196 protein-coding genes, 3 tRNA genes and 2 pseudogenes (1 of these 201 running past the window's edge) are annotated in these 227,498 nt (G+C 70.6%); 96 read left to right on the top strand and 105 right to left on the bottom strand.

The window, feature by feature from the left end; all coding sequences use genetic code 11:
* Positions 1-1,290: the 3' portion of a type VI secretion system-associated FHA domain protein TagH gene (gene tagH / locus ACO2Q3_RS20785; RefSeq protein WP_423310055.1), read on the top strand. The gene continues 267 nt to the left of window position 1, outside the view; only the last 1,290 of its 1,557 coding nucleotides appear in the window; its start codon lies beyond the left edge, outside the window; its stop codon occupies positions 1,288-1,290.
* A gap of 42 nt (positions 1,291-1,332) precedes the next feature.
* Here tagH and ACO2Q3_RS20780 read toward each other — a convergent pair whose 3' ends face one another.
* Genes ACO2Q3_RS20780 through tssK form a run of 6 tightly spaced genes read right to left on the bottom strand, consistent with a single transcriptional unit; the run spans position 1,333 to position 10,839 of the window.
* Positions 1,333-3,327, bottom strand: a complete 1,995-nt coding sequence (locus tag ACO2Q3_RS20780) for a protein kinase domain-containing protein (protein WP_423310053.1) — start codon at positions 3,325-3,327, stop codon at positions 1,333-1,335.
* Between the two features lie 2 nt (positions 3,328-3,329).
* The gene (locus ACO2Q3_RS20775; RefSeq protein ID WP_423310051.1) at positions 3,330-4,085 is read right to left on the bottom strand and encodes a PP2C family protein-serine/threonine phosphatase; all 756 of its coding nucleotides are present in this window, start codon (positions 4,083-4,085) and stop codon (positions 3,330-3,332) included.
* Positions 4,082-4,636, bottom strand: coding sequence for a type VI secretion system-associated protein TagF (gene tagF / locus ACO2Q3_RS20770; RefSeq protein ID WP_423310049.1), 555 nt, complete (start codon positions 4,634-4,636; stop codon positions 4,082-4,084). The genes ACO2Q3_RS20775 and tagF overlap by 4 nt, the downstream gene beginning before the upstream one ends.
* On the bottom strand, positions 4,633-8,061 hold the full coding sequence (gene tssM, locus ACO2Q3_RS20765; protein ID WP_423310047.1) for a type VI secretion system membrane subunit TssM: 3,429 nt from the start codon (positions 8,059-8,061) through the stop codon (positions 4,633-4,635). Before tssM ends, tagF begins: the two co-directional genes overlap by 4 nt.
* Before the next feature lie 10 nt (positions 8,062-8,071).
* A complete protein-coding gene (gene icmH / locus ACO2Q3_RS20760) occupies positions 8,072-9,466 on the bottom strand; it encodes a type IVB secretion system protein IcmH/DotU (RefSeq protein ID WP_423310045.1) in 1,395 nt (464 codons plus the stop codon).
* Positions 9,463-10,839: a type VI secretion system baseplate subunit TssK gene (gene tssK / locus ACO2Q3_RS20755; protein ID WP_423310043.1), complete on the bottom strand. Its 1,377-nt coding sequence runs from the start codon at positions 10,837-10,839 to the stop codon at positions 9,463-9,465. Before tssK ends, icmH begins: the two co-directional genes overlap by 4 nt.
* Before the next feature lie 69 nt (positions 10,840-10,908).
* On the opposite strand from tssK, the gene ACO2Q3_RS20750 reads away from it, so the two are divergent.
* Positions 10,909-12,504 carry a M23 family metallopeptidase gene (locus ACO2Q3_RS20750; RefSeq protein WP_423310041.1) on the top strand — a complete coding sequence of 532 codons (1,596 nt, stop codon included), beginning with the start codon at positions 10,909-10,911 and terminating at the stop codon, positions 12,502-12,504.
* Positions 12,505-12,509: 5 nt separating this feature from the next.
* Here the strand turns inward: ACO2Q3_RS20750 and ACO2Q3_RS20745 are convergent, their stop codons facing one another.
* Positions 12,510-13,421 (bottom strand): lysostaphin resistance A-like protein, encoded by a 912-nt coding sequence (locus ACO2Q3_RS20745; protein WP_423310039.1) that lies wholly within the window; start codon positions 13,419-13,421, stop codon positions 12,510-12,512.
* Positions 13,422-13,482: 61 nt separating this feature from the next.
* Complete coding sequence (locus ACO2Q3_RS20740) at positions 13,483-14,118, bottom strand: OmpA family protein (protein ID WP_423310037.1); 636 nt, start codon at positions 14,116-14,118, stop codon at positions 13,483-13,485.
* Positions 14,119-14,307: 189 nt separating this feature from the next.
* Between ACO2Q3_RS20740 and ACO2Q3_RS20735 the strand changes: the two genes are divergently transcribed.
* From ACO2Q3_RS20735 to ACO2Q3_RS20715, 5 genes are all read left to right on the top strand, one after another.
* The gene (locus ACO2Q3_RS20735) at positions 14,308-15,798 is read left to right on the top strand and encodes a caspase family protein (protein WP_423310036.1); all 1,491 of its coding nucleotides are present in this window, start codon (positions 14,308-14,310) and stop codon (positions 15,796-15,798) included.
* Between the two features lie 272 nt (positions 15,799-16,070).
* On the top strand, positions 16,071-17,867 hold the full coding sequence (locus ACO2Q3_RS20730; protein ID WP_423310035.1) for a ShlB/FhaC/HecB family hemolysin secretion/activation protein: 1,797 nt from the start codon (positions 16,071-16,073) through the stop codon (positions 17,865-17,867).
* An 8-nt stretch (positions 17,868-17,875) separates the two neighbouring features.
* Positions 17,876-24,670 carry a filamentous hemagglutinin N-terminal domain-containing protein gene (locus ACO2Q3_RS20725; protein ID WP_423310034.1) on the top strand — a complete coding sequence of 2,265 codons (6,795 nt, stop codon included), beginning with the start codon at positions 17,876-17,878 and terminating at the stop codon, positions 24,668-24,670.
* On the top strand, positions 24,667-27,381 hold the full coding sequence (locus tag ACO2Q3_RS20720) for a CHAT domain-containing protein (RefSeq protein ID WP_423310033.1): 2,715 nt from the start codon (positions 24,667-24,669) through the stop codon (positions 27,379-27,381). Before ACO2Q3_RS20725 ends, ACO2Q3_RS20720 begins: the two co-directional genes overlap by 4 nt.
* Before the next feature lie 31 nt (positions 27,382-27,412).
* A complete protein-coding gene (locus tag ACO2Q3_RS20715; RefSeq protein WP_423310032.1) occupies positions 27,413-28,192 on the top strand; it encodes an OmpA family protein in 780 nt (259 codons plus the stop codon).
* Between the two features lie 9 nt (positions 28,193-28,201).
* On the opposite strand, the gene ACO2Q3_RS20710 is transcribed toward ACO2Q3_RS20715, so the two are convergent.
* The 4 genes from ACO2Q3_RS20710 to ACO2Q3_RS20695 all read right to left on the bottom strand — a co-directional run bounded on the left by ACO2Q3_RS20710 (position 28,202) and on the right by ACO2Q3_RS20695 (position 32,701).
* Positions 28,202-28,951 (bottom strand): lipase family protein, encoded by a 750-nt coding sequence (locus ACO2Q3_RS20710; RefSeq protein ID WP_423310031.1) that lies wholly within the window; start codon positions 28,949-28,951, stop codon positions 28,202-28,204.
* A 482-nt stretch (positions 28,952-29,433) separates the two neighbouring features.
* On the bottom strand, positions 29,434-30,870 hold the full coding sequence (locus tag ACO2Q3_RS20705) for a serine/threonine-protein kinase (RefSeq protein WP_423310030.1): 1,437 nt from the start codon (positions 30,868-30,870) through the stop codon (positions 29,434-29,436).
* 28 nt (positions 30,871-30,898) lie between these two features.
* Complete coding sequence (locus ACO2Q3_RS20700; RefSeq protein WP_423310029.1) at positions 30,899-31,771, bottom strand: c-type heme family protein; 873 nt, start codon at positions 31,769-31,771, stop codon at positions 30,899-30,901.
* A gap of 84 nt (positions 31,772-31,855) precedes the next feature.
* Positions 31,856-32,701 carry a hypothetical protein gene (locus ACO2Q3_RS20695; RefSeq protein ID WP_423310028.1) on the bottom strand — a complete coding sequence of 282 codons (846 nt, stop codon included), beginning with the start codon at positions 32,699-32,701 and terminating at the stop codon, positions 31,856-31,858.
* Positions 32,702-33,269: 568 nt separating this feature from the next.
* Between ACO2Q3_RS20695 and ACO2Q3_RS20690 the strand changes: the two genes are divergently transcribed.
* Positions 33,270-33,854 carry a cytochrome b gene (locus tag ACO2Q3_RS20690; protein ID WP_423310027.1) on the top strand — a complete coding sequence of 195 codons (585 nt, stop codon included), beginning with the start codon at positions 33,270-33,272 and terminating at the stop codon, positions 33,852-33,854.
* 103 nt (positions 33,855-33,957) lie between these two features.
* Positions 33,958-35,211, top strand: a complete 1,254-nt coding sequence (locus tag ACO2Q3_RS20685; protein ID WP_423310396.1) for an MgtC/SapB family protein — start codon at positions 33,958-33,960, stop codon at positions 35,209-35,211.
* 66 nt (positions 35,212-35,277) lie between these two features.
* On the opposite strand, the gene ACO2Q3_RS20680 is transcribed toward ACO2Q3_RS20685, so the two are convergent.
* Positions 35,278-36,093: a universal stress protein gene (locus ACO2Q3_RS20680; protein WP_423310026.1), complete on the bottom strand. Its 816-nt coding sequence runs from the start codon at positions 36,091-36,093 to the stop codon at positions 35,278-35,280.
* Between the two features lie 176 nt (positions 36,094-36,269).
* On the opposite strand from ACO2Q3_RS20680, the gene ACO2Q3_RS20675 reads away from it, so the two are divergent.
* Entirely contained in the window at positions 36,270-38,819 is a 2,550-nt protein-coding gene (locus ACO2Q3_RS20675; RefSeq protein WP_423310025.1) for a cation-translocating P-type ATPase, read from the top strand.
* Here ACO2Q3_RS20675 and ACO2Q3_RS20670 read toward each other — a convergent pair.
* The 4 genes from ACO2Q3_RS20670 to ACO2Q3_RS20655 form a co-directional block, all read right to left on the bottom strand.
* Positions 38,758-39,900: an AI-2E family transporter gene (locus ACO2Q3_RS20670; RefSeq protein ID WP_423310024.1), complete on the bottom strand. Its 1,143-nt coding sequence runs from the start codon at positions 39,898-39,900 to the stop codon at positions 38,758-38,760. The two genes, ACO2Q3_RS20675 and ACO2Q3_RS20670, sit on opposite strands and share 62 nt — an antisense overlap.
* Complete coding sequence (locus ACO2Q3_RS20665) at positions 39,890-40,654, bottom strand: hypothetical protein (RefSeq protein ID WP_423310023.1); 765 nt, start codon at positions 40,652-40,654, stop codon at positions 39,890-39,892. The genes ACO2Q3_RS20670 and ACO2Q3_RS20665 overlap by 11 nt, the downstream gene beginning before the upstream one ends.
* 260 nt (positions 40,655-40,914) lie before the next feature.
* Positions 40,915-41,760: a hypothetical protein gene (locus ACO2Q3_RS20660; protein ID WP_423310022.1), complete on the bottom strand. Its 846-nt coding sequence runs from the start codon at positions 41,758-41,760 to the stop codon at positions 40,915-40,917.
* A 134-nt stretch (positions 41,761-41,894) separates the two neighbouring features.
* Positions 41,895-42,335: a hypothetical protein gene (locus ACO2Q3_RS20655; RefSeq protein ID WP_423310021.1), complete on the bottom strand. Its 441-nt coding sequence runs from the start codon at positions 42,333-42,335 to the stop codon at positions 41,895-41,897.
* A 245-nt stretch (positions 42,336-42,580) separates the two neighbouring features.
* On the opposite strand from ACO2Q3_RS20655, the gene ACO2Q3_RS20650 reads away from it, so the two are divergent.
* Positions 42,581-43,102: an AAA family ATPase gene (locus ACO2Q3_RS20650; protein ID WP_423310020.1), complete on the top strand. Its 522-nt coding sequence runs from the start codon at positions 42,581-42,583 to the stop codon at positions 43,100-43,102.
* 283 nt (positions 43,103-43,385) lie between these two features.
* On the opposite strand, the gene ACO2Q3_RS20645 is transcribed toward ACO2Q3_RS20650, so the two are convergent.
* The 4 genes from ACO2Q3_RS20645 to ACO2Q3_RS20630 form a co-directional block, all read right to left on the bottom strand.
* Positions 43,386-45,176, bottom strand: coding sequence for a methyl-accepting chemotaxis protein (locus ACO2Q3_RS20645; protein WP_423310019.1), 1,791 nt, complete (start codon positions 45,174-45,176; stop codon positions 43,386-43,388).
* Between the two features lie 185 nt (positions 45,177-45,361).
* Complete coding sequence (locus tag ACO2Q3_RS20640; protein WP_423310018.1) at positions 45,362-45,676, bottom strand: pentapeptide repeat-containing protein; 315 nt, start codon at positions 45,674-45,676, stop codon at positions 45,362-45,364.
* 221 nt (positions 45,677-45,897) lie between these two features.
* Positions 45,898-46,572: a hypothetical protein gene (locus ACO2Q3_RS20635; RefSeq protein WP_423310017.1), complete on the bottom strand. Its 675-nt coding sequence runs from the start codon at positions 46,570-46,572 to the stop codon at positions 45,898-45,900.
* 76 nt (positions 46,573-46,648) lie between these two features.
* On the bottom strand, positions 46,649-47,998 hold the full coding sequence (locus ACO2Q3_RS20630; RefSeq protein WP_423310016.1) for a S8 family serine peptidase: 1,350 nt from the start codon (positions 47,996-47,998) through the stop codon (positions 46,649-46,651).
* Positions 47,999-48,078: 80 nt separating this feature from the next.
* Here ACO2Q3_RS20630 and ACO2Q3_RS20625 point away from each other — a divergent pair, with 80 nt between their 5' ends.
* A complete protein-coding gene (locus ACO2Q3_RS20625; RefSeq protein WP_423310015.1) occupies positions 48,079-48,579 on the top strand; it encodes an RNA polymerase sigma factor in 501 nt (166 codons plus the stop codon).
* Between the two features lie 4 nt (positions 48,580-48,583).
* Positions 48,584-49,333, top strand: a complete 750-nt coding sequence (locus ACO2Q3_RS20620; RefSeq protein WP_423310014.1) for a hypothetical protein — start codon at positions 48,584-48,586, stop codon at positions 49,331-49,333.
* 117 nt (positions 49,334-49,450) lie between these two features.
* Here ACO2Q3_RS20620 and ACO2Q3_RS20615 read toward each other — a convergent pair.
* Positions 49,451-49,525, bottom strand: a tRNA-Thr gene (locus ACO2Q3_RS20615).
* 98 nt (positions 49,526-49,623) lie between these two features.
* On the opposite strand from ACO2Q3_RS20615, the gene ACO2Q3_RS20610 reads away from it, so the two are divergent.
* Entirely contained in the window at positions 49,624-49,785 is a 162-nt protein-coding gene (locus ACO2Q3_RS20610) for a hypothetical protein (protein WP_423310013.1), read from the top strand.
* Positions 49,786-49,923: 138 nt separating this feature from the next.
* Positions 49,924-51,480, top strand: a complete 1,557-nt coding sequence (locus tag ACO2Q3_RS20605; RefSeq protein WP_423310012.1) for a phospholipase D-like domain-containing protein — start codon at positions 49,924-49,926, stop codon at positions 51,478-51,480.
* Here ACO2Q3_RS20605 and ACO2Q3_RS20600 read toward each other — a convergent pair.
* Complete coding sequence (locus ACO2Q3_RS20600; RefSeq protein ID WP_423310011.1) at positions 51,438-52,193, bottom strand: endonuclease/exonuclease/phosphatase family protein; 756 nt, start codon at positions 52,191-52,193, stop codon at positions 51,438-51,440. The genes ACO2Q3_RS20605 and ACO2Q3_RS20600 overlap by 43 nt on opposite strands.
* Positions 52,194-52,343: 150 nt before the next feature.
* Here ACO2Q3_RS20600 and ACO2Q3_RS20595 point away from each other — a divergent pair, with 150 nt between their 5' ends.
* Positions 52,344-54,005, top strand: coding sequence for a sensor histidine kinase (locus ACO2Q3_RS20595; protein ID WP_423310010.1), 1,662 nt, complete (start codon positions 52,344-52,346; stop codon positions 54,003-54,005).
* 33 nt (positions 54,006-54,038) lie between these two features.
* Here ACO2Q3_RS20595 and ACO2Q3_RS20590 read toward each other — a convergent pair whose 3' ends face one another.
* From ACO2Q3_RS20590 to ACO2Q3_RS20575, 4 genes are all read right to left on the bottom strand, one after another.
* On the bottom strand, positions 54,039-54,494 hold the full coding sequence (locus ACO2Q3_RS20590; protein WP_423310009.1) for a copper-binding protein: 456 nt from the start codon (positions 54,492-54,494) through the stop codon (positions 54,039-54,041).
* Positions 54,495-54,624: 130 nt separating this feature from the next.
* Positions 54,625-54,804, bottom strand: a complete 180-nt coding sequence (locus tag ACO2Q3_RS20585; RefSeq protein WP_423310008.1) for a hypothetical protein — start codon at positions 54,802-54,804, stop codon at positions 54,625-54,627.
* A 148-nt stretch (positions 54,805-54,952) separates the two neighbouring features.
* Complete coding sequence (locus ACO2Q3_RS20580) at positions 54,953-57,106, bottom strand: malate synthase G (RefSeq protein ID WP_423310007.1); 2,154 nt, start codon at positions 57,104-57,106, stop codon at positions 54,953-54,955.
* 135 nt (positions 57,107-57,241) lie between these two features.
* Positions 57,242-58,834 carry an isocitrate lyase gene (locus ACO2Q3_RS20575; protein ID WP_423310006.1) on the bottom strand — a complete coding sequence of 531 codons (1,593 nt, stop codon included), beginning with the start codon at positions 58,832-58,834 and terminating at the stop codon, positions 57,242-57,244.
* Between the two features lie 165 nt (positions 58,835-58,999).
* Here ACO2Q3_RS20575 and ACO2Q3_RS20570 point away from each other — a divergent pair, with 165 nt between their 5' ends.
* Positions 59,000-60,418: a helix-turn-helix domain-containing protein gene (locus tag ACO2Q3_RS20570; RefSeq protein ID WP_423310005.1), complete on the top strand. Its 1,419-nt coding sequence runs from the start codon at positions 59,000-59,002 to the stop codon at positions 60,416-60,418.
* 42 nt (positions 60,419-60,460) lie between these two features.
* On the opposite strand, the gene ACO2Q3_RS20565 is transcribed toward ACO2Q3_RS20570, so the two are convergent.
* Positions 60,461-60,853, bottom strand: coding sequence for a hypothetical protein (locus ACO2Q3_RS20565; RefSeq protein WP_423310004.1), 393 nt, complete (start codon positions 60,851-60,853; stop codon positions 60,461-60,463).
* Between the two features lie 182 nt (positions 60,854-61,035).
* Here ACO2Q3_RS20565 and ACO2Q3_RS20560 point away from each other — a divergent pair, with 182 nt between their 5' ends.
* The 10 genes from ACO2Q3_RS20560 to ACO2Q3_RS20515 all read left to right on the top strand — a co-directional run bounded on the left by ACO2Q3_RS20560 (position 61,036) and on the right by ACO2Q3_RS20515 (position 70,805).
* A complete protein-coding gene (locus ACO2Q3_RS20560) occupies positions 61,036-61,257 on the top strand; it encodes a hypothetical protein (protein ID WP_423310003.1) in 222 nt (73 codons plus the stop codon).
* 173 nt (positions 61,258-61,430) lie between these two features.
* Entirely contained in the window at positions 61,431-61,907 is a 477-nt protein-coding gene (locus tag ACO2Q3_RS20555; protein ID WP_423310002.1) for a DUF2141 domain-containing protein, read from the top strand.
* Between the two features lie 174 nt (positions 61,908-62,081).
* Positions 62,082-63,122: a hopanoid-associated sugar epimerase gene (gene hpnA, locus ACO2Q3_RS20550; RefSeq protein WP_423310001.1), complete on the top strand. Its 1,041-nt coding sequence runs from the start codon at positions 62,082-62,084 to the stop codon at positions 63,120-63,122.
* Positions 63,119-64,288 (top strand): glycosyltransferase, encoded by a 1,170-nt coding sequence (locus ACO2Q3_RS20545; RefSeq protein WP_423310000.1) that lies wholly within the window; start codon positions 63,119-63,121, stop codon positions 64,286-64,288. The genes hpnA and ACO2Q3_RS20545 overlap by 4 nt, the downstream gene beginning before the upstream one ends.
* A 16-nt stretch (positions 64,289-64,304) precedes the next feature.
* Positions 64,305-65,198: a squalene synthase HpnC gene (hpnC, locus tag ACO2Q3_RS20540; protein WP_423309999.1), complete on the top strand. Its 894-nt coding sequence runs from the start codon at positions 64,305-64,307 to the stop codon at positions 65,196-65,198.
* Positions 65,199-65,201: 3 nt separating this feature from the next.
* Complete coding sequence (gene hpnD / locus ACO2Q3_RS20535) at positions 65,202-66,056, top strand: presqualene diphosphate synthase HpnD (protein ID WP_423309998.1); 855 nt, start codon at positions 65,202-65,204, stop codon at positions 66,054-66,056.
* 23 nt (positions 66,057-66,079) lie between these two features.
* On the top strand, positions 66,080-67,321 hold the full coding sequence (gene hpnE, locus ACO2Q3_RS20530) for a hydroxysqualene dehydroxylase HpnE (RefSeq protein WP_423309997.1): 1,242 nt from the start codon (positions 66,080-66,082) through the stop codon (positions 67,319-67,321).
* A gap of 85 nt (positions 67,322-67,406) precedes the next feature.
* Positions 67,407-67,958, top strand: a complete 552-nt coding sequence (locus ACO2Q3_RS20525) for a hypothetical protein (RefSeq protein ID WP_423309996.1) — start codon at positions 67,407-67,409, stop codon at positions 67,956-67,958.
* A 171-nt stretch (positions 67,959-68,129) separates the two neighbouring features.
* On the top strand, positions 68,130-70,127 hold the full coding sequence (gene shc, locus ACO2Q3_RS20520) for a squalene--hopene cyclase (RefSeq protein ID WP_423309995.1): 1,998 nt from the start codon (positions 68,130-68,132) through the stop codon (positions 70,125-70,127).
* 18 nt (positions 70,128-70,145) lie between these two features.
* Positions 70,146-70,805 carry a hypothetical protein gene (locus tag ACO2Q3_RS20515; protein ID WP_423309994.1) on the top strand — a complete coding sequence of 220 codons (660 nt, stop codon included), beginning with the start codon at positions 70,146-70,148 and terminating at the stop codon, positions 70,803-70,805.
* A 37-nt stretch (positions 70,806-70,842) separates the two neighbouring features.
* Here ACO2Q3_RS20515 and ACO2Q3_RS20510 read toward each other — a convergent pair whose 3' ends face one another.
* A complete protein-coding gene (locus ACO2Q3_RS20510; protein WP_423309993.1) occupies positions 70,843-72,657 on the bottom strand; it encodes a chloride channel protein in 1,815 nt (604 codons plus the stop codon).
* Between the two features lie 79 nt (positions 72,658-72,736).
* Between ACO2Q3_RS20510 and ACO2Q3_RS20505 the strand changes: the two genes are divergently transcribed.
* Positions 72,737-73,201 (top strand): MarR family winged helix-turn-helix transcriptional regulator, encoded by a 465-nt coding sequence (locus ACO2Q3_RS20505; RefSeq protein WP_423309992.1) that lies wholly within the window; start codon positions 72,737-72,739, stop codon positions 73,199-73,201.
* Between the two features lie 38 nt (positions 73,202-73,239).
* Here the strand turns inward: ACO2Q3_RS20505 and ACO2Q3_RS20500 are convergent, their stop codons facing one another.
* Entirely contained in the window at positions 73,240-74,106 is an 867-nt protein-coding gene (locus ACO2Q3_RS20500; protein ID WP_423309991.1) for an alpha/beta fold hydrolase, read from the bottom strand.
* Between the two features lie 188 nt (positions 74,107-74,294).
* Here ACO2Q3_RS20500 and ACO2Q3_RS20495 point away from each other — a divergent pair, with 188 nt between their 5' ends.
* Together ACO2Q3_RS20495 and ACO2Q3_RS20490 are read left to right on the top strand one after the other, a co-directional pair.
* Entirely contained in the window at positions 74,295-75,059 is a 765-nt protein-coding gene (locus ACO2Q3_RS20495) for a hypothetical protein (RefSeq protein WP_423309990.1), read from the top strand.
* A gap of 246 nt (positions 75,060-75,305) precedes the next feature.
* Positions 75,306-75,503 carry a hypothetical protein gene (locus ACO2Q3_RS20490; protein ID WP_423309989.1) on the top strand — a complete coding sequence of 66 codons (198 nt, stop codon included), beginning with the start codon at positions 75,306-75,308 and terminating at the stop codon, positions 75,501-75,503.
* Positions 75,504-75,519: 16 nt separating this feature from the next.
* Here ACO2Q3_RS20490 and ACO2Q3_RS20485 read toward each other — a convergent pair whose 3' ends face one another.
* Positions 75,520-76,539 carry an aldo/keto reductase gene (locus ACO2Q3_RS20485; RefSeq protein WP_423309988.1) on the bottom strand — a complete coding sequence of 340 codons (1,020 nt, stop codon included), beginning with the start codon at positions 76,537-76,539 and terminating at the stop codon, positions 75,520-75,522.
* A gap of 196 nt (positions 76,540-76,735) precedes the next feature.
* On the opposite strand from ACO2Q3_RS20485, the gene ACO2Q3_RS20480 reads away from it, so the two are divergent.
* A complete protein-coding gene (locus ACO2Q3_RS20480) occupies positions 76,736-77,692 on the top strand; it encodes an NAD-dependent epimerase/dehydratase family protein (protein WP_423309987.1) in 957 nt (318 codons plus the stop codon).
* Here the strand turns inward: ACO2Q3_RS20480 and ACO2Q3_RS20475 are convergent.
* Both ACO2Q3_RS20475 and ACO2Q3_RS20470 read right to left on the bottom strand, forming a co-directional pair.
* On the bottom strand, positions 77,673-78,491 hold the full coding sequence (locus ACO2Q3_RS20475; RefSeq protein ID WP_423309986.1) for an SPFH domain-containing protein: 819 nt from the start codon (positions 78,489-78,491) through the stop codon (positions 77,673-77,675). The genes ACO2Q3_RS20480 and ACO2Q3_RS20475 overlap by 20 nt on opposite strands.
* Positions 78,488-78,754, bottom strand: a complete 267-nt coding sequence (locus tag ACO2Q3_RS20470) for a hypothetical protein (protein WP_423309985.1) — start codon at positions 78,752-78,754, stop codon at positions 78,488-78,490. Before ACO2Q3_RS20470 ends, ACO2Q3_RS20475 begins: the two co-directional genes overlap by 4 nt.
* A 216-nt stretch (positions 78,755-78,970) precedes the next feature.
* On the opposite strand from ACO2Q3_RS20470, the gene ACO2Q3_RS20465 reads away from it, so the two are divergent.
* On the top strand, positions 78,971-79,468 hold the full coding sequence (locus ACO2Q3_RS20465; RefSeq protein WP_423309984.1) for a hypothetical protein: 498 nt from the start codon (positions 78,971-78,973) through the stop codon (positions 79,466-79,468).
* 216 nt (positions 79,469-79,684) lie between these two features.
* Here ACO2Q3_RS20465 and hpnH read toward each other — a convergent pair whose 3' ends face one another.
* Both hpnH and ispH read right to left on the bottom strand, forming a co-directional pair.
* Complete coding sequence (gene hpnH, locus ACO2Q3_RS20460; RefSeq protein ID WP_423309983.1) at positions 79,685-80,830, bottom strand: adenosyl-hopene transferase HpnH; 1,146 nt, start codon at positions 80,828-80,830, stop codon at positions 79,685-79,687.
* 111 nt (positions 80,831-80,941) lie between these two features.
* Complete coding sequence (gene ispH, locus ACO2Q3_RS20455; protein WP_423309981.1) at positions 80,942-81,880, bottom strand: 4-hydroxy-3-methylbut-2-enyl diphosphate reductase; 939 nt, start codon at positions 81,878-81,880, stop codon at positions 80,942-80,944.
* Between the two features lie 461 nt (positions 81,881-82,341).
* Here ispH and hpnI point away from each other — a divergent pair, with 461 nt between their 5' ends.
* The 7 genes from hpnI to ACO2Q3_RS20420 are packed head-to-tail and all read left to right on the top strand — an operon-like array spanning position 82,342 to position 91,416.
* Entirely contained in the window at positions 82,342-83,484 is a 1,143-nt protein-coding gene (gene hpnI / locus ACO2Q3_RS20450) for a bacteriohopanetetrol glucosamine biosynthesis glycosyltransferase HpnI (protein ID WP_423309980.1), read from the top strand.
* An 11-nt stretch (positions 83,485-83,495) separates the two neighbouring features.
* Positions 83,496-84,923 carry a hopanoid biosynthesis associated radical SAM protein HpnJ gene (hpnJ, locus tag ACO2Q3_RS20445; RefSeq protein ID WP_423309979.1) on the top strand — a complete coding sequence of 476 codons (1,428 nt, stop codon included), beginning with the start codon at positions 83,496-83,498 and terminating at the stop codon, positions 84,921-84,923.
* A 44-nt stretch (positions 84,924-84,967) separates the two neighbouring features.
* The gene (locus ACO2Q3_RS20440; RefSeq protein WP_423309978.1) at positions 84,968-85,885 is read left to right on the top strand and encodes a hypothetical protein; all 918 of its coding nucleotides are present in this window, start codon (positions 84,968-84,970) and stop codon (positions 85,883-85,885) included.
* A 14-nt stretch (positions 85,886-85,899) separates the two neighbouring features.
* Entirely contained in the window at positions 85,900-86,763 is an 864-nt protein-coding gene (hpnK, locus tag ACO2Q3_RS20435; RefSeq protein ID WP_423309977.1) for a hopanoid biosynthesis-associated protein HpnK, read from the top strand.
* Complete coding sequence (locus tag ACO2Q3_RS20430; protein ID WP_423309976.1) at positions 86,760-87,740, top strand: lysylphosphatidylglycerol synthase domain-containing protein; 981 nt, start codon at positions 86,760-86,762, stop codon at positions 87,738-87,740. Before hpnK ends, ACO2Q3_RS20430 begins: the two co-directional genes overlap by 4 nt.
* Entirely contained in the window at positions 87,737-88,792 is a 1,056-nt protein-coding gene (locus ACO2Q3_RS20425) for an MlaA family lipoprotein (protein ID WP_423309975.1), read from the top strand. Before ACO2Q3_RS20430 ends, ACO2Q3_RS20425 begins: the two co-directional genes overlap by 4 nt.
* Entirely contained in the window at positions 88,789-91,416 is a 2,628-nt protein-coding gene (locus ACO2Q3_RS20420) for an MMPL family transporter (protein ID WP_423310394.1), read from the top strand. Before ACO2Q3_RS20425 ends, ACO2Q3_RS20420 begins: the two co-directional genes overlap by 4 nt.
* 170 nt (positions 91,417-91,586) lie before the next feature.
* Here ACO2Q3_RS20420 and ACO2Q3_RS20415 read toward each other — a convergent pair whose 3' ends face one another.
* Positions 91,587-92,198, bottom strand: coding sequence for an ABC transporter substrate-binding protein (locus ACO2Q3_RS20415; RefSeq protein ID WP_423309974.1), 612 nt, complete (start codon positions 92,196-92,198; stop codon positions 91,587-91,589).
* Between the two features lie 172 nt (positions 92,199-92,370).
* Positions 92,371-92,922 carry a MarR family winged helix-turn-helix transcriptional regulator gene (locus tag ACO2Q3_RS20410; protein ID WP_423309973.1) on the bottom strand — a complete coding sequence of 184 codons (552 nt, stop codon included), beginning with the start codon at positions 92,920-92,922 and terminating at the stop codon, positions 92,371-92,373.
* Positions 92,923-93,105: 183 nt separating this feature from the next.
* Between ACO2Q3_RS20410 and ACO2Q3_RS20405 the strand changes: the two genes are divergently transcribed.
* On the top strand, positions 93,106-94,512 hold the full coding sequence (locus ACO2Q3_RS20405; RefSeq protein ID WP_423309972.1) for an AMP-binding protein: 1,407 nt from the start codon (positions 93,106-93,108) through the stop codon (positions 94,510-94,512).
* A gap of 168 nt (positions 94,513-94,680) precedes the next feature.
* On the opposite strand, the gene ACO2Q3_RS20400 is transcribed toward ACO2Q3_RS20405, so the two are convergent.
* Together ACO2Q3_RS20400 and ACO2Q3_RS20395 are read right to left on the bottom strand one after the other, a co-directional pair.
* The gene (locus ACO2Q3_RS20400; RefSeq protein ID WP_423309971.1) at positions 94,681-96,276 is read right to left on the bottom strand and encodes an ATP-binding protein; all 1,596 of its coding nucleotides are present in this window, start codon (positions 96,274-96,276) and stop codon (positions 94,681-94,683) included.
* Between the two features lie 31 nt (positions 96,277-96,307).
* On the bottom strand, positions 96,308-97,039 hold the full coding sequence (locus tag ACO2Q3_RS20395; RefSeq protein ID WP_423309969.1) for a response regulator: 732 nt from the start codon (positions 97,037-97,039) through the stop codon (positions 96,308-96,310).
* Between the two features lie 210 nt (positions 97,040-97,249).
* Here ACO2Q3_RS20395 and ACO2Q3_RS20390 point away from each other — a divergent pair, with 210 nt between their 5' ends.
* Positions 97,250-99,391 (top strand): ATP-binding protein, encoded by a 2,142-nt coding sequence (locus tag ACO2Q3_RS20390; protein ID WP_423309967.1) that lies wholly within the window; start codon positions 97,250-97,252, stop codon positions 99,389-99,391.
* Between the two features lie 122 nt (positions 99,392-99,513).
* On the top strand, positions 99,514-99,906 hold the full coding sequence (locus ACO2Q3_RS20385; protein WP_423309965.1) for a hypothetical protein: 393 nt from the start codon (positions 99,514-99,516) through the stop codon (positions 99,904-99,906).
* Between the two features lie 64 nt (positions 99,907-99,970).
* Here ACO2Q3_RS20385 and ACO2Q3_RS20380 read toward each other — a convergent pair whose 3' ends face one another.
* The 3 genes from ACO2Q3_RS20380 to ACO2Q3_RS20370 are packed head-to-tail and all read right to left on the bottom strand — an operon-like array spanning position 99,971 to position 102,105.
* Positions 99,971-100,639 (bottom strand): VOC family protein, encoded by a 669-nt coding sequence (locus ACO2Q3_RS20380; RefSeq protein ID WP_423309963.1) that lies wholly within the window; start codon positions 100,637-100,639, stop codon positions 99,971-99,973.
* 24 nt (positions 100,640-100,663) lie between these two features.
* Entirely contained in the window at positions 100,664-101,539 is an 876-nt protein-coding gene (gene bla, locus ACO2Q3_RS20375; protein WP_423309961.1) for a class A beta-lactamase, read from the bottom strand.
* A 2-nt stretch (positions 101,540-101,541) separates the two neighbouring features.
* Positions 101,542-102,105, bottom strand: a complete 564-nt coding sequence (locus tag ACO2Q3_RS20370; protein WP_423310392.1) for an NUDIX domain-containing protein — start codon at positions 102,103-102,105, stop codon at positions 101,542-101,544.
* A 117-nt stretch (positions 102,106-102,222) separates the two neighbouring features.
* Here ACO2Q3_RS20370 and ACO2Q3_RS20365 point away from each other — a divergent pair, with 117 nt between their 5' ends.
* A complete protein-coding gene (locus ACO2Q3_RS20365) occupies positions 102,223-102,969 on the top strand; it encodes a helix-turn-helix transcriptional regulator (protein WP_423309959.1) in 747 nt (248 codons plus the stop codon).
* Between the two features lie 148 nt (positions 102,970-103,117).
* Here ACO2Q3_RS20365 and ACO2Q3_RS20360 read toward each other — a convergent pair whose 3' ends face one another.
* The 5 genes from ACO2Q3_RS20360 to ACO2Q3_RS20340 are packed head-to-tail and all read right to left on the bottom strand — an operon-like array spanning position 103,118 to position 109,613.
* A complete protein-coding gene (locus ACO2Q3_RS20360; protein WP_423309957.1) occupies positions 103,118-106,075 on the bottom strand; it encodes a tetratricopeptide repeat protein in 2,958 nt (985 codons plus the stop codon).
* A 10-nt stretch (positions 106,076-106,085) separates the two neighbouring features.
* Positions 106,086-107,159 (bottom strand): MotE family protein, encoded by a 1,074-nt coding sequence (locus ACO2Q3_RS20355; RefSeq protein ID WP_423309955.1) that lies wholly within the window; start codon positions 107,157-107,159, stop codon positions 106,086-106,088.
* On the bottom strand, positions 107,156-107,887 hold the full coding sequence (locus tag ACO2Q3_RS20350) for a DUF6468 domain-containing protein (RefSeq protein WP_423309953.1): 732 nt from the start codon (positions 107,885-107,887) through the stop codon (positions 107,156-107,158). Before ACO2Q3_RS20350 ends, ACO2Q3_RS20355 begins: the two co-directional genes overlap by 4 nt.
* Position 107,888: 1 nt before the next feature.
* Positions 107,889-108,968, bottom strand: a complete 1,080-nt coding sequence (gene fliM, locus ACO2Q3_RS20345; RefSeq protein ID WP_423309951.1) for a flagellar motor switch protein FliM — start codon at positions 108,966-108,968, stop codon at positions 107,889-107,891.
* Positions 108,969-108,998: 30 nt separating this feature from the next.
* A complete protein-coding gene (locus ACO2Q3_RS20340; RefSeq protein ID WP_423309949.1) occupies positions 108,999-109,613 on the bottom strand; it encodes a flagellar basal body-associated FliL family protein in 615 nt (204 codons plus the stop codon).
* 421 nt (positions 109,614-110,034) lie between these two features.
* Between ACO2Q3_RS20340 and flgF the strand changes: the two genes are divergently transcribed.
* From flgF to ACO2Q3_RS20310, 6 genes are all read left to right on the top strand, one after another.
* Entirely contained in the window at positions 110,035-110,769 is a 735-nt protein-coding gene (flgF, locus tag ACO2Q3_RS20335; RefSeq protein WP_423309947.1) for a flagellar basal-body rod protein FlgF, read from the top strand.
* 12 nt (positions 110,770-110,781) lie between these two features.
* Positions 110,782-111,570 (top strand): flagellar basal-body rod protein FlgG, encoded by a 789-nt coding sequence (gene flgG / locus ACO2Q3_RS20330; protein WP_423309945.1) that lies wholly within the window; start codon positions 110,782-110,784, stop codon positions 111,568-111,570.
* Positions 111,571-111,625: 55 nt separating this feature from the next.
* Positions 111,626-112,333, top strand: a complete 708-nt coding sequence (flgA, locus tag ACO2Q3_RS20325; RefSeq protein WP_423310390.1) for a flagellar basal body P-ring formation chaperone FlgA — start codon at positions 111,626-111,628, stop codon at positions 112,331-112,333.
* A gap of 8 nt (positions 112,334-112,341) precedes the next feature.
* Positions 112,342-113,082, top strand: a complete 741-nt coding sequence (flgH, locus tag ACO2Q3_RS20320; RefSeq protein ID WP_423309941.1) for a flagellar basal body L-ring protein FlgH — start codon at positions 112,342-112,344, stop codon at positions 113,080-113,082.
* A gap of 62 nt (positions 113,083-113,144) precedes the next feature.
* Positions 113,145-113,633, top strand: coding sequence for a hypothetical protein (locus ACO2Q3_RS20315; protein ID WP_423309939.1), 489 nt, complete (start codon positions 113,145-113,147; stop codon positions 113,631-113,633).
* On the top strand, positions 113,630-114,133 hold the full coding sequence (locus ACO2Q3_RS20310) for a hypothetical protein (RefSeq protein ID WP_423309937.1): 504 nt from the start codon (positions 113,630-113,632) through the stop codon (positions 114,131-114,133). Before ACO2Q3_RS20315 ends, ACO2Q3_RS20310 begins: the two co-directional genes overlap by 4 nt.
* Positions 114,134-114,505: 372 nt before the next feature.
* On the opposite strand, the gene dxs is transcribed toward ACO2Q3_RS20310, so the two are convergent.
* From dxs to ACO2Q3_RS20285, 5 genes are all read right to left on the bottom strand, one after another.
* On the bottom strand, positions 114,506-116,422 hold the full coding sequence (gene dxs / locus ACO2Q3_RS20305; RefSeq protein ID WP_423309935.1) for a 1-deoxy-D-xylulose-5-phosphate synthase: 1,917 nt from the start codon (positions 116,420-116,422) through the stop codon (positions 114,506-114,508).
* Between the two features lie 53 nt (positions 116,423-116,475).
* Positions 116,476-117,363, bottom strand: a complete 888-nt coding sequence (locus ACO2Q3_RS20300) for a polyprenyl synthetase family protein (protein ID WP_423310388.1) — start codon at positions 117,361-117,363, stop codon at positions 116,476-116,478.
* Between the two features lie 2 nt (positions 117,364-117,365).
* Entirely contained in the window at positions 117,366-117,608 is a 243-nt protein-coding gene (locus ACO2Q3_RS20295; RefSeq protein ID WP_423309933.1) for an exodeoxyribonuclease VII small subunit, read from the bottom strand.
* Positions 117,609-117,726: 118 nt separating this feature from the next.
* Positions 117,727-118,350, bottom strand: coding sequence for a histidine phosphatase family protein (locus tag ACO2Q3_RS20290; RefSeq protein WP_423309931.1), 624 nt, complete (start codon positions 118,348-118,350; stop codon positions 117,727-117,729).
* Positions 118,351-118,393: 43 nt separating this feature from the next.
* The gene (locus ACO2Q3_RS20285) at positions 118,394-119,314 is read right to left on the bottom strand and encodes a histone deacetylase family protein (RefSeq protein ID WP_423309929.1); all 921 of its coding nucleotides are present in this window, start codon (positions 119,312-119,314) and stop codon (positions 118,394-118,396) included.
* A 57-nt stretch (positions 119,315-119,371) separates the two neighbouring features.
* Between ACO2Q3_RS20285 and ACO2Q3_RS20280 the strand changes: the two genes are divergently transcribed.
* From ACO2Q3_RS20280 to ACO2Q3_RS20250, 7 genes are all read left to right on the top strand, one after another.
* Positions 119,372-119,908 carry a GNAT family N-acetyltransferase gene (locus ACO2Q3_RS20280; RefSeq protein ID WP_423309927.1) on the top strand — a complete coding sequence of 179 codons (537 nt, stop codon included), beginning with the start codon at positions 119,372-119,374 and terminating at the stop codon, positions 119,906-119,908.
* A 267-nt stretch (positions 119,909-120,175) separates the two neighbouring features.
* Positions 120,176-121,360, top strand: a complete 1,185-nt coding sequence (locus ACO2Q3_RS20275; RefSeq protein ID WP_423309925.1) for a vWA domain-containing protein — start codon at positions 120,176-120,178, stop codon at positions 121,358-121,360.
* 104 nt (positions 121,361-121,464) lie between these two features.
* The gene (locus ACO2Q3_RS20270; RefSeq protein ID WP_423309923.1) at positions 121,465-121,701 is read left to right on the top strand and encodes a type II toxin-antitoxin system Phd/YefM family antitoxin; all 237 of its coding nucleotides are present in this window, start codon (positions 121,465-121,467) and stop codon (positions 121,699-121,701) included.
* Positions 121,698-122,123: a type II toxin-antitoxin system VapC family toxin gene (locus ACO2Q3_RS20265; protein ID WP_423309921.1), complete on the top strand. Its 426-nt coding sequence runs from the start codon at positions 121,698-121,700 to the stop codon at positions 122,121-122,123. The genes ACO2Q3_RS20270 and ACO2Q3_RS20265 overlap by 4 nt, the downstream gene beginning before the upstream one ends.
* 91 nt (positions 122,124-122,214) lie before the next feature.
* Positions 122,215-122,883, top strand: a complete 669-nt coding sequence (locus tag ACO2Q3_RS20260; RefSeq protein ID WP_423309919.1) for a TetR/AcrR family transcriptional regulator — start codon at positions 122,215-122,217, stop codon at positions 122,881-122,883.
* Between the two features lie 148 nt (positions 122,884-123,031).
* A complete protein-coding gene (locus ACO2Q3_RS20255) occupies positions 123,032-124,180 on the top strand; it encodes an MFS transporter (RefSeq protein ID WP_423309917.1) in 1,149 nt (382 codons plus the stop codon).
* Positions 124,181-124,238: 58 nt separating this feature from the next.
* Positions 124,239-125,435 (top strand): MFS transporter, encoded by a 1,197-nt coding sequence (locus ACO2Q3_RS20250; protein ID WP_423309915.1) that lies wholly within the window; start codon positions 124,239-124,241, stop codon positions 125,433-125,435.
* Here the strand turns inward: ACO2Q3_RS20250 and ACO2Q3_RS20245 are convergent.
* Positions 125,404-126,315 carry an alpha/beta fold hydrolase gene (locus tag ACO2Q3_RS20245; RefSeq protein ID WP_423309913.1) on the bottom strand — a complete coding sequence of 304 codons (912 nt, stop codon included), beginning with the start codon at positions 126,313-126,315 and terminating at the stop codon, positions 125,404-125,406. The genes ACO2Q3_RS20250 and ACO2Q3_RS20245 overlap by 32 nt on opposite strands.
* 102 nt (positions 126,316-126,417) lie before the next feature.
* Here ACO2Q3_RS20245 and ACO2Q3_RS20240 point away from each other — a divergent pair, with 102 nt between their 5' ends.
* Positions 126,418-126,738 (top strand): cupin domain-containing protein, encoded by a 321-nt coding sequence (locus ACO2Q3_RS20240; protein WP_423309911.1) that lies wholly within the window; start codon positions 126,418-126,420, stop codon positions 126,736-126,738.
* Here the strand turns inward: ACO2Q3_RS20240 and ACO2Q3_RS20235 are convergent.
* The gene (locus ACO2Q3_RS20235; RefSeq protein ID WP_423309909.1) at positions 126,735-127,118 is read right to left on the bottom strand and encodes a helix-turn-helix domain-containing protein; all 384 of its coding nucleotides are present in this window, start codon (positions 127,116-127,118) and stop codon (positions 126,735-126,737) included. The two genes, ACO2Q3_RS20240 and ACO2Q3_RS20235, sit on opposite strands and share 4 nt — an antisense overlap.
* 52 nt (positions 127,119-127,170) lie before the next feature.
* On the opposite strand from ACO2Q3_RS20235, the gene ACO2Q3_RS20230 reads away from it, so the two are divergent.
* Complete coding sequence (locus ACO2Q3_RS20230) at positions 127,171-127,614, top strand: SRPBCC domain-containing protein (protein WP_423309907.1); 444 nt, start codon at positions 127,171-127,173, stop codon at positions 127,612-127,614.
* Between the two features lie 88 nt (positions 127,615-127,702).
* On the opposite strand, the gene ACO2Q3_RS20225 is transcribed toward ACO2Q3_RS20230, so the two are convergent.
* Complete coding sequence (locus ACO2Q3_RS20225) at positions 127,703-129,004, bottom strand: UdgX family uracil-DNA binding protein (protein ID WP_423309905.1); 1,302 nt, start codon at positions 129,002-129,004, stop codon at positions 127,703-127,705.
* Positions 129,005-129,138: 134 nt separating this feature from the next.
* Here ACO2Q3_RS20225 and ACO2Q3_RS20220 point away from each other — a divergent pair, with 134 nt between their 5' ends.
* Positions 129,139-130,011, top strand: a complete 873-nt coding sequence (locus tag ACO2Q3_RS20220) for a transglutaminase family protein (protein WP_423309903.1) — start codon at positions 129,139-129,141, stop codon at positions 130,009-130,011.
* Between the two features lie 38 nt (positions 130,012-130,049).
* Positions 130,050-130,202 carry a hypothetical protein gene (locus ACO2Q3_RS20215; RefSeq protein ID WP_423309901.1) on the top strand — a complete coding sequence of 51 codons (153 nt, stop codon included), beginning with the start codon at positions 130,050-130,052 and terminating at the stop codon, positions 130,200-130,202.
* Positions 130,203-130,340: 138 nt separating this feature from the next.
* On the opposite strand, the gene ACO2Q3_RS20210 is transcribed toward ACO2Q3_RS20215, so the two are convergent.
* The 10 genes from ACO2Q3_RS20210 to ACO2Q3_RS20165 form a co-directional block, all read right to left on the bottom strand.
* Positions 130,341-131,399 carry a Glu/Leu/Phe/Val dehydrogenase dimerization domain-containing protein gene (locus ACO2Q3_RS20210; protein WP_423309899.1) on the bottom strand — a complete coding sequence of 353 codons (1,059 nt, stop codon included), beginning with the start codon at positions 131,397-131,399 and terminating at the stop codon, positions 130,341-130,343.
* A 39-nt stretch (positions 131,400-131,438) separates the two neighbouring features.
* Positions 131,439-132,500, bottom strand: coding sequence for an alpha/beta fold hydrolase (locus tag ACO2Q3_RS20205; RefSeq protein WP_423309897.1), 1,062 nt, complete (start codon positions 132,498-132,500; stop codon positions 131,439-131,441).
* A gap of 2 nt (positions 132,501-132,502) precedes the next feature.
* Entirely contained in the window at positions 132,503-133,108 is a 606-nt protein-coding gene (locus ACO2Q3_RS20200) for a uracil-DNA glycosylase family protein (protein ID WP_423309895.1), read from the bottom strand.
* Positions 133,101-133,412, bottom strand: coding sequence for a DUF3253 domain-containing protein (locus tag ACO2Q3_RS20195; protein WP_423309893.1), 312 nt, complete (start codon positions 133,410-133,412; stop codon positions 133,101-133,103). Before ACO2Q3_RS20195 ends, ACO2Q3_RS20200 begins: the two co-directional genes overlap by 8 nt.
* 32 nt (positions 133,413-133,444) lie before the next feature.
* Positions 133,445-135,145, bottom strand: a complete 1,701-nt coding sequence (locus ACO2Q3_RS20190) for a hypothetical protein (protein ID WP_423309891.1) — start codon at positions 135,143-135,145, stop codon at positions 133,445-133,447.
* A gap of 194 nt (positions 135,146-135,339) precedes the next feature.
* Entirely contained in the window at positions 135,340-137,430 is a 2,091-nt protein-coding gene (locus ACO2Q3_RS20185; protein ID WP_423309889.1) for an ATP-dependent helicase, read from the bottom strand.
* A gap of 103 nt (positions 137,431-137,533) precedes the next feature.
* A complete protein-coding gene (locus tag ACO2Q3_RS20180) occupies positions 137,534-138,757 on the bottom strand; it encodes an acyl-CoA dehydrogenase family protein (protein WP_423309887.1) in 1,224 nt (407 codons plus the stop codon).
* A gap of 4 nt (positions 138,758-138,761) precedes the next feature.
* A complete protein-coding gene (locus ACO2Q3_RS20175) occupies positions 138,762-139,055 on the bottom strand; it encodes a putative quinol monooxygenase (RefSeq protein WP_423309885.1) in 294 nt (97 codons plus the stop codon).
* 272 nt (positions 139,056-139,327) lie between these two features.
* The gene (locus ACO2Q3_RS20170) at positions 139,328-139,597 is read right to left on the bottom strand and encodes a hypothetical protein (protein ID WP_423309883.1); all 270 of its coding nucleotides are present in this window, start codon (positions 139,595-139,597) and stop codon (positions 139,328-139,330) included.
* 186 nt (positions 139,598-139,783) lie between these two features.
* The gene (locus ACO2Q3_RS20165; protein ID WP_423309881.1) at positions 139,784-140,479 is read right to left on the bottom strand and encodes a TerB family tellurite resistance protein; all 696 of its coding nucleotides are present in this window, start codon (positions 140,477-140,479) and stop codon (positions 139,784-139,786) included.
* A gap of 34 nt (positions 140,480-140,513) precedes the next feature.
* Between ACO2Q3_RS20165 and ACO2Q3_RS20160 the strand changes: the two genes are divergently transcribed.
* Both ACO2Q3_RS20160 and ACO2Q3_RS20155 read left to right on the top strand, forming a co-directional pair.
* Positions 140,514-144,125 carry a hydantoinase B/oxoprolinase family protein gene (locus ACO2Q3_RS20160; RefSeq protein WP_423309879.1) on the top strand — a complete coding sequence of 1,204 codons (3,612 nt, stop codon included), beginning with the start codon at positions 140,514-140,516 and terminating at the stop codon, positions 144,123-144,125.
* Positions 144,125-145,258, top strand: a complete 1,134-nt coding sequence (locus tag ACO2Q3_RS20155; protein WP_423309877.1) for a hypothetical protein — start codon at positions 144,125-144,127, stop codon at positions 145,256-145,258. Before ACO2Q3_RS20160 ends, ACO2Q3_RS20155 begins: the two co-directional genes overlap by 1 nt.
* Before the next feature lie 195 nt (positions 145,259-145,453).
* Here the strand turns inward: ACO2Q3_RS20155 and ACO2Q3_RS20150 are convergent, their stop codons facing one another.
* Entirely contained in the window at positions 145,454-147,256 is a 1,803-nt protein-coding gene (locus ACO2Q3_RS20150; RefSeq protein WP_423309875.1) for an aspartyl protease family protein, read from the bottom strand.
* 148 nt (positions 147,257-147,404) lie between these two features.
* Here ACO2Q3_RS20150 and ACO2Q3_RS20145 point away from each other — a divergent pair, with 148 nt between their 5' ends.
* Complete coding sequence (locus tag ACO2Q3_RS20145; protein WP_423309873.1) at positions 147,405-147,716, top strand: hypothetical protein; 312 nt, start codon at positions 147,405-147,407, stop codon at positions 147,714-147,716.
* 8 nt (positions 147,717-147,724) lie between these two features.
* On the opposite strand, the gene ACO2Q3_RS20140 is transcribed toward ACO2Q3_RS20145, so the two are convergent.
* The 7 genes and pseudogenes from ACO2Q3_RS20140 to ACO2Q3_RS20110 all read right to left on the bottom strand — a co-directional run bounded on the left by ACO2Q3_RS20140 (position 147,725) and on the right by ACO2Q3_RS20110 (position 156,128).
* The gene (locus ACO2Q3_RS20140; protein ID WP_423309871.1) at positions 147,725-148,585 is read right to left on the bottom strand and encodes an alpha/beta hydrolase; all 861 of its coding nucleotides are present in this window, start codon (positions 148,583-148,585) and stop codon (positions 147,725-147,727) included.
* Between the two features lie 120 nt (positions 148,586-148,705).
* A pseudogene (gene metH / locus ACO2Q3_RS20135) lies at positions 148,706-151,372 on the bottom strand (methionine synthase); the annotation flags it as partial.
* A gap of 172 nt (positions 151,373-151,544) precedes the next feature.
* On the bottom strand, positions 151,545-152,042 hold the full coding sequence (locus ACO2Q3_RS20130) for a RidA family protein (protein ID WP_423309869.1): 498 nt from the start codon (positions 152,040-152,042) through the stop codon (positions 151,545-151,547).
* 305 nt (positions 152,043-152,347) lie between these two features.
* A complete protein-coding gene (locus ACO2Q3_RS20125; protein ID WP_423309867.1) occupies positions 152,348-153,418 on the bottom strand; it encodes a homocysteine S-methyltransferase family protein in 1,071 nt (356 codons plus the stop codon).
* Positions 153,415-154,350 (bottom strand): methylenetetrahydrofolate reductase [NAD(P)H], encoded by a 936-nt coding sequence (gene metF / locus ACO2Q3_RS20120; RefSeq protein ID WP_423309866.1) that lies wholly within the window; start codon positions 154,348-154,350, stop codon positions 153,415-153,417. The genes ACO2Q3_RS20125 and metF overlap by 4 nt, the downstream gene beginning before the upstream one ends.
* The gene (locus tag ACO2Q3_RS20115) at positions 154,347-155,318 is read right to left on the bottom strand and encodes an ArsR/SmtB family transcription factor (protein ID WP_423309864.1); all 972 of its coding nucleotides are present in this window, start codon (positions 155,316-155,318) and stop codon (positions 154,347-154,349) included. Before ACO2Q3_RS20115 ends, metF begins: the two co-directional genes overlap by 4 nt.
* Before the next feature lie 198 nt (positions 155,319-155,516).
* Positions 155,517-156,128: a murein L,D-transpeptidase catalytic domain family protein gene (locus ACO2Q3_RS20110; protein ID WP_423309862.1), complete on the bottom strand. Its 612-nt coding sequence runs from the start codon at positions 156,126-156,128 to the stop codon at positions 155,517-155,519.
* A 139-nt stretch (positions 156,129-156,267) separates the two neighbouring features.
* On the opposite strand from ACO2Q3_RS20110, the gene ACO2Q3_RS20105 reads away from it, so the two are divergent.
* Positions 156,268-157,542: a L,D-transpeptidase family protein gene (locus ACO2Q3_RS20105; RefSeq protein ID WP_423309860.1), complete on the top strand. Its 1,275-nt coding sequence runs from the start codon at positions 156,268-156,270 to the stop codon at positions 157,540-157,542.
* Between the two features lie 38 nt (positions 157,543-157,580).
* On the opposite strand, the gene ACO2Q3_RS20100 is transcribed toward ACO2Q3_RS20105, so the two are convergent.
* Entirely contained in the window at positions 157,581-158,513 is a 933-nt protein-coding gene (locus tag ACO2Q3_RS20100; protein ID WP_423309858.1) for a 2-hydroxyacid dehydrogenase, read from the bottom strand.
* Between the two features lie 142 nt (positions 158,514-158,655).
* Between ACO2Q3_RS20100 and ACO2Q3_RS20095 the strand changes: the two genes are divergently transcribed.
* Both ACO2Q3_RS20095 and ACO2Q3_RS20090 read left to right on the top strand, forming a co-directional pair.
* The gene (locus tag ACO2Q3_RS20095) at positions 158,656-159,348 is read left to right on the top strand and encodes a hypothetical protein (protein ID WP_423309856.1); all 693 of its coding nucleotides are present in this window, start codon (positions 158,656-158,658) and stop codon (positions 159,346-159,348) included.
* An 88-nt stretch (positions 159,349-159,436) separates the two neighbouring features.
* Entirely contained in the window at positions 159,437-159,931 is a 495-nt protein-coding gene (locus tag ACO2Q3_RS20090; RefSeq protein WP_423309854.1) for a hypothetical protein, read from the top strand.
* 216 nt (positions 159,932-160,147) lie between these two features.
* Here the strand turns inward: ACO2Q3_RS20090 and ettA are convergent, their stop codons facing one another.
* The gene (gene ettA / locus ACO2Q3_RS20085) at positions 160,148-161,815 is read right to left on the bottom strand and encodes an energy-dependent translational throttle protein EttA (RefSeq protein WP_423309852.1); all 1,668 of its coding nucleotides are present in this window, start codon (positions 161,813-161,815) and stop codon (positions 160,148-160,150) included.
* A 236-nt stretch (positions 161,816-162,051) separates the two neighbouring features.
* Between ettA and ACO2Q3_RS20080 the strand changes: the two genes are divergently transcribed.
* Positions 162,052-163,377 carry an amidase gene (locus tag ACO2Q3_RS20080; RefSeq protein ID WP_423309850.1) on the top strand — a complete coding sequence of 442 codons (1,326 nt, stop codon included), beginning with the start codon at positions 162,052-162,054 and terminating at the stop codon, positions 163,375-163,377.
* Positions 163,378-163,541: 164 nt separating this feature from the next.
* On the opposite strand, the gene ACO2Q3_RS20075 is transcribed toward ACO2Q3_RS20080, so the two are convergent.
* Positions 163,542-163,895, bottom strand: a complete 354-nt coding sequence (locus tag ACO2Q3_RS20075) for a CC_3452 family protein (protein ID WP_423309848.1) — start codon at positions 163,893-163,895, stop codon at positions 163,542-163,544.
* A gap of 94 nt (positions 163,896-163,989) precedes the next feature.
* Here ACO2Q3_RS20075 and ACO2Q3_RS20070 point away from each other — a divergent pair, with 94 nt between their 5' ends.
* The 7 genes from ACO2Q3_RS20070 to ACO2Q3_RS20040 all read left to right on the top strand — a co-directional run bounded on the left by ACO2Q3_RS20070 (position 163,990) and on the right by ACO2Q3_RS20040 (position 169,157).
* Entirely contained in the window at positions 163,990-164,607 is a 618-nt protein-coding gene (locus tag ACO2Q3_RS20070; protein ID WP_423309847.1) for a TetR/AcrR family transcriptional regulator, read from the top strand.
* A gap of 24 nt (positions 164,608-164,631) precedes the next feature.
* Positions 164,632-166,224, top strand: coding sequence for an amidase (locus ACO2Q3_RS20065; protein ID WP_423309845.1), 1,593 nt, complete (start codon positions 164,632-164,634; stop codon positions 166,222-166,224).
* Positions 166,225-166,291: 67 nt separating this feature from the next.
* Positions 166,292-167,017, top strand: coding sequence for a 7-cyano-7-deazaguanine synthase QueC (queC, locus tag ACO2Q3_RS20060; RefSeq protein ID WP_423309843.1), 726 nt, complete (start codon positions 166,292-166,294; stop codon positions 167,015-167,017).
* Positions 167,014-167,646: a 7-carboxy-7-deazaguanine synthase gene (gene queE / locus ACO2Q3_RS20055; protein ID WP_423309841.1), complete on the top strand. Its 633-nt coding sequence runs from the start codon at positions 167,014-167,016 to the stop codon at positions 167,644-167,646. The genes queC and queE overlap by 4 nt, the downstream gene beginning before the upstream one ends.
* A 34-nt stretch (positions 167,647-167,680) precedes the next feature.
* A complete protein-coding gene (locus ACO2Q3_RS20050; RefSeq protein ID WP_423309839.1) occupies positions 167,681-168,052 on the top strand; it encodes a 6-pyruvoyl trahydropterin synthase family protein in 372 nt (123 codons plus the stop codon).
* Positions 168,053-168,237: 185 nt separating this feature from the next.
* Positions 168,238-168,609 carry an energy transducer TonB gene (locus tag ACO2Q3_RS20045; protein ID WP_423309837.1) on the top strand — a complete coding sequence of 124 codons (372 nt, stop codon included), beginning with the start codon at positions 168,238-168,240 and terminating at the stop codon, positions 168,607-168,609.
* Positions 168,610-168,764: 155 nt separating this feature from the next.
* Positions 168,765-169,157, top strand: coding sequence for a Rap1a/Tai family immunity protein (locus ACO2Q3_RS20040; RefSeq protein ID WP_423309835.1), 393 nt, complete (start codon positions 168,765-168,767; stop codon positions 169,155-169,157).
* Between the two features lie 31 nt (positions 169,158-169,188).
* Here ACO2Q3_RS20040 and ACO2Q3_RS20035 read toward each other — a convergent pair whose 3' ends face one another.
* The 4 genes from ACO2Q3_RS20035 to ACO2Q3_RS20020 form a co-directional block, all read right to left on the bottom strand.
* Positions 169,189-169,695 (bottom strand): hypothetical protein, encoded by a 507-nt coding sequence (locus ACO2Q3_RS20035; RefSeq protein ID WP_423309833.1) that lies wholly within the window; start codon positions 169,693-169,695, stop codon positions 169,189-169,191.
* 150 nt (positions 169,696-169,845) lie between these two features.
* Entirely contained in the window at positions 169,846-170,187 is a 342-nt protein-coding gene (locus tag ACO2Q3_RS20030) for an EthD family reductase (RefSeq protein ID WP_423309831.1), read from the bottom strand.
* Entirely contained in the window at positions 170,184-170,672 is a 489-nt protein-coding gene (locus ACO2Q3_RS20025; RefSeq protein WP_423309829.1) for a VOC family protein, read from the bottom strand. Before ACO2Q3_RS20025 ends, ACO2Q3_RS20030 begins: the two co-directional genes overlap by 4 nt.
* 5 nt (positions 170,673-170,677) lie before the next feature.
* Entirely contained in the window at positions 170,678-171,463 is a 786-nt protein-coding gene (locus ACO2Q3_RS20020) for an SDR family oxidoreductase (RefSeq protein WP_423309827.1), read from the bottom strand.
* 394 nt (positions 171,464-171,857) lie between these two features.
* On the opposite strand from ACO2Q3_RS20020, the gene ACO2Q3_RS20015 reads away from it, so the two are divergent.
* Both ACO2Q3_RS20015 and ACO2Q3_RS20010 read left to right on the top strand, forming a co-directional pair.
* Positions 171,858-172,193, top strand: coding sequence for a cupin domain-containing protein (locus tag ACO2Q3_RS20015; protein WP_423309825.1), 336 nt, complete (start codon positions 171,858-171,860; stop codon positions 172,191-172,193).
* A gap of 4 nt (positions 172,194-172,197) precedes the next feature.
* The gene (locus ACO2Q3_RS20010) at positions 172,198-173,739 is read left to right on the top strand and encodes an MFS transporter (RefSeq protein WP_423309823.1); all 1,542 of its coding nucleotides are present in this window, start codon (positions 172,198-172,200) and stop codon (positions 173,737-173,739) included.
* Positions 173,740-173,757: 18 nt separating this feature from the next.
* Here ACO2Q3_RS20010 and ACO2Q3_RS20005 read toward each other — a convergent pair whose 3' ends face one another.
* The 5 genes from ACO2Q3_RS20005 to ACO2Q3_RS19985 all read right to left on the bottom strand — a co-directional run bounded on the left by ACO2Q3_RS20005 (position 173,758) and on the right by ACO2Q3_RS19985 (position 176,868).
* Positions 173,758-174,261 (bottom strand): response regulator, encoded by a 504-nt coding sequence (locus ACO2Q3_RS20005; protein WP_423309821.1) that lies wholly within the window; start codon positions 174,259-174,261, stop codon positions 173,758-173,760.
* Between the two features lie 157 nt (positions 174,262-174,418).
* Positions 174,419-175,543 carry a chorismate synthase gene (aroC, locus tag ACO2Q3_RS20000; protein WP_423309819.1) on the bottom strand — a complete coding sequence of 375 codons (1,125 nt, stop codon included), beginning with the start codon at positions 175,541-175,543 and terminating at the stop codon, positions 174,419-174,421.
* Between the two features lie 59 nt (positions 175,544-175,602).
* Positions 175,603-175,839, bottom strand: coding sequence for a hypothetical protein (locus ACO2Q3_RS19995; RefSeq protein WP_423309817.1), 237 nt, complete (start codon positions 175,837-175,839; stop codon positions 175,603-175,605).
* 2 nt (positions 175,840-175,841) lie between these two features.
* Entirely contained in the window at positions 175,842-176,117 is a 276-nt protein-coding gene (locus ACO2Q3_RS19990) for a hypothetical protein (RefSeq protein ID WP_423309815.1), read from the bottom strand.
* Positions 176,118-176,187: 70 nt separating this feature from the next.
* Positions 176,188-176,868, bottom strand: coding sequence for a DnaJ C-terminal domain-containing protein (locus ACO2Q3_RS19985; protein WP_423309813.1), 681 nt, complete (start codon positions 176,866-176,868; stop codon positions 176,188-176,190).
* 76 nt (positions 176,869-176,944) lie between these two features.
* On the opposite strand from ACO2Q3_RS19985, the gene pdxH reads away from it, so the two are divergent.
* From pdxH to ACO2Q3_RS19970, 3 genes are all read left to right on the top strand, one after another.
* Positions 176,945-177,619: a pyridoxamine 5'-phosphate oxidase gene (pdxH, locus tag ACO2Q3_RS19980; protein ID WP_423309811.1), complete on the top strand. Its 675-nt coding sequence runs from the start codon at positions 176,945-176,947 to the stop codon at positions 177,617-177,619.
* 10 nt (positions 177,620-177,629) lie between these two features.
* On the top strand, positions 177,630-179,117 hold the full coding sequence (locus ACO2Q3_RS19975) for an AAA family ATPase (protein WP_423309809.1): 1,488 nt from the start codon (positions 177,630-177,632) through the stop codon (positions 179,115-179,117).
* 70 nt (positions 179,118-179,187) lie between these two features.
* The gene (locus ACO2Q3_RS19970; RefSeq protein WP_423309807.1) at positions 179,188-180,828 is read left to right on the top strand and encodes a long-chain-fatty-acid--CoA ligase; all 1,641 of its coding nucleotides are present in this window, start codon (positions 179,188-179,190) and stop codon (positions 180,826-180,828) included.
* Positions 180,829-180,834: 6 nt separating this feature from the next.
* Here ACO2Q3_RS19970 and eutC read toward each other — a convergent pair whose 3' ends face one another.
* Genes eutC through ACO2Q3_RS19955 form a run of 3 tightly spaced genes read right to left on the bottom strand, consistent with a single transcriptional unit; the run spans position 180,835 to position 183,860 of the window.
* The gene (eutC, locus tag ACO2Q3_RS19965) at positions 180,835-181,596 is read right to left on the bottom strand and encodes an ethanolamine ammonia-lyase subunit EutC (RefSeq protein ID WP_423309805.1); all 762 of its coding nucleotides are present in this window, start codon (positions 181,594-181,596) and stop codon (positions 180,835-180,837) included.
* A complete protein-coding gene (locus ACO2Q3_RS19960; RefSeq protein WP_423309803.1) occupies positions 181,586-182,950 on the bottom strand; it encodes an ethanolamine ammonia-lyase subunit EutB in 1,365 nt (454 codons plus the stop codon). Before ACO2Q3_RS19960 ends, eutC begins: the two co-directional genes overlap by 11 nt.
* 19 nt (positions 182,951-182,969) lie before the next feature.
* Complete coding sequence (locus tag ACO2Q3_RS19955) at positions 182,970-183,860, bottom strand: MBL fold metallo-hydrolase (RefSeq protein WP_423309801.1); 891 nt, start codon at positions 183,858-183,860, stop codon at positions 182,970-182,972.
* A 158-nt stretch (positions 183,861-184,018) separates the two neighbouring features.
* Between ACO2Q3_RS19955 and ACO2Q3_RS19950 the strand changes: the two genes are divergently transcribed.
* Entirely contained in the window at positions 184,019-184,333 is a 315-nt protein-coding gene (locus ACO2Q3_RS19950; RefSeq protein WP_423309799.1) for a hypothetical protein, read from the top strand.
* Positions 184,334-184,351: 18 nt separating this feature from the next.
* Here ACO2Q3_RS19950 and ACO2Q3_RS19945 read toward each other — a convergent pair whose 3' ends face one another.
* Entirely contained in the window at positions 184,352-184,762 is a 411-nt protein-coding gene (locus ACO2Q3_RS19945; RefSeq protein WP_423309797.1) for a TIGR01244 family sulfur transferase, read from the bottom strand.
* A gap of 119 nt (positions 184,763-184,881) precedes the next feature.
* Between ACO2Q3_RS19945 and oppB the strand changes: the two genes are divergently transcribed.
* The 5 genes from oppB (at position 184,882) to ACO2Q3_RS19920 (ending at position 192,788) form a co-directional block, all read left to right on the top strand.
* Positions 184,882-185,805, top strand: coding sequence for an oligopeptide ABC transporter permease OppB (oppB, locus tag ACO2Q3_RS19940; protein WP_423309795.1), 924 nt, complete (start codon positions 184,882-184,884; stop codon positions 185,803-185,805).
* A complete protein-coding gene (locus ACO2Q3_RS19935) occupies positions 185,802-186,719 on the top strand; it encodes an ABC transporter permease (protein ID WP_423309793.1) in 918 nt (305 codons plus the stop codon). The genes oppB and ACO2Q3_RS19935 overlap by 4 nt, the downstream gene beginning before the upstream one ends.
* A gap of 31 nt (positions 186,720-186,750) precedes the next feature.
* On the top strand, positions 186,751-188,406 hold the full coding sequence (locus ACO2Q3_RS19930; protein WP_423309791.1) for a peptide ABC transporter substrate-binding protein: 1,656 nt from the start codon (positions 186,751-186,753) through the stop codon (positions 188,404-188,406).
* A 192-nt stretch (positions 188,407-188,598) separates the two neighbouring features.
* A complete protein-coding gene (locus tag ACO2Q3_RS19925; protein WP_423309789.1) occupies positions 188,599-191,589 on the top strand; it encodes a TonB-dependent receptor plug domain-containing protein in 2,991 nt (996 codons plus the stop codon).
* A 167-nt stretch (positions 191,590-191,756) separates the two neighbouring features.
* On the top strand, positions 191,757-192,788 hold the full coding sequence (locus ACO2Q3_RS19920) for a retroviral-like aspartic protease family protein (protein WP_423309787.1): 1,032 nt from the start codon (positions 191,757-191,759) through the stop codon (positions 192,786-192,788).
* 8 nt (positions 192,789-192,796) lie between these two features.
* On the opposite strand, the gene ACO2Q3_RS19915 is transcribed toward ACO2Q3_RS19920, so the two are convergent.
* On the bottom strand, positions 192,797-194,806 hold the full coding sequence (locus ACO2Q3_RS19915) for an alpha/beta hydrolase family protein (RefSeq protein WP_423309785.1): 2,010 nt from the start codon (positions 194,804-194,806) through the stop codon (positions 192,797-192,799).
* A 261-nt stretch (positions 194,807-195,067) separates the two neighbouring features.
* Between ACO2Q3_RS19915 and ACO2Q3_RS19910 the strand changes: the two genes are divergently transcribed.
* Positions 195,068-198,007 (top strand): TonB-dependent receptor domain-containing protein, encoded by a 2,940-nt coding sequence (locus ACO2Q3_RS19910; protein ID WP_423309783.1) that lies wholly within the window; start codon positions 195,068-195,070, stop codon positions 198,005-198,007.
* Between the two features lie 129 nt (positions 198,008-198,136).
* Here the strand turns inward: ACO2Q3_RS19910 and sppA are convergent, their stop codons facing one another.
* From sppA to ACO2Q3_RS19895, 3 genes are all read right to left on the bottom strand, one after another.
* Positions 198,137-199,918, bottom strand: coding sequence for a signal peptide peptidase SppA (sppA, locus tag ACO2Q3_RS19905; protein ID WP_423309781.1), 1,782 nt, complete (start codon positions 199,916-199,918; stop codon positions 198,137-198,139).
* Between the two features lie 71 nt (positions 199,919-199,989).
* Complete coding sequence (locus ACO2Q3_RS19900; protein ID WP_423309779.1) at positions 199,990-201,126, bottom strand: serine hydrolase domain-containing protein; 1,137 nt, start codon at positions 201,124-201,126, stop codon at positions 199,990-199,992.
* 121 nt (positions 201,127-201,247) lie between these two features.
* Positions 201,248-201,324: transfer RNA gene (locus ACO2Q3_RS19895), tRNA-Pro, on the bottom strand.
* Positions 201,325-201,536: 212 nt separating this feature from the next.
* Between ACO2Q3_RS19895 and ACO2Q3_RS19890 the strand changes: the two genes are divergently transcribed.
* A tRNA-Gln gene (locus ACO2Q3_RS19890) sits at positions 201,537-201,610 on the top strand.
* Between the two features lie 73 nt (positions 201,611-201,683).
* Positions 201,684-203,408 carry a DUF6538 domain-containing protein gene (locus tag ACO2Q3_RS19885; RefSeq protein WP_423309777.1) on the top strand — a complete coding sequence of 575 codons (1,725 nt, stop codon included), beginning with the start codon at positions 201,684-201,686 and terminating at the stop codon, positions 203,406-203,408.
* A gap of 75 nt (positions 203,409-203,483) precedes the next feature.
* On the opposite strand, the gene ACO2Q3_RS19880 is transcribed toward ACO2Q3_RS19885, so the two are convergent.
* Positions 203,484-205,520, bottom strand: coding sequence for a hypothetical protein (locus tag ACO2Q3_RS19880; protein ID WP_423309775.1), 2,037 nt, complete (start codon positions 205,518-205,520; stop codon positions 203,484-203,486).
* A 102-nt stretch (positions 205,521-205,622) separates the two neighbouring features.
* Between ACO2Q3_RS19880 and ACO2Q3_RS19875 the strand changes: the two genes are divergently transcribed.
* From ACO2Q3_RS19875 to ACO2Q3_RS19860, 4 genes are all read left to right on the top strand, one after another.
* Complete coding sequence (locus tag ACO2Q3_RS19875) at positions 205,623-207,005, top strand: hypothetical protein (protein WP_423309773.1); 1,383 nt, start codon at positions 205,623-205,625, stop codon at positions 207,003-207,005.
* 428 nt (positions 207,006-207,433) lie between these two features.
* Complete coding sequence (locus ACO2Q3_RS19870; RefSeq protein WP_423309771.1) at positions 207,434-207,688, top strand: hypothetical protein; 255 nt, start codon at positions 207,434-207,436, stop codon at positions 207,686-207,688.
* 69 nt (positions 207,689-207,757) lie between these two features.
* Complete coding sequence (locus tag ACO2Q3_RS19865; protein ID WP_423309769.1) at positions 207,758-208,843, top strand: PGN_0703 family putative restriction endonuclease; 1,086 nt, start codon at positions 207,758-207,760, stop codon at positions 208,841-208,843.
* A 115-nt stretch (positions 208,844-208,958) separates the two neighbouring features.
* Positions 208,959-209,990 (top strand): ArdC family protein, encoded by a 1,032-nt coding sequence (locus ACO2Q3_RS19860; protein WP_423309767.1) that lies wholly within the window; start codon positions 208,959-208,961, stop codon positions 209,988-209,990.
* 98 nt (positions 209,991-210,088) lie between these two features.
* Here the strand turns inward: ACO2Q3_RS19860 and ACO2Q3_RS19855 are convergent, their stop codons facing one another.
* On the bottom strand, positions 210,089-210,316 hold the full coding sequence (locus ACO2Q3_RS19855; protein WP_423309765.1) for a helix-turn-helix domain-containing protein: 228 nt from the start codon (positions 210,314-210,316) through the stop codon (positions 210,089-210,091).
* Between the two features lie 80 nt (positions 210,317-210,396).
* Between ACO2Q3_RS19855 and ACO2Q3_RS19850 the strand changes: the two genes are divergently transcribed.
* A complete protein-coding gene (locus tag ACO2Q3_RS19850) occupies positions 210,397-211,443 on the top strand; it encodes a hypothetical protein (protein WP_423309763.1) in 1,047 nt (348 codons plus the stop codon).
* Between the two features lie 382 nt (positions 211,444-211,825).
* Here the strand turns inward: ACO2Q3_RS19850 and ACO2Q3_RS19845 are convergent, their stop codons facing one another.
* From ACO2Q3_RS19845 to ACO2Q3_RS19835, 3 genes are read right to left on the bottom strand one after another with little or no spacing between them, the layout of a single operon-like run.
* Complete coding sequence (locus ACO2Q3_RS19845) at positions 211,826-212,260, bottom strand: DUF6527 family protein (RefSeq protein WP_423309761.1); 435 nt, start codon at positions 212,258-212,260, stop codon at positions 211,826-211,828.
* On the bottom strand, positions 212,257-213,441 hold the full coding sequence (locus ACO2Q3_RS19840) for a ThiF family adenylyltransferase (RefSeq protein ID WP_423309759.1): 1,185 nt from the start codon (positions 213,439-213,441) through the stop codon (positions 212,257-212,259). Before ACO2Q3_RS19840 ends, ACO2Q3_RS19845 begins: the two co-directional genes overlap by 4 nt.
* Positions 213,416-213,871 (bottom strand): multiubiquitin domain-containing protein, encoded by a 456-nt coding sequence (locus ACO2Q3_RS19835; protein WP_423309757.1) that lies wholly within the window; start codon positions 213,869-213,871, stop codon positions 213,416-213,418. The genes ACO2Q3_RS19840 and ACO2Q3_RS19835 overlap by 26 nt, the downstream gene beginning before the upstream one ends.
* 180 nt (positions 213,872-214,051) lie before the next feature.
* Between ACO2Q3_RS19835 and ACO2Q3_RS19830 the strand changes: the two genes are divergently transcribed.
* Genes ACO2Q3_RS19830 through ACO2Q3_RS19820 form a run of 3 tightly spaced genes read left to right on the top strand, consistent with a single transcriptional unit; the run spans position 214,052 to position 215,933 of the window.
* On the top strand, positions 214,052-214,435 hold the full coding sequence (locus tag ACO2Q3_RS19830) for a helix-turn-helix domain-containing protein (RefSeq protein ID WP_423309755.1): 384 nt from the start codon (positions 214,052-214,054) through the stop codon (positions 214,433-214,435).
* Positions 214,428-215,291, top strand: coding sequence for an ImmA/IrrE family metallo-endopeptidase (locus ACO2Q3_RS19825; protein ID WP_423309753.1), 864 nt, complete (start codon positions 214,428-214,430; stop codon positions 215,289-215,291). Before ACO2Q3_RS19830 ends, ACO2Q3_RS19825 begins: the two co-directional genes overlap by 8 nt.
* 3 nt (positions 215,292-215,294) lie before the next feature.
* Positions 215,295-215,933 carry a hypothetical protein gene (locus tag ACO2Q3_RS19820; protein ID WP_423309751.1) on the top strand — a complete coding sequence of 213 codons (639 nt, stop codon included), beginning with the start codon at positions 215,295-215,297 and terminating at the stop codon, positions 215,931-215,933.
* Between the two features lie 407 nt (positions 215,934-216,340).
* Here the strand turns inward: ACO2Q3_RS19820 and ACO2Q3_RS19815 are convergent, their stop codons facing one another.
* From ACO2Q3_RS19815 to ACO2Q3_RS19785, 7 genes and pseudogenes are all read right to left on the bottom strand, one after another.
* Complete coding sequence (locus ACO2Q3_RS19815) at positions 216,341-217,360, bottom strand: IS110 family transposase (RefSeq protein WP_423309750.1); 1,020 nt, start codon at positions 217,358-217,360, stop codon at positions 216,341-216,343.
* Positions 217,361-217,530: 170 nt separating this feature from the next.
* Positions 217,531-218,127: a hypothetical protein gene (locus ACO2Q3_RS19810; RefSeq protein ID WP_423309748.1), complete on the bottom strand. Its 597-nt coding sequence runs from the start codon at positions 218,125-218,127 to the stop codon at positions 217,531-217,533.
* 13 nt (positions 218,128-218,140) lie between these two features.
* On the bottom strand, positions 218,141-220,672 hold the full coding sequence (locus tag ACO2Q3_RS19805) for a DEAD/DEAH box helicase (protein WP_423309746.1): 2,532 nt from the start codon (positions 220,670-220,672) through the stop codon (positions 218,141-218,143).
* The gene (locus ACO2Q3_RS19800) at positions 220,672-222,597 is read right to left on the bottom strand and encodes a site-specific DNA-methyltransferase (RefSeq protein ID WP_423309745.1); all 1,926 of its coding nucleotides are present in this window, start codon (positions 222,595-222,597) and stop codon (positions 220,672-220,674) included. Before ACO2Q3_RS19800 ends, ACO2Q3_RS19805 begins: the two co-directional genes overlap by 1 nt.
* Before the next feature lie 115 nt (positions 222,598-222,712).
* Positions 222,713-225,364: an AAA family ATPase gene (locus tag ACO2Q3_RS19795; protein ID WP_423309743.1), complete on the bottom strand. Its 2,652-nt coding sequence runs from the start codon at positions 225,362-225,364 to the stop codon at positions 222,713-222,715.
* A gap of 272 nt (positions 225,365-225,636) precedes the next feature.
* Positions 225,637-227,010 (bottom strand): annotated as a pseudogene (locus ACO2Q3_RS19790) (transposase).
* 298 nt (positions 227,011-227,308) lie between these two features.
* Positions 227,309-227,498: transposase (locus ACO2Q3_RS19785; protein ID WP_423309742.1), on the bottom strand; the 190-nt coding region annotated here is incomplete at its 5' end.

Raw genomic sequence — 227,498 nt, 5'->3', positions numbered from 1 at the left:
GACGTGATCTCCGTCGGCCACTACGAGATCTCCTGCCAGTTCGACGGCGCCGAGCGTCCCGCCGGCGCCGAGGCCCCGGCGGCCGTTGCGGGCGCGGCGACGCCCGCCGGCGCCTGGAGCGGCTGGGACCGGCCGCAGCCCGTGGCCGATGCCGGCTGGGCCGCCCGCCCCGCCGGCGGCGGTTCCGCCGCCGCGCCCGGGGCTTCGGTCTGGAGCGCGCCGCCGCCGGACCCGGGACCGCGCGCCTCGCCCTGGTCGAGCCCGGTCGCCAGCCCCGCGCCGGGCGCCAGCGGCGCGACCGGCAACATCTGGGAGCAGCTGGCCGCCAGCAACGTGGTCGACTGGGCGCGCGGCGGCTTCGGCGCCGACCGGCGCACGGTCCCGACGCTGGAGGTCAATCCCGGCGCGGCCCCGGGCGCCGGCGCGGCCCGCGACCCGTTCGGCCTCGACGCCGGCCCTGCGACGCCCGCCCCGCTGCCGTCGCCGCCCGTCACCCCGGTGTTTCCCGCCCAGAAGCTGGCGCCGTCGCCCGGCTGGGGCTCGCCCGCCGCCGCCGATCCCGCGGCGTTGCCGCAGGTTGCGCCGCCCGCGCCGATCACCCCGCCGCCGGCCACGCCCGCGCAGGCGTTCCCCCCGGCCCCACCGCCAGCCGCCGCCCCACCGCCCCGGGCCGCCCCGCCGCCGCCGCCGATGGCCGCGTCGTCAGACCTGTGGAACGCCTTCGCCGCGGCGTGCGGCCTGCAGCCGGGCGATGTCACCACCCCGCCCGAGGCGGCGATGCAGCAGGCCGGCGACATGCTGCGCCAGATGATCGCCGGCCTCGTGGTGCTGCTCGAGGCGCGCGCCCGGGCCAAGGCGCAGCTGGGCGCCCAGGGCACGGCGCTGGAATTCGACGGCAACAACCCGCTGAAGTTCGCCCGCTCGCCCGAACGCGCCATCGCCCAGATGCTCAACCCGCCGGAACGCGGCTTCATGCCCGCCGGCCGGGCCGTCGAGGACGCCTTCAAGGACCTGCAGGCGCACCAGATGGCGACGCTGGCGGCGATGCAGGGGGCCCTGGCCGCCACGCTCGATCGCTTCTCGCCGGAAGCGATCCGCGCGCGGGCGGAATCGCACGGCATCCTCGCCAAGGTGCTGCCGACGGCCCGCGAGGCCGAGCTCTGGAAGGCCTACGAGCGCGAGTTCGAGGGCGTGTCGCGCGGCTCGGACGAAGCCTTCATGGACGTGTTCGCCAAGGAGTTCCGCGCCGCCTACGAGCGCGCCGCCGCCGAGCTGAAGACCCGGCGCTGAGGCCGGCCCATCGGTCCAGGCATGGGTCCAGGCGCCGGGACCTCAGGACGGCTTGACCACCTGATACCAGACCATCTCGGCCTGCCAGCCGCCGGCGCGGGCGGCCTGGACCAGCCGCTGGCGCCAGGCGGCGTCGCGCTTTTCCGGGGCCACGGTGAGCAGCTGGGTGTCGATGGCCGAACGGCCGGTCACCAGCATCAGGCCCGACCAGCCGGCGTCGGTGAAGATCGTCAGGGTGTAGCTGTCGCCCGGACCCGCCTCTACGTTGGCCTTGGCGTCCTTGGAGCTGAGATAGGCGCGGTTGGGCGCGAACGCCTCGGCCTTGCCGGTCTCGTCCACGCCGACCAGGGCCAGGGCCAGGGACGGATCGCCGATGCGGATGTGCACCACCGCCTTGGAGGCGTAGCCGGCGTCCGTCTGGGTCATGGTGTAGCGGGTCTGCGCCGTGGTCATGCGCGCCTGGGCGGCGTCGACGTCGGTGCGGATGGCCGAGAAGCCGTCGATCGCCGAGCAGAACGGCTGGCTGATCTGGCCGACGTCGCCGAAGTCGAGGTCGGACACCCGTGCGCCCGCCCCGCGCAGCAACTGGCTCACCGCGCCCTGGGCGTCGACGGTCGAGCCGGCCACGCCCGAGAGCTTGATGCTGGCGCCGCCCGGCCCGTCGGTCAGGCTGGCCACGCGCAGCCACGAGCAAGGGATCGTCGGCAGCCCCTGCAGCAGCAGCTGATGGGTCGACGGCGCCGCGGCGGCGGCAGGCGCGGCGGCCCCGCCCGCAACGGCGACCTGCGCCGGGTGGGGTCCGGAGGGGCGAAGCAGGGTGACCGCCAGGATCGCCGCCGTCCCCACGGCCAGCACGCCCCCGCCGATCAGGCCGAGCGTCAGCGGCGACAGCCGCGCGGGCTTCGCCGGCGGCGGCTTCGGTCGCGGCGCCGGGCCGGGGCGCGCGCCCTCCAGCATCGCCAGGACCTCGTCCATCGAGCGCAGGCGCCGCGCCGGATCGGCCTCCAGCATCGCACGCAGCACCGGCTGCAGGTCGGCGGGCGCGCGGGTGACGTCCACGCCGGCCCGGCGACGGTCGACGGCGTCCACCAGGGTCGCGCCCATGTCCACGTTGCGGCCGTGGATCAGCGAGAGCATCACCAGGGCCAGGCTGTAGATGTCGGTCCAGGGTCCGACGTCGCGGCCGAAATCCCCCAGCTGCTCGGGGGCCACATAGCCCAGCTTGCCGGCGAAGCCGTCGCCGATGATGGTCCGCTGGTTGGTGTCCAGGTCCTTGGCGATGCCGAAGTCGATCACCTTGGCGCTGGTCAGCCGGCCCGCCGGCAGCAGCACATTGTCCGGCGACATGTCGCGGTGCACGGCGCCCAGCTCGTGCGCCGCCCGCAGACCTTCGGATAGCCGGCGCAGCAGGCCGCGCAGCTCCTCGGACGACAGGTTCGCCCGGCCCAGCAGTTCGGACAGCGACGGCCCGTCGATGAACTCGGTGACGATGTAGAAGATGCCCAGCGACGGCTCCTGGGTGGCCACCCGGTACTGCACCACCGCCGCATGCGACAGCTGGCGCAGCGCGCGCGCTTCCTTGAAGAACATCGCCTGCACGTTGGGATCGGCCGCCAGGCTGGGCAGGATGACCTTGATCGCGACCCGGTCCTCGGCGTCGCTGATGTTGACCGCCTCGTACACCTCGCCCATGCCGCCGCGGCCGATCAGCCGGGTGATGGCGTAGATGCCGTTCAGCACCATGCCGATCTCGACCTGCGTCGCCTGGCGCGGCGCGGCGGGCGGCGGCGTCGGGGTGGTGGTCCGCCGGGACACCGGGGCATAGACCGTCCGCGCGGCGTCCTCGGCCTCCGGCTCGGCGCGGTCCGCCGGGCCGGGCGCCGGCGCCTCGACCTCGGGGACCTCGGAGGCGACCGGGGGTTCCGGCGCCGAGGAGCCTGGGGCCTGGGGCCCCGAAGCCTTGGATTGGGGCGGCCGGGCGGCCGGGGCGTAGACCGTCCTGTCGGGATCCGGCGGGTCGTCGGAGGCGGCCGCCATGATCAGGCAGGCTCCGACTTGAACATCAGCAGGGTGGTTTCCTCGCAGCAGACGGTCACCACGGTGACATTGTCCGGCGCCCCGCGCGACAGGCTCAGCGCCACCAGGTCACGGGCGGCCGAGACTGGGTTGACCGCCAGCGCCTGGGCGATCTCGTCATCGCTCACCACGCCATAGAGACCGTCGCTGCACAGCAGGAACACGTCGTCGATCTGCACCTCGTCGGCCACCGCATCCAGCTCCAGGGTGGGCTCGACGCCGACGGCGCGCGAGATCACGTGGCGCATCGGGTGGTGCGCCGCCTCCTCCTCGCTCAGCAGCCCGCGGGAGACCATGTCCTGCACCTGGGTGTGGTCCTCGGTCATGCGGAACAGCTGGCCGCCGCGCAGCAGGTAGACACGGCTGTCGCCGGCCCAGAACACCGCGAACCGGCGGCCGAGGATCATCAGCGCCGCGGCGGTCGAACCCATGTTGTGGCCGCTCTCGCGCACGGCGGCGTTGATCGTGGCGTTGGCCTGGTGGATGGCCTCGGCCACCTTGGCGGCCGCGGCGTCGAAGTCGCTCTCCGGCGACAGGCGCGACAGGGCCTCCACCACAGCGCCCGACGCCCACTGGCCGTTCTCGAGACCGCCCATGCCGTCGGCCACCGCCCACAGCCCGTGCTCCGGCAGGGCGACGAAGCTGTCCTCGTTCACCTGGCGCACGGCGCCGACGTCGCTTTGGGCTTCATGCGTCAGCCGGAGCGCTGGAACGTTCATGCGGGCGTCCCGAAGTGCGAAGGCTTGAGCATACGCAGCAGGGCGTCCGGCGCAAACATATCCGCCAGCCGCGGACCGCCGTCCTGCGGCTCGCCGACCCAGGCCTGCGCCGGCGGGGGATCGGCCGGGTCATCGTTCAGGTCCGCCAGCCGGGCGCCGGCCGCCGCGTGCAGGGTGTCGACGGTCCAGTCCTGCGCCAGGGCGTCGTAGATCAGCCCCTCCATCGCCGCCGCCACGCCGACCGCCGGCAGGGGGGCGGGCGCGGCCGCGCCGACGACGATCAGGAACCGTCGCCCGACGCGGTCGATCGACGGCGCCAGGGCGCCCGCCTGCCAGCCGGGCCGATCGTCCGCGGGCGGCAGGGCGAAGCGCCAGGGCGGCGCCGCCTCGTGCGCGGCCTCGAAGCCGTCGCCAAGCTGTTCGCGGGCCACGTCCAGCCGCGGCCCGGCCCAGGCGTCCCAGGCCTCGCGCGCGGGCGCCGACAGGCCGCGGCCCACGAAGTCGCCGTGGGTCGGCAGCTTGCCGAAGACGAAGGCCGCAGCGCTGTTCAAAGCGCCGCCGGACAGCGGAACGACCACAGGCCGCCGCGGCTGAAGGGGTTCGTCGTGCTGGGCAGGATGAAGCGCACCGTCGCGAAGGTCGCCCCCTCGCCGAAGGTCGCCTTCACCGCCGTCGGCCCGTCGTTCTCCTTGCGCGCGCTGTCCAGCAGGCGGAACAGCGCCCAGGGGCCCTGCGCCTCGAAGCGCTTGATCTCGGTGGTCCCGGCCAGCAGGGCGACGTGCGCATCGGGCGCGCCGCCGGAGATCGACCACATGGCCGGCTTGGGCCCCATGCTGCCGTTCTCGAAGCGGTAGCTGGCGCCGTTGACCGACACCTCCACCGCGGTCACCGCGCCGCCGAAGCCCACCGCCTGCACCTTCAGCGGCAGGCCGCCGGTGAGCAGGTCGCGCAGCTGCGAGGCCTTCTCGAACTGCTGGGCGCTGAGCGGGTCCAGGGTCTGGGCCACCGGGTCCTGCGCGCTCCAGCGCCAGACCGGGCCCGCCGTGTCCAGCAGGTGGCCGAGCTGCCCGCGCGAGAAGTTGTCGAACTGGCCGCCCATGCCGAATACCCGCAGCATGTCGGTGACGCTGGCCTCGTTCGGCGCCGCGCCGAAGAACGGGTAGCGCTGGTCTGTCACGCCCCGGCAGCTGGGCAGCAGGTCGGTGGTGTAGGATTGGGCGACCGCGCCCTTGGCCGACGACACCGCCGCCGTCTGCCCGCCCTTGGCCGCGGAGGCGACGAAGGTCTGCAGCAGCGGCGGCGCCCCGGCCGCGGCCGTGTTCAGCCCGGCGGTGGCGGTGGCCAGCTGGCCCTGGGCCGAGGCGGCGGCGACGCCGCCGCCGGCGAAGGTGGCCGCGGCGTTGGCCGTGCCCGCCGACTTGATCGCGCCGATGAAGTCGCTGAGCGGGCCCGAGCGGCCGTCGCCGACATAGTCGCGCACCGGCTTGAAATAGGTCTCGATCTGCTGGCCGGCGTCGATGGTCTGCGGCCCCTCCACCGCCCGGTCCACCGCCGCGAACTTGTTGGCCAGCCCCTGGGCGACGCCGCCGCCCTTGGAGAAGGTGGTGTTCTTGCCCAGGTCCAGCAGCACCAGCGTCAGCGGCGACGGGGTGCGCGTGAACGCCGCCCACGCCGTCTGGTCCTGGAAGTAGTCGGCGGGCTGCAGCCCCTTCATCACGCCTTCCCAGGCGGCGATGTACTCGTGGGCGTACGCTGCGGCGACCCCGGGCCGCACGCCGCGGATCTGGCTGCGGATCGCGGTGGTGTCGGCGTCGGAGCCCAGCACCCAGAGGTCCTTCTCCAGGTCCTGCTGCGCGGTCTGCAGGCCAGGCAGGAAGGCCTTCTGGTAGCCGTCCTTGGTGAAGAAATATGGCACCGACAGCCGCATCACCCCGTCCGGGTTGCTGAACGCCCGCGCGTCGGCGGCCGAGATCACCTGGCCGATCTGCCACGGCGCGCCCTGCCCCTGGGCCTTGGCCCGCAGGATCGCGTAGGCGCGGTCCGACAGCGACATCGACTGCACGATCTGGCGGCTGGCGTCGATCAGCGCCCCGTCCAGCGGCGCCTTGCGCTCGGGCCACACTCCGGTCAGGTCGCCGTCCTTCAGCAGGGCCTGCAGGTGGTCGCTCATCTGCTTGCGGGTGTCGTCGCGATCGGCGCCGGCCAGGCTCACGGCGGCCCAGTCGTTCTCCACCCAGGCCCGGGCGGAGGTCTTGTCGAGCGGGCCGAGGCCGCCGAACATCAGATAGGTCTTCAGGGCGTCGTAGACTGACAGGGCGTCGGCCTTGTTCTCCTGCAGGAAGCGCTCCTGGCGATACAGCAGGCGCGGCAGCATGATGCGGCGCAGCGCCTGCAGATAGGCCTGCCGGGCCTCGTCGGCGTGGCCCCACTGGTAAAGCCCCCAGCGCGACATCAGCGGCGGGCCGTGGCGCGCCTGGTCGGCATAGCCGCCGGGCAGCTCGCGCATCGCCCGCAGGATCGACAGGCTCTGCTCCAGGTCGGGATCGGTGTCGCGCACCTCGACCATGTCGACGCCGGCCTGGCGGATCTGGTTCTGCACGTCCTGGGCGCTGGCCAGCAGCCGGTCCTGGTACTGCCGGTTCTGCACGAAGCTGACGCCCCACAGCAGCAGCACGATCAGCACGGTCGCGGCGATGGCGCCCAGGCCGATCGCCAGCATGGCGGTGCGCCGCGCCTTGGCCTTGGGATCCTGCTCCACCAGGCCCGCCTCGGCGAACACCACCTCGCCCAGCAGCCGGTTGAGGAAGAAGGCCCGCCCGCGGCTCTCGGCGGCGGACGGGGCGTGGTCGAACACCTGGGCCACGCCGCTCAGCAGGCGATCGAGCGGCGCCCCCTCCTGCACGCCGCTGGTCAGGTAGAAGCCGCGCAACTCCGTGCGCCCGGCGTCGTCGGCCAGGAAGGCGCCCTCCAGGAACCGCAGCACCCTGGCGCGCAGCGCGGCGACCTGCGGCGGGAAGCCCAGGATCAGCCCGCGGCGGCGCACGTCGAGATCGTCCTGTAGCCGCTTGGCGCTGCGGTCGGCCACGGCCTGGACGAAGCCGTCGAATTCGCTGCTGAGGCTGTCGATCGACGCCTTCTGGCCCCACGGCAGGGTCGCGCCGACCACGGCGCGCCGGCCCTCGACGTCCAGGTCGTCGTAGAATTCCATGAAGCCGGCCAGCAGGTCGGCCTTGGTGAACATCACATAGACCGGGACCTGCAGCTCCAGCACCTGGTGGATCTCGGCCAGGCGCCGGCGCACGGCCACGGCGTGGGCGTCCAGGGCGGCGCGGTCGGCCTTCATCAGCTCGTCGACACCCAGAGCCACCAGCACGCCGTTGACCGGCTGCAGCGGGCGCTGCTTGCGCAGGGTCTCCAGGAAGCCGCGCCAGGCCCGGGCGTCGGCCGCGGCGTCGGAATCCTGACTGGTGTAGCGGCCGGCGGTGTCGACCAGCACCGCCTCATCGGCGAACCAGAAGTCCAGGTTGCGGGTGCCGCCCACGCCCTTGAACGAGCTGTCGGAGAACGGGAACCGCAGGCCGGAGTTCAGCAGCGCCGTGGTCTTGCCGGCCCCGGGGGGGCCGATGATCATGTACCAGGGCCGGCTGTACAGGTAGTCGCGCCGCCCGCCGGTCGACTTGCGCAGCTCGGCCAGGGCCGAGCGCATCCGGCCGGTGATGGCGCGGGTCTCGTCGTCCTGCTGCGGCTCGGGCTTGGCCAGTTCCTCGGCGATGGCGTCGGACGCCTGGCGCCGCCGCAGGATGCGGGCGATGCAGAAGCCGGACCACACCAGGCCCACCAGCATCACCAGCAGCAGCCGCACCAGCCACGGCCGCAGCGGATGGATGAAGATCGGCAGCACGAACGCCAGGACCAGGGCGACCAGGACGGCCGCGGTGATGCTCAGCGTCCACCAGCTCAGTAGAAAGCGCTTCACGGCCGGTTCCTCAGGTCCTGGGGATGACGATCTCGACGCGGCGGTTCAGCGCCTTGCCCTGCGGCGTGTCGTTGCTGGCGATGGGACGACTGTCGCCGAAGCCCTCGGCGCTCACCCGGCTGGCGTCGCTGAGCTTGGCCTTGATCATGCCCGCCACCGCCTGCGCCCGGGCCAGGGACAGGGCGTTGTTGTCGGGGAAGGTCAGGCTGCTGACCCGGTCGGAGTCGGTATAGCCCTCGACCCGCACGGTTCCACGCTGGGTTTCGACGGCGGCGCCGATGCGGTCGATCAGCGGGCGGCGTGCGGAGTCGAGCTGGTCGGAGCCGGAGGCGAACAGCTGGCCGACGGTCGTCCGTACGCGGATCGAGCTGCCGTCCTGGTCCACCACCACCAGGTGCTGGGCGATCTCGGGCGCCAGGAAACCCTGGATGGTCTGCAGCTGGCCCGAGGTGGCGGGCGGGGGCGGCGGGGCCAGGCGCGACAGACGCAGCGGCTGGTCCGGATTGATCGCCTTCAGCGCCGTCATCGCGGGATGCCCGGTCTGCAGCAGGATCAGCCGCAGGACGATGTAGATCACCGCCAGCAGGCCGAAGGCGGCGGCCCCCGCGAGGGCCAGGATCGACCAGAAGCCGACCCGCCGCATGGGCGTCGGCTGGCCGCGCCAGTGGGGCGACAGCTCGGTGGCCGAGAGGCGGCGCACGTGCTCCATCGAGGCGTACAGCTGGCCCGTGACCTCCTGCAGGCGGCGCTTGCCGTCCGGCATCACCCGGAAGCGCCCCTCGAAGCCGGCCGCCAGGCAGGCGTGGAACAGCTCGATCAGGTCGGCGTACTGCGCCGGCCGGGCCAGCATGTTGTCGACGATCTGCCAGAAGCGGTCGCCGCCGATGTTCTCCTTGAAGAACTGCACCACCAGGCTGCGGCGCGCCCACTCGGCGGCGTCCTGGGCCTGGCCGGGCAGGTTCTGGGCGATGTCGTCGACGGTGGCGCACACCGCGTAGAGCGCTCTCTGGCGCTGCTCGTCTGGGTACGCGGCCGCCACCACGGCGCGGTCGAACGCCGAGACCGCCGCCGTCATCCGCGCGTGCAGGTCCGGCAGGGCGATGCGGGCGCGGCCCGACCGGACGCTGGCCATGAACGACAGGATCGGCGCGGCCTCGGCCATGATCCGGTTGCGGACCTTGGGCTCGCCGGGCGGCCGGGGGATGTCGTCGTCGACCAGCGGGGGCGAGGCCGCGCTGGCTGTCGGCGGAGGCGGCGTGTCAGGGGCGGGCGCCTGGCCGAAGGGCGCTGCCGGGGGGGCGCCGAACGGCGCGGGCTCGGGCGCTTCGGGCCGGGGCCGGCCCTGCAGCGGCGAGGGCCTGAACACCGTCCGGTTGGCATTGTTCTCGTCGCCGTCGCCGTTCATCGCGCCAGCCTCTTGACGCACCACAGTTCAAGATTGAGCTCCGGCCAGTCGCCGGCGACCTGCAGCGCCAGGGCGCGGGCGTCGCTGAAGTCGCGCCAGTCCGGCGTCGAGCGGTCCAGCTCGAAATAGACGAACCCGGGCAGCACCCGAAGCTGCGGCGGCGGGGTGGGCACGTGGCGCAACGGCACGCCCGGCAAGGCGTTCTCGACGATCTGGGCCATCCGCTGGAAGGCGCCGATCTTGGCCATGGCCGGAAAGCGCGCGCGCACCTCCTCCAGCCCGTTGGCGGCGCCCACCGCGAGATAGAAATAGCCGGTCTCGTAGAGCGACGGATCGGTGATGCGCGACACGTACGCGCCGGGCGAGACCATCTCGATCGGCAGCTGCACGGCCGAGCGGTCGAACATCGCCGCCAGGGCCAGGCGCAGCGCCTCGTAGACCGGCTCGAAGCAGCCCTGCAGGTCCTCGTGGTTGTAGGCCGGGAAGGCCTGCGGCTTGCGGTCGGCGCGAACCAGGGTCGCCAGCTCTCCGGCCAGCCCCAGGAACACCTCGTAGAGCCGCTCCGGGTGGCAGGCCGGCAGGCCGTTGAGGTGCCCCAGCATCGGCGCCCAGCGGTTCAGCGCCTGCAGCATCAGGAAGCTCTTGAACGAGTCCTGCCCGCCGTCGGTGTTCTCCACCGCCCGCACGGCCAGTTCGTTCACCCGCTGCTCGATGCGGCCCAGGATGTCGGTGACCATGCCGGTCAGGCGCGGGCTCGCGCGGCAATCGAGGCAGCTGGGGATGTGACGGTCGTCCAGGATCACCCGGCCGTTCTGCACCTCGCGGATCTTCGCCAGGCTGAGGCAGACGCGGCCATCGGTCTGCTCGTGGGTGATGCCGAACCTCAGGTTCGGGCGGGCGATCTCCAGCCGTTCGGCGGTGCGGTTCTCGGAATAGGAGTCCAGCGCCTCCTGTTCCTCCACCAGATAGCGGCTGGCCTCGTCCATCGTCGAGCGCGGGCGGAACTCCACCGCCCCGGCCTGGCGCGCCGGCAGGGTCAGATAGACCACGGCGTCGCGGGTGTCCTCCGGGATGTCCAGAGGGTCGGGCGGCGGCACGTCGTCGGGGGCCGAGAACGGCTGGCCGTCGGGCAGCAGGCCGGCGCAGCGCTGCACGCCGAACTTGCCGAGCGAGGCCAGGTCCTGGTTGATCCTCAGCTCGACCAGCCCCCAGGGATAGGGCTGCAGCGGCTCGGTCCGGGCGCGCACGAGGGCGTCCATGTGCCGGTCCTGCTGCTGGAAGTGCTGCGGCCGAAGGAACAGGCCCTCGCGCCAGCCGACTCGCCCTTCGCCCTGCATCTGGCCCCCTTGGTCCTTGTCGGCCCAATAGACCACGCTTCCTAACGCGGCCAAAGAGGAGTTACCTGAGGCCTGAGCTCAAGTCAGCAGCGGCTTCCCCACCCGGTGTCATCGCCTCCCGATAGCGGTCCGTCCTTCGATCCGCGCACCTGGATCGCGCCCGGCGGCAAGCCCGCGGCGCCGGACGCGCCCGGCGCCGGGCCGGCCGCCGCGCCGGCGCCGCCCGCCCCCGTCACGCCGCCCGCTCCGGCCGATTCGGCGCCGACGTCGCCCTCGCCGCCCGAGACCACATCCTTCGACCCGCGCACCTGGGGCCGGACGGCGGGCCAGGCCGGGGCCGGAGGCGGCCCCGCGCCCGGCGCCAAGGCTGGCGCGGCGAAGGCTGGCGCGGCGAAGGCCGCCGCGGGGACGTCCGGCCCGGGCGGGCCCACGCCCCCTGCCCCGGTGTCGCGGCGCGGCCTGCTGCTGGCCGGCGGCGGGCTGGCGGCCTGCGGCGCCGGCGCGGCCCTGCTGGCGCTGACCACCCGCCGGACCGCCACGTCGCACCCGGCGAGCGCCAGCGCCGCCGCAGCGCCGCCGCCGCCCGACCCCACGGGGCTCGCCGCCGGCAGCGCCGAGCGGCGCAGCCTGGCCATCCAGGCCCCCTCCGACCTGCAGCGCGCCCTGACCGGCAACGGCGTCTCCGATGCGGAGGCTCAGGCGGCGTCCGCCGCCGCGCTCGCCGGCCTCGGCCAGAGCCCCGGCGTCCTGCATCTGGTGCTGATCGTGGCCCCGAGCGGTCCGGCCCTGCGCCTGGTCAGCCTGGAAGCGCGACGGGCGGACAACAGCGGCGTCGCCGTGGCGCGCGGCCCGGGCGGCGCCTTCGTGGCCAGGCCCCTCGCCGCCCACCTGACCAGCGGCGTGCGGGTGATCCGCAGCGAGATGGACGCCAACAGCTTCTATACCTCGGCCGTCGCCGCCGGGGTGCCGGACACCCTGATCACCCCCTTCTCCAACGCCTTCACCTTCGACTTCGACTTCCAGCGCGAGATCACCCAGGGGGACGTGTTCGAGGCGGCGTTCGCCCAGCAGGTCAACGACCAGGGCGAGGTCTCCGGCGCCCCCGACCTGCTGTACGTCTCGATGCAGACGGCCGAGAAATCCCGCGCCCTCTACCGCTTCAAGGCCGGACAGGCCGAGGCGGGCTGGTTCGACGGCAACGGCCGCAGTGTGGTGCGCTCGTTCATGCGCACCCCCGTCGAAGGCGCGCGCGTGTCCTCCACCTTCGGCATGCGCGTCCACCCGGTGCTCGGCTTCGTCAAGATGCACAAGGGCGTCGACTTCGCCGCGCCGATCGGCACGCCGATCTACGCCGCCTCCGACGGCCTGGTGGAGTGGGCGGCGATGAAGGGTCCCAACGGCAATCTGGTGATCCTCAAGCACGACAACGGCTGGGAGACCTACTACCTGCACATGGTGCGCATCGCCGACGGCATGGCGCCGGGGGTCCGGGTGCGCCAGGGCCAGCAGATCGGCCAGGTCGGCATGACCGGACGGGCGACAGGCCCGCACCTGCACTACGAGGTGCACATCAACAGCGAGGCGGTCGACCCGATGAAGATCCCGGTCGAACAGGGCGTGGTCCTGGCCGGCGCCGACCTGAAGGCCTTCTTCAAGGAACGCGACCGGATCGACACCCTGCGCCAGGCGCAGAACGGCTGACCCTTTCAGGCCTGCTGGGTCGCGCGGGCCGGCGCCCCACGCGGCCGGGCCAGCGCCGCCAGCAGCACCAGGACGGCCAGCACCAGCGTGGTGGCGAGGCTGCCGTTCATGGTGTCCGCCCCGCCGCTCCACAGCGTCGGACCGGACAGGTCGACATCGGCCACGGCGCCGACGGGATCGCCGCCGGGGTTGGGGTCGGCGCCGAACAGGCCGGCTTCGCTCCAGTTCCAGGCGAAGTGCGCCATCACCGGCGCGGCGAGGCCCCCGCTGCGCAGCGCCAGCAGGCCGAAGACCGTGCCGGCCAGGACGATGTTGAGCATCGCCGTCGGCGAGCGCGGCGCGCCGATCAGGTGCGCCGCCGCGAAGATCAGCGAGGTCGCGGTCAGGCCGACCCAGGCGCCCCAGCGACCGCAGAGCACCGGCTGCAGCCAGCCCCGGAAATAGACCTCCTCGGCGAGCGCCCCCAGCAGGATCAGCAGCATGTTCGCCAGGGCGGGCCCCAGCAGGGAAACCGACAGCGCCGGCCCCGTGCCGCGGATCACCGCCCCGGCCAGGAAGGCCACGCCCAGGCTGAGGCTGAAGCCGACGACGCCGATCGCCACGCCGGTCAGGGCCGCCCACAGCGGCCGCCGGCCCAGCCGAGCCACGCGGCGGCCCTCGACGCGCCCGCCGACCGCCGCCGCCGCCAGCATCAGCCCGAACACGACCCCGTTCAGCACCAGGGTCTGCAGGTCGAAGGTCCAGGGATCGCCCGGGTCGCCCAGGCCAGCCAGCCAGCCCTCCAACGGCCGCGTCGACCAGTGCACGACCCCCGCCGCCCAGAGCGCGCCCACCATTGCGGTCAGCCAGCCCAGCGCGCGGCGCGGCGCGGCGTCGGCCTCCACGATCCAGGGGTTGGCTGCGTCGACCCGCTCCACGCCCGCATCTCCACCGCGTTTCGCGGCCCTCGGCAAGCCCGGGACGGCGGGTGGGGCCGCGCTAGTTCAGCCGGTGCAGCTCGACGCGCCGGTTCAGCGGCGAGCGGGGGTCGCCAGGATCGGCCAGGTGCGCCGACCCGTACGGCGCCGCGGACAGCCGCTCGCCGCGCACCCCGAGGGAGACCAGGAAGTCGCGCACGGCGTCCGCGCGGCGCCCGGAGAGCAGGAAGTTGTCGAGTTCGTTGCCGCTGGCGTCGGTGTATCCGGCGACCTCGAAGTTCAGGCTGCCGAGGCTGTCGGAGTTCAGCGCCCGCGCCATGCTCCGCAGGTTCGCGCGGCCCTGCGGGGTGATCTCGGACGATCCGGACTGGAAGGTGACCAGGATGTCTGCCGACGACAAGCGGGGCTGCGGCGGCGCCTGGCGCCCGGCCGGCCGGCCGGCCGGGGCCGCCGGCGCCCGCGCGGTCGCGGTCTGCGGCGGTGGCGAGCGGTGCATGCAGCTTTCGCCGATGCACCACCGGCGGGTCAGGGGATCGGCCTCGCAGCTCTGCTGGCTGCGCCCGCTGGGGCACGGGCGCGGACCGCTCAGGATCGCCGACTTCGCCTGCTCTGGCGTGTATTGCGGCTCAGGGTCGGCCAGGGCCGGCGAGCCCAGCGCCACCCAAGCCAAGGCCAAGGCTGCGAACGCACGCGTCACCGGCCCCTCCCTAGACGTTCCCCAAGACCTGGAAGGATAGCTATTGGCGCGCGCCATGTCGACGACCGGCGTTCGGCGCTTTGGCCTCGCGCCAAGACGCGGTAGTCTGTCCGCGGTCCGATGGGGGTCGGGCCGTTGCGACGAGCTGTGGGGATGCGACGCGGAGCGGCTGATTTGTGGCGCAGGGCGATGGGGCCAGGCCCCTGGCTCGCCGCTGCGCTGGCGTTGCTGCTCGCCCCGTCGCCGGCCTTTGCCGACCGTCTGGCCCTGGTGATCGGCAACGGCGGCTACGCCCATGCCGGCGAACTGCTGAACCCCACCCGCGACGCCGCCGCCGTCGCCGCCCGCCTCGACCGGCTCGGCTTCGACGTGCTGGAGAAGGAGGACATCGACAACAACCACCTGCGCGAGGCGATCGTCGCCTTCAAGCACAAGGTCCACGACGGCGACCTGGTGGTGATCTACTACGCCGGCCACGGCATGGAGGTGAACGGCTCGGACTACATGATCCCGGTCGACGCCGACATCCGCGCCGAGGGCGACGTCGCCGACCTGGGCTACGACATCTCCAAGCTGTTCTTCGAGGACATGAAGCACATCAGCCTGATCTTCATGTTCGACGCCTGCCGCGACAACGTCTTCCAGGAAAACATCGGCTCCAAGCGGGCCGGCACCAATCCGGCGGCGGCCCCGGGCCGGGTGATCATCCTGGCGGCCGGGCCCGGCCAGCAGTCCTACGACGCCGCCCCCGGCTCGACCGGCGACCCCAACAGCGTGTTCGCCACGGCCGTGCTGCATGCGCTGGACGTGCCGCTGTCCGACCAGAACAGCTTCGTCCAGAACATCACCCGGGAGGTCGCCACCCGCACCGGCAGCCGACAGGTGCCGTCGGTGTCGGGGATGCTGCTGGAGAACATCTTCTTCAACGGCGGTTCGGCGGCGCCGCCGCCCACGCTGGCCGCCTCGGCCGCGCGGCCGGCCCCCGCCGCCTCCGGCGCCGGCGAAGATCCGCCCGTGCCGCAGCCCCCGCCGCCGGTGGAGGTCGCGGTCGCCGACACGCACGCGGCGCAGACCCGCAAGCCCGAGGTCACCCCCGACATCAGCGAACTGCTCCGCAACGACGGGCCGAGCCAGGCGTTCGCCGCGCCACCGTCGCCCGCGCCCTCGCCTCCCCCCGCGCCCCCGGCCGCGCAGCCGCCTTCGACGCCGGCAACCCCGGTGGCCGCCCCGGTCGCGCCGTCCGCCGCCGCAGCGCCGCGCACCGAGATTCAGGCCATGCTCAGCACCATTCCGCGCGCCGCCCAGGCCCGCGCGGGCGGCTTCACCATCGCCGCGCTCGGCTTCGGCGCCCTGCCGCCCCGTCCGGTGCTGACGCCGCCACCCGGCGTCGACATCCCAGCCAGCTTCTGCAGCCTGGAGGCGCGCAACCAGTTCCATGATCGGGTGTACGTCCCCGCCCGGACCGTCGCCTACGACAACAACGAGCGCGCCGCGCAGTACATCAAGGACCTCGACACCCTGCGCCGCGAATACGAGAGCCAGGTGAATGGCTTCTACGTCGTCGTCGTCAAAGAATCCCAGGACTACAAGGCCACCGCGGACGAACAATTTGCCGCGAGCGAGAAGTACAGAAAGATGTTCGACGCGATCATGGATACGCCCGTGACGCCGTGCAAGTGACGTCATCCGAATTATGACTTCACAGAAAGGCGTAAGCCAAATTCAAGACACAATCTGACGATCCGGGCGGTGGAAAAACTTGGCCTTCCACCAAAACGGGGACTTGCAAAGCCCGCGCGCCGGGTGTGACCTGCTGCCGCAGTTGCGTTTACCGCCGCCCGCCGGGCCGCATCACGGACGCCGGCGGGGACGAGGTCACAACGGATCGGGCGGGGACGCTGCCAGGGCGATAGAGCCCCGGCGTGGACCATCCCGACGGCGCGGGATGGGGGATGGCGACAAGATCGATCATGGACGTCCCGGGCGCGCCCGGCGGCAAGGCCAGCCGGGCCAGAGGCGCCCTGCTGTGGGCCTGCCTCCCGCCGCTGGCGCTGGCCGCGTCGGCGCAGGCCGGCGAGGATCCCGACGCCCCGGTGTCGCGCGCGGCCCCTGAGCTGAGCCAGCAGATTCCGGCCGCCCGTCCGGGCGCCAACCCGCTGACCGCACCGCCCGCCGGCGGGACCTGTCCGTTCGCCGGCCAGGGCATGACGGTGACCCTGTCGAAGGTCACCCTCGACGGCGCCAGCGTGGTCACGCCCCAGGAAGTCACCGACGCCGTCTCCGGCCTGCTCGGCGCGCCGCACGACCTCGGGGTGGTCTGCCAGGTGCGCGACCGCGTGGCCGCGATCTTCACCCGCAAGGGCTTCCGACTCACGCGGGTGGACGTCCCGCCGCAGCGCATCGAAGGCGGTGTGCTGCGGCTGCAGGCGACCGAGGGATATGTCTCGTCGGTCGACACCGACGGCCTGGCCGCCCTCGGACCCTCCGCGGTCCTGGTCCGCTCGTATTTCTCCCCGCTGCTGGGCGAGCGTCCGCTGCGCTGGCCGGACCTGGAGCGGGCCGTGCTGCTGGCGCGCGACACGCCGGGCGCCGACATCGGCGTGCGGGTGCATGGCAGCGGCCCCGGCGCGGTGGAAGTGGTGGCCACGGCGCGGCCCCGCCGCAAGTTCGACCTGTCCCTCGGGCTGCAGAACCTGGGCAATGACGAGCTGGGCCGCACGGCCCTCTATGGCCGCCTCGACGCCAACAGCTTCACCCGCTTCGCCGACCGCACCTCGCTGGTCCTGTTCAGCACCTCGACGGGCGACCAGAAGGTGGTGGAGGGGATCGAGAGCTTCGCCATCGGCCCCAGCGGCCTGCGCCTGCAGGGCGAGGCGGACTACGCCCACACCACGCCGGGGGGCGCGCTGGCGCCGCTGCAGATCGCCGGCGACTTCCTCGACGCCAGCGTCCGGCTCGACTACCCCGTGCTGCGCAGCCAGACGGCGAACATCGTCGCCACGGCGCGCTTCGACTACATCAACCAGAAGAACGACCTGGGCATCCTGCGCGGCCTTACGCCAGGCGAGCCGATCCTTTTCGAGGACCGCCTTCGCCTGCTGACCCTCAGCCTCGACATGCGCTGGCGTCCCGATTCCCAGCCGCACCTGGACAGCGAGCTTTCCGGCAGCCTGGTGCAGGGGGTCGGCGGTCTGGGCGGCAGCCGCCGCGGCGACCCGACGCTGTCGCGCGCCCAGGGCGATCCGCTGGCGACGGTGCTGCGGGCCGACGGATCGTTGCGCTGGACCGGCCGCGGACGGCAGGGCTTCCAGGCGACCGGCGGCCCGTGGATCGAGCTGCGCGCGTCGGGCCAGATCGCCAACCACCCGTTGACCGCGTACGAGGAATTCCAGATCGGCAATTACACCATCGGCCGCGGCTATTCGCCGGGCGCCGCCAGCGGCGACCGGGCGATCGGCGGCCAGCTGGAGGCCGGCTGGCGGTTTGCCTACAAGAACGCCTCGTTCGGGGCCGGCCGCGGCTGGATCGAGCCCTATGCCTTCGTCGACGCCGCACGGCTCAGCAACCTCGACACCGGCGGATATTCCAGCACGATCGCCTCGGTTGGCGGCGGCGTGCGCACCCTGCTGCCCTGGCGTCTGCAGCTGGACCTGGCTTACGCCGACCCGCTCCGCAGGCCGTTCCCCGGGGCGCCCGATCCGAAGGGACGCGTGCTGCTGACGCTGTCCCGGGTTTTCTCGTTCCGATAGGAGCTGCGATGTCCGCCCCCCGACATGCACTCTCCGTTCGCCGGCTGCTGTTGGCGGCCGCCGCACCGGCCACCCTGTCCCTGGCCCTCGCCGCCGGCCCGGCCAGCGCCGCCAACAACACCCCCGTGCCGTCGGTCCCGCCGCCGGCGTCCGGCTCGAACTGGTCGAACGTGTTCATCGACCCCAGCTACGACCCGACGTCCACCAACAATTCGATCCAGGCCACGGCGCCGCGCGCCTACGCCGAGTGGACCGAGTTCAACGTCACCGCCGGCAGCACCTTCAACGTCGAGGGCATGTCGCCGGACTGGATCATCGTCAACCGGGTGGTCAGCGTCGGACCCAGCTTCGCCTCCGACATCAGCGGCAACGTCAACGCCACCGGCCAGTTCTGGCTCATCAACCCCAACGGCATCGTCGTCAGCCAGAGCGGCGTGTTCGACGTCGGCGGGCTGGTGCTGTCGACCGCCACCGGCTTCGACACCAGCAACTTCCTGTCGGGCGGCCTGACCTGGTCGTTCACCGGCGCGACCCAGCCGATCGTCGTCAACGGCACAGTGATCGCCAACCACGGCGTCGTCGCCCTGCTCGCCCCGCAGGTCACCCTCGGCGACAGCAATCCCGGCTCGGGCTCCGGCACGATCGTGGAGGGCGCGACCGGCGAGGGACAGGTCGTGGCCATCGCCGCCCAGGACGTCAGCCTGACCTTCGCCGAGGACGGCAACCAGCTGTACCAGCTCGACGGCGCCACCATCGACCGCGGCGTGGCGGGTTCCGGCCCCGGCACGGTGGGCGGGGTTTCGGTCAACACCTCCGCCAAGCTCACCGCCGGGCGCATCTTCATCGCCGCGGGCGGCGAGAGCGCGCCGGTCGACGTGCTGATCACCGGCAGCATCACCGCCACCCAGGCCCGCCAGGACGGCCAGGACATCGTGCTGATGACCAGCGACCTGGCGCCGGTCGGCTCGCCCCAGACGGTGGCCGACGGCCATGTCTCGGGCGGACCCAACGGACCGGTGCACGACGGCGCCGTGACCAGCGCCGGCGGCTATGTGCTGCTCGATCCCCTGAACATCAACACCGTCTTCGATCCCAGCCAGACGACCGACCCCAGCGCCGCGCCCGGGGCCGGGTTGATGGTGCGCGCCTCCGGGACGGCGCTGCTGGGCGATGCGATCAACCCCGTCGGCGATCTCGACATCGCCGCGACCGGCCAGATCTCGTCGGTGCTGTTCAAAGGGTCGCTGAGCGCGGTGGACATCGCCCTTCGGTCGCCCGGCTCGATCACCGTCGGCGATCTCAACGCCCGTGACGACGTCGTGGTGCGCGGCGGCGGCGTCTTCACCGCCGGCGACATCAACGCCGGCGTCGCGGTGCTGGACCAGGACCCGACCGACCCCAGCGTCAGCGATCCCACCGAGGCCGGCGAGCGCCTGATCGCCAGCACCGGGCCCCTCACCTTCGTGGGCCACGACTTCGACCTGGTCGGCCACGACGTCGAGGTCGTCGCCGGCAGCATCCACGCCGACACCGTCACCGCCAGCGACGCGGGGGCGTCGAGCCTCAGCAGCCCCCTGTCGGATGTCCGGCTGGACGCCTTCGGCACGACCGGCGCGCTCAGCGTCGGCGACGTCACCGCGCCGCGCGACATCCTGCTGGAGGCCTACGGCGACACCGCCGCCGGCGCCCTGGTCGCCGGACGCGACATCGCCGCCAACAGCAACATCGGCAGCCTGGTGTTCACCTCGGGCGACGCCCAGGACGACATCGTGCTGGGCGCGGGCGGCGCCCTGATCGTCAGCGGCGACCTGACCACCCACGGCCAGGACAGCAGCGCCCCCAACCAGGTCGGCGACCTGCTGGCGCTGTCGGGGCCGATCATCGCCTTCAGCCCGCAGGGCCCGGGCGCCACCGGCGGCTCCAGCTTCAACGTGGTCGGCTCGGACATCGACGTCCTGGCCGGCTCGATCCAGGTGCTCGGCTCGTCCACGGCCCAGGGCCCCGGCTCCGACGTCCGCTTCCAGGCCCCTGGCGCCATCGCGCTCGGCGATGTGCAGGCCAGTCAGGACGTGCTGATCGACGGCGGACCGTCCATCGTCACGGGCACGTTGACGGCCGGCCAGGACGTGGGCGTGCGCGCCTATTCCGGGGCGATGACCACGAAGGCCATCGACGCCCAGGACGACGTGGTCCTGCGCGCCGCGGACGGCATCACCGTCAACGGCGCGATCACCGTGCATGGCCAGGACAGCACCGCGGCGGATCAGGCCGGCGACCTGCTGGCGCAGGAATCGCCGCTCAACGCCTTCTCCGCCGCCGGGCCCGGCGGCAGCGGCGGGACCAGCTTCGACGTCGCCGGGTCGACCATCGACGTGAAGGCCGGCGCCGACATCCTCGTGACGGGGCTGGTGGACGCCGTCGGGGTCGAGCCGTCGCTGAACAGCCCCAACACCTCGGACGCCCGGTTCCAGACCCCGGGCGCGGTCACCCTGGCGGGGGTGCAGGCCGGGCGCGACGTGCTTGTCGACGCCGGCGGGGACGTGACCATCACCCAGACCCTGCTGGCCGGACGCGACGTCGCCGTCCGCTCGACGGGCGGCGCGCTGGACATCAGCGGCGACAACGCCGACGCCGCCGTGCGCGCCGGCGACGACATCGTGCTGCGGGCCGACGGCGACGCCTCGATCACCGGCCGGCTGGCGACCTACGGGGCCAACGACCCGTCGACCCCCGGCCAGGCGGGCGACCTGCTGGCGGCGATCGATCCGGTGACCCTGCATGGCTTCAGCTTCGGCGTGGCCAACGGGGCGGACATCGACGTGCTGGCCAAGGGCGCGATCCTGATCGGTCCCAACGGCAGCGGCCCCACCGACTATGGTTCGGTGTTCGGCGGCGGCGGCTCGGACGTGCGGCTGCAGGCCGGCGGCGCGGTGACGCTGAACGATGCGTCCGCCGAGGAAGACATCCTGATCGACGCCGGCCAGGCGGTCACGGTGAACGACGTCCTGGACGCTGGCCGCGACGTCGCCGTGCGCTCCAGCGGCGCCACGGTCGGCATCGGCTCGGTCTTCGCACAGGACGACGTGGTGGTCCGCGCGGTGGGGGCCGTGACGATCGCCGGCCAGACAACGGCCGCAGGCTTCGACAGCAGCGCCACCGGACAGGTCGGCGACCTCCTGGCGGCGGATGACCCGCTGAACGCCTACAGCGCCGCGGGACCCGGGCAGGCCGGCGGCGTGACCTTCACCGAGGCCGGCTCCGACATTGACATCAAGGCCGGGGCGATCGTCGCCGGCGACCTGCAGACGGCCGCGACGGACGCGCGCTTCCAGGCGACGGGCGGCATCTCCCTCGCCGCGGTCAGCGCCGGGCGCGACGTGCTCATCGACGGCGGCCTGGCGGTGTCGACCGGCGACCTCACGGCCGGCCGCGACGTGGCGGCCCGATCCTATGGCGACGCCGTCTCGGTGGGATATGTCGACGCCCAGGACGACATCGTGCTGCGCAGCGGCCATGTGGCCGCCAGCGGCGGCGGCATCACCACGGCCGGCCTGACCACGCACGGGGCGAACGACGCGAGCAGCCCGGGCCAGTCCGGCGACCTGCTGTTCGCCGTCGATCCAACGATCCTGTCCACGCCGTTCTCGGTGGCCAACGGCTCGGACATCGACCTGCTGTCGCACAACGGCGACATCGCCGTGCTGGACGCCGTCGACGCCTGGGGCGACGCCCGCCTGCAGACCGACCGCAACGCCGCGGGGGGCGACGTCCTGACCGCCGAGGTGACCTCCGAGACGGGGGACGTGCTGCTGGACGGCGCCAGCATCGGCCCCAGCATCGATGCCCCGGTCACCCTCGTCTCGCTCGGCGGCGACGTCGCCGTCCGCGGCCGCACCGGTCAGGTCGCGGTGGATTCCATCCAGGCCGGCGACGACATCGCGATCCGCGCCGGCGGCGACGTCAGCGTGGCCAACGGCCTGACCTCCGGCGGCGGCAGCGACACGGTCGGGGCCGCCGACCGCCTGATCGCCAGCGGCGAGAGCCCGGCGATGAGCGTGGGCGGCGCCAGCTTCGGCCTCGCCGGCGCGGACATCGACGTGATCGCCGGGGTGGCCCTGTCCGGCGCCACGACGGTCGCGGCGGCGATCACCGTGCAGGGCCCGGTCACCGCCGGCGGCGCAGGCGCCGACGCCCGCTTCCAGGCCCAGGGCGCGATCAGCTTCAGCGGCGGCAGCGTCCCCGTCGACGTGGTCGCCGGCCAGGACATCCTGATTGACGGCGCGCTCGGTTCGGCCGGCGCGGTGCAGGTCACCGGCGCGCTCAGTGCGGGCCGCGACATCGCGCTCAGCGCCCGGCTGGGCTCGGTCAGCCTGACCACCGCCGACGCCCAGGACGACATCGTGATCCGCGCCGGGCAGCAGGTCACCGCCACCGGCGCCCTGACCAACCACGGCGCCGACAGCGCGGCCGCCGGCCAGGCGGGCGACGCCCTGGCCGCACGCGACCCGCTCAACGCCTTCAGCCCCAGCGGACCTGGCCAGCCCGGAGGAACCGCCTTCGCCATGGCCGGATCGGACATCGACGTCCGCGCCGTGACGATCCTCATCCAGGGCCCGATCACCGCCAGTGGCCCCGGGGCGGACGCGCGCCTGCAGGCCACGGGATCGATCACCCTGGGCGGTGCGGCGCAGGCCGGCCAGGACCTGCTGGTGGATGCGGGGCAATCGGCGACGGTGCTCGGCATGACCGCGGGGCGCGACATCGCCCTGCGCGCCTACGCCGGGACCTTGTCGGCGGGGACGCTCGACGCCGGGGACGACGTGGTGCTGCGCAGCGGGGCGGGCGGGATCGCCGCGGCCGGCGCGATCACCACCCATGCCGGCGGCAACGACGCCAGTTCCCCCGGCCAGGCCGGCGACCTGCTCGCCGCCGCCGATCCCGTCAGCCTCGGCGGCGCGCCGTTCTCGGTCTCGGGCGCGCCGGACGTCGACATCCTCGCCCACGGCGGCGGCGTGGACGTGGCGGGCCAGATCCATTCGGCGGGTTCGGTCGCGGTGCAGACCACCGGCGCCGGCGACGTGCGCACCGGCGATGTGCTCGCCTCCGGTGGCGATGTCCTGCTGGACGGCGGCACGGTGCAGCGCGACGCCTCGGCCAGTTCGAACCAGCTCACCGCCGCCGGCGACGTCGCCGTCCGGGCGCGCGCTGGCGGCCTGCAGATCAGCTCGGCCAGCGCCGGCGACGACGTGGTGCTTCGCGCGGCCGGGACGCTCAATGTCGGTGGCGCCCTCTCGTCCGGCGGCGGCGCCGACGGCGCAGGGGCCGGCGACCAGCTGGCGGCGACCGACCCGATCCTCGCCTATTGGTCGGCCAGCCCGTCGCCGATCGGCGCGACCGGCGGCGGCGACATCGACGTGCGCGCCGGCGGCCCCGTGACCCTCGGCGGCGCGGCCGTGGCCAACGGCGCGGGGGCGGACGTGCGCCTGGACAGCGGCGCGGCCATGAGCCTGACCAGCGTGCAGCTGGCCGGGGGCGGCGCGGGCGGCCAGGTGCTGATCGCGGCGACCAGCCTCAGCCTTCCCGGCCAGATCAACGCGCCGGGCGCGGATCTGGTGCTGTTCGCGCGCCGCACGACGGTGTCGGGGGGCGGCTTCGCCCCGGCGGTGCTGGGCGGGCCGGCGGGCTCGGGCGACCCGGGCTTCGTGTTCGACAGCGGCGAGATCAGCCGCACGTCGGTGCGCTCGCTGACCCTGTTCTCCGGCATCGACCCCAACGCCAGCGCCAACGTCGTGGTGCGCGACGTGCAGTACTCGGCGACCCTGCGCACGGTGCGCGTCTACGCCGGGCCGGGGTCGCGCATCGACATCACCGGCCAGGTCAGCGACCCGGTCGGGACCGACGCCGTCTTCCAGGCCGGCGCCTCCCCGGGCGACGGCAGTGGCCCGTCGCTGGGACAGGGCTCGGCGGCCGCGCCGGTGTCGGGCGCCTGGACCCCGGACGTGATCCGCGTGTCGGGCGGCCTCGGGGTCGGCGGCAATGCGCTCGCCGCCGTCCGCCTGGAGGCGCGCTCGATCCACATAGCGCCGGGCTCCGACAGCGCGCTCAGCAGCGAGTTCGAGACCGCCGTGCAGTCGCAGTCACCCGAGACCCTGCCGGCCTACGCGGGCGGCGCCACACTGCAGATCCGCGCCGGGCGCCTCGACCTGCGGGCGGCCGACGCCATCCTCGAGCGCAACCTGGCGGCTTCCGGCGCGGCCGGAAGCGGCGCGGGCCTGCAGCTCGGCGGCCTGACGATCAATACCCTCGGAACCGGCGCCACGCCCTCGCGCATCAGCCTGTTCGGCGCCCTGGACAGCCACCTGGCGGGGGTCCTGCCGCCGCCGCCGTCCGACACCCTGATCGACGGCATCGCCGCCGCCTATCTGCTGTCCTTCGCCCCGACCCCGGGCGCGGCGGTGGGCTATGCGGCGCCGAGCACGCTGGCCAGCTACCGCTTCAACGGCTGCATCTTCGGCGGCGGCGCGGGTTGCCTGGAGCAGCTGCCCGGCAGCCAGGGCGGCGCCGGCGCCATCGGCGGCCCCTCCGGGACCACCGGCGGGGCCGACTTCGCCGGAGCGGCAGCGGCCGCCGCGGCTCAGGCCGAGGCCGAGAGCAGCAACGAAGGCGCGCCGGGCCTGGCCAATCCGAGCGTCGTCACCCAGGCGGTGGACCCCTTCGCGCCGGTGGAGGAGGAACCTGTGACCAACACGGGCGGTGAGATCACCTGGCCGGCGCCAGGCGCCCCTGCGGAGCGCAAGCCATGACCGGTCGGCGTCCATCCCCGCTCGCCCTGGCGGGCGTCGCCTGGCTGTCGCTGTGCGGCGCGGCGCGGGCCCAGGGCCAGCCCCCCGCCCCGCCGGCGCCCGCCCCCACGCCGGCGCCGCAGGCCGGCGCGACCGGCAGTGTCACCGGCGGCGCCGAGGGCAGCGCGCTCAAGGCCTTCCGGTACAACACCTCGTACTGGTCGTTCTCCCCCGCCATCGACCTCTATCGCGACCTGTCGCATGCCGACGGCGGCGCCAACGACCCGGCCGTGCTGATCTCGGCGCGGATCTTCCTCGGCTTCAACCTGTCGACCATGGGCCGGCTCGACGAGGCCGCCGCGGCCCTCGACCAGGCCGAGGCGATGCTGGCCGAGGCGGCGCCGCGCCTGTCGCCGATCGACGAGCGCGTGGCGCGGGTCAATCTGGTGGTCGGCCGCTCGGTGGTGCTGGGCAACCGCGCCGCCGCGGCCGCCGAGCCCGACCGGTCGCAGGCCTTCCGGCAGGCCGCCGACCTCGCCGCCCAAGCCGTCGCCCTGTCGCGCGCGCCGCTGCGCCAGCAGGTTTCGCAGACGGTGTCGGCCACCCGCGACACCGGCGGCGTGGTGCTCGAGGCCGCCGTCACCCAGCGCTACAACCTGCAGAACGCCGAGCATGGGCCGGCGCTGATGATCGGCCGGCGGATGACCGACGCCGAGAAGCTGGCCGAGCTGGAAGCGCGCTCGCACTACGCCCGCGCCGCGGCGCTGATGGCGCTGGGCGAGGACGGCGGCGCGGCGCAGGAGAACGCCCTGGCGCGCGGCGCGCTGCAGCGGGTCGACGCCGACATGGCCGACTGGCTGCGCGGCCTCGCCGACGCCCAGGCCGCCGACCTGATGGATCGGGCGGGCAACCTGCCCGGCGCGATGGCGAGCCTGCAGCGCGCGGTGGTCGAGGTGCGCCGGGCGCACGGCCTGTCGCGGCCGGAGGCCTATCTGCTGCGCCGCATCGCCGCCCTGCAGGCGCGCCAGGGCGACCTGGCGTCCGCCAAGGCCCTGCAGCAGAAGTCCTTCGAGATCCTGCTGACCCAGACCGACGGCGCCCAGCCGACGCGCCAGGAAGTGGCGCCCTATCTGGCGTTGCTGGCCCCCGGCGCCGTGGCCGGCGACGGCGCGGACGTGGCCCGCTTCTTCGAGGTCGCCTCCGTCGCCACCGAGACCTCCACCGCCACGACCGTGGCGGACGTGGCCGAGCGGCTGGCGCAGGGCGACGGTCCCAGCGCGCTGGCGCTGCGCGACCTGCAGTCGGCGCGCCTGGAGCTCGACCGCGCCACCGCCCGCCTGACGCGGGCCAGCGCGGCCGGCTCGGGCGCGACCGCCCAGCAGCTGCAGACGGTCGAAGCCATGGAGCACGACGCCCGCCAGCGGGTCGCCGACGCCATCGCCCGGGCGCAGAAGATCGCCGGCCCGCGCGCCGCGGCGGCCGTCTCGCCGCGCACCGCCCTGGCCGACCTGCAGGCCGTGCTGGCGCCGGACGAGGCCTATGTGCGCTTCATCTTTCTCGACGACGGCGCCGGCTACGCGGTGTTCGTGCGCCATGACGGGGCCAAGGTGACCCGCCTGGCGGCGTCTGAGGCCCAGGCCGCGCAGATGGTGGCCGATCTGCGGGCGTCCACCCAGGTGACGGCGCAGGGGGCGGTGCCCGGCTTCAGGCTCAGCCGCGCCGCGGAGGCCTACCAGGCGCTGTTCGGCGCCCTCGACAGCGACGTCGCCCAGGTCCACCGCCTGGTGATCGAGCCGGCCGGACCGCTGTTCAGCCTGCAGTTCGCCGCCCTGCTGACCCGCGCGCCGGACAAGGACCTGGTCGCCCGCTTCATCGCCTCACGCGGACGCGACTACAGCCAGGCGCCCTGGCTGGCGCGCGCGCGGATCCTGGAGACCTCGGTGGGCTCGGCCGCCTTCGTGCGGCTGCGCCACGCCCGGCCGTCGGACGCGCCCAACCCGATCTATGCCTTCGCCGATCCGGCGCCGCGGGTCGACGACACGCGGGCGGCGGCCCAGCTCAGCGGCGAGCGCATCGCCGGCGGCTTCTCGCGCGGCTACAGCGGCGGCGGGACCGGGGCCTGCACGGCCGAGGCGCGGGCGATCCTGGACTTCCCGCCCCTGCCCGACTCCCTGGCGGAGGCCAGCTCGGCCGTCGCCGCCTATCGGGCCGACCCGTCGCGCGACTTGCTCTCGGGCGCGGCCTTCACCGACACCGCCGTCACCCACCGGACCGACCTCGACAGCTATCGGGTGCTGCTGTTCTCCACCCACGCCGCCCTGCCGCACTCCAACCGCTGCTGGCCCGACCCCTTCCTGTTCACCACCAAGGCCGACGACGCCACCAGCGATGGCATGCTCGACACCATGGAGATCGGCGCGCTGAACCTGAACGCCAACCTGGTGGTGCTGTCGGCCTGCGACACGGCGGCCGGGGACACCAACGGCCAGGCGCTGGGGGGGCTCGCGCAGAGCTTCTTCTTCGCCGGCAGCCGGGCGGTGCTGGTCAGCCACTGGGCGGTCAATTCCCGGGCGACGGCGGCGCTGATCAGCGGCGTGCTGGCCGCCGAGGCGCAGGGCGACGAGCCCGGCCTGGCGCTGGAACAGGGCGAGCTGAAGCTGATGGACGATCCGGAACTGTCGCATCCCTATTACTGGGCGGCGTTCGCCCTGGTCGGCGGCGCGCGCCGCTGACCAGCAACGTCGCCACCCCGCGGAGAGGCTCATGACCCACCCCAACACCCACCGCATCCGCCTGACGGCGCTGCTGGCCGCCTGCCTCGTCCCGCTCGCCGTCGCGCCGGCGAGGGCCGCCGACCCGGCGGCCCAGCCCTCGGCGCAGGACATCCGCGACCGGCTGCTCGGCCGCGATGGCGCGCCGAGCAACGGCAGCTCCGCCGCCCCCGCCCAGCCCGCCGGCGGTCCCGACTGCTCGACCCAGGCGGCCCTGGAATCCAATCCGGCCTGCTTCAACCAGGTGTCCGGCGCGGACCGCGGGTTCAGCCTGGTCGGCCCGCGCGGCTCGGGCGCCCACGCCGCGGCGCCCGCGGCCGGACCGCGCGCCGGCGGAGCCTCGCCACGCGCCCCCGCACATCAGGCCGCCGCGTCGGGCCGCCGCACCACGAGCGGCGCGGCGGGCGGCTGCGGGCTGTCGGACACCAGCAACGCGCACGGGGTGAACCTGTGCATCACCTTCGGGCTGAATTCCTCGACCCTGACGCCGACGGCGCGCAGCCACCTGGACCGCCTGTACGAGGCCCTGGCGGCGCCGGAGCTGCGCAGCCGCTCGATCCGCATCGAGGGCTATGCCGACATCTCCGGCAACGCCCAGGCCAACCAGACCCTGTCGGCCGCCCGCGCCCAGGCGGCGGCGGACTATCTGGTGACCAAGGGCCTGTCGCGCGATCACGTCGAGGCCCAGGGGTACGGCTCCTCCCACCTGCTGCCGGGCCGCGCCCCTACCGATCCGGCCAACCGCCGCGTGGAAGCCCGCCTGAAGGACTGAGGCGTCCGCTCAGAGCTCGCCCCATTCCTTGAACGCGGGATCGAAGGGATTGACGCTGGCCCAGCGCCGGGAGGCGCGGATGCGCGCCTCCAGGTCGTCCATCGAGTGCAGGCCCGCCCCCCAGAAGCGGGTCACCGGCCCGTAGTGCATGCCGTAGGCGCTGACCGGATCCAGCACATTGCGGAAGTTGCGGCCGGTGGAGGCCATCTGCTTGGCCAGGGGCGAGCCGATCGCCCCGCCCACCAGCGAGCGCACCTGATTGGCCGTCGACCACGGCGCCAGCTTGGCCTTCTGGATGTCGCCCCACACGCCGGGCGCGTTGAAGGTGACGAAGGGCAGGCCGGTCCAGTGCCCCATGATCTGCGCCAGGGCCCCGCCCAGCGAGTGGCCGGTGAAGCTGATCTGGTGATTGGGATAGACCTGCCGGGTGCGGCGAAACAGGCGCACCGTCGCCTCGCAGTACTGCGGCAGCATGCCCACCAGGCCGCCGAGGGCGATCTGCAGGTCGGCGACGATGTCGCCGCCCTTCTTCAGGTCCGTGCCCTGGAAGGCCACCACCGCCTCGTTGCAGCGGCGCGAGACATAGACGCAGCCCTTGTAGTCGGTCCGCGTCGCGCCCCAGCTCATGCCCTCCTGGAACAGGGCGCTGTCGAAGTCCGCCACGACCCAGCTGCCGAACCCCGGCACGGGCCCCTGCTGGTCGATGTTGTAGACCCGGTTGGCGATCTCCGCGTAGGCAAGCGACGTGATCTGGCCCAAGGCCCCCTCCCCCATGCACGGCGTTCCGCCGCTTGGCCCGCAGCCCAGAGGGTTAGCCGTCCAGTGTCAAGCTTCGCGGCGACTACGTACTTTGCAAACCGATCCGGCAGAGCGACACGATGACGGCGCCGATGCCCGCAACGTTGAGCGCGGCGTAAATCCAGAAGCCTCTGGGGTCGGTGACGCGGGACGCCCCGGCGCCCACGCCCCGCCCAAGCCGGAACCGCATCTGTCCAGTCATGAACCCACGCACTAGGTCGAATCCGAGCAGGCCTCCAGCCGCCACAGAGAGCCCGGCAAGCACCAAGCTGATCATTCGGGCTTGGGCCCGTCATTCGGCTTCGGCGTGGTGGCCACGGCCAGCTTCTTCAGGACGGACATAGGCGAACCCTTTCAATGGGTTCGCTGTAGCCCGGCTAGGTTGGACCTGCAAAATATATGTTCGCCAGCTTCGCCGTCTGGCGCCGGTGGTCCGCGCCGGCCTATCGGCCCTTGAGGAAGGCTTCCCGCTGCGCCGGGTCCTCGACGTAGTCCGACAGGCGCTGGCGCAGGTCGTCCGGCGAGCTCGCCTGGGTGGCGGCGCGCTTGACCAGCACGGCGGCGAACGGGCCGAGGTAGAGGGTCAGGTCGTGCTGGATGCGCGCGGTGTCCTGGGCCGACAGCCCGCCCACGGGCGCCGGCGGCGCCGGCATGAACAGGGTCTGGGTGGGTACGCCCGGGGCGCGCCGCTCGGCGGTGGCCTGCAGCTGGCGGCGAACGTCGCGCAGGAAGCTGTCGCGTTCGGAGGCGGGGTCGATGCGCAGGGCCAGGCTCTCGCACAGGGCGTCCACCGAATCCGCCTCCTTCAGCGCGTCCCGCACCAGGCGGCCGGCCAGGGGCCCGATGTGCTGGGCCAGGCGTCGCTCGATGCTGCCCAGCACCTCCGCATCGGCCAGCGTCTGGGGCGTTGCGGGCTGCGCCGCCGCGGGCGGCGCCGGCGGGGGCGCGGCGGAGGCGGGCGCGGGCGAGGCGGCGGCGGGCGCGGCGGCGGGCGTCGAGACCGGACGGTAGACCGTCCGCGCCTCCGCCTGCGGGACGTCATCGCCCCTCGCCTCGACTTCCGCCAGGGCGCGGCGCAGCGCCGTGGCCATGCTCTCGGCGTCGGGGAAGCGGTCCTCGGGCCGCAGGGCCATCGCCCGGATCACAACCTCGCGCATCGGCTCGGGCATCATCGCATCGGCCGGCGCCAGCTCGATGCCGTCGTGCAGCAGCCGGACCATGACTTCCTCGAAGCTGCGCCCCGCCACGGCCGGGCGCCCGGTCAGCAGTTCGTGCAGCACCGCGCCGGTGGAGAACAGGTCCGAGCGGGCGTCGACCGGATCGCCCCGGAACTGCTCGGGCGACATGTAGCGCGGCGTGCCCAGCACCGAGCCCACCTGGGTCAGGTGCGACGTCGACATGTGCGAGATGCCGAAGTCCATCACCTTGACCTCGCGCGAGGGGGTCAGCAGCAGGTTGGACGGCTTGATGTCGCGGTGCACGATCCCCAGGCTGTGCGCCAGCGAGAGCGCATCCAGCAGCTGCAGGATGATCGGCGTCGCCCCGTGCGGTCCCAGGCCGACGCCGCGCGGCACCGCCTGGTCCATCGCCGGGGCGTCGACATACTCCATGACGAAGAACGGATTGCCCTCGTGCGAGCCGAAATCGTACATCGCCACGATGTTGCGGTGCATGCAGCGGCCCGCCGCCTGCACCTCGCGCCGGAAGCGGGCCAGATAGTCCTCGCGGTGCTCGCCCTCCAGCAGGTCGATGCGCACCAGCTTGATCGCCACCGGCCGGTCGATCTCCGGATCGTGTCCCCGATAGACCACGCCCATCGAGCCGCGCCCAAGCACCTGGTCGACCCGGTATCGACCGATCGTCTGTGGCGTCTCGCTCATGACTGGTGCGAACTCATCGAGGGCGCGGCTATTCGCCGAGCAGCTTCATAGCGTTCGCCAGGCTGCGGCGCATCCGGTTGAAGGCTTCCGCCAGGCTGGCGATCTCGTCCTTGCCGCGCACCGGGCATTCCGGAACGTCGGTCTGCCCCAGGCTGACCGCCGTCGCCATGCGGGCGATCTCGCTCGCCGGCCGGACGATCACGAAGTTCAGCACCACGTTCAGGGCCACGATGGTGACGATGAACACGAACGCCAGGCCGCCCAGGAAGATCAGGAACGACCGGTGGGCCTGCTGCAGCGCCACGTGCATCGGCACCGAGACGATCTGCGCCCCCACCGTCTCCCCCATCTTCCAGCCGAAGCCGCTGCCGGTCCCGTACAGCGCCACCATCGCCTTGGGCGCGCGGTCGGGCGTGGAATGGCACTGCAGGCAGCCCGCGTCCTTGATCCGGATCGGCCGGGCCACCGACAGCACCGGGCCGTCCGCCGTGTCGCGCTGGCTGATGGTCTGGCCCAGCCCCGGTTCGGCCCGGAAGCGGTTGATGATCTGCGCCTCCCAGTCCGCCGCATGGTCGGCCGGGTTGGTGGGATTGAGCGCGGCGTCCTTGTAGCTGTAGTCGGGCCAGGCCTTCTGCACCCGCCGGAACTGGTCCTGGACGGCCAGGAAGGGGATGGTCTGCGGCGCGAAGCGCGTGTCGCCGACGCTGGTCAGCAGCGGCGCGACCTCCTGTTCGGTATAGGCGCTGGCGCCGTCGCCGACGCTGGTCATCAGCGCCGCCTGCTGCAGCACCTCGCGCCGCGCGCCGTCCAGCGAGATCTTGTAGGCGAAGGCCGCGGAGAGCCCGAGACCGACCAGGAACGCCAACAGCATGGCCAGGTTGAACTTGGTCTGCAGCTTCATGATCGCCCCCTGATTGATCGCACTACAAGCAACGCCCGCGACGCCGGTCAACCGCCCTCACGGCGACCGCCGTCGAACGCGCGATTATGGATCGTGATGGCCGCCGCCGAAGATCCGTTCCAGCAGGGTCTTGTGCGGCTTGGCGGCGGGGGCGGGACTGGCGCCGGCCGGCGCGGCGGCCGGCGATGCGGCGGAGGGGGCGCTGGCCGGCTGGGCCGGGGCCGAGGGCGTCATCGGGGCGCGGCCGGGATAGGGTTCGGGCGCATAGGCCGCGCGCGGCGGCCGCGGACGGGCCGGCGGCGGCGCGGCGGCGCAGGCCGCGGTCTGGGCCCTCGCCCGGGCCAGGGCGTCGGCCACCGCCTGCGCGGCCGGATCCGGCGCCTGGCCGGGGGCCAGCGGGGCGAGGTCGGCGAGGGTCAGCGGGCGGTAGTTGAGGGCCAGCATCGCCTGGGCCTTGGCCGTGCGGTCGGCGCGTTCCCGCGCCAGGGCGTCGGCCGCCTGCTGCAGCGGCGCCAGGGCCCTGGCGTGGCAGCCCGTGGCCTTGGGGGCCGGCGTCACCGCCGCCTCCGCCGCCAGGGCGGCCACGTAGCGCGAGATCACCGTGCGCGCGTCGTCCTGCCGCCCGCCCTGCAGGGCGGTCCGCACGCCGGCGATCAGCTGGGCGTCGTCCGTCCCCAGACGATCCTGCAGGGCCTGCAGCCGGCTGGCCGCATCCTCCAGCTTCACGGCGTCGGGACGGCTGTCGGTCGCCGGATCCGGCGGCGGCGACAGGTCGGCCGGAACGGCGCCCACGATCGGACCCGCCGGCGCGGCCACGGGGGCCTTGGGGCCGGCGGCGCTGTCGGTCCGGGGCGCGGCGGACCGACCGCAGCCGGCCACCGCCAGCGCGACGAGCACCGCCAGTCCCGCTTCCGCGCGCGCGCTCCGCATGCTGTGCTCCCCTCGATGCCGGCCGCAACGTTCGACGCGAGTTTAACGCGCGCCGCGGCGGCTTTGCACGCGCCTCCGCCAGGCGGAGCATAGCAGAGGACGAGGGCGCACGTTGCATCGCGTTGGCCCCGCCGGCTCACGGTCATCCGGGATCGACGGGGCGATGAACAGCGTCCGCGCTGACGGGCCGGCCACCCGGGCGCAGGTCGGGGCGATCGGCCGCGTGACGTTGGCGAAATGGACCCTGCCAGGTCGCTTGGGCGTGCGCTGTCAGGCGAGAACTGAACGACGTCCCTGCTCTCCTGGACGCGGCGCAGCCTTGATCTTCGGAGGCCACACACCCCTTCGACTATTGCGAGCGCTTCTGAGTTCGACTTTCAACAAGATTGACAGTCAATAACAAAGGCAAAACACAGTCACATTGATGCCCTTTACAACGATCAACGTCACTTCTCAGACACGCCACCCGACGCTATACCCATTTTAGTTTTCAGATGACTTGCATGCCGGCCGGGTCAACGCCACGTCTGCGGCCACCCACCCGTCCGCAGACGGCGAGGAGACAGCTTTGACCGCAACTTCGCATCCCGCCGCGCCGCCGTCCGGCGGCTCAACCTATGACGCCCGCACGATCGCGTTGCACTGGCTGACGGTGCTGCTGGTCGGCGGTCAGTGGCTGGGCGCCCATGCCATCGACTGGTTTGCCCGCGGGGGCCCTCGCACCGACGCCCGCTCGGTGCACATCCTGTTCGGGGTTGTGCTGGCGATCGTGATCGCCGTGAGGCTGGTGTGGCGGCGGTCGGGCGGACAGCGCCTGCCCCCCGCGGATGGCGGCGCGCTGCAGGTCGTCGCGAACCTGGTCCACATCGCCCTCTATCTTCTGGTGCTGGCCACGGTCGGTCTCGGCCTCGCCAACGCCTGGGTCCGTGGCGACAGCCTGTTTGGCGTCTTCAGCCTGCCCGGCGGCGGCGACAAGGCGCTGCGAGAGCGTATCGGCGATCTGCACGAGCTGTCCGCCAACCTGATCCTGCTGGTGGCGGGTCTGCACTCGGTCGCGGCGCTCTGGCATCAGTTCATTCGCCACGATGGCGTGCTGGGACGGATGGTTCCCGCCCTGGCCCGCGCGGGCGGTGCGCACGGCGGATCGCACTGACGCCGCGCGCCCCCCGCCCGGTCCGCCGTCCCTCCGTCTGAGCTCGCCAGACCGTCCGGCGCCGCGCAGGATACGGCCTCAGCGGTAACCCCGGAGCAGACGCATCACCGACCCGACCATTCTCAGCCTCGGCGTCGCGCTGGGCGTAGGGCTGCTGATCGGCGCCGAACGGGAACGCCGCAAGGGCGAAGGCCCGTCGCGGTCTTCGGCCGGCGTTCGGACGTTTGCGGCGGCGTCGCTGTCGGGCGCCGTCGCCTGCCTGGTGGGCGGCGCGCCCGTCGTCGCCATGACGGTCGCGGCGGTCGGGGCGCTTGCCGCCCTCAGCTACTGGCGAAACCGCGACGACGATCCGGGCCTGACCACGGAGGTCGCCCTGGTGCAGACCGTGCTGCTGGGCGCACTGAGCGTTCGCCATGCCCCGCTCGCCGCGGGCGCGGGCGTCGCCGTGGCGGCGCTGTTGGCGGCGCGGGCGCCGCTTCATCACTTCGTGCGTGGGGTGCTCACGCAGGCGGAGCTCAACGACGGCCTCATCCTTGCGAGCGCGACGCTGGTGGTCCTGCCGCTCCTGCCGGATCGCGCCTTCGGCCCCTATGGCGCGCTGAATCCCCACGCCATCTGGCTCGTAGCCGTCCTCGTGCTCGCGATCAGCGCCGCCGGCCACGTCGCGGTGCGCCTTCTCGGCGTGCGGTTTGGCCTGCCCATCGCCGGCCTCGCCTCGGGTTTCGTGTCCAGCATCGCCACCATCGGGGCGATGGGCGCACGCGTCCGGACCGCGCCCTCGGGGCTGGCGGGGGCTGTCGCCGGCGCGGTGCTGTCGACGCTCGCGACCGTCGTCCAGATGGCCGCGGTCATCGCCGCCACGAGCCTGCCCGTGCTGCGTGCGATGGGGCCGCCTCTGATCTGCGCCGGCATCGCGGCCGGCGCCTACGGTCTGGTGTTCTCCCTCGTCGCGCTGCGCCAGAAGGCTGTGGACCAGGCCGAACCTGGCCAGGCGTTCAGCGTGACGGCGGCGCTGGGCTTCGGCGCCACCCTGGCGGTCGTCCTCGTCGCCTGCGGAGCGCTCCGGGACGGGTTTGGCCAGGCCGGCGCCATGGCGGCCACGGCGGTGGCCGGCCTCGTCGACACCCACGCGGCGGCCATATCCATGGCCTCGCTTGCCGCGGCGGGCAAGCTGTCGCCCAGCGACGCCGTCATGCCCATTCTGGTGGGCCTGTCGACGAACACGATCAGCAAGATGATCTTCGCCGCAACGAGTGGCGGCCGCGCCTTCGCCGCGCGCGTGATCCCCGGCCTGGTTCTGGTGGCGGCGGCGGCCTGGGGCGGCTGGCTGGCCGAAGCCGTCGTGTGGCCCGGCTGAGGCGGCGGCGATCGAGGGACGCCGGCCCGCCACGAAGGGCGTCGTCTCCGCCCCCGCGCCGCGGCGCTAGTGGGTCATGAGGACGTAGTGCTCGCCGTCGGCGATCAGATCCTGCGTGACGCCCCCAAGCACCCACTCGCGCATCCTGGAATGACCGAAGCCGCCGGCTACGATCAGGTCGCTCCGGTCGGTCCTGGCGATCCGCAGCAGCTTCTGGCCGGCGGCGCCCGGCGAATCCACCTCGGCCAGCGTGGCGGCCGCTATGCCGTGGTCCTGCAGCCGCCCCGCCACATCGGCCAGTTCCTGCTCCACACGCTCAAGCTCATGCTCCCGGCAAACCGCCGCCAGCAACACGCGCCGGGTCTTCTCGAGCAACGGGAGGCTGAGCGCCAGCGCGCGCCGGGTTTCGCGCGTGTTCTTCCAGGCGAAGAGCACCGTCTCGACCTTGAACTCACGTTCGCGCAGCGGCAGGAACAACACCGGTATTCCGGCTTCCATCAGCAGATCATCCGGCATGACGTAGGTGGAGGCGTCGCTGCTGAGGCGGCGATAGGCCAGGATGACATCCGCCGCCCGCGCCTGCCTGGCCATCACGTCGTTGGGACGAGCGATCTCGGCGCGCCACTCGGCGGCGCATCCCGCCAGCGCCGCGGCTTCCCGAAACACGTCTTGCGCCGCCTGGATATCCGCGCGCGTCGACTGCACGATGCGTTCGTAGTCGCCGCCGCCGCCCTCAGCCGCGCTGTCGAAGGGCCAGGGCGCCTGGGCCCCGACACCGATCACCCGCGCGCCGAGCGCATGGGCCACGCCGAACGTCGAGCGAAGCCGCGCAGCGCAGCCCCGGTCCATCGTCACATGGGTCAGGAGCGTCTTGTAGGGCATGATCATCCTCCGCATCACACCCTGGAGCCCCCGCTCGCGGCCGCCCTTGATCTGGCGCAACCCCGGGGCGCCGATGGGGCCTGCGCGACCTCGCTTCCCGGCTTTTGACCTGCCACAAGGCCGACAGGCCGCCGATGGGGCCTATCTGGTCGATGATGACTTCGAAGAGCGGTGCGATGGCGCCAGACTTGACGGGCCTGTCCGAGGCGCAGGCGGCGGAGCGCCTGCGCGCCGAGGGGCCGAACATCCTGCCCGATCCGGATCGGCGGGGTCTGGCCCGGATCGCACTGGAGGTGCTGAGGGAACCGATGTTCCTGCTGCTGCTCGGCGGCGGCGGGATCTATCTGGTGCTGGGCGACCTGCGCGAAGCCCTGGTGCTGGCGGCCTTCGCCCTGCTTTCGGTCGGCATCGCCGTGGTCCAGGAGTATCGCAGCGAGCGGGTGCTCGAGGCGTTGCGGGACCTTACCAATCCGCTGGCCAATGTGGTGCGTGACGGCGTCAGGCGCCGGCTCCCGAGCCGCGATCTGGTGCGCGGCGACCTGATTGCCATCGCCGAAGGCGAGCGCGTCCCCGCCGATGCGCTTCTGCGCGCCGGACATGGCGTCGAGGTCGACGAAAGCCTTCTCACCGGCGAATTCGCGCCCGTGCGAAAGGCCTTGTCGACAACCGCCACGGCCCTCGCCGCGCCCGGCGGCGAGGACACGCCGTTCGTGTTTTCCGGCACGCTCCTTGTGCGCGGGGATGGCCTGGCCGAGGTGGTGGCCACGGGGCCTCGCTCGGAAATCGGCAAGATCGGCAAGGCGCTGCGGGCCATCGAGAGCCAGCCCGCCCGCCTGTCGCGCGAAACGCGTTCCCTTGTCCGGATCGCAGGCGTGGCCGCCTTCCTGGTCTGCGCCGCCGTCGTGCTGATCATAGGCCTGGCGCGCGGCAGCTGGCTGCAGGCGCTGCTCGGCGGTGTCTCGATCGGCATGTCCATGCTGCCGGAGGAGTTTCCGCTGGTGCTGACCGTGTTCATGGTCATGGGCGCCTGGCGCATCTCCCGGGCGCGGGTGCTCACCCGGCGCGCCAGCGCCATCGAGACCCTCGGCTCGGCGACCGTCCTTTGCACCGACAAGACCGGCACCCTGACGCAGAATCGCATGACGCTGACCTGCGCCTGGATGGACGGCGACCTTGTGTCGTGGACGGCGGCCGAGGCCACCCCGCCGGCCGTGCTGGATCTCGTCAACCTCGGCGCGCTCGCCAGCGCCCCCCGCCCCTTCGACCCGATGGAGCTCGCGTTTCACGCCGCGGCGGACACGGGCCCACCTGATGATGGCCACCTGGAAAAGACCTACGACCTGACGCCGGGCTGCCCGGCCATGGCGCAGGTGTGGGCCGGCGCGGGTGGACGCCGCGTGGCGGTGAAGGGCGCGCCTGAGGCGGTGCTGCGGCTATGCCGCCTGGATGACGGGCGCATGCGGGACATCATGGCCATGGTGGAACGCATGGCCGAGGGCGGCGCGCGGGTGCTCGCGGTCGCGGAAGCCCGCGTCGGCGTCGGCCCGCTCCCCGACACGCTGGAGGCCTTCGCCCTGGCGTTCCGCGGCCTGGTAGGTCTGTCCGACCCGCTTCGGCCCGGCGTGCCCGCGGCGGTGGCGGAGTGTCAGGGCGCCGGCCTGCGGGTCGTCATGGTCACCGGCGACTATCCCTCGACGGCGCGGGCGATCGCCACCCTCGCCGGGATCCGCGGCGGCGCCACCCTCACTGGCGGCGACCTGCGCGCCCTGTCGGACGAAGCGCTCGCCCGGCGCGTGGGGGACGTGTCGGTGTTTGCCCGCATCCTGCCGGAAGAGAAGCTGCGGATCGTCCGCGCGTTCAAGGCCGCGGGCGAGATCGTGGCCATGACGGGCGACGGCGTGAATGACGCCCCTGCCCTGAAGGCGGCCGACATCGGCATCGCCATGGGCGCCCGCGGCACCGAGGTGGCCAGAGCCGGGGCGGATCTGGTCCTGCTGGACGATGACTTCGGTTCGATCGTCGAGGCCATCCGCCTTGGCCGCCGCATCTATGACAACCTGCAGAAGGCGATGGGCTTTGTGGTCGCCGTCCATGTGCCGATCGCGGGACTGGCGATCCTCCCGCTCCTCCTCGGCCTGCCCATCTTCCTGGCGCCCGCCCACATCGCCTTCCTGGAGATGATCATCGACCCGGTGTGTTCCCTGGTCTTCGAGGCGGAGGCGGAAGAGGGCGACGTGATGCGCAGGGCGCCGCGCGACGCCGGAGCGCGCCTGCTGGCGTCTCGCGCCCTGGCCTACCGCGGGGCTCAAGGGGTCTGTGTGCTGGTGGCGGTTGCGGCGACCTATGTGGAGGCCACGACGTGGGGCCTGCCGGACGACTCGGCGCGCGCCACCGCGTTTCTCGCCCTGGTGCTCGGCGTGCTGGGACTTGTCATGGCCACGCGCAGCTTCGGCCCTGTCGTCGGCGCGCTGATGCGCCCCAATCGCCTTCTGGTTCTCGTCGCCGGCGTCGTGCTGCTGGCCGTCCTGGCGGTCATGGCCGCGCCCGGGGTCCGAGAGCTGTTTCATTTCGGGCCGCCGACGACGCGCGGCCTGCTGTGCGCCCTGGCCGGCGCCGGCGGCAGCCTGGTGATCCTCGACCTGCTGCAGCGGCTCTACGGCCTGCTCACACGCCGCGTCGCCGCAGCAAGCGGGGCCAGGCAAGGCGGCGCCCGCGACGTCGCCTGACCGGGGCGGGCTCGCCCAGCACGTCTTCAATATAGAGCAGGTGGACGAGCAGGATCACGACCACCGTGATCGGAGCGGCGAGGAACACGCCGACGGGTCCCAGCAACACGGCGAACACCACCGTGGAAAAGATCGAGATGACGGGCGGCACGTCGACCACCTCATCCTGCACCAGGGGCGTGATGAAGGTGCCCTCGACGAAGTGCACCGCCCAGAACAGCACGGCGACCACCACCGCCTTGATGGGCTCCTGCAGAAAGCCGATGAGCATGCCGGGCAGCGCGGCCATGATCGCGCCGACATAGGGGATGAACGTCAGAACGGCGCCGGTCAGCCCCAGGGCGAAGGGGGCGTCGATACCCATGGCCCAGAGGCCGAGACTGGCGAGCACGCCGACGGCCGCCATCACCACCAGCCGTCCCAGCAGCCACAGTCGCAGCCCCTGGGCGAGGGAATCCAGCACCTGGGCGGCGCGCGCACGCCGGGCCCTGGGGACCAGCACGAGGACGCCTTGGCGATAGCGCTCCGGGTCGATCGCCAGGAATACGCCCCCGGCGATCATCACCAGGGCGTAGGTCAGCGCCTGTCCCGCACCGGCGACGAACCTCGCCAGCATCCGCGGGGCCGGCCCGGCGGCGGCGCTCTTGAGCGCATTGTCGGACATGCCGACCACTTCCCGACCCAAGGGGCTGGCGTTCAGCCACGCCGTGATGCTCTGCAGGCTGCGGGGCAGCTTCTGCGCGAGCTCGTCGTACTGCGCGGCCATCATCGCGCCGAACACCTCGACCGCCAGTCCCATCCCGCCCAGGGCCACCGCCACGACGAGGGCAAGTGACCAGGCCCTCGAGAGGCGCGTGCGCCTCGCGATCGCGTCCGCCAGGCCGCTGAAGCCCACCGACAGCATCACCGAGCCGAAGGCGATGGACAGGACATCCCGCAGCCGCCAGAGCGCCAGCGCGAGGACAACGAGCGCCACAACGATCAGGCTGCGAACGACGAAGGCGCCGAGGCCCTTCGCCAGCCCGGTCCCTCCGGTCGCTGCGCTCCCGCCCTCGGCCTCGGCTTCCGCCTCAGGCTCCACTCTGCGCCGCCACCGGATGGCACGGCGCCCGTGCGGCGCCGGCATAGCTCAGGCCGGAGGGACCGCGCCCCTTGCTCCAGCAGACCGGCCCCGCGGTGATCTGCGTCGGCGCGGCCGCGGACAGGGCTGCGGCCGCGGAGGGCGCCTCCAGCGCGGCGGCGGCCAGCTTTGCCGCCAGGGCGTCCGTCTGCGACGGGCTGGCGGTCTGGGACTTCACGCTCACGCGGAAGCTGATCAGCCCGCCTCCGAAGGCCGGGGTGAAGCCCTCCAGGCAGACGGTCGGTCCGCAACTCGACCAGGCGACGGGCTGGTCGGCGTCGCCGGGCCCGGCGGGCGCGAAGGGCGGCAGCCGTTCGCCCTTGTCCTCCTGCGCCAGCGCGGAATTGACCCGCGTGCGCACCGCGTCGATCGATGGATAGAGCAGGTCACGGGATTCCGCCGTGGCCGTCATCTGGTCGAGCGCGCCCACCTTGCGGCCGAACACCCGATCCGACAGGTCCATCAGGGCGATCGACGCCCGCTGGCGGAAGACCTCGTCGGGCGCCGCACAGGCGGAGACGAACGCCTCCGAGTCCGACAGCGACAGGGTCGGGCTGTGGGAGGCGAGCCGCACGCCGCGCCAGGCGCACGCCATGGGGGGATCGGCGGCGTAGCCGGCGCAGGGTGCGTCCTTGTCGAGGCACCGGGCCAGATACCCCTGCTGAATGATGTCGCCGCTCAAGGCGTCGTGCAGATGTTCCGGCGCGCCGCGCACCGCCGCCGACCTGTGATCTTCGCACCCCGCAAGGCCGAGACACAGCGCCGCCAACAAACCCGGCGTCAAGGCCGCTGATCGCGCCACGCTGACCATCGCCATCCTTCCCATCGTTTGGGAAATCCTACGCGGCGAGCGCCCCGGTCGCCTTGATCCTCCTCAAGTCGATCCCTCCGCGCCGGCGCGCGCCCGGGCGGCCGAGGTCGGGCCACGAGGGTGGGCCGCGGCCACGACGGCGGTCGGTTCCGCGGGCCGGGCGATCACACCGACAAGGCCAAAGCCGCCGCCTCTTGACCGCCCGCCTCCGGGTGCGCCTGCAGGGTGCGCGCCGCGCAGGCCAGATGGATACAGAGCCGGCTTGCGTAGAGCCAGTCCAGGGCCTCGCGCCCCGCCGCGGTGAAGCGCACGCCGCCGGCCTCGCGCACCAGGAAGCCGCCGGCCGCCGCGTCGTGGATCATGCGCGACACGTGCACGCGGGAGACCTGGAACCGGCGGGCCATGTCGGCGGACGTGAACGGTATCGCGCCCAACGGCGGGAAGCTGTCGGCCGCAGCCACCAGGCCATGCAGCACCTGGATGCCCGCCAGGCGGTGCATGAAGATCCGGTACCAGCCATCGAACGCCCGGGTCTGCCCGCTGCCGGCGACGAAGGCGTCGCCCTGCTCGACGACCAGCCGGCGAAGGACCGCCGGCTCGGCGAGACCGCGCTGCACCCGCCGCACGGCGGGCTCGACGATCGCCGCCGCGTCCAGCAGGCTGGCTTCATGCCGCGCATAGGAAGCGAGGAACTGCGGCGTCAGACCATAGCGCGCCGGTCGCGAACCCGGATGCCGCCGCACATAGCCCAGGTGCAGCATGAGGCTCAGCAGGGCGCGGGCGCGGCCGGGGCTGACCAGGCCGAAGCCGGCGATGAAGGTCTTGAGTCGCGACAGCGTCAGCCCGCCGGAGGCGTCGAGATAGATCGCGCTGAGGGCCGCGACCGTACGGCCCGCATCCCGCAGCATGTCGCCCAGCGCCGCATCCTCATCGGCGTCACGCAGCATGTTGGCGGCAAGGCGCCGGGCGGCGGCGGCGTACTGAGGACGTCGCCGAAGTTCGTCCCGCATCTCGGGCAGGTCCGCGGCCTCGGCGTTCCATGCCTGCAGTCGCCCGACGTCCTCCACCCTGCCCCACACCGCACCGAAAGAACTGACGGCGAAGCTTCTGCACGGTGGAGGCCGCCAGGCAAGCGCCGCAGGCGCTATTTCAGCACCGCCTCGCGCACGAGCATGTCGCCCAGGATGGTCCGGATCGCCCCGCGCGCCGCCTGTTCGGCGTTGGCCTTCGGCAGGCCGCCGGAGATCTTCGCCTGAAGGGCGTATTCCTCGGCCGGCGTCCGGTCGAAGACGGCCATGTTCTTGTATTCCTGGGCCAGGATGATGTCCGGCTCGCCGGCCCGCGGCGAGGCGACCAGCAGCACCTTGTAGTCGAGGATCACGCCCGCCTTCTTCAAGGCTTCCTCCTGCGCCTTCCAGGCGGTGGAGAGCCAGCTCATGTAGTCGTCGAAGTGGCCGTCCTTGGTCTGGATCATCGAGTAGTCCCAGACAGGCCCATTGTCGAACACCGGGCCGTCGGCATCTGCGGCGAGCGCCGGTGTGGCGGTCGCCGCGGCCATGATCGCAGCCGCAACAAGTCGTTTCATGATCGCTTCCCTCCTGATGGGCCGGCCCGGCCCGCGCCGCATCGGCCCCGGCGAGGCGACGGCGCCTTGCCGTTGCAGGCGCGCGGTCGGCCGGCGGATCGAAGCTACGCCAGGGCCCGCCGCGACCCGGCCGAACATTTTTGACGGGCGCCCGTTCCTGTGCGGACGTTCCCGTCCTGAACCCGCGCTTGCCACGCCGTGCGTCGCTATATCTGATGCGGCGGAGCAGGCTTGTTGGGCTGTCGATGACCGGACCGACGGTAGTCGTGTTGGTGGGGCCGAAAGGGGCGGGCAAGTCCTACCTCGCCGGGCGCATGCGCGACGAGCTGGGCTATGGGTATGTCGATGCGGAACGCATCTGGCTGCAGCTCAGGGCCGAAGGGGACCACGTCGGCGCGGCGTTCGATGACGAGGGCCAACGCCGGATCCTTTCGGAGATCTCGGAGCGCCTGAGGACGTCGACGGCGGTCGTCACCGAAAGCACGGCCGCTGCGCCATGGTTCGCGGCGTTCATCGCGCGCCTCGAGGCGCTGGCGCCTGTCGAGTTCATCCGCGTCGTCGCGCCGCTGGACGCCTGTCTCGCCAGGATCGAGCGCCGGGACGGCGCCGCTCACCTGCCGGCATCCGTCGACCTCATCCGGCGCGTGCATGCCCATGCCGAGGGCGTTTCGCTGCCGTGGTCTTTGGTCGTCGAGAACAGGTCGCCTGAGGACGCCGACCGGTTCCTACGGTCCCTGCCCGTCAGACGCAGGCGATCGAAGGCCTGAAGGGCCGCCTCGAGTCGGTCTCCGGTCCGAGGCCCGGTCAGCGCGCCTCGGGGGCGGCCAGCTGCGGGCCTTGAGGGCGGCAGCCTGTCGCCAAGTGGCAAGCGGCCAGCGTTGAAACCGCGCCCGCGGGAGGTGTCCAACCCGCGGAGGCGATGGCGATGGTGGCGCTCGCGGCCGGCGCTGAACGACGACAGCTCCGACGTCTCATTGGAGCCGCCTGGGCTGTCCTCGCCCATGTGAGAGCTGAAGGCTGGGGGCTGTTGATCGCGTCGCCACCAGGCCGTCAGAACTCCTCCCAGCCGTCGTTGCGGGCGGCGGCGGCGCCCATCGCCACCGCGATCTTGGCGTGGGCCCGCGCGACCGGGTTGCGCGCCGGGGCGTCGCGTCCAGTGTCGGCGGCGCGGGGCCGGGCGCCGACGGGCTGCCCCGTTCCGACGTCGAAGCGGGAAATCATGTTGGCCAGCTCGCGCGACTCCGCCTTCAGGCTGGCGGCGGCGGCCGTGGCCTCTTCCACCATCGCGGCGTTCTGCTGCGTGACCTGGTCCATCTGGTTGACGGCGACATTGACCTGGCTGAGGCCCGTGGCCTGCTCTTGGGACGACTGGGAAATCTCGGCGATCAGCTTGTCGATCTCCGTGACCTTGGCCACGATGCCCGTCAGGGCCTGGCCGGTGTCGCCGACCAGGCGGACGCCGCGCTCCACCTGACTGGAACTGTTGGCGATCAGGGTCTTGATCTCCTTGGCCGCCTCCGCCGAGCGCTGAGCCAGAGCCCGCACCTCCTGGGCGACGACGGCGAAGCCGCGGCCGGCCTCCCCGGCCCTGGCGGCCTCCACCCCGGCATTCAGCGCCAGCAGATTGGTCTGGAAGGCGATCTCGTCGATCACGCCGATGATCTGGGTGACCTGCCTGGAGCTCTGCTCGATCTCTCCCATGGCCGACACCGCGTCGCGCATGACATCGCCGGAACGGACGGCGTCGTCCTTGGCGCTCGAGGCCGCATGGTTGGCCAGCTTGGCGCCCTCCGCGCTTCGTTTGACCGTCGCCGTGATCTCGTCCAGGGCGGCGGCGGTCTCTTCGAGACTGGCCGCCTGCTGCTCGGTGCGGCGCGAAAGGTCGTCGGAGGCGGTGGCGATCTCGTCGGCCCCGCCGCCGACGCTGTGGGTGGACGCCGCCACCGCCGACATCGTCTCCTGCAAGGTGGACATGGCCGTGTTGAAGTCGCCCTTCACCTTCTCGAACGCCGCCTCGATCGGCCGCGTGATCCGGTGCGTGAGGTCGTTGTTGGCCAGGGCCGTCAGGCCCGCGGCCACTTCGTTGACCGCCGCAACGCGCCCGGTGACGTCGGTGGCGAACTTGACGACCTTCACCACCTTGCCGCTGGCGTCGAAGATCGGGTTGTAGGAAGCCTGGATCCAGACCTCCTTGCCGCCCTTGCCGACGCGCTTGAATTCGGCGGCGACGAATTCGCCGGCGTTCAGCTTGCGCCAGAAGTCCTGGTAGTCCGCGGACTGGGCGTAGCTGGACTCGACGAACATGCGGTGGTGCCGCCCCTTGATCTCGGCCAGCGTATAGCCAAGCGCCGACAGGAAGTTTTCGTTGGCCGTGATCACCTCACCGCCCAGGGTGAACTCGATCACCGCCTGAGCCCGGGAGAGCGCCGCGATCTTGCCCTCGAACTCGGCGTTCCTGAGCTTTTCGGCGGTGATGTCGGTGGCCACCTTGACCACCTTGATCACCGCGCCCCTGGCGTTCGTCACAGGGTTGTAGGAAGCCTGGATCCAGACCTCCTTGCCGCCCTTCCCGATCCGCCGGTATTCGCGCTGATCGAACTCGCCGCGGCCCAGCTTGGCCCAAAACGCGGCATAGTCGGGACTACGCACCTCATCAGGGTCGACAAACAAGCTGTGATGTTGTCCGCGGATTTCAGAGAGGCTGTAGCCCAAGGTGGTGCAGAAGTTCTCGTTCGCCGTCAGGATCTTCCCCCTGGGGTCGAACTCGATGATGGCCAGCGAACGATGCAGCGCCTTGAGGACGAGGTTCGCCTCAGATGCTGCGCCAAATTCGAAGGTCATGCGACTGCTCCTTGTGATTCAGAGGCGAAATCCACCTCGTCGCCGGCCGCGTGATAACGGTGATTTATTAACACGGCGCAACACTCTCCTCTTTAGAAAGGCCATTCAGCCAAATATCAGAGGCCTTAATACTCAAAACGGGGCTGCAACCCTGCGGTGCTTTGACCTGTACTTAGCGGACACGTTTAGCCAGCCGCAGCCAGCGCCGGCTGCAAGGCCAGGTCGAAGGCGCCAGCGCCAAAGCGCGCGCCCTGCAGGATAACCTCCCTGGACCGCCCGCCCTGGAGCGGAAGTCCGCCCATGTCCGCCTGGGCAAAGCGCGCGCGCCAGAGATTGGCCCTGGCAAAGGACACGCCGCGAAGGTCGGCTCCGGTAAAGTCGGCATTGCGAAGGTCAGCCCCTTCGAAGCAGGCGCCCTGCAGCTGGGCCCCGGCGAAGTTGACGCCGATGGCCCGGGCGCCGCGAGCCGAAAGTCCGACCAGGCGCCGGCGAGAGAACATCGCCGAGATCGGGCGCAGGTCTTCATGGTCGAGATTGGCGGGACACCCGGCGGCGCCTTCCGTCGCCGCTGCCCACGAACAGCGCCACTGACAGCAGGTTGTGGTTCGACGCCCTCGACGAGCAGGCTCGGCGCCACCGCGCGCCTCACCGGGGCGCATCGAACCGCCACCCCGGTCGACGCAGGTCGTGCGCCGCTCCGGGGTGGCGGAGGACAGCAGGCTTACGGCGTGGCGTTGACGCTGGCGCCGCCGGATTGGGAGCCGTTGGCGGTGGCCTGGGCGTTGATCGGGACGCGGCCGCCGCGGTGGGCGGAGGCCCGCGCCTGCCCGGCGCCCCCGGCGCTCGCGCCGCTGCGCGAGGCGGCGGCCTGGCCACTGACGCTGTGCGAGCTCTGGGCGGTTGCTCCGGCGGCGTTGGCGGCCGTATTGCCCGCGGTGTCGCCCGCCGCACTCACCGCTGAGTCAAGCGCCTGGCCGGAGGCCCGGTTGGCGGCGGCGCCAGCGGCGCCGCTCACAATCCCGGAGGCGGCGGCGGTCGACGATCCGGCCGCGTTGGACACCGTCCCGGCGGCGGCCCCGCCCGTGGCGCCGCTGATCGTGCCCGCCAGGCTGCCGGCCGCGTTCGCCGAGCCGCCCAGGGCGTCGATCGAGTGGCTGAGCTGGCCCTGGCCCGACGCCGTGCCGGAGACCGAGCCGCCGAGCGACTGGCTGGCCGAGCCCACCGAATTCACCACCCCGCCCAGGCCGGCGCCCCCGCCGGCGGCCCCGTTCAGCGAGCCGGTCAGGCCCCCGGCCAGATTGCCGCCGGCCGCGGCGCCGCCGAGCAGCTGGGCGTTCGCCACGCCGCCGACCAGGGCCGCGGCCGCGGCCATCGAAAGCATCAATCGGGTGTTCATCTTCGCATCTCCGTCAGGAGGGCCGCCAATGGACCCTTCCCAACGCCAACGACCCGGCGCCGCGGATTCTTCCCGCTCAGCCGCGCTTTTTCGCGAGCGGCCGGGGGTCGTTGCGGCAGGCCTCGCAGATCACGCCCCTGCCCACCGCGCCGTGGCCGGGCCTGGCCTCGGCCGCCGCGCCGGAGAGAGGGTTCTGCGCATAGGCGGCCAGGCGTGCGGCGACCAGCGGGGCGGCGAACGACGTGCCGCGCACGGCCGCGAAGCCCCCGCCCGGCGTCGCGGCGGCGATTTCGGCGCCAGGCGCGGCGAAGTCCAGATGAGCTGCACGGCCCGCCTCGAACAGGGCGCGGTCGTGGGCGTCGACGCCGGTCACCGCCACGACGCCGGCGTAGGAGGCCGGATATTGCGGCGGCGCGGCCGGGCCGTCGTTGCCCACCGCGGCCACCACCAGCACGCCGCCGGCGCGTGCGGCGTCGACCGCCGCCTCCACGACCGCATTGGGCGGACCGACAAGGCTGATGCTGACCACCCGGGCGTGCCGTGCGATCAGCCAGCCGATGGCGCGGGCGACCGCCTCGGCGGAGCCATTGGCGACCGAGCCGCCGTAGACGTCGGCGACCAGCAGGTTTGCGCCCTGGGCCGCGCCGGAGAACCCGGCCGCCGCGCCGACCAGGAGGGAGGCCACCGCCGTGCCGTGTCCGGTCGCCGTGACCTGACCGGCGAAGCCTCGTTGCTCGATGGATGCGCCCGCCAGCGCCGGGTGAGCCGAGACGCCGCCGTCGACGATGCCGATCACCACGCCAGGCCGGACCGGGGGAAACGAGCCGGCGACTCTCGCCGCCGCCACCGTCGCCAGCGGACCGCCCGCCGGCTCATAGACGGCGTTGAAATCGATGCTGGCCCCGGGCGCCAGGGTCCGCAGAGCCGCAACCGCGGCCTTCAACCTGCGGCCTTCGGGCGGCGCAAGCACGGTGACGCGCAGGTCCGCGCCTTCGAGACGCTCATCGCGCAGCACGGTGAAGCCGGCGCCGGTGGCGGCGGCCAGTCCGGCGGCGGAGAGCCCCGTCGCGAGGATCTCGCCGCGTCTCACCAGCGCGCCGTCGGGGCCGGCCTCCAGCACGCGCCCGTTGCGGCGCAAGGTCTCGCGCAGGCGGGACCTTCGCTGGTCCAGCAGCGCCGAGGCGTCGGTCTCGACCACGCCCTCGACCGGCCCCAGGGCCAGCGGATCGGCGAGAATGCGCGCTGCGCCGGGCGACTGGGGCGCCAGGGCGTCGAGGGTCTGGCCCACCGGCTGCACCGCGCTGCCCACCCCGCCCACGGCGGGGCCTACGCCCAGTCTGCTGGCGACCCCACCGCCGCCCAGCAACTGGGCGCAGGCCGGCGTGGCCGCGAGGGCGAGCATCAGAGCCAGGATGGACTTGCGCATGGGAAACGCCCTCGTCTTGGATGTCGTGGGGAAGAAACGAGCCGGGCGCGTCGTTTCTTCCACAATGACAGAGACAGGTATTGGATTCATTCGAGCGCGACCTGACCGACCTGTTTCCGCGGCTGCGGCGGCTGGCGCATGCGCTCGCGCGCTCGCCCGCCGAGGCGGACGACCTGGTCCAAGGGGCGGTGGAGCGCATCCTTCGCGCGCGGACGCAATGGCTCGAGGGCACCCGCTTCGACGCCTGGGCCTTTCGCATCCTGCGCAACCTTTGGATCGACACCACGCGCGCGCAGAGCCGCAGCCGCGCCCGCCTCGCGCCAGAAGACGAGGGCCAAGCGGTGGGCCACGACCCGCGCGCCCAGATCGAGGCGCGCGCCGAGCTCATGAGCCTCATGCAGGCCATGGCGCGGCTGCCCGACGAACAGCGCGAAGTCATCGCGCTCGTGGCGATCGACGGGCTCGGCTATGCCGAGGCGGCGCAGGTGCTGGGCCTGCCGATCGGCACGGTGTCGACGCGGGTGGCGCGAGGGCGGCGTGCGCTGGCGGCTCTGATCGGGGGCGAGCATGACGGCCGATGATCCCATGACCGAGCAAGATCGCCTGATCGCCTGGCTGGATGGCGAGATGCCCTCAGACGAAGCCGAGGCCTTCGCGGCGAAAGTCGCTGCGGACCCGGCGCTGGCGGCAGAGGCCGAGCGTCAGCGCGCCCTGGGCGCGCGGCTGAACGCCGGCTTCGCCCCCTTGATGGAGGCGCCGGCCCCCGCATGGCTTGGCGAGGTCATCGCTGCGGCGAGGCCTTCGGCCGAAGTGGTGGACCTGACCGATCGGCGCGCTGCGCGCCGGCGCGACGCCAAGGCCCGCGCCATCTCCTGGTCGGCGCTCCGATGGCCGGCCGGCGTTGCCGTGGCGGCGGCTGTGGTCCTGGCGATTGGCGTCGGCGTGAGCCTGCGTCCCGCCTCGCCGGCCCTGATCGCACCGGGCGCAGGTGGCGGTCTGCAGGCCCACGCAGGCCTGGCGCACGCCCTGGACCAGCAGTTGGCCTCGACCGCCCAGGCCGGCCCGATCCGCATCGGCCTGACATTCCGCGCTCATACCGGCCGCGTGTGCCGCACCTTCGAGGCCCATGGGGCGTCGGCGACGCTGGCCGGCGTCGCCTGTCGCGCCCCAGGCGGCTGGGCCATCGCCGAGGTCTCCGCCGTCACCCCCGATCGCGGCCAGTATCGCATGGCCGGCGAAGCCCCCGCCCAGATAGCCGCCGTCGACAGCCTGCTGGCCGAAGGCCCCTACGACGCCGCCACCGAGGCCAAGCTGGCGAAGGCGGGCTGGCGGTGACGCGCTCGCCCAGGGCAGACCTTGCGCGCTCTAGCGGCCCGCAAGCGTCCCGCAGAGAGTCGATGAGAGCTTTCGCCCCCACCACCTCAACCGAACCAATTGATCTATTGGGGAAAATGGTGCCGCCGGACAGGATCGAACTGTCGACCTCAGCCTTACCAAGGATGCGCTCTACCACTGAGCTACGGCGGCGTTCCCCGCTTGGGGAGGCGGCTCATTAGCGAACGTCGGGGGCTCTGTGAAGCGAAAAGCGCTTGACGGGGCGCCTCGGCCCCCAGCTTTCTCGTCGCATGGACGACACGCCCCGGTCCGACCTGGCCAAGCCTGCGCCGAAACCGGCCTCGGCGCGCGAACAGAAGCTGGCCGCCGCCCTGCGCGCCAACCTGCGCCGGCGCAAGGCGCCGCCGGCGCGGCCGGGGCCGGCGGCCGGCGCCGCCGACCCGGAATCCTGACCGCGGCGGAACGTGGCCCCCGGTCCGCGCATTCCTGAAGCTGAAGCGTGCGAAGGGGCGGAACGCCAGGTGCTGCTGAGACCGGGAATCACCTGCTGGCGACGCGGATCGGCCCCCCGGGCGGCTCTGATCATCGACATGGCGGACTATTTCCTCGCCGCCCGCGAGGCGATGCTGAAGGCGCGCCGCACGATCCACTTCCTGAACTGGGCGTTCGAGCCCGGCACGGTGCTCGACCCCAATCCCGGCGTGCCGCGCCACGGCCAGGAGGACATCGCCGCCTTCCTGCGACAGCTGTCGACCGAGCGGCCGGCGCTGGAGATCCGCATCCTGTGCTGGCAGTCGGCGCTGCCGGTGGCCGCCACGCAGGACTTCTTCCCCATCAAGGGCCGGCGCGCATTCGCCGGCACGCGGGTGCGCTTCCGCCTCGACGGCCGCCTGCCCAACGGCGCCTGCCACCATCAGAAGGCGCTGATCATCGACGACGCCGTGGCGTTCTGCGGCGGCGGCGACATCGGCCCGGACCGCTGGGACACGGCCGCCCATCTGGACGACGACCCGCGGCGGGAGAAGGGCCGCGACGGCCTGGGCACGTTCGATTCCCGGCACGAGGTGATGGGCGTGGTCGACGGCGCGCCCGCCGCCCACCTCGGCGAGCTGTTCCGCGCCCGCTGGCTGCGCGCCACCGGCGAGACCCTGCCCCCGGCGCCGACGCCGCCCGCGGCGGACGACCTGGCGCCGGCCGCGTCTCCCCCGCCCGCGGACGCCGATCCCTGGCCCGAACGCATCACGCCGCAGTTCGCCGGGGTCATCGCCGGCATCGCCCGCACCAGCGCCAGCTGGCGCCGGCATCCCGAGGTGCGCGAGAACGAGCGCCTGCACCTGGCCGCGATCGCCGCGGCGCGCCGGCTGATCTATATGGAGAACCAGTATTTCACCTCGCCGCTGATGGCCGAGGCCCTGGCCGCGCGGCTGGCGGAGCCCGACGGGCCGGAGGTGGTGCTGGTCTCGCACCGCCGCTCGCCCTCTTGGTTCGACCACGTCACCATGGACCGCACGCGCTCGCTGTTCATTCGCCGGCTGCGACGGGCCGACGTGTTCGGGCGCCTGCGCACCTTCCATCCGGTCACGCCCCTGGGCCGGATCATCATCGTCCACGCCAAGCTCAGCATCATCGACGACGTGCTGCTGCGGATCGGCTCGGCGAACCTCAACAACCGCTCCACGGGCTTCGACACCGAGTGCGACCTGGTGTTCGAGGCCGCCGGCCCGGCCGCCGCGGCGGCGCGCGAGCGGATCGGCAACCTGACGGTGCGGCTGATCGCCCATTGGCTGGGCACGGACGAGGCGCGGGTGGAGGCGGCCTGGGCCGAGGCGCGCTCGCTGGGCGGGGCGGTGGACCGGCTCCGCGCCGACGGCCTGGTGCGATTGCGACCGCTGGAGCCGGAGCCCCTGGGTCCGCTGGCCACCTTCATCGCCGCCTTCCACCTGGGCGATCCGATGTGCCCGGACGACTCGTTCCGCCCCTGGCGGCGCGAGCGCGAGATGCGCGCGGCCCGGGACGAGGCCCTGGCCGCCCTGGCCGGCCCGGCCCCTCCCCCGGCCGAGCCCCCGTCGGCGACGTCCGGGCCCGGCGTCGCATGCGATTCCGCTCAGGCGGGCGGCAGGTCGAAATCCATCACCAGCGGCGCGTGATCGGAGGCCAGAGCCGTCAGCCGGTCGCGCGGCACGCTCAGGCCGCGCACGACGACGCCGGGGCTGACCAGGATGTGGTCGATCGGCGCCAGCGGCATGCGCGAGGGAAAGGTGGCCAGCAGTCCGCTCGCCCCGCCCGGGCGCGCCAGGGCGCGGGCGTCCTGCAGGCGCGCCAGCAGCCGGCGCAACGCGCGCGAGCCCAGCACCGCGTTCAAGTCCCCCACCAGGACGGTGGGCGCCTTGCAATCAGGGTGGCCCAGCCAGTCGTGCCCGGCGAGCGCGGCGGCCTGCGCCGCCTGCTCGGCCGGCACCAGCCCCAGGTGGGTGTTGATCACCTGCAGCTCCTGCCCGCCGATGCTGATCGCCAGCCACAGGGCGCCGCGCGGCTCCAGGGCGCGGAACGCCCGGTGCCCGGGATGGCCTGGCAGCGGAGCCGACTTGACGCGACGCTCCGGCAGCCGGGTCAGGATGGCGTCGCCGTAGCGCTCCTCCTCGATGGTCAGGGCGGCGTTGAAGTGGAAGGCCATGTCCAGCCGGTGCGCCAGCTCGTGCGCCTGGTCGACGTGGCGCGTGCGGGCGCGGCCCACGTCCACCTCCTGCAGGGCGACGATGTCCGGCCGCTGGCGGGCGATCACCTCGGCCACCCGGCCGACGTCCAGTCGCCCGTCGGTCCCGACGCAGCGGTGCACGTTGTAGGTCATGATCCGGGTCATCGGCGCCCCTTTGGCCAAGGCAACGCAGAGACCCGCCCGGCGGCTCCGGTCAAGCGCCGCGATGGCGACCGGCGCACCCACGCGGCGGCCTGCCGAAACAAGCGCCGGCGGTATATCGACGCGCGCCGCGCCACAGGTTAGCAAGCAGTCATGAGGGCCCCGTCCGTCCGGCGATTGCTGATCCTGCTCACCCTGAGCATCGTCGTCCCGGCGGTGGCGCTGACCGGCTTTTTGCTGTGGGCCGACTACCAGCGCCAGGAACGCCAGTTCGAGGCCCAGCTGCTGACCAACGCCCGCGCCCTGTCGGCCGCCGTCGACGGGCGCATCAGCCTGGGCCAGGGCGTGCTGCGCGGCCTCGCCGCCGACGGGCCCGGCGAGGACAGCATCCCGGCCTTCTATGCCCGCGCCGCGGCCGCCACCCGCGACCTGCCGGGCTGGATCAGCCTGATCGACGAAGACGGCCACACGGTGATGAACACCCGCAAGCCGCTGGGAACGCCCCTGCCCGACCAGCCGCCGCCGGCGGCGCTGGCGCGCTACCTGTCGCAACCGATCGGCGTCTCCAACCTGTACTTCGGCCAGGTATCGCAACAGTACGTCTTCTCCATCACCCAGACGGTGACCATCGCCGGCCACCGCTACGCCGCCAGCTATGTGGCCTCGCCGCGCACGCTCGACGACATCCTGGCCGCCCAGCGCCTGCCGGCCGGATGGGCCGCGGGGGTCAGCGACCGCGAGGGCACGATCGTCACCCGCTGGCCCGACGCCGAGGCGCTGCGGGGGCGGCACGGCTCTGACGCCTTCCTCAAGGCCGCCGGCGACCACGAGGAGGGGGTGGTGCGGGCGCAGACCGTCCGCGGCGAGCCCAACATCGCCGCCTTTCACCGCTCGAACCTGACCGGCTGGCGCACGGCGATCAGCGTGCCGCGCTCGATGCTGCTGCGCCGGGCGGTGCAGCCGCTGGCGGCGCTGGCGGGCACGGCGGCGCTGCTGCTGGCGGCGGGCCTGGTGGTGGCGGCGATCCTCGGACGGAGGCTGGCCCGCGCCTTCGCCCTGGCGGTCAGCCGGGCCGACGCCCTGGGGCGCGGCGAGCATCCGGCCCCGGCAAGGCCCGTGGTCGCCGAGGACGAGGTGCTGTTCGAGGCCATGGAGCAGGCGGCCCGCCGGCTGGACGAACGCACCGCCGAAAACGCCCGGGCGCGCGAGCACCAGCGCCTGTTGCTCAACGAGCTGAACCACCGGGTGAAGAACACCCTCTCCACGGTGCAGTCGATCGCCCTGCAGACCGCCCGCCAGACCGGCGCGCCGGAGGCCTTCACCCACGACTTCGAGGGCCGGCTGCTGAGCCTGTCGAAGACCCACAGCGCCCTGATGGCCGAGGACTGGCAGGGCGCGGCGCTGCGCGAGGTGCTTGAGAACGAGCTGAACCACTATGGCGAGGGCCGCATCGCCCTGGCCGGCCCCGAGGTCATGCTGCCGCCCCGCGCGGCCCTGGCGCTGGGGCTGGTGGCCCACGAGCTGGCCACCAACGCCTCCAAGTACGGGGCGCTGGCCTCGCCCACCGGGGGCGTGGAGGTGCGCTGGAGCCTGGACGAGGGCGCCGATCCGCCGATGCTGCGGCTGAGCTGGACCGAGCGCGGCGGCCCGCCCGCGCAGACGCCGACCCGTCGTGGCTTCGGCTCGCGCCTGATCGAGCGCAGCCTGGTGTCCGAACTGGGCGGCCAGGTCGAGGCGAGCTACCCGCCCGAGGGCTTTACCCTCGTCACCGCCTTCCCCCTGCGTCCGGGGCCGATGCTGACGCCGGGGGGCTGAGAACTCGGGGGCGCAGGGCCGGGCCGACCGCCGCTAGAAGGGCTTGATCTCCGAGATCTGCTGGCTGTCGAGCTTGAAGCGCACCTTCTGGCCGACGGTCACCGTCTGCAGCATGGCGCTCTTGCCGGCGACGAAGGGCATGGAGCCTGCGGGCCAGCCCAGCGCCTCCACCGGCTCATAGGCGATGGTGATACGGTCCGTCGCGGGGTCCAGCGCCTTGACCACACCGACGATCTCGATCTGGTTCACCGGCTTGTCGGGTTCGCGCTTGGGTCCCTTGTCAGGCTGGGCGGGCTTGTCGCCCTGGGGCTGGCCGCCGTGGCCGCCACGTCCGCCGTGATGACCGCCGCCCCCACCGCCGCCGCTGGGGTAGCCCGAGCCCCCCGTGCCCGGAAATCCGCCGCCGTCGACCTGGCCCAGAGCGGGGCCAGCGCCCAGGGCCCCCAACGCCAGCGCGGTCATCAGCAGGGTCGTGGCGACGCGGCGCATGGCGGAACTCCTTTTCACAGCTTGGCAGATGGGGCGCGGCGAGGCGCGCGCCAACCCGTGCCGTGGCAATAAGGCCCGCACGCGTCAGCCCGATCTCGGCGGTGAAATCCGACCGACAAACTCGGCCGCGTCAGCCGGCCAGATCGCGCTCGATAGAGGCCAGCACGGTCTCGCCGTCGAGCAGCAGCACGCGGCGATGGTGCGGCGACTGCTCCAGTCGGCTCAACGCCAGTTCGCGCGCACGGGCGAGGTTGGCCACGTCCACGAAGAACACCAGGGGTTCTTCCTGCCGGTCGTCATGCACATGCATCAGAAACTTCCGCATGCCCAAAGCAACGCGCGAAGCATCGCCTGGTAGGCGCCGGCGCCGTCATTTGTGAACGCTGTCGGCTGCCCGACCTCTTGCGGGCAGCACTTGCGCCTGTCCTGCGACCATGCCGGACGATGAGCCGCCCGGCTTACCCGGCCAGCTGCGCCTTCCGCTCGCGGCGGCGTGCGGTGAGGATGTGCTCGGTATAGCCGTTCGGCTGGGTGCGCCCCTGGAACACCAGGTCCAGCGCGGCCTGGAAGGCGATCGAGGCAGCCGGATCGGGGGCCATCGGCGCATAGGCGCCGTCGCCGGCGTTCTGCTCGTCCACCACCTTGGCCATGCGCGCCATGGTCTCGCGCACCTGGGCCTCGGTGCAGACGCCGTGATGCAGCCAGTTGGCGATGTGCTGGCTGGAGATGCGCAGGGTGGCGCGGTCTTCCATCAGGCCGACGTCATGGATGTCCGGCACCTTGGAGCAGCCCACGCCCTGGTCGATCCAGCGCACCACGTAGCCGAGGATGCCCTGGGCGTTGTTGTCCAGCTCCTGCTGCACGTCGGCCGGGCTCCAGTTCGACTGCGCCAGCGGCGCGGTCAGCAGGTCGTCCAGGCCGGTGCGGGTCGCGGCGGCGGCCATCTGGGTCTGCAGGGCCGGCACGTCCACCTCGTGATAGTGCAGGGCGTGCAGCGCGGCGGCCGTCGGGGACGGCACCCAGGCGGTGTTGGCCCCGGCCTTGGGATGGCCGATCTTGGCCTTCAGCATCTCGTGCATCCGGTCAGGCGCGGCCCACATTCCCTTGCCGATCTGCGCCTTGCCGGGAAAACCTGTGGCCAGGCCGATCTCGACGTTGCGCTTCTCGTAGGCGGTCAGCCACGGCTGGGCGCGCATGGTCTCCTTGCGCACCATCGGGCCGGCTTCCATGGCGGTGTGGATCTCGTCGCCGGTGCGATCCAGGAAGCCGGTGTTGATGAACACCACGCGGCTCCTGGCCGCGGCGATGCAGGCCTTGAGGTTGGCGCTGGTGCGGCGCTCCTCGTCCATGATGCCCAGCTTGACGGTGTTGCGGGCCAGGCCCAGGGCGTCCTCGACCTGGTCGAACAGGGCGGCCGCCAGGGCCACCTCGTCCGGCCCGTGCAGCTTGGGTTTCACCACATAGACCGAGCCGGCGGCGCTGTTGCGGCGCGCGCCCTTGATGTCGTGGACCGCGGCGGCGACGGTGATCAGGGCGTCCACCGCCGTCTCGTACACTGGCTGGCCGTTCAGCCGGACCATGTCGGTGACCATGTGGCAGCCGACGTTGCGCACCAGCATCAGCGAGCGGCCGCGCAGGGTCAGGCTCTTGCCGCCAGGAGCCGCATAGGTGCGGTCCTCGTCCAGCCGGCGGGTCTCGGTGCGGCCGCCCTTGGCGAAGCTGGCCGACAGGTCGCCCCGCATCAGGCCCAGCCAGTTGCGGTAGACGCCGACCTTGTCCTCGGCGTCGACGGCGGCCACCGAGTCCTCGCAGTCCTGGATCGCGGTCAGCGCCGCCTCCACCAGCACGTCGGCGACCCCGGCGGGATCGTCCTTGCCGATGTTGTGGCTGCGGTCGATCTGGATCTCCAGGTGCAGGCCGTTGTGGGCGATCAGCACGGCGCTGGGCGCCCCCGCCTCGCCGCGCCAGCCGACCAGCTGCTGCGGATGCTTCAGGCCGACCACCGAGCCGTCCTTCTGGGTCACCGCCAGGGCGTCGCCCTGGATCGCGTAGAGGGTCGCCTCGACGTGCGAGCCGCCGTCCAGCGGCGCGACGTGGTTCAGGAACCCGCGGGCGTAGTCGATCACGTGCCCGCCGCGCTCGGGGTCATAGCCCCTGGCCCCGGCCACGGGCGGCAGCAGGGCGTCGGTGCCGTAGAGGGCGTCGTACAGGCTGCCCCAGCGGGCGTTGGCGGCGTTCAGCGCATAGCGGCCGTTGGACACCGGCACCACCAGCTGCGGGCCGGCGATCGAGGCGATCTCCGGGTCGACGTTCACCGTGTCGATGGAAAAGTGCGCCGGCTCGGGCAGCAGGTAGCCGATGGCGGTGAGGAATTCGGTCTGCTCGGCCAGGCTGACGGTCTTGCCGCGGCGCTCGCGCCACCAGGCGTCGATCTGGTCCTGCAGCTCGTCGCGGCGCGCCAGCATGGCGGCGTTGCGCGGGCCGAAATCGGCCAGGATCGCCTCGAGCGCCGACCAGAAGGCTTTGGCGTCCACCCCGGTCCCCGGCAGCAGCTCCGTCTCCACGAAGGCGTGCAGCAGGTCGTCGACGGACAGGGCGGCGCTGATATCCATGGCAGGCTCTTTTCAGGTCATGCGGCGGCCAGGACGCCCGCGGCGCCCCGCTCGCCTTAAGCTTCTACATCACAAGCAAACGGCCCGGGACGAAAGGGCCCCGGGCCGCCACGCTAGGTCGCTACAGCCGCCGGATCAGGCGAACTGGTTCATCGTGTTGTGGACGCCGCCCGCCTTCAGGGCAGCCTCGCCGGCGAAGTATTCCTTGTGGTCGTCGCCCAGGTCCGAGCCGGACATGTTCTGGTGCTTCACGCAGGCGATGCCCTGGCGGATTTCCTGGCGCTGGACGCCCAGGACGTAGCCAAGCATGCCTTGCGAGCCAAAGTACTCCTTGGCCAGGTTGTCGGTGGACAGGGCCGCCGTGTGGTAGGTCGGCAGGGTGATCAGGTGGTGGAAGATCCCCGCCCGCTTGGCCCCGTCCGCCTGGAAGGTGCGGATCTTCTCGTCGGCGATGATGGCCAGTTCGGTGCCGTCGTAGTCGACGCTCATCAGGGCGTCACGGTTGTAGGCGGAGACGTCCTTCCCCTCGGCCTTCATGGCGTCATAGACCTGCTGGCGGAAGTTGAGCGTCCAGTTGAACGACGGCGAGTTGTTGTAGGCCAGCTTGGCGTTCGGGAAGACCTCGCGGATGCGGTCCATCATGCCGGCGATCTGCGAGACGTGCGGCTTTTCCGTCTCGATCCACAGCAGGTCCGCGCCGTTCTGCAGCGAGGTGATCGAGTCGAGGACGCAGCGGTCTTCGCCGGTGCCTTCGCGGAACTGGAACAGGTTGGACGGCAGGCGCTTGGGACGCAGCAGCTTGCCATTGCGGTTCAGGACGACGTCGCCGTTCTTCATGTCGGCGGGCGAGATCTCCTCGCAGTCCAGGAAGCTGTTGTACTGGTCGCCCAGGTCGCCCGGCGCGTGGCTGACGGCGATCTGCTTGGTCAGGCCGGCGCCCAGGCTGTCGGTGCGGGTGACGATGATGCCGTTATCGACGCCCAGTTCCAGGAACGCGTAGCGGACGGCGCGGATCTTCGCCAGGAAGTCCTCGTGCGGGACGGTGACCTTGCCGTCCTGGTGGCCGCATTGCTTCTCGTCGGAGACCTGGTTTTCGATCTGGATGGCGCAGGCGCCCGCCTCGATCATCTTCTTGGCCAGCAGGTAGGTGGCTTCCGCGTTGCCGAAGCCGGCGTCAATGTCGGCGATGATCGGCACGACGTGGGTCTGGAAGTTGTCGACTTGGTCCAGGATCTTCTGTTCCTTGGCCTTGTCGCCGGCCGCGCGGGCGGCGTCGAGATCACGGAACAGCATGCCCAGCTCGCGGGCGTCGGCCTGGCGCAGGAAGGTGTAGATTTCCTCGATCAGCGCCGGAACGCTGGTCTTCTCGTGCATCGACTGGTCCGGCAGCGGGCCGAACTCCGAGCGCAGGGCCGCGATCATCCAGCCGGACAGGTAGATGTAGCGACGGTCCGTCGACTTGAAGTGCTTCTTGATGGAAATCATCTTCTGCTGGGCGATGAAGCCGTGCCAGCAGCCCAGCGACTGGGTGTAGTTGGCCGGATCGGCGTCATAGGCGGCCATGTCCTTGCGCATGATGCCGGCGGTGTAGCGGGCGATTTCCAGGCCGGTCTTGAACCGGTTCTGCAGGCGCATGCGGGCCACGGACTCGGCGTTGATGCCATCCCAAGTGCCGTTCTTGCTCTTGATGAGCTGGCTCATCTCGATGATGTGGTCCTGATACGCCATGGCCGCGATCCTTCAGTAAGCGGGTGTGTCGCCGGCGCATTAGACGGCTCCGCTCACGCTGTGGAGTCGCCGCGAGGTGCAGCTGTAAAACTTTACAAAATTCCGATGTAATGTTGTAAGGTCCTACAGCCACAAGCCTTCGCGGCTGCCACTCCAGGTGTGTTCATGGCGACCGAGCGACGCCTCTACGTCGGCCCCAGCCTGCGCCGCCTGCGCCGCGAGCGCGGGCTCACCCAGTCGGACATGGCCGCCGACCTGGAGGTCTCGCCGTCGTACATCGCCCTCCTGGAGCGCAACCACCGCCCGCTGACCGCCGAGCTGCTGCTGCGCCTGTCGCAGACCTACCAGCTGGACATGTCGACCCTCGCCGGCGACGGCGGCGCCGAGGACCGCGCGCGGCTGCAGGGCGTGCTGAAGGACCCGCTGTTCGCCGACATCGACTTCCAGACCCTGGAGGCGGGCGACGTCGCCACCAACTTCCCCGGCATCACCGAGGCCTTCCTGCGGCTCTACACGGCTTACCAGGAGGAACAGCTGGCCCTGGCGGACCGCGGGGCGGGGGCAAGGCCCGGGGCCGGCGGCGACTCCGATCCCGGCGATCCGGTGGCGGAATCGCGCCGCTTCCTCGCCGCCCGGCGCAACAGCTTCCCGCTGCTGGACGACGCCGCCGAGCGCCTGGCCCAGGCGGTCGCCGCCCACGACACCATCGCCGGCTACCTGAAGGCCCGGCACAACCTGCGCGCCCGCCGCGTGCCGCCCAAGGTGATGGTCGGCTCGACCCGCCGCCTGGACTGGCACCGGCGCGAGATCCTGCTCGACGACGAGCTGGACGGCGCCAGCCAGAACTTCCAGCTGGCTCTGCAGCTGGCCTACCTGGAACTGAAGGTGGAGATCGACGAGGCGCTGGCCGACGGCGCCTTCGAGACCGAGAGCGGCGAGCGGCTGACGCGCATGGCCCTGGCCGGCTACGCCGCCGCGGCGCTGATCATGCCCTATTCCGCCTTCGCCCGGGCGGTGGAGGCGCGGGCCTACGACGTCGAGGCCCTGGGCCGCCAGTTCGGCGCCAGCTTCGAACAGACCGCGCACCGCCTGACCACCCTGCAGAAGCCGGGTCAGGAGCGCGTGCCGTTCTTCTTCATCCGCGTGGACGAGGCCGGCAACGTCTCCAAGCGGCTGGATGGCGCCGGCTTCCCCTTTGCCCGGCACGGCGGCGGCTGTCCGCTGTGGAACGTGCACCAGGCCTTCCGCACCCCCCGCCAGATCGTCACCCAGTGGCTGGAGCTGCCGGACGGCCAGCGGTTCTTCTCCATCGCCCGGACGGTCACCGCCGGCGGCGGCGGCTATGGCCGCCCGCGCATCGAGCGCGCCATCGCCCTGGGCTGCGCCGCCGACCACGCGCACAAGCTGATCTACACCCAGGGCCAGCCCGCCGGCGCCGAGATCGCCGCCACGCCGATCGGCGTCACCTGCCGCCTGTGCCAGCGCACCGAATGCACCGCCCGCTCAGAACCCCCGATCGGCCGCCAGATCCTGCCCGACGACATCCGCCGCACGACCGCGCCGTTCGGCTTCTCGGACAGCTGATCCGGGGGATGCGCCCCGGCGGCGAGCGCCGGGGCGTCGCGGTCAGCGCCAGCCGCCGTCGTCGGCATCGCCCCGGTCGCGGGCCTGGTCGACCGCGCGGTCGATCTGGTCGAGGCTGGTCTGGATCTGCTGCCGATCCCAATAGGGCAGGTTCCAGCCATGCTCGCCGAATTCGCGGGCCTCGCGGCGCTGGACCCACTGCAGCCGGCGCAGCAGGTCGCCCGCCTGGTCGCGATCGAGCCAGCCTTCGCGCAGGCCCTCGCGGATCTCGCCGCGGATGTGCGCCTTCTCGTTCTGGAATTGCGGATAGCCGGCAAACGACGGGCGATCGCGCCAGTCGCCGCCGTAGTCGCCCCAGCCCTGGGCCGACGCGGCCAGCGGCGTCGCCACGAGCGCGGCGCCGAGAACAGTCAGTAGCTTTGCCTTGAACGTCATTGGTCACTCCCTGGGTCACCCCGTGGAGACCAAGCTATTGTTTCAAGTCTGAAGCGCACTTGAGACCCAGGTTAATCTGCGGTTCAGCTTGCCGCGCCGGGCTTCCGGATGGGGGGCCGGCACGGGGCCGGCGCAGCTGTTCAGCCCTTTCGTCACCCCATATGTTCTTGTATTGTTCTCGCATGCAGCGCCCGATCATCGCCGTCCTCACCCGCATGAAGGACCTGGACGGCAACACCCTGTGCTTCACCATGCCCAGGCTAACCCGCCACCGGCCGCAGGCCTTCATCCAGCGTGACGCGGTGCCGGACTTCGAGGGCGACAGCGCCACCTTCGAGCTGCTGAAGGTCCGCACCGCCGACAGCCCGTGGCCACGCTGGACGGTGCTGCGCCGGGTGGATTAGCGCGCTCCAGGCCCCGCTGTGGCCAAATGGTCGCACCCGTGGCGCCGGCGCCACAGGCATCCGATATCCCATTGGCGCCAGGCGCTTGCCACAATGTGAGCGCCGTTTTTCGTGTAAGGCGGCGCGCTCGCCGCGTCGTCTTGCGGTTACAGGATCGTTAAGGAGCCGGTCGGATGCCCGGGTTGCGGAGGGCCAGCGCCCTCGCCCTGATTGCTGGACTTGCGGGCGCCGCGATGGCCGCCCCGGCCATGGCGCAGAGCTGCCATGGCGCGCCCACTGGCGTGCGCGTCTCGCTGACCGTCCAGGGCGTGCGCTCCGACAAGGGCAATGTGGCCGCCGTCGTGTTCGGCGATGACCAGAGGCGCTACCTCAAGCCCAACGGCGAGCTGGAGACGGTGCGCGATCCGGCGGCGCCCGGAACCACCACCCTGTGCTTCTGGCTGCCGAAGGCGGGCGACTACGCCCTGTTCGTCTATCACGACGCCAACGCCAACGGCGACATCGACACCGGGCTGCTGGGCATCCCCAAGGAAGGCTTCGCCTTCTCCAACAACGTGCGCCCCAAGCTGTCGGCGCCGTCGTTCCACTCGACCCACTTCACCGCCGGCCCGGGCGAGACCAGCCTGACGGTGCAACTGCATTATCGCTGAGGCGCTTCGCCCTCCCCTTCATGGGGAGGGACAGGCGGCGAAGCCGCCAGGGTGGGGAACGCCTGCCGGAGCAAACAACTCGCCGGGCTTCTCGCACGGCCCGGAACTCCCCCACCCTGATCGCTGCGCGATCGTCCCTCCCCACAAGGGGGAGGGCAGGCTAAAGAGCGCTTCGTGAGCCAGGCCATCGAATCCCTCCCCATCCACGCCGCCCTGAACCCGGGCGAACGGGTGCTGGTGACCGGCGCCTCGGGCTTCGTCGGCGGGGCGGTGCTGCGGGCGCTGGGCGGGCGCGGCCTGAGGCTGCGGGCGCTGGCGCGTCCCTCCAGCCCGAAGCGCAACTTCGAGGGCCAGGACTGCGAGCTGGCGCTGGGCGACATGACCGACCGCGCCTCGCTGGAGCGGGCGATGGACGGCGTCGACCACCTGTTCCACGTGGCCGCCGACTACCGGCTGTGGGCCCCGGACCCGCGCGAGATCATCCGCGCCAATGTGGCGGGGACTGAAGCGGTGATGGCCGCCGCCCTGGCCGCCGGGGTGCGCCGGATCGTCTACACCTCCTCGGTCGCCACCCTTCGCGCCGGCGATGCGTCGACCCGGGTGGACGAGACCGCGCCGCTGGGCGACGGCGAGGCGATCGGCGCCTACAAGCAGTCCAAGGTGGCCGCCGAGCGGGTGGTCGAGCGGCTGGTGGCCGAGGCCGGCCTGCCGGCGGTGATCGTCAATCCCTCGACCCCGATCGGCCCGGGCGACGTGCGCCCCACCCCCACCGGCCAGATGGTGGTCGAGGCCGCCACTGGCCGGATCCCGGCCTTCGTCGACACCGGCCTGAACCTGGTCCACGTGGACGACGTCGCCGACGGCCACCTGAAGGCGCACGCGCATGGCCGCCTCGGCGAGCGCTACATCCTGGGCGGCCAGGACGCCTCGCTGCGGGAATTCCTGGCCGAGATCGCGCGGCAGACTGGGCGCAAGCCGCCCACGGTCGCCCTGCCCCGCGCACCGCTCTATCCCCTGGCCTTCGCCGCCGAGGCGGTGGCCCGGGTCACCGGCAAGGAGCCGCTGCTGACCCGCGACGCCCTGAAGATGGCCTCGCACCACATGTTCTTCACCTCGGCCAAGGCCGAGCGCGAGCTGGGCTACACGGCCCGCCCCTACGCCCTGGCGCTCGCCGACGCCCTCGCCTGGTTCGGCGCCAACGGATACCTGAAGTGACGCTCGCCCTGACCGTCATCGCCGCCATCGCCCTGGGCGCCTGGCTGTGGATGCTGGCCCTGCGCGGCGGCTTCTGGCTGGCGCGCGAGCGGGACGACGCCGAGACGACGCCGGCGCCTCCAGCCGAGTGGCCCGCGGTGGTCGCGGTGGTCCCCGCCCGCAACGAGGCCGACGTGGTGGCCCGCTCGGTGGGCAGCCTGCTGGCCCAGGACTACGCCGGCGACTTCCGGGTGATCCTGATGGATGACGCCAGCGAGGACGGCACCGCCGACGTCGCCCGCCAGGCCGCCCGCGACCTCGGCCGGGAGGACCGGCTGCAGGTGGTCACCGGCGCGCCGCTCCCCGCCGGCTGGACCGGCAAGCTCTGGGCCGTCAGCCAAGGTGTGGCGAAGGCCATGGAGCGCGATGGCGGCGCGCCGAAGTACCTGCTGCTCACCGACGCCGACATCGCCCACACGCCCGACAACCTCTCGGCCCTGGTCGCCCGCGCCGAGGCCGAGGACCGGGTGCTGGTCTCGCTGATGGCCAAGCTGTGCGTCGAGACCTGGGCGGAGCGCCTGCTGATCCCCGCCTTCGTGTTCTTCTTCGACATGCTCTACCCGTTCGGCTGGGTGAACGATCCGCGCAACAGGACCGCCGCGGCGGCCGGCGGGGTCATGCTGGCCCGGGCCGACGCCCTGGCCGCGGCCGGCGGCATCGCCGCGATCCGCACCGCGATCATCGACGACTGCACCCTCGGCGCGAAGATGAAGACCCAAGGGTCGATCTGGCTGGGGCTCACCGACCGGGCGCGCAGCCTGCGCCCCTACCAGAGCCTGGCCGAGATCGGCCGCATGGTGTCGCGCTCGGCCTACGCCCAGCTGAACTATTCCCCGTGGCTGCTGGCCGGGACACTGGTCGGCATGCTGCTGGTCTATGTCGCCGCCCCGGCGCTGACCTTCGCGGCCGACGGCTGGCCGCGCTGGCTGGGGCTGGCGGCGTGGACGGCGATGGCGGTGGCGTTCCAGCCGATGCTGGCCTTCTATCGCCGCTCGCCCCTGTGGGGTTTCGCCCTGCCGCTGATCGGCGCCCTCTATTGCCTGTTCACCGTGCAGTCGGCGGTGGCGGTCTGGCAGGGCAAGGGCGGCATGTGGAAGGGCCGGGCCCAGGCGATGGCGGGGGCATGATGCGGGGAGCCACGCAATGAGCGACGTGAAGGTCGAGGCTTCCAAGGACGAGATGGGCGAGAACTTCCCCGTCGGCTCGTTCCTGCTGGCGCCGAAGCACCGGCCGGTGATCATGGCCTTCTACCGCGTGGCGCGGATGGCCGACGACATCGCCGACGACGCGGCGCTGTCCGAAGCCGACAAGCTGTCGCGCCTGGCGGCCATCGAGGCGACGCTGAAGGGCAAGGCCGCGGTCGACGTGCCCGAAGCGCTGCGCCTGCGCCAGGCGCTGATCCACACCCAGGTCACCGACGCCCACATCCTCGACCTGCTGGAGGCCTTCCGCCGCGATGTCACCAAGCGGCGCTATGCCGACTGGGGCGAGCTGATGGATTACTGCCGCTATTCGGCCTGTCCGGTGGGCCGCTTCATGCTGGACGTGCACGGCGAGAGCCGCGCCACCTGGCCCGCCTCCGACGCCCTGTGCAGCGCGCTGCAGGTGATCAACCACCTGCAGGACTGCGGCAAGGACTACCGCGAGATCGACCGGGTCTACGTGCCGCTGGACGCCCTGGCGGCGGCCGGGGTTTCCGTCGAGGCCCTTGGCGCCGAGCGGGCGACGCCCCAGCTCAAGGCGGTGATCAACGACCTCGCCTGGCGGACCATGGACCTGGTGAACGCCGGCTCGCCCCTGCCCGGCGCGATCCGCGACTTTCGCCTGCGCCTGGAGATCGGCGTGATCCACGGGGTCGCCTCCAGCCTGACCAAACGCCTGATGACGGCCGATCCGCTGTCTGAGAAGGTGCACCACGACAAGCTGCAGATGGGCGTGGCGGCCCTGTCCGGCATCGGCAGAACCCTGTTCGGCCGCCGCCCTCTCGCCGCCGGCGCTCAGCTGAGCCATAAGGACGCGTCCTCGGAAGGCGCCTGAGACATGACCGTGACCATGAACGCACCCGAACAACCGGCGGCGAACACCGAACAGCAGGCCTCCGGCAGCTCGTTCTATACCGCCATGCGCCTGCTGCCGCCGCTGGAGCGCACGGCGATCTTCGCGGTCTACGCCTTCTGCCGCGAGGTGGACGACATCGCCGACGAGCCCGGCATGCCGATCCCGCAGCGCCAGACCGAGCTGGACGCCTGGCGCGCGGACCTCGCCGCCCTCTACGCCGGGACCCCGCCGGAGCGGACCAGCTACCTGGTCGAGCCGGTGCGGCGCTTCGGCCTGCGCCTCGACGACTTCCTGGCCATCGTCGACGGCATGGAGATGGACGTCGTCGAGACCATCCGCGCGCCGGACTATCCCAAGCTCGACCTCTATTGCGAGCGCGTGGCGACCGCCGTCGGGCGGCTGTCGGTGTGCATCTTCGGCATGGACGAGCAGCCGGGCCGCGACCTGGCCCATCACCTCGGCCGCGGGCTGCAGCTGACCAACATCCTGCGCGACCTCGACGAGGACGCCGCCATGGGCCGGCTGTACATGCCGGCCGAGGCCCTGGCCGCCGCCGGCATCGACACCACCGAGCCCACCGCGGTGGTCAACCACCCGAACATCGACACCGCCTGCCGCTGGGTGGCGGTGAAGGCGCACGAACACTACCGGGCCGCCGACGCGATCATGCAGCGCCGGCCCAAGGGCAAGCTGCGCACGCCGCGGCTGATGAGCGCCGTCTATGGCCAGATCCTGTCGAAGATGGAGGCCGCGGGCTGGAAGCCGCCCCGGGCGCGGGCCAGGATCGGCAAGGTGCAGCTGATCTGGACGCTGCTGCGCCACGGCCTGGTGGAATAGCGGCGCCCTCGCGCCCCCTGCCCATGGTCGCCACCACCTACGTCATCGGCGCGGGCCTGGCCGGCCTGGCCGCCGCCACCGCCCTGACCGAGCGCGGCCGGCGGGTCGAGGTCATCGAGGCCGCCGCACAGGCCGGCGGCCGCTGCCGGTCGTACGTCGATCCGCAGCTGGGCGTGACCATCGACAACGGCAACCACCTGGTGCTGTCGGGCAATCACGCGATCATGCGCTACCTGGCGCGGATCGGGGCGTCGGATCGCCTGGCCGGGCCCCACGAGGCGGTCTTCGACTATATGGACATGGCCAGCGGATCGCGCTGGACGATCCGCCCGAACGCCGGTCCCCTGGCCTGGTGGGTGCTGAGCCCGGCCCGCCGCGTGCCGGGCACCCGCGCCGCAGACTACCTGGCCCTGGCCGGCCTGCTGGCGCCGCAGGGCGACCGGCGGGTGGACCAGGCGATCGCCTGCGAGGGCCCGCTGTGGGACCGACTGCTGGAAAGCTTCCTGCTGGCGGCGCTGAACACCGATCCCAAGGCCGGCTCGGCCGAGCTCGCCGCCGCGGTGGTGCGCGAGACCCTGGCGCTCGGCGGGCGCCACTACCAGCCGCGCGTGGCCAGCCCGAACCTGGGCGCGGCCTTCGTCGATCCGGCGCTGGCCTTCCTGGCCGGCAAGGGCGCGACGGTGACGCTGTCGCAGCGGCTGCGCGCCATCGAGGCCGCGGACGGGCGGGCCGGCGCCCTGCTGCTCGCCGACCGCCGCATCGCCCTCAACCCCGACGACCGCGTGATCCTGGCGGTTCCGCCCTGGGTGGCGGCCGACCTGCTGCCGGGCCTCACCGTGCCCGACCGCTTCGAGGCGATCGTCAACGCCCACTTCCTGCAGCCGCCGCCGGCGGGCGCCCCGGCGATCCTGGGCCTGATCGGCGGCGCGGCCGAATGGGTGTTCGCCTTCGACGACCGGCTCTCGGTCACCGTCAGCGGCGCCGGGGCCGTGGTCGAGCGCGACCGCGAAGACCTGGCCCGCCTGCTGTGGGCGGACGTCGCCAGGGCCCATGGCCTCGACGCGGACGTCCTGCCGCCGTGGCAGATCGTCAAGGAAAAGCGCGCCACCTTCGCCGCCACCCCGGAGCAGAATCGCCGCCGCCCGCCGGCCCGCACGGCGCTCGCCAACCTGGTCCTGGCCGGCGACTGGACCGCCACGGGCCTGCCGGCGACCATCGAGGGCGCGGTCCGGTCCGGCCACAGAGCGGCGGAGCTGGCGGCCTGAGCCGCCGCAACAATCTGTTGACGTTTTGTTCTCTTTCGCCCGATGATGGCGCCGCTTAGCCTTTCGCGTCGCTGGAGGGGAATTCATGCGCACGTCTTTCGTCCGGGCCGCCCTGGCCCTCATCCTGGCCCTGCCGTCCGCCGCCGGCGCCGCCCCGCGCTACACGCCCTATGCCGCGGCGCCGGCTCAGGTCCGCAAGGACCTGATGAAGATCTTCGCCGAATGCGGGACCCGTCCCGAGGTCGTGCGGTCCACGGCCCGCCTGGAGACCGCCCCGGTCGGCGGCCCCGGGCGCAAGGACTACCTGTTCTCGTTCGGCAAGGACGACTGGCCGCGCGAGTTCAAGAGCGAGGAGTATCCGGCCGGCGGCCGCTGCAACAGCAACTACAGCTGGACGGTGCTGTGGATGGACCTGGGCGGCGGTCGCTTCCAGCAGCGGGTGCTGGCCGATGGCGCGGTCGTCGCCAAGGGGGGCCGCTATCTCGTCGTGGAATCCGGCTGCAAGGCGACGGCCGAAGGACCTCCCGCATCGTACGCCTGGGTCCTGGCCTGGAACGCCCGCCATCACACGTTCGAGCCGCAGACCCGATGCGAGACCCTGGATGAGGCCACGCAATGGCTGAAGGCCCAGGGCTGAAAGGCGGCGCCCGACCGCGGGGCGGCCTCGGCCACGGCCATTTCCTCGCCATGCTGACCTCCTAAGGCCAAGGCTGTTTCCGCCCCGGCATAAAGGCCGCGGCGGAGGCTCTCACGCTTGGGCGCCGACTTGCGCTAAAAGCCTGCGCACAATCGATTGCCGAAGGTCCCGATGGACGACGCCGCCGCCCGCACCCAGTTTGACCGTCCCTCGCCGGACGCCCCCTCTGCCGAGGCGCCCGCCCTCGAGCTGATCGACGAGGCCGTCGGCCGCGCCACGCGAGCCCTGCTGGAAAAGCAGAACGCCGACGGCCACTGGGTCTACGAACTGGAGGCCGACGCCACCATCCCGGCGGAATACGTGCTGCTGGTCCACTACCTGGGCGAACCAGCGGATCTGGAGCTGGAGCGCAAGATCGGCGTCTACCTGCGCCGCATCCAGGGCGAGCATGGCGGCTGGCCGCTGTTCCACGGCGGCGCCCTGGACGTCAGCGCGACGGTGAAGGCCTATTTCGCCCTGAAGATGATCGGCGACAGCCCGGACGCCCCGCACATGGTCCGGGCCCGCGAGGCGCTGCACGCGCACGGGGGCGCCGGGGCCTGCAACGTCTTCACCCGCATCCTGCTGGCGCTCTACGGCGTGGTCTCCTGGCGCGCCGTGCCGGAGATGCCGGTGGAGATCATGCACCTGCCGCGGTGGTTCCCGATCCATCTCGACAAGATCTCCTACTGGGCGCGCACGGTGATCGTGCCGCTGCTGGTGCTGCGCCGGCTCAAGCCGCGAGCGGTCAACCCGCGCGGCGTGACCATCGACGAGATCTTCCTGCAGCCGCCATCGACCATCACCGGCCTGGCGCGCGGCGCGCACCAGAAGGAGCCCTGGGCGTCGTTCTTCTTCGCCCTCGACCAGGTGCTGCGGGTGGTCGAGCCGCACTTTCCGAAGCGCTCGCGCCAGAGCGCCATCGACAAGGCCGTGACCTTCGTCACCGAGCGGCTGAACGGCGACGACGGCCTGGGGGCGATCTTCCCGGCCATGGCCAACAGCGTGATGATGTACGCCGCCCTGGGCGTGCCCGAGGACGACCCGCGCCGCGCCATCGCCCGCAAGTCGGTGGAGAAGCTGCTGGTGGTCAAGGACGACGAGGCCTACTGCCAGCCGTGCTTCTCGCCGGTGTGGGACACCGCCCTGGCCAGCCATGCGCTGCTGGAGGCCGGCTCGCCCGAGGCCGAGGCCGCGGCGCTGCGTGGGCTGCAGTGGCTCAAGCCGCTGCAGGTGCTGGACGTGGTCGGCGACTGGGCCGTGCAGAAGCCGGACGTGCGCCCGGGCGGCTGGGCCTTCCAGTACGCCAATCCGCACTATCCCGACCTGGACGACACGGCGGTGGTGGTGATGGCCATGGACCGCGCCCGGCACCGGGCGGAGGTCGCCGGCGCCTATGACATGCCGATCGACCGCGGCCGCGAATGGGTGGTCGGCCTGCAGTCGAAGAACGGCGGCTGGGCGGCGTTCGACGCCGACAACACCTACCACTACCTCAACAACATCCCGTTCGCCGATCACGGCGCCCTGCTGGACCCTCCCACCGTCGACGTCGCCGCGCGCTGCGTGTCGATGCTGGCGCAGCTGGGCGAGACCGACAGTCCGCGGATGAAGGCGGCCATCGCCTATCTCGAGCGCGAACAGGAGGCCGACGGCTCCTGGTTCGGCCGCTGGGGGGTGAACTACGTCTACGGCACCTGGTCGGCGCTGTGCGCGCTGAACGCCGCGGGCCTGACGGCCGACCACCCGATGGTGAAGAAGGCCGCCGACTGGCTGGTCCGCATCCAGAACCCGGACGGCGGCTGGGGCGAGGACTGTTCGTCGTACAAGCTCGACTACCAGGGCTACGAGCCCTACCCCTCCGCCAGCTCGCAGACCGCCTGGGCGCTGCTGGGGCTGATGGCGGCCGGCCGCACCGACGATCCGGCGGTGGCGCGGGGCATCGCCTGGCTGCAGGCGAACCAGGACGAGCGCGGCGTCTGGCCGGAGGACCACTACACCGGCGGCGGCTTTCCGCGGGTGTTCTACCTGCGCTACCATGGCTATTCGAAGTTCTTCCCGCTGTGGGCCATGGCCCGCTACCGCAACCTGAAGCGCGGCAACCAGGCCCAGGTGGCCTGGGGCATGTGAGGCCATAGGGGGCGAGGCATGGCGGGGGGGCCGATGATCTGCGTGGTGGGCATGGCCCGCGAGGCCCAGATCCTGGCGGGCATGGGCCATGTGGTGGTGATCGGCGGCGCCGACGTCGCCCGCCTCGAACGCGCCCTGGCCGCCGCCCTCGCGGCGCACCCGACGCTGGCCGTGCTGTCCTTCGGCGTCTGCGGCGGCCTCGCGCCCGACGCCCACGTCGGCGAGCTGATCGCCGCCCAGGCGGTGCTGCATCGCGGCCGGCGCTGGGACTGCGACCCTGCCTGGGTCGCGCGGCTGCTGCGCGCCAACCCGCGCGCACGGCTGGGAACTCTGGCCGGCTCCGACGTCGCCATCCCCGACACCGACGCCAAGCGCGCCCTGTGGTCCACCACCGGGGCCCTGGCGGTGGACATGGAGAGCCATGTCGCCGCGCGCCTCGCCGCCGAGGCGGGCCGGCCCTTCGCCGTCGTGCGGGCCGTTTCCGACGGCGCCGACCACAGCCTGCCGCCGGCCGCCCTCAAGGGCCTGCGCCCCGATGGGACCGCCGACGTCGGCGCCGTGCTCACGGCGCTCGCCGCCCGCCCCGCCCAGCTCCCCGCCCTGCTGCGCACCGCCCAGGGCGCCGCCACCGCGGTCCGCACCCTGGAAGCGGCCCGCGACCGGCTGGTAGGCCCCTGAGCCGCCGACGGGGCCGCAGGACCGACTGAGACGTCGCCTACCCCGCCGCCCCGGCCCCATAGAACGCCTCCCGCTCGGCCTCGCCGCGCACCGCCTCCGCGCGGACCTTCAGCAGGGTCTTGCGGGTCAGGAGACCGACGAGGGCGCCGGTGACGGGATCGGTGACGGGCAGGCGCCCCATGTCCTCGGCGATCATCACCTCGACGGCGCGGGCGACCACGTCGTCGGGATGGGCGCAGGGCAAGGTGGCGTCCGAGATCCGGTCGGCCAGGCGCTCGTCGGCGAGCCGTTCCCCCGCGTCGCCTTCATCGTCCATCTGCTGCTCCCAACGCAGGGCGTCGGCGCGCGAGACCAGGCCCACCGGCCGCCCGGCGGCGTCGACCACGGGATAGATGCGGTGACGTCCAGCCTCGAACTCCGCCACCGCCTCGCGGATCGTCAGCGTGGCCGGCAAGGTGTCCACGGGGGCGATCATCACGTCGGCGACACGGGCCAGCTCATAGGGATCGATGGCGTATTCGCGGGTGATGTGCTGGCCGCGCCGGGCGATCTTCTCGGTGAGGATCGAACGCTTGAGCAGCAGCACGGTCACCGCATAGGCCGCCGTGGAGGCGGCCAGCAGGGGCGCCAGCAGGGCGTAGTCGCCGGTCAGCTCCAGGGCGAACACCGCCCCGGTCAGCGGCGAGCGCATGGTTCCCCCCAGCATCGCCGCCATGCCCAGCACGGCCCAGAAACCGTGGCCGCCCGGAAGCACCAGGCCGACCAGCCAGCCCATCGCCCCGCCGAGGATCAGCAGCGGCGCCAGCACGCCGCCCGAGGTGCCCGACGACAGCGAGACCAGCCAAATCCCCGCCTTGACCAGCAGGATCGCCATCACCGCCTGCGACAGCAGGCTGGCCCCCATCAGGTCGCCGATCACGTCATAGCCGACGCCCAGCGCCCGGGGCTCGATCAGCCCGCCCAAGCCTACCACAACGCCGCCCAGCGCCGGGCGCCACATCCAGTGGACCGGCAGGCGTTCGAAGGCGTCCTCCAGGATGTACAGAAGCTTGGTCAGCAGCCCCGACTGCAGGCCGACGACCACGCCGACTCCCGCGCAGGCGATCAGCCCCCACCACGGCAGGGCGATCGTCGCCGTGAACGGAAACAGCGGTCCGGAGCCGAAGGTCATCGGCCGCCAGCACGCGGCGGTCACCGCCGCCGCCGCGACCGGGATGAAGCTGCGCGGGCGCCACTCGAACAGCAGCAGTTCCACAGCCAGCAGCACCGCCGCCACCGGCGTGCCGAAGATCGCCGTCATCCCCGCCGCGGCCCCGGCCACCAGCAGCACCTTGCGCTCGGCGGCGCTCAGCGAGAAGCATTGGGCGAACAGCGAGCCGATCGCCCCGCCGGTCATGATGATCGGCCCCTCTGCCCCGAACGGCCCCCCCGTGCCGATCGAGACCGCCGAGGAAATCGGCTTCAGGATGGCCACCTTGGGCGACATCCGGCTGCCGCCGATCAGGATCGCCTCGATCGCCTCGGGGATGCCGTGGCCACGGATCTTCTCCGAGCCATAGCGCGCCATCAGGCCGATCACCACGCCGCCAAGCGCCGGGATCGCCACCATCCACGGCGTGCGCGCGGCGTGCGCCAGCGACAGGCTGGTCCAGTCGACCCGGCCGAACCAGACGAGATTGCCCACCAAGTAGATCAGCCGCACCAGCGCCCAGGCGGCAAAGGTCCCCGCCGTGCCGACCACCAGCGCCATGGCCACCAGCATCAGCAGCCGCCGGTCGGCCTTGAAGTCCGCCAGCGCCCGGGGGCGGCCCAGGCGGGGCGCGTCGAAGCCGACGGTCGGATGGTCTGTCACGGATCTGGGTTCCTGCCGGTTTGCGTCGCGGCCGGCAGGCGATATACATCGTCTTACGATATATTAAAGAGGCAAATCGATGCGCGCTGATCCGCCGGAACGCCGGACGGGAACACCCGATGGCCACGCAGGCCTCGCCCAGGCGCAATACCGGGCCATCGCGGCCTTCCGCTACGAGCTGCGGCGCTTCCTGTCGTTCAGCGAGGCGGCCGCGGCGGAGGAGGGCCTGCCGGCGCAGCAGCACCAGGCGCTGCTGGCGATCGCCGGCTTCCCCGGGCCCGGCGCGCCCAGCGTCGGCGCCCTGGCCGACCAGCTGCTGATCGCCCCGCACACCGCCGCCGAGCTGGTGGCGCGGATGGCGGAGGGCGGCCTGGTGATGAAGACCCCGTCCACGGCGGACCGGCGGCGGATCGAGCTGTCCCTCACCGGGCGCGCCGAAGCCCTGCTCCTGCGCCTCACCGCCGTCCATCTGGAGGAATTGCGCACCCTGGAGCCGGCCCTGGCGCGGGCGCTGGGCCGGCTGAGCCGCGCGCGCGACGGGTAAGGCGCCGCCACGCCCTCCCGCCCTGGCGCGCCGATATCCTACGCCGCGAAGGCGCCGATGTCGGCGACCAGCTCGGCCACGTGGGTGAACATCAGGCCGTGCGGGCCGCCGGGGTAGACCTTCAGCGTCGCGCCGCGGATCAGCCTTGCGGTGGGCTCGCCCGTCAGGGGCAGCGGCGTCGACAGGTCGTTGTCGCCGGCCAGCACCAGGGTCGGGCGGTCGATGGCGGCGACCTCGGCGCGCAGGTCGAGCCCGGTCCAGGCGCGGTTGGTCTCCACCAGCGCCTGCACCGAGCCTCGCGCCATCAGCGCCTTGATCCAGGCCATGGTCCCCTCCGCCGTCTGCGGCAGCACGAAGCCCTGGCCGGCGGCGTCCATCCAGCCGGTGAAGTCGCTCGCCACCGCGGCGCGCACGGCCGCGAAGCTGGCCGGATCGACGCCGTTCGGATTATCGTCCCGCCGCCCGAGGCAGGGCGTGACCGGGGCGATCAGCACCACCTTGGCCACCCGCGCGGCGCCGTGGCGGCTGAGATAGCGGGTGATCTCCGCCCCGGCCATCGAATGGCCGACCAGCACGGCGCCGGTCAGGTCCAGGGCGTCGAGCACGGCGGCCAGGTCGTCGGCCAGCGTGTCCAGATCATAGCCGCGGCCAGGATCGTCCGAACGGCCGGCGCCGCGGCGGTCGTAGGCGATGCAGCGATGGCCGGCGAGGCCGAGTTCCGCCATCACCGCCCCCCAGCTGTCCGAGGGCAGGCCCCAGCCGGCGCAGAACACCAGCGGCGCGGCCTGCGCCTGCGCATCCGCCGCCGGCGCCCAGTCGCGGTAGAACAGGCCGGTCCCGTCGGCCGCCTCGATCATCCACGGCCGCGTGGCCTGCGGGACGTCCAGCTTCACCGGCATGTTCATCGTCATCTCCCTGTCCCGGCGGGCCGTCCCGATGGCGGGCCGCCGATGCCCCGACCATCGGCGCTGAACGGGGGCCCGTCGATTACGTGGCAGGTCATCACCGCGCCGCATCCTCCCCGCCTGCTGCCATCACGCTGGCGGCAGCGGCGGCGCCTGATCGGGGCGCTCTGAGAGACGGGGAAAGCATGGTGAGCAAGGCGGTGAGGGATGGCTGGATCGCGCCGGCGCGGGGCGCGGCGGCCCTCGGCCTGGCGGCGGGGATCTCAGGGTTGGGGCTGCTGTCGCTGCTGCACCACGACTTCACCCTGCAGTGGGAGCCGGTTCCCGCCGGTTGGCCGCACCGTCCCCTGCTGGCGCTCGCCTCGGGCCTGATGCTGCTGGCGGCCGGGGCGATGACCGCCCTGCCCCGCACGCGCGCCTGCGGCGGGCTCCTGGCGTTCGGCTTCATCGGCCTGTGGGCGCTGGGCCTGCAGGCGCCGCGGGCGCTGGCCGCGCCGGCCGACGTCAGCCGCTGGCTTTCGGTGGCGGAATGCGCGGCCATGGCCATGGGCGGGCTGATGCTGTGGAGCGAGACCGGGGGTGGCAAGGCAGTCGCGCCGGCGGCGGGGCTCGCTGTGCGGCTGTTCGGCCTGGCGGCGATCGTCTTTGGCGCCTCGCACGTCGCCTATGCCCACTTCACGGCCAGCATGGTCCCCGACTGGCTGCCGGCGCGCCTGGCCCTGGCCTATGCCACCGGCGCGGTCCACGCGGCGACCGGCCTCGCCCTGCTGCTGCGCCGCTGGGTGCGGCCGGCGGCGGCGCTGGAGGCGGCCATGATGAGCAGCTTCGTGCTGCTGGTGCATGTCCCGCGGGTCGCCGCGGCGCCCTCCAGCCGCACCGAGCAGACCCTGCTGCTGGTCGCGCTGACGCTGGCCGCGTCGGCCTGGATCGTCGCCTCGGCGCGCCGTATCTGAGGCCGCCAACGCTTCTGCCCGCCCTCGACCGCCGCGGCGCGACCGCCCCGGCAGCGGCCGGCGCGCCTGCCCGGATCGGGTAGGTTATGACGCGTTAAATGTCATAAATCAGCGTTCGTTAAGCATTGCGGCGGCATCCCCGGCCTGTCCCCGCGACCCAACCGCGGGGCGCTTCTCCTGACGGGGGCGGTCGCCTCGATGGCCGCCCCCCGATGGGCATGACGGACGATCTGCGGGGAGATTGCGATGACCTTCATCTTCACGCTGAAGGGCCTGCCGGGCGAGAGCGACATGGTGATCCCGGCGTTCTGCAACGGACCGGACCACGCCAAGGCAAGGGCGCGCGATCTGCTTGCGCGCCATCCCGGCCGCCACATCGTCGAGGTGGCGCACCGGGGCAAGCCGATCTTCCGGCTCGGAACGCCGCCGGCCCTCGAACTCTGAGGCCGGTCGCCGCCCTTCAGCCCATCGGGTACATGATCTCGCGCGAGACGGCGTCGATTGCCTTCAGCGTCTCGGCGCTGAGGGTCACGTCCGCTGCGGCCAGGATGTCGTCCACCTGGTCCACGTGGGTCGCGCCGACGATGGTCGAGGCGACGAAGTCGTGCTGCTTGCTCCAGGCGGTGGCAAGGGTCACCGTCGTCATGCCGAGATCGGCGGCGATGGCGCCGAAGCGCTCCGTCGAAGCCAGCGACTTCTCGTTGACGAAGCGCCGCGCCTGGGTCAGCTGGCGCGTGCCCTCCATCTTCAGATAGTTCGAGAACCGCGCCCCGTCCGGCGTGGCGCCGCCGTTGTACTTGCCCGACAGCACCCCGCCGCCCAGCGGCGAATAGGGGATCGAGGAGACGCCTTCCTGACGGCACACCTGCGCCAACTCGTCCTCGAAGCGGCGGTTGTTGAGGCTGTGGTTGTTCTGGATGGTGTCGTAGCGGGCCAGGCCCTCGCGTTCGGACACCCGCAGGGCGTTCATCAGCCCCCAGGCGGTCTCGTTGGAGCAGCCCAGCACCCGCACCTTGCCGGCCTGCACCAGGTCGTCGAGCGCGCGCAGCGCGTCCTCATAGCGACCGCCGTGGTCGGGCCAGTGGGTCTGGTAGAGGTCGATGTAGTCGGTCTGCAGCCGCTTCAGGCTGGCCTCCACCGCCCGCACGACGTTGTGCCGGTCGAGCGCCGTCATGCCGGCCCGCTGGGCGCTCTTGATCCAGCCGTGGCTGGGGCCGGAGACCTTGGTGGCGATGATCAGCTCGTCGCGGCGCTTGGTCTTCATCCAGCGGCCGACGATCTCCTCGGTCAGCCCGGCCCAGTGCTCGGCCGGCGGCACAGGATAGTTCTCGGCCGTGTCGAAGAAGGTGATCCCGCCGTCGAACGACTTGTCCAGGATGCGGAAGGCCATCGCCTCGTCCGCCTGCGAGCCGAAGGTCATGGTGCCCATGCAGATGTCGGAGACGACGATCCCGCTCTTGCCCAGCCGCTTGGTCCTCATGGAAATCGTCCCCTCGAAATGCCTGTGGTGTGATGTCGGCCGCCGTTTCGCCGGCGCTGTGGCCGGCTGGATATGGCCTCGCGGCGAGGGCGGCAAGCCAAGCTTTCCTGAAAGCGGAGGCAACCACCGTTTATTTCGCGGCGCGCGACGCCTCTCCCGGCGTGACAGCCGCGGCCGGGTTTCATAGATCGGCGCCATGCGTATCCTGCTCACCGGATCGTCCGGCTGGCTGGGCCAGACCCTCGGCCCCCGCCTGCGCGCCCTCGGCCACCAGGTCACCGGCCTGGACCCGCGGCCATCGCCCCTGACCCAGGTCGTCGGCTCCATCGCCGACCGCGATCTGGTCCGCCGCGCCGTTGCCGAGGCCGGCGCCGAGGCGATCATCCACGGCGGCGCCCTGCACAAGCCGGACATCGAAGCCTTCAGCCGGCAGGCGTTCATCGACGTGAACGTCGCCGGCACGCTGAACCTGCTCGAAGAGGCCGCGGCCCAGGGTGTCGGCCGGTTCGTGATGACCTCGACCACCTCGCTGATGATCTCCAAGGCGATCCGCGCGGGCGCCGCCGGCGGCGCGAGACGCGCGGCGTGGCTCGACGAGACGATGGCGCCCGAGCCGCGCAACATCTACGGCGTCAGCAAGTTCGCCGCCGAGAACCTCTGCCGTCTGATCTACCTGGAGCACGGCCTGCCGATCGTGGTGCTGCGCACGGCCCGGTTCTTCCCCGAGGCCGACGACATGGCCCACGCCATCGCCCAGTCGGACGACAACACCAAGGCCAACGAACTGCTGTTCCGCCGCCTGACGGTGGCCGACGCGGCCGAGGCCCACGTCGCCGCCCTGGACAAGGCCCCCGCCCTTGGCTTCGACGTCTTCATCGTCTCAGCCACCCCGCCCTTCGCGCCGGACGACGCCGAAGCCCTGATCGCCGACGCGCCGTCCGTGGTGGCGCGTTACTTCCCGGCCTATCGCGAACTCTATGCACGCCGAGGCTGGACGATGTTCCAGTCGATCGACCGCATCTACGACCCCGGCCATGCGGCCCGCCGGCTGGGCTTCGCCTGCCGCACCAGCTTCGCCGACGTGCTGGCGGCGCTGGAACGGGGCGAGACGCTGAGCCTGGGCTATCCGCCGGTCATTTTCCCACGCCGATGAACGGCATCGGGCCGGAGCCGCCGGTGTAGACCGGCAGCACGCCGTTCCATTTCTCGATGGCGCGCAGCTGCACGATCTCGGGGTTGGTGCGGATGGATTCGGCGATCAGCCGGTTGGCCTCGGCGTCGCCCTTGGCCGCCTCGATCTTGGCCTGGGCGTTGGCGGTGGCAGTGGCGACGTTGGCCTGGGCCGCCAGGGCCGCCTGTTCGTTGGCGATGCGCTGGTTGATCTGGTCGCGGACCTGCTGCGGCATGCGGATGGTGCCGGCGTAGAACAGCTTCTCGACGTTGAGGCCGTAGGGCCGGAAATAGTTGGAGACGTCCGCCTGCACGTCGTTGAGCAGCTGCGCCTTCTTCGGCCCGTAGATCTCCTCCACCCCCAGGGCCGAGGCGCGGTCGTTCAGCGAATTGCGGATGGCGTTGCGGATCTGGCCCGACACCAGGCCGGAGGCGTCGGTGCGGAACTTGGAATAGAGCTTCGGCGCCAGGGTGGGATTCACCGAGAACGAGACGGCGATATCGCTCTCGATGTTCAGCCCGTTCTTGTCCTGGAAGGTGAACTCCTCGTTCTGCGAGGCGCCCTCTGCGGAGCTGCCCGAGTAGGTGTAGGTCTGGGTGAACACCGGATATTCGATGATGTTCGTGCCGAACGGGGTGAAATAGGTGCCGACTCCCAGCGGCTCCGAGGAAACCCCCGCGCCGGAGCCGTACTGGTTCACCTTGATGCCCACGTGGCCAGGCTTCACCTGGCCGCACGCCGTCAGCAGCAGGGCCGCGGCGAGCACGATCAGTCTTTTCATGATGAGGAAGGCCCCTCCAGGCCGTTCAGCGATCTGCGGAAGCGGGTCACGCTCAGCCACAGCGACAGGCCCAGCCAGCCGGCGGCGAACAGGCTCGCCAGCCCCAGCGCCACCGCCCCCAGGAACAGGACGTCGTTGTGGGCGTCGACCATGTACGGGATGGCGATCCTGATCACCACGAACAGCGCCGCCAGGGCGACGGCGATCCTGACGAACAGGCCGGCCGCGAAGCTGCGCACGGCCTTGATACGCGCCTGATCCATGGGCCCTTCCGAGAGTCGCCTCGGCCTGAATGTAAGGCTTCGCTTGAACGGCGCAATCGGCGCGCCTCGCCAAAGCTTACGGCCGGCGTCAGTTCCTGACCGGCTTTGTCAGAAACTGTCGGTCTCCGTAAGTACAGCGGCCCGAGGGCGGCGCGTAGCCTTCACTCATCGGCGCACCGGAACGGCCGGGGCGCTCCCAAGATGAGGATCAAAGCCATGTCCACGAACACCACCCTCGGCCTGATCGTCGGCGCCGTCGTCCTGAGCGCCGCCTCGGCCACCATCGCGGCCAGGATCGCCGCGCCGCACGGCCCGGGCGTCCCCGCCCGTCCCGCCGCGACCGCGACGAGCGCCGCTTCCGCCGCCCCGGCGGCCAGCGCCGCCCCCGCGGCGGCCACGCCCGCGGCCGCCCCGGCCAGCGCCGCCAACCCCAACCTGGTGATGGTCTCCACCGCCAACCGCCGGATGCTGGTGGTCAACGTCACCAACCACACCCTGACCAACCTCTACGCCTCCAGCGTCGACGACCCGAACTACCACGCCGACTGGCTGGGCGACCGGGTGCTGGGCCCCGGCGAGAGCGCGGTGATCAACTTCGACGACGGCGCCGGCGCCTGCGAGATGGACGTGCGGGGCGTGTTCAGCGACGGCGGCTCGGCCACCAACACCTACAACGTCTGCGCCGAGAGCGAGATCGACTTCACCGGCGACTGACCGATGGACCCCAGACAGACGAAGAGCCGCCGCGGCGCGCCGCGGCGGCTCCTTCCGTTGCGCGGCGGCCCCCATCCCCGCCTTCGGCGGGACTTCCCCCAGAGGGGGAAGAGATAGGCTCGCGGCGTCAGCTTCCGTTCTCTTCCCCCTCTGGGGGAAGTCCCCGCGAAGCGGGGGATGGGGGCTCCAGCGGAGCGCGAGCCCCCCGACGGCCCTCTAGTCGACCTTGGCCACCTTGCGCGCGCGGGGGTTGCTGGCGCGGATCTCGGCCAGCTTCTTTTCCACGTGCGAGGCGAACACGAACTCGGCCGGGCGCTGGTTGTCGAGCGAGATGTCCTTGGCCATCGGCCCCTCGGTGCGCGGACCGCGCAGCGACACGGCCAGGGCCTTGAGCGGGTGCTTGACGGTGTCCATCACGGCGCTCGCCTCGAAGCCCGAGTGGACCATGCAGTCGGCGCACTTCTCGTAGTTGCCGACGCCGTAGGCGTCCCAGTCGGTCTCGTCCATCAGCTCCTTGAAGGTCTTGGCGTAGCCTTCGCCGACCAGGTAGCAGGGCCGCTGCCAGCCGAACACCGTGCGCGTGGGATTGCCCCAGGGCGTGCAGGCATAGGCCTGGTTGCCGGCCAGGAAGTCGAGGAACATCGTCGACTGGGTGAACGACCAGCCCTTGCCCTTGCCGCGGGCGAAGATGTCGCGGAACAGCTGCTTGGTCTTGGTGCGGTTCAGGAAGTGCTCCTGGTCCGGCGCGCGCTCGTAGGCGTAACCGGGCGAGATGGTCACGCCGTCGACGCCGATGGCCTTCATCTCATCCAGGAAGGCGGCGGTGCGCTCGGGGTCGGCGCCGTCGAACAGGGTGCAGTTGATGTTGCACTGGAAGCCCTTGGACTTGGCCAGCCTGATGGCCTTCACGGCGATGTCGTAGACGCCGTCCTGGCACACCGACTTGTCGTGCATGACCTTGTCGCCATCCAGGTGGATGGACCAGGTGAACATCGGGTCGGGCTTGTACTGGTCGATCTTCTTGGTCAGCAGCAGGGCGTTGGTGCACAGGATGACGAACTTCTTGCGCTCCAGGAAACCCTGGACGATGCGCGGCAGGTCCTTGTGCAGCAGCGGCTCGCCGCCGGCGATCGAGACCACGGGGGCGCCGCACTCGTCGATCGCCTCCATGCACTGGTCGTAGGTCAGGCGCTGGTTGAGGATCTCGTCCGGGTAGTCGATCTTGCCGCAGCCGGCGCAGGCCAGGTTGCAGCGGTAGAGCGGCTCCAGCATCAGCACCAGCGGATAGCGTTTCGCGCCGGAGAGGTGCTGTTTCATGATGTACGCGCCGACGCGCGCCGTCACCTGGAAGGGAATCGCCAAAACTGGCTCCTGTCAGACTCGATCGGGACACCCCTGCCCGACCTGGTGAAAATCCTCGGCCCCGACGGCCGCTTGCCGCGAAGAGTCGCGACAGATTCGTCGCGACCGATCCTAAGCCTCGACTTCCTGCGCGCGAAGTTCCGCAGGAAGCCTGAACTCGATATTCTCCTCGACACCGTCCATTTGCTCAACCTCGACCGGGCCGAGGCGACGAAGGGCCGCGATCACATCCTGGATCAGCGCCTCCGGCGCCGATGCGCCGGCGGTCAGACCCACCGCTTCGACGCCCTCCAGCCAGGCGGGATCCAGGCCGGACGCGTCGTCGATCAGATAGCTGGGCACGCCCGCCTCCAGACCGATCTCGACCAGGCGGTTGGAGTTGGAACTGTTGCGCGCGCCCACCACCAGGATCACCTGCGCCAGGGCGCTCATCTCGCGCACCGCCGACTGCCGATGCTGGGTGGCATAGCAGATGTCGGACGTGTTCGGACCCACAACATTGCTGAACCTGCCCCGCAGCGCGGCTATCACCGCGCGGGTGTCGTCGACGCTGAGCGTGGTCTGGGTGACGTAGGCCAGCGGCGTGTCGAGGGCGATGTCCAGGGCCGCGACGTCCGCTTCGGTGGAGACCAGGTGCACCGGCTGGTCGACCTGACCCAGGGTCCCCTCGACCTCCGGGTGGCCGGCGTGGCCGATCAGGATCAGGGTGCGCCCGCTGCCGACATAGCGGCGCGCCTGGTTGTGCACCTTGGAGACCAGCGGGCAGGTGGCGTCCAGCACCGGCAGGCCGCGGGCGGCGGCGGCGTCCACCACCTGGCGCGAGACCCCGTGGGCGCTGAACACCGTCGGCGCGCCGTCCGGCACCTCGTCCAGTTCCTCGACGAAGATCGCGCCCTTGGTCTTCAGGCCTTCCACCACATGGCGGTTGTGCACGATCTCGTGGCGCACGTAGACGGGCCGGCCGTACTTCTCGAGGGACCGCTCGACGATGTCGATCGCACGCACCACCCCGGCACAAAATCCCCGGGGTTGAGCCAGAATCACTCTCATCGACACTCCGCATCGCCCGTATGGCGAAAGAATAGCCTAGCAAAGGCAAAGGGGGCAGGCTTGCACGCCCTCGCCGCCTGGACCGCTTGACGCAAGGTCGCTAAGTGGAATGCGAATGTGGCGGCGCCAAGGGGGCATATGTATCAAAGCTGACGCCCGATGCATTCGCGCAACGGTTCCGGGCAACCGGTGTCCAACTTCCGCCCGCTTGCGATGATCATCCAGCGACCTCTTGGGATCGCGCCCCCAAGTCCCCACTGTAAGGCTTCGCCTGACCCCAAAGCCCCTGACAACGCCGCACCCTTGACCCTGACCCAGACCCGCTGGAGCCCCCTCCACCCCCTCCGGGGGTCCCCCTCCCCCAAGGGGGGAGGAGAAGGTGGCTGCGGATTCCGTTCTCTTCCGCCCCTGGGGGAAGTCCCGGCGAAGCCGGGGATGGGGGCTCCAGCGGAGCACCGGCGATGCTGACCGCCCTGCATCTGCTTGGCTGGCTGTTCCTGGCGATCACCGCCGTCGGCGTGGCCTACGCCGTGGCGGCGGGGATGCTGGTGCGCGGCTTCATGCGGCGCCGCCTGCCGGCGGCGGCGGAACGGCCGGCGGTGACCCTGCTGAAGCCGCTGCACGGCGCCGAGCCGGGCCTGGAGCAGGCCTTGCTGAGCTTCGCCGACCAGGCCTATCCCGGCCCGGTGCAGATCGTGTTCGGCGTCCACTCGCCCGACGACCCCGCCGCCGAGGCCGTCCGCCGGCTGATCGCGGCGCGGCCGGCGCTGGACATCGCGCTGGTGGCCGACGCCCGCCTGGCCGGGCAGAACCGCAAGATCGGCAACGTCATCAACATGATGGCCGCGGCAAAGCACGACGTCCTGGTGCTCAGCGATTCGGACATCACTGCCCAGCCCGACTACCTGACGCGAATCACCGACGCCCTGGCGCAGCCGGGCGTGGGGGTGGTCACCTGCCTGTACACGGGGCGCGGGGCCAGCGGCCCGTGGTCGCAGCTGTCGGCCATGGCGGTGAGCTACCAGTTCCTGCCCAACGCCGTGCTGGGCGCGGCCCTGGGCCTGGCGCAGCCGTGCTTCGGCTCGACCATCGCCATGACCCGCCCGACCCTGGCGGCCATGGGCGGCTTCGAGGCCTTCGCCGACCTGCTGGCCGACGACTTCGAGATCGGCCGGGCGGCGCGCAAGCTGGGGCTGTCGATCGCCATTCCGCCGATCACCGTCAGCCACGCCTGCGCCGAAACCAGCGCCCGGGAGCTGCTGGACCACGAGATTCGCTGGGGTCGGACGATTCGCCTCATCGAGGGCGCGGGCTACGCCGGCTCGGCGGTCACCTACGCCCTGCCGATGGCGCTGATCGCCTTGGCCTGCCTGGGGCCGACGCCCCTGGCGCTGGCCGGCGTGGCGGCCGCGCTGGCCGCGCGACTTGTGCTAAAATTGCAAGTCGACGCCGCAACCGGCGCCCGTTCGGGAAAGCTGTGGCTGCTTCCCGGGCGCGACGTGCTATCATTCGCCGTCTTCCTGGCGAGCTTCGCTTCCAACCAGGTCCGCTGGCGCGGTAGACGCTTTCGCGTCCAGCCCGACGGCGTCCTCACCCACCACTGAGGTTACTACAGTTGCGCACCCTATTCCTCCAGGCCCCTTCCTTTGACGGCTTCGACGGCGGCGCCGGCTCCCGGTACCAGGCCAAGCGCGAGATCAAGTCGTTCTGGTATCCGACCTGGCTGGCCCAGCCCGCCTCGCTGGTGGAGAACTCCAAGCTGGTCGACGCCCCGCCGCACGACCAGACGCTGAACGACGTTCTGGCCATGGCCAAGGACTTCGACCTGGCCGTGCTGCACACCTCGGTGCCGTCGTTCGCCTCGGACGTGAAGACCATCGAGGCGATGAAGGCGGTCAACCCGAACCTCAAGGCCGGCCTGATCGGCGCCAAGGTGGCGGTGGACGCCGACGGCTCGATGCAGAAGGCCCCGGTGGTCGACTTCGTGGCGCGCAACGAGTTCGACTTCTCGATCAAGGAAGTCGCCGACGGCGTTCCGTTCGCCGACATCAAGGGCGTCAGCTACCGCAATTCGTCCGGCGTGATCGTGCACAACGAGGACCGGCCGATCCTCGAGAACATGGACGACCTACCGTTCGTGACCCCGGTCTACAAGCGCGACCTGGTCATGGAGAACTACTTCATCGGCTATCTGAAGCACCCGTACATCTCGATCTACACGGGCCGCGGCTGCAAATCGCGCTGCACCTTCTGCCTGTGGCCCCAGACGGTGGGCGGCCACCGCTACCGCACGCGCAGCGTCGAGCATGTGATCGAAGAGATCAAATGGGCGATGAAGGCCTTCCCGCAGACCAAGGAATTCTTCTTCGACGACGACACCTTCACCGACAACCTGCCGCGGGCCGAGGCGATCGCCGCCGAGCTCGGCAAGCTGGGCGTCACCTGGAGCTGCAATGCCAAGGCCAACGTGCCGCGCGAGACGCTGAAGAAGCTGAAGGACGGCGGCCTGCGGCTGCTGCTGGTGGGCTACGAAAGCGGCAACCAGCAGATCCTGCACAACATCAAGAAGGGCATGCGCATCGAGGTGGCCGAGAAGTTCACCAAGGACTGCCACGAGCTGGGCATCGCCATCCACGGCACCTTCATCCTCGGCCTGCCCGGCGAGACCACCGAGACCATGGTCGAGACCGCCAAGTGGGCCGCCAAGATCAACCCGCACACCATCCAGGTGTCGCTGGCGGCGCCCTATCCGGGCACCTTCCTCTACAAGCAGGCCGTGGAGAACGGCTGGCTGGACGCCGAGCACGCCGAACTGGTGGACGAGCACGGCATCCAGATCGCGCCGCTGCACTACCCGCACCTGTCCCACACCGAGATCTTCAACTCGGTGGAGACCTTCTACAAGTCGTTCTATTTCCGGCCGCGGAAGATCGGCGCCATCGTTGGCGAGATGATCCGCAGCCCCGAGATGATGAAGCGGCGCCTGCGCGAGGGCGTGGAATTCTTCGACTTCCTGAAGGAGCGGCGCCAGGCGGCGGCCTGATCGACGACAAGACCTGACGAGACCTGCCTACAACGAGACGTTCCATGTCCCTCGCAGACACTGTTGCCGAAGGCCCCACCACCTGGATGGGCGATCCCGCGCCGTTCCGCATCGGCTCGGAGGCGCACAAGCGCCTGTTCTGCCAGATGCTGCTGGAGACGCATAACCCCTACAAGCCGGCGGTCATCGACTGGCCGAAGCTGACCGAGGAGATGCGCGAGCGGCTGATCAGCCTGCCGATCTGGGACATCGCCGTGCAGACCGAGGGCAAGGCCTCGATGCGGGTGAAGGCCTACGCCGAGATGGTGGCGTCCGATCCGTGGCTGAAGAAGGCCGTGGACATGAACGCCTTCGAGGAGGGCCGGCACAAGCACGTGCTGTCGAACCTGGTCGCCGCCTACGGCATCCAGCTGGAGCCCGAGCCGCAGTACGTCCAGCCCAAGGACACCGAGTGGGCCTTCATGGTCACCGGCTTCTCGGAGTGCATCGACTCGTTCTTCGCCTTCGGCCTGTTCGAGTTCGCCCGGCGCTCGAAATTCTTCCCCGACGAACTGGTCGAGACCTTCGAGCCGGTGATGCGCGAGGAATGCCGCCACATCCTGTTCTTCGTGAACTGGGTGGCCTGGTGGCGGCGCAACATGCCCTTCTGGCGCCGGCCCTGGTTCGAGCTGAAGGTCATGGCGGTGTGGATCTTCCTGGCCATGGAGCGGGTCGGCATGGGCCAGTCGGTCGCCGACGGGGCCAAGCCGCAGGACAACAACTTCACCGTCACCGGCGCCTCGGCGATCACCACCGACGACATAGACATCTCCGAGCTGATGGATGTCTGCCTGCAGGAGAACGACCGGCGAATGGCCGGCTATGATCCCCGCCTGATCCGGCCGATGTTCATGCCGCGCATGGTGCGCCTGGCGCGCCGGTTCATGCGCCCGTCGAAGAAGCCGCTGCCCCAGGCAGCCTGAAAGGCGCCCCACCGTTGCAACGCGCCCTGATCGTCACCGCCGACGACTTCGGTCTGTCGCGCGAGGTGAATGAAGCCGTCGAGGCCGGCCACGTGAAGGGCGTGCTGACCTGCGCCAGCCTGGTCGTGGCCGGCGCGGGGGCCGAGGACGCCATGCGCCGGGCCCGCGCCTTGCCCAACCTCGGGGTCGGTCTGCACCTGGCGATGCTGGACGCGCCGTCCGCCGCGCCGGCGGCGGAGATCGGCGACCTGATCGACCCCGCCACCGGCGCCCTGGCCGCCCGGCCGTTCGTCAACGGCGTGCGCATCGCCCTCACCCGCCGCGGCCGCGAACAGGCCCGGCGCGAGATGCGCGCCCAGTTCGAGGGTTTCCGCCGCAGCGGCCTGCCGCTGGACCACGTCGACGGCCACTGGCACTTCCACCAGCATCCCACGCTCACCGGCCTGCTGATCGAGATGGCCGCGGACTACGGCGTCAAGGCGGTGCGGGCGCCGAACGAGCCGGTGATGGCCTCCTGGCGCGCCGCCGGGCGCAAGGGGCTGGCCGGCCGCGCCGCCACCGCCGCCTTCCATGCGCCGCTGTGGAACAGCCTGCGCACGCGGCTGAAGCGGGCCGGCATCGGCGTCAACGACTGGTTCTTCGGCCTCAACGACGGCGGCCACATGGACGCGGCCCAGATGCTGCGCACCATCGCCAACCTGCCGCCCGGGGTCAGCGAGATCGGCCTGCACCCGGCCTCGTCACATCCGCCGGCGCCGCACGCCCCGCCCTCGCACTGGAAGCTGGCCGACGAACTGGCCGGGCTGATGCATCCCGAGGTGATCGCCGCGGCCAAGGGCGTGCGGCTGGGCCGGTTCAGCGACCTGGTGGCCGCGTGATCCGCAAGCTGCTCCTGCCGCTGGTGTTCCTGGCCGGCACGGCGGTCGCCGCCGTCCTGGCCCTGCGCGCCGGCCTGCCGTCGGTGCTCGCCGCGCTCGGACAGATCGGCTGGACGGGGTTCGCCGCGGTCGCCTTGGTGCAGGCCATCTCGCTGGTGCTGTGCGCCGCCGCCTGGCGCGCGGTCAGCGAGGCCGCCTCGCTGCAGGCCTACGCCGCGGCCCGCTGGGTGCGCGATTCCGCCTCCAACCTGGTGGGCTTCATCCCGGCTTTCGGCGAGGTGGTCAGCGCCCGCGCCCTGACCCTGCTGGGCGGCGGCAGCGGCCAGTCGGCCACCGCCAGCACAGTGGTCGACGTCGCGGTGGAGACCCTGACCCAGGCCCTGTTCGCCTTCACCGGCATCGCCCTGCTGCTCGGTCACCTGGACCCGGCGCAGGCCAAGTCCTGGCTGGGGATCACCGTGGTCGGGGCCATCCCGCTGCTGGCGCTGTATTCCCTCAGCCGCAACCGCAAGGCGCTGATGGCGGGCGAGCGCCTGCTGGCGCGAATCGCCGGCCTGCTCGGCCTCTCCAGCGCCTTCGCCGACGGCGGCCTGGCCCCCGCGATCGAGACCCTGCATGGCCGCTCCAACCGCATTGTGCTGGCCTCGCTGCTGCACGCCGCCGCCTGGTTCGGCACGGCGGGGCAGATCTGGCTGGCGGCGCGCGGCCTGGCGCATCCGCTCAGCCTGGCCGACAGCGTGGTGATCGCCAGCCTGGTCTGCGCCGCGCGCAGCGCATTTTTCCTGGTGCCGATGGCCGCGGGCGTGCAGGAAGGCGCCTTCATCGTCGTCGGCAAGCTGGTCGGCGTCGACGCCTCCACCGCCGTCGCCCTGTCGCTCGTGTTACGCGCCAGAGATATTGTGATCGGGGCGCCAGGTATGCTCTTTTGGTACCTGACGGAGGGGCGCCGAATCTGGTCTCCGGGAGTTCACGCTTGACCGCTCAGCGCCAACCCGCCGCCGCGCCCGCTTGCCTTGCCCTGAGTTTCGAGCTGCGCCGGCCCGCCCGCCTGCTGCTGACCGGCACGGCCCTGTCGCTGGCGCTCACCTTCGCCGCGCCGTCCGCCCTGGCGCAGGACGCCCACGCCCCGGCAGTCGCCGACCAGTCGATCCGCCACATCGACCCGTGGCAGAAGGTGAACCGCTTCTTCTTCCGGATACACAACGGCCTGGACAAGGTGCTGATCCGGCCGGCGGCGATGGTCTACAAGGCGCTCACCCCCGGCCCGATCGGCAAGGCGGCGCACAACTTCCTGACCAACATCTCCGAGCCGGCGATCCTGGCCAACGACCTGCTGCAGTTCCGCTTCAAGCGGGCCGGCGAGACCAGCGTGCGCCTGGTGGGCAACACCCTGGCCGGGTTCGGCGGGCTGATCGACGTGGCCGGCAAGGCGGGCGTGCCGTTCCACGACAACGGCTTCGCCATCACCCTCGGCCGCTATGGCGTGGGCCCCGGCCCTTACATGTTCGTGCCGCTGATGGGGCCCACCACGGTGCGCGACGCCATCGGCACCTTCGCCGACTTCAGCCTCGACCCGATCAAGCTGGCCAACTACCCGCACCGCCTGGAGGTCAGCGCCGGCCTGACGGTGATGCAAGGCCTGGATCTGCGCTCCAGCGCCGATCCTCAGCTGAAGGCCCTGTTCGCCGACGCCACCGACCCCTACGCCACCCTGCGCTCGGCCTATCTGCAGAACCAGCAGAGCCAGATCGACGACCGCGACGATGACAAGCCGGCGGCGCCGCAGTTCGAGGACATCCCCTCCGAGCCCGCGCCCGGCGCCACGCCCGGCGCCGCCGGAGATGCGCCGGCGACCACGCCGCCGCCCCCGCCCTCCGCCGACGCCGGCGTCACCCACGCGCCGTTCTTCGCCCCGCAGGGGCCGGTGATCGTCGTCGACCCGGCCGCCACCGCCCAGCCCGTGCAGTTGATCAGCGCCCCCTCCACCGTGCTGGCGCTGGCCCAGTCGGAGACCATCGCTTGGCGGTGAGCGCCGAGGCGGCGACCCGGGCTCCCCGCTCGTCCGTGTTCGGGCGCTGGGTGGCGTTCTGCACCCGCCACGCCCTGGTCGTGGCGATCCTGGGCCTGGTCCTGGGTCTTGCCGCAGCATTCTACGCGGCGACCCACTTCGCCATCAGCACCAACACCGACGACCTGATCTCCAAGGCCCTGCCCTGGCGCCAGCAGGAGGCCGCCTTCGACAAGGCCTTCCCGCAGAACAGCGCCCAGATCGTCATCGTCATCGATGGCCGCACCGCGGAGCTGTCCGAACAGGCGACCAACGCCCTGGTCGCGAAGCTGCAGGCGGACCCGAAGCTGTTTCCCAGCGTGCGCCTGGCCGACTCCGGCCCGTTCTGGTCGCAGAACGGCCTGCTCTATGCGTCTGCGGCCGACGTGAAGTCCAACATGGACAAGCTGATCGCCGCACAGCCGTTCCTCGGGCCGGTGGCGGCCGACCCCAGCCTGCGCGGCGTGGCCAGCACCCTGACCACCACCCTGCAGGGGGTCACCACCGGCCAGGCGAAGCTCTCCGACCTGAAGGGGCCCATCCACAGCCTTGCCGACACGGTCGAGGCGGTGCAGGCGGGCCGGCCGGCCTTCTTCTCGTGGCGGGCGATGATCGCCGGCGGCAAGTCCGACCCGCGCGAGCTGCGCCACCTGATCCTGGTCGACCCCCGGCTGGACTTCGGCCAGCTGCAGGCCGGCGCCGACGCCTCCGACGCCATCCGCGCCGCGACCCAGGCGCTGAAGCTCGACGCCGCGCATGGGGTCAATGTGCGCCTCACCGGCGAGACGCCGCTGCAGGACGACGAGTTCGCCACCCTGGCCGAGCACGTCTGGCTGATCGCCCTGCTGTCGGTCGGCTTCATCGTGCTGATGCTTTGGCTGGCGGTGCGCTCGTGGCGGCTGATCGCCGCGATCCTGGTCACCACCCTGGTCGGCCTGGTCACCGCCGCCGCCTGGGGCCTGGTGGTCTACGACCGCTACAACGTCATTTCGGTGGCCTTCATCCCGCTGTTCGTCGGGCTCGGCATCGACTTCGGCATCCAGTTCAGCGTGCGTTTCCGCGCCGAGCGGGCGCTGGGCGAGACCGAGCCGGAGGCCCTGGCGGCGTCCGGCCGCGGCATCGGCCGCCAGCTGACCCTGGCCGCGGTGGCGATCGCCTCCGGCTTCCTGGCCTTCGCCCCGACCGACTATCACGGCCTGTCGCAGCTGGGCGTGGTCGCCGGCGCGGGCATGTTCGTCGCCCTGGCGCTGAACCTCACCGTGCTGCCGGCGCTGATCGCCCTGCTGCATCCCAAGCCGCCGCCCGAGACCCATTCGCACCCGGTTCTGGAGCGGCTGGACGGCTTCATCCTGGGTCGCCGCAGGCTGGTGGTGGGGGCCGCGGCCGTGGCCGCCCTGGGCTCGGCGGCCCTGCTGCCGCTGCTGCACTTCGACTTCAACCCGCTCCACCTGCGCAGCCCGAAGGTGGAGTCGGTGTCGGCCCTGCTGGACCTGCTGAAGGACCCGGACCTGTCGCCCAACACCCTGGAGGCGGTCGTGCCGAACGCGGCGGCCGCCCAGACCCTGGCGACGAAGCTGAAGACCCTGCCGCAGGTGTCCGAGGCGCGCACCCTGGCGGACCTCGTGCCGACCGACCAGGACCAGAAGCTGGCCACCATCCACGACGCCGCCACCCTGCTGGACCTCAGCCTCAACCCGCTGGTCACCAGCCCGCCGCCGAGCGACGCGGAGGTGGTCACCGCGCTGCAGGGCGCCGCCGCCGGCCTGCGCGATGCGGCCCGCGCCGCGCCGGGCGATCCGACCGCCGCCGACGCCCTGCGCCTGGCCAAGGACCTCGACGCCCTGGCCGCGGGCCCGCCGGCCGCCCGCGCCGCCGCGGCCCAGGCCATCGTGCCGCCCCTGGCCACCGTGCTGGCCGACATCTCCGCCTCGTTCCAGGCCCAGCCGGTCAGCCTGGCCAACCTGCCGCCCGATCTGGTGCGGATGTGGCGCACGCCCGACGGTCGCGAGCGGGTCTCCATCGTCCCCCGGGGCGACGCCAACGACAACAAGGTGCTGCGCGGCTTCATCGACGCGGTGACCCAGGTCGCGCCCAACGCCACCGGGCCGCTGTTCAGCATCTCGCGCAGCGGCGACACCGTGCTGAAGGCCTTCATCCAGGCCGGCGTGCTGTCGTTCATCGCCATCACGGTGCTGCTGTTCATCGTCCTGCGGAAGGCCCGCGACGTGGCCATCACCATGGCGCCGATCATCCTGACCGGGCTGCTGACCCTCGGCAGCTGCGTGCTGATCGGCCAGCCGCTGAACTTCGCCAACATCATCGCCCTGCCGCTGCTGTTCGGCATCGGCGTGGCCTTCCACATCTATTTCGTGATGTCCTGGCGTTCGGGCGGCTCGCACCTGCTGACGTCCAGCCTGGCGCGCGCCGTGTTCTTCTCGGCCCTGGCCACGGCCACCGGCTTTGGCAGCCTGTGGATGTCGGCGCACCCGGGCACCGCCAGCATGGGCAAGCTGCTGATGATCTCGCTGCTATGGACCCTGGTCTCGGCCCTGCTGTTCCAGCCCGCCCTGATGGGCGAACCGGAGCGTCCCCCGACGCAGCCGTAGGCGCGCCTTCGTTTTCCACTGTCATCCCGGAAAGGCGCGCCAGCGCCTTATCCGGGACCGCCGGAAGCACGACCTTTGCCGGCCGTAGCGGGTGCGTGCGCCTGCCGAGGTCCCGGATATTCGCTTCGCGAATTCCGGGATGACAAAGGGAGGGGCGCTGCGCGCTCGCCCTATTTCAGCAGGTTGTCGGCCATCTGGTTGAGCTTGGCCGTCACGCCGGCCGCGCCGCCGGAGGCGACCGTGCTGGCCAGGTCGGAGCGGCGCGTCGTCAGCTGGCTGACGTTGTTGTAGAACACGTCGATCACCTTCCACGAGCCACCGGTCTGGCGCATGCGGTAGACCAGGTTCACCGGCGCCCCGCCGCCATGCACCAGCTTGGCCGAGACCACCTTGTCGGTCCCGCGGGTCTGCACATTCGGGTCGATGACGAACTGCTCGCCGGAATAGCTGTCGAAGTTGTGCGCCCAGCTGGCCACCGACAGGCGGGTGAAGGCGGCGATCACCTGGGTCTTCTGCGCCGGGGTGAAGCTGGACCACGCCGGGCCGACCGCAAAGCTGGTCATCGTCGGGAGGTCGAAGGCGCGTTCCACCGCCGGCGTCAGCTGGCGGGCCCGGCCCTTGGCGCCCAGGGCCTGGCCGCCCTTCATGGCGGCGATCAGGCTGCCGTCGAAGCTTTCGACGGTGGTGGCGGCGGGGTCGGCGGCGGCGAGGGCGGCGGCGGGCGCGCCCACGCTCGCCAGGATCAGGGCGGCTGCGGCAAGGCCGGAAAGGCGGCTGTTCATCAGGTGTCCTCTGCTGCGCGAAGACGGCCTCAATACGGCGCCTCGCACGTGTCGGGGATGGATTTGCGCCCGGCAAGATGAACCAGGTCTGACAGGCCGGGCGGCGCCAGCCTCAAGCGCGCGGCCGCCCGCCGGGTTCCTTCGCTGAGCTTGCCGGCCCCCGCGCGCCGCTTCAGTCGTTGGCCGCCTGGCGCGGCGACTTGCCATCGCCGCGGCTGAGGGTCAGCAGACGGTGCGCCAGTTCCTTGTCCAGATCCCAGCTGGCCACCAGGGCCTGCTGGGCCCGGATCATCGCCCGCATCTGCTGCGCCGGCAGCTTGGCCAGCAAGGCGTCGTTGCGCGAGCGCACCACCTCCTGGGCCATCAGATAGCTGGACCAGCCGGTCTCGGTGAGGGTCAGGCACAGCTGGCGACGGTCGGCCTGGGAGTGGCAGCGGTCGACGAGGCCGCGCGCCACCAGATGGTCGATGGTCCGCGTCAGCGTGGTGCGGTCGACCATGGAGAAGTCCGCCAGCTCGCCCATGGTGCAGGGCGCGAAGTGCGCGATCACCACCATGGCCCGATAGTGCGACAGGGTCAGGCCCAGCGGCTTGACCGCCGTCTCCAGATCATCGTCCCTGTAACGGCTGATCGCCACCAGCAGGTGAAACAGATAGTCGCCGTCCGCATACGGGAACCCCTGGGGCGACGCTCCGGCAGCCTGTTCAGATTTCAAAATCGACATGATTCGACCCTGGGCCCCCGCGGGGCGGGGCGCAAGGGGCGTGGTAACTCACATCGGTGACGTTGCGCGCGCCCCATTTGGGGGGAGGCGGCGGCGCTCGCGCTTTCCTCCGCCGCGTTGAACCGGCGCCACACCCGTGCGAGACGGGACGCCGAACAACCGCCGCCACCCTCAAGGTCAGCCGTGAACGGAAACCTCTACGCCCTGCTCGCCTCGCGCTTTCCGACCGATCCGTCCGCGCCCTGCCTGATGCTGCCGGACGGCTCGCAGATCGGCTACGGCGCCTTCCAGGCCGGCATCGGCCGGCTGGCCGCCCTGCTGCGGGCGCGTGGCGTGGAGCCCGGCGACCGGGTCGCCGTGCAGGCGCCGAAGACGCCCGAGTCGCTGATGCTCTACCTCGCCACCCTCAAGGTCGGCGCGGTGTTCCTGCCGCTGAACACCGCCTACACCGAGGCGGAGGTGCGCTATTTCCTGGACGACGCCGAGCCGCGGCTGTTCGTCACCGACGCCGTGGCCCTGGCCGCCGAAGCCGCCGGCCTGGCGCCGCTGGAGCACGTGCACGAGGTCGCCCCCGAGGCCCTGGCGGCGATCATCTACACCAGCGGCACCACCGGCCGCTCCAAGGGCGCCATGCTCAGCCACGGCAACCTGGCGGCCAACGCCCTGGCGCTGCACGAGGTCTGGGGGTTCGAGCCCGGCGACGTGCTGCTCCACGCCCTGCCGATCTTCCACGTGCACGGCCTGTTCATCGCCCTGCACTGCATCCTGCTGAACGGCGGGCCGATGATCTGGCTGGCGAAGTTCGACGACGAGGAGGTGCTGCGCCTGCTGCCCAAGGCGACGGTGCTGATGGGAGTGCCGACGTTCTACACGCGCCTGCTGGCCAATCCCGGCTTCACCCACGAGGCGGCGGCGCACATGCGGGTGTTCATCTGCGGCTCCGCCCCGCTGCTGGAAAGCACCTTCGCCGAGTTCGAGGCCCGCACCGGCCAGCGCATCCTGGAGCGCTACGGCATGAGCGAGGCGGCGATCATCACCAGCAACCCGCTGCACGGCGAACGCATCCCCGGCAGCGTCGGCTACCCTCTGCCGGGCGTCTCCCTGCGCATCGGCGGCGGCGCCGAGACCGGGGTCATCGAGATCAAGGGACCCAGCGTGTTCTCCGGCTACTGGCGGATGCCCGAGAAGACCGCCGAGGAGTTCACCGCCGACGGCTGGTTCCGCACCGGCGACGTCGGCCGCCAGGACCCGGACGGGCGGGTGTGGATCTCCGGCCGGGCCAAGGACCTGATCATCTCCGGCGGCTACAACGTCTATCCCAAGGAGATCGAGCTGATCCTCGACGAACTGCCCGGGGTCGGCGAGAGCGCGGTGATCGGCTGCCCGCATCCGGACTTCGGCGAGGCGGTGGTGGCGGTGATCGCCGGCGCCGGGGACGAGGCCGCGGTGATCGCCACGGCCCGCCAGTCCCTGGCCGCCTACAAGACCCCCAAGAAGGTGTTCTTCGTCGACGACCTGCCCCGCAACGCCATGGGCAAGGTGCAGAAGAACGTCCTGCGCGACCGCTTCAAGGGCGCGTTCGGCGGTTAGCGCGGGCCGACACTCAATTCTGTCATCCCGGAATCCGCTTAGCGGATATCCGGGACCGCAACAGGCGCCGGCGCCCGCTACGGCCTGCGACCCTCAGCGTTTCCGGCGGTCCCGGATAAGCCGCGGTGCGGCTTTCCGGGATGACAGTCGAGGCGGTCGAAAACGCCGCTACCGCCCCGCCGCCAGCGGCAGGCTGACCCGCGCGATCAGGCCCGAGGGGGCGTTGGGGCGCAGCACGATGTCGCCGCCGTGGCCGCGGACGATGGAGCGGGCCACCGCCAGGCCGAGGCCGACGCCGTCGGTGGTCAGGGTGCGGGCCGGGTCGGCGCGGTAGAAGGGCTGGAACACCCGCTCCATCTCGCTGGCCGCCAGGCCGGGGCCGGTGTCGACCACCTCGACCACGGCGTGGTCGTCGGCCTGGAACACCCGCGCCTCGGCGCTGTGGCCGTACTTCAGGGCGTTCTCGATCAGGTTGCCGAACACTCGCACCAGGGCGTTGGGATCGCCGTCGACGATGATCGGCCGATCCTCGCCCGACACCGGCACGTCGTCGCCCATCGCCGCCGCGTCGTCGGCCGCCACCTCCAGCACCGAGCGCAGGTCCAGGCGCTCGCGGTGCGAGGGCTCGGACGCGTCGCGGATGAAGGCCAGCACCGCGGTGATCATGTGCTCCATGCGCTCGATGTCGCGGATCACCGGGCCTTTCACGGCCTCGGGCGCGTCCTCGACCTTGAAGCGGATGCGCGCCAGCGGCGTGCGCAGGTCGTGCGAGATGGCCGCGACCATAGCGGTGCGGTCGTCGACGTAGCGTTTGAGACGCTCCTGCATGCGGTTGAAGGCGGCCGCCGCCTTGCCGATCTCGGCGGAGCCGGACAGGGGCAGCCCCCCCTGGCGCGGGTCGCGGCCCAGATGCTCGGCGGCCTCGGCGAAGGCGCGGATCGGCGCGGTGATCCGCCGGCTGAACAGCCAGCCGCCCAGGCCGATCACCACCAGGCAGGCGACCAGCCACAGCAGCACGCGCAGCTGCCAGGCGTTGGGGAACGGCTCCTGCGGCGTGGACACCACCAGCCAGCGCCCGTCGGCCATCTGCGCGCCGGCCTGGAAGTCGCCGACGATCGGCATGCGTTCGAACGCCCGCGGCCCGCCGCCCTGGGCTTCGAAATAGCGGTAAATCGGGCCGCGATCGTCCGGCGGAGGGCCCCCGGCGGCTTGGCCCGGCGCAGGTCCGGGCGCGGGCGACGGCGCGCCCTCCCCACCGGCCAGGCGGCCAGGATCGAAGCCCTGCGGCGGCGCGCCCGCCCCGACCGGAACGCCCGGCGGCGGCCGGTCGCCGTCGCGCCGCTCGCCGTCGCGGCGGCGGAACTCCCGCGCCGGCAGCACCGCCAGGCCGCCCATGATGTCCGGGCCGAAGCGCTGCGAGGGATGCGTCTCCACCAGGGCCACCTTCTCGGCGGGCATGCCCAGGTCCTGCGCCAGCATGGCGTGCAGCGGCCCGCCGCCGTGGCGATGGGGATCGGGATTGCGCGGCGCGGCGGGCTGGATGCGCCGCACCAGGGTCTTGCCCTCGCGGCTGGTCAGCGGGCCGCCCTTGAGCGCCGCGGCGACGTCAGCCACGCGCCAGATCGTCGGCCGCGGCGGCGGCAGCAGCACCACCACCAGGAAGCTCAGCGCATTGGCCACCACCACGGCGACCAGCAGCAGGGCCATGATCTGCAGCGCGATCGGCGCGCCGGCCAGGCGCACCTTGCTGGTCTTCACATCCACCGGCCTCGCCCCCGAACGCCGCTGCGGGCCGTCAGGCCCAGGGCCGCATGACCTGGGCGTTCAGAAGGTAGCCCGCCCCGCGATAGGTGGCGATCACCTCTTCCGGGTCGCTGTCGGCGGCGCCGGCCTGCAGCTTGCGGCGCAGGCGGCTGATCTGCACGTCGACCGAGCGGTCGAACACCTCGGCCTCGGGGCCCCGGGCCAGGGTCAGCAGCTTTTCGCGCGAGAGGATCTGGCGCGGATGCTCCAGGAAGGCGCTCAGCAGCGAGAATTCCCCGGCGGTCAGCAGGATGGTCTCACCGTTCGGCGCGCGCAGGCGGCGGCGCACGGCGTCCAGGGTGAAGCCGCGGAAGCTGATCTGGCCGCCGCGGCGCGGGCGCGCCTCGCCTTCCTCGTGCCGGCGCAGCACCGCCTTGACCCGGGCCAGCAGCTCGCGCGGATTGCACGGCTTGCCCAGGTAATCGTCAGCGCCGAGTTCCAGGCCGACGATGCGGTCGACCTCGTCGCCCATGGCGCTGAGCATGATCACCGCCGGGCCGTGCGCGTCGACGATCCGGCGGCACAGCGACAGGCCGTCCTCGCCCGGCATCATCACGTCCAGCACCACGATGTCGATGTCGCCGCCGGACAGGGCCCCGTCCGCCTCGGCGGCGTTGCCGGCCTGCAGCACGGTCAGGCCGTGCTGTTGCAGATAGGTAGCGACGTTGGCGCGAAGTTCCGCATCGTCGTCGACGATCAGGACACGGGCGGTAGCATTTGACATCTGGCTTCGACCAAGCTGGCGTTTCATGAAGTGATAGCTCCGCTTGTCACCCAACTGTGGCGTGCGGATCGCAGGCGCGCCACATTCGGTCATCTATCTACTGGAAGGGCTGCAACAAATCTCCCTGACAGCTTGCCTCGGGCGCGCTCATTAACCGGGACTTCAAGAGAAGCGGCGCAGAATTGCCCTGGAGTGGGGAGATCAGCCGAATTGTCTCAGTGGCTCGATGACGGGCTCGACGAGCTGGCCGCGAGCGCCCAGCAAGGCTACGCCCTGCGCATGGTCATCCTGCTGGGGGTGGCCGCGCTGGCGTCGCGCATCGTCGCGCCGGCGCTCTCCGCCGACTGGGCCATCGTCGTCGCGGGCCTGGAACTGTGGGGCTGGTTCGTCACCCGGGCGCAGTATCGCGGCCAGAAGGTCAGCCAGGGCCGGCGCCTGCACCACCTGATCAACGTCGCCATCACCACCAGCGCCTGGACCGGCATCGCCACCCTGATGTGGGCCTCGGGAACCAAGGAGGGCGGCATCAGCGCCGTCATCCTGTGGCTGAGCGTGGTGTTCTTCGCCCAGACCCAGGCCTACCAGTCTCCCGCCGGCTTCGTCGCCGCCGGGGTGACGCCGGCGCTGTGCATGGTCGCGGGCATCGCCTTCACCCACAATCCGCTCGGCCTGGACCTGATCCCCGTGTGCGGCATGCTGCTGCTGGCCGTGACCTTCGCCGCCGACGGCGTGCGCCGCATGCTGACGGCGCGCAACCGCTACCTCGCGGCCGAGGCGCAGACGAGGCTCAGCGAAGCGCGCTACCGCATGCTGGCCAACAACATCACCGACGTGATCAGCCAGCAGGGCATCGACGGCAGCCGCGGCTACATCTCGCCATCCATCGAGCGGGCGCTGGGCTATACGCCGGAATTCCTGCTGTCGACGCCCAACTACAGCTTCGTGCACGAGGACGACCGCGATCGGGTGCGCGCCGAGGTCGCCGCCCTGAAGGCCCCGGGCGACGAGATCACCACCGAATACCGGGTGGTCCGCGCCGACGGCCAGGTGATCTGCGCCGAGACCAGCTTCCGCGTGGCCGAGTCCGACGACGGTTCGCTGCACGTGGTGTCGATCTCGCGGGTGATCGATGCGCGCAAGGCGATGGAACGCGAGCTGATCGAGGCGCGCGAGCGCGCCGAGAGCGCGGCGGCCGCCAAGTCCGACTTCCTGGCCAACATGACCCACGAGCTGCGCACGCCGCTCAACGCCATCATCGGCTTTTCCGGCATCCTCAAGGCCTCGCCCAGCCTCTCCGCCGAGGACGCCCGCCACGCCCACCTGATCAAGGAGGCGAGCTCCACCCTGCTGGAGATCGTCAACAGCGTGCTGGACTTCTCCAAGCTGGAGGCCGGGGCGGTCGAGCTCGATCCGCAGCCGTTCGCCCCCCTGGCCGAGGCCGAGGGGGTGGCGGCGCTGGTGGGCGAACAGGCGGCGGCCAAGGGCCTGGCGCTGACGGTGATCGCCGACAGCGAGATCCTGCCGCTGGTCGGCGACGGCCCGCGCCTGCGCCAGGTGCTGCTGAACTTCCTGTCCAACGCGGTGAAGTTCACCAGCCAGGGCCAGGTCACGGTCACCGTCTCGCAGCGTCCGGACGGCGCGCTGCGCCGGCTGCGCGTGGCGGTGCGCGACACCGGCATCGGCGTGCCGGAGGACCAGACCCGACATCTGTTCGAGCGCTTCACCCAGGGCGACGTCTCGGTCTCGCGCCGCTTCGGCGGCACGGGCTTGGGCCTGGCCATCTGCCGGCGCACCATCGAGATGATGGGCGGCGAGATCGGCGCCGACAGCGTCGCGGGCGAGGGCTCGACCTTCTGGTTCGAGGTCAGACTGCCGCTGGCCGAAGGCGACGTCACCGCCCCCCGCGCCGCCGAGGCCGAGGCCGTCGACCTGGACCGGCCGCTGCGCCTGCTGCTGGTCGAGGACGTCGCGGTGAACCGCGAGCTGGTGCAGACCCTGCTGCGCCCGTTCGACATCGAGATCGACACCGCCTGCGACGGGGTCGAGGCGATCCACGCGGTGGAGACCAAGGCCTTCGACCTGATCCTGATGGACGTGCAGATGCCGGTGATGGACGGCCTGACCGCCTCGCGCCGGATCCGCGCCATGGGCTGCGCCACGCCGATCGTGGCCATGACCGCCAACGTCCTGCCCGAGCAGGTGTCCAAGTGCCGGGAAGCCGGCATGGACGACCACATCGGCAAGCCGATCAACCCCGCCCGCCTGCTGGAAGCCATCGGCCGCTGGACGGCGCCGGCCGAGGACGGATCGGGCGGCGAAGGGGCGGCCGACGACGAGGCGCTGTCGGCCTAGCCGGCTGCCTTGGCACGGCGACGTTTCAGCCCGGTCACCCGATCCGCCTAGCTTTCGCCGCGGGATGCGCCCACATAGCGTGTCAGCGTCCGGCCCCAAGGGGCCAACCGATGGAGTGCGCCATGCGCCGCGTTCTGGGCCTTGCCCTCGCCTTCAGCCTGTCGATGGGCGCGGCCGCCCTGGCGCAGGAGGCGATCCCGACCGCCGGCGGCGCCCAGTCCAACGTCAGCCCGCACACCGCGGCCGGCCCGGCCGGCGCCGACGCCGACCTGCAGCCCTACGACGAGTTCGCCGACGGCCCGCTGGGTCCGAAGATGGGTCCGTGCGGCCCGCTGGAGACCGCCGACGGCAAGCCCGACCACAGCGCCCACGGCGAGATCCACGCCGGCGTCGGCACCCACGGCTATCGCAACATCGGCGGCGCCGTGTGCAAGCCGATCGGCGACAACGGCGCCATCGCCATCGCCATCGACAAGACCGACGGCGACTACGGCTACGGCCGCCGCTGGCGCTAGGTCGCTCCACGCAAGGTCACGGCTCTCGCCCGCCCGTGGGAGAGCGCCCTGACCCGGCGTCCACTCAATCATGCCGCGCCGGTTCGAGCCGCTCCACGCCCGGAATGAAGATGAAGAACACCCCGCGTCCGTCGGGGTCTTCGAGCATCAGGCTCAGCTGGCCCTCGTCGTCGCCCAGCAGGCCGCGACGCACCTTCAGGCCCTCGCGCTCGGCCAGGGCGGCCACCGCGGCCACATCGCCCTGCCAGAAGATCAGCTGGGTTCCCGCCGGGTCGAGGTAGCCCTGATAGAGGCAGATCCGGCCGTGGCCGCGCTGCAGCGTCAGGTGCCGCTGGGCGATGTCCCCGCCCGCCGCCTCGAAGCCCAGCCGTCCGTAGAAGGCCGCCGTCCGCGCGATGTCGGCCACGTCGAGGCTGAGCTCGTACCAGCCGAGCACCGGATCGTACGGCGCCGCAGCCCCCTCGCTGTCCTCGCCGTCCGTGCGGGCGGCCTCCACCAGTGCGGTCCCGTCGGGGTCGACCTGGCCGGCTGCCCCGTCGCCCGGCGCGAACGCCAGCGCCGTGCGCCCGGCCGCGCCCGCCCCGGCGGGCGCCAGCGCCAGCCGGCAGTCGCCGCGGGCCAGCCGAACCTCCCCGGGCGCACCGTATGGCGCGAAGCCCAGGCTGCGATAGAAGGCCTCCAGGGCGGCGACATCGCCGCTCAGCAGTCTTGTCTCGAATCCGCCCAGCCGCATGGCGTCGCCTCCTCGAAGGACAGTCTACGCCATCGCCGCGATCAGTCGCCCCACGTCCGCATGCACGGCCTCGATCGCCGGCCGTGGCTGGGTCGAGCCCTGGCAGTAGAGGGCGGCGAGGATCGGCGGACGGCCGCCGGGGGGCCAGAGGATCGACAGGGTGTTGGTCGAGCCATTGTCGCCGGTGCCGGTCTTGTCGCCGGCGCTCCAGCCGGCGGGCAGACCCGCGCGGATGCGGGCGCCGGCGGTCTGGCAGGCGCGCATCCAGCCGACCAGGCGCTGGCGGCTGGCCGGGCTCAGCGCCTCGCCCAGCAGCACGGTCCGCATGTCGCCCAGCATCGCGTCCGGCGTGGTGGTGTCGCGAACGTCGCCGGCGATCGCCGTATTGAGCGTCGGTTCGGTGCGGTCCAGGCGCGTGGTCGGATCGCCGAGGCGGCGCAGGTAGCGGGTGTAGCCGGCCGGCCCGCCCAGGCTGTGCAGCAAGAGGTTGGCGGCGGTGTTGTCGCTGAGGGTGACGGCCGCCTCGCACAGGGCCTCGACGCTGAGCCGGCCTTCGGCCACATGCGCCTTCGCTGTCGGGGCATAGGGTTGCAGGTCGCGCGGCCCGTAGGCGATCTGCCGGTCCAGCCGCTCGGCGCCGGCATCGACCCGCTTCAGCACCGCGGCCGCCAGCATCAGCTTGAAGGTCGAGCACATGGCGAACCGCTCGCCGCTGCGCCAGCCGATGCGGCGCCCCGAGCCGGTGTCCAGCACCGACAGGCCGAGGCGACCGCCGATGCGGTGCTCCAGCTCGGCGAGGCGCGCCCGCACGGGGTCGCCCGCGGGCATCATTCCGTGCCGCAGCGCGGCCGGGGCCACGGCGAAGGCCGGGGCGGCGCCCAGAAGGTCACGACGGCGCATGCTCAGAACAGCTCCGGATGGCGCGCGTGCAGCGCCAGGCTGAGGGCCAGGGTCTTCAGATCCTCGATCTCGCCGGCTTCCACCTTGCGCCAGAGCTCGGCCAGCGGCAGCTCGACCACCTGGATGTGCTCGTGTTCCTCGGCCAGCCCGCCGCCCTCGGCCACCCGGTCGGCGGCGGCGTAGGGCGCCAGGAACAAGCTGGAGCGCTCGGCCGAGACGCCGGGCGAGCACCAGACCCTGGCCACCGGCTCCAGCGCGGTCAGCGCCAGCCCCGCCTCCTCCATGGCCTCGCGGCGGATAGTCTCGTCGGGCGCCTCGTCGCCGTCGATCATCCCGGCGGGGGCCTCGAACAGCGGCTCCGGCTCTCCCGCCAGCAGCAGCGGCGTGCGCGGCAGGCGCACCATCAGGGCCACCTTGCGCGCCGCGTCGTACGGCAGAACGCAGGCCGAGCGGCCATGGTCCTCGACCTCGCGGTCGTGCCGCGCGCCATCGGCCTCCTGCAGGGTGACGACATGGATCCTGATGTAGCCCTCGCGGGCGAGACGCACGGAGACGACCTGGGTCATGACCGCCAAGGGCCCGATCCGCCGACCGCCCGCAAGAGGGGAAATACGCCACCTGGGATGACAGCGGTCGGTCCTGCTGACACTATGCTGTCAGGACGTTCCAGCTAGGCTCCTGACATGCGACGGACAGAACGCCTTTTCCAGATCATCCAGATCCTCCGCGGCGCCCGCGCCCCGGTGACCGCCCAGGCCATGGCCAGCGAGCTGGAGACCAGCCTGCGCACCATCTACCGCGACGTGGCCGAGCTGCTCGCCCAGCGGGTGCCGATCCGTGGCGAGGCCGGGGTCGGCTACATGCTGGACCAGGGCTTCGACCTGCCGCCGCTGATGTTGACGCCGGACGAGATCGAGGCGGCGGTGCTGGGCGCGCGCTGGGTGGCCGCGCGCGGCGATCCGGCGCTGAAGCGCGCGGCGCGCGACCTGATCACCAAGATCGGCGCGGTGATCCCCGAGCATCTGCGCCCGTTCCTGCTGGAGCCGGCGCTGACCACGCCGGAAAGCCCCTGGCAGGTCGAGGATGCGGTGGACATGAGCCGGGTGCGTTCGGCGATCCGCGGCCAGACCAAGATCGTGCTGCTGTACCGCGACGAGGCCGACCGCGAGACCCGCCGCACCGTCTGGCCGATCGCCGTGGGCTACTACGAGACCGTGCGGATCATCGCCGCCTGGTGCGAGCTGCGCCAGGACTTCCGCCACTTCCGCACCGACCGGGTCAGCCAGGCCGAGTTCCTCGAGGAGCGCTATCCCGGCCGCAAGGCGGTGCTGCGCGCCGAGTGGCGCAAGAAGTCGATGACCCAGGGCGACGGCCGCCTGCGCGACCCCCTGGCCAACCGCTGGACCGATCGCGCGCGGATGAGCGCTTAGGGCGCTTGCAGCCCCCTTCCCCGCCTTCGGCGGTACTTCCCCCAAAGGGGGAAGAGAGACATTGCCTGGGCCCGCCTGGTCCGTTCTCTTGCCCCTCCGGGGGAAGTCCCCGCGAAGCGGGGGATGGGGGCTCCAGCGAAGCGCCGAGCTAGCCCTTGGTCGCCGGCGCGGTGGCGGCGGCCTGCTTCACCGGCGCGGCCGGCAGGGGCGGCGGCGGGTTGCGGAAGCGGTCCTTCATCTTGGCCACCCAGCCTGAGAACGCCTGGTTGTCGGCGGTGATGCGGCCTAGATCGGCCACCGAGACGCGCGAGGCGGCGATGCCGGTGAGGGCCACGCGCAGGGCGTCCGGGTTGCGGGTGGAATCGACATAGGGACCGTAGTGCTCGCGCAGCCGGCCAAGGCCGGCGTCGTCGCCGGCCAGCGAGAAGGCCACCCCGGCGCGCAGCAGCTTGCCCTCGTCGTCGGCCGACAGCGGCCCGCCCAGCTTGTAGCGCTCGCCCAGCATCTTCTCGAACAGGCCGCCGGCCTCGGCCCAGGACTTCTGCCGCCAGGCGATCTCGGCGCGGGCGTCGTTGGCGTCGGGGGAGGGATCGGTGCCCAGCATCTCGCTGGCGTCGTCGTAGCGGCCAAGCCCGGTCAGGGCGCGGGCGGCGATGATCCGCCGCTGCAGGTTCAGCGCCTGCGGCAACACGGTGGAGCGCGTGGCGTTGATGGCGTCCAGCGCCTGCTCCGGCTGCTTGTCCATCAGGTAGATGGTCGCCAGGTCGGTGGCCACCTGCGCCTTGGGCACCCCGTCCAGGCGGTTGTCCACCTGGTACTTCAGCAGGTCCTCCGCCTGCGGCAGCAGGTCGACGTCCACCAGCCGGCGGGTCAGCTTGCGAACCATCAGGTCGCCATCGGAACCCAGCGGGGTGAGCTCCTTGAAGTCGTAGAACAGCGCCAGGGCCTGGATCGGCTGCAGGCCGTCGGCCTGGCCGTCGAGGAACAGGCTGCGGAACGCGGCGTCGAGATCGGCCTGCAGCTGCGCGGCCTCGGGCGAGTCCGGCAGGCGTTGGCCGGCCGAGCGCAGCGCCTCCAGCGCCTCGCGGTAGCGCCCCTGCGCCAGGTAGAGCTGGCCCAGGGTGCGGATGGTCTCCAGCTCGAACGAACCGCCGCGCCAGCGATAGCGCAGCTGGTCGTAGACCTCGGCCGCCTTGGCCGGCGGCAGGGCGCCGCGGTCGTACTGGATCTTGGTGACGTGCAGCAGGGCCGGGCCGGCGATGTCGTCGCTGGCGGCGGTGGCCAGGGCGCGGAACATGCCCAGCGCCTTGTCGGTATAGCCCTCGGCCTCGAACAGGCGCGCCTGCAGCACCCGCGCGTCCAGCTGGTCGTGCACAGAGGTGGTGTTGGCCAGGGCGAAATCGATCCAGGCGCTGGCCGCGCCGTTGTCGCCCAGGGCCATGGAGGCCTGCGCGCCGGCCTGGCCGAAGCGGGTCTTCCAATAGGGCGAGAACTGGTTGATCGCCGAGGCGCCGGCGGCGAACTCGCGCTTGGCGTCGGCCCAGCGGCTCTGCTTGGCGGCGACATAGCCGCGCCAGTTGGCGGCGGCGGCGTTGTCGGCCAGCGCCGGCACGCCCAGGTCGTTCTGCGCCTCGGCATAGCGGCCGGCCATCACCCGGGCCATGCCGCGCAGGGCGCGGAACTCGGCGTCCGAGCCCAGGTACTGGTGCTGGCGGATGGCGTCGTTCAGCACGCCGATCGCCTCGAACGACAGCTGCGAGCCGACGAGGAACCGCGCCAAGCCCAGGTGCGCCTGCACCGGTCCGACCTGGCCCTTGGCCTCCTCGGCCGCCACCGGCTCCATCAGGGCGTCGTATCGGGCCAGGAAGCCGCCCGGCCCGGTGCGCGACCAGTCGTCGTCGATCAGGCCGGGCATGGCCGCGGGCGCCGGGGCGTCCATGGCGTAGGTCAGGGCGCGGCGCGCGGCGCTGGCGGGTGACAGGGTCAGGCCGTGCGGGCGGCCCAGCTTCACGAAGTCGCCGTCGAACGCCACGGTGACGTCGTCGGCGTTGGGGACCACGGCCATGCCCTGGGCCGAGGCCAGCACGTCCATCTGCACCAGGTCGTGCTCGGCATTGACGCCCTTGGCCGGCCCAAGCGCGGTGACCACCGCCATGCGGTCGCCGGCCCCCGGATCCTCGATCCAGTAGACGCCGGTGGCGCCCGAAAGGTTGGCGCGCAGGCCGACCGGACCGTCGTCGTCGGCCTGGGTCAGGTTCACCGGCGCGGTGGGCGTGGGGTCGTAGGGCGCCAGGGTGACCGACCAGGTCGAGCCCTGGGCGTCGGCGACGAAGGCGATCGGCGCACGGGTGGTGATGCGCACGCCCGTCCAGCCGGGCCCCTGCACCGCCTGCACGTCGGAATATTGCGGCAGGCCGCGCTGCACCTGGCTGAGGTCGATGCGCGCCTGGGCGTCGAACACGATCCAGATGGCGTCGGCTCGCCGGAACACCGCCGCCCCCAGCGGCCGGGCCCAGGTGAAGTCGAAGCGCACCTGCGCGCCGGTGGCGGTGGCGGTCATCGGCACCACGCCGCTGGCGGGGACCGGGTTGGGCCGGTTGGGCGAAGGCAGCTGCGAGACCGGCGCCGGCGCGGCGGCGTCGGGGGCCGCGGACGCGCCCGGCGCGGCGCTGGCCAGGGTTGCGGCCGGCGGCGGGGCCGCCTTCTCGAACAGGTTCAGGTATTCGGCGCCGTCGGCGTCGCCCAGCTTGACGTCGGCGTTGTCGGCCAGGGTCAGGGTGAGGGTCAGCACCCCGCCGTCGTGCGAGGCCTGGGCCGACTTCAGCCACTTGGGCGGGGTCTGGCGCAGCACGGCCATGTCCGGCCGGGCGTCGCGGCTGAAGCGCAGGGTCAGCACCTGGCCGTCGCGGCGGCTGGTGACCCGCGCGCCCCCCGCCCAGTGGAACTCCAGGCGTGAGAACTGTTCGGCCTGGGCCACACGGATGTCGAGCGGCGAGCCCGGCCTGATCGGGACCTCGGCCAGGGCCGGAGCGAATCCTGGCGGCGCCGCCGCCATGACGATGCTGGCGGCGGCGACCCCGGACCGAAGGGTCGCGCGCAGGCGCATGGGCGGGCGCCTAGCCCGACTTGCCGGCCGCCGGGGCGGCGGCGGGGGCGCCGGCCGGCGGCGTAGCCGGCTTGGCCGCGGGCGCGGCGGGCTTGGCGGCGGCGGCCGGGGTCGGCGCCGGCTTGGCGGCCGCGGCGCTGGCCGGGGCGGCGCTGTTCTGGGCGGTGGCCTGCGGCTTGGCCGGCGCGGCGGCGGCGGTGGCTGGCGGCGCCTTGGGCCTGGCGGCGGCCTGGCGGCGCGGCTTGGGCCGCGGCGGCGCGGCGGGCTTGGCCGGCTTCTCGGGGGTCGGCTGGGCCTGGGCGACCTGGGCCGGCGGCTGGGCGACCGGCGGCGGCGCGGCCACGGGCGGCGGCGCGGCCTGGGCCGTCTGGGTGGGGGCGTTGACCGCCTGGCGGCCGGCGGCGACGGTCGCGGCGGCGGCGTTGTAGCGCTGCGCCAGCAATTCGGTGAGCTTCTTGGCGTCCGCCGGCGCCATCTGCGCCAGGATCGCCGACAGCGCCCGCTCCTTCATCTTCGCCGCGATCGGCAGGCGCACGGCGTCGTCCAGCAGGGTGAAGCGGGCGGCCGCGTCCTTGGGCTTCATGCCCTCGTAGACCTTCACCAGCCGGTCCTGGTCGGCCTGCTGCTTGGCGTCCATCTGGCCCAGCAGCCCGTTGACGTCGGCCTTCAGCTGCTCGAGCTGCGCCAGGCGCTGGTCCAGCTTGGCCTGGGCGGCGTTGACCAGCTGCAGCTGGGTGTCCATGCCCTGTTCGCGCTGGTCCAGCTGGCCGCGTCGGGCGCCCAGGCTCTGCAGCACCTGCAGTTCGGCCGGCGACAGCCCGGCTTCCTTGGCCAGCTCGGCGGCGGTGGGGGCGCAGACCGGGGCCGGCTTGTTGGCCACCGGGGCGACCGAGGCGGCGCTGGCGGCGTCGTCGCCGCCGACCTTGTCGGCCGCCGACTTGGCGGTCTTGGCCACGCCTTCGGCGAAGGCGCGGGCCGAGCCCAGGGTCGCGCCGAAGTCGCCGGCGCCGGCGACCAGCTTGATGGCCAGGACGCCGCCGATGGTCACGGCGACCAGGGGCAGGATGCGGGGAATGCTCTTCAACGGCGGGCTCCGAGGCCGAGGTCGGCGCGGGCGGCGCTGCGCGCGGCGCCTTCGTCGAACAGGTCGTCGTCGACCCGGGCGCGCGAGCGGACGGGATCGGGCTGATAGGCGGGGACCGGCGGCGGGGCGGCGGCCAGGCGGGCGCGAAGGCCCTCCAGGCGCGCCTCGAACGGACGGCGCTGGGCGGCCGGCTCATCTTCCAGGATCAGGTCGTCGCGGATGTCCTGCGCGGCGAGCCGCTCCAGCAGCTGTTCGGCCCGGCGCTCGAAGCGCCCGCCCGGGCGGGCTTCGAAGCGGGCGTCGGACCGGGCCTCCAGCCGGGGCTCGGCGCGCAGTTCGGCGCGATGATCGGCCCTCGCTTCGGACCGGGCTTCGGACCGGGCTTCGGCGCGGGCGTCCGCCCGCCCGTCGGCGCGGGCGCGGGCCGCGGTGGGCTCGGGCATGGCGGCGGCGCGGCCGATCGAGACGTCCAGCTTGGCCGAGAGGGTCTTGGCCGTGGCGATGCGGCTGGCCAGGCTCTCGGCGGCCTCGTCGGTGGCGGCGCGCAGATCGGCCAGGCCCTGTTCGGCGCGCGCGGCGGCGCGGTCCAGGTCCTGCACGGCGCCGACGAAGGTCGCCTGGCTCTCGCGCAGGGCCTTGAGCCGCCGCTCCAGGCGCCAGCCCATGCCCAGCGCCATGACCAGCAGGCCGCCCAGCAACAGGTTCAGGATCAGAGCCACGGCGCTCATGTCAGCTCCTCTGCACGGCGCGCTTGGCGGCGGGCGACAGCGGCGCCTCCACGCGCACGGCGATGTGGTGGTTGCGCCGGCCCATGCGGCCGCGGGTCAGGGGGATCTGGCCGGCCCGCAGCTCCACGAGGCTGTCGGGCGTGGCGTTCAGCATCAGGGTGTCGCCGACTTCCAGCTCCAGCACCCGGCGCAGGTTGACCTGCTGCTCGTCGAGCACGGCGCGCACCTCCATCTGCGTGGTCCACAGCTCGGTGGCCAGGTGGCCTTCCCAGATGTTGTCGCGGCCGAACTTCTCGCCCATGAACTGCTGCAGCAGCATCTTGCGGATCGGTTCGAGCGTCGCGTAGGGCAGCAGCAGCTCGATGCGGCCGCCGCGGTCTTCCATGTCGATGCGCAGCTTCACCAGGATGGCGGCGTTGGCCGGCCGGGCGATGGCGGCGAAGCGCGGGTTGGTCTCCAGCCGGTCGAGGGTGAAGTTGACCTTAGTCAGCGGCTCGAACGCGGTCTTGGCGTCGTTCAGCACCACCTCGACCATCCGCTGCACCAGCACCCGTTCGATGGTGGTGTAGGGCCGGCCCTCGATGCGCATCGCCGCGGTGCCGCGACGCCCGCCCAGCAGCACGTCGACGATCGAATAGATCAGGTTGGAATCGATGGTCAGCAGGCCGTAGTTGTCCAGCTCCTCGGCCAGGAACACCGACAGGATCGCCGGCAGCGGGATCGAGTTCAGGTAGTCGCCGAAGCGGATCGACGAGATGTTGTCGAGGCTGACCTCGACGTTGTCGCTGGTGAAGTTGCGCAAGCTGGTGGTCATCAACCGCACCAGGCGGTCGAAGACGATCTCCAGCATCGGCAGGCGCTCGTACGAGACCAGGGCCGAGTTGATGATCGCGCGGATGCCGTTGCGCTCGCCCGAGTCGTCCTCGGCCATGTCGAAGCCGAGCAGGCTGTCGATCTCGTCCTGGTTCAGGATCCGCTCGGCGCCCATCATCGGGTCGTCGCCGGCGTCGCCCCAGGCATCGGGGCTGGCGCCGCCGTCGGCAGCGTCGTCACCCAGAGGAGGAAGTTCGTCGTCGGCCATGCGGTGTTCGCTTCAGCCAGGCCTTGCGGCCTAGTTGATCAGCATCTCCTCGATCAGGACGGCGTTGACCTTGTTGGGGGCCACCACCAGGTTCACCCGGCGCAGGATCTCCATGCGCAGCTGGAAGCTGCCCTGGCTGCCGGACAGGTCCTCGGGCCGCAGTTCGCGCAGGAAGCCCTGGAACATGTCCTGGATGCGCGGCAGCTGCGGGGTCAGGGCGTCGGCGGTGTCGTGGTCGGGCAGCTCGAAGGTCAGCTTCAGCTTCAGGAACGTCGACTTGCCGTCGGCGGTCTGCATGTTCACGACGATGTCGGGCATGGTGAAGAACACCACCCCGTCCGGGCCGTCCTTGATCTGCGGCGCGGTCTTGTCGTCCTTGCTGGCTTCCTTCTTGTCTTCCTTCTTGGGCTTCTCGTGCTTCTTGGCCGCGTGCGGGTCTGGCTTGGGCGCCAGGAAGAAGAACGCGGCGGCGCCACCGCCGCCGAGCACCACCAGGGCCGCGGCCGCGCCGATCAGGATCAGCTTGAGAGGGAGCTTCTTCTTGCCGCCCTCTTCGCCGCCCTCGCCTTCACCTTCGACCGTGGTCTGGTCTTCGGCTTCAGCGTCGGCGGGCTTGTCCTTGCCTTTCGACTTGTCCTTCGCCACGCGTGCGATTCCTTGAGAGTAAGTCCCCGTGTGATCGCCCGAAGCTGGTTAACGATCGGTTCATTCGTTAACGCCGGGCCCGATCGGGGCCGACTCCGAATAGCTTGTATTTTCAATGACTAACGGACGCCTAAGGGGGCCCGGGTTGCGACATTTTGGCGGTAACACATTGGGCGGGACGATGCTCTGGCGCCGTTTTTGCTAGGTCGGCGCCCCTGAATTTCAGCGTCGCGCGCAAAGTGAGTCGCGAAACGGATTCGCGCCGCGCCGGCCGTCCATGGCTGCAAACCTTGCCCGGAAGATTCCGCCGCCCGGCGCCCGTTAACCTTGCTTTTTGTTGATTTCATTGGGTTTTCGGACTGGCACGAAGGTTGCTGTTGACCCTGTGCGTTTTCACGCCAGCCGCAGGGAGCCCACGGCCATGGACAACACGATGTATGTCAGCCTCTCGCGGCAGGTGGTCCTGCAACGCGAGCTCGACATCGTCGCCAACAACATCGCCAACGCCGACACCGCGGGCTTCAAGGTCGAGGATCTGATGACCCGCACCGACCAGGCCGCGCCGGCCAAGACCTCCGGCCTGACCTCGCCGGTGTCGTTCGTGATGGACGATGGCGTGGCGCGCGACTTCCGGCAGGGGGCGCTGACCCAGACGGGCGCGCCGCTGGACGTGGGCATCGACGGCAAGGGCTTCTTCACGGTGCAGACCGCCGCCGGGCCCCGCTACACCCGCGACGGCCGCTTCAAGCTGGACTCCACCGGCAAGCTGGTGACCCAGGAAGGCGACGCCGTGCAGGGTAACGGCGGCGACATCGTGCTCGACGCCCAGAAGGGCCCGGTCAGCATCTCGGAGACCGGGGTGATCAGCCAGCAGGGCCAGAAGGTCGGCCAGCTGGACGCGGTCACCTTCGACGACCTGGCGTCGCTGTCGAAGGACGGCGCCAACCTCTATCGCAACACCAGCAACGCCCAGCCCCAGCCGGCCACCGCGGCCAAGCTGCGCCAGGGCACGCTGGAAAGCTCGAACGTGCAGACCCTGACCCAGATCACCCGGCTGGTGCAGCTGAACCGGGCCTACGAATCCATCACCAACATGATGAGCCAGACCTCAGACCTCTCGCGCCGCTCGATCCAGCGGCTCGGGTCGGTGAACTAGGACGACTGAACGATGCAAGCTCTGAGAACAGCAGCGACGGGCATGGCGGCCCAGCAGCTGAACGTCGAAGTCATTTCGAACAACATCGCCAATATGAACACCATCGGCTTCAAGCGGCAGCGCGCCGAGTTTGAAGACCTGCTGTACCAGACGATGGAGACCCCCGGGTCGCAGTCCTCGGACACCGGCACCATCGTGCCCACCGGGGTGCAGATCGGCGGCGGCGTGAAGTCGGGCAGCGTCTACCGCATCACCGAACAGGGCTCGCCCACCCAGACCGGCAACCAGTACGACCTGGCGATCCAGGGGCGCGGCTTCTTCCAGGTGCTGCTGCCCTCGGGCGAGACGGCCTACACCCGGGCCGGCAACCTGTCGCCCAACGACCAGGGCCAGCTGGTGACGCCGGACGGCTACCTGGTCCAGCCGACCATCGCCATCCCGCAGGACGCCACCCAGGTCACCATCTCCAAGAGCGGCCAGGTGCAGGTCACCCAGGCCGGCCAGACCGCCCCGACGGTGGTCGGCCAGCTGCAGCTCGCCACCTTCCTCAACGAGGGCGGGCTCGACGCCCAGGGCGACAACCTGTTCCTGGAGAGCGCGGCCTCCGGCGCGGCCACCGTGGCCACGCCCGGCAGCCCCGGCGTCGGCTACCTGATGCAGGGCTATACCGAAGCCTCGAACGTCGACGCGGTGTCGGAGATCACCGCCCTGATCGTCGCCCAGCGGGCCTACGAGATGAACTCCAAGGTGGTCACCACCGCCGACCAGATGCTGTCCACCGCCAACCAGGTGAAGTCGTAGGATGAGCGCTCCCTCCCCTGCCCGCGGGCGGCTCGCCCGCACCCTCGCCACCGGCCTGACCGCCTGGCTGTTCGCCGCCGGCGCGGCGCACGCCGGCCTGCCGGTCAGCCTGCGCGACCAGGTCGTCGATCCCAACGGCCAGGTCACCCTGGGCGAGCTGTTCGTCGGCGCCGGCTCGGCCTCCGACGTGGTCGTCGCCGACCGGGTCGGGCCCACCGTGGTGCTCGACGCCACGGCCGTGCAGCGGATCGCCCGCCAGGCCGGGCTCGACTGGTCCAACCCCAACGGCCTGCGGCGCATCATCGTGCGCGGCGAGGCGACGGCCAGCGGCCACAACGTCCAGGTGCTCAGCTGGGCGCACAGCCTGGCCGCCGGGGACATCGTGCAGCCGGGCGACCTGATCTGGAGCAAGGCCGCCGGCGCGCCGCTGGACGCGCCGCGCAACGTCGACGCCGTGGTCGGCATGGCCGCGCGCCGGCCGCTGCGCGAGGGCGACAGCGTCGCCATGCGCGACATCACCGCCCCGCAGGTCATCAAGGCCGGCGACATGATCACCGTGGTCTACGAGGACGGCGACATCCGCCTGACCCTGCAGGCCAAGGCGCTGGCCAACGCTTCGGCCGGCGACACCCTCAACGTCCAGAACATCGCCTCGAAGAAGATCATCGAGGCCGTGGCCACCGGCGCCGACGAGGCGGCCGTGGGTCCCGAGGCGCAGCGGCTGAAGGCCGCCCGCGCCACCAGCCAGTACGCCCTTCGCTAGGAAGTCCCATGCGCATTCCCGCCGCCCTGTCCCTGATCATCCTGCTGCCGCTCGGCGCCTGCGGCGGCATCAAGGAGGCCGTCAACGGCCCCAAGCTGTCGCCCATCGGCTATCCCGCCCAGCTGGTGCCCCAGAACCAGGAGCTCGGCCTGGCCTCCTCCGGCCGCGATCCCGCGCCGCAGCGCGCCTCGGCCAACTCCCTGTGGCGCACCGGCGCGCGCGCCTTCTTCAACGACCAGCGCGCCAGCCGCGTCGGCGACATCCTGACCGTCAACATCTCGATCGCCGATTCGGCCAAGACCTCGAACGGCACCAACACCTCGCGCACGACCACCAACCAGATGGGCGTGCCGCACTTCTTCGGCCTGGAGTCGACCCTGGGCAAGATCCTGCCCAAGGCCTACGACCCGACCAACATGGTGTCGACCAGCTCGGCCACCGCCAACGCCGGCTCCGGCGCGGTGAACCGCTCCGAGCAGATCAGCCTGACGGTGGCCGCGGTGGTCACCCAGGTGCTGCCGAACGGCAACCTGGTGATCCAGGGCAGCCAGGAGGTGAAGACCAACAACGAGCTGCGCGAGCTGACCATCGCCGGCATCGTGCGGCCCGAGGACATCTCCTCGTCCAACACCATCAAGCACACCCAGATCGCCGAAGCGCGCATCTCCTACGGCGGCCGCGGCGACATCAGCACCGTGCAGAAGACCCCGGTCGGCACCGCCCTGCTGCAGCGGGTGACGCCGTTCTAGGCCGCTCCAGGGCCACCTGCGCCCTGGACTGAACGCCGTTCTCTGGCTAAGCGTGACTGGCCATGAAACCAGTCACGCTTTTGCTTTTGCCCCCGGTCGTCGCCGCCCTGGCGCTGCTGGCGGCCACCCCCACCGCCGCCCGCCAGGACCCCCGCGCCTGGGTCCTGTTCGACGATGCGCCACAGCCCTACCTGCAGTACGGCAAGCGCGTGGGCGCCGATCCCGACGCCACCCAGATCGGCTGCTCCGGCCGCCGCGGCGTGATGACCGTCACCCAGAGCTTCAAGTTCAACCCCAAGCGGATGGGCGCCACCGGCCTGATGACCATCTATTCGGGAGCCAAGGACCTGGAGATCTCGGCCCGGGCCAGCGCGGACGCGCATGACGGCCGGCGCACGGTCCTGGAGGCCGATCTCGCCGCCGCCAGCCCGATGATGGCCAGCTTCGGCAAGACCGGCGACCTGCGGCTGGCCGCGCTGGGGACCAACGTCCGCCCGCCCGCCGCGCCGATGGACATGGTCGGCAAGCTGATGCGGATTTGCGGGCGATGAGCCGCGCGGCGGGATGCCTGGCGGCGCTGGCTGTTCTGGCCGTCGCCGCCGCCACGCCGGCCCTGGCCCGCAGCCCGTGGCGCCTGGCCAGCGCGGACGGCGAGACGATGCTCACCGACGGCGACGGCGAGGACATGGCCGCCAGCCTGCGCTGCAAGCCGCACGCCGGGCGCATCGACGTCACCTTCCTGGTGGACCACAACCTCGCCGACCACCAGGTGGGCGACACCTGGGCGGACAAGGCCGGCCATCGCGCCCCGTGGGCCGTCACCGTCCACGCCGCCTCCGGCGCCGCGGCGGCCGACATCGCCGGCAAGGCCAACGCCGACCAGATGAACGGCGGCTCAGAGATCGATCTTGTCCTGCCCGCCGCCAGCCCAGTGGCTCAAGCCTTCGCCGCCAGCGGCGCCCTGAAGCTCACCGCCTTCGGCGAGACCCCCAAGCTGCCGCCCGCCCCCGCGGCGCTGGCGGCCAAGTTCGTCAAGAGCTGCACGAAATAGGGACTCGCCCCCCCCGCGGAGGCCAGCAACTGCAGACACCTCGATGAAGCGTTGCACTCGCCTTCTCCCCTTGCGGGAGAAGGTGTCTTGCGCAGCAAGACGGATGAGGGGTGGACGCGGCGTCTCCGGTTGGGGCCGCGCCCGGCCTCTGCACGCTAGTCTCGAAGGTCACCAACCCCTCATCCGACCCGCTGCGCGGGCCACCTTCTCCCGCAAGGGGAGAAGGACCGCACCCGCCCCTTGGGATGTGTGCAGTTCCAGCCCGCGTGGGAGGGCTCCAGATTGCGCTGACGCCTGGTCTCCGCTGGAGCCCCCATCCCCGGCTTCGCCGGGACTTCCCCCAGAGGGGGAAGAGAAGGGAGCCTCCGACGCCTAGGCCCGCAGCGGCTTGGCCGCCTTGTTCGCGCCCAGGGCCGACAGGGCGCCGCGCACGATGCCTTCCGCGTCGAGACCCGCCTGGGCGTACATGGCGTCCATCTTCGGGTCCTGGTCCTGGAAATAGTCCGGCAGGGTCAAGGTGCGCACCTTCAGGCCGCGATCCAGGGCGCCGTGCTCGGCCAGGGCGTGCAGCACGAAGGCGCCGAAGCCGCCCACCGCGCCTTCCTCGACCGTGATCAGCGCCTCGTGCTCGCGCGCCAGGCGCAGGATCAGGTCCACGTCCAGCGGCTTAGCGAAACGGGCGTCGGCCACGGTGGTGGAAAAGCCGCGCGCGGCCAGCATCTCGGCGGCCTTCAGCGATTCCTGCAGCCGGGTGCCGAACGACAGGATCGCCACCGTCGAGCCTTCGCGCACGATGCGGCCCTTGCCGATCTCCAGCGGCTCGGCGAAGTCGGGGATCTGCACGCCGACGCCCTCGCCGCGCGGATAGCGGAAGGCGCTGGGGCGGTCGTCGATCTGCACGGCGGTGGAGATCATGTGCGCCAGCTCGGCCTCGTCGGACGGGCCCATGATCACGAACCCGGGCAGCTGGCCCAGGTAGCCGATGTCGAAGCTGCCGGCGTGCGTCGGTCCGTCGGCGCCCACCAGGCCCGCGCGGTCCATGGCGAAGCGCACCGGCAGGCCCTGGATGGCCACGTCGTGCACCACCTGGTCATAGCCGCGCTGCAGGAAGGTGGAATAGATCACCGCGAACGGCTTCATGCCGTCGGCGGCCATCCCGGCGGCGAAGGTCACCGCGTGCTGTTCGGCGATGCCCACGTCGAAGGTGCGATGCGGGAACTTGGCGCCGAAGATGTCCAGGCCGGTGCCCGACGGCATGGCCGCGTTGATGGCGACGATCTTCGGGTCGCGCTCGGCCTGCTTGATCAGCTCGTTGGCGAACACCTTGGTGTACTGCGGCGCGTTGGACTGCGCCTTCTGCTGGGTCCCGCTGACCACGTCGAACTTGACCACGGCGTGCAGCTTGTCGGCGGCGCTCTCGGCCGGGGCGTAGCCCTTGCCCTTCTGCGTGACCACGTGGATCAGCACCGGCTTGTCGTCGATCTCGCGCACGTTCTTCAGCACCGGAACCAGGTGCTCCAGATTGTGCCCGTCGATCGGCCCGACGTAGTGGAAGCCCATCTCCTCGAAGAAGGTGCCGCCGGTGACCATGCCGCGGGCGTATTCCTCGGCCTTGCGGGCCATGTCGTGGAACGGGCGCGGCAGGTGGCCGGCGACCTTCTTGCCGAACTTGCGCATCGACTGGTAGGCGCCGCCGCTGACCAGGCCGGCCAGGTAGGCGCTCATGCCGCCGACGGGCGGGGCGATCGACATGTCGTTGTCGTTGAGGATGACGATCAGCTGGCCGGTGGTCTCGGCCGCGTTGTTCATGGCCTCGTAGGCCATGCCCGAGCTCATCGAGCCGTCGCCGATCACGGCGACCACCTTGTTGTTGTCGCCGCGCTGGTCGCGGGCGGCGGCGAAGCCCAGCGCCGCGGAGATCGAGGTGCCGGCGTGCGCCGCGCCGAACGGATCGTACTCGCTCTCGGCGCGCTTGGTGAAGCCGGACAGGCCGCCGGCCTGGCGCAGGGTGCGGATGCGGTCGCGCCGGCCGGTGAGGATCTTGTGCGGATAGACCTGGTGGCCGACGTCCCACACGACGATGTCGCGCGGCGTCTCGAACACATGGTGCAGGGCGACGGTCAGCTCGACCACCCCCAGACCGGAGCCGAAGTGGCCGCCCGTGACCGAAACCACGTCGATGGTCTCGGCGCGCAGTTCGTCCGCGAGCTGACGCAGTTCGGGGATCGACAGGCCGCGCGTGTCCGCAGGACTCTTCACGGTGTCGAGCAAGGGGGTATTGGGTTTCATGCGGGACTGTATCCGACCGAGTTACGCGCCCTACGTCTAGGCAGGGAGACTCTCTATGACTTCCGATCTAGCACAAAATCGACCGCCGACCGCAAAATTTGACCGCCTGCGCCGAACTGATCCAGGTGCGCCTTGGTCTGCGCCGTCAGCAGGGCCAGCCGCTCGCGGGCTGCCTCGACCCCGAGCAAAGTCACATAGTTAGCCTTGCCCTTGTCGGCGTCCTTGCCCGCCGCCTTGCCCAGTTCGGCGGCGGTGGACTCGGCGTCCAGCAGGTCGTCGACGATCTGGAAGGCCAGGCCGATATCGTGCGCAAACGCCATCAGCGCCTGGCGTTCCTGGTCCTTGGGCTTGGCCATGGCCAGCGGCAGCTCGAAGGCGCAGGCGATCAGCGCGCCGGTCTTCATGCGCTGCATCCGCGCCACCGTGCCCAGGTCGTCGCGCACGCCCATCAGGTCGATCATCTGGCCGCCGACCATGCCGCGGGCGCCGGAGGCTACGGCCAATCGCCGCACCAGCTCGGCGCGCACCGATCCGTCCTCGTGGGTGTCCGGATGGGCCATGATCTCGAAGGCCACCGTCAGCAGGGCGTCGCCCGCCAGCACGGCGGTCGCCTCGTCATAGGCCTTGTGCACCGTCGGGCGGCCGCGGCGCAGGTCATCGTCGTCCATGCACGGCAGGTCGTCGTGCACCAGCGAATAGGCGTGCACGCACTCCAGGGCGCAGGCGGCGCGCAGCACCGGCCGCTCGGCCAGGCCGAACATGCGGCCGGTCTCGATGGCGAAGAACGGGCGCAGCCGCTTGCCCGGCCCCAGGGCCGCATAGCGCATGGCCTCGGTCAGTCGCGATTCCGGGCCGTCGGCGCGCGGCAGCAGTTCGTCCAGGGCGACGGTGACGACATCGGCCGATTCGGCGATGCGCTTGGAAAGGTCAGGCGCGAGCACGGTCACGAAAAGTCCGCCGGTTCAACGCCTTGAGGCCCCTGTGCCCCCATCACGATCTTCTCCACACGCAGCTGGGCTTCCTTAAGCTTGGCTTCGCAATGCGCCTTCAACAGGGCGCCGCGCTCATAGACCTGGATCGACCGCTCGAGCTCGGCGCGGCCGGACTCCAGCTCGGAGACGATCTTCTCCAGCTCGTCCAGCGCCTGCTCGAAGGTCAGGCCCGCGATCTCGGGGGCTTGGCTCATGGAAACTCCGGAATTGAAGCGGCGCACCCTATCGAGCAGGACGACGCCGGGCAATGCGGCCCTCGCCTGTCAGGCGAGGAGAAATGTGGGAAATACCCAGTCGAGGGGCGGCCTGAGATCAGCCCTTTGCGGCAATTTCAAAGCGGCGGGCCGACCAGTAGCGGAAACCCTGGTCGTTGACGCAGCGCCAGCCGAGCCGCTTCAGCGCCTCGCCCACCATGCCGTTGAAGAAGCCGTGCGCCACCACCAGCACGTCCTGGCCGGTGGCGGCCAGGTCGATCAGCTGGCGGGCGGCCTCCTCGGCGCGCAGTTGCGCCTCGGCGCGGCTCTCCTGGCCTTCGTTGTGATCGAAGAACCACCACCACACCCGGGCGACGAAGCCCCACAGGCGGGGCGACAGCTTGAACCACTCGGGGAAGTTGGGCGGCGGCAGGGGCGCCTCGATGAACAGCGGATCCTCGGCGAAGGCGCGCTCCAGCCCCAGCGCCTGGGCGGTCTGGATCGAGCGCAGCCGGGTGGACGAGATCAGGAAGCCGCATTTCTCGGCGATCGCCTTGAGGCCCAGCGGCACCTCCTGGTCCATCTTCAGCCCGCCCAGCTCGTACTGCGCCCACCAGGCGCGATAGCCGGCCGCCGACAGCCGCACCTTGCGCGACAGGGCCGGCTCGCCGTGGCGGCACAGCACCACGGCGCCCGGGCGGTCGGGCGCGTCGGACTGCAGGTCGTCGGCGTAGGCCGCCATGGCGTCGCTCAAACCCACCCTCGCACCGCCGTCAGGACCCCGTTCAAGCCGCCGCCAGCGCGCGGGCGTGCGCCAGGGCCGACTGGCCGAGAGCCTGCAGGTCGTAGCCGCCCTCGAGGGACGACACAACCCGCCCGCCGGCGCGGGCGTTGGCCACCTGCACGATGGCGCGGGTGGCCCAGGCGTAGTCCTCGGCCTCCAGCTGCTGCTCGGCCAGGGGATCGCGGGCGTGGGCGTCGAACCCGGCCGAGATCAGGATCAGGTCGGGGGCGAAGGCGTCGACCCGCTGCATCAGGCCCTCGAAGGTGCGCCGCCAGGTCTCGCGCGGGGCCATGGGCGCGACCGTGCCGTTGGCGATGTTGCCGACGCCGGTCTCCGAGGCGTCGCCACTGCCGGGCCACAGCGGCGACTGGTGGATCGAGGCCAGGAACAGGCTGGGGTCGGCCTCGAACACCGCCTGGGTGCCGTTGCCATGGTGCACGTCGAAGTCGACCACCGCCACCTTGGCCAGACCGGCGGCCTGGGCGGCCCGCGCGGCGATGGCGACATTGGAATAGATGCAAAAGCCCATCGGAAAGTCGGGACCGGCATGGTGTCCAGGCGGGCGCACGGCGCAGAACGCCCGGTCGCCCTCCCCGCGGGCCACGGCGCGCACCGCCTCGATCACCGCGCCGGCGGCCAGTTCGGCGGCGCGCAGCGTGCCCGGCGACATCTGCGTGTCCTCGTCCAGGCTGATGCGGCCTTCGGCGGGCGCGGCGCGGGCGACGGCGTCCAGATAGCCGGCCGAATGCACGGCCAGCAGCTCGTCGCGGGTGGCTGCGGCGAACGGGCGCGTCTCCGGATTGAGGTCGATGTCCTCGGCGATCGCCCGGGTCACGGCCAGCAGCCGGCCGGGCGATTCCACGTGCCGGTCGCTGGGCCGGTGCTGCAGCATGTCGGCGTGCGTATAGAAGGCGAGGGCCATATAGGGAGCTTAAGAGAACTCCGCGTCCAAGGCCATTGGGGAGGGGCCGCCGTAAACATGAGTGACTACCAGATCCGCCGCGCGGTCGCCGCCGACGCCGAGACCATCGCCCAACTGGGCGCGCGCACCTTCTCGGACACTTTCGCCCACCTCTATCCGCCCGAGGACCTGGCCCAGTTCCTGGCCCAGTCGCACAGCGTCGCGCGCGCCCGCGCCGACCTCGCCGATCCCGCCAAGGCCCTGTGGCTGGTGGAGACGGATGGCCAGGCCGTCGGCTACGCCCTGGCCTGCCCCGCCAAGCTGCCGCACCCGGAGGCCTCGCCCGAGCATGGCGAGCTCGACCGGCTGTACATGCTGAAGGACCACCAGGGCGGCGGCATCGGCGCGCGGCTGATGGCCGAGGTGTTCGCCTGGCTGGAAAAGGACGGCCCGCGCGACCTGTGGATCGGCGTCTGGTCCGAGAACCTCGGCGCCCAGCGCCTCTACGCCCGCCACGGCTTCGAAAAGGTCGGGACCTACGACTTCGTGGTGGGGAACACCCGCGACCACGAGTTCATCCTGCGCCGCAAGGCGGGGGCGAAGGGGGCGGCCTGAGTCCGGCTGGAGCCCCCATCCCGGCCTTCGGCCGTACTTCCCCCAATGGGGGAAGAGAACGGTGGTGCGGGTTTGGCGCTGCTTCTCTTCCCCCTTTTGGGGGAAGTACCGGCGAAGCCGGGGATGGGGGCTCCAGCGGAGAACAAGCCAGCCCCCGGGCGGAACCCGACGTCGCGGCAGGCCTTGAAACACTGGACACGGGGCCCGCCAGCCCCCAATCTCAGCCGATAAACAACCGTTCGAATTTCCGCCGAAAGGCCGCCGCCGATGTTCCTGAACTTCTTTTCCGAGCTGAAGGCCGCCAAGATCCCGGTGACCCTCAAGGAATACCTCATGCTCATGGAGGGCATGGACAAGTCGGTGATCGACCGGCGGGTCGAGGAATTCTACTACCTGTCGCGCGCGGCGCTGGTGAAGGACGAGAAGTATCTGGACCGCTTCGACGTGGTGTTCGGCCACGTGTTCAAGGGCCTGGAGCTGTTCAGCCTGGAGAAGGCGACGGACATCCCGGCCGAGTGGCTGAAGCGCCTGACCGAGAGCTTCCTCACCGACGAGGAGAAGGCCCAGATCGAGGCCATGGGCGGCTTCGACAAGTTCATGGAGATGCTGCAGGAGCAGATGCGCCAGCAGCAGGGCGACGGCGACGACGGCGAGGACGACGAGAACGCCAAGGGCAAGGGCCGCAACCTGCCCATCGGCGCCAACGGCTACCACCCCGAAGGCATCCGCATCGGCCAGGACAAGGGCCGCCACGGCAAGGCGATCAAGGTCTGGGACAAGCGCGAGTACAAGAACCTCGACGACCAGGTCGAACTCGGCACCCGCAACATCAAGGTGGCCCTGCGCCGGCTGCGCAAGTTCGCCCGCACCGGCCAGCCCGACGAACTGGACATGAAGGGCACGATCAAGGAGACGGCCAACAAGGGCTATCTCGACCTGATCATGCAGCCGGAGCGGCGCAACACCATCAAGGTGCTGCTGTTCTTCGACATCGGCGGCTCGATGGACAGCCACATCCGGGTCTGCGAGGAGCTGTTCAGCGCCGCGCGCACCGAGTTCAAGAACATGGAGTTCTATTACTTCCACAACTGCCTGTACGAGAGCGTGTGGAAGGACAACCGGCGCCGGCATTCCGAGAAGCTGGACACCTGGGACATCCTCAACCGGTTCGGCAAGGACTATAAGATCATCTTCGTCGGCGACGCGACGATGAGCCCCTACGAGATCACCTATCCGGGCGGCTCGGTGGAGCACTGGAACGAGGAGCCGGGCGCGGTCTGGCTCGACCGGGTGGTCAAGACCTGGGACTCGGTCGCCTGGCTGAACCCCACCCCGCAGCGCCACTGGGACCACACCCCCTCGATCAGCGTGATGCGCGAGATCGTCGGCGACCGCATGTTCCCGCTGACCATCGAGGGCCTGGAAAAGGCGATGAAGGAGCTGGTGCGCTAAGACGCGCCGGCTGCCGACGTCGCTCAAACGGGCGTGGGGGGCGCCGTGCTTGGCTGCCCGCGCGACGAGGCCTATATGATCATCTAGATGGTCAGGAGACGTCGATGAAGGACGTGACGGTGGCCGATGCCAAGGCTCGGCTGAGCGAACTCATCAATCGAGTTGAAGAGGGCGACTCCGTTCGCATCACGCGGCGCGGCAAGCCTGTGGTTGAGCTGACGGCCGTACGCCGACAGCTCAAGCCCATCGACCTTGTCGCCCTGCGAGCATTGACGGATGGGATGGCCGGCGAAACCGACGCCGATACCGTGCGCGATATGCGCGGCGACGCTCGCTATTGAGCCTGTACCTCGACACGTCGCTGCTGGTCGCAGCACTGGTCCGCGAGCCGTCCACCCACCGGGTCCAGGCATGGCTGGCGACCCAGGACCCAAACCTGCTCTTCATCAGCGATTGGGTCGTGACAGAGATGTCGTCGGCCCTGTCCATCAAACTGCGGACAGGCCAGATCGCGTTGGATGAGCGCGCGGCGGCGCTGGCTCAGGTTCATCGGATGGCGGCGGACAGCCTGACGGTCGTCGCCGTCGGTGGACAACACTTTCGGACCGCCGCGCGGTACGCCGACCGCCACGACCTCGGCCTGCGCGCCGGCGATGCGCTTCACCTGGCAGTGACCGCCGATCTCGGCGCCAGCCTCTGCACCCTGGACGAACGGCTGGCCGCGGCCGCCCCCCAGTTTGGCGTTCCGGCGCTGCCGGTCTGAGCCGCCGCTACCCTTCCCTGCCGTCGCCCTTGCGCCCGTCCGCTTACGGCCTAAGAGTATCGGTCAAACAACAGTTTGACCGCGAGTCCCCGTGAGCGAAGCGCCCATTCAAAGCCCCGCCGACGACGCCCCGGACGCCGAGCGCGAGGCCGCGACCAAGGCCCAGGTGCTGGCGGCCGCCGAACGGCTGTTCGCCCTGCACGGCTTCCAGAACGTCTCGGTGCGCGACATCACCGCCGAGGCGGGGGTCAACCTGGCCAGCGTCAACTACCACTTCGGCTCCAAGGACGCCCTGCTGTTCGAGATCTTCCGCCGGCGCACGGCGGAGCTGAACCGCGAGCGGGCGCGGATGCTGCACGAGGCCAACGACCGCCACGCCGGCAGGCCGCCGGTGCGCGAGATCCTGCGCGCCCTGTTCGAGCCGCCGCTGCGCTGGTCCAGGCCGGAGAGCGGGCGCGGCATCTCGGTGCAGTTCATCATCCGCGCCCGCAGCGAGGGCACCGAGGCCATGCGCGAGGCGCTGCGCACCGACGTCTCGCACCTGCGCCGCTTCGCCGACGCCCTGATCGCCGCCCGCCCGGAGCTGGCGCCGGAAGAGGTCTACTGGCGGCTGCACTTCTGCCTGGGGCTGATCCACAACAACCGCTTCGCCGAATTCGACCGCCTGCACATCCTGTCCGACGGCCTGACCCGCGAGGGCGACACCGACGTCCTGCTGAACCGGATGCTCGACTTCGCGGAGGCGGGATTCCTTCGCTGACGGCTTTCGGCCGCAGCCCCCATCCCGGCCTTCGGCCGTACTTCCCCCAGAGGGGGAAGAGACGGGACGCTGAAGCCGCAGTTCTCTTCCCCCCCTGGGGGAAGTCCCCGCGAAGCGGGGGATGGGGGCTCCAGCTGAGCGCAGCCCCATGACCTTCCTCGCGCGGATCTATACCTTCAAGGCGGCGGACGCCTTCATCCTGATCTATCCGCTGTACGCGGTGATGTTCGTCGACGCCGGGCTGAACCCGGCGCAGATCGGCCTGGCCCTGGCCGCGTGGTCGACCACCGCCTTCGTGCTGGAGATCCCCGCCGGCGTCATCGCCGACCGCTGGCCGCGGCGCTGGGTCCTGGCCCTCGCCCAGCTGTTCCGGCTGGCCGGCTACGCCCTGTGGCTGCTCCATCCCCACCTCTGGGGCTTCGTCGGCGGCTTCCTGCTGTGGGGCGCCAAGAGCGCGTTCACCTCGGGCACGTTCGAGGCCCTGGTCTATGACGAGCTCAAGGCGGCGGGGCGGGTCGGCGACTACACCCGGGTGATCGGCCGCGCCGACGCCGTGCAGTTCGCCGCCATCCTGGCCGCGTCCGGCGGCGCGGCGCTGCTGGCCGGCGCGGGCTACGGCGCGCTGCTGCAGGCCAGCCTGGCCGCCTGCGCCGTGGCCGCGGTCCTGCCGCTGACCCTGCCCAGGGCGCCCCCCAGCGGCGCGGCGCGGCCGCCGGACTACCTGGCGCACCTGAGGCTGGGCCTGGGTCAGGCGCTTCGCGCGCCGGCCCTGCTGGACCTGATCGTGTTCATCGCCCTGGTGATGGCGCTAGGCGGGGCGCTGGACGAGTTCTGGACCATCTTCGCCAGCCGCGCGGGCCTCTCCAACAGCGCCGTCGCCCTGTTCCTGGGGGCGATGAGCGCCGGCCAGGCCGTCGCCGCCGCCCTCGCCCACCGCGCCCGCGGCCTGCCCGACCGCGCCTTCTACCTGGCGGTGGCGGCGGGCGGGGTGCTGCTGGCGATCGCCGCGGGCCTGTTCCGCCCGGCCTCGGTGCTGCTGCTGATCGCCTTCAGCGGCCTGTTCAAGGTGGTCGACACCGTGTTCGAGGGCCGGCTGCAGCACGCCATCCCCGACGAGACCCGCGCCACCCTGGGGTCGGTGAAGGGCTTCGCCGTTCAGGCGGCGATCACCGCCCTCTACCTCGGCTTCGGTCCGCTGGCCGCGTCGACCTCGTACCGCACGGCCTTCCTGGCGTTCGGCGTCGGCATCGTGGCCCTGGGCCTGGCCTACGCCATGCGCCGTCCACGGAGCGCTTGATCATCCGGGCGGAACGCCGCAAGCCAGGACGATGAGCGGATCGGGCGTCTTCGGCGGCTTGAGCCCCTTCGGGGGCTTCCTGGCCAGGATCTACGCCTTCAAGGTGTTCGACGCCTGCGTGCTGATCGGGCCGCTGTACACGGTGATGTTCGTCGACGCCGGCCTGAAGCCGGTGGAGATCTCCATCATCCTGACCGCCTGGTCGGTGACCACCTTCATCCTGCAGGCTCCCTCGGGCCTGGTGGCCGACCGGGCGCCGCGCAAGTGGGTGCTGGCCTGCGCCCAGCTCGCCCGCGCGGTCGGCTTCGCCGCCTGGGCGCTGGACCCGCACTTCTGGGGCTATTTCGTCGGCCTGATCCTGTGGGGCGTGAAGAGCGCCTTCACCTCGGGCACCTTCGAGGCGATGGTCTACGACGAGCTGAAGGCGCTGGACCGCACCGGCGACTACCCGAAGGTGATCGGCCGGGCGCGGGCGGCGCAGGCGATCGGCACGCTGGCCGCCTCGCTCGGCGCGGCGGCGACCGTGGGCTTCGGCTACGGCGTCGCCCTGGCCGCCAGCGCCGTGGCCTGCGGCCTGTGCTTCCTGGCCAGCGCCGCCCTGCCGCCGGCGCCGCGCGCCCTGGAGGTGGAGGACCGCGGCTATCTGGAACACCTGCGCTCGGCGGTGGTCGAGGCGGGACGACAGCCGACCGTGCTGTCGATCCTGGCGTTCTCGGCGGTGGTGCTGGCGCTGGGCCAGTCGCTCAGCGAGTTCTGGCCGGTGTTCGGGGCCAAGACCGGGCTCGGCCGGCCGGTGATCGCCCTGTTCGTCGGCGGCCAGTCGCTGCTGGAAGCGCTGGCCAACACCCTGGCGCACCGGGTGTTCGCGCGCACCCGCCGCTGGTTCTACGCCGCGATGGCGCTGTGCGGCGCGATGCTGGCCACGGCGGCGGCGATCTTCCAGCCCTGGTGCATGGCGATCCTGATCGTCTACAGCGCCATCCTCAAGCTCACCGACACCGTGTTCGAGGGCCGCCTGCAGCAGACCGTCAGCTCCGGCAACCGGGCGACCGTGGGCTCGATGAAGACCCTGGCCGCCCAGATCGGCGCCTCCAGCCTCTACCTGACCTTCGGCCCGATCGCCCAGGCGATCGGCTACCGCACCGCCTTTCTGGCGTCGGGCGGGGCCGGCATCGTCTTCGGCCTGGCGTTCCTGGCGGGCCGGCGCCTGGCCGCGCGCCCGGTCAGGCGACCGCCCTTGGAGCCGGCGGGCTGACGGCCGAAGCCGGCGGCGCGCGCCGCCGCACGAAGTCCGCGAAGCCCTCGGCGAAGGCGTCCGGCTGTTCCAGGAAGGCGGCGTGGCCGCCGCGGAAGCTGGAAATCTCCGCCCCCGCCGTCTCCAGCGCCGCGCGGCAGCGGACCAGCGGCACGATCCGCTCCTGCGCCGCCCAGGCCGCCCACACCGGAACCTGCAGCCCGGCGAGCACGGCGCGGATGTCCGCCTGCGGCCGGCCGAAGCTCTCCCAGGCCTGACGGGCGACACCGGCCGTCGCCCGGCCCGCGGCGACGATCCGCCGGCGCTGCGCCGCCGCCGCGGGCTGCGGCAGCACCAGCCAGCGGTAGTAGGCCGAAAAGGCGAGGTCGAACCAGGCCGCACCGCGCTCGCCCGCGGCGAAGACCCCGGCCATGGCCGCGCAGGCCCGGCTCACCGACGGGTCGGCCGCCACCAGCCCGCCGGCGTCGCACAGCGCCAGGGCGCGCACCGGCCGCCCCTCGTCCCGGCTGGCCGCCGCCGCGTGGATCGCCGCCGCCCCGCCGATCGAGCAGCCCAGCAGGATCGGCGCGTCGAGGTCCAGCGCCCGCAGCACCCCCGCCAGCAGGGCGCCGTAGCGCGCAGCGGACGCCGGTTCGCGGTCCTGGCCCGAGCGGCCATGCCCCGGCCAGTCCAGGCGGATCACCTCGAAACGGTCCCGCACCCGCTCGGCAAAGGCGTCGAAGTCGCGCGCGCCGTGCTGGATGGCGCTGAGGCAGACCACCGGCGGGCCGGCGCCCTGCCGGTCATAGGCCAGGCGAACGCCGTCGACCTCGAGGGTGGGCGAGCCGGCGGGAACGCCCACGGCGGCGCGCAGGTCGGCAGGGGAAAGGGTGACGGTCATGGGGCGATCCTGTGATGACCGGACAGAAGTGATATTGATATCACCACTCGTCAAGCGCATTGTCGCCAGGTCCATTGCAAGCCCGAGGGGAGACAGGCGGCCATGACCCGGCCCTATGCGGTGAAGGCGGTGGAGGTGCTGGCCAGCGGGCCCGGCGTGCTGGTGCGCGCCTTCGTGTTCGCTCCTGGCGAGGCGACCCCCTGGCATCGGCATACCGCGGTGCGCGACCTGGCCATCTGCGTGACCGGCGCGATCACCGTGGAGACCCGGGACCCGCCCGCCGTCCGCGTGCTGGACCCCGGCGATCGCGCCGAGACCCCGGCCGGCGCGGCGCACCGGCTGGTCAACGCCGGCGGCGTCGACGCCCAGGTGCTGCTGATCCAGGACGGCGGGGCCTACGACTTCCGGGTCGAACCCGCCTAGGCTCTCTCGCCACCCTCGCCGCCCTCGCCGCCTTCGCCCTCGAGCTGCCGCTTCAGCCGCGCCAGGAAGCCCGCCGCCGGGGCGGCGTAGGCCGAGATCCAGCGCTCGTGGATGTCCTGGAAGGGGGCGGCGTTCAGGTAGTTCCAGCGCTGGCGGCCCTGGCGGTGGGCGATCAGCAGCTCGGCCCGCTCCAGCACGCCCAGGTGCTGCATCACCGTGCAGCGGTCGAGCTGGCCGGCGAAGTGGTCGCACAGGTCGCCGGTGGTGCGCGGCGCCGCTTTCAGCAGATCCAGCATCTCGCGCCGACGACGATCGGCCAGCGCCCTGAACACCAGGTCGTCCCGGTCGGCCGGTGTCGTCGGGGCGGGATCGCTTGACATGTTATGTTTCTATAACATATTGGGCCGGCTTTCAAGGGCAAGGATCCCCCCCATGGACGAGATGTACCGCGTGCAGCTGAAGATCCGCCGGCCGGCGGCGGAGGTGTTCGAGGCCGTGGTCAACCCGGCGAAGATCACCGGCTACTTCCTGGGCGAGGCCAGCGGCCCGCTGACGGCCGGCGCCGAGGTCACCTGGAAATTCCCGGAGTTCGAGTTCCGCATCCCGGTGATCGTGCGCGAGGTCGAACAGGACCGCCGCCTCGTCTTCGAATGGCCGGCAGCCGACGGCGGCGGCTACAACACCACCGTCGAGATGCTGTTCGTGCCGCTGGAGGACGGTGCCACCATGCTGCAGATCGCCGAGACCGGCTGGCGCGGCGGCGCGGCCGCCCTGCCCTTCTCGCACGGCAACGCCGGCGGCTGGATGTTCTTCATCGCCGCGCTGAAGGCCTACCTGGAATACGGCATCAACCTGCGCGCCGGCGGGGTGCGGTAAGAGGGGAAGAGAACCGAAGCCGCAACCCGACGTCTCTTCCCCCTCTGGGGGAAGTACCGCCGAAGGCGGGGATGGGGGCCCGCGCCGCTCACCGCGCCAGGCGCAGGTCCCCCGCCAGGGCGTGGAAGCTTTCGGTCCGCGCCCGCTCGTCGGGAAGGCCCAGCACGAACGCCGGATGGAAGCTGACCACCCCGGCGCCCTGCCCCAGGCGGTGCAGCCGGCCGCGGCTGGAGACCACGGGCATCGGCCGGCCGAACACCGCCAGCGCCGCCGCCCCGCCCAGGGCGACCACCACCCGCGGCCGCACCAGCCGCCGCTCGGCGTCCAGCCACAGGCGGCAGGCGTCCACCTCCCGCCCCGTCGGCCCGCGCGGCGCCCGGCGCTCGCCCTCCAGCCGGTGCTTGAAGTGGCGCACCGCGTTGGTCAGGTAGACGTCCGCCCGGTTCAGCCCGGCCTCGGCCAGGGCCCGGTCCAGCAGCGCCCCCGCCGGACCGACGAAGGGGCGGCCGGCCTGGTCGTCGGCATCGCCCGGCTGGTCGCCCACCAGCATCACCGCCGCCCCCGCCGGCCCTTCCCCGCCCACCCCCTGGCAGGCGCCGCGCCACAGGTCGCACCGGCGGCAGGCGGCGATGCCGCCCAGCACCTGGCCCAGGGTCTCCGGTCCCGGATGGTCCCAGGGCGCGTCGCGGCTGGCGCGCAGGGCCGCCTTCATGTCGCGCGACGAGACCACGGGCGGCGTGGGCGCGTGGAAGTGGCTGGCGCAGCGCCTGCGCCAGAAGTCGTCCAGCGCCGCAGCCGGCGGATCGGCGCCCAGCGGCGCGCCAGGCCCGAACGCCAGCGCCCGGGTGTCCCAGTGCAGGCTGGCCTCCGGGGTCAGCACCGTGAAGGCCTGGCCGGCAAAGCGCGCCGCCAGCGCCGGCCCGGCCAGCGCCGCCACCCGGTGCGCCGGCGCGTGCCAGCCGATCGACACCCCCTGGGCGCCGGCGACCGGCCGCAGGCGGACCTCGTCGACCATCCGCGCCGCGGCGGCGCGCACCGCCTCGGCCAGGCGACGGGCCTGCATCAGGTCGGGGTCGCGCCGGTCGGTCATCAGCCGCGGCTCGCGCTCCAGGCGCCACAGCAGCCGGTACAGCAGGGCGAACCGCTCCGGCCAGCGGTGCAGCATCACCTCCGCCGCCAGCTCGCCGAACGCGCGCGGCACGGCGAAACTGCCCACGGGGGCCGGCGGCGCCTCGCCCGACGGACGGTTCTGGGGGAAGGCCTTGTCCACCTCCGAGCCCTTTACCGTCCAGGCCACCTGCCGCGGATTCACCCCCGCCACCCGCAGCGCCCGGGCCGCGGCGCGCCAGCCGTCGTAGTCGGTCTCGGTGGAAAGGCGGATCAGCCTCATCTCGGTGGCCCAGGGGTGTCAGCCGCAGAGTCCTAATGTTCTCTTTTTGTTCCGTCGAGTCGGCGCCGACCCGCGCGTGCGCTCACGCCGGTCGCGCAACCGGAACTCGCCCCGGACGGCGACGTTAAGCGGCCATGTCCCGCCTGATCATCCGCCACGAGACGCGGTACGACTACGAGCGCCCCGTGCGCTTTGGCCTGCACCGCCTCCTGGTGCGCCCGCGCGACAGCCACGCCATCCGCATCGGCGCGGCCACCCTGACCCTCTCGCCGCCCGGCGAGACCCGCTGGGCCTACGACGCCCTGGGCAACTGCGTGTGCTGGTTTTCGCCGCAGGGCGAGGCGCGGCGCCTGACCATCCTGTCGGAGCTGGAGATCGAGCGCTTCCCCGCCCCGCTGGCGGCGCTGCCGATCCACGATCCGAAGAGCGCCAGCCCGGTGGACTACGACCTGACCGACCGCGCGGTGCTGGCGCCGTTCATGGCCCCCGCCGACGAGGACGTGGAGGGGCTGATGCCCTGGCTGCGCGGCCAGGCCGGCCTGGTGGGCGGCACGGCGCTGGAATTCCTGCTGCGCCTGACCTGGAGCATCCACGAGCAGTTCGAGTACATCGCCCGCTGGGAGGAGGGGGTGCAGTCGCCGGCGCGCACCCTGGCCACGGGCTCGGGCACCTGCCGCGACTTCGCCTGGCTGATGGTCGAGGGCCTGCGCCGGCTGGGCTACGCCGCCCGCTTCGTCACCGGCTATCTGCACTCGCCCGGCGCCGCGGTGCGCGGCGCCGGCGCCACCCACGCCTGGTGCGAGGTGTTCCTGCCGGAGCTCGGCTGGACCGAGTTCGATCCCACCAACGGGCTGGCGGAATCCTCCAGCCTGATCCCCGTGGCGGTCAGCCGCACGCCGGCCGAGGCCGCGCCGATCTCGGGCGCCATCTTCGGCGATCCGGGACGCTGCGACCTGACCGTTGACGTGGACGTGAGCGCCGCCCCGCCGGTTTTCGTCGCCGCCTAAGCCCTTAAGCGTTAAGAAGAAAGTACAGGGAGTAAGACATGCCTACCGGCTTCCAGCAGCAGCAACCGGTGCGCAACAACGGCTTCTTCAAGCCAGCGGCCACGCCCCAGCACGGCGCCCCCGCCGACCCCAAGACCGCCGCCGTCCGCGCCATCGAACCGCGCACCTTCGAGCTCAAGCCACAGCACTAGCGGCGCGCGGCGGCCCCCTCCACCCCCTTCGCGGGTCCCCCTCCCCCAAGGGGGGAGGAGAACGGTTCTCTTCCCCCTCTGGGGGAAGTACCGGCGAAGCCGGGGATGGGGGGCTCCAGCGGAGAACCGGAGACGCCGCTAGCGCGCCGCGGCGATCCGCTCGCGGGCGATTTCGTTGGCGATGACGTCGGTGGGGCGCCGTTCACGGATCGAGCGGTCCAGCACCTCGCCAAGGGTGGCGGTCATGCGGTCCAGTTTCATCGCCACCCAGTCGGGGTCGTAGGCCCCGCCGCTGGCCAGGGCGCGGATTTCCGCGGCGATGTTGATGATGCCGCCGCCGTTCAGCACGAAGTCCGGCGCATACACCGCGCCGCGGTCGAAGATCGCCCGCCCGGTCTCGGCGTCGGCCAGCTGGTTGTTGGCGGCGCCGGCGATGATCCGGGCCCTGATCCGCGGCAGGGTCTCGCGCGAGATCGCCCCGCCCAGGGCGCAGGGCGCGAACACCTCGGCGTCGGTGTCGAATATGGCGTGCGGCGGAACCGCCTTGCCGCCGGTGCGCGCGGCGACGGCGCGGGCGGTCTTCTCGTCCAGGTCGGTGACGATCAGCTTCGCCCCGGCCCCCGCCAGGAGGTCGGCCAGCCGCGCGCCCACGTGGCCCAGGCCCTGGATGGCCACCGTCACCCCCGACAGCGAGCGGTTCAGGGTCTTCTGCACCGTCAGTTCGATGCCGCGCTTGACCCCCTCCGCCGTCACCGGGCTGGGATCGCCCGACGCCGCCGGCGTGCCGGTCAGGCCGGCCATGTAGCGGGTGCGCCGCGCCGCGTGGGCCAGGTCTTCCGGGGTCACGCCGACGTCCTCGGCGCCCCAGTAGCTGCCGCCCAGGCTCTCCACCGCCGCGCCGAAGGCCTCGAACAGCGCCGGACTCTTGGCCACGCCGGCCCGGCCCATGATCACCGCCTTGCCGCCGCCCAGCTCCAGGTCGCAGACCGCGTTCTTGTAGGACATGGCGCGCGACAGCTTCAGGGCGTCGTCGATGGCTGCCTGTTCGCCGGGGTAGGTCCACAGCCGGGCCCCGCCCGTGGCCGGTCCGCGGGCCGTGGAATGGATGGCGATGAAGCAGCGCAGGCCGCTCCTGGCGTCGTGGAAGGCGTGCAGCGCCTCGTGGCCCTCGAAGGCCGGCGACTCGAAAAAGCTCATGCAGCCCCTGGTGGACGCGCGTTTCCCTGGCCCCCGGCTCTACGGCGCCGGGGGGGCCGCCACAAGGTCACCCGGGGGCAAGGCGGCCTGGCGGACGGCCGTGTTCGGCGCCGTCGGCGCGCCGGGGATGGTCGGCGCCCCCGAGGGCAGCGGCGCGTTCGGATCGCGCAGGAAGGCGGCGATGTCGCCCCACACCGTCTCGGCCTGGCGGTCCACCAGCAGCAGGTGCCAGCCTTGGGCATAGAAGGCCGAGCGGTTGCCGGGCGCCAGCCGCGCCGCGGCCTGGTAGGTGGCGCCCTTGGGGATGATCTGGTCGTGGTCGCCGTACAGCCACAGCGTCGGCCCCTTCACCTGGCCGGTCTCCTTCCAGGCGTGCTGCATGGTCGAGACCAGGCCGTACAGGGTGTCGGACCGCGCGCCCCAGACCATCAGCGGGTCGCGGCCCATGGCGATCAGCTCCTCGCGGTTGTCGCTGGGCGAGATGTGCTGGGTGACGAACCCCGGCGGGTTGAACACCTTCGACGGGGCCAGATGGTCGGCCAGCCACAGGGCGCTCTTGTAGGGCAGCGGCAGGTTCGACCAGCCCCACACCGCCGGGGCGATCAGCACCGCCCGGTCCGCCGCCGCCGGGCGGTCCGAGGCCATGGTCTCGATCACCACCGAGCCGCCCAGGCTCTCGCCGGCCACGGCGATCACCGCATGCGGATACTGCCGGCGCACCAGGGCGGTCAGGGTGCGCAGGTCCTCGGTCATCAGCCCGTCCCCGGCCCAGATCCCGCGCTGCGGCGAGCGGCCGAAGCCGCGCTGGTCATAGGCGATGGTGGTGATGCCGCGCTTGGCCCACCACGGCCCGGCCAGATGGAAGGCGTTGGCGTAGTCGTTCATGCCGTGCACGCCGACGATCACCGCCCAGGGCTCGCCCTCGGCGTCCCAGCGGCTGACCCCCAGGCGCGCGCCGTCGAAAGAGACGAACTCGGTCCCGGCCAGGCGCGGCCCCTGGAAGGTCAGGTCCGGCCGGCCGGCGTGCTGCAGGGTGGGCGCACACGCCGCCAGCGACAGGGCCGCCAGCAGGGCCATGACCAGACAGGAAAGCCCGCGCACGCTCATCGCCCCAGCATATCGGCGACGCGGGCGCGCAAATAGGGCGTCACCTCGGCTTCGAACCACGGATTGCGCTTCAGCCAGCCGGTGTTGCGCCACGACGGATGCGGCAGCGGGATCATGCCGGGCCCGTAGTCGCGCCAGGCCCGCACGGTCTCGGTCATCGGCCCGCGGGCCTTGTCGCCCAGCGCCCAGGCCTGGGCGTACGAGCCCACCAGCAGGGTCAGCTCGACCTTCGGCAGGGCCGCCAGCAGTCGCCGTCGCCACAGGGCGGCGCAGCGGGTCGGCGGCGGATAGTCGCCGCCCTTCGGCGCCGTGCCGGGATAGCAGAAGGCCATCGCCGCCACGCCGATCTGCGGCGCCCCATAGAAGGTGTCCCAGTCCACCCCCATCCAGCTGCGCAGCCGGTCGCCCGAGGGATCGGTGAACGGCAGGCCGCTCTCGTGCACCCGCCGGCCGGGGGCCTGGCCGCAGATCAGGATGCGGGTCTGGCCCGAGACCATCACCACCGGCCGCGGGTCGTGCGGCAGCTCGCCGGCGCAGGCGCGGCAGGCGCGGATGTCGGCCAGGATCCCCTCGAGCGCCCCCGCCGAAGCGCCGTCAGCCATCGTCTTGCGGCAGCCCGTCCAGGTCGTCGGCCTCGTCCTCCCCGCCCGGGATCACGTCGTCCGGCAGCGGCAGGCGCAGGCGGTAGACGCCCTTGAATCGTCCCGGATCGGCGGGCTTGCCGTGGCGGGTGATCACCAGCCTGCCGGCGCGGGCCAGGCCCACGGCGGTGGCGCGCACCTGCGGCAGCAGCCGGCGCCAGCCCTCGGCGTCCACCGCCTTGGCGACGTCCTCCGGCGAGACCGACTTGCCCGGCGCCAGGGGCGCCAGCTTCTGGAACAGCACATCTTCGATCGGCGAGGCCATGGCCTTTTCCTACCCCGTCGCGGACACGCGCACTAGGGCCGCACCAGGCTCCAGGGCTGCGGCTGGCGCATGTCCAGCAGGCACAGGCCGTGCAGGTCGTGCCGCTCGCCGTAGGCCCGCACCCGCGCCGGATAGTCGGGCCGGCTGGGGTCGGCGAAGTTCCAGTCCGGCGGGTTGAAGGTCGAAAAGCCGTTCACCGTCGGCATGCGCCACAGCTCCGACAGCAGCATGGCGTCGACGTTGTGCGGATAGAGGGCGTTGGTCTTGGGGTTGGCGTAGACGCCCTCGGTGGCGCTGGCCTTGGCCACCGAGAACACCTTGCACGCCGCCGGCGGGGCCGGGATCGCCCTGATCTGCGCCAGCTCGACGGTGCGCGACAGGTTGGCGGGCGACTCGAAGTTGACGTTCTCGACCAGCAGCAGGGTCGCGAGGCCCGCCGCCAGCCACGGCTGCGCCTGGCGCAGCCGCGCCCAGCGGTCGGCGTAGTGGGCGAACACCAGCACCAGCACCGGCAGGGTCAGGAAGATCTGGTAGCGCACCACGGTGCGCAGCCCCCTCGCCCCCGGGGCGAACCAGTAGATCAGCCGCCAGGGCGAGACCGGCCCGAACTGGAGGGTCAGCGCCCAGGTCACCAGGATGGTCCAGGCGAGCGCCTTCAGCAGGGGCCGAGAGGCCGCGCGCGGGGTCTTCAGCAGCTGGCGCAGGGCCACCGCCAGCAGGGCGAACTGCAGCAGCGGCAGGCCGCTCTCGTGCTCGCCCAGCGAGTACTTGTGCTTGATCACGGCGCCCAGGCCGCGGGCGATCCAGCCCCAGAAGATGTTGCCCGGCCCTGAGTTCACCGGGTCGTAGATCATCGTCAGGTACTGCTGGGCGTCGTTGAACGGGTGCGCCCCGGTCTCCGCCACCTTGGGCAGGTAGACCATCAGGAACGGGATGCAGGCCACGGCGAACACCGCCGCCGGGGCGATCAGCATCGGCGCGGCCCGCCTGGCCAGGCCCAGCATGGCGCGCGGGTTCAGCTGACCCGTCTCGCGCAGCCAGAACAGCAGGAAGAAGCCAGCGAAATAGGCCGAGAACCAGGCGAAATAGTAGGCGGTGATCAGCCAGGCGGCCATCAGCACCGCCGCGGCGACGCCCCACAGGCTGGCCGCGAGCCGCCGGCCGGCCGCGCCCGCCTGCCAGCCCCGGCAGACCAGGATCGCCATCAGCGGCGTCAGCGCCAGCGTCTCCAGCTGGGCGTGGCCGATCTGCAGTCCCAGGCTGTTGGCGATCGAGAACAGCACCGCCGCCAGCAGCGCCCGGTCGAACGACCACGCCAGCGGCCCGCGGAACAGGGCGAAGGCGGAGAAGAAGCCGATGGTCTTGAAGACGACGGCGTTGACCGTGTCGGAGATGAACGGGTCGAACACCGTCCGCGCCAGGCTGTAGACGACGCCGTACAGGAAGTAGCCGTCGTTGTAGCCGAGCCCGTCGCCCCACGGATGGAAGAACAGCGGCGCGCGCCAGTCCTCGGTCCCCTGGAAGACGTTGCGCCAGTGTTCCAGGAGGGCGATCTCGATCACCCCGTCGCCGCGGTCGGAATACCCCAGGTCGAAGCCGCTCAGCAGGATGTAGCGCAGGCAGAAGACCATCGCCCCCGCCCAGGCCAGCGCCACCAGCAGCGCCCGCGCCGGCGCCAGCGCGCGCGCGGGCGTCCGCGCGCCGCCCGTCTCGAGCGCGACCTCAGCTACCATGGCCGGCCCGAGCGGACGGGCGGGTTGGTCCAGACCATGCAATCCCCCAGCGTGAGCGGCCGCCGCGGCGGCCGGTCCCATTCCCCGAACTCCTGGCCCGCCGACTACAGCCCCGGCGGCGCCTTGGCCAAGGAAATTCGCCGCGCCGATCGCCGCGGCGCGGGCTGCTCAGCCGCGCAGCGGGGACGTCCGGCTCAGCGCCACATCGTCTTCAGCTTGGCGCCCACGTCGACGCGCGGCGCGGCGCTGGCCGGCGCCGCGGGCCCCGCCTGCCCGGCCGGCGGCCAGCTCACCGTCTCGAACAGGTCCAGCAGGCTGCGGGGGATGAAGCGGGTGCGCTGGGCGTAGACGTGGCGGTCGCCCATCCGCGGCTGGCCGTGCACGTAGAACCGCTGCGGCAGCATCAGGTGCAGGTCGTCCTTGGCCCGGGTCATGGCCACGTACAGCAGCCGCCGCTCCTCCTCCAGCTCCGCGCTCTGGCCGGTCCCCAGGTCCGAGGGCATGCACCCGTCCACCGCGTTGAGCACGAACACCGACGACCATTCCTGGCCCTTGGCCGAGTGGATGGTCGACAGGATCAGATAGTCCTCGTCCAGCAGCGGAACCCCCGCCTGGTCCGAGGTGGCGTCCGGCGGGTCCAGCGTCAGGTCGGTCAGGAACCGCTCGCGCGTGGCATAGCCGGCGGCGATCTGCTCCAGCTGCATCAGGTCGCCCAGGCGCACCTCAGCGTCCTCGTGGAGGCGGTCCAGGTGCGGGGCGTACCACTGGCGCACCCGCTCCAGCTCCGCCGGCCAGCCCAGCTCGCGGCCGGCCAGGTCGGCGATCAGTCCCAGGAAGCCGTCCCAGTCGCCGCCGGTGCGGGCGGGCGCCGGGGCGTCGGGCATCGCCGCCAGCGGGCTGGGCGCCGCGCCGATGTGGTCCATCACCCGCTGCGCCGAGGCCGGGCCCACGCCGGGCAGCAGCTGCATCACGCGAAAGCCCACCACCCGGTCGCGCGGGTTCTCGGCGAACCGCAGCACCGCCAGCAGGTCCTTCACATGCGCGGCGTCCAGGAACTTCAGCCCGCCGAACTTGACGAACGGGATGTTGCGCCGGGTCAGCTCCAGCTCCAGGGCGGCGCTGTGGCTGGAGGTGCGGAACAGCACCGCCTGCTGCTTCAGCGCCGTGCCCGCCTCGCGCCGCTCCAGCACCTGTTCGACGATATAGCGCGCCTGGTCGGTCTCGCTGCGCACGGTCACCAGCCGCGGCGGGCCGTCGGCCGCGCGGTCGGTCCACAGGGTCTTGGCGAAGCGCTCGGGCGCCAGGTCGATCACCGCGTTGGCGGCGCTCAGGATCGGCTGGGTCGAGCGGTAGTTCTGGTCCAGTGTCAGCACCCGGGCCGGCGGCGTGAAGTGCGCCGGAAACTCCAGGATGTTGCGCACCGTGGCCGCGCGGAAGCCGTAGATCGACTGGGCGTCGTCGCCGACCACGGTCAGGCCGCGGCCGTCGGGCTTCAGGGCCAGCAGGATCGACGCCTGCAGCCGGTTGGTGTCCTGGTACTCGTCCACCAGCACGTGGTCGAACCGCGCGCCGATCTCCGCGGCGATCGCCGGCTCGGCCATCGCCTGGGCCCAGTAGAGCAGCAGGTCGTCGTAATCGAGCACGGTCTGCGCCTGCTTGGCCTCCACATAGGCGCCGAACAGGGCGCGCAGCTCGTCCGCCCACGTCGCACACCAGGGGAAGGCCGCGTGCAGCACGTCCTCCAGCGCCGTCTGGCTGTTCACGCAGCGCGAATAGATCGCCAGGCAGGTGGCCTTGGCGGGAAAGCGGCTGTCCAGCTTCGAATAGCCCAGCTCGTGCCGGATCAGGTTGATCAGGTCGGCGGAATCCTCGCGGTCGTGGATGGTGAAGCGGGGGTCCAGGCCGATCTGGTCGGCGATCTCGCGCAGCAGCCGCGCCCCGACGCCGTGGAAGGTGCCGGCCCATTCCATCGCGTCGGTCAGCACCGCCGCCTTGTCGCCCAGCACCTTGCGCCCGATCCGCTCCACCCGCCGCGCCATCTCGCCGGCCGCCCGGCGCGAGAAGGTCATCAGCAGGATGCGCCGCGGGTCCGCCCCGCCGACGATCAGGTGCGCCACCCGGTGCGCCAGGGTGTTGGTCTTGCCCGACCCCGCCCCCGCGATCACCAGCAACGGCCCCGCCGCCGCCGCGCCGCCGCCGGCCGCCCTGTCCGCCCCCACCTCCGTCCCATGCTCGACGGCCCGCCGCTGGTTCGGATTGAGGGCGTCGAGATACGCGGCGGACATGGGTTGCGACTCAGAGACCGGCGGAAGCCCCGACGATCTCAGTTTCGCGTTTTGTTCGCAATCGGCGGCGTGGGCTCAGGGCGGGGTTCGCGGAGCGCGCCCCTCAGATCCCCAAGATCATCTTCGCCATGATGTTGTGCTGGATCTCGTTGGAGCCGGCGTAGATCGAGGTCTTGCGGTAGTTGAAGTACATCGGCGCGGCCGGGGCCGCGTAGTCGGGGCCGGGGCGGGGTTCGTTGAGCTGGCCGCGCAGGTGGGCCCAGGTGTCCTGGACGAAGGGCGCGCCATAGACACCGACGGCCTCCAGGGCCAGTTCGGTGATCTGCTGCTGGGCCTGGGAGCCCTCCAGCTTCAGCATCGAGGACGCCGGACCCATGGCCTCGCCGGTGGTGCGGCCGGCGAACAGCTTCAGTTCGGTGGCGTTCAGGGTGGCGACCTTGATCTCCATCTCCGCCAGCTTGCGGCGGAAGTCGCGGTCGCGGATCAGAGGTTCTCCGCCATCGGCGGTTTCAGAGGCGGCGATCTTGCGCACCTTGTCGAGCTGGTGGGTCAGGCCGGGCGCATAGGCGTTGCCGCGCTCGAACTGCAGCAAGTACTTGGCGTAGGTCCAGCCCTGGCCCTCGTCGCCGATGCGGTTGGCGACCGGCACGCGCACGTCCTCGAAGAAGACCTGGTTGATCTCCTGTTCGCCGTCCACCGGCCCGTCGAGGGTCGGCAGCGGGCGGATGGTGATGCCGGGGGTGTCCATGCGCAGCAGCAGGAAGGAGATGCCCTTCTGCGGCTTGTCCTCCTGGCTGGTGCGCACCAGGCAGAACATCCAGTCGGCCCACTGGGCGTAGGTGGTCCAGATCTTCGAGCCGTTCAGCACATAGTGATCGCCGTCACGCTCGGCCTTCATCGACAGGCTGGCCAGGTCCGACCCCGAGCCCGGCTCGGAATAGCCCTGGCACCACCAGACGTCGCTGGAGAGGATCTTGGGCAGGTGCTCGGCCTTCTGCTCCGGGCTGCCGAACGCCATGATCACCGGGGCGCACATGCGCAGGCCCATGTTGCTGGTCGACGGGGCCCCGGCCAGGGCCATCTCCATGTTGAAGATGAACTTCTGGCCGTCGCTCCAGCCCGTGCCGCCGTACTCGACCGGCCAGTCCGGGGCGATCCAGCCCTTGTCGCCCAGTCGCTTCAGCCACCGGATCTGCGCCTCGCGGTTCATGTGACCGTTCTTGGACTGGTCCATGAGCGCCCGCATCTCGTCGTCGTAGGCCTGCGCGATAAACGCCCGCACCTCGTCGCGAAAGGCCAGATCCTGGGGGCTGAAGTCGAGGTCCATGGGATCAGTCCACGCTGTCCAGGAATTCCAGGTCCGGCCGGCCGGCCAGGCACGCGCCCATCTTCGGCGACAGCGCCTTGAAGTGCTCGCTGGCGCCATGCGCGCCCAGCGCTTCCTGGTCCTGGTAGATCTCCAGCACCTTGTAGGTGTTGGCGTCGGTGCGGCTCTTGGTCAGCTGGTAGAGCAGGTTGCCCGGCTCGTTGGCCCGCACCAGCGGAGCCAGCTCCCTGAACACCGCTTCCAGTTCCGGGCCCTTGCCGTCCTGCACCTTGAGGGTGGCCACCAAGCCGATCGTCATGCGTATCGCTCCCAACGCCTGTTTGAATGGCGATGTTAGGAGCCTGACCCAGCGTAGAGCAAGGGCGGAAAGCGGTCGTGTGAACGCCTGGCCGAACGGCGCGGCCCCTCACCTTCCCAATCGCTGCGCGATCGGGCCCCTCCCTCTCCCTCAAGGGAGAGGTGTGACCCTCTGCGCCGCGACGATCTGACTTTCCTCTCCCTGCAGGGAGAGGAAGGGGCCCGCGGCGCTTGCGCAGCAAGCGGTGTGGGAAGGTGAGGGGCCGCGCGGGCCTAGCGCCGGCCGTCCCAGCCGTAGGCGACCCAGGAGTGGCCGCCGATGTTGCGCGCCTCGATCAGGTCGGAGGCCTTGTCGGCGCGCACCGTGCGGCGGGCGCGCAGCGCCATGCCGGCCACCGCCAGCAGCGCCGTGGCCATGATGGCGATCACCACCATGGTCGCCGCGAAGAACACCGCGAGCACCGCGCCGATCGCCGCGGCCGTCAGCCACGCCACGCCGCCGAGCAGCCAAGCCACGCCCCGCGAGGGCGACCAGCCTGCCATCCTGTTTCCTCGCGTCAGCCTTTGCATGGCCTTCCTCGCTGCCGCGGCGCCCCGCGGAAAGTCCAATACTTCATCCCGGCCCGGCGGATCGTCAACCAAGCGGGCCGCAGAATCTGGCCTGGCGCCGCATTCGGTCGCGCTTTGCGGCGCAATCCTTCAAGCGGCCCGTGGCCGGTCTGCAGCGGTTCAAGCGGCGCTGGACCCCGAAAGTTCCCGCCGCTCGCGCATCACCTCGGAGAAGGCGGCGTTGATCGCCGCGGACTTGGCCTCGGCCACCTCGATGAACTCGGCCGGCAGGCCGCGGGCCCGGGCGCGGTCGGGGTGGGCGGCCGACAGGGCGGCGCGCCAGGCGGCGCGCAGCTCGGCGTCGGCGATGTCCGGCGCGACGCCGAGCACCACATACGGGTCGTTGGCCGAGACCCCCAGGTGGGTGGCCTTCAGCCGGCGGAAGGTCAGCGCCGAGAGGCCGAACAGGTCGCCCACCCGCGCCAGGTAGTCCAGCTCGTCGCCGGTGACCACGCCGTCGGCCTTGGCGATGTGGAACAGGCCGTCCAGCACGTCCTCCAGCAGCTGCGGGCAGGCGCCGTAGCGCTTGGCCAGCCGGCGGGCGTAGCTCTCGAAGCCGTGCGTGGTCTGCCGCGCCAGGTCGTACAGCCGCCGCACGTTCGGCTGCGAGGCGGCGTCCGACTGGAACACCTCGGAAAAGGCCGCGAACTCGTCGCCGGTGGCCGAGCCGTCGGCCTTGGCCAGCTTGGCGCCCAGCGCCGTGACCGCGGTGGAAAACGCGGGATCCTCGCCCGGCAGTCCGGCGGGACAGTCGGGACACTCGGCCCCATCGACGCGACGCGCCGCGAGACTTGCTATGTTGCGCCAGAAGGTCATGGATCGAAGACTATTCTAGAGTGCGGGCCGCCGGATGACAAACCCTTACGCCACTACGGATCAGTGGCGATTCTGGATCGATCGGGGCGGCACTTTCACCGACGTGATCGGTTATTCGCCACAGGGCGAGGCGCGCACCCTGAAGATGCTGTCGGCCTCGCCGCTGTACGCCGACGCGGCCGTCGCCGGCATGCGCCGCCTGCTGGGCGCGGCCGAGGGCGCGCCGTTCCCCGCCGAGCGGGTCGCGGCGATCAAAATGGGCACCACGGTGGCCACCAACGCCCTGCTGGAGCGCAAGGGCGCCAGGACCCTGCTGGTCACCACCGCCGGCTTCGCCGACGCGCTCGCGATCGGCGACCAGTCGCGGCCGGAGCTGTTCGCCCTTCAGATCCGCCGCCCGGAGCCGCTGTACGCCGGCGTCGTCGAGGCCGACGAGCGGCTGGACGCCCAGGGCGGCGTGGTGCGGCCGCTGGACGAGGCGGCGCTGGCGGCGGCCCTGGCGGCGGCGCGGGCCGACGGTTTCGAGAGCGTGGCGATCGCCTTCCTGCACGCCGACCTCGATCCCGCGCACGAACAGCGCGCCGGCGCGCTGGCGCAGGCGGCCGGCTTCGCCTTCGTCGCCCTGGGCAGCGACGTCTCCCCCCTGCCCCGCTTCCTGCCCCGCGCCGAGACCACGGTCGCCGACGCCTACCTGACCCCGGTGCTGCGGGCCTACGTCGACCAGGTGGCCGCCGCGACGGCGGGGGCGCCGCTGTACTTCATGACCTCCGGCGGCGGCCTGGTGCGGGCGCAGGCGTTCCGCGGGCGCGACGCGGTGCTGTCGGGGCCGGCCGGCGGGGTGGTGGGGGTGGACCAGACCGCCCGCGCGGCCGGCGTGGCCCAGGCGCTGGGCTTCGACATGGGCGGCACCTCCACCGACGTCTGCCGCGTGGCCGAGAGCATCGCCCGGCGGCCGGAGCTGAAGGTGGCTGGCGCGCGGCTGCGCAGCAACGCCCTGGACGTCGACACCGTGGCCGCCGGCGGCGGCTCGATCCTGCACTTCGACGGCCTGCGCGCCCGGGTCGGCCCGGCCAGCGCCGGCGCCGATCCCGGCCCGGCCGCCTATGGCCGCGGCGGCCCCGCCACCGTCACCGACGCCAACCTGGTCGCCGGCCGGATCGATCCGGCCTGGTTCCCGGCGATCTTCGGCCCCGCGGGCGACCAGCCGCTGGACGCCGCCGCGGCCCGCGCGCGGCTGGCCGAGCTGGCGACCGCCATGGGCGCCCCCTCGCCGGAAGCGGCCGCCGAGGGCTTCCTGGCCGTCGCCGTGGAGGAGACCGCCGCGGCCGTGCGGCGCATCTCCACCGAGCGCGGCTACGACCCGCGCGACCACGCCCTGGTGGCGTTCGGCGGGGCGGCGGGACAGATCGCCTGCCAGGTGGCCGACGCCCTGGGCATCGACGAGGTGCTGTGCCCCCGCTACGCCAGCCTGCTGTCGGCCTGGGGCATCGGCCAGGCGCGGATGCGCGCCCTGCGCCAGGCGGGGCTCGACGCGCCGCTGGACGAGGCGGGCCTCGCCCGCGCGGCGGCGGTGGCGCAGGCGCTGGAAGCCCAGGCGCAGGCGGACCTCGCCGCCCAGGGCGCGGCGGTGGGCCCGGCCCAGCGGCGGCTGCTGCTGTCGTACGACGGGGCCGACGCCGCCCTGCCGGTCCCGGCGGGCGGTCTGGCCGAGGCCCGCGCCGCCTTCGAGGCCGCGCACCGGCGGCTGTTCGGCTTCACCGAGCCTGCCCGTGCGGTGCTGATCGCCAGCGTCGAGGTGGAGGCCATCGAGGCCGGCGACGAGGCGCCGACGCTAGGCGCGGCGGGGCCGGACGCGCCCGCCGGAGCGCCCGCCCCGGCGGGTGCGGTGGTGCAGGCCGACGCCCTGGCCGGCGCCGTGGACGGCCCGCGCCTCATCGTGCGCGGCGACACCCAGATCTGGCTGGCCGAGGGCTGGCGCGCCGCGCCCGGCGACGACGGGCTGGTGCGCCTGACCCGCAGCGCCCCCCGCGCCGCAGCGGCGCTGTCGGCCGACGCGCCGGACCCGATCACCCTGGCGCTGTTCAACCGCCGCTTCATGGGGGTGGCCGAGGCCATGGGCGCGGCCCTGGAGCGCACCGCCCACTCGGTGAACATCAAGGAGCGGCTGGACTTCTCCTGCGCCCTGTTCGACGCGGACGGCGGCCTGGTGGCCAACGCCCCGCACATGCCGGTGCACCTGGGCAGCATGGGCGCCAGCGTCCGCGCCGTGCGTGCGCGCCACCCGCGGCTTGCCCCCGGCGAGGCCTTCGCCCTGAACAATCCCTACGCCGGCGGCACCCACCTGCCGGACATCACTGTGGTCATGCCGGTCTTCGCGGACGGCCCGGTTGCGGCGGACGCCGAGCCGGCCTTCTTCGTCGCCGCCCGCGGCCACCATGCCGACGTCGGCGGCGTGCAGCCCGGCTCGATGCCGCCGTTCAGCCGCAGCATCGACGAGGAAGGCGTGCTGCTGGACGCCCTGCCGGTGATGCGCGGCGGGACCTTCCTGGAGGCCGACGTGCGGGCCGCCCTGGGCGCCGGTCGCTGGCCGGCGCGGGCGCCGGACCGCAACCTGGCCGACCTGAAGGCCCAGATCGCCGCCTGCCAGGCGGGCGGCGAGGCGGTGATGGGCATGATCCGCGCCTGGGGGGCGCCGGCGGTGGCGCGCTACATGGGCTTCGTCCAGGCCAACGCCGCGGCCTGCGTGCGCCGGGCCGTGCAAGCGCTGACCGACGGCAGCGCGGTGCAGCCCATGGACGGGGGCGGCGAGATCCGGGTGCGCGTGACTGTGGCGCCCGATGAGGGCCGCGCCCGGCTCGATTTCACCGGAACCAGCGCCCAGCTGCCCAGCAACTTCAACGCCCCCGCCGCCATCGTCGACGCCGCGGCCCTCTATGTGTTCCGCACCCTGGTGGACGACGACATCCCGCTGAACGGCGGCTGCCTGGAGCCGCTGGAGGTGATCGCGCCCGAGGGCTCGATGCTCAACCCGCGCCCGCCCGCGGCGGTGGTGGCCGGCAACGTCGAGACCAGCCAGCACGTGGTCGACGCCCTCTATGCGGCGCTGGGGGTGATGGCCAATTCGCAGGGGTCGATGAACAACTTCACCTTCGGCGACGAGACCCGACAGTACTACGAGACCCTGTGCGGCGGCGTGGGCGCGACCGCCCAGGCGCCGGGCGCCAGCGCCGTCCACAGCCACATGACCAATTCGCGCCTCACCGACCCGGAGATTCTGGAACGCCGCTTTCCGGTGCGCGTTGAGAGCTTCCACGTGCGTCGGGGTTCCGGGGGCGCCGGCCTGCACGCCGGCGGCGACGGGGCGGTCCGCCGCATCCGCTTTCTCGCCCCCCTGGAGGCCGCCCTGCTCTCGACCCGACGCCAGACCGCCCCCCAGGGCCTTGCCGGCGGGCGCCCTGGTCTTGCCGGAATCCAGCGTTTGATCAGGGCTGGCGGCGCGGTAGAGGAGCTGGCGGGCTGCTTCTCGGTGACCGTCGCGCCCGGCGACGTCATCGAGATCGAGACGCCGGGGGGCGGCGGCTATGGTCCGCCGGCCCGGGCGCCGGCAACGCAGGAAGCGCCTTCGGGCGGGAGTGACAGACATTGATGCGTAGCAAGCAACCGGCCCGCGCCGCCCTGGCCCCGATGGCCGCCCTTGTGCTGGGCCTGGCGCTGGCCACCGGGTCGGCCGCCCAGACCGGCGGCGCGGCGGCGGCGGACCAGGCCCAGGGCGAGCCCCTGCCGCCCGGCGCGCCCACCGACCCCTACGAGCTGACCGGCTGGTGCTACGGCGCCCTGGCCGAGTACCTGCAGATCTACGACCAGGTGAAGCCTGACCTGGTGGCCATCGACAAGCTGTTCGGCTCGCCGGTGAAGGAGGCCGAGCCCTACCAGTCCGACGTCAAGGTGTACCGCGAGGAGCTGAAGATCTTCGGCGAGGCCATCGTCGCCACCGAGAAGGCCAGCCCGCGGGTGATCTCGGGCCGCGGCGCGGCGGCGATCCGCGCCGGCCAGGGCATCTGGCAGCAGGCGGAGACCCACACCCGCCGCGAACTGGCGCGCGCCTGGCTGTCCTGGGGCATGCCGGACGCCTGCGACAGCAACGCCCGCAAGCTGCTGGCCAGCTCGACGCTGCTGGGCAAGGCGCTGAAGTTCAACCAGGGCCACGCCGCCAACGACGGCCCCTCGACGCCGCCGCCCGCCGGGGTGACCGGGAGCGGCGACAGCGCGGCGCCGGGCGCCGGCGGCTCGGACGGCGGCGGCGCCCTGGTGCTGGCCCCGATCGCTCCGGTGGTGACCCACGACGCCGCCGCGACGGCCGCGCCGCCCCCGCCCCCCGCCATGGCCGGCGCCACCCGGCTGCCCGACCTTCCGGACGCCTCGCCGCCCCCGGCCGCCGCGGTCCCCACCGCCGGCGCCGACCAGGCCGCGGCCACGCCGCCCGCGCAGGCCCCGGCCCCCGCGCAGAGCCCGCCCCTCGCGCAGAGCCCCGCCCCGGTGATGGCCGCCGCCGCGCCGCCCAGCCGGGTGATCGCCGATACGCCGGCCGCCGCGCCGTCGGTCCAGGCGAGCGCGGAGCCGCCCGCCGCGGAGCCCGGCATGCCGGCGCCGCCGGCCGAGACCGCGGCGGCCGCCCCGCTGCCGGCGAGCGCACCCACGCCCCGCCCGCCCGCGCCCGCCACCCGCGCCGCCCTGGCCCCCGCGCCGACGGCGGACGACCCGCAGGAACCGGTGCTCTGAACGGCCACGGCGGAACCCCTCACCTTCCCAAGCCCGACGCTGCCGCGTCGACCTCGGGCCCCTCCCTCTCCCTGCGGGAGAGGTGAACCGAACTCTGCCGATCGCCCCTGAAAATCACCTCTCCCACAGGGAGAGGGAGGGGCCCACGCGGCTTGCGCGAGCAAGGCGTGTGGGAGGGTGAGGGGTTCAGGCCCCTCAGTGCGTGGCCGCGGCCCCCGTCGACGGGACGTCGATGCCGAAGCGCTTGATCTGGTCTTCCAGGTGCGGGCGAAGCTTGAGCGCCGCGGCGATGTCGGCGTCGCCCTCGGCCTTCAGGCCCTTGTGCTGGCGCGCGACGCCTCGGCCATACAATGACCAGGCATTGTCCGGACGCTGCGCCAGGGCGGTGTCGTAGTCGGCGATGGCCTTGTCCCACTGCCCCATACGCAGCCGCACCAGGCCGCGGCTGTCGAGCACGGCGGGCGCCTTGGCCATGTGGCCGAGGGCGGCGTTGCAGTCGGCCAGGGCCTTGTCCAGCTCGCGGCCCAGCACGGCGCGCGCCCAGCAGCGGTTGTTCAGCGCCTCGCCCTGTCGCGCGTCGTCGCGATGGCTGTCGATCCATAGGTCCAGCTGGGGGATGGCGGCCTCGTAGGCGCCGATCGCCCCATAGGCGCCGGCGATCTTCAGCCGAATGTCGGCATTCGTCGCCGACCCCGAGGCCGCCGCCGCAAGGTCCGCCCGCGCGCCCGCCTCGTCGCGCGAGAGCGCCTTGAACTCGGCGCGCACCAGCAGGGCGTCGACGTCGCCGGGCTTCAGCTTCAGCACCGTGTCCAGGTCGCTCATCGCCAGCAGCGGCTGGCGATTGCCCAGGTGCGCCATGGCCCGCTGGTAGAAGTACCGCGGCTCGCCGGGGGCCAGCTTGCAGGCCTGGTCGAAGTCGGCCAGCGCCAGGTCGTAGGCGCGCCGGGCGGCGAAGGCCGCGCCGCGGCGGCTGAAGCCCTCGGCGTCGGTGGGGTCCTTTTCGGTGGTGGCGACGGTCGGCGCATCCCTGGCCGGGGCGTCGCCGGCGATCTCGCGCATGCGCGCCGGTTCGGCCAGGTTGAACACCGGCCCGCCGTTGTAGGTGAACACCATGCGGTGCTGGGCCTTCGACACCCAGACCCGGTGCGACAGGAAGAAGTCCGCCCCCACCAGCATGTCTGCGTCGGCGAGCTCCAGATCCCCCACCTGCACGCGCGTGTTGTGGATCTCCTCATCGCCGACCTTGAGGTCGGCGATCGGCGCGACCCACGTGCGCAGCATCTTGTGGCCGATGCCGTAGGACCAGCCGGCCGCCTTGACGTCGGCGCTGTCGGTCCTGATCCCGGCGCGTGCGGCCGCGCGCACCGTCAGGACGGTGGCCCCTGCGCCGGTGTCGAACATCGCCCGCATGCGCACACCGTTGACCCACACCTCGCCGAAGGTGTGCGGCGCTATGGGCGTCGGCCATTCGATCCGCAGCGTCGAGATCGGCTTCGGCCCGGCCCAGTAGGCCAGCAGGCGATCGCCGCAGTCGACCGGCTTCATCAGCCGGATGGCGCCGCCGGCGAGGTCGTACTCGGTGTCCGCCAGCCCCAGCACGTTCTGGCCCATCAGGCCGACGCCGCCGACCTCCCCGCCGCCCACCAGGAATTCCACATTGGACACGTTTACCCCGGCCAGGGTGAAGGTCTTCACCGTTGTCAGGTGGACATCGGTCTCGCCGCCCGCGCCGCGCAGCGTGGCGAACGGCGCCGGTTCCAGCTTCAGGCCCAGGTCGTGCGCCGCGCCGGGGCTCAACAGGCTGTAGAAGGCGCCGCTGTCGGCCACGAACTGGACGTCGTGGCCATTGATCCGGGCCGAGACCAGCGGCCCGTTCGGCGACATCGTCACCGGAAGTTCGGCGATCTGGTCGACGTGGCACTTGGCCTGCGCCGCCCCGCCCGCCAGCGCCAGGCCTGTCGCCAGCACCGCCGCCGACCTTCGAAACGTCCTGCGCATACCCCCCGCCCCGCTCCCTGCAATCGCGCATTCAAGCCACGCGCAATTTTCAAGCGTATTTCACACAACCGCGCGCCTTCGGGGAGCCGGGACGACGCAAACGGCGTTAAGCTGCACGGGAGGGCTCGGCGGGCGAAGGAAGCGTCGCATGCGCATCGACCTGAAGCCCGTCTGCCTGGCGGCGGTCCTGGCCCTCGGCCTGGGCGGCCCGGCGCTCGCCGCGCCCACCTGCCAGGATCGCGCCGGCGACACCATCCGCTGCGGCGCGCCGGGCGCCATGCCGGTGGGCTGGACCTTGCCGGACAGCGAACGCGCCGCCCAGCCCGACGACCCGGCCCCGCCCGCTCGGATCGTCGGCGCGGTGACGCTGGTGCTGTGCCTGTTCGCCCTGATCGCGCTGATGCCGCCGTTCGACGGCCGGCGCGACGCCGACTGGGGCGGCGGCGACGGCGACGACTGACGCCGGCCTCAGCCGTTCAGCGCGAAGGCCATGCCGCGCCCGACCGCCGCCGGCAGGGCGGTGGTGTGGTCCTCGCCGTCGAAGGCGTGGAACTGCACCCGATAGCCCGGCCGCTCGTCGGCGCCGCGCAGGCGCACGGCCAGTTCGCGGGCATTGTCCACCATCCTCGCCTCGTCGAGCGCGCGCTGCAGGCAGGCCCGGTCGACCCCCGGCGGCAGGCGCGCGGGGACGTACTGCTCGCGCGCGCCGACGGTGATCAGCACGCGCGGCGCGGCGCGGCGGGCCTGCATGCGCGCGGCGAAGCCGGCCTCGCCCTCCAGCACGGCGCAGTCGCGCCACCAGATCGACGGGCTGGAGGCGACATAGGCCGAGAAGGCCTCCGGCCGGTCCAGCAGGGCGTCGATGGCGAACAGGCCGCCCAGGGCATGGCCGAACAGGGTCTGCCGCTCGGGGTCGATGGTCCAGCCGGCGGCGACCGCCGGGCGCAGCTCATGCACCAGGAAGCTCAGGAAGCCGTCGGCCCCGCCGATCCCGGCGTCTTCCAGGCAGCCCGGTCCGGGCGGCGTCAGGTCGCGCCGGCGCAGGCTGCGGAGCTCGCCCGGCTCGTCGGTGGGATAGCCCACCGCGACCACCAGGACCGGCGCCCCGCCCAGGGCGAAGGCCGTCGACATCGCCGCGGCCAGCGGGAAGGTCAGGTTGCCGTCCACCACCCAGAACACCGGATAGCCCTGTGGCGGGGGCGCCGCAGCGGGCTGGGCGATGAAGATGCGGTGGTTGCGGCCGGTGTGGCGCGACCCCATGTCGAACTGGACGGCTCCAGGGATCATGGCGGGCGCGCGCGGCGGCAGCCGGTTTGCGGTGCGGGTCATGCGGAGTCTCCCTCTCGGCATGAGGCCGCTGCTCCATCGCCCGGCCAACGATGGCAATATGACACCATTTTGGTGTCATACAAGGAGACATGGCGCCAATACTGACACCATTACCAAGATTTAAGCCGCCGCCGGCTCCGCCCGCAGCGGGTCGTAGGCCAGGATCGGCGCCAGCCACCGCTCGGCGGTCTTCAGGTCCCAGCCCTTGCGCCGGGCATAGTCCGCCACCTGATCGCGCTCGATGCGGCCGACGCCGAAATAGTGCGCCTCCGGATGGGCGAAATAGAGCCCCGAGACCGAGGCCGGCGGCGTCATCGCGAAGCTCTCGGTAAGGTGGATGCCGGTGTTGGCCGTGCCGTCCAGCAGCTCGAACAGGGTGGCCTTCTCGGTGTGGTCCGGCTGGGCGGGGTAGCCGGGCGCCGGACGGATGCCGCGATAGCCCTCGGCGATCATCGCCGCCACGTCCAGGCTCTCGTCCGGCGCATAGCCCCACAGCTCGGTGCGCACCTTGTGGTGCATGGCTTCGGCGAAGGCTTCGGCGAAGCGGTCGGCCAGCGAGGTCGAGAGGATCGCCGAATAGTCGTCCCCCGCCGCCTTGAACCGCGCCGCGACCTCCATCTCGCCGTGGCCGGCGGTCACCGCGAAGCCGCCGATATAGTCGGCGCCGGCGCCGATCGGGGCGACGAAGTCGGCCAGGGCGGTGTTGTGGCGCCCTTCCGCCTTGGCCATCTGCTGGCGCAGGGTGTGCAGCCGCGCGCGGGGCGTCGTGCGGGTCTCGTCGGTCCAGACGACGATGTCGTCGCCATCGGCGTTGGCCGGCCAGAAGCCCACCACGCCGCGGGCCTGGAACCAGTTCTCGTCGATGATCTTCGCCAGCATCGCCTGCGCATCCTTGAACAGGCCGCGCGCCGCCTCGCCCACCACGTCGTCCTCCAGGATCTGCGGATAGTGGCCGGCCAGCTCCCAGGTGGCGAAGAACGGGGTCCAGTCGATGTACCGGGCCAGGTCCTTCAGGTCATAGGGGCCGAAGGCGCGCACGCCGGTGAAGCTGGGCTTCGGCGGCTGGTAGGCCTGCCAGTCGATGGCGAAGCGCTTGGCCCGCGCCGCGGCGATCGGCGTTCGGGCCTTGGCCTCCTGGCCGCGGGCGTACTGCTCGCGGATGCGCTGGTATTCCGTGCGCGTCTCGGCCTCGATACGGTCCTTCTCGGTGGCCGACAGCAGGCCGGAGACCACGCCCACGGCGCGGCTGGCGTCGACGACATAGGTGGTCGAGCCGCGGCGGTACGCCGGCTCGATCTTTACCGCGGTGTGCGTGCGGCTGGTGGTGGCCCCGCCGATCAGCAGCGGCTTGTCGAAGCCGCGCCGCTCCATCTCGGAGGCGACGAACACCATCTCGTCAAGCGACGGGGTGATCAGGCCCGACAGGCCGATGATGTCGGCCTTGTGCTTTTCCGCCTCGTCCAGGATGCGGTCCGCGGGGACCATCACCCCTAAGTCGATGACGTCGTAGTTGTTGCACTGCAGGACCACGCCGACGATGTTCTTGCCGATGTCGTGCACGTCGCCCTTGACGGTGGCCATCAGCACCGTGCCCGCCGACTGCCGCGCCTGGCCCGCCTTCTCGGCCTCCATGAACGGCAGCAGATAGCCCACGGCCTGCTTCATCACCCGGGCCGACTTGACCACCTGCGGCAGGAACATCTTGCCCGAGCCGAACAGGTCGCCGACCACGTTCATGCCGTCCATCAGCGGGCCCTCGATGACGTCCAGCGGCCGGGTCGCGGCCAGGCGCGCCTCTTCCGTGTCGGCCTCGATATAGTCGGTGATGCCGTTGACCAGGGCATGGGTCAGCCGCGAGCCGACGTCGCCCTGGCGCCAGACCAGGTCGACCACCTTCTCCACGGTCTTGCCGCCCTTGTACTTGGGCGCCAGCTCGACCAGCCGCTCGGTGCCGCCGGCCTTGCGGTTGAGGACCACGTCCTCCACGGCCTCGCGCAGCTCCGGCTCGATCTCGTCGTAGACCGGCAGGTCGCCGGCGTTGACGATGCCCATGTCCATGCCAGCGGCGATGGCGTGGTACAGGAACACCGAGTGGATCGCCCGGCGCACCGGCTCGTTGCCGCGGAAGCTGAACGAGACGTTCGACACCCCGCCCGACACCCGCGCATGCGGCAGCAGCTGCTTGATCGCCTTGGTCGCCTCGATGAAGTCGACGGCGTAGTTGTCGTGCTCCTCGATGCCGGTGGCGATGGCGAAGATGTTGGGGTCGAAGATGATGTCTTCAGGCGGGAAGCCGATCTGGTCGACCAGGATGCGGTACGCGCGCTCGCAGATCTCCACCTTGCGCGCGCGGGTGTCGGCCTGGCCCTTCTCGTCGAAGGCCATCACCACCACGGCGGCGCCGTAGCGCAGGCACTTGCGGGCCTGGTCGAGGAACTTCGCCTCGCCCTCCTTCAGGGAGATGGAATTGACGATGGTCTTGCCCTGCACGCACTTCAGGCCGGCCTCGATCACCTCCCACTTGGAACTATCGATCATGATCGGCACCCGGGCGATGTCCGGTTCGGCCGCCAGCAGGTTCAGGAAGGTGACCATGGCCTTCTCGGAATCGAGCAGGCCTTCGTCCATGTTGATGTCCAGCACGCTGGCGCCGGCCTCCACCTGCTGGCGGGCCACGGCCAGGGCGGCGGCGTAGTCGCCCTCCACCACCAGCTTGCGGAAGCGGGCCGAGCCGGTGACGTTGGTCCGCTCGCCGATATTGATGAAGGTAGGTCTCATACGCGCGTCTTTGGGCTCATGTTGCCGGCGAAGTCGAGCCCAAGACGTTCTCTTCCCCCGTTGGGGGAAGTCCCGGCGAAGCCGGGGATGGGGGCTCCAGGGAACGCCGATGTCGGCGTCAAGCTGGAGCCCCCTCCACCGCTTCGCGGTCCCCCTCCCCCAAGGGGGGAGGAGATAGACTCTAGGGCTTCTTCACCGCGATGCAGTCGATCTCGACCAGTTGGCCCGGACCGACCAGGCTGGCGACCTGGACAGTGGTTCGGGTGGGCTTGTTGGGTTGGGTGGCGTTGCCGAAGTGGCGGACGTAGGCCTTCATCATGCCGCCGAAGTCCATCTTGCCGCCCATGGCCGGGTCGCCGACCAGGTAGACGTGCATGGACACGACGTCGCCGGCCGCGGCGCCCTGGGCGGCCAGGGCCGCCTCGATCTTCTTGAACACCGACTCCGCCTGGGTCTCGGTGTCGCCGAAGTTCGGCGCCGCGCCGGCGACCGGCGGGGCCACCGGATCGGGGGTCAGGCCGGAGATGTAGATCGTCTGGTATCCGGCCGGCACGGCGGCGGAGGTCGAGATCGGGAAGCTGCCGGCCCCGATGCTCTTGACCCCGTCGGCCGCCGCGGCGGCGCCGGCGAGGGTGGACAGGGCAAGCGTGAGGGCGAGGGTCTTGAGAGCGGTGCGCATGAGGCCTCCTGGGCGAGCGTCCATGGGACGGGCGTTTGTTTTCGCCGTCGCAATAGAAGCGCCCAAGCGCCCTTGGTGAAGGGGGTAAGCGCCGCCATGCGCGCGAAGACCGCCGATGCCGGAATGTCGGGCGCCCTGCCCTGCTCGCTCACCGACGCACAATCTCGTCACCCCGGCCGGAGCGCAGCGAAGCGCCGGGGCCAGCCCCTCCGGCGCCCAGACGACGTCCAGCGAGGCGGCGGCCCGGCCGGCCCCGGGTCTGCGCCGCTGCCGCGGCTCCGCCCGGGGTGACGAAAGAGAATCGCTCACGACGCCAGCTCGAACGGCTCCAGGCCGGCCAGCCGCAGGGCGGTGGGGCGCTCGGGCAGCGGGCGGGTGGGCAGGCCGCGCACCGAGTCGGCCACGTGGCGGATGTGGTCCGGGGTGGTGCCGCAGCAGCCGCCGACGATGTTGACGATGCCGCTTTCCGCCCACTCATGCAGGCTGCAGGCGGTGGTGTGCGGGTCCTCGTCGTACTGGCCCATGGCGTTGGGCAGGCCGGCGTTCGGATAGGCCGCCACCAGGGTGTCGGCGATGCGCGACAGCTCGGCGATGTGCGGGCGCATCAGCTCCGCGCCCAGGGCGCAGTTCAGGCCGATGGCGAACGGCTTGGCGTGCTTCACCGAGTTCCAGAAGGCCTCCACCGTCTGGCCGGACAGGGTGCGGCCCGAGCGGTCGGTGACCGTGCCGGAGATCCAGATCGGCAGCGGCTCATAGCCCTCGTCCTCGAGGTCCATGATCGCCTTGATCGCGGCCTTGCAGTTCAGAGTGTCGGTGATGGTCTCGATCAGGAACAGATCCACCCCGCCCTCGTGCAGCGCCTGCACCTGTTCGCGGTAGGCGTCGTAGACCTGGTCGAAGGTCACCGTGCGCGCGCCCGGATCGTTGACGTCCGACGACATCGACAGCATCCGGTTCAGCGGCCCGATCGAGCCGGCGACGAACTTCAGGTGCGCCGGGTCCCTGGCGTTCCAGCGGTCGGCCACCTCGCGGGCGATGCGGGCGCCCGCCAGGTTCAGGTCGCGCACCGCGCCCTGCGCCTCGTAGTCGGCCTGGGCGATGCTGGTTGCCGAGAAGGTGTTGGTCTCGGAGATGTCGGCGCCGGCGGCGTAGTAGGCCTCGTGCAGCCCGGCGATGATGTCCGGCCGGGTCAGGCACAGGATGTCGTTGTTGCCCTTCAACTGCACCGGGTGGTCCTTGAACCGCTCGCCGCGGAAGTCGGCTTCCGACAGCCCCTCGCGCTGGATCATCACCCCCCAGGAGCCGTCCAGCACCAGGATGCGCTGCCTGGCGGCCGCCTTCAGGGCGGCGATGCGTTCGGATCGGGAGAGGCTCATGGGGCGGTCCTTCCGGCGACGGGTTCCTCGCGCACGCCCAGCACGCGGCAGATGGCGTAGACCAGGTCGGCGCGGTTCAGGGTGTAGAAGTGGAAGTCGCGAAAGCCTTCCTCCTGCAGCCGCGCGCACATCTCGGCGGCGACGGAACAGGCGATCAGGCGGCGGGTCTCGGGGTCCTTGTCCAGGCCGTTGAACAGGTTGCCCAGCCAGTCCGGCAGGTCGATGCGGCAGGCCGCGGCCATGCGCTTGAGGCCCTTGAAGTTGGTCACCGGCATGATCCCGGCGCTGACCGGCACGCTCACCCCCGCCTTGCGCAGCTGGTCATGGAACTTCAGGAAGCCGTCGATGTCGAAGAAGAACTGGGTGATCGCCCGCGTGGCCCCGGCGTCGATCTTGGCCTTCAGCACGTCGATGTCATGCTCCACCGACGGGCTCTCGGGATGGATCTGCGGATACAGGCTGACCGACACCTCGAACGGGGCGACGGCCTTGATCCCGGCGGTCAGCTCGGTGGCGTTCAGATAGCCGTCCGGCCGGGGCACATAGGCGCCGCCGATCTGGCCGGGCGGATCGCCGCGCAGGGCGACGATATGGCGGATGCCACTGTCCCAATAGGCCTGCACCACCTCGTCCACCTCGGCGCGCGAGGCCTCGACGCAGGTCAGGTGCGCCGCCGGCCGCAGGCTGGTCTCCTTCAGCATCCGCGTGACGGTGCGGTGGGTGCGCTCGCGCGTGGAGCCCCCGGCGCCATAGGTCACCGAGACGAACTCGGGGTTCAGCGGCTCCAGGCGGCGGATCGCCTGCCACAGCTCGACCTCGGCCTCGTCGGTCTTCGGCGGCGAGAACTCGAACGAGACATTCAGCGCGCCGCGGGCGCGGCCGCCGGCGCGGGCCACGGGACCCAGAGCCGACGTGGAAATCGGGGCGTTCATGCGATGCGCCTTATCCGCGCCGCGGTGCGTTCGGCGCTCCAGATCTTGACGGTGAGGCCGCCGGCGGTGGCGGGCGGCAGGGCGGTGACCTCGACGTGGTCCAGGCCCGCGGCGGCGAGCCAGCGCTCCATCTCGTCGTCGAAGAAGCCGAGGCGCCGGTGCTGGTGCTCGGCGCGCAGGAATTCCAGGTCGTGCGGGGCGAAGTCGATGATTAGCAGCCGGCCGCCCGCGCCCACCAGCCGACCCGCTTCCGCCACGGCGGAGGCCGGTTCGCCCAGGTAGTGCAGCACCTGATGCACCACCACCAGGTCGGCCTCGCCGTCGGCGAGGTTGGTGCCCAGGATGTCGCCGTGGCGCAGCTCGATCGAGGGGAAGCCGGCCTCGGCGACCTGGTTGCGGGCGATGTTCAGCATCTGCCGCGACAGATCCAGGCCCACGGCGCTCTCGGCGCGCGGACCCAGCAGGGTCAGCATGCGCCCGGTGCCGGATCCCAGGTCCACCAGCCGCCGGTAGGGGCCTTCGCCCGCCGCCTGCAGGATCGCCGCCTCGACCGCCGCCTCAGAGACGTACAGCGAGCGGATCTCGTCCCAGCGCTCGGCATTGGTGGCGAAATAGGCGTTGGCTTCGCTCGCCCGCTCGGCGGCCACCGCGGTCAGACGGTCGGCGTCGCGCAGCAGGGTGGCGTCGGTGGGCGAGATCTGCGCCAGGATCTGGTCGGCCAGGCTGCGCGCCGCGCCGGTCCCGACCAGCCGGTAGAACACCCAGGCGCCGTCCGGGAACCGCTCCACCAGCCCCGCCTCGGCCAGCAGCTTCAGGTGCCGCGACACCCGCGGCTGGCTCTGCCCCAGCACCCGGGTCAGCTCCAGCACCGCCAGTTCCTCGCGCGCCAGCAGGGCCAGGATGCGCAGCCGCGTCGGCTCGCCGGCCGCGCGCAGCATCTCCACCACCTGGTCCGAGGTCATCGCCATAGGTGATATAAAGATATCTTTATGTGGGAATGTCAAGGCTCGGACCCAGCTATCGCGTCAAGCTGGAGCCCCCTCCACCCCTTCGGGGTCCCCCTCCCCCAAGGGGGGAGGAGAATCTGGTGTCAGCTTCTAGTCTCTTCCCCCTCTGGGGGAAGTCCCCGCGAAGCGGGGGATGGGGGCTCCAGCGGAGCGCCGGCTCTACAGCCTGGCCGAGACCAGCAGCCGGCCCGGCCCCAGTCGCCCGAGCACCTTCGGCAGGTCGTCCGAGCTGACCGCGAAGCACCCTTCGCTGCGGCCCAGCACGCCGCAGGCCCTGACGATCTGCGGCCCCACATAGGCCGCCTGGTGCACGACGATGGCGCGCGACAGGGCGTTGCTGTTGCTGGCGTCCAGCCCGACCAGCCGCATGGAGTGGCCGTGGGCGCCCTCGTAGCGCTCGCCGGTCAGGTAGGCGCCCTCCGAGGTGCAGTTGGAGCTCGGCGCGTTGGAAAAGCGGCTCAGCCAGCCGCTGTGGCTGGGGTCGGAACCGCGGCCGTGCGCCACCAGGAAGCCGTCCACCCGGCCGCCGGCCATGTCGACCAGGAACAGCCGCGACTGCGACGACGGGCGGGAGAAGTCGGCGACGGCCACCACGTCGTGCTGGGCGATCCGCCCGCCCACGCGGGCCAGCCCGGCGCGCGCCGCCTCGATCACCCGTTCCGTCGATCCCGTGGAGGCCGCCGCCAGGGCCGGCTGGGCCGCGGCGGCGAACGCCAGTCCGCCGGCAATCTGCAGCAGGCGGCGACGGGAGGGAGCGCGGGTTTCGGACATGCGGGACCTCGGTGACGCTTCAACAGATCGCCGGCCGAGGCGAGCGAGGCTCCCATCTAACGGCGCCGGGCGCGAAGTCCGCTGCGTGATCTCGCCGCAAGGGGCGGACACCGCACCGGCTTTCGCGCGTTGCGTGACCATGTCCTCCGCGTCCCCGCCCAGCGCCGCCATCCCCCGTCTTCCCCCACAGCCCCCTCACAACCTCACCCGCCGCGCCGCCCTCAGCCTGGCGTCCGCCGCCGCCCTGGCCGCATGCCACCGCGCGGCCGGGACCCTGGGCCAGGGCATGGCCGACCCCGAGGCCAGGGCGGTCTACGCCGCCCGCGAGGGGCGCGCGGCCTGGACCGGCGATCGGGCCCGGACGCTGGCCAGGATCATCGCCGGCGCCCCGGCGCACGGGCTGCCGCCGACCGCCTTCGCCCCCGCCACAGGCAAGGGCGCGGCCCTCGACGAGGCGCTCACCCTGTCGGCGCTGAAGTACGCCCATGCCCTGGCCAGCGGCCTGGTCGACCCGCGCAAGGTCGAGAAGGACTTCACCCTGCGCCGCAACAAGCCGGACCTCGCCGCGGGCCTGGCCAAGGCCCTGGGCGGCGATCTGGAGGGCTGGTTCGCCGCGCTCGCCCCGGCCGATGCCGGCTACAAGGCGATCTCCGCGGCCTATCTCGCCGCCGCCGCCGACTCCCCGCAGGCGCGGCAGCTCGCCGCCAACCTCGAGCGCCGGCGCTGGCTGGACCGCGCGCCGCCCGACCACCGCATCGACGTGAACATCGCCACCGCGGTGCTGGCCTATCGCCGGCCGGGCCAGCCCGACGCCATCGCCCGGGTGGTGGTCGGCGGACCGAAACATCAGACGCCCTGCATCGAGGCGGCGTTCGAACAGCTGGTGGTCAACCCGCCGTGGCGCGTGCCGACGGAGATCGCCGCCAAGGAGATCCTGCCCAAGGGGCCGGCGTACATGGCGCGCGAGGACATGCGCATGGTCGACGGCCGCGTCGAGCAGCAGCCCGGGCCGAAGAGCGCCCTCGGCCAGGTCAAGTTCGACCTCAAGGACCCCTACGACATCTACCTGCACGACACCCCGGCCAAGGCGCTGTTCGCCGCCGCCGAGCGCCACCGCAGCCACGGCTGCGTGCGGGTGGACAACGCCGTCGCCTTCGCCCGCGGCCTGGCGGCCGAGACCGGCCGGGCCGACGCCTTCGACCAGGCCCTGGCGACGCAGGACACCCACGAGGTGGCGCTCGGCCAGTCGATCCCGGTGCGGCTGTTCTACCATACGGCCGAGCCGGACCCGGCCGGCCAGGTGGTGCTGGCGCGTGACGTCTACGGCACGGACGACCGGCTGGCCGAGGCCCTGGGCCTGGGCGCCGCGCGGACATCCGACGACGGCGCCGACGACGGCGACACCGGACCCTAGCCGCGACCGCGCCTCGGGCCGTGCCGGGCCGTCCGACCTCAGTCCGGAACCGGGTTGGCCACGTCCTCGCCGGCGAAGAACCGGCGCAGGTTCTCGCGGGTCAGGGCGATCATGCGCGGCACGGCGGCCGCCGTGGCCCCGGCGGTGTGCGGGGTCAGCACCACGTTCGGCGTGTCGCGCCAGCGCTCCGGCGGCGTCGGCTCGGTCTGGTAGACGTCCAGGGCCGCCATCCCCAGGCGCCCGTCCTTCAGCGCCGCGATCAGGGCGTCCTCGTCCACCAGCTGCCCGCGCGAGACGTTGACCAGCAGGCCGTCCGGCCCCACCGCCTCGATGATCTCCCGGGTGATGAGGCCCCGGGTCTGCTCGTTGGCCCGGGCGGTGACCACCAGGATGTCGGACCCCTTGGCCAGGTCCGTCAGGCTGTCCACCCGCGGCCAGGGTGCGTCCGGCTTGTCGCGCGGGCCCCACCAGGCGATCTCCAGCCCGAACGCCTGCGCCCGTTCGGCCAGGGCCACGCCGATCGCGCCCAGGCCGACGATCCCCAGCCGGCGGCCCTTCAGGGACTGGGTGAGCAGCTTCTCGTTGGCTCGCCAGCCGCCCCCGCGCACGATGCGGTCGCCCTCGGCGATGCGCCGCCAGGCGGCCAGGATCAGCCCCATGGCGTGGTCGGCGGTGTCCTCGCTGTTCACCCCCGGCGAATGGGTGACCTTCAGCCCGCGGGCGCTGGCCCAGGCCAGATCGACGCCGTCGTAGCCGGCGGTGAAGCAGGCGATCAGCCCCAGCTTCGGCAGGCCCTCGGCCAGGGCCTTGTCCACCGGAAACTCGCCGGCGATCACCAGCGCCTCGATCACCGCCGTGGCCTCCAGCGGCGGCCCCTCCCAGAAGCGCCAGACGACGTAGTCAGGCTCCAGCACCGGGACCAGGAAGGCCAGGTGCGGCTGCATGATCAGCAGGGCGGGCTTGTCGGACATGAGGCGTCTCCCGCCTCGATCCTAGCGCCTCCCCCGCAGCTTGCCAGCCATGGCGAACGCCGGCCTGGCGGCGCGGCCTTCGCGCCGGCCGGAAAACCCGCCATCATGGCCCCGCTTGGCGCGCCAGGCTGGGGAGGCGGGCATGGCGGCGGTCGACACAACGCAGACGAGGACGGCGGCCGCACGGCGCTATGACCTCAGGGTCGGGGCGGCCTGCGCCCTGGCAGGGGCGGCGCTGTTCAGCCTGCTGACCTGGCGCATGGGGTTCGGCTATGGCGGGGCCTGGGACCCGCGCGCGGCCTGGGTGCTGACGCCGGTGTTCCTGGCGCCGCTGCTGATCTGCCTGGTGCGCGCCGGTCGCCTGGGGATCGGCGGAGCGATCGCCCTGACGCTCGCCCTGACTGTCGTCCACTTCAACGCCATCGCCGTGGTCGCCTTCGGCTACAAGCAGCAGACCGACGACAGCCTGTGGCACATGCTCGACAAGTCTCAGGCCTATTGGACCGCGGCGAACGCCAGGCATGCCGCCCAGCGCGTGATCGCCGAGCATTCGGCCCTGGTCGGCGGACGCAAGGCCGGCGCGATCGGCGCCTTCGTCAGCTTCGCCCTGCTGCTGCCGTTCGGCCGCGGCTTTCGCCGCCCCTCGTCCCTGGCGGCGATGCTCGTCGCTGGCGTCGCCCTGACCTTCTGGGGCGGCGTCGCCCTGACCCGGACCCTGCCCGAGGCCATGACCCCGGCCGACTACGCCCTGTGGCTTTTCCTGCCCTGGCAAGGCTTGTTCGGCCTGGTGCTGGCCTGGGCCTTCGTCGCGCGTGGCGCGAAGCTTTCCGGCTGAATCAACGCCAGGGACGCAACAAATCTTCGCCGCGCGGGTTTGGACAAGCGCGGCCCTGACGCCGTGTCAGTTCATCCGGAGACGTCCCATGAAGCTCAAGCTTCTGATGCTGGGCGGCGCTGCCCTGGCCCTCACCGCCGGCGCCGCTGTCGCCAAGACCCATTCCAGCGCCGGGGCTGGCGGCGCCTATGCGCCGCCCTCGCAGCCGATCCCGTACGACCAGGTCGACAAGTACGTGAAGGGCAACGCCAAGACCCGCAAGGCGATCGTCGCCTCGGCCGGAACCAGCGCCGGGGCCGACACGGGCGCCGCCGCCAACACCTCGGCCATGGCCCCCGCCGGCGCCGCGCCGAACTCGGCCCCCAGCGCCACCAACCCGCCGGCCGACCAGACCCCGGCGCCGGTCAACCCCGCCCCGAACACCGCCAACACCGGCGCGGCCGCCGGCTCCGCCCCGGCGACCCAGGACAGCATGGGCGCCACCGGCTCGACCCCACCCGCGCCGCCCGCCGCCGGCGGCACGACCAACGCCCCGGCCGGCACGCCGCAGAGCGGCCCCACGGGCTCACCCTCCCCGCAGTAGCGGTTCTTCGTCGTAGAAAACGCAGCGGCCCGGCCTCATCAGAGACCGGGCCGTTTCGTATGGGCGGGGCCGGTTCTCCGCTGGAGCCCCCATCCCCGGCTTCGCCGGTACTTCCCCCAGAGGGGGAAGAGATTTCACGCCACAGGTCCCGATCTCTTCCCCCCTTGGGGGAAGTACGGCCGAAGGCCGGGATGGGGGCTCCAGCGAGGAGCCGACCTAGCGCCCGAACTTCTGGAACTTGATCCGGTGGGGGATCAGGCTGTCGGCGCCCAGGCGGCGCTTCTTGTCTTCCTCGTAGGCTTCGAAGTTGCCTTCGAACCATTCCACATGGCTGTCGCCCTCGAAGGCCAGGATGTGCGTGGCCAGGCGGTCCAGGAACCAGCGGTCGTGGCTGATCACCACGGCGCAGCCGGCGAATTCCTCCAGCGCCTCTTCCAGGTTCTGCAGCGTCTCGATGTCCAGGTCGTTGGTCGGTTCGTCGAGCAGGATGACGTTGCCGCCCTCGGTCAGGGTCTTGGCCAGGTGCACGCGGTTGCGTTCACCGCCCGACAGCTGGCCGACCTTCTTCTGCTGGTCGCCGCCGCGGAAATTGAACGAGCCGACGTACGAGCGGGTGTTGATCTCCCGCGCGCCGACCTTCAGCACGTCCAGGCCCGAGGAGATCTCCTGCCAGACGGTCTTGTTGGGGTCCAGGGCGTCGCGGCTCTGGTCGACGTAGGCCAGCTTCACCGTCTCGCCGAGGCGGATCGAGCCGGAGTCGGGCTTTTCCTGGCCGGTGATCAGCTTGAACAGGGTCGACTTGCCCGCGCCGTTGGGGCCGATCACGCCGACGATGCCGTTGGGCGGCAGCTTGAAGCTGAGGCCCTTGAACAGCACCTTGTCGCCGTATTCCTTCTCCAGGTTCTCCACCTCGAGCACCACGTTGCCCAGGCGCGGGCCCGGCGGGATCTGGATCACCGCATGGGTCTGGGCGCCGCGCGCCTGCTCGGCCTCCTGCATCATCCGGTCGTAGGCGGCCAGGCGGGCCTTGGACTTGGACTGGCGGGCCTTGGCGTTGGAGCGCACCCACTCCAGTTCCTTGGTCATCGCCCGCTGGCGCGCCTCGCTCTCGGACTGCTCCTGGACGATGCGCTTGGTCTTCTGCTCCAGCCAGCCGGAATAGTTGCCTTCGAACGGGATGCCCTTGCCGCGGTCCAGTTCCAGCGTCCACTTGGTGACCTGGTCCAGGAAATAGCGGTCGTGGGTGACCAGGATCACGCAGCCGGCGAAGTTCTCCAGGTGGTGCTGCAGCCACGCTACCGACTCGGCGTCCAGGTGGTTGGTGGGTTCGTCGAGCAGCAGCATGTCGGGCTTGGACAGCAGCAGCCGCGCCAGGGCGATGCGGCGCTTCTCGCCGCCCGAGAGGTTGGTCACCTCCCAGTCGTCCGGCGGACAGCGCAGGGCGTCCATGGCCATGGTGATCTTGGAATCGATGTCCCAGGCGTCGGCCGCGTCGATCTTCTCCTGGAGGGCGGTCATCTCCTCCATGAGCTCGTCGGAATAGTCCTCGCCCAGCTTGGCGGCGACCTCGTTGTAGCGGTCGAACACCTGCTTCTCGGGACACCAGGCGATGACGTTGTCCCAGACGTTGAGGTCCGGGTTCAGCTGCGGCTCCTGTTCCAGGTAGCCCATCTTCACGCCGTCGGCGGCCTTGGCCTCGCCGGTGAACTCCTTGTCGAGCCCGGCCATGATCTTCAGCAGGGTGGACTTACCCGAGCCGTTGACCCCAACCACGCCGATCTTGGCGTCCGGGTAGAACGACAGCCAGATGTTCTCGAACACCTTCTTGCCGCCGGGAAAGGCCTTGGTCAGGCCCTGCATCTGGAAAATGTATTGAGCGGCCATAAGGGCGCACGGCTCCGAAATTCGCGTCTTGGAGGGGAAGTCGGCCGGGGAGATAGCGAGGCGAGGGCGCTGATGCAACGTTGACAGCCGCGGCTTTGCGGCGCGACCCTGCGCCGAGGACAGCAGGAGGGCGTGCGATGAAGGCGACGATCCGGACAACCCGCCCGCTCGGGACCCGCTGAGGGCCCCGTCCCTGTCCCGCGGACGCCGCCCGGCCTCCGCTGCCGAGATCATCGATGTCCCACACCCAAGACGCCGGCCCCGCGCCGGCTGAACGCGCCTGCGTGGCCGACCCCGCCACGCCGGGCGCCGCCCAGCTCGCCCGCGCCATCGCCGCCGGCGAGACCACAGTGCTGGCCGTGATGCAGGCCCATCTCGCCCGCATCGCCAAGACCGAGCCGCTGATCCACGCCTTCGCCCACCGCGACGACGACGCCGCGCTGGAGGCCGCCCAGGCCGCCGACGACGCGCTGGCGCGGGGCGAGCCCACCGGTCCGCTGCACGGCGCGCCCGTGAGCATCAAGGACTGGATCGAGGCTGAAGGCCTGCCCTGCGACGGCGGCTTCGAGGCGCGCGCGGGCTTTCGGCCCCGCCGCGACGCGACGGTCGTAAGCCGGCTGCGGGCCGCCGGCGCCATCGTGCTGGGCAAGACGGTAACCCGCGAGGGCGAGCCCCTGCACGCGCGGCCGAACAACCCGCACGACCTGGCCCATTGCCCGGGCGGCAGCAGCTCCGGCGAGGCCGCCGCCATCGCCGCGGGCGCCTCGCCGCTCGGCCTCGGCAGCGACTCGGGCGGCTCGATCCGCCTGCCGGCCGCCTGGAGCGGCGTCCTCGGCCTGAAGCCGACCCAGGGCCGCGTTCCCCTGACCGGACATTTTCCCGCCATCGGCCATCTCAGCGATCCGCGCACGGTGATCGGCCCGCTGGCGCGGCGCGCGGAGGACCTGGCCCTGGCGCTCAGGGTGATCGCCGGGCCGGACGGCGTCGACCCCTCCGCCCACCCGGTCCCGCTCGGCGATCCCGCGGCGGTGTCGATCGCCGGCCTACGCATAGGGCTGACGGACCTGGGCGGCGCGGACCTGACGCCCGCGGCCTGGACGGCGACGCAGGATCTTGCCCGGCGGCTGGAAGGCCTGGGCGCCGTGGTCGCCCCGCTGGACCTGCCGCTGATCGACGAGGCGCTGGCGATCAGCAACGCCTACTGGGCGCGTCCGGAGTCGATGTCGCACCGCCAGTGGCGACCCTGGGGGCCGAGCACGCTGCCCGCCGACGCCGTGGAAGAGAGCCTGTTCCGCTGGGAGCGGCTGCAGCGGCGACTGGAGACGGTGATGGCCGACTGGGACGTGCTGCTGTGCCCCGCCGCGCCGGGACCGGCGCCCGCGCACCGGCTGCTCGACGCCCGCGACTACCTCTACACCCTGCCCTTCAGCCTCACCGCCCAGCCGGTCGTCAGCCTGCCCGCCGGGCGCGCCGGGAGCCTGCCGCTGGGGGCGCAGCTGGTGGGCCGGCGCTGGCGCGAGGACGTCTTGCTGGCGCTGGCGATGGCGCTGGAGCGCGCCTGAGACGACGCCTCGCCTGAGGCGACGCCTGGCCCTGAGGAAGACAAGGGCCGCCCGGTCCCGCGCCGGCGGAACCCTGGGCGCCGCGCCCGACAGGACCCTTGGGAGCGGTCCGTCGCCGGCGGGGCGTCCGGCCCCCGCCTGGCGCGGGGGCGGGCGGCAGAGGCTTACTTGGCCGCGGTCGGGGCGGCGCCGGCGGCGGCCGTGTTGCAGGTCGCCAGGTCCCCGGCGCTCATCTCGTGCTGACGGAAGCTCCACGCGGCGAGCGGGCCCAGCTTCGCGGCCACGTGCTTGCAGAAGTACATCGGGCTCCAGCCCGCCGGATCGCCGCGCGTGGCGCCCGAGCAGGCGTCGCCCGCGCAGGTCCAGACCAGGCCGCCGATCTCCAGCGGCTTGGCGGGCGCCCCGGCGGCGCTGGCCAGCTTGACGTGGGCGTAGACGGCGGGCGGCTCCGCCGAGACGGCCGACGCGGCGAGGGTCAGGGCGGCGGCCAGGGCGAGGACCGAAAGGCGCTTTTGCATGGCGGGTCTCGATGCGCTAGAAAAAGGAAACGCTCGTACTCTTTCGTCGAAAAGGGCACGGTCGTGCTCTTTTTGTCAAGCCAGGAGGCCGGGCTTGGACGACGGCGCGCCGGCGATCACGCTGCGCAAGGGCGATGCGACGCACGCCCGCATCCTCGACGAGGCGACCCGGCTGGCCGCCTTGCGCGGTCTGTCGGCGGTGAGCCTGGCCGACGTCGCGACGAGCGCTGGCCTCTCCAAGAGCGGCCTCTTCAAACACTTCGACAGCAAGGAAGCGATGCAGCATGAGGTGCTGCACCGGGCCTGGGACCGCTTCGTCGGCTACATCTGGGAGCCGGTCGCGCACCTGCCGCCGGGGCGGCCGCGGCTGGAGGCGGTGTTCGACCGCTGGATCGGCTGGGGCACGGATGCGCGGCCGGAGGGCGGCTGCCCGATCAACGCCATGGCCATCGAACTCGACGACCAGCCCGGCCCGCTGCGCGAGGCGATGCGCGAGCGGCAGTTCGCCTGGCGCTCCAGGCTGGTGGCCGACTTCAAGGCCTTGCGCGACCCGCCCTCCCCCGACGACGAGGCCTGGCAGGCGGTGTTCGAGATGAAGGGCTACGTCCTGGCGCTCGGCGAGGCGTCACGCCTGCTCGAGGACGGGCGCGCCAAGGACCAGGCCCGCCGCGCCATGGCCAATCTGCTGGACCGCATCGAACAAGGCCGCTAGCCCTTTCAACAGTTGGAGGGGCGCATGCGCGTGAACATGATGCTCGGCGCGATCGCGGCGCTTGCGGCGGCGGCGACGCCGGCCCTGGCCGCGCCGCACAAGGGGACAGGCAGCGTGGCCCAGCCTGCTGGTGGCAGTATCGAGGTGACGACCGTGTCGGAGGAGGAAGTCCATCAACATGGCCTGATCGCCGTGGCGCAGCAGAACCAGGCCGGCGGCTACCCGGCCGAGGCGCAGGTCTCCGCCCTCAGCTACATCATCCACACCAAGGACGGCGCCTATCACGCCGTCATCACGCTCAATCCGCATGCCCTGGCCGATGCCCGCAAGCTGGACGCCGAGCGCGCGTCCGGCCACCTCCGCGGCCCGCTGCACGGAATTCCGATCCTGTTGAAGGACAACATCGAGAGCGCCGACGACACCGCCACCACCGCCGGGTCCCTGGCGCTGAAGGACAATGTCACCAACCGCGACGCGCCGCTGGTCCGGCGCCTGACCGACGCCGGGGCGGTGATCCTGGGCAAGACCAACCTGTCGGAATGGGCCAATTTCCGGTCCAGCAACTCGATCAGCGGCTGGAGCGCCGTGGGCGGCCAGACGGTGATTGCCATCGACCCGCGGCGCACGCCCTGCGGCTCCTCGGCCGGCAGCGCCGTCGCTGTGGCCCTGGGCTATGCCCCGGCCGCCATCGGCACCGAGACCGACGGCTCGATCACCTGCCCGGCGGCGGTGAACGGGGTGGTCGGCTTCAAGCCCACCGTGGGCCTGGTCTCGCGCACGCGCATCGTACCGATCAGCCACAGCCAGGACACCGCCGGCCCGATCACCCGCACGGTGCGCGACGCCGCCCTGGTGCTGAGCGTGATCGCCGGCTCCGATCCGGCCGACCCGGCGACGCGCGAGGCGGACGCGCACCGGACCGACTACGCCGCCGGCCTCGACGCCCAGTCGCTGAAGGGCGCGCGCATCGGCGTGCTCCGCTTCGCCGCCAGGTTCCACGGCCCCACCGAGCGCGCCTTCGACGCCGCGCTGGAGCGCATGCGGGCCGCCGGCGCGGTGCTGGTAGAGATCGACGCCAGCCCCGACCGCCACGCCCTGGGCGCCGCCGAGACTGTCGTGCTGCAGACCGAGTTCAAGGCCGATCTGAACGCCTATCTGGCCGCGACCGATCCGGAACGGGTGAAGACCCGCACCCTGGCCGACCTGATCGCCTTCAACCGCGCCCACGCCGACGCCGAGATGCCGCTGTTCGAACAGGAGACCTTCGAGGCCGCCGAGGCGACCCGGGGGCTGGACGACCCCGACTACCTGAAGGCGCTGGAGACCAGCCGCCGCATGGCTGGGCCGGAGGGCATCGACAAGCTGCTCAAGGATAACGACGTCGTCGCCCTGGTCGCGCCCACCCTGGCGCCCGCCTGGCTGATCGACGACGTGCTGGGCGACCGCTATCTCGGCGGCGGCGCGGGCAGCGTGGCGGCGATCGCCGGCTATCCGCACCTGACCGTGCCGATGGGCCAGGTGAAGGGCCTGCCGGTAGGCCTGTCGATCGTCGGCCCGGCCTGGTCCGACGCCAGGGTGCTGAGCCTCGGCTACGCCTTCGAGCAGACCGCACGCTAGCCTCGCTGCCCGGCGCCCCGCCGGAAAGGGGTACCCGCAGGCGCGGCCTCTCGTGTAGAGAGCGGCGATGACCTCCTCCCCCAACGGCGCCCTGGTGCTGTTCTCCGGCGGCCAGGATTCCAGCGTCTGCTTGGCCTGGGCCCTGGAGCGCTTCCCCCGCGTCGAGACCGTGGGCTTCGACTACGGCCAGCGGCATGCCGCCGAGCTGGTCCAGCGCGGCGTGGTCCGCGCCGAGATCGTGCGCCAGTTCCCCGACTGGGCGGACCGGCTGGGCGACGACCACATGCTGGACATCAGGAGCTTCGGCGCCATCGGCGAGACCGCGATGACCACCGAGCGGGCCATCGAGGTCACGGCCAGCGGCCTGCCTTCGACCTTCGTGCCCGGCCGCAACCTGGTGTTCCTGACCTATGCCGCCGCCCTGGCCGACCGGCGGGGCCTGTCGGCCCTGGTGGGCGGCATGTGCGAGACCGACTTTTCCGGCTACCCCGACTGCCGGCGCGACACCCTGGACGCCCTGCAGCGGGCGCTGGGCCTGGGCATGGGCCGCGACTATCCCATCGAGACGCCGCTGATGTGGCTGACCAAGGCCGAGACCTGGTCGCTGGCCAAGGGCCTGGGCGGCGAGCCGCTGGTCGCCCTGATCGCCGAGCACAGCCACACCTGCTACCTGGGCGACCGCGAGCACCATCACGACTGGGGCTATGGCTGCGGAACCTGCCCGGCGTGCGAGCTGCGCGCCAAGGGCTGGGACGAATGGGTCGCGGACGGGCGCCCGTCGGTCGCCACATGACCTATTCCGTCAAGGAGATCTTCCTGACGCTGCAGGGCGAAGGCGGCCAGGCGGGGCGGCCGGCGGTGTTCTGCCGCTTTGCCGGCTGCAACCTGTGGAGCGGCCGCGAGGAAGACCGGGCGGGCGCGGTGTGCACCTTCTGCGACACCGACTTCGTGGGGACCGACGGCGCCGGCGGCGGCAAGTTCCGCACGCCGCAGGACCTGGCCCGCGCGGTCGCCGCGGCCTGGACCGGCGGCCCGCAGAACCGGCTGGTGGTGATCACCGGCGGCGAGCCGCTGCTGCAGCTCGACGCCCCGCTGATCGAGGCCCTGCACGCGGAAGGGTTTTCCATCGCGCTGGAGACCAACGGCACCCTGCCGGTCCCCGACGGCGTCGACTGGATCTGCGTCAGCCCCAAGGCCCAGGCCGAGGTGGTGCAACGCCGCGGCCAGGAACTGAAGCTGGTGTTCCCGCAGAAGGACGTCGACCCGGCCCGCTTCGAGGGCTGGGACTTCGAGCGTTTCTGCCTGCAGCCGATGGACGGGCCGGACCGGGACGCCGCCACGCGGGCGGCCATCGCCTATTGCCTTGAACACCCCCGCTGGCGTTTAAGCGTGCAAACCCACAAATACCTCGGCATCGCCTAGCCTCGCGGCGGGCGCGCCCCATCTTTCCCGGACCATGACCGAGCCCCTCTTCGAGATCACGAAGGTCGCCACCTTCGACGCCGCCCACCGCCTGCCCGACGGCCCGCAGGACAGCCCCTATACGCGGCTGCACGGCCATTCCTTCCAGGTCACCGCCACCGTGCGGGGGCCGGCGGTCGCCCCGGTGGGCTGGGTCGCCGACCTGGCCCAGCTGGACCGCGCCCTGAAGGACGCCGCGGGCGAACTGGACCACAGCCTGCTGAACGAGCACGCCGGCCTGGAGAGCCCGACCCTGGAGGCCCTGTGCCTGCACTTCGCCGGCAAGCTGCACGCCAGCTTCCCGGGCCTGTGCCGCATCACCGTCTCGCGGCCGACCATCGGCGAAAGCTGCTCGCTGGCGGTGTGAGGCGGCGTTGGCGCGGGAGGTCCGATTGCGGGCGTGAGGCCGATGGGCGCTGTCGACCCCAACAGGACTTTGGCCTCACCTTCCGTCTCTGCGGCCTCGCGTTTTGATTGATCCGCGCCTTGGGTGTGGCTACCTCGTCCGACGGGCAGGCCCGGGGCAGATCAACTTTGAGCGGTGGGCCCACGATGGCGACGTTAGGGTGGATCATCGGGGCGGCGGCGGTGCTGGCGGCCACGGTGTGCGACGCGCAGTCCGTGGACATCATGCGCTACTACCCGGAGCGGGCGCAGCGGCTGGGCGTTGAGGGCAAGGCTGTGATCAGCTGCACGGTCAACGCGGAGGGACGCCTTGCCGATTGCGCCGTTGTCTCGGAAGACCCGCCGGGCTTCGGCTTCGGCGACGCCGCAGTGAAGATGTCGTCGATCTTCAAGATGCGGCCCAAGGCCCAGAACGGCATCCCCGTAGGCGGCGGCAAGGTGACGATCCCAATCCGCTTCCAGCTGCCGAAGGACGCCCCGCCGCCAGCTGCGGTTCCCGCCCCCGCTCCGAAGCCGTAGAGGCGGGACTGGCGGAGCCGGCTTGTTGGTGGCAGGGCGAGAACCCACCCTTCCGAGACATTCGCGACGTCCGCTGTGGCCGGGTAGCGCGAATGTCCAGTTGCGGGCGCGATGCCACGGACCGCTCACGACCCATAGGAGAGGCCCACCGGTGGGTGTACAAGTCAGACGTGAAGCTCATGGATTGGGAGGCGGACGTGAAGCTCTTCGGAGGGTCGCTGGCGGCCGTATTCTTATTTCTATGTGCCTGCCCAGTTTCTGCACACGCCGACGAATCGAACAGAGCGAAAGCCTTAGTGGAAGAGTGCAAGTCGGACCGCCATGCCTGCGAGGAATACTTGCTGGGTGTTTGGGATGCCGTCCTTATCCACGGCGACATGGCCCATGCGTCACTCTTCTGCACGGCGGTCGCACCAACGGGCGGTGAGCTTCATGCGGCGTTCGACAAATGGGTCGAAGAAAACCCTGACAAGATGGGAATGTCGCGAGCCGTCGGCGCTATCCTCGCTCTCAAACATGCCTATCCGTGCGAGAAGTCAGCCAGCTAGGACAACGTCTACTCACCACCCAAGTCGGACCCTAGATTTCGAAAGGCTGAGCGAGGTTTTGGACGAGCATCTCGGCGGGCATTGATGGTGCTCCCATGTGCTCAATGAACGCGGCGCTCAGGCGCGAAACCCAGCGATCATGCTTTTCATCAGGGCTTCGCGAGTCGCCTTCCGCCTTTATCGCGAGCTGAGCAAACTGTTCCGCCGTGACCATGCCGCCAGTCGGCAACAGGTGCGTTACATGGGTCGGTTCACCATTCACAAGGCCGCCGCAGAAGCCTTGCCCAACACATATGTCCCAGAGCAAGAGATCGAAAGGGGACGGGTGGACGATCTCTACTTCCCGAGTTTCGCTATCACACCAGAACCGGATCTGATGCTCTCCGACTTCCGCGAATGTTCGACCCGTTGCGCCGTCTTGGAATGAGTACCGCACGCCGATCCTGGCGAGCCACGGCACCTCCCAACGCTGCTCGTTTGGTTCGAGGATGAATGTCAGAGGCTGGTTCGTAGTGTTTTCGAACACGCTGATTGGCATTGTGGCATTCTAGCATGGCGACTTGCGGCGAGTAGTGCTGGTGGCCACTCACCACCCATCGCGGACGTCGAGGGGGTCTGCTTGCGGCCCTAGGGCGAGCGTTCAATGCCGGGCGCAACGTAGCCGCCACCCACGCGACCCAAGGTCGATCTAGGGGCCGGACGGCTCGTCGGCGAGGCGGTCCAAAGTGATTTCGCCGATCACGACCACCGGTTCGCAGTCGCTGTAGGCGGCGAGGTCGGCCTGCAGTCGCGACAGGTGGGGCCACAGGGCGTGCTGGTAGGCCTCGACGGACTCGCACTCGAAGCGGCAGATCGCCGAATAGGCTGGCGCGGGCCAGGGCGGGCCAGGCGCAACGCCGCGCGTGACGGTGACCCTGCGCACCGCGGGCCCCAGCAGTTCCAGCGCCATCGGGATGTGTGACGTCTCGTAATAGTCGTGGTCGAAGCGCGCGCCCGGCTTGGCCGGGTAGAGGATGGTGATCTCGATCATCCGGCGCCCTCCGCCCCGTCGCCCATCTCGACCAGTTCGAGGATCGTCCCGTCGGGATCCTTGAAGCAGACGAAGCGCCCGCCCGTGGGGACGCCGTTCATCACCACCCGGGCCGGCGGACCGACCAGCTCCACGCCCATGGCCGCGAGGGTGGCCAGATCGGCGTCCATGTCGCGGGTCGCCAGCGCCAGGCGCGCCAGGCCGCGGTGATAGAGGTGCGGATAGGGCGGCGCATCGTCGTGAGGATGCTCCCATTGCAGCAGGTCGATCACCAGGGGATGGTCGGCGCCCTCCAGCCGCATGAGACCGCCCTTCACGCGGTACGGCGGCATGCCCACCGCGGCCGCCACCTCCGGCGAGTTGGTGGCCGGGACCATCCAGAACAGCCGAAAACCCAGCGCCTCGTAAAAGGCGCGCGACCGCTCGAAGTCCGAGACGTTGATGTTGACGTGCACCATCCCCGAGACGTGCATCCTGCCCGCCATGCCGGTCAGCCCGCCGAAGGCACGTGGCCGCTGGTCACCGACATGGTGTTGTCGACGACGATGCGCTGGCCGTTCACGAAGCGGGACTCGTCGCTGGCGAGGTAGAGCACCGCCCAGGCGATGTCGGTGGCGACGCCCAGCGGGCTGGCGCCGTGCGGCGAGGCGCCCGGCGGCGGCGCGAGGCCCGCGGCCGCCACCTTGCCGCCGAAGCGGCGCACCATCGGCGTATCCATGCCCGAGGGATGCACGGAGTTGCAGCGGATGTTCATCCCGCCCTGCGCGCAGTGGACGGCGACGGAGCGGGTCAGGGCCTCGACGGCCCCCTTGGCCGCGCAATAGGCCGCCACCAGCGACTCGCCCTGGATGGATGCGATCGAGGCCATGTTGATGATCGAGCCGCCGCCGGAGGCCCGCATGGCGGGGATGGCGTGCTTGCAGCCGAAGAAGGTCCCGTCCGCGCTGACGGCCATCACGAAGCGGTAGTCTTCGGCCGAGGTCGTCTCGATGGTCCCCGGTTCGACGACGCCGGCGTTGTTGACGAGCACGTCGAGGCGTCCGTAGCGCGCCATCACCGCCGCGATCAGGTCGCGCCAGCCCGCCTCGTCGCGCACGTCCTGGCGGATGAATTGCGCGGCCGGCCCGATCTCGCCCGCGACCCGGGCGCCGGCGACCTCATCGATGTCGGTGAGCACGACCCGCGCGCCCTCGGCCGCGAACAGGCGCGCATCGGCCTCGCCAAGCCCCTTCGCCGCGCCGGTGATGATCGCCACCTTGCCGGTCAGCCTGTCCATTCGCGCCTCCCTCAGTCCTGTCGTTGCCGTTCAGCAGACCACCTTTGGCCAGGCCCCGCCATGGCCCGTAGCGGGCCGGAGCAGGTGTGCGGGGCCGCAATCCCCGGACTGACCATAAAAAGTCCCGGGTGGGAGGCGACAGTGTGGTTCACTGAGGAATCGGCGCCGCAGGGAGCAGGTATCAAGACCGGGTCATCACTGGCTCTACTGGGCCTTGTCTCCAGAAGCGCCGCTGCACGCGCGAACCGGACGCGCATCCCGTGTGCTCCAGATCAACAACAATCATCGAGGAAACGCCGTGCCGTCTGCCGAGCCGTTCGTGATCAGCGAAAGTCAGTGTGAGCTCGAGCGCTGGGAGGATCCCCTGCGCGGGGCCGTCAGCTGGAGAACCCTCATGAGCTCAGATCGCACGCCCACGGACAGCCTGACCCTGGGCGTCGCCAGCGTTTCGCCGGCGGATCCTGCGGACCTTCGCCTGCACAGGCACGAACAGGCCGAGGCCTACTACATCCTGTCGGGCCAGGGGGTGCTCAACATCGAGGGGGTCGAATATCCCCTGGCGGCGGGCGTGACGGCCTTCATACCCGGTGGCCGGCTTCACGGCGCGTGCGCGACCGGCGCGGCGCCCCTGCGCATCCTCTACGTCCTGTGCGCCGACAGCTTCAGCCAGGTTCACTATGACTTCCCCGAAGAAACGTCGCCGGCGCGCGGCGCGAGGCCCGGAGGGTGATCAGGTGAGCGCTTCCGAGACCCTCTATCGTCGCGCCCGGACCCGCCCGGGCAAGGTTCCCATCTCGACCAAGATCTTCCAGGCGATCGGCGCCATGCCCGAGGCGCTGAAGAACTTTGCCTTCAACACCTTCATCCTGCTCTATTACAACCAGATCCTGGGCCTGGACGCGTTCAAGGCCTCGATGGCGACGGGCGCGGCCCTGATCATCGACGCCGCCATGGACCCCTTGCTCGGCTCGTATTCCGACGGCCTGAAGACCCGGTACGGCCGGCGCCATCCCATGATGTACCTCTCGGCGCTGCCCATCGGGATCGGGCTGTTCCTGGTGTTCTCGCCGCCGGCCGGCCTGGGCGAGGTCGCGCTGCTCGGCTGGCTGTTCGCGACCGTCGTGCTGACGCACGTTTCGATGAGCCTGTTCGTCGTGCCCTGGACCGCGCTCTACGCCGAATTCTCGGAGGACTATGCCGAGCGCACGACGATCGTCACCTGGCGCTACGCGGTCGGCCTGCTCGGCATGCTGGTCTTCACGGTCTGCGCCTGGAAGATCGTCTTCGCCAGCACCCCGGCGTTCAGGGTCGGGCAGCTCAACCCGCACGCCTACGGCCGGTTCGCCACCGTGGTGGCGCTGACGGCGACCGCTTCGGTGCTGATGACCACCCACCTGACCTTGCGGGAAGTCCCGTTTCTGCTGCAGCCGGTCAAGGCCACCCCGCGGTTCAGCGTCCGGCAGGTCTGGCGCGATGTGGCCAGCACCTTCGTCAACCGCGACTTCCTGGTGCTGTTCCTCGGCGCGCTGACCACCGCCGCCATCACCGGCACGCTCGACGGCCTGAACATCTACATGTCCACCTACTTCTGGGGTCTGACGTCCGAACAGCTGGTCTGGTACAGCCTGACCGGTCTCGGCGCCGTCGCGGCCTTCCTGACCCTTGGCCTCGTCGAACGGGTTTTCGACAAGAAGCCGCTGCTGCTGGGGACCTTCGCCCTGCTGGTGATCGACGGGATGGGCGTGACGGGCCTGCGTCTGCTGCACCTCATGCCGCCCAACGGATCGACGTCCCTGCTGGTGATCCTGGTCGTCAACGAGACCGCTCGCACCTATCTCGGCGTGGTTCTCGGGATCATGTTCGCGTCCATGTTGGCCGACACCCTCGACGTGCAGGAACTCGTCACCGGCAAGCGGCAGGAAGGCGTCTTCGCCGCCGCCCTGTCCTTCTCCGGCAAGGCCACCGCCGGACTGGGCGGCATGATCGCCGGGTTCCTGCTGCAGCATGTGATCCATTGGCCGGCCCATGCCGACCCGCGCACGGTCGATCCCCACGCGGTCGTGCGAATGGGGCTGTCGGCCGGCGTCCTGGCGCCCGTGCTGTTGATCGTGCCGTTGATCCTGGGAGCCCAGTATCGGATCACACGCGCCGGGCACCGGATCACGCGCCAGGCGCTCGATCGACGCCGCGGCGCCGCGACCGACCCTGCGGAAGACGGTCAGGATCTCGACATCGAAATGGCGCTGCTGACGCCAGGCGGGCCCGCCCATCCCTGAGCTGCGGCCCGGGGCGCCTCACCCCCGCTCCACCACCCGCGGGTCGCCCTCGCGGCGCAGCGGGCCGCGATAGTTGGGATCCGCCCGGCGGCGCCGATCCGGACCGAAGTAGTCGGGCGTGCGCACGAAGGCGCGCGGATGCTCGACGATCTGGGTGATGCGGTGAATCACGCCGCGCACGGTGATCGGCTTGGCCAGGAATTCGTTGACCCCGACGTCGCGCGCCTCGCCGATGCGGCGCAGCGTCGAGTGGCCGGTGATCATGATGATCGGCGCCATCGGATTGGGGCTGTCCGGCGAATTGCGCACCAGACGGCAGAAGTCTATACCATCCAAAGGTTGCATCGCCAGGTCGGTCATGACGATGTCGATCTCTTCGCGGCGCAGCACCTGCAGCGCCTCGGCGCCGTCGGCGGCCTCGAAGAGATGCCGCACCCCGACCGCCTTGAGGATCTCGCCCAGCAGCACGCGCATATGGGGATTGTCGTCCACCATCAGCAGCTTCAGAAGATCGAAACGCATGGAGGGCCCCCACAGCCGACCGCCCGCACCGGGGAGGGCGCACCACCGATTCGGGACGAAAGGCTGTCTTACCCCGCGGCAGACGCTGGTCAAGCGCACCCTGCATTAATGGCGCGCAACACAATCTTGCCGCGCAAATCCAGCGCTTAAGGCGAGATCAGCGACGTCCGGCCTGGCCCGGCTCGAAGGCCCCGCCGCCCGTCTGGCCGCGGTGCCGCAGGAAGGCGTCGGCCAGGACACAGGCCGTCATCGCCTCCGCCACCGGCGTGCCGCGGATGCCGACGCACGGGTCGTGGCGGCCCTTGGTGCGCAGCTCGATCTCGGCATTGGCCTCGTTGATCGAACGGCGCAGGGTGAGGATCGAGGACGTCGGCTTGAACGCCACCCGCGCCACCACCGGTTGCCCCGTGGAAATGCCGCCCAGGATGCCGCCGGCGCTGTTGGACAGGAACACCGGCCCGTCGTTGCCCGAGCGCATCTCGTCGGCGTTCTCCTCGCCGCTGAAGGCGGCGGCGGCGAAGCCCGCGCCGATCTCCACCCCCTTGGCGGCGTTGATCGACATCAGCGCGCCGGCCAGCTCGGCGTCCAGCTTGCCGTAGATCGGCGCGCCCCAGCCGGCCGGCACGCCGACCGCCTCGATCTCGACGATGGCGCCGGTGGACGAGCCCGCCTTGCGCACCTTTTCCAGGTGCTCTTCCCACACCGCCACCATCTGGGCGTCGGGGCACCAGAACGGGTTCTCGGTCACCTGCGCCCAGTCCCAGCGGTCGCGGTCGACGGCGTGCGGGCCGATCTGGGTCAGCGCGCCGCGAACCGTCACGCCCTCGCCGAGGATCTTGCGGGCGATCGCCCCGGCGGCGACCCGCGCGGCGGTCTCGCGCGCCGACTGGCGGCCGCCGCCGCGGTAGTCGCGCACGCCGTACTTGGCGAAATAGGCATAGTCGGCGTGGCCGGGGCGGAAGGCGGTGGCGATCTCGGAATAGTCGCGGCTGCGCTGGTCGACGTTCTCGATCAGCAGCGAGATCGGCGTTCCGGTGGTCACCTGGCCGCCGGTGCGCTCGTCAGAGAATACCCCCGACAGGATCTTCACCGCATCCGGTTCCTGGCGCTGGGTGACGAACTTGCCCTGCCCCGGCCGGCGCTGGTCCAGCCACACCTGGATTTCCTCGGCGGTCAGCGGAATGCCGGGCGGGCAACCGTCGACCACGCAGCCCAGCGCGGGCCCGTGGCTCTCCCCCCAGGTGGTGACGCGGAACAGGTGGCCGAAGGTGTTGTGCGACATGGCCGCGCTCTTAGCGGAAAGCGCGGCGGGTCACAAAGAGATGGGAGCCGAAACACGGGTCAGCGACCGCGACGCCCGATCCACACCGTGATCCCCACCCCCGGCGCCAGGCCCACCAGCACTGCGGCCAGGGCGGCGCCCGGGCTGGTCGGCCACGCCCGAACGGCGGCGATCAGCCAGACGGCGGCCCAGGCGAGGCCGGTCCGCAGGGCGATCGACGGCAGGGTCCAGCCGCCATGAGGCTGGTCCGGCGCCAGCGCGCGCGCCAGGCCGCCCCAGTCGAAGCGGCGCGCCAAGGTCAGCCCAGGCTCATCGGCTTGCGCCGATTGCGGTTCTCGCGTTGAGCGCGGAAGTGGCGGATCCAGCCGATGCCGACGCCCAGGATGCAGATCGCAGCGGCCATGCCGGCGATGAACAGCATCGGCGCCTGGTCCTCATCGCCCAGCCGGCCTTCCCAAAGGAAGAGGCGCCCCAGCAGCAGCGCCATCACGCCCACCGCCGTCCAGGTGCCCACCCAAGGCCCGGACATCCGCTTGGGCGGCGGCGGCTGATCGCCACGGATCGGATCGGTCATGGTTTCCCCCAAAACACAGACCCGGCGAGAAAAAGGGACGCGGGACGCCTAAGTCAACCCGGTGTTGTGATCAGGCCGCCCAGGCCGCCGCGAAGCGGCGCAGCAGCGTACGGGCCGAGCTTTCCACCGGGCGTTCGTCGCCGGCCAGGCGGATGTAGAGCGCGCCCTGGGCGTGGCCGTCCCGGGCCGGCAGGCCCTGGCGCTCCAGGCGCACGAGGCCGCGCTCGGCGGCCTTGCGGGTGACCCAGACGCTGCGCTTGCCCAGCGGCGTCTCCAGGCTCACGCGGCCGCCGTCGGCCAGCATCTGCGGCGTGACGTGGGCGGTGATCCACAGGTCGTCGCCGCGCACCTGGGCCTCGTCGTCGGCGGTGATGGCGATGACGAACACCACGCCGGCGGCGCGCAGGCGCTCGCCCTGGCGCAGGCCGGCGGGCAGGGCGATGCGGATACGCCGGCCGTCGGCCAGCATCACCTCGCGCTCGCCGCCCTCCAGCGCCATCAGCGGCGTGATCGACAGCTCATCCTCCAGCACCGGCTCAGGCGCCGGCAGGGCCCGGGGCTCTTCCTGCAGCAGCCTGTGCGCCTCGATCGCCTCGCGGAAGGCCTCGGCGTCGCCGCCCGGACGGTCGGGATGCAGCCGCTTGGCGGCCTCGCGAAACGCGCGCCGGGCGTCGGAGGCGGTGGCCATCGGGCCGAGGCCGAGGATGGCCCGGGCCTGGGCATGGGTAAGGGGTGTTCCGGCGTCGGACATGCCGTGAGGCTGGCCGGAGTCCGGTCAATGTTTCGTTAAGGCTGCGGCGCGGCCCGGCATCGGCTATACGGCGGCCATGGACGACACCCTGATCCCGCCCTCCCCCGCCGAGGACGACTATGTGAAGTCGGTCACCCAGGCCGAGCCGCTGCCGCTGCTGCCGGACGAAGACCCCATCGCCCTGTTCGAGGCGTGGCTGCGCGAGGCGGTGAAATCCGAGCCCAACGACGCCAACGCCATGACCCTGGCCACCGTCGACGCCGAGGGCCTGCCCAACAGCCGCATGGTGCTGCTCAAGGGCGTCGACGCCAATGAAAAGGGCGGCGGCTTCGTGTTCTTCACCAACACCGAGAGCGCCAAGGGCCGCGAACTGGCGGCCAATCCGAAGGCGGCCCTCACCTTTCACTGGAAGTCCCTGCGCCGCTCGGTGCGGGTGCGCGGCGACGTCGAGCCGGTGACCGACGCCGAGGCCGACGCCTATTTCGCCACCCGCGCGCGGGCCTCGCAGATCGGCGCCTGGGCCTCGGAACAGTCGCGCGCCCTGCCCGACCGCTTCGCGCTGGAAAAGCGCGTGGCCGAGGTGGGGCTGCGGTTCGGCCTGGGCAAGGTGACCCGGCCGCCGCACTGGTCGGGCTATCGGGTGCGGCCGCGGACCATCGAGTTCTGGCGCGACCGTCCGTTCCGCCTGCACGAACGGCTGGTGTTCGCCCGCGCCGGCGCCGGCTGGTCCACCACGCGCCTCTATCCCTGAGCCCACCCGCTTGACCCACGCCGACGATCCGAAACCGGTCGCCGCCGCCGAGCTGGCGCGGGACGCCGACCAGGTGATCGACACCTCCTGCGCCCAGGTGTTCCTGAAGGGCGGCGCCGCGCTGAAGGTGAAGAAGCCGGTGGACTTCGGCTTCCTGGACTTCTCGACCCTGGAGAAGCGCCGCTGGGCGCTCGAGCGCGAACTGAAGTTCAACCTGGCGACGGCGCCCGACATCTATCGCGCGGTGCGCCGCCTGACCCGGGCCGCCGACGGTGGCATCGAGCTCGACGGCGACGGCGCGCTGGTGGACTACGCCCTGGAGATGCGCCGCTTCGATCCGCACGCCGTGCTGTCGGAGCAGCCGCAGGCGTTGACCGGCGAGCTGGCCGAGACCCTGGGCCGCACCATCGCGCGCAGCCACATCGCCGCCGAGGTGAACCCGGAGGGCGGCGGCGTGCGGGCGCTGGGCTACACCATCCGCACCAACGCCGAACACCTGCGCGCGCTGAAGGACCAGCTGGGCGAGGCGCTGGTCGAGACGGTGGTGACCGGCACGGACGCCGCGTTCGCCCGCCTGTCCCCGCTGCTGGAGGCGCGCCGCGCCGCGGGCTTCGCCCGCCACAGCCACGGCGACCTGCACCTGGGCAACATCCTGCTGGAGGGCGGGCGGCCGATCCCGTTCGACTGCATCGAGTTCAACGACCTGCTGAGCGAGATCGACACCCTTTACGACCTCGCCTTCCTGCTCATGGACCTGTGCTTCCGCGATCGCGCGGAGGCCGCCAACCGGGTGCTGAACGCCTACCTCGACGAGGCGGCGCGGGGCATGCCGCAAGGCCTGCTGGAAGGGCTGGAGGCGCTGCCGCTGATGCTCAGCGCCCGCGCCAGCGTCCGCGCGCACGTGGCCGCGTATCAGGGCGAGACGGGTCAGGCCCGCGCCTACCTGGCCGCCGCCGCGGCGCACCTGCAGCCGGCGCCCGCGAAGCTGCTCGCCCTGGGCGGCGTGTCGGGCACCGGCAAGACCACGCTCGCCCGGAAGGTCGCCCCCGCCCTCGGCGCGGCGCCGGGGGCGGTGATCCTGCGCTCCGACGAGGTGCGCAAGCGCCTGGCGGGCCTCGGCCCCACCGACCCGGCCCCCGCCGACGCCTATGGGCGCGAACAGATGCAGGCGGCCTATGCCGTTATGCTCGGCGAGGCGGAACGGGCGCTGCGGGCCGGCCGCGCCGTGATCCTCGACGCCACCTACATGGACGTCGCCAACCGTGAGGCGGCGCAGGCCCTGGCCACGCGCCTGGACGTGGCCTTCGACGGCATCTGGCTGACCGCGCCCGCCGCGGTGCTGGAGGCCAGGGTCGCCGCCCGACAGGGCGACGCGTCCGACGCCACCGTCGAGGTGCTGCGCGGACAGCTGGCGCGGGGACCGGGGGCGCTCAGCTGGCGCCAGGTGGATACAACTCATACGGACAAGGCTGCGCAGGAGATCCTGGGCGGCGATTGACGTGACGGCGCCTAGACCGTCATGGTTTTCACAAGCGATAGGTTATCAAAGGTAACGGGGAGACGCGCCCATGCTCGGGCTGATGCAAGACTGGCCGCTGACGGTCGACAAGTTCCTGACCCACGCCGCCCAGTGGCACGGCGGGCGCGAAGTGGTGACCCGCTCGGTCGAAGGGCCGATCGTGCGCACCACCTACGCCGAACTCTACGACCGCTCCAAACGCCTCTCCAACGCCCTGATCGCCATGGGCGTGAAGCCCGGCGACCGGGTGGCGACGCTGGCCTGGAATTCCGGCCGGCACATGGAAGCGTGGTACGCGGTGATGGGCATCGGCGCGGTGTGCCACACCCTGAACCCGCGCCTGTTCCCCGACCAGCTCTGCTACATCATCAATCACGCCGAAGATAAGATCATCTTCACCGACCTCAGCTTCCTGCCGACGCTGATGGAGCACCGGCACAGGATGCCGACGGTGGAGCGCTTCATCGTCCTCACCGACGAGGACCACATGGCCTCGGTGCAGTTGCACGGCGCCCTGTGCTTCGAGACCCTGGTGGAGACCCACTCGCCCGACGTGACCTGGGGCGGGTTCGCGGAAACCACGCCCTGCGGGCTCTGCTACACCTCCGGCACCACGGGCAATCCGAAGGGGGTGCTCTACACCCACCGCTCCAACTTCCTGCACACCCTGGTGACGGCCCAGACCGACGTGATGGGCATCGGCGCGCGCGACGTGGTGCTGCCGGTGGTGCCGATGTTCCACGCCAACGCCTGGGGCCTGACCTTCACCTGCCCGGCGATCGGGGCGAAGATGGTGATGCCCGGTCCGAAGATGGACGGCGCCTCGATCCTGGAGCTGATCGAGAGCGAGGGCGTCACCTTCTCCGCGGCGGTGCCCACCGTGTGGCAGATGCTGCTGCAGCACATGCAGCAGACCGGCGCGAAGTTCTCGACCCTGAAGCGGGTGGTGATCGGCGGCTCGGCGGTGCCCGAGGCAATCATCCGCGCCTTCCACGACGACTACGGCGTCGAAGTGACCCACGCCTGGGGCATGACCGAGACCTCGCCCCTGGGCACCCAAGCGTCGATGACCGCCGACCTGGCCGCCCTGCCCTACGAACAGCAGATGCCCTACCGCCTGAAGCAAGGGCGTCCGCCGCCGGCGGTGCAGCTGAAGCTCACCGACGACGACGGCAAGCAACTGCCCCACGACGGGACCACCTTCGGCAAGCTGAAGATCAAGGGCCCCTTCATCGTCGGCCAGTACTTCAAGGGCGACGGCGGCGAGATCCTCGACGAGGAGGGCTTCTTCGACACCGGCGACGTGGCCACGATCGACGAACACGGCTTCATGCAGATCACCGACCGGGCGAAGGACGTCATCAAGTCGGGCGGCGAGTGGATCAGCTCCATCGAGATCGAGAACATCGCCGCCGGCCACCCCAAGGCGGCTCTGGCGGCGGTGATCGGCGTGCATCACCCCAAGTGGGACGAGCGCCCGCTGCTGCTGGTGCAGCTGAAGCCCGGCGAGGTCGCCACGCGCGACGAGTTCCTGGAGTTCCTGGTCGGCAAGATCGCCCGCTGGTGGATGCCGGACGACGTGCAGTTCGTCTCGGAGATCCCGCTGGGCGCCACCGGCAAGATCGACAAGAAGCTGATCCGCCAGCGCATGGCTCACTACAAGCTGCCGACGGCGGAGACGGTGGGCTAACCCAGGCTAGGTGAGGCTGGGATTGGGCGATCCGGCGTCGATGGACGGCAGGTCGCTCTCGTCCTTCAGCCCGACGCCGGTCAGCCGCCGGCCGAGCGCCTCGCGGACCAGCCAGGCCAGGCGGACGGCGGCGGCTTCATAGCCCAGGCCTTCCGGCCGGATGTTCGAGACGCAGTTGCGCTCGGCGTCGGTGCGCCCCTCTCGCGGATCAAAGGTCAGGTAGGCGCCCAGGCTGTCGGGCGAGGAAAGTCCCGGCCGCTCGCCGATCAGCACCAGCACCGCGCGCGCCAGCAGCCTGGCGCCGATCGCATCGCCCAGCGCCACACGCGCCTGATGGGCGATCACCACCGGCGACAGCGTGAGCCCCTCCAGCCGGGGCGCCAGGGCCGCCAGCAGCGGCGCGGCGTGCGCCTGAACCGCGCGTGCGGACAGGCCGTCCGCCGCGACCACCGCCAGGTCGAACGGTCCGGCCGCATCCAGCACGGCATCCGCGGCGAGGGTTCGCCCGAGGTCCGGGCGCAACAGGTAACCCCGCCGGTCCGGCGCCGCGCTGCGAACCTGGATCACCGCATGGCCAAGGACGGCGAAGGCCTCGGCCAGCGCCTCGGCGTCAAGGGCGTCATGCACGGCGTCGCGGGCTCGGGCGTGCGCCAGGGCGAAGGCCAAGGCGTCGGCCGTGGTCTGGCTGGCGCCGCTGCGTCCGAGCCCCACGCGCGCCAGGGTCAGGCGGCGCAGGCGAAGCGCGAGTTCCGTGGGTTCAGCGGCCATCCAGCCGCTCCAGCAGCTTGAGCCGCGCCGGCGGCGCCAGCGGCCGCCCCTGGTCGTCCGCCAGGCCCGCGCCCTGCAGCCAGGCCTCGAACTCCGGCGCGGGCTTAAGGCCCAGCAGCCGCCGCACATAGAGGGCGTCGTGGAACGAGGTGGACTGGTAGTTCAGCATCACGTCGTCGGCGCCCGGCACGCCCATGACGTAGGTGACCCCCGCCGTCGCCAGCAGGGTCAGCAAGGTGTCCATGTCGTCCTGGTCGGCCTCGGCGTGGTTGGTGTAGCAGACGTCGCACCCCATCGGCAGGCCGAGCAGCTTGCCGCAGAAGTGGTCCTCCAGACCCGCGCGGATGATCTGCTTGCCGTCGTAGAGGTATTCCGGACCGATGAAGCCGACCACGGTGTTCACCAGCAGCGGGTCGAACGCCCGGGCGACGGCATAGGCGCGCGCCTCGAGCGTCTGCTGGTCGACCCCGTGGTGGGCGCCGGCCGAGAGGCAGGAACCCTGGCCGGTCTCGAAATACATGACATTGTCGCCCAGCGTGCCGCGCTGCAGCGACAGCGCCGCCGCGCGCGCCTCGGCCAGCTGCGCCAGGGTGACGCCGAAGCTGGCGTTGGCGCCCTGGGTTCCCGCGATCGACTGGAACACGAGATCAACCGGCGCGCCGCGTTCGATCAGGCCAAGAGTGGCGGTGACATGGGTCAGCACGCAGGCCTGGGTGGGTATGGCCCCGTCCTGGATCACGTCGTCGAGCAGCCGCAGCAGCTCGCCGATCACCGTCGGACTGTCGGAGGCCGGATTGATGCCGATCACCGCATCGCCGGAGCCCAGCAGCAGGCCGTCGACGATCGAGGCGGCGACGCCGGCGGGATCGTCGGTGGGGTGATTGGGCTGCAGCCGGGTGGAGAGCCGGCCCGGCAGGCCGACGGTGTTGCGAAAGCGGGTGACCACCCGCGGCCGCGAGCCGGCCAGGATCAGGTCCTGGTTGCGCATGATCTTGCTGACCGCCGCCGCCATCTCGGGCGTCAGACCCGGCGCCAGGGAGGCCAGCGCCGGCGCATCGGCCTCATCGCCCAGCAGCCAGTCGCGCAGCTGGCCGACGGTCATGTGCGACACCGGAGCGAAGGCGGCGGCATCGTGCGTGTCGCAGATCAGCCGGGTGACCTCGTCGGTGTCGTAGTCCACCAGCGGCTCGGCCAGGAACCGCTTCAGCGGCACATCCGCCAGGGCGATGCGGGCCGCGACGCTCTCTTCCAGCGACCCGGCTGCCAGACCCGCCAGCGCATCGCCCGAGCGCAGCGGCGAGGCCTTGGCCATCAGCGTCTTCAGGTCGGCAAAGGTCCAGCGCTGGTGGTCCATGCCCTGCCCGCCGGCGGCCTCAGGTCAGGCGCCAGGCGCTGTCGACGCCGGCCGGTCCCTCGCTCGCCACCGCGCCCTCGCGCTGCAGCTGGATCATGTGCGCGAGCACCGAGTGCGAAGCGGCGGGATAGAGCCGCGGGTCCACGCCTGCGTACATCTTCGGCACCATCGCCTTGATGTGGGTCTCGCCCGCCTTGAGCTGCTCCAGGATCTGCCGGGTGCGATCGTGCCGGTGCTCGATATAGGCGTCGATGAAGGGGGTGACCTCGGTGATCGGCGGCCCGTGCGTCGGCCACAGGATCTTGAAGTTGCGCGCCTTGATCAGGTCGAGGCTGGCCAGATAGGCGCCCATGTCGCCGTCGGGCGGCGTCACCACCGTGGTCGACCAGCCCATGATGTGGTCGCCCGAGAACAGGGCGTTCTCTTCCTTCAGCGCGTAACAGATGTGGTTGGAGGTATGCCCTGGTGTGGGGATCGCCTCCATCGTCCAGCCGTGGCCGGTGATGGTGGCGCCGCCGCAGATCGACACATCCGGCGTGAAGTTGTCGTGCCCAGCCTCAAGCTTGACCTCGCCCTCGACGTGGGGCGCATCCACCGCGCAGCCGTAGATCACCGCGCCGGTCGCCGCCGCCAGCGGCCGCGCCAGCGGCGAATGGTCCGAATGGTGATGGGTGATCAGGATGTGGCTGATGCGCTCGCCGTGGGTGGCGTCGAGGATCGCCTGCAGGTGATCGGCCATGTCCGGGCCGGGATCGATCACCGCCACGCCGTCCCCGCGCCCGATGATGTAGGTGCCGGTGCCCTTGAAGGTGAACGGGCCGGGATTGTTGGCGACCACACGCCGGATCAGCGGGGTGAGCTGGTCGCAGGCGCCGTACTCGAAGGTGATGTCGCGGACATAGGGGATCATGCGGGAACGCCTGCCGATGGGGCCGGCATCTGAACGCCAAATCGCCCGACCGGACAAGGCCCGGCGGCGCGTGGCGCCGCAGGTTGCCGACGCCGCAGTTTCGGACCTAGTCTGCGGCTCCGACAGCCGGCGGGCCCGGCGGCCCCGGGGGCTTGCACATGCGCCACTCTCTTCTCGCCGTCCTGGCCGGCCTGGCGGCCGGCGCCATTGCCGGACAAGCTCTTGCGGACGGGGCCAGCGCGGCGGCGGTGGCGGGGGGATCGGCAGGGGCATCGGCCGCGCCGCCGGCGAAGGCGACCAGCGCCGCCGACCCGGACGCCAACAAGGTGGTCTGCAAGCGCGAGGAAGTCACCGGCAGCAACTTCCCCGCCCATGTCTGCCACACCAAGGCCGAATGGGCGGCGATCGCCGAGCGCAACGATCGCGAGACGCACGACGCCTATCGGCAGACCCAGAACATCGGCCCGCACTAGGCGGAGCCGTCCCGGTCCTCAGCCGCCGAGGACGCCGGACAGGTCGTAGCCGGCGTTCGCCCCAAGGGCGACGAGGTCGCCCACCGGCCGGTCGCCCGCCGCGGCCTGTCCCATCGACCAGGCGGTGATCGAGCGCGTGCCCGAGCGGCAGAAGGCCAGCACCTTGCCGCCCGCGGCGGCCGCGGCGTCGCGGGTCGCCTTGGCCTGCTCGACGCTCGGACGGCCGACGACCGGGATGTGCACGTAGGCCAGGCCGTGCGCCTTGGCCTGCGCCTCGATCTCGGCGCTGGTCGGCTGGCCAGGCTGTTCGCCGTCGGGACGGTTGTTGATGATCAGCCGGAAGCCCTGCGCTGCAGCGCTCGCCACGTCGGTCGGGGCGATCTGCGGGCTGACGGCGAAATCATCTGTCACGGTGCGAAATTCGCTCATGCGGGATCCTGTTGTGTACGCGCAGATCGCGCGATCGCTGTCGCTTCGTTGACATCATCGGGGGCGCCGGTCAGTTTCGCAACGCCCGCGGCCGCTTTGGCCGTCTGCCAGAGCAGCCGATGCTTCGATTTCTTCTGCGCCGCCTGATGGTGGCGATCCCGACCCTGTTCGTGGTGATCACCGTCGCCTTCTTCATGATGCGGGCCGCGCCTGGCAATCCCTTCGACCTCGACCGCAAGCTGCCGCCGGAGATCGAGGCCAATGTGAAGAAGAAGTTCCACATGGATGAGCCGCTGGTGGTGCAATACGGCCGCTACCTGGCCGGCATCTCGCACGGCGACTTCGGCCCCTCGCTGAAGTACCGCGACAAGACCGTGCTGGACGTCCTGAAGGAGAACTACTCCGTCTCGCTGCGCATCGGCCTGACCTCGATCGCGCTCGCCTCGCTGGTCGGCGTCAGCCTGGGTATTCTGGCCGCGCTGCGCCAGAACGGCGCCGTGGACTATGGCGTGATGGCGATCGCCATCCTCGGCGTCTGCATCTCGACCTTCGTCACCGCCCCCCTGCTGCAGCTGGAATTCGGCACGCGCCTGGGCTGGCTGCCCATCGCCGGATGGGACAATGGCGCGCTGAAGAACATGGTGCTGCCGGTGATCGTGCTGTCGCTGCCGCAGATCGCCATCATCTCGCGGCTGACCCGCGCCGGGATGATCGAGGTGCTGCACTCCAACTACGTGCGCACCGCCCGCGCCAAGGGGCTGCCGGAACACCGCATCGTCACCCGCCATGCGCTGCGCGCGGCGATCCTGCCGCTGGTCAGCTACCTGGGCCCGGCCTGCGCCGGCCTGCTGACCGGTTCGCTGGTGGTGGAAAAGATCTTCGGCCTGCCGGGGCTCGGCAAGTTCTTCGTCATTAGCGCCCTGCAGCGGGACTACACCGTGGTGATGGGCATGGTGATCATCTACGCGGCCCTGATCCTGGCCCTCAACCTGGCGGCCGATCTGCTCTACGCCGCCCTCGATCCGCGGGTGAGGGTGTCGTGAACGAGCTGTCGCTGAACCCCAACCCGCTGTCGCACAGCCGCGACCGCGCCACCGCCGCGGCGGCCGTCAAGGGCCGCAGCCTGTGGGACGACGCCCGCCGGCGCCTGATGCGCAACCGCGCCGCCGTGACCAGCATGGTGCTGCTGATCGTGCTGATCAGCGCGGCGATCATCGGCCCGCTGCTGATCCCCTTCCACTACAGCGACATCAACAAGAACGACGTCTGGTTGCCGCCGATGGCCAATGGCCACCTGCTCGGCACCGACTCGCTGGGCCGGGACCTGCTGGCGCGGCTGTTGGTGGGCCTGCGCGTGTCCCTGGCCATTGGCGTGGTCGCCACCTCCGTCTCCCTGGTGGTCGGCGTGATCTGGGGGGCGACCGCGGGCTATGTCGGCGGGGCGGTGGACGAGGTGATGATGCGCATCGTCGATGTGCTGTATTCCCTGCCGTTCATCTTCTTCGTCATCCTGCTGATGGTGACGTTCGGCTCGAACATCGTGCTGATCTTCGTGGCGATCGGCGCGGTGGAGTGGCTGACCATGAGCCGCATCGTGCGCGGCCAGACCCTGTCGCTGAAGCAGAAGGAATTCATCGAGGCGGCGCGCGCCAACGGCCTGGACCGCGGCGCCATCGTGCGCCGGCACATCGTGCCGAACCTGCTGGGCCCGGTGGTGGTCTACGTCACCCTGACGATCCCGGCGATCATCCTGGCCGAGAGCTTCCTCAGCTTCCTGGGCCTGGGCGTGCAGCCGCCGATGGCCTCGCTCGGGACCCTGATCGCCAACGGCGCCCAGGACATGGAACTGGCCCCCTGGCTGCTGATCTTCCCCTCGATCACCATGGTCGCCACCCTGATGTGCTTCAACTTCATCGGCGACGGCCTGCGCGACGCCATCGATCCCAAGGACCGCTGAGTCCCCGCCGCCTGCAGAGACCTCGATTTCCATGCGCAAACTGATCGTCAGCCTGGGCGTCCTCGCCGCTGTCGCGGCGCTGGCCGGCTGTCAGGGCAAGCCGGAGCGCCAGGCCTGCCCGGCGGGCAAGCGCTGCCTGGAGTTCGGCAACGGCTTCGACCCGATCACGCTGGACCCTCATAAGTCCACGGGCACGTGGGAGGACCACATCCTCTCCGACGTGGACATGGGGCTCACCCAGGACGCCGCGGACGGCACGACCATCCCTGGCATGGCTGAGCGCTGGGAAACCTCGCCGGACGGCCTGGTCTGGACATTCCATCTGCGCGACGCCAAGTGGTCGGACGGTCAGCCGGTGACGGCCGACGACTTCGTCTTCTCGCTGCGCCGCATCCTCGATCCCAAGTTGGCGTCCGAGTACGCCTACCTCTTGTATTTCATCAAGAATGCCGCCCGGGTGAACACCGGCGCCCCTGGCGCGACCCCGGACACCCTGGGGGCCAGGGCGCTCGACGCCCGCACCCTGCAGCTCACCCTCGAGCACCCGGCCCCCTACCTGCCGGAGATCGCCAAGCACTCCAGCATGTTTCCGGTGCCCCGGCACGTGGTGGAAAAGTGGGGCGATGCCTGGAGCCAGCCGGAACACTTCGTCGGCAACGGCGCCTACAAGATCGTCTCCTGGCGCCTGGGGGACCGCGTGCACGCGGTCAAGAACCCGCTGTTCTACGACGCCAAGGACGTCTGCTTCGACGAGGTCAACTACTACCCCACCACCGACGCCATCTCAGCCGAGCGGCGGGTGATGCGCGGCGAGCTGGACGCCAACAACGACTTCCAGTCCAACCGCATCGACTTCCTGAGGCGCACCGCCCCGACCTTCGTGCACACCCACACCTATCTCGGGGTGTCGTACCTGGCCTTTAACGCTCACTACGCCCCGTTCAAGGATCCGCGCGTACGGCTGGCTCTCGACATGGCGGTGGACCGCGAGTTCATCACCCGCAAGCTGCTGCGCGGCGGCCAGTTGCCGGCCTACACCTTCGTGCCGCCCGGGGTGGCGAACTACACCCAGGCGCAGGCGCCCGACTGGGCCGCCTGGCCGCTCGCGCGGCGGCAGGCCACCGCCCGCGCCCTGCTGCAGCAGGCGGGCTACGGGCCGAATCATCCGCTGAGCGTGGAGATCAAGCATCGCAACACGGCCGACCCGATGCTGATCATGCCGGCGATCCAGGCCGACTGGGCGGCGGTCGGCGTGAATGTCAGTCTCGCCCAGCAGGAGACACAAATCGCCTACCAGTCGTATCGGGCGCGTGACTTCCAGGTCGCAGACGCCGCCTGGGTGGCCGATTTCAACGACGCCATGAGCTTCCTGGGCCTGCAGAAGTCGGACACGGGCGCCCAGAACTACGGTGATTATGCCAGCCCCGCCTACGATGGGCTGCTGAATGCGGCCGATCTGGAGCCGGATCCCACCAGGCGCGCCGATGAAATGCGCCGTGCCGAGACGATCATGCTGCAGGACGCCCCGCTGGTCCCGATCTTCTTCTACATCAACAAGAACCTAGTGAATCCACGCCTTTCCGGGTGGGTCGACGACATCAACGACCACCATCGCAGCCGCTTTCTCTGCGAAAAAAATACCGTCGTTCCGGGCGGCTCCGGCGGAAACGTTCCCCGCAAGCCCTGACCGCGCAAGCTGTGACCTGAATGTGACAGGTCGCCTACGATTAGATTAAGCGCCCGTAATCTGAATTGACCCGCACGAACGGCGGTCGATAACTGCGGCCCAACCGGGGGGCCTGTCGCCCGGGACATCTCAAGACCGCAGCGTGACGGACACACTCGTGGCCGTTCTCACGCCGTTCGGAGGATTCAGATCTTGCACATCAAGACCACGCGTGGACGCCTGCTCGCGTCATCCATGATCATGGGCGCGGCCGCTGTCACCCTTAGCGCCGGGGTCACCACGACCGCCAGCGCTGCGGCGGCGACCGACACCGCCAGCAACGGCAACGAAGTCACCGAAGTGGTGATCACCGGCTCGCGGATCAAGGGCAACACCGAAAGCCCCAGCCCGATCTCCGTCAGCACCCAGGCTGAAATTCAGCTGACCAAGGCCCAGAGCGTCGAAGACGTGCTGAGCCGGATGACCGGTCCCGACTTCTCCAACGGCGGCCTCTCCAGCGCCTCGAACAACGGTGGCGTCGGCCTGTCGGAAGTCGGCCTGCGGGGCCTCGGCCCGACGCGCACCCTGGTGCTGATCGACGGCCAGCGTCTGATCCCGGTGTTCTCGGGCGCCACCTCGGTGCCGGACCTGAACTCGGTGCCGCTCGCCATGGTGGATCGCGTGGAAGTGCTGCGCGACGGCGCCTCCTCGATCTACGGCGCTGACGCGGTCGGCGGCGTGATCAACATCATCACCAAGAAGCACGCCGACGGCCTGTTCATCGACGGTTCGGTGGGCGGCGCGCAACACGGCGGCGGCACCCAGTACAGCGTGACCGGCACGCTGGGCCTCAACTCCGACAAGGGCAACCTGCTGCTCGGCGTCGGCTGGGACCATACGGACGCCGTGCAGGTCCGTGACTGGGCGCTCAATCCCCATCTCAACCAGCCGGGTGAGGGCGGTTCAACGTACCGTTCGCAGATCGACCTGCTGCAGGACGAGAACTCGAGCGCCGTCTGGGCCAATGGCACCCAGTACGACATCCACAACCCGATCGTCGCCACCCTGGCGCCCAACCTCGTCTACCTGCCGACCGTCGGCAAGGTGAAGCTGAACGCCAACGCCCCCGGCTGGAACTGGCTGACCGGTGAACTCGACCGCAAGCAGATTAGCTTCAACGGCCACTACAACATCACCGACAACATCACCTTCGTCGGCGAGGGCTTCTTCACCGACCGCAACTCGGCCCAGTCCCTGCGTCCGGAACCGCTGCTCGGCGACACCATCGCTACGGTGGTGAACGGCAACCAGGTGTTCGCCGGCTTCGTCGTGCCGACCTTCGCCCCTGGCAATACGACGGGCCAGGACATCACCGCCTTCCTGACGCCGACCCAGTTCGGTCCGCGCCGCTACAACCAGGACTCCCAGACCTACCGGATCCGCTTTGGCTTCGAGGGCACCCTCGCCGGGAAGTGGGACTGGGAACTGGGCTATGTGGACCAGGAAAACCACACCGTCACCACGGTGCACAACGAAGGCAACTTCAACCACCTGGCGCAGATCACCGGTCAGATTCAGTGCATCGACGTGCCCGGCGGCTGTATGCCAAACAACCTGCCGAGTTCGGATCCGCATTCGCTCGCGCATGGCGGGCCGTCGATGATCCCGGTCTCGATGCCGAACTTCTTCAACGGCCCGAACATGTTCACGGCGGACCAGGCGAAGTACCTGACCTTCACGAACACCGACCGCAACAACGCCTCAGAACGCTACTTCTACGCCAACATCAGCGGCCCGGTGTTCGACCTGCCCGCCGGCACGGTGAAGGGCGCGGTGGGCTTCGAGTACCGTCGCGAGCACCTCGACGACACGCCGGACGAACTGGTGCAGGAAGGCTGGGGTCCCAACCAGTCGAATCCGACCTCGGGCGGCTACAATGTGACCTCGCTGTATGGCGAACTGAACGTGCCGGTGCTGAAGGACGCGCCGTTCGCCAAGTCGCTGACCCTGACGCCCAGCGTCCGCTACGATCACTATTCGAACTTCGGCGACTCCACGACCGGCAAGTTCGGCGTCGACTGGCAGGTGATCGATGACGTGCGCGTCCGCGGCTCCTACTGGACGGGCTTCCGCGCCCCCAGCACGGCCGAACTGTTCGGCGGCCAGCTGATCTCCGACATCAGCGCCAGTGGCGACCCTTGCGACACCCGAACCCCGGCCAACGCCAACGGCAACGCCAACTCGGGCCAGGGCCTGACGGGCGCCGGCTCGCAGTGCGCCCTCGCCCTGACCGGCAAGACGAACAACACTATCCAGTTCAACAGCGGCGCCCTGACTCAGTACTTCTCGCCGCAGAACGTGACCCAAAACAATCAGGAACAGATCCTGATCGGCGGCAACCCGAACCTGCGGCCGGAAATCGCCCGCGGCTGGGGCGCTGGCGTGGTGTTCACCCCGCACTTCGTGCCGGGCTTCTCGTTCGACATCGACTACTACCATACCGAGCTGAGCAACACGATCCTGACCGGCGGCGTCGCCGGCGTCACCAGCCCGGATATCGTGCTGCTGGGCTGCTATGGCGCTGCTCAGAACTCGGCGTTCTGCTCACTGATCCACCGCAATGCGGCGGGCACGATCTACCAGATCGACAGCCTCAACACGAACCTCGGCAACGCCGTGGTTGAGGGGCTGGACTTCGAGTGGATCTTCGATACCGGGCGTCAGCACTGGGACATCCCGAGCATCGGCGGTTCGCTCCGCGCCGACCTGCAGCTCAGCTACCTGATCACCAGCACGCAGTCGCAGGCCGATGGTACGGTCGCCAACTACCCGGGCACCTTCGTCTATGCCAACGAAGGCGTTTACCCGCGCTGGAAGGGCGTCCTGAACCTCGACTACAAGCGCAACGCCCTGACCCTGCACTGGGATACGCGCTACATCGAGCACACGGTGAACGTCGACGGGTCCGCGGCCTCGGTTGGCAATCGTACGCCCGACGTCTGGTACAACGATATCAGCGTCAGCTACAATTTCGCCAAGCTGGGTCCGGCCAAGAGCGCCCGCGTGACGCTCGGGATCGACAACCTGTTCGACCAGGATCCGCCGTTCCTGACCAGCGACTCGATCTGCAAGTGCAACAGCCTCGCGGGTCCCTACGACTTCGTGGGCCGGTTCTTCTACGGCCGGATTTCCACGAGCTTCTGATATCCGGCGGCGAGGCGGCGCTTGGCCGCCTCGTTCTCCACCAAGCGTCCAGGCAACCGCCCGCGGCTCTCCGCGGGCGGTTGTTCGTTTGGGTTGAGCAGTTCCAGCCACGGCTGCCTTTCACGGCAGACCAAGTCGCCCTAGACTCACTGTGGGGAGACAAGCTGATGCGTCTCAGGCGTCCGGATCGCCGGCATTTACTTGCGGCCGTCGCCATGCTGGCGGCGCCCGGGGCTCAGGCCCGCAGGCTGCGCCCCGCACCGCAGGTGCAGATCAATCTCGCCGGCCAGGCGCCAGCCTTGACGAGCCCAGCGGGACAGGCCGCGGTGATCCCCGCCGGCGCCGACGCCGCCTCGCGGATGACCACCCAAGTGCGCCTCAACGGCGAGGGCCCCTATGAGTTCGTGGTCGACACCGGCGCAAACCGGTCCGTGGTTGCGAGTGAGGCGGCCGCGACGTTGAGGCTGCCCGTCGGCCCGCAGACCCCAGTGCACGGCATCGCCGGCGTCGAGCCGGCCGGCACCGTGGAGGTGGCTTCCCTGGCGGTGGGCGAGGTTCGCTCGAGCGGGCTCGAACTGCCGATCCTGCCCGGGGGTCAACTCGGCGCCCAGGGACTGCTCGGCGTCGACGTGATGCGCGACCGCCGCGTGACCCTGGACTTCGCGGCCGGCGTCCTGGTGATCACCCCGCCGCGGCATGAGGTTGATACGCCGGGACTTGAGGCCCCGACACGGATCCTTGGCGCACACCGCGACGTCATCAGCGTGGCCGCCCGCTACCGCTTCGGACAGCTGACCATCGTCGACGCCGACGTCGACGGCGTGCCGGTCACAGCCTTCCTCGACTCCGGATCACAGAACACCGTCGCCAACCTGGCCCTGCGCAACGCCCTGGTCGGGCGCAGGCCTGGCCTCACCGCCCAGATGCACCCGGTCGAGCTGCTCAGCGCCACGGGCCAGTCCGCGCGTGGCGAGGTCTGCGTGCTGCCCGAGATTCGCCTTGGCGGACTGGCGATCGGCGACCTTGGGGCCGTGTTCGCGGACCTGCACACCTTCGCCATCTGGCGGCTGATCGATCGGCCGGCGATCCTGATCGGCGTCGACGTGCTGCGCCACTTCAAGGCTGTGGAGCTGGACTTCAGTCGCAGGCGCGTCGTCTTCTATGCGCCGCGGTCGGCCACGACCGTCTACGGCGGCTGACGGCGCGCTCAAAGACCTCCCGGCTTGCACTCCGTCTTCAGAAAATTGTCGATCTCCGTCAGCTGAAGCTCGGCCATTGCCGGGGTCATGAAGATGAACTGGTGGCCCATGTCCGGGATCTCCAACAGGCGATAGGGTCTGCCGGCCGCCTTCAGCGCCGCGGCGAACTTCCGGGACTGGGCGATGTCCACCGTCTGGTCGCGGTCGCCATGATAGATCAGGATCGGAATCTTGGCCTCTTTGGCATGCTCAAGGGCGTCCAGCCCCCCGATGGTGGGATGCTGGAACTCCCGCTGGTAGCGGTTGTCGAAGGTGGCTCTCTCGATGGACGCGAGGTCGCCGGCGCCAGCTCCGCTGATGGCGCACTGGTAGAGGCCATTGGGTCGAATGGCGGCGGCCAGGGCGGCGTATCCGCCATAGGAGTAGCCGAACATGGCAACCCGTTTCGGGTCGGCGATCTTCTGTTCGATCAGCCATTTGACGCCATCGTCCTTGTCGTCCTGCATCGCCCGGCCCCACTGGCCGTCGCCGGCGCGCCACAGCTTCTGCCCCCACCCCTCCGAACCGCGAAACTGCGGCTCGAGCACCGCAAAGCCTCGACTGGCGAAATACTGGACCCAGCCCGCGAGGTCCCATTCCATCTCGTCACGCGCCCAAGGGCCGCCGTGCGGCTCGATCAGGGTGGGGTAGGGGCCCGGGCCAAACAGCGCCTTGGGCGGCGTGGTGAGATACGCCGGGATCATCAGGCCGTCGCGCGCCGGATACTCGACCAACTGCGTCTCGCCGAGCTGCGTGGTGTCGATCCACGGCCGCGCCTTGCCCAGGAGCGAGAGCTTGCCACCGTCGTAGAGGTAGTACTCCGGAGGCTGCATCGGTCCGGATTTCTCGACGACCATCAACCTGCGGTCCGCGGAGATCGAAATGATCGTTGCCGCAGCGCCGGCCTCCACCGCGATCTTCGCCGTGCCGCCGCCGCCGGGGTCGGTCCACTCCATCGGTTTCGTCGTCAGACCCAGGGCCGCGTTCAGGCCCCGCGACGCCGCGCCAAGCGTCTGATTCGTCCAGTACATTCTTGGCGCCTCGGCGTTGTATGCAAAGCCGATCGGCGTACCGAAGTCGGTCGGACTGGTCGACAGCACCACCGTTTCCGCTTCGAACAGTTTGTGCTCGAACGCCGGCTCGATGATCTTGCGGGCGTGAATGTCGTATTCGTAGATGCCCGCCTTGTCTCTCCCCTTCGCCGACCGCAGATAGACCACGTTTGGATCAGTAGAGAATGAAAGGAGGTCGAGCGTCTCACGATCCTTGGCGAATTCACGGAAGTGCTCTTCCCATTTACCCGTTGCGGAGTCACGGAACTCCAGCGCGATGTAGACCTTGCCATCCTGGTAGTTGAGAACTTCCCGGGCGCGCACTGCCCCCTGCAGGTCGGCGTGCAGTGCGATCACGTGCTCCGAAGCGCGCTCGATCCGGCTCGCCTGGTTGGTGTGAACATTGACCTTGTAGACGTCGCCTTCGCTGCTCAGTCGGCGGTCGATCGCCAATACGTTGTCAGGATCAAGCGGCAGATCGCTGATGATCTCGGCACTGCCGAGGGCGTTGTAAAACTTAGCGTCCTCTGAGCCGAAGCTGTCGTCCGGCAACAACTCGTCCCAGTGCTGGCCTTTCAGATCCGTCAGAAACTGCTTGATCAAATGGGTGCGGCGCACGCCTGCCGTGAAGGTCTGCACCGCGGTCACAAGGATCCGGTCGTCTTTGATGAAGCGCACCGAGAGAGGCCGCATCCTCGCCATGCCAAGCATCACGGGCGCTTTCGAGAGGTCCGCGACGTCCCAGATCGAGATGTTCTGCACCACCCCATCCGGGGAGGTCAGGCCGACAATGTGTTGGCCGTCGCGCGCGATCGAAACGTCATCGATGGCCGGCGCCCGCGTCAGGTCTTTGGCAGAGGGCGCCGCCGCCAGCGCCGGCGACGCGCCGCACAACATCACGCAAAGAAACAAGGCCGATGACTGCAACCTGTAAAGGTATCCCGCGCTTCCGCCCACAGGCCTTCCCCTCAATGCGAAAACTGTAAGCCCCGGCCCTCTCAGGCCCGCGTCAGGCTTACTTTTGTAACGCTGCGCGGGCGAGTGTGGCGGAATTCCTGCACTCCTGGGGAAAATTTGGCGGCCGTTGGCAAATTTGCGACACTGAGATTGCACCACCATGACCTCCTGGTACCAATTGTCACAGCGGCCCGAATTTCACCCACGGGCGCGCAACGGGGTAAGTATTCCATGACGTCATATCGTGGGCTGCTACTGGGCAGCGTGTTTGCCATGACGGCGGCGATCGGCTCGACACCGGCCACATCGGCGTTTGCCGCCGACGCGAGCACAGCCTCGACTTCGAGCCCGACCAGCAATTCCGACCAGAGCGAGGTCGAAGGTCTCGTCGTCACCGGCTCGCGCATTCCGCACGACAACTTCAGTTCCGCGGCTCCCGTTGAGGTCATCACCACCCAGCAGAGTCGCCTGCAGGGGATCGTCGACCCCACGCAGATACTGCAAACGTCCCCGGTTGCGGCCGGATCCGTGCAGATCAACAACCAGTTCAGCCAGTTCGTCGTCAACGGTGGCGCCGGCGTCAACACCATCTCGCTGCGCGGGCTAGGCTCGCAACGCACCCTGGTTCTGCTCAACGGTCGTCGCCTGAACCCCGCCGGCGTGTCCGGCACCGTGGCGGCTGTCGACCTGAACGTCATCCCCTCGGCGCTGATCGATCGGTACGAGATCCTGAAGGACGGCGCATCTTCGATCTACGGGTCGGACGCTATCGGCGGCGTCGTGAACATCATCACCAAGAACAAGTTCGACGGGCTCGAGGTAGAGGCTGACGGGGCCGTCCCCGGCCGCAATGGCGGCTCGACGTATGACTTCGCCGTTTCTGGCGGCCGGGTGCGGGATAACTATCATATCCTGTTCGGCGGCGAGTACTACAAGCAGAACCGCATCCACCTGGGTAGCCGTCCGTTTGGCGTATGCCCCTCGGACCTTTACCGAAACCCGGCCACCGGGGTCTACGACTATGACCGGCAGTATGCCGACGGCACCCCCTACTGCGCTTTCACCCAGACCAATTACGTGGAGTCGCTGACCACCGGCGCCACCTACGTCTATGACCCGAGCCAACCGTCATCCTTCCCCTATGTGCCGTTCCACCAAGGGTCCTACCCGGCCATTCCGCGGATCACCAACATTGCGACCGATCCCAACGAACGGAACACCGACATTCTGTCGCCGGTGAGCAGAACCTCCGCGGTGGTGATCGGGTCTGTCGATACCGGCGCGCACAGCGAGTTCTACTTCGAGGGCATCTTCACCAACCGCAAGTCCAACCAGGACGCCTATGTGCCCCAATTCTTCGTCTCCAGTCTGGATGACGTCCTGGCGCTGGGCTTCAATCCGTTCAACCGTTTCGTCGGCGACTTCCCCGACTCGATCCTCACCCTGCCCGTCGAGCACTACAGTCAGAACGTCAACGCCGGACGGGTGGTGCTGGGCTTCAAGGGCGACTTCCCCTCGGGCTTCATGTCGAAGTGGCGCTACGACGCCAGCGTGACCTATGGCCTGTCACGGGCGACCTACACCATCCCGTACATCAGCACTGCGCGCGTGGAGAACGCCCTGGATGTCGTCGTGGCGCCGGCCGGGACGCCGGCGGCTCTGCGCCGCCTCAACCCGGTGGACGGCCAGTACTACACCTGCTCGGTCAACGTCACCAATCCGAACGCCGGCTGCTATCCCATCGACTGGTTCGTGTCCTCGGCGTCGTTCGCCAAGGACCCTGCCTATGCCTACATCAACCAGCTCGACCATGGGCGGACGAACTACGACCAGGTGGTCGCTTCGGCTTACATCAACGGGCCGCTGTTCAACATGCCCGCCGGCGCGCTTCAGGCGGTGTTCGGCGCCGAGTTCCGATACGACAAGCTGTTCGACTACCAGGGCGACGGCTCCTTTGCCCGGGACTATTTCGGCCAGTCCACGTCGGGGCTGACCCAGGGCAATGATCACGTCTGGGAAGTCTACGGCGAGCTTGAAGCGCCGCTCCTCAAGGGTAGGGCGCTGTTCGAGAGCCTCACCCTGAACGTCTCGGGCCGTTACACCGACTACAAGACGGCGGGCAGCGACGGCACCTACAAGGTCGGGCTGAACTGGCAGGTCGTGCCCTGGCTGAGGGCCCGCGCGACCTACGGAACCTCGTTCCGCGGCCCGGCCCTGTTCGAGAACTATCTGGCGGGCCAGACCAGCTTCACCGGCGCCGCCGACCCTTGCCGCAACTACGGCGAGGTCTCGTCGCCCGGCGATCCGCTCTACACGAACTGCATGTCGGAGGGCCAAGCCCCAGACGGCGCCGGTTACTTCTCGACTCCGCAGGTGTTCACCCAGGGCGCCAACGGCCGTCTGCGGCCTGAGACCTCCAAGAACTTCACCGGCGGGATCATCTTCCAGCCCAGCTTCGCCGATCTGGAAGTGTCAGTGGATTACTTTCACATCGAGGTGGACAACCAGATCGCCAACTTCGGCGCCAGCTACATCCTCGACCGCTGCTACGGCAGCACGCTGTTCCGCAACGGCGACCCCTTCTGCGCCCTGATCAGCCCGCGCGACGGGAACGGCGACATCCCGTTCATCGACGACTCCTATGTGAACATCGCCCGCCAGCAGACCGCCGGCGTCGACCTGGAAGTGAAGTACAAGCGGCAACTCCCGTGGTGGGACACCAAGCTCGACTTCGACTGGCAGGGCACGGTCACCACGACCGACGCCACCGAATACCTGCCCGGCACCGGTCTCCAGAGCTACAACGGCACCTTCGGCGATCCGAAGCTGGTGTGGAACGCCCAGATCCTGCTGAAGCGGCATGCCTGGACCTTCGCCTGGAACATGCAGTACATCGGCGGCACGGATGTGTACGCGCTCAGCGGCATCGCTCCGGGCGGGCAGTACAAGCTGGATCAGCCGTCGATCGTCTACAACGACCTGTCGCTGACGTACGAAGCGGACAAATGGAAGTTCACTGCGGGGGTGCGCAACGTCGGCGACGTTCTGCCGCCGCTCATCTCGAACAACTCCACGGGTGTCGCGCCGCGTTACGGCGAAGTCAGCGCCGGCTACGGCACATACGATTTCTACGGCCGCACCTTCTTCATGAACCTGACGAAGGACTTCTGATAGCGGCCAACGGTCGCCACTCCCTACCGTCATTGCGACCGCCGCGGCCATCCGGCCGCGGCGGCTTGCGTTCAGGCGCCGGGTCCACGTCTGTTCGCGCCGGAGCGGGGACGTCCCGGCGGATTTGTCCTACCGCACCAGGCGCGGCGCCAGCACCGCCGCGCCCTGCTGGCGCAGTTCAGCGTCGCGCACCTGGGCGGCGAGGGCCTGAGCGTTGGGGTCGCGGGCCAGCCAGACGGCGGCGGCCAGGATCTTCGTCGCATCCGCGCCGCCGCCGAACATCCGGCCGAGCGCGTCGAACGGCGAGACCTGGCTGTCGATGGTCTTCAGCCGCACGTCGCCCTGGATGCTGGCCAGGGCCTTGGCCCGCTCGACCGCCAGGGGAAAGCCGCCGATCTGATCCACCAGACCCAGCTGCTTGGCCTGCACGCCGGTCCAGACACGGCCCTTGGCGATTTCCTTGACCCGGTCGACGGGCAGCTTGCGCCCTTCCGCCACCCGGCTGACGAAGCCGTTGTAGATGTTGTCCATCCAGGTGGAGAACGCCGCGCGCTGCTTGTCGGTCATCGGCGCCCCGGCGCCGAAGGCGCCGGCGTAGTCGCCGCCGACGCCCAGGCTGCGCATGTCCACGCCGAACCGGGCCAGCGCCGGGCCAATGGCCAACTTGCCGCCGAACACGCCGATCGAGCCCGTGAGGGTCGACGGCTGGGCGACGATCTCCGAGGCCTGAGACGAGATCCAGTAGCCGCCGGACGCCGCGTAGGTCCCCATCGACACCACCACCGGCTTGCCGGCGGCCTTGGCCGCCCGCACCGCCGCAAGGATCTGCTCGGAGGCGGTGTCGGAGCCGCCGGGCGAGGAAACCCGGAACACGATGGCCTTGACCGACTTGTCGGCGATGGCCGTGTAGAAGGCCTTGGCCACGTCGTCGGAATAGATGTTGCCGCCACTGCTGAAGGGGTTGGCGCGGGCGCCGGTGCCGGTGACGATCGCCCCCTCGGCGTTGATCACGCCGATGGTCGGCCGGCCGGCCCCGGCCAGCGCCGCCGCCTGGCGCGCGCTGGCGGCATAGGTGGTGAAGTCCAGCAGGCTCGCGTCGTCGCCGGCCTGCTTGAGGATCGCATCCTCGGCCTCCTTCTCCTGGCCGATATGGTCGATCAATCCGTTGGTCCGGGCCTGTTCGGCCGAATAGGGACCCGCCTCGATCAGGCCTTTCAGCACGCCCTCGCCCTTGCCGCGATCCTGCGCGGCGGCGGCCAGGCCCGTGCCGTAGATCGATCCCAGCCACGACAGCTCCGACTCGCGGTGCGCCGGGGTGTAGTCGCTGTAGAGGTAGGGATTGACTGCGTTCTTGTACTCGTAGCGCTGCTGGTAGTCGGCCGTGACGCCGTACTTGTCGAAGAAGCGCTTGAAGAACATGTCCTCCGCGGCGATGCCGGTCACCTGAAACGACGAGGACGGCTGCATCCAGACGTCGCCGGTGGCGGAGGCCAGCTCGTACGTCGAGGTGATGATCCCGCCGGGGTAGAGGCCCTGGCTGTGCGCCACGATCGGCTTGCCCGAAGCGCGGAAGTGCTTGAAGGCCGCGCGCAACTCGTCGGCCGCCGCCGGCGCCATGCCGGTTTCCGGCAGGCGGATGAACAGGCCCTTCACCCGGTCATCCTTCTCCGCCCGCAGCAGCGTCTGCTCGATCCCCATGACCGACAGCGAGCGCCCGTTCAGGCCGAACGGGTTGGAGCCCTCCTGGTCGGCGATGCCCTGCCGCAGGTCCAGGCTGAGCACCGTGTGCGACGGCGGCGCCGCGGGCCTGGCCGCGCTGGCGATGGCCCCGATCAGCAGGATCGGTACGCCGACCGCGAACAGCAGCAGGCCGACGAACACGCCGGCGACGGTGATCAGGAACTGCTTCATGGGACTCTCGGCGGTCAGGGAGACGCCAAGGCTAGAGGCTTTCCCGGCCCGATGGAATTGCCCGCAAGCGCCTAGGCGTAGGCCAGGGCCTCCACGGCGTCGAAGGTCGACAGCACGCCGGCGTCGGCGAACGGCAGCACCTGCGACATCAGCACCCCGGCGCGCCCGGCGGCGGGGTCCAGCCAATAGTAGCAGTTGGCCAGCCCGGCCCAGGCCAGGCTGGCGGCGCCGCGCCCGGCGGGACGCGGATCGTGGTTGATCAGGAAGCCCAGGCCCCAGCCCTTGGGGGCGCCGGCCATCGGCTCATAGTCGTTGCTGAGCGCGGGGTTCGAGGTCTTCAGGGCGCCGGCGCCGAGGGGGCCGATCTGGTTGCGGCCCATCTGCGCCACGGTTTCCGGTCTGAGAATAGGCCCGCCGCCTGCCAGGAGCGCGCGAAGGAAGGTCAGATAGTCGCCCGCCGTGCTGTAGAGGCCGCCGCCTCCCATGGCGAAATAGGGCACGGGTGGCATGGCGAAGGGGATCGGCAACAGGCTGCCATCCGGCAACCGCTGATGCACGCTTGCGCGGCGGGTGTTCTGGCGCTCGCCCGGGCTGAAGGTGGTGTCGGCCATGCCCAGCGGCCCGCAGATGTGCGCCTCCACATAGGCATCCAGCCGCTCGCCACTGACCGCCTCGACCAGCTTTCCGACCCAGTCGGTGCTGATGCCGTACTGCCAGCCGGCTCCAGGCTCGAACAGCAGCGGGATGTCCGGGTCCTCCGCCCCCATCAGGCTGGCCCCGGTCGCCTGCAGATAGCGCACCAGATCGGCGCTGAAGAAGTCGTAGGCCAGGCCCGAGGTGTGGGTCAGCAGGTGACGCAGGGTGACTGGCGCGCGGGCGGCCCGCAGTTGCGGCGCGCCGTCGTCCCCGAAACCTTCCAGCACCTGTGGCTCGGCCAGCCGCGGCAGCCAGCGTGCCACGGGATCGTCGAGCCCGACCCTGCCCTGCTCGACCAGTTGCATGGCCGCGGCCGACGTCACCGCCTTGGTCAGGGAGGCGATCCAGACTACCGTGTCCTCGGTCATCGCCGAGGCATTGTCGGCGCCGCGCACGCCGGCCGCCGCCTGGATCACGCCCTCGGGTCCGGCCAACGCCGCCGTCATGCCGGGCGCATGGCCCGCGGCCACGCCCGCCTGAAGAATCGCCTGCAGCGCCGCCGCGTCGGCCATGGCCGCCTCCCCTGGATGTCTCCGGACGAGCCTAGAACATGCCACGACGCCGCAGAACCATGACCCAAGGTCAGGCTGGCCGAAATCCAAAAGGCGAAGGGCAGATTGGGCGGGAAGGAAATGGTCGGAGTGGCAGGATTCGAACCTGCGACCCCCGCGTCCCGAACGCGGTGCTCTACCAGACTGAGCCACACTCCGATGTGGATCCGAGCAGCCAGAACGCCGTCCGATCCGGGGATCCCGACGCGCGGCGGCTTGGCCTTCGCCCGTCGGGAGGGCGCCTTATAGAGGACGACCCGCAAGCTCGCAAGCGACCGTCGCAATCCTTTCGCAACGGGCGTTGCAACGGCCGGACGCTTGCGCTATTTGACCGCCTCCGCCACGGGGACCTGGCTCCCCGCCGTTCCTGCTGGGGAATGGTGTAATGGTAACACTGCGGTTTTTGGTACCGTCATTCTAGGTTCGAGTCCTAGTTCCCCAGCCAATTCCTCGATTCCCAAAAAGAATAAGTGGCTTAGGGACTTAGCGGCAGATTGCCACTAATGGGCGCCACTAAAATGCATCAGAAAGTGCCGAATCTGACGGTTCGGAACGGAATCTTCGAAAGCCGAATCCAGATCCCCGCGGACGTGCGCGTGGCCTATGGCAAGTCCGTAGAGCAGGTAAGTCATGGCACGCGCGACTTCCTGACCGCACTTGCGGCGCATGAGGAGACCCAGAGGGCGGTCAGGGCGAGGATCGCTCTGCTTCGCTCAGGCCAGGCCGCGGCAGCCCAGCCGAAGCGGCCTGACTGGACCCCTGAGAAGGCGCTTGCGGCCATAGGCGCCTGGGAGCGCAAGGAGACTGAGCGGCGCTACCTTGACGCCTTCTATGGGCGGACCCCCCGGTTCAATTTCCTCGATCCTGAGATTAGTCGGCTGCAGGAGCTCGTGAAATCCCTCGACGGCAGGCGCTGGTGGGAAGTTCCGGGTTTTCTGGAAGAACTGGTGAGCGCCATGGCCGGCGAAGGCATTGCCCTTACCCCTGACGATCCGGCGATCGCCTCCCTTGAGAGGCCCTTTGGCGAGGCGCTGGCCCGTGTGTCGCGTCAGACCCTCCTGTTTGGCGAGCGCGACTTCTCCCAGTGGCCGCCGTCTGGACGCCAGAAGGCGCGGTCCGGCGCGAGCAGGCAGCAGGAGGAGCCGCAAGAAGGCGGCGCGCCGCGTCTTTCCGTCCTCCTGGAGACCTTCATCGCCCACAGCAGCATGCCGTCCAAGGACGCCTCGGAGATGCGCGGGTACGTCAAGCGCCTCATCGAACACCTCGGCGACATCCCTGCCGACACAGTGACAACGATCGCCCTGGATGGCTTCCTGTCGAGGCTGCGGCAGTTTCCCCATACGCGCCGGCCTGAAATCCTCCGGCTGCCCTTTGACGAGATCGTCGACAAGCACGGCGGCGAGGATGCCGATGTCCTGAGCACCAAGACCATCCGCATCAAATGGTTCGGCGCATATAACCGGCTCTTCAAGTATGCGGTCTCGCGCGAGCTCGTGGCGCGCAACCCGGTGACGCCTGCACTGCCGAGCAAGAAGGCCGATCAGACCCGCGACCGCGAACCCTGGAGCGGCGAGCAGATCGCGGCGATGTTCGCCCGTCCCCTTTTCACCGGCTGCGCGTCCCTGCACGGCTACCGCGACAGCCCGGGCTATCTCATAGCCCACGATGCAAAGTTCTGGCTCCCGCTCATCGCGCTCTTCTCAGGCATGCGTCTCGACGAGCCCGGCGCTGCCCTGGCTGAGGAGGTCAAGCTCGAGGACGGTGTCTGGTACTTCGACCTGCGGGGCCGGCCGCTATCGGGCGCGCGCAGGGTCAAGAACGCACAGAGCCGTCGCGTTGTCCCGGTCCATCCTGTGCTGATCGAGCTCGGATTCATCGAGTATGCGCAGGCGCAGGACCAATGGCTCTTCCCAGACCTGCAGCACAACGGGCGGCAACGCACGGCGACGTCTGCGATCTCCAAATGGTTCGGGCACTGGCGTAAGGCCAACGGCTTTCACGACCCCGCCCGAATGCAGGACCATCACTCTTTCCGGCACTCATTCAAGGACGCCTGCAGGGCGGCAGGCCTGTCAGAGGACCTGCATGACAGGCTGACCGGTCATGCCGGCTCAGCAAACCAGCAGATCAGCCGCGGCTATGGCGCTGGGTGGTCGGTGAAGGCGCTCGGCGAGGCTATGTCGAAGGTGGAGTTTCCGACCTTCCCGCTTGCCGAGCTCAAGCCCTTCCCTGTCGCTTCCTGAAGATGAGGCGCGCCCCAGCTGGTGCCCTTGGTGTCCGATCGGGATTATCCCGATCATAGGATGAGGATAATCCGGTCATCTCTCACCAGCTTTGAAGCGGGCATCGGCGCGACGATTCCAACGAGAAGATATATTATCTATTTGATCTTGTTTAAGTTTCTTGATTTCGACTTCGCTGGTCGGGTGCTCAAAAGAGCCGTAGCGCGCTTCGAGAAGGCCCAGATTCCTGGTCCAGGTTTCTGCGAGCTCTTTGCGCCATCGGTATTCGTCTGCTTCCCAGCCTGAGAACAGGTCTGACCAGTGACCGTCCCGCCAGAACGAGACGTGTTCGCAAAGCTGCGTCGCGGCGTCTTCGCGAGCCTTGGCGCGCAGTCCTTCAGACAGCGCGATCCGGCGGGCAGCGATCGGGCCGGCGGGACGTCTGCGACGAACCGGCACCTGCAGCAGATCAAGCAGGCTGCCCGCGGTGGTCACCGATATCTCAGGATCCACGCCGCGCCAGAGGTTGCGCACGTGTTCCCAGTGGTCCGCTATCGCAGCCTTCGCCGTTCCCGCCCTCTGGTGCAGCTTGAACAGCAGCTCCATCCCCCCGTTCGAGCGCCTCTCCAACCACATCCGCACGCGGCCGACGTGTCGGTCAGGGACGTGAGCCACGACTTCGCTCACGAAGCGGCCCTCCCGGTCGCGACCATTGACAACGATGCGGTTGAAGCCCCCGACATCATCATATCCCCAGTCCCTCATCCTCACTTGCAGGACGTGCATCAGGTCGCTGGCGCGCCTTGAGAGCACGCTATCAACCGCAGCCACGTCCTTGGGCCACGTCAGCTTCAGCCACATGTTGAACGGCGCCTGGCGTACCTGGAGCGAGAAAGTGGAGGCCTCGTAGATTTCCCTGGTCTGTTCGACGTCGAGGAACAGCCGCCCTGGCCGACGCGCGGACGAACTTCTGCGGCTCGCCCTGTTCGGAGCGACCCGGTCAGACACCGGCGATCCTGATCCTTCGACCACTGCGACAAAGTCGGCCAGCCGCTCGTGGAAGAGCATCGCGGCTGCGCGAACGACCTCCTCACTGAGGCGCGACGGCGCATGCGCCCAGCAGTGTTGCATCAGGCTCCAAAGGGCGGACAGTCTACGGCCTGACGGCGCAACAAGCCGTTCGAAATCCGCCACCACAGCGCGGGCATCGGCGTCAGCGATCAGTCGTGCACCTGAGGCCCGGGTTGAACGGACAGGTCCGACGAGGTCCACCCTGAGGCTGTTCAGCGCCGAGAGGATCAGATCCACCTTGTCGGATGGGTTCAACGAAGACATTTCGAGGGCGTCAAGCTGTCCCTCAAGATCCAGCCGCGCCGCGGCGCGCAGATACCCCAGAAGCCAGCTGAACCGCGGCCCCAGCACCCGCTCGAACACCGCCTGGGAGGTCACGGGTCCGACGGAAGCGACAAGCTGGAGATCGCTCACGGGCTTGCGGAAATCGTTACTCGCCCCGGCGAGCAGGCCGAGTGCATCCTCTTCGAAAGAAATGGCCTCGACCTCGCACACACGCCTCAACATCCCCACCACGTCGGATTTGGCAGCCGCGGCAACCGGAATGTGCGCGAGGCGGTTCAGGGCTGGCTTGGGGAGGTCATCGGAATCAATCAGGGTGAAGATGAAGACTGCTGGGCTTTTCGGTCGGCTGATCTCCTCAAGGATGATGTCGATCCGATCCCCAATCCTGGCCGCCTCGTCGAAGAAGAACACCCTGCGCGCGCTGTTCTGTGGATGGTAGGGCTGGATCTCTTCGACGATCCCGATCAGGTCTGCGGTCCTCTGACGGGACGGCGGATAGAAGTCGAACTCGCTGTTCCTGCCCTCTGCGAAGGCCGTGCAGTTGTGGCACTGTCCACAGGCTGAGCCATCAGCCCGCGGCGCGTCGCAGAGGCACGCCTGCGCATAGATGAGCGCCAGGGTCGTCTTGCCCGCGCCGGACGGACCGGTAATGGCGACGCTCTTGAATGTGGCTGCGCGCGCCAGCGCCCTGAGCCCCTGTACCGCCGCGACCTGCCCCACGACATCAGAAAATGCGCGCGGCCGGTGCCGTTCTGACCAGTCTTGATCGAGGCTCAAAGAATTCATCTCTGACTGGTCCGGCCAGCGGATGCGGTGGCGATGCGCTTTGCATATATGCGTCGGCCACAAGCTCAAGCTTGTTCAGATGGAGGATCGAGGTTGGCCCAGTCCGAAGAAGCCGCTGGAGAGATCGATGAACTGGAGGATGCGCGCGACGAAGCCGCCGCTGCCGCCTCAGAGGCGCTTCGCGCCCGGCTGGAGGAGATGGCGGAACAGCAGAGGGGACGAAGTGTCAGCGTCAGCGGTAAGGGCGGCCCTGCTCTTTTCAGTATCGATGGAGATTGCCTACGGCTTGCGGTCGCCACACTCCCTTCGGCGAGCGGCGAAGTGGGATTTTCCGTCACAGCAGGCCGTACCGATATCACTGTGAGCGGGGAAGACTGGCGTTACTGGGTGAGCCTCCCGTCGGACAACAACCTGGCTGAAGGCGAGGTCTGTCACTTCGCCGCCAAGTACGAGCAGATGTCGAGGCTGGCAGCGATCCGGCCGTGGAACGCCAGCAAGGCCGGCATACACAAGACGGACCCGCATCGTCCCAGAGCGCCCGCCGAGAAGCAGACGCCATTTATCTACGACTTCACCTTCTCACCGATCTCCGAGGAACTGGTTGTGGTCCACGACCGCACCACGATTCGCCTGCCCGCCGCCACGGCCGCGGAACCGCCGATTTCTCTAGGTGTGCCGGACCGCTCGCAGGAGTTCGGATCCACCCCGGTACGGATGGCGCTCAATGCCCTGTGCGCCTTCGCCCCTGAACGCAACCAACCCGTCGCCGAGCAGTTCCAGCGCGTCTGGCTATCGCACGACACTGCCCAGGGAGGCACGCATATGCGCTGGTGCGTCGTCAACCTGAAGTATCCTTGTGGGATCAGTCTCTGCCTCACCTGGCCCACGGCCAGGAAGATCAAGAGCGCCCTGGCGCGCATGAACCGAGGCAAGGTCACGCTGGAACAGCGCGGGGAAAACAACGTCATCACAGATGGCGTGGTGAGCTTCTCCTTCCGACAGGTCCAGGGTAACGCACCAGACTTCCCCCTTGCGCCGCATCGTAGCCTCGCAGCGTCCTTCCCGCTCGCTGGTGAAGAGAATGTCAGCCGCCTCTTCGCAGCAGATCTTTACGACAAGCCACGCCCTACGCTTCCCCTGGGGGTGGCGATCGAGGACGGCGCTGAGCTGAGACTTACCCTGCCGGTGGATAAGATCGTCCGCGGCGGCGTCATCGTCGTGAAGGCGACGGATCCCGACGTCGGCGCCGCCTCTGGTCCGGAGGAACCCGTCGCGCTCAACGTTGCCCTGCCGACCTTCCTGCGGGCTGTCCGCAAACGCCCAGGCAACGATGTCGCCCTTGAGATCTGGCTGGGTGAGAAGCGTGGCCCGGCGCTCGTGGTGCGCGGCGAAGACGAGGAGCTGGTCTACCGGGTCATCCTCAGCGCGCTGTCAGACCAGGGGACCAGTCGCGACAAGGGCCGCGGCAGGCCATAGCCAGCTGGGCTGGCGCGGGGGGGGGGCGAGCCAATCCTGCGCATCGTGGCCTGCCTCTGCTCAAGCGACACATCGCTCGAAATGCTGGGGGTTGGCTGCACGGCCCTGAATGGGGCCACGCAGCCAATCCCTGGACCACTGGCTCGAAAATCAGGTCGGCGTCGATGAGACCCAAACGCTATATCCCTTACAGGGCGCTCCGGAGTCCCGTCCCACACGCGCCCTGAGAAGTGGCTCCGAGAAGCGCAGAGAGACCGCAAGGGCGTGCGAATTCCAGCGACCTTACCTGACGCGTTCAGCGTGAGATCGAGTTTTCCGCTCCGCTGGCATCGTCGGTGCGCCGGGCCAAAAACCAGCATTGGAGAGGTGTGTCGGCGCGAGGGGTCAGCTTCCTATATGGCGCGACCGCAAATTATCTGGAGGCCGCAATGCCCTTCCTCCCCGTTCCAGCCAACACTGACAGCCCCGCCATGCGCCAGGCCCTGACCTGGTGCCGGGAGAACCACATCCCGATCCGCCGCTGCAGCGACAAGCATCTGAAATACCGCGCCCTGAACTACTGGCCGGACCGCGGGACCATCACCCTGGACAGCGGCTACAAGCATCCGCACGGGGGCTTCGACGCCTTCGTACAGACCGTCCTGACCATGCGCGCGCAGGAACAGCACGCGGCGCAACGGTAAGGTCGTCGCAACTCATCGGTCCCCACCTCGAACCTTCGCTGCACCACTGCAACAGCGAAGGTTCATTCCATGTCCGATCTACCGTCTGGCCCCGGGCCGGACACCGACCGGCCGGCGGGTGGCGACCAGCCGCTCCCCGAGCCCGCGGCCGACCCGTCCTCCATCATCGACTTCCCGCCGGATCCCTTCCCGCCGGAGCGCCTGCCACTCGTGCCGGAGTCGATCCTGCGCAAGTACAAGGTCCATCAACCCGGCGACACGCGCTTCCGGGCCTGCGCCCGTCTTCGGCAGGCCCTCTATCGGGAGGAACTCGGGGCGGCGATCGGTTCGTACGCGCCCACCAAACGCCGCCGCCGCAAGCTCGGCAGCCGCCTGGCCCCGCTCCCGGCCGCAGCGGGCCTGAATTTCCTCGACCCGAAGATCGCCCGCCTGGCCTACCGCGAGGTGGTCTACCGCGAGCCGGGCGCGGTCATCGAGGAGAACCGCCTCTGGCGCAACATGCTCGCGAGCCAGCCTGTCGCGTTCAACCTGTTCGGGGCGCTCAAGATCGACCTCGCTAAGGCCGAGACCTGGGTCGCCGCCCTGCTTCCTGAGTTCACTGGCAAGGTCACGCACCTGCTGTTCGAGCACGCGCCGGCCCGTGGCGACGAACACTTCCTCGGCGACGGCACGGCGTTCGACGTGTTCATCGGCCTCAAGCGCCCGGACGGCCGACGGGCGTTCGTGGGCATCGAGGTGAAATACGCCGAAGGCCTGACGGAACCGGAGCCCCGCCACCGGCCCCGCTGGGACGACCTCAGCGCCACCAGCGGCCTGTTCGTCGACCCGGACGACCCGGCCCTGCGCGCCAACCCGCTCCAGCAGCTCTGGCGCGAACACCTCCTGGCGCACTGCCTCCTGGAGAACGGGCTCTACGACACCGGAGCGTTCGTCCTCATCGCCCCGCGGCTCAATGACGACGTCCAACGCGGCGCACGGCTCTACCGCGACCACATCCACAAAGGGGCCGACCGGGACCCGGCGCGGCATCCGGCCTTCGTCAACATCACCCTTGAGGACGCCGCCCTGGCCCTGGGGAGCGCGGGTGAGCACGAGCTCGCGGCCGCACTCTGGACCCGCTACCTCGATTTCAGCGCGGTCCACGAGCTGATCTGACCGCACCGGGACCGTCAGTCCGCGGTCCCGGCCTGCCGTCCTCCGCCCTGCGCTTCGTCCACCACACCGCGGCCCCCGTCACCGCCGGGCGAGCCGCCTTGCCTGGAGCACGCCCATGCCCTACCCCCACGCCCACGCCGCCCGCCGGGACCTGCACGCCGAAGTGGCCGGCAAGATCATCGCCGCCTTGCAGCAGGCGCAGGCCAGCGGAGAGGCCTTCGTCCGCCCCTGGCATGTCAACAGCGGCCGCGCCTGCAACCTCGTCACCGGCAAGCCGTACCGCGGGGTGAACACCCTGATCACCTGGGCCGCGGCTACGGAGCACGGCTACACCGACCCGACCTGGGCCAGCTTCCAGCAGTGGCGCGCCCACGGCTGCCCGGTGCGCCGGGGCGAGAAGGCAACCACCATCATCTTCTGGCAGCCGCGGCCCGGCGGCGGCGGCGGGGCCGACAGTTCGTCAGCAGCCGGCCCAGAGCGTGTCGGGAGCGGACCGGCCGACGCGGAACGGCCATCGCGCCGGTTCATCGCCCGCGCCTTCGCCATCTTCAACGCCGCCCAGGTCGAGGGCTACGTCCCTCCGCCCGGGCCACGCCTCACCGACGCCGCGCGCATCGCCCGCGCCGAGGCCTTTTTCGACGCCCTGCCCCTGACCGTCACCCACGGCGGGGACCGGGCCTGCTACCGACCGGTCACCGACACCATCGCCCTGCCGCCCTTCGCCGCCTTCCGCGATGCGATCGCCTACTATGCCGTCCGGGCCCACGAGAGCATCCACGCCACTGGGGCGCCGCACCGGCTGGACCGGGACCTCACAGGGCGGTTCGGCTCTGAGGCCTACGCCTTCGAGGAACTCATCGCCGAGCTCGGGGCGGCCTTCATCTGCGCGGACCTCGCCCTCACGCCGGAACCACGGCCGGATCACGCCCACTACCTGGCCTCCTGGGTGCAGGTCCTGCAGGACGACCCACGGGCGATTTTCACGGCGGCGGGGCATGCGCAGACGGCGGCGGACTGGTTGCATGCGCAGCAGCCGGACGTCGGCGAGGCTCCGTCGGTCGCCGCTGCCTCGGGCGCAGCGGGCCCGCACCACCGTCTGGCGGCATTCACGCAGAAGGCGGCCTCTGCGGCCGCGTTATCGCTTTGAAACTCGGGCGGGTCCTTGTGGCAGTTCTCGGCTCAGCGGCACTTCCTGCGGGTGCGCCATATCCAGCTCAGGTCTGGGGGAGAGCCCAGGCGCAACGGCTAGCGCGAGGTCTCGAAGAACCGCCCGGGCGTTGTGCCCAAAGCGTCGGCGACCTTGCCCAGCACCGTCACCGACGTGTTGCGCCGTCCTCGCTCGACCTGCCCGATGTAGCTCGGGGTAAGGCCGGCGCGGTGCGCGAGTTCTTCCTGGGAGATCCCCGCCGCCAGACGCACGCGGCGGATGTTTTCACCAACGGTTTTCGGCCAGTCCATCCACAGGATGGACATTGCAAACAGCTCAGCTCGCCAGTTACGATAGTAACTGGTAGTGCGCCCTCGGCGTACACGACTGCGCCAGAGGGACAGCCATGAAGGCCGCCAGCTACATCGCCGTAGCAGCACTCACCTTGACTCTGGTCGGCTGCGGGAAGGGCGTCCCCGCCGGTCAGGGGACCTCCTATTCGTCGGTCAGCGCCGGCGACCGCCCGTCCCAGGCCTTCCTCGATGAGCGGCTGATCATCCCCAATGCCGCCGGCTACCTGCGGCCCGACATCACGGTTGGCCAGGTCGAGGCGTCGTATGCGCGCGATGACCTGCACTGGCGCAAGCAGCCGGAAGGCTACGCCCTGGACATCGCCTTCAAGGACGACCTCACCGGCAAGACGGGGAAGATGACGCTCCTCTTCACCCCGACCCACATCCCACCGGAGGGCACGCGCCAGGATGCGGTGGAAGCGAACGAACCTTTCGCCCAGATCACCCGCGGGGTCATGGGCGACGACGAGGAGATGGACACCGGCGACGTCATGAAAATCGCCACGGACGTGCGCAATGCGCACCTGCCGGTTCCTGCAGCCCTCCTCGCCCGGCGGCAGGCGCTCGTGCCGACCTGTGACGGTCCGAAGGCCATGGCGGCGCTGGCGGCCGTGCCGTCGCAGTTCCGCGACCCGTTCACGGTTCAACACCCGACCCTGACGAGCCTGACCGCTGTGCAGGAGACCGGCTTCGACGCGATGGAGGGGACGCGCGACTGCAGCGCCACAGCACACATGGACATCGGTGACCGCCTAATCCACTGGCGCTTCCTTGTCCGCAGCGGCCAGGTCCAGGTCCAGGGCGGCCAGGTCGACAATCAACCGCGGCCCAAGACGGATGCGTCGGCGGCGACGCCGGCCCGCGCCGGCCCGGTGACCACGCTGACGCCGGCCCAGCGCAAGGCCTTCGACGACACCTACTTCAACTGCAATCAGGAAGGGGCGCCCGGGTGTCTGGAGGCGGACTGCCGGACCTCACCCACGACGGCACAGGCCAAGGCGGAGGTGCAATACCTCTACGTCCGCACGCAGCAGGAAACGCCGGAGCTCCTGACGCCGCAGCTTAAGGCCTGCTTCATCGCTTCCGGGGGGCGCTTCTAAGCTCGGTCGGCACCTCCGGCAGCGTCACGATAGGTCGTGGATGCGCCAGGAGCAGACATCAGGCTGGCTCCGGATTCTTGACGTATCTGGGGGGCCGCCCAGGCGCTCCATCTATCCTGCACTATTGGGCGAGTCGCCGGGCCGAAGCCCGGCGACCGAGGCCGGGGAGCCTCTTACTTACCCTTGCGTTTGGCCTGAGATAGGTCCGAACCCGCAACGGATTTCGCCGCCTTGGAGCTCTTCGGATTGCTGAGAATCTTAGAAGCCATGCTGGCGTCCTTCTTACTCGTCGTCATTCGCTATCACCTCCTTTCCGCGCCGTGAACGGCACTCGCTAAACAGCGTTGGCTGAACTGCTAGATGGGGCCAGCGGCCGCGCTTGCTAGCGCCTCCCGCCGAGCCACGACCAAAAGTCCTTCTTGCGTTTGGACTTAGCGGCCTCATCCATCGCTTCCGAGGCTAGGCCCGGCTGACCGTCGAAATGGGTTTCGCGTGCCGCCCTGTCGCGGGCACGGCCCCACGCGACCTCGTCCTCCGACATGCTGCCAGCCCACACGACGGTGTCGCGCTTGATGAAATAGTGGGATCGGCAGGGGAATGCCCAACTCCCGATGGACGGGAAAAGACTCACCGTCTCGCCGTCATAGATGAGCTGCCAGCCGACCGGGCTGATCGGCGTGACCACCTTGATGCCGCAGCCGCAGAAGCAGCTGTGTACCGCAGTTGCGTAGGGGATCGAGACATAAAGGACGCCCCATTCGCGACCCTTCGGAATGAACTCGACGAACTCATGGCGGATTTTGAACGGCCGTCTCATTCGTCGCCGTCCTCGTTAATCGTCTCGGCAGCAGCGACCACGAAGATGGTGAAGTGCTCATGGCTGTCGTCGTCGTAGAAGCCGAACAGCTTCTTGAACTTGATGACGGCCAGCGCCGCGTTCAGCGCGTTCAGCTCCGCGACCTGGATGTTCTTGTCATATTCGTTCACGTCGTCGGCTGTCGAAAAGGCGATGCGGTTCTTCTCGTAGACGTGGTTGCGCTTGGCGGGCGTGCTCGTGGTCGTGCGCACCTGCCCCCGCAGGCTCTCACCGTGGATGGTGATGCCCATCCCGACATCGGCGAAGGGGATGCCGAGAGCCTCCAGCTTTTCGACGATGGGCCGCTTCCCGCTTCCCTCCATGCAGAGGAACACGAAGTCCAAGCCCTCCAGCTCGTGCAGCTTGTCGGGCATCATGGCGTAGGGGTGCGGGATGATACCCCGGCGCATCGTGCTGTAGGTGCGGGCGTGGAACGCGACCTTGGTCAGCTCCTCATCGAGCTCTTCGCCCGACACGGCGCCGGGAGCCCGGAAGGCGTTGTGCTGTTCGAGGCCGTCGCCGTCGAACAGGTGAATTTCCTGCACGGGACTTTTGGCGATGTAGTCCAGCACGTAGGAACCGGTGCCGCCGAGGCCGATGATGCCGATGCGCAGAGGCTTCAGCTTGTCGTTGATCGCAACGATGTCAGCCCTGCTGCTCGCGGTGTCCTCGTAGAGGAACACGCTGTCGTCGGGGTCAGGAGTGCGCGCCCTGTGGTTGATGGCGGTGACGCCTGGCTGGCGGGCCTGCGCCGGCCCCGAGATCTTCTCCACGTACATGGTCATCTTCTCGTAGAAGTCCGAGTAACGGCCGGTCAGGGCCGGCTTGTGGGAGAAGTTCCATTTCACCTCGTAACCGGCGATGGTCATCGGCGTCGAACTCGGGCCGAGCGACTGCATCGAGGCCCCGTTCTCGTGGCACGGCATCTCGCCGGCCCACTTGCACTGGTGATCTTCGGGCTCGAGCGCGACATCGTTGTTGAGGCGCAGCGCGGCGAACAGGTCGCCGCGCCTCACCGCGCCCTGGTCGTCGATATAGGGGACGTTGTGGACGACGAGGTAGCCGGCGAGGACTTCGATATCGAAGCCCTCACCGGCCAGGCGCTGCAGCGCGGGGCTACGAGCGATCGGTCGGCGTGACATCGAAGACCATCTTGTTCTTGATCTTGACCGAATGGCCCGCGGTCAGTGTGCCCTTCGGGTTCGCCGGCGGGCCGTGGCGGTAGGTGACCGTGAACTCGATCAAAGTGCCGCTGGGCGGCACCGGGTAGGCCAGCTTCACCACCTCCTCGAAGGACACGTGGGTCCCCTCGACCTCGTTCGGCTCGCCGTTGATCAGGATGGTGATGGTCTTCTGGCTGTAGAAGTGCTCGTCTTCCTTCAGATGGATCACCGTCGCATCGCGCGCGATCAGCTGGTCCTCCTGATCACCGCCGACCTCGCGGAACAGCTCCTCGTGCTTCGGGATGTCGGCCAGGGCGTAGAGGCCCTCGCCCGTGGTCGGGTTGGACGACTCGAAAGCCTCCCGGTTGATGTGGATGCGCACCAAGTGCGCCACGACATTGACGTTCATTTTACTGCCTTTTCTCCGCTTTCGCGGCTTGCGTTTGCCCCCGTCGGATGCCACGCTGGTGTCCGGCCAGACAACATATGGGGCCTGAAAAAGCGCCCAGTCGGCTTACGAGCAGAACGGGGCGCGTTGTCTGTCTGGACAACAGTAAGGGACGACGATGAAGCATGTCAAGGAGGGCGGATGCCGGAGTCCGCACTAGGGCGGTGGCTGAAGGCGCTGCGAGGGGATTTATCGCTGCGGGATCTCGCTCAACGGAGCGAGGTGGACCACGCCTACATCTATCGGCTGGAGACCGGCGCAAAGGAGTCGCCGTCTGACGAAGTGATCAGCAAATTGGCGACCGCGCTTCGGCCGTCCACGCGCGACGGGGAGATACTTCGCTTCCTAGCCGGTCATCCGAACGTCGATGCCGATCTTGCAGATTTCGCCAGGCAGGACGCCAGCGTGACACCCGAGGAATTCCACATGCTGACGACGGTCGTGAACCGCGGGGCGCGCGCCGACTACGCAACTTCGCTCACCCGAATCCGCCGGTTCATGCAGGAGGAGGACGGTGATGGATGAGCTCGCCGTCGCGATGAAGGCGCGCGACTTCATCGCGAAATGCAGCCCGCTTTCGCTCCCCGTGTCGGTTGACGCCTACGCCGGCCAGATCGGCGGCGTCGTGAAATCCGAAGCGCTGCAAGAGAACGAAGATGCGTGGTCGGTTCAGCTTCCGAACGGCAAGTACCGCATCTGTGTGAACTGCGCCCACAACAGCCGCCGCCAGCGGTTCAGCGTCTGCCACGAAGTGGCCCACGTCGTGCTCGAAATCACCGCTGACCACACCTCTCCGAGCTGGAGTTTCGCGCGCCGGCCCCCGGGCGAAATCGCGTGCGATATCTTCGCCGCTGAACTCCTTCTCCCGCACAAACTGTTCAAGCCGCGCGTCGATGCGGCCGATATGGGCTTCAATGCGATCAGCGAGTTAGCCGACGAATTCGATGCGTCGCTGATGTCGACGGGCTCGCGCTTTGCCACCTTCTCACGCGAACTTTGCGCCTTCGTTCTCTCCGAGGGAGGCAAGGTCCGCTATAGCTCCCGGTCCACCTCTCTCCGCGATGCCAGAGCGTGGATCAGGTCGGGCTCCGATCTGCCCAAGGACTCCTACAGCGCCCGGGTACGGGCGGGTGAAGCCTCTTCGGGACCGGAAGAAGCCGATCCCGATCAATGGTTCGAAGATTGGGACCGCGAAGGGTCGCTTTACGAAGACGTTCGGCAGCTCGGCCAGTGGGATCAGACACTCACCCTACTCTGGTTCGACGACGAAAATCTCCCGCCGCCGCAGGCCGAGCGGGCGCGTTGGGAAGAGGACACCTACGGCCTACGCGAGCTGGACGGAAATCTCCCCTGGCCGGGCAAGTCGAAGCGCAGGCGTTGATCGATGTCCTGGGCCCAGCGCGCGGCACGAAACATCCTCCCGCTGAGCCGGGAGAAGTCTCATCTGGCGGCTGCGTTGAAGGAGTGGCGCTACGAAGGCGGCTTCCACGATCTCGAAGCGCCCGAGGCCGATTGCGAACTCTGCGACCACCCGGATATCCGGTATCAGTTCGAGATCAGGAACTTGCTCACTGACGCCCGCCTTCAGATCGGCTCGGAATGCATCAACCGGTTTGGGATCAGCGCGACGGGAGATGACGGCGAAGACCTCGACGCCGCCGGCACCCGAAAGAGGGTCGGTCGCGATCGGCGGACACTCGTTGAAGAGGCCCGCAAGAAGCGGGTGATCACCGCCCTCGTGGCGCTGTCGCAGGCTGATCCTGAATTCAGAATTCTAGCCTTCATCGACTACCTGCAAGACCGTGGCGCCTTTACACCTAAGCAGCTCGCCCTACTGCTTTGGCGCTTCGAGAAATTGCGGGTGCCATTCAACGTTCGCGACTTCAAGCTGACCATCCGGCGTGATCGCGAGAAGGTACAGCTCCTGGATATGGCCGACTGGCAGATCGAGCGGTTGCTGCCGGCGATGTCGCCTTCGCAGCGGGAGTTTCTAGCTGCAGCGCGGAGCCTAGCTTCCCAATAGCCATGTGCAGGCGCACGCCTTCCCGACTCTCTGGATGTCGCCTTTGAGCCCGACGCGGCCGTTGCGCCGTGTCGTATGACGTGATGGTGTGGACGACCTCCACCTGAACGGGCTTTGGTAGGTGGGACGTCGAGGGACGTCATGTATGGACGACCTCCTAGACGCAAGGGTGGAATTGGGCGTCTGGCGCTCGGTCGAGTGCAGTCATGTATGCGGCCTGTCGCTGCAGCTGGTCGAAGCTGCTGGCCTTGATGAAGTCCGCGGACCGGCTCCCTTATCACGTCAACGCGCTCGAGGCGCTCTGACCCCCTGGGTTTCACCTGTCCCCGGCTGCGGGCCGGTTCGTCATCACGTCTCACCACTCTCGCGTCTACGCCGCCGGCCGGCTCAGCCGACCAGCGCCGATCTCAGACCGCCGCCCGCGGCGTGTAGACCTCCTGGCGGGCCATCAGCACCCAGGCGATGCGCGCCGTCTTGTTGGCCAGAGCGACGGCGGCGGCCTTGGGCTTCTTGCGCTCCAACAAGCCCTTCACCCAGGCGCCTCCAGACCCTCGCTGGCGAGCCATGCGAAGCACCGCCGTCGCGCCGACGACGAGGAGGCGTCGCAGGTAGCCGTCTCCCATCTTGCTGATCCCCGCTTGGCGCTCCTTGCCGCCGCTGCTGTGTGCGCGCGGCGTAAGCCCAAGCCAAGCGGCGAACTGGCGGCCGGAGTGGAAGAGACCAGGATCAGGCGCGCTGGCCGCCATGGCGCTGGCGGTGATCGGGCCGATGCCGGGGATAGTCGCAAGGCGGCGGCTGGTCTCGTCCGCCCTATGCCAGCTCAATATCCGGCGCTCCAGGCTCTCGACCTCAGCCCCGAGGGCCTCCAGCTGCCCAGCCAGGCCCCGGAGCGCCGCGAGCGCGAGCTCCGGGAGTCCACCCTGCTCCAGGTGCAAGGATCGAAGCGCCGCCTGCACGCCGGCGCTGCCCTGCGGGGTCACGATCCCAAACTCACCCAGGTGGCCGCGGAGGGCGTTGATCAGCATGGTTCTCTGGCGGACCAGGAGGTCCCGGGTCTTGTGCAGCATGAGCACCGCCTGCTGCGCCTTCGTCTTCACGGCCACGAAGCGCATCGTAGGCCGGGTTACCGCTTCGGCGATCGCCTCGGCGTCCGCCGCGTCCGTCTTGCCGCGCTTCACGTAGGCCTTCACGTATGCTGGCGGCATCAGCCGCACCTCGTGGCCCAGCGTCATCAGCTCCCTCGCCCAGTAATGGGCCGAGGCGCAGGCCTCAATCCCGATCAGGCAGGCCGGCAGCGCCTCAAAGAAGCTGAGCACCTGGGCTCGTCGGAGCTGCTTGCGGAAAGCCACAGCTCCCGTCCCAGTCACCCCATGAACCTGGAACACGTTCTTCGCCAGATCGAGCCCGACGACCGCTACCTCTTCCATCTTCCCGCTCCCTAGACGTGACGTCCCTCGACGTCCCACCTACCAAAGCCCGTTCAGGTGGAGGTCGTCCACACCATCACGTCACGTAGATGCGCCAAGAGCGGTCATTGGCATCGACACTAGGGGCAGACCTTCCGCGGTATGCTGTGTAGCAGTCCACACGGTGGGCGTCAGGTGCCCTCGACGTAGCGGCCGTACCAAGCGCTAGTCTTTTCGGCGAGCCAGTTCTGGTGAGGCGCTAGGAAATCGACGAGGCCGGCGAGCGCGCTGGCTTGGACGATAGCCTTCGCAACAGTGTCGACCGACAACGGTCCGTCGAGCACCTGGGCCGCGTCCCTCTCATCCTTGCCGAGGAGCACCAGGTAGTCCTCGCCCGGTATGCGGCGCGCAGCCCAATGGGCGAGTAGGTTCCGCATATTCTGGTTCAAGGCGATGGCGTCGAGGTGCGCGACGGCTTCGCCGTCCAGACCTGTATTCCGATGAATCTCGGCGGCCGTATCGCGAACAGCGGCAGTCAGCTTATACCCAGAAAGTTGTCGAGCAGAGCGGCGAAGGTGGCTGGGTAACACACCTCCAGCATCGAACGCGGCCATGCTGCGGCGCAGATTTAGCTCGATGTAGTTGAAGATCTGAATGACGCCGCCGAACACGGCGAAGTCCTGGGGCGTTGGCTGAGGGAAGGCCATGAGCGCCTCCGTCGGCAGGCTGTCGAGCCATGAATTCAGCCGTCTGATCTCGGGCGTCACATGGGCGTTCGGGAGGGCCATGGGCGACCGGCCGTCAATAGGTAGCCAGAAGCTCGGGCCTGAGCGCTCGATCGAGGAAGTTGCGGTCGGCGCGGGCGTCGTATTCGACGACCCGCCACTCTCGGCGGTCCTCCCAATAGAGCATCATGACGGGCCCGTAGTCAGGGTGAGACGCCTGTGCCTTGACCAGCGCGTTCCGCTCCTGGTCGTTGATCATCCGCTTTGTTTCGACCAGGAGGACGCCATCTCCTCTCGCCCGGTCGCGCACGCCAACGATGAAGTCGGGGTAGAAATCAGGCTGGCCGGGTAGCGGCACACTGACCGAAAACGGCTTGCGTGGCGGGTTCCGGTGCCACCAGAGCACCGTCCCGGTTAGGTCGTCGTCGAGGTACTCGGCAAACGGCCGCTCCCACCCGTTCAGATCATCAGGGAAGACGCCGTAGAGGTTCAGGCGGGCCGGCTGCAGCTGCGTGGTCGAGACGATCTCCGCCGGAATCACGTCGGCGGCCTCAGATATCGTGTACCGCGCGACCGTCTCGGAAATGGCGCGCCGCAGCTGTTGCGGCCGAAGCGCCAGGATCTTGTGCAGACCGGCTCGAAGCTTCTGAGGCGTGTCGAACACGTGGTCGATACCCCGCCGAGAGGCCTCCCGCCCAAGCTGGTCGACCAGGGCGCTGTGTAGCGCTCGAATGTCGATCACTTGATAGTCGTCGGCTCGAAAGAGGGTTTGCTGCGCTCGGGCGTCGATCTCCTTCTGGGCCAGGTCGGCGCGGATCTCCTCGCGCCGGTTGATGCGGGCGCCGAAGATCTCGACTTCCTCCATCAGGATCGTGGTCGCCCCGCGCTGGGCGACGAGCAAGGCGTCCTCGTCGAAGCGGAACCGGGAGACGACTTCGCGGACCAGGTCGCGGCTTTCGAGGGATAGGACCGCCCTGTTGAACGCGCGCGGCGCGCCGAGAGTCGTGTTCAGTGTATAGATGCTGGCCCCGACCGGCCGCTCTTCCGGAACGCGCGGCGAGGGGCCCGCCCCTGTCGGTGCCGGAGCCAGGTCCCATTCGTCGAAAAGCGCGCGAGCAATGCCAGCTGGCGCAGCTCCCCCGCTGCCAGCAGCTCGCTCGAACAGATCGCCCGGCGTCTCGTCAGCCCAACCGCTCCGGCCGGCGCTGGTGAAGAACGTAAGCTGTCCACCCTCGCCGACGCGCTGCGTCTCGGGCTCGCCTCCGAAGGCGACAACCGCAATGTTGGGCGTGACCGAGGCGAGTTCCGACCGGATGGCGTTGATCCGCTCGGCCGCGGAGAGCAGGCCGGCCTGGCCGCCGTTGTCGGACAGGAAGACATAGCCGTAGTCCAGCGCGGTCGGCGCGTTCCGCATGGGTTGGAGGCGACGATCGACCCGAAGAATCCTCCCCACGATCTGCACGCCGAAATCAGAGTCCCGCACCGGGCGGAACGAGACCAGCGTGAAGGCTCGCGGCGCATCGAAGCCGGTGGCGACCGCCAGCTTGAAGATCAGGACCTCGACGGTCTCGTCTGCGACAAGGCTAGACAGGTGTGGATCCGGCTCGTCGGCGGTGTGGCTGCGGATCAGGCCGGCCTCACCTTCTGTGCGAAACCCCAGCTCCTTCAGCCACTGGGTAGCCTCGGCTACCGAGTTTTCGTTGCTATCGACCTGGACGAGCAGCAGCGGCGTAACCGTCGCCCCCGTCTTGGCGAGAAGCGCCTTGAGCGCCTTGTGCGTCTCGACGCCCTGGCGGAGCGCAGTCTTCCGGAAGTCGATCAGGCTCTGCACGTCGTCGGGCGCCTTGAACACCGCGACCTTCACACCTTCCTTGATTAGCCGATCGCTGATCGCCTGCTGCCGCGAGACGGTGATGCGGCGCAGGTTCGTGACCCCGGCGCCTTGCGTGAACGCCTGCAGATCGCGGTCGCGCGGCGTCGCCGTGACCAGGATCGTCAACTCGGGCCGAAGGACCTCGCGGTAGAAGCGGATGGCCTCGCTCTGCCCCTTAAAGCTGTGATGCGCTTCGTCGATAACGGCGCCGATTGCGAAACCCTGCGCCCGGGCAAAGTCGATCAGGCCATCGATCGAGGGCGCGGTCTCCGTCGCTGTCCGAACCTTGCGGCTCTGGGTGTTGGCCACGGCGACATTCGCCCAGGTGGTGACGAATACATCACCTGACCGGACGTCCAGCGGATCCCGATCGGAGGCGGCATGGCGGACCCGGAGGGCATCGAACTCCGACTGGATCGTCCGGATCGTCTGACTAATCACGCCGGCAAATGGCGCGATCCAGAACCAGAGCACAGGCATAGCCGAGCCGTTCACGTGCAGCAAGCTGACGTTGGCGGCCACGTGGCCGGCCATGAGGGTTTTGCCCGTGCCGGTCGGCGCTTCAAACAGGATCGCGCCGACGTCGCCGACGATCAGCCGCCGGCTCTCCTCATAGCCGGGCGTCCCGCGCACCGCCCGGAGCTCGTCCAGACAAGTGGCGAAGATTGCGACGCCATTGTCGACGGCGTCGCTCTGAAAGCGCTTGAGAACGGTCCCGAACGTTTGGGCCCGCATCAGGCACCGACCCCGCCGAAACGGGCAATCAGGTAGTCGGGGATTTGCTCGACGCGCACGTAGCTCGCCTTGATCTCCTGCAGCACCAGGCCGCTCTGCCAGCTGTAGACGACCGCTGGCCTGGAGATCCGCTCGACGCGATCGCGCAAGGCGGCGACCGCCGATGGCGTCAGCTGTGGAACGTAGATCAGGTCGGGCCCGGAGCCCTCGCCCTCCAGGATCTGCAGCTCGAGCGCGGGATCGAACGCCGAGATCGCGTTCGCGTGCAGCTGCTGCAGGACCGTCCAGACCTGTCCGTGCTGAATATCGATCGCGACGCTCTCGCGCGGCACCCTTTCGGCCCGCAGGTACGCAAACTCGCCGGCCACGCCGGCGACCGACTTCGACCCCTTGGGGGTGCGGTAGCTGTAGCCTTCGATCGCCGCGCGCAGACGCCGCTGAGTGATGTCGCGGCAGACGTTCTTGGAAGGCTCGTCCGCGTTGGCTTCCGTGGTCGAGACGAGGATGAAACTGCGGTCGCCCCCGTCCTCATCGTTGAGGGCCAGGACGGCGTGTCCCGTGGTCCCCGAACCGGCGAAGAAATCGAGGACGATGTCGCCGCGGTCCGGGTCTGTCGCCTGGGCGATCAGCGATTTGAGCAGGCTTAGGGGCTTGGGATACGGGAAGTCCTTGTTGGCGAGCATCTGCGACAGAAGCTTTGTCCCCTCGCTCGTATAGCCGACGGTGAAGGCGGTTACTTCGTCGAGGGAAAGCTCCTCCAGCTCGGACTTCTTCGTCGCGGCGGGCACGATCCAGGTAGAGACCGGCTGCTCGGTTGACTTGAGGTCCTTTGCGAACCGCTTGTAGCGCGGTTTGCTGTAGCCAATCTTTCGGCCGACCCACTCCTCGATCGGCGCGATATTGTCGAGGAGCCGCGCCGGCGCCTGGCCCGCCGCCACTTGGCCCCGGAGGTCGTCCAGCTGCAGATAGACTTGGAGATTTCGCGGTGCGGAGCCGTCCTCGATAGCTGCGCGGAGCTGCTCGACAGTGTCGTATACGACGACCTGGTCGTCTTTCGGCCATAGTAATCGCTTCTCGGCGATCAGCTGCTCCATTGTCTTCGTGCGGATCTTGCGGCCGTTCAGCCGCGCTTTCGTCGCGAAACGCCAGACGTTGTCCGGGTCACCCGGATACCAGACGCCAGTGTCAGGGTTCTGGATCGGGTAGAAGGCGTCAGGGCGCTGCTTGAAGTTGTGCGCCTTAACCAGGTTGTCGTTCACCCAGTCGCCGCGCTTGTCGCCGTCAGGATTGGAATAGGTGGAGAGATCCTTTGGAGATCCGGCGAAACTGAAGCCGCGGTTCGCGTAGCAGACGACGTACTCATGGTCGACGCTGAGGAACCAGTCCTTGGCGTCGCCGGCCCCGCTGCGTCGCCGCCAAACGAACGTCCCGACGCGCCGGCCCGGGAACACCTGGTCCATGAGGAGCGTGAGGTGGGCGTTCTCGATGTCATCCACGGACACGAAGATCACGCCGTCTTCCGCCAGCAGATCCTTCGCTAGGGACAGCCTGCGGAACATGTATTCGAGCCACTTGGAGTGACGATAGGCGTCCTCTTTGTCGACGAAGGCGTCGTTGTAGAGGAAGTCCTTGTTGCCCGTGTTGTAAGGCGGGTCGATGTAGATGCACTTGACCCGGCCTTTGTAGGCAATTTGCAGGTAGCGAAGGGCGTCAAAATTGTCCCCCTCGATCAGGAAGTTCTCAAACGGGGCGGCCCCGATCGACAGATCCTGGTCGAGGTGCAGTAGGACGAAGTCGTCATTCAGAGCGGCATCGTGCTCGAGCTCGTCCCGTTCCCAGACGAGGCCGAGCTTGCGGGAGGCGTCGCGCCGCTCCATCAGCGCGATAAGCTCCTCCCGGCCGAGATGGTCGTAACGACCCGTCATTTCACCCTCCGCCCGGGCGTTTGCCCGCGGCCCTACGAATCACTCGCTGCCGACGATAGTCGCCGGCGGGCTCGCTAGCATCCACGCCCCAGTGCGAACCGGGTTCGCACCGCCGCTACTTCTTCGGCTTCATGGCCGGTCTGCGGCCCTCGGCGTCTTTGCTCTCCGCGTCCAGGTCGGCGATCAGCTTCTCCAGGTGGAGCAGATCCTTCTCGAATTCATCCGGCTCGGGCGTCTCCACCGTTTCCGCGGCGGGGTTGTCGTGACTGTAGGTGTTCGCCCGCGTCATCCCCTCGTGGAACCGGATCGCCAAGCCATCGGACAGGTGGACGTAGCGCAGCTTCAGGGTCTCCACGCGGTCCGCGCCCCGCGTTACGACGTCCCTGAAAATGCACTCCTCCACCGCCCGCTCGTACGTGTCGCGCAGCCGGCCGTAGAGGCCCTTCACCTTGAACTCGTAGTCGGCGGCGCTGACGCCGTGGAGCGCCTTCACCGGCCCGAACTCGGACTTGATCAGGTTGAGCCGCCTCTTCACGGGCAGCCCCTTCCAGGTCACGCCGGCGGGGTCGACCTTCCCGGCGTCGACCTTGTTGGCGAACAGCGACACCGGCACGACAGCAACGTCCAGGGCCTCCGCCTCACGGCAAAGGTCGTTGAAGAACACCAGGTCGTGCGTGAACACCACGACCTGGCGGCCTTGAGCCTCGGCTGCCAGACGCATCGCCACCTTCACACAACGCTCCCGGTCCAGGGAGGACACCGGATCGTCGATGACCACGGGCCCGGAGCCGTCGGTCATGGCCACCTCCGTCAGGAACGCTGACAGGGCCAGGGCCCGCTGTTCGCCCTCACTAAGGATCTCCGACGCGTTCTTGGTGAAAGTCGTACCGGGATCGGTGTGGAACGACGCCTTCGTCTGCCCGCTCTTGCGCGCCAAGCCGATATTCAGGTGGTCGATCTCCAGGATCTTCCGCTCCCCGTCGAACCGCTCCACCACCTTGGTCGTGAGGTGGTCGTCGACGAACTTGTTGGCGGCTTCAGTGATCGCCTTGGTCTGCACCTCCTTCAGCGCGACCTGGTACGCGGCGTCCTCGCGGAGCAGATCCCGCCGCACCTTCAGCCTGCCGACCACACCGGCCAGGAGTTTCCGATCGGCCAGCTCCCCCAGCTCGGCCAGCATCTTCGTACGCACGCCGTCGTCACCCGCCGCAGCCCGAGCCTCGGCCTCGGTTCTCAGCTTCGCCGCCGCCCCGGCCAGGTCCGGCGATGGATCGGCCAAGGGCGCCAGCTCAGCGCTGGCGTCCACGCCTGACAGGATGGTCTCGGCCCGCTCGCGCCGGGCAAGCGCCGAGTCCCTGAAGACTTTGGCCCGGTCGGAAAGGACCGCGTCGCGGGCGGCCAACTGCTCGATTCGGGCGCTCCACTCGCCGCCGTCGAGAAGCGCCAGAGGCGGCAAATCTTCAAGGGCGGCGACGGCGGCCGCCTCGGCCTGGTCGGCGGCGGCCGCCAACGCTCCATCCACGAAGGCCTTGAACCGCTGCAGCCGGGCGGCGGCGGCGGCGTCGAGCGGCTGATGACAGAGGACGCAGCTCGCCGGCGCCGTGGCCGTTTTCACGACGGGGAACTCTTCCCCAACGTAAGCGGCGTCGACCGAATAGTCCCGCGCGGCTTTCCAAAGCGCGCGCCAGGCACCGGCCCCGACGCCCGGCAAGGGCTCGTCCTTGAACAGCGCCTCCGCGTCCAGGCTGGCGGCCTCGCGCTTGTCGCGGGCTTGGTCGGCCAGCGCCTGCAGCTTCGCCAAGCCCGAGTCGCTCAGCGCCTCGGCCTGGGCGGCGCACTCCTCGCCGAGCTTTTCGACCCACGCCGCGAGCCCGCTAACATCTGCGCTGGATCCAGGATCGGCGGCGAGCTGGCCCCGGATAACCGTAAGGCGGTCGGCGTCCGCGGGGGCGAACGCTGCGGCGGCCCCGATCGCAGCATCGGTCGTTTTCCCGGTCAGACCTCGGTAGAACACCTGGGCCTTGGTCTCGCGCGCCTGGTCGAACTGAACAACCGCGAGCGCCAGCTTCTGCGTCACAGCGGCTCGCTCTGCTTCCAAGGCGGCGCGAAGGGCGAGGCACAGCTCGTTGAGCTTGTGAGGAAGCGCCAAACCGAACGGCAAGAACCGAATTTGATGGCCCTGATCGACGTACAGCTCCGCCGCCAGGCTGTCGAAAACAGCCACCTGGAGCAGTTGCTCGGCGTGGGCGCCATCAGAATCCCAGGGGATCGCAATCTCACCCGCGCCGGCATCGATAACGATCACCGCGGCCTGGGGCCCGCCAAGCCCGCCATACACGTTCGACAGCACCTTCAATTTGGCGGTGCTCTCGATGCGCGTCCGACAAGCGGTGCGCAGGATTCGCACGAAGCCGCTCTTGCCGCTACCGTTGCGGCCGTAGACGACTGTCAGGCCCTCCGGCGAGAAGTCGATCCGAGCGGCCGGCGCGAGCCGGTTGACGTTCTGGACGTCTCGGACAGCCACAAGCTTGAGCGGTGCGCCGGCAACGGCTCCAGAGAAGTGGCTCTTCGCCAGGGGGACCGGCTCGGGCGGCGCGGAGACGACCGCGAGGCCGGCCTTCTGTTTCACCATCGCCAGCAAATCGGCCTGGTCTCCGGCCCCAAGCGCGCCGCCGCACGCCAGCCGACGCAGGGCATCGCGGTGCCACCGCTGCAGCTTCTGTTCGGACCACTTGATGATGTCGTCGATCGGCTGGGGCGATGTCACGGAGGCCTCCCGCCGAGCAAGTTATCCGACCTTCGCCTGACAGTCGTCACCGACAATGGTCGCACGGATACGTCGCTATGGTCACACGCAACGCTTCTAGGCGTCTCCCTTTGATATCGCCCAGTATGTAGCCGGTGCCGGACAAGCTTCGCGACCCGACGCGAGGCCTTCGGCCAACTTCGGACTTCGGGAACGTCTGCTATGAGCCGATTGCGTTGAAGAAGTCGGTCTCGGCTCTGCGCGTGGCGCCGGCCAAGCGCGGCGATCTTCCCCTAGGCGGCTGTTGGGGCGGTTCGCGGGATGAGCTTGGCGAGCTTGCGGAGGTTCTGAGCTGTTGCGGCCAAGTGGAACTCGTCTCGGGCGCCCTTGGGACCTCGCAGGCGTAGCCGGTCGAGCTTGAGGATGCGCTTGAGGTGGGCGAACAGCATCTCGACCTTCTTCCGCTGTCGCCTGGAGACGACGTAGGCGTCGGTCTTGGCGATGTCGCGGGCGATGTCACGCGCTCCTTCGTAGATGGATCGGGTCACCTAGCGGCCAGGGGTGTTGGGTGAGCAGCGGTCCTTCAAGGCGCAAGCGTCGCAGTCGTGCTTGGAGGCGCGGTAACGGTAGGTGTCGTCGGGCGGCGCGTTCGGCCGTGGCGTCCGGAAGGCGCGGCGATAGCGCTTGAGCGCCTTGCCGTTCGGACATCGGTAGCTGTCGGCGACGGGGTCATAGACAAAGGCGCTGCGCGGGAAGGTCCCGTCTTCCCGAGCAGACTTGTCGATGACCGGGATGTGCGGGGCGATGCCCTGCTGGGTGGTCAGCCAGTTGAGCATCTCGGCGGAGCCGTAGGCGGTGTCGGCCGCCAGCCGGCCTGGCCGCAGGTCATGCTGTTCGCGCACCCGCTCGATCATGGTGCGCACGGCGCCCACTTCCGCCTGGCGCACCGCAGTAGTGGCCTCCACGTCCAAGATCACGGCGTGCTCAAGGTCGATCAGATAGTTGGTGGCGTAGGCGAAGTAGGCCGGCCCCTTGTCGGCGCCGGTCCACCGCGCAGCCGGATCGGCCGGCGAGAGGAACTTCGGAACGACCGGCGTCGCCGCGCCGAACGCGGCGTCGTCGAGCACGGCCAGGTATTCGTCGATGGCGCGGCTCGTCGCCTCCGAAGGCAGGCCCTGATCCCCCGGCACGCATCGCTGACGGTTGGCGTCGGCCTTGATCAGGCTGGCGTCGGCGGCGAAGCCCTCGCCGCCTACCAGACCCTCCGCTAGGCAGCGGCTGACCACGGTCTCGAACAGCCGACGCAGCAGATCACTGTCGCGGAAGCGGCCGTGGCGGGCCTTCGAGAAGGTGGAGTGATCGGGAACGTCGCCGTCGAGCCCGAGCCGGCAGAACCAACGATAGGCGAGGTTGAGATGCACCTCCTCGCACAGCCGCCGCTCCGAACGGATGCCGAAGCAGTAGCCCACGATCAGCATCCGGATCAGCAGCTCCGGGTCGATCGAGGGACGGCCGATCGGGCTGTAGAACGGCGCCACATGCGCTCGGATCCCGTCGAGATCCACGAACCGGTCGATAGCTCGGAGCATGTGGTCCGCGGGGACATGCCGCTCCAGCGAGAACTCGTAGAACAGCGCCGTCTGGTCGACTCGACGATCACCCATCATGGCCATCCCTCCCGTCCGTAGACGAGTGAATCAGCCTCGAGTCACCGCTTCAACCGGCCTTTTTCAACACAATCAGCCCGATGCGGCCGTTGTGTCGTGTTGTAGATGCGCCATTGGCGGACCTTGGTCGCCGAGCACGCCAAGAACATCAATGCGCTCGCGTTCCCGGTGATTGGCGCGGCAGGCGTGACCACGGTGACACGCCGGCGTCCACCTCCGGCTCGAAGCCTGCTCGGGAGCCGTGCGCTGCGGCCAGGGGTGGCTCGGCAATCCGACCGACTTCTAGAGCGGGACTCGTTCACACGGAAGCGTAGCCGGCGTTAACGAGGTAGTTGCTGCACTCTTTGGCGGTGAAGCGGTCGAGGAGCGCGCCAGCGCTTCGCCAGGTCTCCTCGACGGTGCGGGGCTGCGCCTTTCGCATGAGGTGTTTGAGCTTGGAGAAGACCTGCTCGATGGGGTTCAGGTCGGGGCTGTAGGGCGGCAGGAAG

The organism is Caulobacter sp. KR2-114, assembly GCF_049446115.1.
In the GTDB taxonomy this organism is placed as follows: domain Bacteria; phylum Pseudomonadota; class Alphaproteobacteria; order Caulobacterales; family Caulobacteraceae; genus Acaudatibacter.
Note: the sequence above shows the minus strand (reverse complement) of the source record. Positions and strands in the feature narration are given on the sequence as shown.

Coding starts and splice junctions, on each gene's coding strand:
- ACO2Q3_RS20780 (WP_423310053.1), bottom strand. CDS start 3,327: ATGGCGGCCGCCTCCGACGACCCGCCGGATCCCGACAGGACGGTCTAC.
- ACO2Q3_RS20775 (WP_423310051.1), bottom strand. CDS start 4,085: ATGAACGTTCCAGCGCTCCGGCTGACGCATGAAGCCCAAAGCGACGTC.
- icmH (WP_423310045.1), bottom strand. CDS start 9,466: ATGAACGGCGACGGCGACGAGAACAATGCCAACCGGACGGTGTTCAGG.
- ACO2Q3_RS20735 (WP_423310036.1), top strand. CDS start 14,308: ATGGGGCCAGGCCCCTGGCTCGCCGCTGCGCTGGCGTTGCTGCTCGCC.
- ACO2Q3_RS20730 (WP_423310035.1), top strand. CDS start 16,071: ATGGCGACAAGATCGATCATGGACGTCCCGGGCGCGCCCGGCGGCAAG.
- ACO2Q3_RS20725 (WP_423310034.1), top strand. CDS start 17,876: ATGTCCGCCCCCCGACATGCACTCTCCGTTCGCCGGCTGCTGTTGGCG.
- ACO2Q3_RS20720 (WP_423310033.1), top strand. CDS start 24,667: ATGACCGGTCGGCGTCCATCCCCGCTCGCCCTGGCGGGCGTCGCCTGG.
- ACO2Q3_RS20715 (WP_423310032.1), top strand. CDS start 27,413: ATGACCCACCCCAACACCCACCGCATCCGCCTGACGGCGCTGCTGGCC.
- ACO2Q3_RS20705 (WP_423310030.1), bottom strand. CDS start 30,870: ATGAGCGAGACGCCACAGACGATCGGTCGATACCGGGTCGACCAGGTG.
- ACO2Q3_RS20700 (WP_423310029.1), bottom strand. CDS start 31,771: ATGAAGCTGCAGACCAAGTTCAACCTGGCCATGCTGTTGGCGTTCCTG.
- ACO2Q3_RS20695 (WP_423310028.1), bottom strand. CDS start 32,701: ATGCGGAGCGCGCGCGCGGAAGCGGGACTGGCGGTGCTCGTCGCGCTG.
- ACO2Q3_RS20680 (WP_423310026.1), bottom strand. CDS start 36,093: ATGCCCTACAAGACGCTCCTGACCCATGTGACGATGGACCGGGGCTGC.
- ACO2Q3_RS20675 (WP_423310025.1), top strand. CDS start 36,270: ATGGCGCCAGACTTGACGGGCCTGTCCGAGGCGCAGGCGGCGGAGCGC.
- ACO2Q3_RS20660 (WP_423310022.1), bottom strand. CDS start 41,760: ATGCGGGACGAACTTCGGCGACGTCCTCAGTACGCCGCCGCCGCCCGG.
- ACO2Q3_RS20655 (WP_423310021.1), bottom strand. CDS start 42,335: ATGAAACGACTTGTTGCGGCTGCGATCATGGCCGCGGCGACCGCCACA.
- ACO2Q3_RS20650 (WP_423310020.1), top strand. CDS start 42,581: ATGACCGGACCGACGGTAGTCGTGTTGGTGGGGCCGAAAGGGGCGGGC.
- ACO2Q3_RS20645 (WP_423310019.1), bottom strand. CDS start 45,176: ATGACCTTCGAATTTGGCGCAGCATCTGAGGCGAACCTCGTCCTCAAG.
- ACO2Q3_RS20640 (WP_423310018.1), bottom strand. CDS start 45,676: ATGTTCTCTCGCCGGCGCCTGGTCGGACTTTCGGCTCGCGGCGCCCGG.
- ACO2Q3_RS20635 (WP_423310017.1), bottom strand. CDS start 46,572: ATGAACACCCGATTGATGCTTTCGATGGCCGCGGCCGCGGCCCTGGTC.
- ACO2Q3_RS20630 (WP_423310016.1), bottom strand. CDS start 47,998: ATGCGCAAGTCCATCCTGGCTCTGATGCTCGCCCTCGCGGCCACGCCG.
- ACO2Q3_RS20620 (WP_423310014.1), top strand. CDS start 48,584: ATGACCGAGCAAGATCGCCTGATCGCCTGGCTGGATGGCGAGATGCCC.
- ACO2Q3_RS20610 (WP_423310013.1), top strand. CDS start 49,624: ATGGACGACACGCCCCGGTCCGACCTGGCCAAGCCTGCGCCGAAACCG.
- ACO2Q3_RS20605 (WP_423310012.1), top strand. CDS start 49,924: ATGGCGGACTATTTCCTCGCCGCCCGCGAGGCGATGCTGAAGGCGCGC.
- ACO2Q3_RS20600 (WP_423310011.1), bottom strand. CDS start 52,193: ATGACCCGGATCATGACCTACAACGTGCACCGCTGCGTCGGGACCGAC.
- ACO2Q3_RS20595 (WP_423310010.1), top strand. CDS start 52,344: ATGAGGGCCCCGTCCGTCCGGCGATTGCTGATCCTGCTCACCCTGAGC.
- ACO2Q3_RS20590 (WP_423310009.1), bottom strand. CDS start 54,494: ATGCGCCGCGTCGCCACGACCCTGCTGATGACCGCGCTGGCGTTGGGG.
- ACO2Q3_RS20585 (WP_423310008.1), bottom strand. CDS start 54,804: ATGCATGTGCATGACGACCGGCAGGAAGAACCCCTGGTGTTCTTCGTG.
- ACO2Q3_RS20580 (WP_423310007.1), bottom strand. CDS start 57,106: ATGGATATCAGCGCCGCCCTGTCCGTCGACGACCTGCTGCACGCCTTC.
- ACO2Q3_RS20575 (WP_423310006.1), bottom strand. CDS start 58,834: ATGGCGTATCAGGACCACATCATCGAGATGAGCCAGCTCATCAAGAGC.
- ACO2Q3_RS20570 (WP_423310005.1), top strand. CDS start 59,000: ATGGCGACCGAGCGACGCCTCTACGTCGGCCCCAGCCTGCGCCGCCTG.
- ACO2Q3_RS20565 (WP_423310004.1), bottom strand. CDS start 60,853: ATGACGTTCAAGGCAAAGCTACTGACTGTTCTCGGCGCCGCGCTCGTG.
- ACO2Q3_RS20560 (WP_423310003.1), top strand. CDS start 61,036: ATGCAGCGCCCGATCATCGCCGTCCTCACCCGCATGAAGGACCTGGAC.
- ACO2Q3_RS20555 (WP_423310002.1), top strand. CDS start 61,431: ATGCCCGGGTTGCGGAGGGCCAGCGCCCTCGCCCTGATTGCTGGACTT.
- hpnC (WP_423309999.1), top strand. CDS start 64,305: ATGAGCGACGTGAAGGTCGAGGCTTCCAAGGACGAGATGGGCGAGAAC.
- hpnD (WP_423309998.1), top strand. CDS start 65,202: ATGACCGTGACCATGAACGCACCCGAACAACCGGCGGCGAACACCGAA.
- hpnE (WP_423309997.1), top strand. CDS start 66,080: ATGGTCGCCACCACCTACGTCATCGGCGCGGGCCTGGCCGGCCTGGCC.
- ACO2Q3_RS20525 (WP_423309996.1), top strand. CDS start 67,407: ATGCGCACGTCTTTCGTCCGGGCCGCCCTGGCCCTCATCCTGGCCCTG.
- shc (WP_423309995.1), top strand. CDS start 68,130: ATGGACGACGCCGCCGCCCGCACCCAGTTTGACCGTCCCTCGCCGGAC.
- ACO2Q3_RS20515 (WP_423309994.1), top strand. CDS start 70,146: ATGGCGGGGGGGCCGATGATCTGCGTGGTGGGCATGGCCCGCGAGGCC.
- ACO2Q3_RS20505 (WP_423309992.1), top strand. CDS start 72,737: ATGCGCGCTGATCCGCCGGAACGCCGGACGGGAACACCCGATGGCCAC.
- ACO2Q3_RS20500 (WP_423309991.1), bottom strand. CDS start 74,106: ATGAACATGCCGGTGAAGCTGGACGTCCCGCAGGCCACGCGGCCGTGG.
- ACO2Q3_RS20490 (WP_423309989.1), top strand. CDS start 75,306: ATGACCTTCATCTTCACGCTGAAGGGCCTGCCGGGCGAGAGCGACATG.
- ACO2Q3_RS20485 (WP_423309988.1), bottom strand. CDS start 76,539: ATGAGGACCAAGCGGCTGGGCAAGAGCGGGATCGTCGTCTCCGACATC.
- ACO2Q3_RS20480 (WP_423309987.1), top strand. CDS start 76,736: ATGCGTATCCTGCTCACCGGATCGTCCGGCTGGCTGGGCCAGACCCTC.
- ACO2Q3_RS20475 (WP_423309986.1), bottom strand. CDS start 78,491: ATGAAAAGACTGATCGTGCTCGCCGCGGCCCTGCTGCTGACGGCGTGC.
- ACO2Q3_RS20470 (WP_423309985.1), bottom strand. CDS start 78,754: ATGGATCAGGCGCGTATCAAGGCCGTGCGCAGCTTCGCGGCCGGCCTG.
- ACO2Q3_RS20465 (WP_423309984.1), top strand. CDS start 78,971: ATGTCCACGAACACCACCCTCGGCCTGATCGTCGGCGCCGTCGTCCTG.
- ispH (WP_423309981.1), bottom strand. CDS start 81,880: ATGAGAGTGATTCTGGCTCAACCCCGGGGATTTTGTGCCGGGGTGGTG.
- hpnI (WP_423309980.1), top strand. CDS start 82,342: ATGCTGACCGCCCTGCATCTGCTTGGCTGGCTGTTCCTGGCGATCACC.
- ACO2Q3_RS20440 (WP_423309978.1), top strand. CDS start 84,968: ATGTCCCTCGCAGACACTGTTGCCGAAGGCCCCACCACCTGGATGGGC.
- ACO2Q3_RS20415 (WP_423309974.1), bottom strand. CDS start 92,198: ATGAACAGCCGCCTTTCCGGCCTTGCCGCAGCCGCCCTGATCCTGGCG.
- ACO2Q3_RS20410 (WP_423309973.1), bottom strand. CDS start 92,922: ATGTCGATTTTGAAATCTGAACAGGCTGCCGGAGCGTCGCCCCAGGGG.
- ACO2Q3_RS20395 (WP_423309969.1), bottom strand. CDS start 97,039: ATGTCAAATGCTACCGCCCGTGTCCTGATCGTCGACGACGATGCGGAA.
- ACO2Q3_RS20385 (WP_423309965.1), top strand. CDS start 99,514: ATGCGCCGCGTTCTGGGCCTTGCCCTCGCCTTCAGCCTGTCGATGGGC.
- ACO2Q3_RS20380 (WP_423309963.1), bottom strand. CDS start 100,639: ATGCGGCTGGGCGGATTCGAGACAAGACTGCTGAGCGGCGATGTCGCC.
- bla (WP_423309961.1), bottom strand. CDS start 101,539: ATGCGCCGTCGTGACCTTCTGGGCGCCGCCCCGGCCTTCGCCGTGGCC.
- ACO2Q3_RS20370 (WP_423310392.1), bottom strand. CDS start 102,105: ATGACCCAGGTCGTCTCCGTGCGTCTCGCCCGCGAGGGCTACATCAGG.
- ACO2Q3_RS20365 (WP_423309959.1), top strand. CDS start 102,223: ATGCGACGGACAGAACGCCTTTTCCAGATCATCCAGATCCTCCGCGGC.
- ACO2Q3_RS20360 (WP_423309957.1), bottom strand. CDS start 106,075: ATGCGCCTGCGCGCGACCCTTCGGTCCGGGGTCGCCGCCGCCAGCATC.
- ACO2Q3_RS20350 (WP_423309953.1), bottom strand. CDS start 107,887: ATGAGCGCCGTGGCTCTGATCCTGAACCTGTTGCTGGGCGGCCTGCTG.
- fliM (WP_423309951.1), bottom strand. CDS start 108,968: ATGGCCGACGACGAACTTCCTCCTCTGGGTGACGACGCTGCCGACGGC.
- flgF (WP_423309947.1), top strand. CDS start 110,035: ATGGACAACACGATGTATGTCAGCCTCTCGCGGCAGGTGGTCCTGCAA.
- flgG (WP_423309945.1), top strand. CDS start 110,782: ATGCAAGCTCTGAGAACAGCAGCGACGGGCATGGCGGCCCAGCAGCTG.
- flgH (WP_423309941.1), top strand. CDS start 112,342: ATGCGCATTCCCGCCGCCCTGTCCCTGATCATCCTGCTGCCGCTCGGC.
- ACO2Q3_RS20315 (WP_423309939.1), top strand. CDS start 113,145: ATGAAACCAGTCACGCTTTTGCTTTTGCCCCCGGTCGTCGCCGCCCTG.
- ACO2Q3_RS20310 (WP_423309937.1), top strand. CDS start 113,630: ATGAGCCGCGCGGCGGGATGCCTGGCGGCGCTGGCTGTTCTGGCCGTC.
- dxs (WP_423309935.1), bottom strand. CDS start 116,422: ATGAAACCCAATACCCCCTTGCTCGACACCGTGAAGAGTCCTGCGGAC.
- ACO2Q3_RS20295 (WP_423309933.1), bottom strand. CDS start 117,608: ATGAGCCAAGCCCCCGAGATCGCGGGCCTGACCTTCGAGCAGGCGCTG.
- ACO2Q3_RS20290 (WP_423309931.1), bottom strand. CDS start 118,350: ATGGCGGCCTACGCCGACGACCTGCAGTCCGACGCGCCCGACCGCCCG.
- ACO2Q3_RS20285 (WP_423309929.1), bottom strand. CDS start 119,314: ATGGCCCTCGCCTTCTATACGCACGCCGACATGCTGCAGCACCGGCCC.
- ACO2Q3_RS20280 (WP_423309927.1), top strand. CDS start 119,372: ATGAGTGACTACCAGATCCGCCGCGCGGTCGCCGCCGACGCCGAGACC.
- ACO2Q3_RS20275 (WP_423309925.1), top strand. CDS start 120,176: ATGTTCCTGAACTTCTTTTCCGAGCTGAAGGCCGCCAAGATCCCGGTG.
- ACO2Q3_RS20270 (WP_423309923.1), top strand. CDS start 121,465: ATGAAGGACGTGACGGTGGCCGATGCCAAGGCTCGGCTGAGCGAACTC.
- ACO2Q3_RS20255 (WP_423309917.1), top strand. CDS start 123,032: ATGACCTTCCTCGCGCGGATCTATACCTTCAAGGCGGCGGACGCCTTC.
- ACO2Q3_RS20245 (WP_423309913.1), bottom strand. CDS start 126,315: ATGACCGTCACCCTTTCCCCTGCCGACCTGCGCGCCGCCGTGGGCGTT.
- ACO2Q3_RS20240 (WP_423309911.1), top strand. CDS start 126,418: ATGACCCGGCCCTATGCGGTGAAGGCGGTGGAGGTGCTGGCCAGCGGG.
- ACO2Q3_RS20235 (WP_423309909.1), bottom strand. CDS start 127,118: ATGTCAAGCGATCCCGCCCCGACGACACCGGCCGACCGGGACGACCTG.
- ACO2Q3_RS20230 (WP_423309907.1), top strand. CDS start 127,171: ATGGACGAGATGTACCGCGTGCAGCTGAAGATCCGCCGGCCGGCGGCG.
- ACO2Q3_RS20225 (WP_423309905.1), bottom strand. CDS start 129,004: ATGAGGCTGATCCGCCTTTCCACCGAGACCGACTACGACGGCTGGCGC.
- ACO2Q3_RS20220 (WP_423309903.1), top strand. CDS start 129,139: ATGTCCCGCCTGATCATCCGCCACGAGACGCGGTACGACTACGAGCGC.
- ACO2Q3_RS20215 (WP_423309901.1), top strand. CDS start 130,050: ATGCCTACCGGCTTCCAGCAGCAGCAACCGGTGCGCAACAACGGCTTC.
- ACO2Q3_RS20210 (WP_423309899.1), bottom strand. CDS start 131,399: ATGAGCTTTTTCGAGTCGCCGGCCTTCGAGGGCCACGAGGCGCTGCAC.
- ACO2Q3_RS20200 (WP_423309895.1), bottom strand. CDS start 133,108: ATGGCTGACGGCGCTTCGGCGGGGGCGCTCGAGGGGATCCTGGCCGAC.
- ACO2Q3_RS20195 (WP_423309893.1), bottom strand. CDS start 133,412: ATGGCCTCGCCGATCGAAGATGTGCTGTTCCAGAAGCTGGCGCCCCTG.
- ACO2Q3_RS20190 (WP_423309891.1), bottom strand. CDS start 135,145: ATGGTAGCTGAGGTCGCGCTCGAGACGGGCGGCGCGCGGACGCCCGCG.
- ACO2Q3_RS20185 (WP_423309889.1), bottom strand. CDS start 137,430: ATGTCCGCCGCGTATCTCGACGCCCTCAATCCGAACCAGCGGCGGGCC.
- ACO2Q3_RS20180 (WP_423309887.1), bottom strand. CDS start 138,757: ATGGACCTCGACTTCAGCCCCCAGGATCTGGCCTTTCGCGACGAGGTG.
- ACO2Q3_RS20175 (WP_423309885.1), bottom strand. CDS start 139,055: ATGACGATCGGCTTGGTGGCCACCCTCAAGGTGCAGGACGGCAAGGGC.
- ACO2Q3_RS20170 (WP_423309883.1), bottom strand. CDS start 139,597: ATGGCAGGCTGGTCGCCCTCGCGGGGCGTGGCTTGGCTGCTCGGCGGC.
- ACO2Q3_RS20165 (WP_423309881.1), bottom strand. CDS start 140,479: ATGACCTTCTGGCGCAACATAGCAAGTCTCGCGGCGCGTCGCGTCGAT.
- ACO2Q3_RS20160 (WP_423309879.1), top strand. CDS start 140,514: ATGACAAACCCTTACGCCACTACGGATCAGTGGCGATTCTGGATCGAT.
- ACO2Q3_RS20155 (WP_423309877.1), top strand. CDS start 144,125: ATGCGTAGCAAGCAACCGGCCCGCGCCGCCCTGGCCCCGATGGCCGCC.
- ACO2Q3_RS20150 (WP_423309875.1), bottom strand. CDS start 147,256: ATGCGCAGGACGTTTCGAAGGTCGGCGGCGGTGCTGGCGACAGGCCTG.
- ACO2Q3_RS20145 (WP_423309873.1), top strand. CDS start 147,405: ATGCGCATCGACCTGAAGCCCGTCTGCCTGGCGGCGGTCCTGGCCCTC.
- ACO2Q3_RS20140 (WP_423309871.1), bottom strand. CDS start 148,585: ATGACCCGCACCGCAAACCGGCTGCCGCCGCGCGCGCCCGCCATGATC.
- ACO2Q3_RS20130 (WP_423309869.1), bottom strand. CDS start 152,042: ATGCGCACCGCTCTCAAGACCCTCGCCCTCACGCTTGCCCTGTCCACC.
- ACO2Q3_RS20125 (WP_423309867.1), bottom strand. CDS start 153,418: ATGAGCCTCTCCCGATCCGAACGCATCGCCGCCCTGAAGGCGGCCGCC.
- metF (WP_423309866.1), bottom strand. CDS start 154,350: ATGAACGCCCCGATTTCCACGTCGGCTCTGGGTCCCGTGGCCCGCGCC.
- ACO2Q3_RS20115 (WP_423309864.1), bottom strand. CDS start 155,318: ATGGCGATGACCTCGGACCAGGTGGTGGAGATGCTGCGCGCGGCCGGC.
- ACO2Q3_RS20110 (WP_423309862.1), bottom strand. CDS start 156,128: ATGTCCGAAACCCGCGCTCCCTCCCGTCGCCGCCTGCTGCAGATTGCC.
- ACO2Q3_RS20105 (WP_423309860.1), top strand. CDS start 156,268: ATGTCCTCCGCGTCCCCGCCCAGCGCCGCCATCCCCCGTCTTCCCCCA.
- ACO2Q3_RS20100 (WP_423309858.1), bottom strand. CDS start 158,513: ATGTCCGACAAGCCCGCCCTGCTGATCATGCAGCCGCACCTGGCCTTC.
- ACO2Q3_RS20095 (WP_423309856.1), top strand. CDS start 158,656: ATGGCGGCGGTCGACACAACGCAGACGAGGACGGCGGCCGCACGGCGC.
- ACO2Q3_RS20090 (WP_423309854.1), top strand. CDS start 159,437: ATGAAGCTCAAGCTTCTGATGCTGGGCGGCGCTGCCCTGGCCCTCACC.
- ettA (WP_423309852.1), bottom strand. CDS start 161,815: ATGGCCGCTCAATACATTTTCCAGATGCAGGGCCTGACCAAGGCCTTT.
- ACO2Q3_RS20080 (WP_423309850.1), top strand. CDS start 162,052: ATGTCCCACACCCAAGACGCCGGCCCCGCGCCGGCTGAACGCGCCTGC.
- ACO2Q3_RS20075 (WP_423309848.1), bottom strand. CDS start 163,895: ATGCAAAAGCGCCTTTCGGTCCTCGCCCTGGCCGCCGCCCTGACCCTC.
- ACO2Q3_RS20065 (WP_423309845.1), top strand. CDS start 164,632: ATGCGCGTGAACATGATGCTCGGCGCGATCGCGGCGCTTGCGGCGGCG.
- queC (WP_423309843.1), top strand. CDS start 166,292: ATGACCTCCTCCCCCAACGGCGCCCTGGTGCTGTTCTCCGGCGGCCAG.
- queE (WP_423309841.1), top strand. CDS start 167,014: ATGACCTATTCCGTCAAGGAGATCTTCCTGACGCTGCAGGGCGAAGGC.
- ACO2Q3_RS20050 (WP_423309839.1), top strand. CDS start 167,681: ATGACCGAGCCCCTCTTCGAGATCACGAAGGTCGCCACCTTCGACGCC.
- ACO2Q3_RS20045 (WP_423309837.1), top strand. CDS start 168,238: ATGGCGACGTTAGGGTGGATCATCGGGGCGGCGGCGGTGCTGGCGGCC.
- ACO2Q3_RS20035 (WP_423309833.1), bottom strand. CDS start 169,695: ATGCCAATCAGCGTGTTCGAAAACACTACGAACCAGCCTCTGACATTC.
- ACO2Q3_RS20030 (WP_423309831.1), bottom strand. CDS start 170,187: ATGATCGAGATCACCATCCTCTACCCGGCCAAGCCGGGCGCGCGCTTC.
- ACO2Q3_RS20025 (WP_423309829.1), bottom strand. CDS start 170,672: ATGGCGGGCAGGATGCACGTCTCGGGGATGGTGCACGTCAACATCAAC.
- ACO2Q3_RS20020 (WP_423309827.1), bottom strand. CDS start 171,463: ATGGACAGGCTGACCGGCAAGGTGGCGATCATCACCGGCGCGGCGAAG.
- ACO2Q3_RS20015 (WP_423309825.1), top strand. CDS start 171,858: ATGAGCTCAGATCGCACGCCCACGGACAGCCTGACCCTGGGCGTCGCC.
- ACO2Q3_RS20005 (WP_423309821.1), bottom strand. CDS start 174,261: ATGCGTTTCGATCTTCTGAAGCTGCTGATGGTGGACGACAATCCCCAT.
- aroC (WP_423309819.1), bottom strand. CDS start 175,543: ATGTCGCACAACACCTTCGGCCACCTGTTCCGCGTCACCACCTGGGGG.
- ACO2Q3_RS19990 (WP_423309815.1), bottom strand. CDS start 176,117: ATGACCGATCCGATCCGTGGCGATCAGCCGCCGCCGCCCAAGCGGATG.
- ACO2Q3_RS19985 (WP_423309813.1), bottom strand. CDS start 176,868: ATGTCCGACGCCGGAACACCCCTTACCCATGCCCAGGCCCGGGCCATC.
- pdxH (WP_423309811.1), top strand. CDS start 176,945: ATGGACGACACCCTGATCCCGCCCTCCCCCGCCGAGGACGACTATGTG.
- ACO2Q3_RS19970 (WP_423309807.1), top strand. CDS start 179,188: ATGCTCGGGCTGATGCAAGACTGGCCGCTGACGGTCGACAAGTTCCTG.
- eutC (WP_423309805.1), bottom strand. CDS start 181,596: ATGGCCGCTGAACCCACGGAACTCGCGCTTCGCCTGCGCCGCCTGACC.
- ACO2Q3_RS19960 (WP_423309803.1), bottom strand. CDS start 182,950: ATGGACCACCAGCGCTGGACCTTTGCCGACCTGAAGACGCTGATGGCC.
- ACO2Q3_RS19955 (WP_423309801.1), bottom strand. CDS start 183,860: ATGATCCCCTATGTCCGCGACATCACCTTCGAGTACGGCGCCTGCGAC.
- ACO2Q3_RS19950 (WP_423309799.1), top strand. CDS start 184,019: ATGCGCCACTCTCTTCTCGCCGTCCTGGCCGGCCTGGCGGCCGGCGCC.
- ACO2Q3_RS19945 (WP_423309797.1), bottom strand. CDS start 184,762: ATGAGCGAATTTCGCACCGTGACAGATGATTTCGCCGTCAGCCCGCAG.
- oppB (WP_423309795.1), top strand. CDS start 184,882: ATGCTTCGATTTCTTCTGCGCCGCCTGATGGTGGCGATCCCGACCCTG.
- ACO2Q3_RS19930 (WP_423309791.1), top strand. CDS start 186,751: ATGCGCAAACTGATCGTCAGCCTGGGCGTCCTCGCCGCTGTCGCGGCG.
- ACO2Q3_RS19920 (WP_423309787.1), top strand. CDS start 191,757: ATGCGTCTCAGGCGTCCGGATCGCCGGCATTTACTTGCGGCCGTCGCC.
- ACO2Q3_RS19910 (WP_423309783.1), top strand. CDS start 195,068: ATGACGTCATATCGTGGGCTGCTACTGGGCAGCGTGTTTGCCATGACG.
- sppA (WP_423309781.1), bottom strand. CDS start 199,918: ATGAAGCAGTTCCTGATCACCGTCGCCGGCGTGTTCGTCGGCCTGCTG.
- ACO2Q3_RS19900 (WP_423309779.1), bottom strand. CDS start 201,126: ATGGCCGACGCGGCGGCGCTGCAGGCGATTCTTCAGGCGGGCGTGGCC.
- ACO2Q3_RS19885 (WP_423309777.1), top strand. CDS start 201,684: ATGCATCAGAAAGTGCCGAATCTGACGGTTCGGAACGGAATCTTCGAA.
- ACO2Q3_RS19870 (WP_423309771.1), top strand. CDS start 207,434: ATGCCCTTCCTCCCCGTTCCAGCCAACACTGACAGCCCCGCCATGCGC.
- ACO2Q3_RS19865 (WP_423309769.1), top strand. CDS start 207,758: ATGTCCGATCTACCGTCTGGCCCCGGGCCGGACACCGACCGGCCGGCG.
- ACO2Q3_RS19860 (WP_423309767.1), top strand. CDS start 208,959: ATGCCCTACCCCCACGCCCACGCCGCCCGCCGGGACCTGCACGCCGAA.
- ACO2Q3_RS19855 (WP_423309765.1), bottom strand. CDS start 210,316: ATGTCCATCCTGTGGATGGACTGGCCGAAAACCGTTGGTGAAAACATC.
- ACO2Q3_RS19850 (WP_423309763.1), top strand. CDS start 210,397: ATGAAGGCCGCCAGCTACATCGCCGTAGCAGCACTCACCTTGACTCTG.
- ACO2Q3_RS19845 (WP_423309761.1), bottom strand. CDS start 212,260: ATGAGACGGCCGTTCAAAATCCGCCATGAGTTCGTCGAGTTCATTCCG.
- ACO2Q3_RS19840 (WP_423309759.1), bottom strand. CDS start 213,441: ATGTCACGCCGACCGATCGCTCGTAGCCCCGCGCTGCAGCGCCTGGCC.
- ACO2Q3_RS19835 (WP_423309757.1), bottom strand. CDS start 213,871: ATGAACGTCAATGTCGTGGCGCACTTGGTGCGCATCCACATCAACCGG.
- ACO2Q3_RS19830 (WP_423309755.1), top strand. CDS start 214,052: ATGCCGGAGTCCGCACTAGGGCGGTGGCTGAAGGCGCTGCGAGGGGAT.
- ACO2Q3_RS19825 (WP_423309753.1), top strand. CDS start 214,428: ATGGATGAGCTCGCCGTCGCGATGAAGGCGCGCGACTTCATCGCGAAA.
- ACO2Q3_RS19820 (WP_423309751.1), top strand. CDS start 215,295: ATGTCCTGGGCCCAGCGCGCGGCACGAAACATCCTCCCGCTGAGCCGG.
- ACO2Q3_RS19815 (WP_423309750.1), bottom strand. CDS start 217,360: ATGGAAGAGGTAGCGGTCGTCGGGCTCGATCTGGCGAAGAACGTGTTC.
- ACO2Q3_RS19810 (WP_423309748.1), bottom strand. CDS start 218,127: ATGGCCCTCCCGAACGCCCATGTGACGCCCGAGATCAGACGGCTGAAT.
- ACO2Q3_RS19805 (WP_423309746.1), bottom strand. CDS start 220,672: ATGCGGGCCCAAACGTTCGGGACCGTTCTCAAGCGCTTTCAGAGCGAC.
- ACO2Q3_RS19800 (WP_423309745.1), bottom strand. CDS start 222,597: ATGACGGGTCGTTACGACCATCTCGGCCGGGAGGAGCTTATCGCGCTG.